The following is a 230,686-nucleotide window of genomic DNA, read 5'->3' on the forward strand; positions in this document are numbered from 1 at the left end:
TACGTAGGGAACCACCGCCAAGTTCATAGCCATTAAGAACTAGGTCATACGCTTGAGCTTTTACTTCTCCAGGCTGATCAGCTAATTTTTCCAAATCTTGTCTTTGTGGCATTGTAAAAGGATGATGTGCTGCATAATAGCGACCATCTTCTTCGTCATACTCAAGTAGCGGCCAATCCGTTACCCATAAGAAGTTAAATTTGCTTTCATCAATTAATTCTAATTGCTTACCTAATTTTAGACGAAGCGCACCTAATGCATCAGCAACTACTGATTTTTTATCCGCAACGAATAGTAATAGGTCGCCAGCTTCTACACCAAGTGCTGACTGAATCGCTGCTTGTTCTTCTTCAGATACAAATTTAGCAATTGGGCCTTTTAAACCTTCTTCTTCTGCTTTTAACCAAGCAAGTCCTTTAGCCCCGTATACCGAAACAAATTCCGTCAAGGCATCAATATCTTTGCGGGAATAGGTGGAAGCAGCGCCTTTGACGTTGATTGCTTTCACTTGTCCACCTGATGATACAGCACCAGCAAATACTTTAAAGCTCGAATCCTTTACGATATCAGATAAATCCGTTAGCTCCATTTCAAAACGTGTATCTGGCTTATCGGAACCGTATCTTGACATAGCTTCATGATAGGTTAAACGAGGGAATGGGATATGAACTTCTTGTCCTTTTACATCCTTCATGATTTTAGCCATCATACTTTCCATCAACTCAATAATATCTTCTTGGCTCATAAAGCTCATTTCAATATCAATTTGCGTAAACTCCGGTTGACGGTCTGCGCGTAAATCTTCATCTCGGAAGCAACGAGCAATTTGATAATAACGGTCTACTCCACTGACCATTAATAATTGTTTAAATATTTGTGGCGATTGTGGCAGCGCGTAAAACTCTCCTGGATGCACACGACTTGGCACTAAATAATCGCGCGCTCCTTCTGGTGTACTCTTCGTTAAGATTGGTGTCTCTACATCGATAAAATCAGCATCATCAAGGAATCCTCTAATAGCTTTTGTTACTTGATGGCGTAGCTTTAATGTATTGGCCATTACTGGTCTTCTTAAATCTAGATAACGATATTTTAAGCGAACATCCTCAGATACTTCAGATTTTTCGTCAATTGTAAATGGAGGTGTTTTCGCCTCATTAAGAATCGTTACTTTTTCCACTACAATTTCAATTTTACCAGTTGTTAAGCTCTCATTAACCGTCCCTTGTTCCCTTTCAATAACGACGCCTTCAATATCTAACACATATTCGTTACGAATTTTTTCTGCTAATGCTAAAGCTTCTTGTGAAACTTCCGGATTAAAGACAACTTGGACTATGCCTGTTCTGTCACGTAGGTCAATAAAGATAAGACCTCCTAAATCACGACGTTTTTGCACCCAACCCTTTAATGTTACTTTCTCACCTATCGCTTTTTCGGTAATCTCTCCGCAGTAGTACGTTCTTCCAAACATCTATGATTCCTCCTAGTTTCTATATAGCGCAGTAAAGTCTTGGATAAATGAAGCAAGCTCCATTTCCTTTTGTTCCCCACTATCCATTATTTTTAAGTTAATCTTATTGTTTTTTAATTCATCTTCACCAATAACAGCTACATATTTTGCGTTCATTCGATCGGCTGCTTTGAATTGTGCCTTAATTTTACGATCAGAATAATCTCTTTCAGCAGAATATCCTGCATGGCGTAATTTGTGGAGCAAACCGACAGAATAATCTCTCGCCTCTTCACCTAATGCGACAATATAACAATCAATGGATTGATCAATTGGGAGTTCAACATTTTCGGCTTCTAAAGCAGCTAGAAATCTCTCAATACTTAGAGCAAAGCCAATGCCAGGTGCTTCCGGTCCACCGACTTCTTCTGTTAAACCGTTATACCTGCCTCCACCACAAAGAGTTGTTATTGCGCCAAACCCTTCCGCATCACTCATAATCTCAAAGGCAGTATGCGTATAATAGTCTAAACCACGGACTAGATTTGCATCGACTTCAAATTCAATTTCTAAGTCTGTTAAGTACTGTTGTACTTTTTTGAAGTATTGTTTGGATTCGTCATTTAAGTGATCAATAATTGATGGGGCAGTTTTCATCAATGGATGCTCACGATCTTTTTTACAATCGAGAATACGCATAGGGTTTTTCTCTAATCTGCTTTGACAATCTGAACAAAATTCATTAATACTCGGGCTGAAATGAGCAATGAGGGCCTCACGATGTTTTGCCCGGCTCTCCTTATCACCTAAACTGTTGATGACTAGTTTTAACTTTTTCAAACCCATTTCTTTATAAAGCGCCATGGCTAAAGCAATAACTTCTGCGTCAATGGCCGGATCATCGCTGCCTATCGCTTCTACACCAAATTGGACAAACTGGCGGAAACGACCAGCTTGTGGTCTTTCATAACGAAACATTGGTCCCATATAATATAATTTAACAGGCTGATTTGCTTGGCCAAACATTTTATGTTCAACAAATGAGCGTACTGTGGAAGCTGTTCCTTCTGGTCTCAATGTTAAGCTTCTTCCTCCACGATCATCAAATGTGTACATTTCCTTCTGGACGATATCAGTTGTATCTCCCACACTTCGTAAAAACAAATCTGTATGTTCAAATATCGGTGTGCGAATCTCCTGATATTGAAATTTATGACAAAGTTCTCTCGCTTTTTGTTCTATTAATTGCCATTTCTCTACTTGACCAGGAAGTATATCCTGGGTACCCCTTGGTAAACGGATTGACATATATACCAAATCCTCCTCTTTCCTAAAGCTTAAATAAAAAAACTCTCGTCCCTTGTATTTTTCAATACAAGGGACGAGAGTTGAATATCCCGTGGTGCCACCCTAGTTACAGCATAATAATTATACTGTCTCTTTATACAGATAACGCCTGCATACGTTCTTCCCCTAATAAATTTATATTTTTCAGGGAGAAACCTAAGAAGTGTTCTTTCATCAAATCATCATATAGAAATGCTTTCAGCCTATGGCATTTCCTCTCTTTTTATGTGGAGAATGATTACTCTTCTTCATCATTGGTTCAATTTATTTTATCATTTACTGTATTAAAATATCATTTTATCCTTCTTATCATAATAACCATTGTACAAGATGTCAAGTCTCCATATAGAATAGATGGCGATTTACGTTCTAGAAATTTTCTTTTTCAGTTTTCTCACATCTTGTAAGGAAATTCCGAATTCACTCGCAAGTTCAACCATCGTGGCATTCCCCTCAGCTTGAATAAAATCATGAAAGTCAACACCAAATAATTGGTTCTCGCCACTTTGCACATTCATCCCTTTTTCACCATATCTCACAGACAATCATCCTTTTACCATATAGTCTTTTACTCATGTTAGTATGGGCAAATCGAATGATATTTATAAAAATAATAAAGAAATAGACAAAAACCATGCAATTCTCCCGAATGGTTTGAAGTGGTAATTACGTTACAACTTGTTTACAAAACAGGTTGATAAACCGATATTAGAAGGGAAACGGCCACATAAAAAAGAAAGTATATATAACCTCATTTATCTTGACGAGAGAGGAAATATTTGCTTATCTTGATAAATGGCAAACAGGAAGGAGGAACGTGGTTGCAAGGCAAAAAACATCTTTGGATAACCATTTGTATGATTCTAGTGATAGCTCTTCTAATACCCATAAAAGAGGCAGAAGCTGAATCAGCAGGACAAAAGCTTCGAATTGCAACAGATAGTCTTAATGTTCGCACAGGTCCAGGATTAAGTTATGCAAGTCTAGGAATGGCGGCAAGAGACGAGACTTACACAATCCTTGATCAAGAAGGTGATTGGTATCAGATTGATTTTGAATCCGGCCAAAAAGGGTGGGTCGCCAATTGGCTTGTTGTAATGGAAACAGAAAATAAGCAAGAAAAAGAAAAACAAGTAAATAGCGGTAGTGAAAAAACCGTTACCATCAATGCTGATGGTTTAAGAGTTAGAGGTGGTCCTTCAACTGATTATCGCGTTGTTGGCGTTGTCTCAAAAGGAAAAGAATACAAAATCGTCTCCACCGACCAAGATTGGTTCAATATTACGACTGAGTACGGAAATGTATGGGTACACAAAGACTTTGTTCAAGTGAATGGCCAAACCCAAGAAGCAAGCTCTTCATCTAATGAAGAAAAGAAAACGGTGATTAAACAAGGGGTCATTACTGGTAATTCCCTCAACGTTCGTACTAGTCCAGATACAAACAGTAAAGTAATTGGTAAGTTAAATTCAGGTACGTCCGTAGATATTTTATCACAAGAAAATGATTGGACTGAAATCTCATTTCAAGGGACAAATGCATGGATAAGTAGTCAATATATCCAAGCAGGCAAAAACCAAGAAAAAAAGAAAGAAACTAATAATAATGGCACCATCACCGCTAGTTCTTTAAATGTAAGGGAAAAACCATCATTAAACGGGAACATTATCGGTTCAGTTGCTCAAGGTGACAATTTTCGTATTTTAAAGGAAGAAAATAACTGGACAAATATTGAGCTTCCAAATGGGACAAACGGATGGGTTGCTAGCTGGTATGTGAACAAAGATCAAAGTTCCTCAACGGAATCAAAATCGTCTTCATCTGTCAAAAATGTAACGATTCTGCACAATGGCTCCAATATTCGTCAAAGCGCAACGACTAATGCCACCATTGTAGCAAGAGCCAATCAAGGAGATACATTTGAAGTTGTGGGGACAGAAAAAGATTGGTATGAAATTAAATTAGGTGATGGACAAACAGGTTTTATTGCTGGCTGGATTGTTTCTAATGGCAAACAATCTCAACCAACCGACCAATCTTCTTCTACTCCAGGATTAAAAAACAAAGTGATTGTCTTAGATCCTGGCCATGGAGGAAGAGATAATGGTACAACTGGCGCATCCGGTACACTTGAAAAAACAGTAACGATTCGCACTGCTGAAAAATTGGCTGCAAAATTAAAAGCAGCAGGAGCTACTGTAATATTCACAAGACAACAAGATACATATGTTCCTCTCCAATCACGGGTAGGTATGTCTCATATGAATAAAGCTGATGCATTCATCAGTATTCATTATGATAGCATAAACGATCGAAGTGTAAGAGGCATGACTACTTATTACTATCACGATTATCAACAGCAATTTGCTGCTGATGTCCATCAAGGGATTATGTCGAAGATCGACTTAAATGATAGAGGTTATAGACATGGTGATTATTATGTTATACGTGAAAATAACAGCAAAGCAATATTACTTGAACTAGGTTATTTAAGTAACGCAACAGAGGAAATAAAAGTAACATCTGAACAATACCAAGAAGCTGTTTCGACAGGTATCTTCCAAGGATTACGTACACATTTTCAATAAGAATCTCACACCTGCCTTTTTGCTTTTAGGCAGGTGTTTTTTTATATTTATTGAACTAGCATAAATTAAGAGTTCCTTAGCCCAATAACAAAAAGAGAGTGTGTAATGTAGTTTTGCTCGTCTATGTTTGATGTTGTCACTCTAGATACACGAGCTCATTCACTTTCCTACGCTATCTTTAACGATTCCACTCTATTTGTACGATTAATCCTCTTCCTACGCTATCTTTGGCGAAATGTACGAGCAAACACATTCAACTCTCATAAACAACGCCCAATTATTAGAACAAAAAAACAACCTGATCAAATCCCCTTCAATCAAGATTTGTTCAGGTTGGGTCTTATTTTTTATTTACTTTCTAAAATGAGTGTAACGGGACCATCATTGGTGAGAGATACATCCATCATCGCACCAAATTCACCTTTTTCTACGTGGACACCTTTTCCCTCAAGCATTTCATTAAAGCGAAGATAGATGTCTAACGCTTTCTCAGGGCGTGCAGCATTCATGAAGTTAGGGCGTCTCCCTTTACGGCAGTCCCCATACAGGGTGAATTGAGATACAGAAAGAATTTCACCTTGTATATCAAGTAATGACCTATTCATTTTACCTTCTTCATCATCGAACACACGAAGATGAACGATTTTATCAGCTAAATAAGCAGCATCTTCAAACGTATCCTCATGGGTAATCCCAACAAGCAAAACAAAGCCATGCGTAATGCTACCAGTTATTTTTTCACCAACAGTCACTTTGGCTGCTTTACTTCTCTGAACAACAATTTTCAAAACTCTAGCCACTCCTTTTAGTTCATAATTCGACGAACCGCATATACATCGGGTATCTGCTTAATACGCTCTACCACTTTATGCAGATGGTTTACATTATGAATAGAGATCGACATATTGATTGAAGCGGCTTTATTCTTGTCCGAACGACCTGTTACTGCAGATATATTTGTTTTCGCTTCATTTACTGCCTGAAGCACTTCATTCAATAATCCACGTCGATCATAGCCAGTAATTTCTATTTCTACATTATACTCTTTCTGATCATTTAAAGCGGTCTCCCACTCAACAGGTATAAGTCTTGCTTTCGCATCATCTGTATTAATATTCGTACAGTCCGCACGATGGACAGAGACACCTCTACCCTTCGTAATAAATCCGACAATTTCATCACCTGGTACCGGATTACAACAACGCGATAAACGAATAAGCAAGTTATCAATTCCTGATACGCGTACACCTGATTCACGTTTTTTCGCTTGAGGAAGCTGTTTCAATTCGCTTACAGCATTGGATATATCTTTTTTACCTTCAAGGTCTCTTTGCTTTCTTAACTTTTCAGTTAGGCGATTGGCTACCTGTAATGCCGTAATGCCATTGTATCCAACTGAAGCATACAAATCTTCTTCAGATGGGAAATTATATTTTTCCGATACACGATTTAGATTTTCTGCGGTCATAATCTCTTTTACTTCAAAATCCATATTACGAATCTCTTTTTCGATTAATTCGCGCCCTTTTTCAACATTTTCTTCTTTTCTTTGCTTTTTGAAGAATTGTCTAATCTTATTTTTTGCTTGTGAAGATTGAGCTAATTTAAGCCAGTCTTGACTTGGCCCATAAGAATGCTTAGAAGTTAATATTTCAACAATATCCCCTGTTTGCAACTTATAATCAAGTGTTACCATTTTACCGTTTACTTTCGCACCAATCGTTTTATTACCTATTTCTGAATGAATTCTATAGGCAAAATCTATTGGTACTGAGCCTGATGGTAGTTCAATGACATCTCCTTTAGGCGTAAAAACATAGACCATATCAGAAAACAGGTCCATCTTAAGCGATTCCATAAACTCCTCGGCACCAACCGAATCATCTTGGAAATCCAATATCTCTCTAAACCATTTTAATTTATCTTCAAATGAAGAATTTTCATCGACCTTTGTTCCTTCTTTATAAGCCCAATGAGCAGCGATACCAAATTCAGCTATTCTATGCATATCAAAGGTACGTATTTGCACCTCTAATGGATCTCCTTTAGGACCAATAACTGTTGTATGCAATGATTGATACATATTTTGCTTAGGCATCGCAATATAATCTTTAAACCTGCCTGGCATTGGTTTCCAATGCGTGTGGATAATACCGAGAACAGCATAACAATCCTTTATGCTATTTACCACAATCCTTACGGCTAGTAGATCATAAATTTCATTGAATTGTTTGTTTTGTAGAGCCATTTTTCGATAGATGCTATAAATATGTTTAGCTCTACCAGAAATCTCAGGTTCAATGGTTACGTCGTCCAGACGATCTCTCATCATCGCAATAACATCTACTAAATATTGTTCCCTCTCTGCTCTCTTCTTCTTCATCAAGTTAACAATTCGATAATATTGCTGCGGATTCAAGTATCTTAAAGCTGTATCTTCTAATTCCCACTTAATTTTAGAAATTCCTAGTCTATGAGCAAGCGGAGCAAAAATCTCTAAAGTTTCGTTCGAGATTCTTCTTTGCTTCTCAGCAGGTAAGTGTTTTAACGTCCGCATATTATGAAGTCTATCTGCAAGTTTTATTAAAATCACTCTAATATCTTGTGCCATGGCAACAAACATTTTACGATGATTTTCTGCTTGCTGTTCTTCTTTTGATTTATATTTAATCTTCCCCAGCTTTGTTACACCATCTACAAGCATAGCAACTTCTTCACTAAAATGTTCTGCGATATCCTCTAAAGTGGATTCAGTATCCTCAACAACATCATGAAGAAAGCCAGCTGCTACTGTAGCTGGGTCCATTTCCAGGTCCGCTAATATTCCCGCTACTTGAATAGGGTGAATAATGTACGGTTCACCTGATTTACGGTATTGTTCACTATGAGCAGACTTAGCGAATTCGTAAGCTCTTTTGACGAACTGGGCATGCTCTTCATTCAAATATTCTCTTGTCCTATCGATGACTTGTTCGGCGGTCAACACCTGATCGTTCGCCATGGAATCACCTTTATCCCAAATTATTTTTAATAACCATAACCATGTGTAATATCTTCTTTTCCTTATACAAAATAAATATATATCATTAAGAAAAAAGAAACGATTGTTACTATTATCGAAAAAAATAACATAGATGTAAAGAGCTAGCGTTTTATTTTTACAAAAAAACGTAGAATTTGTCGAAATTACTAATAATTAATTCCAATTTCTCCTTAATTATCCTAAAAATAACTATTAATAAAAAAAGAGAACACATATAGTGCTCTCTAGAATCTATTAATAAGTCATTAAAGTTAAAACATCATAATCCTTTAATTTCTCTTTACCATCTAAATAGCTTAACTCGATTAAGAAGGCAATACCTGCAACAACTCCACCTAGTTCTTCTACTAATTTTATTGTTGCCTCAATGGTTCCACCTGTAGCTAGAAGATCGTCCGTGATTAATACGCGTTGACCAGGCTTAATCGCATCTTTATGGATAGTTAAGACATCTTTACCATATTCCAGACCATAATCTACTTTTACCGTTTCTCTAGGTAGTTTACCTTCTTTACGAACAGGTGCAAATCCTACTCCTAAAGAATAAGCTACTGGACATCCAATTATAAATCCACGCGCTTCTGGCCCGACAACAAGGTCAATCTGTTTTTCTTTCGCATAAGTAACAATTTGGTCTGTTGCATATCTATAAGCATCACCATTATCCATTAATGTAGTAATATCTTTAAATGTGATACCTGGTTTTGGCCAATCCTCTACTATAGTAATATATTGTTTTAAATCCATCTTCTTTCCTTTGCCTCCTCAATTCACATAGGCATTCTGAAGCAGCCCATCAAACCAATCTTTTAATTGACCTGCTTTTGAATAAAGCAATTCATTTTCTAACTTCACTTGTTGTTGCTTTATGCAAAAAGCCTGTGATTCCGATAAATCTCTCTTTTGTTTTGCATCACTAAGAGAAATCATCCCATTATCTATTTTAACAAATTCTAGTTCAAAAAACACTTCAGTCATAAAATCAATATAAGAAACTTGCCAGCCTTTAAATTTAGCTACCTCTGCTTTTCTTTCTTCAAGGTTAAAAGGCCCTCTCTTAGCAATGAGCGCATAGTACCATTTAAAATGGTCACGGTTTGGAGTCGCCATAGAGAATATATCATTTGTTTGATAGAAATGACAATAAATTCTTTCTGGACTTTTCCCACGCAAAATAGCCTCTAGTCTTTCCTTTTGTGGTGGTAAATCACAAAAAACCACATGCTTACCATCTAATATAATATTTTCTGCCTCTTCGTCAGACAGAACCAACGATACATTGGGATTATAAGGTAAAAATTTATCATGATTTTCCTTATTAAATACGATCCATTCAGAGGTTTCATGATGGACATGTGTGACAATTGTGTCTAAACGTTTAGCGCCTCTAATATCAAATAATTGCCATTCTTGTATACGTATATCTTGGATAAAGACTTGTGGCTTCTTTATATTATTCCATTCGTTAATAGAAAGTTCCCCTACAATAGCAAGACTAGCATCCATAGAAATTTGTTCTGCGTATTCTCCAAATCCAAATCCAATTCCATCCAATGTCACATCATTATCTTCTAATGTAATCTTCAGATGTGTTTTATTGGTCCCAATTCTCTTTAACAGACTGACATTCGCCTCTTTTAACATTACTTTCGGCTTAGGATTATCAATACCAAACGGTGCCAATTGTTGTATTTCAGCGATCATTTCTAAATTAACATCAGCTACCCTTAATTCAGCATCTAGATTAGTAATCGGTATAAAGTCATCTTCGTTTAACTGTTCCTTCGCAAGCTGGATAAGCCTTTGACGAAGTATGTCAACATCATCAAGTTTCAAGGTCATTCCTGCAGCCATTGGGTGACCACCAAAATGAGGAAGGATATCTCGAGATTGCGACAGATTATGAAACAGATCAAAGCCAGTTATACTCCTCGCAGATCCTTTAGCTATTCCTTGTTGTGAATCGAAACTTAGACATATAACAGGACGATAATATTTCTCTACTAGCCTTGAAGCCACAATTCCAACAACCCCAGGGTTCCAACCTTCTTTACCTACTACAATGACCGGATTTTCCTCAATTGGATATTCCGCCTCAACTTGTTGAATCGCTTCTTCAGCCATGGTATGAACAATTGATTGTCGCTCTTTATTCATTTGGTCGATTTCTTCAGCTAACGCTTCAGCCTCAAGCGCATCTTCAGTTAATAACAATTCCACTGCAGGGTCCGCAGAATCTAATCTACCTACAGCATTTAATCTTGGTGCAATCGTAAAGCCGATTGTCTCTTCTGTCATCTCTGCTAATTTGACATTAGCTAACGATATTAATGATCTGATACCAAGATTCTGTGTTGATTGCAGCTTTTTAAGACCTTTCTTCACAATTAACCGATTTTCATCCGTCAATGAAACAAGGTCTGCAACTGTACCAATTGCAACAAACTCTAATAAATCATTTGGCACATTACCTAATAGAGCATGAGCAAGCTTAAATGCTACACCAACTCCAGCAAGTTCTTTGAAAGGATAACGACTGTCAGGAAGTTTCGGATGAATGATTGCCAGACACTCTGGCAAGACAGGGCCTGGTTCATGATGATCCGTAATAATTAAATCGATTCCCATTTCTTTAGCCGCTTGCGCAGGTTCGATAGCAGCAATTCCTGTATCAACAGTAATAATTAACGAAACACCGATATCACTAGCATATTGAAATGCCGGAACATTTGGCCCATAACCTTCCGTAAACCGGTTAGGTATGTAAAATTGCACATCTGCTCCTAGTGATGTTAATGTTCTCATCATGACAGTAGTACTCGTAACACCATCGGCATCATAGTCTCCAAAAATCATAATCGATTCGTTATTTTTAATCGCTCGTTGTATACGCGAAACAGCCAAATCCATATCATTTAATAAGAAAGGATCGTGAAATTCTTTTTTTTCATCAAATAAAAAATACCGTGCTGATTCGACGGTATTAAAGCCGCGATTAACAAGTAATGTAGCCAACGCAGATGAAATATTTAATCCGTTTATGAGTTCCTCTACAGAGGCTTCATCTGATTGACGAACATTCCAACGCGTTTTAGAATGTAACATACGTTCACCCCTCAACTTTTACATTATACTAGAGCGTCGCATTCGTTTCAATTATTCTTTGTTGTTGCTTACCTTTAATTGTTTAACATCATGAAATTCACTTTTCACTTGATGAGTTTTATCTGCTTCTTTTTGTCCCTCATTTCCTTTAAGCGCTACTAACTGTTTTTTCAACGATTTGACTTCTCTTTGTAAATTAAAAATTTTTATTAAACCGACTGAACTAACAATGAGACCTCCCATTAATACAGAACTTAAAATAACGAGAATCAGCGGCCAACTACTTTCGCCGAATAGATAATTAACCGTAACAGGATCGACGTTAATAACAGCAAAAATAGCGACAATTAATGTAAAAACAATACTGAGTAATATAATCCATTGATTTTTCATTTATTCCCCTCCTATGTATGATCATATGGAATCATTTGAATAAAAACGTTTTGCACTTGATGAAAAGCCATTAGTTTTTCTTTTGCATTTTTTACAATGAGATGACCGTCTTCAACAGTGAGAGATGGGTCTACGGCTATCTTTAAATCAATAATTAAGTAATGCCCATGCTCTCTTGCATGCAGCTCTTCTATTCGTTTAATTCCTTCTACTTTATCGACAGCAGAAAATAGATAACTTGATGCCTCAGGGCTTAACACATGATCCATTGTATTATGAATGGCTTCCTTCCCTAGTTGAAAAGCCATATGGAGAATCATAAAAGCTACTACTAAACCAATGACAGGGTCCGCATATTCTAGCCAATTGAGCCCTAATTTTCCTCCTATAATCGCACTACCTATACCAATTAATGCAGCTAATGAGGAATAGACATCTGAGCGGTGTTCATAGGCATTTACAATAAGTGCATCACTATTTAACTCTTTTCCCAGTTTAAACTTATATCTAAACATTCCCTCTTTTACTATAATGGAAACAATCACAGCAATAATCGCGTATACCTTCGGAGCTTCAACAGGTTGAAATAATGATTGAAATGATGATATGAAAATCTCAATACCAACAAAGAATAGAAATACAGCAACAATAATTGCAGCAATTAATTCAGCTTTACCGTGTCCATATGGATGGTCCTCATCTGGAGGCCTTTTAGCTGCAATTAAGCCAATATAAACAGCGAGTGAACCTGCTACATCAGATGCTGAATGGATCGCATCCGCTATTAAAGCTTTACTACCAGAGTGAACTCCAATTACCCATTTGAAAATAGCTAGGGCAATATTTGCCCCCATTCCTAAAATTGCTGCATTCTCGGCCCGTTTAAACCTCACTTCTTTCTCAACAAGCATTTAAAAATCCCCCTCTTGATCATTCATCTACCTATTATTTCCATAACAACTAAAATCATAACCATAACTAGAGCGTGCCTCCTACTTTAACTAATTACTGACTCTAAATGGAGGGGATAAAAAACGAGAGCAAACAATAAAGACCTAGCAATACCACCTATATACCTTACTAAACCCATACTTGCGATTTAGCAATGAATATAGTGACATCTATGTTATGAAAGCGATAAAAAAAGCATCTGCCATTTTATGCAGATGCTTGATATCTTCTTTTAAACTTGTGGTTCGTCCGTTTTCTGTTTCTTTTCTTTATAAGTAATTAATACGCCATGCTTTTTCAGTTGCATACCTTTCCATGATAGCCACATTTGTGTCGCAAGGAAGATAGATGAATAAGTACCGGCAATTAACCCTATCAATAAAGCAATATTAAAGTTACGTATCGCTTCACTACCAAATATCAACAGTCCGAGTACAGCTAGTACGACTGTAATAATGGTATTAATTGATCGACCCAGCGTTTGCCGCAAACTTTGATTAGCTATTTGCGCAAGCTCCTCAAAGGTTTTAATTTTCTTCTTCCTAACCATATTCTCACGTATGCGGTCAAATGTAACGATTGTATCATTGATTGAATAACCAACAATGGTTAAGACAGCAGCTATAAATGTAAGATCCGCTTCTAGCCTTGTCACACTAAATATAACAACAATAAAGAAGGCGTCATGCAATAAAGCTAGTACTGCGGCTAAAGCCATCCTCCATTCGAAACGGATGGTGACATACAGAATAATTCCTATGGCCGCTATGGCTAATGCTTTTATTGCATTCATCGCTATTTCTTTACCTACTGTTGGGGTAACAGTACTAATGTTAGGAATACTTCCATATTCATCTTCTAGTTGTGATTGATACTCAGCAATTTGTTCTTTATTGAATACCTCGTCTTTTATACGGGCGACACCAATTTCATTATTATTACCGGAAATAACGATATCGTCCGTTTCTATACCTATTTCTGCTAAAGATGCTTGATAACCGTCTTCCGTTAACGGCTCATTAGACATTTGCTCAATTCTTGTTCCTTGTGAAAAGTCAATGCTCAAGTTTAAGCCGAATATAAAGAGCATAATAATTCCTAGGACGATCATCAAGCCAGAAAAACTATAGTATTTTTTCCGATGTTTAACGAAGTCAAAGCGGTCAAATTTAGTTGTTAAGTCTACTGTATCTAGGTTTTCATTTAATTGGTGTATATCTTTCTTATGAACACCGAACATGCCTGGCATGTTTTTAAACAGGTTACTATTTACACATAACCAGAGTAGTAATCTAGCTCCGTATACAGCCGTAATGAAACTCATCAAAATACTTAAAATTAAAGTCGTAGCAAACCCTTTTACAGAACTTGTCCCATAAATAAACAATACGCCAGCTGCTAACAATGTCGTTAAATTGGCATCAAAAATAGTTGATAAAGAGTTTTTACTACCTGCTTTAAATGCAGCTTTAATCGAACGGCCCACTCTTATTTCATCTTTTATTCTTTCATAAGTAATAATATTTGCATCTACTGCCATACCCACTCCAAGAATTAATGCCGCCACACCAGGTAATGTGAGTACCGCATTCATCAGATTAAATACGACTAATGTCAAATATAAGTAAACAGATAAAGTGATGACTGCAATGACTCCAGGAAGTCGGTAATAAGCAATCATAAAGATGAAAATCGCAGCAATACCTATTATTCCGCCAATAATGGTTTTATCTAATGCTGACTCACCAAATTGTGCACCAACAGAAGTCGAATAGACTTCATCTAACTTAACTGGTAATGAGCCTGCCGATAATAAATCAGATAAAGTTTTTGCTTCTTCTAAAGTAAAGTTACCTACAATTGAAACCGAATCTTGATTAAATACTTGACTCACTTGTGGGGCTGATAAGTATTTAGGATCTTCTTTTGTCGCTTCTTCGGCGAATGAATCTCCTTCTTCAAAATCTAACCAAATGACCAGTAGATTCTCCCCTGCTGGTTTGTTTACAATTTCTTGAGTAACTTCTCTAAACTTATCCGCACTCTTTAACTTAATAGAGACGCTCGGACGACCATTTTCATCGAATGTTTGTGATGCTCCCCCTTCAACAAGGTCACTCCCATCCATCAACACATTATCATCCACGTCTCTAAACGTTAGATTGGCCTCAGTTGAAAGCATTTCCCTAGCTTGCTCTTGATCTGTTACTCCAGCCAGTTGCACCCTAATGCGGTTGTCCCCTTCAATTTGAATATTGGGTTCACTTACACCAAGGACATTAATTCGGCGATCTAGGGATTGTGCTGTTGCTGACATTGCAGCTTGGTCAATTTCTTGGCCTTCTTTTGCAGGCGACACCTCATAAAGCACTTCAAACCCACCTTGCAAATCAAGACCAAGCTTTACATCTCCTAAAATATCTTTCGAAGTGAATCCCATCAAACTTGCAAATAAAATAATGATTAGAAAAAATGATAGAATTCTGCTACGCTTTACCATTATGTATATTTCCTCCTCACTTTCCAAACAAGCCCAAATATTGAGCTTTTTACCGTGACTTTTCTAACAGGATAAACGAAGTAAATATGATTATAACCGTTTAATGAAAACCTTTCTCAAGCGCAATATTATTATTATGAAACAAGAGGAAGGGACTGTCAATTTTATCAACATAGTTGTTGAGATAAACGTTTATGACTAGAGTACTAAGTGATGGATAACTAACTCGTTCTATTTTAGTAATTCCTTCATTTCCTCAGCATTTTCCAGAGAAAATTCTGTGTCCATATAAGCTTCAACAGTTGTATAGTTAATAAATTCTCCAACTTTTATCCCTAAAACATCTTCCACAATTTCAAATAATCGTATCGTTGATTTAGGTGTTTTCCACTTTTTCTTCTTTAAGTATTCCCATAATTGCGCTCTTGTCACATGTTCATATCCAAGAAAGCGAAACTCATCGATTTTTACATCAATTGCAGGTTCTACCTCTTCGAAAAAAATATCATAGGCATGCATTTTCAAATTCAACTCTCCTTTTTTTAAATATAACTCACTTTAATTACGAAAGCTTGTCATGCTTTGTCCATCTTCTTGCATATAGATTAATTGTATATGAATACCTTTCATTTGAGAAGGCAGGGTGTACAATGTCGAAATTTATTCAAGGAACGATTATTCTCTTATTTGCTGGACTTGTAACTAGAGTACTCGGGTTTATTAATCGGATTGTCATCGCAAGGTTCATTGGAGCTGAAGGTGTCGGTCTTTATATGATGGCTTTTCCTACATTTATTCTAGTCGTAACAATTACACAGCTTGGTTTACCCGTAGCAATTTCAAAAAATGTGGCGGAAGCGGAAGCAAGAGGAGATACGGAAAAAACAAAAAAAATCCTCATTGTTTCATTAGCTAGTACATTATCATTATCGATCTTATTTACACCAGCTTTAATTTTATTAACTCCCTATCTTTCAGAGCATTTATTAACAGATAACAGGACGCTATATCCATTATTAGCTATCGCACCTGTTGTGCCGATTATTGCCGTCTCTTCTGTCATACGCGGATATTTCCAAGGTAAGCAAAATATGAAGCCGGCCGCTTATTCACAACTTATTGAACAAGTTGTAAGAATCACATTAATTGCTGCACTAACTAAAGCATTTTTGCCATACGGGATTGAATATGCTGCAGCGGGAGCTATGCTTGCATCCGTAATTGGCGAATTAGCGTCACTCATTTATTTACTAGCATCATTTAAATTAAAAAAGAAGTTTAAGGTACGAAGACAATTTTTCCAACATATCCGTAAGGGCAAGGATACGTTTAAACAACTTATGGAAGTGGCATTACCTACGACTGGAAGTAGAATGATCGGTTCTGTCGCTTGGTTTTTAGAGCCAATTGTTGTAACTTATAGTCTTGCTATAGCTGGTGTTTCTACTATTGCTGCTACAGAAGGATATGGTGCCTTAACCGGATTTGCTCTTCCTTTGTTAATGCTACCATCATTCATTAATATGGCGCTCTCCACCTCACTCGTACCTGCCATTAGCGAAGCGAAAGCAGTAAATAACTTTCATTTAATTGAATATCGTCTGCAGCAAGCATTAAGGATTTCTTTAACCACAGGTGGTCTTTCAGTTGTAGTTATTTATATTCTGGCTGAACCATTAATGACTGTCATGTATGGTTCGACAACAGGTACCGACTTCCTAAAATTAATGGCGCCTCTTTTCCTATTCTACTATTTCCAACAGCCACTGCAGTCTGCGCTACAAGCCCTAGATTTAGCACGTGCTGCCATGATCAATAGCCTGATTGGTGCGGTTGCTAAAATTGCGGTTATCTTTATTCTTGGAAGCCAGCCTGCCTTTGGTATTACAGGAGTAGCGCTCGGGTTAATTGTCGGCTTTGTATTAGTTACTCTACTGCATTTCGCCACTTTGTTAAAAGCCATTTCTTATACCATTCATATGCGTGAATACTTAATCACATCGGGCGCTATGCTCCTAACCGGTTATATCGGATATATTACAATTAAGTACCTAAATTTCACCATCGTACCTACTATCCTATGTGGGGCAATGATTATGAGTTTACTCTATCTAATCATCATGATTTTCACAAAGCTCATTAGAAAAGGTGATGTACAAGGACTTCCGGGAGTCGGTCAGTTTTTAGCGAAATTTATGTTTAGATAGCCTTCATATAAAAAACTGAGTGACTAGATTTACACACTCAGTTTTTTCTACCCATGAACATCTTTTCTATTTCTCATCAATTAAATCAATATAAAATGTATTATTTTCAAAACTACATAAGGACACCCTTGAAATATCATGAACCCCTTTTTCCTTTAATTCTTTCTTCAACCATTCTTCATCCTTATTGATTAATGCTAAGTTTTCACTATTTATTCTCCCGTCCATGACAAGAGGAAGGGTAAATGTTGGGGTAAGGTCCGCTTGTGATGACTGATTGCTCTTTTCAATCACAGACAAGCTCCCGGATACCTCTAGTATTGCATATTCGACATCAGATATAAGTGAAATATCTTTTTCACGTAGTTGCATAAGGAGATCATCTAAATTGTAGCGCAGTTTTTTCATCGCTTTCTCATCAATCTTCCCTTTATTAATTAAAATGACTGGTTTTCCATCAACAAGATCCCTCATTTTCTTACTTTTTAAGGACCAATAGGCGGAAATAATCTGTACAACCATCAGAATAAGCATAGGAAGAATATTCCTAAATAATTTCTCGTCACTCTTCTCAATCGCAACAACTGCCAACTCAGCAATCATTATCGAAATGACTAAATCAAGTATACTAAGCTCACCAATTTCCCTTTTCCCCATGATACGATAGATGATAGTCATTAAAATATATAGTAAAATCGTTCGAAATATAACAATAAAATATTCTTCCAACATAGCCACCTCTTTATAAGATTAGCTTGTACAGGACTTCTCAATTTAATCAAATAGAGTAAGAAATATTTTATGATTTTGCTTCTATTTTGCCATCCGCAGAATATGCTTGTACAAAGGAATTTTATCAAAAGAGAAAGGGGAGGTTTCCAATCGAAGAATCGAAGGCATTAGGGACTTCCGTTTTACATGGCCTTATAGCCATTTTCACATTGGCAATTGTTAGTAGTTTTATTTTCGCTCTTATATTGAGGTTTACTTCCTTACAAGAGTCTTCTGTTCAATATGTAATGACAGCCATTTCTTTTATTGCCCTCTTTACTGGAGGTTTCATTTCAGGTGGGAAAGGAAAACAAAGGGGATGGATGCTCGGCGGGATAACTGGTGCGATTTATACAATCATTATTTTTTTATTCCAATATCTCGGTTTTGATAAACTATTTAATCCTCAACAAATCGTATACTTTATTTGCTATATTCTCATTGCAATGATGGGTGGTATTTTAGGTGTAAACATGAGTTCAAAATCAAAATAGGAGTTAAGTGAAAATGAAAAAAGCTGTTTGAAGTAGGGAAACTACTTCAAACAGCTTTTTCATTCTTAAACGGTACCGGGAGCTGATTCAGTTACTTCACGAATCGCTTGACGGTCGTATGTAAGACGGCTTCCATCGCCACACTTGATAACGACTTTGTCCTCATCGATTGCATCTACAAAACCATGTAAACCACCGATTGTAACTACTTTATCGCCTTTTTTCAGACTATTCTGCATTTGATTAACCGCTTTTTGACGTTTTTGTTGTGGTCTGATTAAAAGGAAATAAAACAGCACAAACATAATGACTAACGGCCCAATAGTAGCTAAAATATCCATATTCTCTTTTCCCCTCCTTTCAAGTATTAGAAGTTTTTCGCGTTCGGCTTATTAAAACCATATTTCTCGAAAAATTCTTCTCTAAAGTCACCTAGACGATCCTCTCTGATTGCCTCTCTGACCTTTTCCATTAATTTTAACAGAAAATAAAGGTTATGATAAGTTGTAAGCCTTATTCCGAAAGTTTCGTCACATTTTATTAAGTGTCTTATATAGGCACGACTATAATTTCGACAAGTATAGCAATCGCAATTCTCATCTAGTGGACCAAAGTCACGTGCATACTTCGCATTTTTAACAACTAATCTTCCTTCGCTCGTCATTAACGTGCCATTTCTTGCAATCCTTGTTGGTAATACACAATCAAACATATCTACCCCACGAATCGCACCATCAATTAAGGAATCCGGTGAACCGACACCCATTAAATAACGAGGCTTATGATTGGGCAGAAGTGGTGTTGTTTCTTCCAACACTCTATTCATTATATCCTTTGGTTCCCCAACTGATAACCCCCCTATTGCATAGCCAGGAAAATCAAGTGAAACAAGGTCTTTCGCACTTTGAGCACGTAAATCATTATATTCGCCACCTTGAACAATACCAAATAAACCTTGGTCGTTTGGTCGTTCATGTGCTTCTAAACATCTCTCGGCCCACCTAGATGTTCGCTCAACAGATTTTTTCATATATTCATGTGTTGCTGGGAAAGGTGGACATTCATCAAATGCCATCATAATATCTGAGCCCAGTGCGTTTTGTATTTGCATGGCCTTTTCAGGTGAAAGAAATAGTTTATCTCCATTCAAATGATTACGGAAATGGACACCCTCTTCTTCAATCTTTCTAAAATCACTGAGACTAAATACTTGGAATCCACCGGAATCAGTTAAAATAGCACGATCCCAATTCATGAATTCATGTAAGCCTCCCGCTTCCTTTATCAACTCATGTCCAGGTCGTAACCATAGATGATACGTATTACTTAAAATTATTCCTGCCCCCATGTTCACTAGGTCTTCCGGTGACATTGTTTTCACCGTCGCTAGCGTACCTACTGGCATGAAAACAGGTGTTTCAAATGAGCCGTGAGGTGTGTGAACACGCCCAAGTCTCGCACCTGTTTGTTTACATGTTTTTATCAATTCATAACGTATAGCTGTCATGACGTAACTCCTTTTCCATATGAAACTCTTTTATTTAATAAACATTGCATCTCCAAAACTAAAGAAACGATACCTTTCTTCTACTGCTTGCTTATATGCTTCAAGCACATGCTCACGACCAGCCAATGCACTAATAAGCATAATCAACGTTGATTTTGGTAAGTGAAAATTCGTGATCATGCCATCAATCGCCTTAAATTCATACCCAGGGAAGATAAAGATATCAGTCCAACCACTTGACTCTTCAAAACGTCCGTTAAAAGCAGTAGCAATTGTTTCAAGTGTTCTTGTTGAAGTTGTACCAACACTGATGATTTTATGACCACTTTCCCGAATTCGGTTCAACGTTTGAGCTGTTTCTTTTGTCATTTGATAGAACTCGGCGTGCATTTCATGATGATCAATGTCATCTACATTTACTGGTCTGAACGTACCTAAACCCACATGAAGGGTAATGAAAAGAATCTCAATTCCACGCGCTTTTATTTCTTCTAATAGTTCTTCAGTAAAATGTAAACCAGCTGTAGGTGCTGCAGCAGAGCCATTCTCCTTTGCATAAACCGTTTGATAACGATCTCGATCCTCTAGTTGTTCTTTAATATAGGGTGGCAATGGCATTTCACCTAATTGCTCTAATACCTCGTAAAAAATCCCTTCATATTTGAACTTGAGAACACGTCCACCATGGTCACTCTCTTCAAGGCATACCGCTTTCAGCTGACCATCGCCAAAGATAATTTCTGTCCCTACTTTCACCCGTTTCGCTGGCTTTACAAGTGTTTCCCATTGATCATTTTCAAGCTGTTTCAACAGTAACACTTCTAATTTTGCTCCCGTTTCTTCTTTCATTCCAAAAAGTCGTGCTGGCAATACTCTTGTATCATTCAATACTAGTGCATCACCTGGCTGTAAATATTCTACAATATGTTTAAACACGTCATGACGGACCGCTCCCGTCTCCTTATCTAATACCATTAATCGGCTACTTGTTCTGTCTTTAAGCGGTGTTTGCGCAATTAACTCTTCTGGTAAATTAAAATCAAATAAATCTACTTTCATTTTGTCTCGTCTCCAACTTTTGAATAATTTAACGTGACTTCCCAATAAAATAGACAATTAAGGAAAGTATCACACTAATAATAATTGACGTTACAATTGGGAAATAAACAGTTGTATTCCCTTTTCTAAATACAATATCTCCAGGGAGCTTTCCTAAATTGAAAAAATGCATAAGAAAACCAATAACAAATAGAAGACCACCAATAATCATGAACCATTTTGGCAATTGGATGGCACCTCCATTTGAAAATGTTGATAAACAAGCTGTGTCGCAATTCTGCCCCTTGGTGTCCTTTGTAAGAAACCAATTTGTAATAAATAGGGTTCGTACACATCTTCTATCGTATGTGCTTCTTCTCCAATGGTTGCAGCAATCGTCTCTAATCCTACTGGACCACCGCGAAAGCGCTCAATCATGCCCCTAAGTAACTTATGATCAATATGATCTAAGCCTAATCTATCGACCTGTAACATCTCTAATGCCTCGTTTGCAAACTGTTGGTTTACTGCACCATCCCCTCGCACTTGAGCATAATCCCTAACTCTACGAAGCAATCGGTTTGCAATACGAGGGGTTCCTCTTGAGCGTCGAGCAATCTCATCTGCCGCTTCTTCGTCTATTTCTGTATCGAGAATCGCCGCTGTTCTTACAACGATTTCCTTTAGTTGTCCCTCATTATAATATTCCAGTCTACTCATAACCCCGAACCTATCCCTTAAAGGTGCAGATAAAGAGCCTGCTCTCGTTGTAGCACCAACTAAAGTAAAAGGGGGAAGATCCAGTCTGACAGAACGAGCACTTGGGCCTTTTCCAATCACGATATCAAGACAAAAATCCTCCATTGCCGGGTATAATACTTCTTCTATTGCCCTTGGCAAACGATGAATCTCATCTATAAATAATACATCACCAGGCTCAAGTGAAGTCAAGACAGCCGCTAAATCACCAGGCCGTTCAATGGCTGGCCCTGCTGTTGTCCGAATATTAACGCCCATCTCATTACTAATAATCGTTGCTAAAGTAGTTTTTCCTAGGCCTGGTGGTCCGTAAAGAAGAACATGATCCAAGGTTTCATTACGCATTTTCGCTGCTTCTATGAAGATGCGCAAATTCTCCTTTACCTGATCTTGGCCGATATACTGTGCTAAGGTTTGTGGACGTAAGCTATATTCAAATGAGGTATCCTGATGATCCGCTTCTCCTGATATAATACGCTCATCCATTTGTTAACCATCCTTCCATGCCTTGCCTTCTTTCTTACTTAAGCAGCTTTTGCAAAGCCAATTTAATATACTGATCGGTAGTTAATGTTTCAGCACTTAAATCTTTCGTTATTTTCTTTAATTCTTTATCAGAATAGCCTAGTGCTTTTAACGCCAAAAGAGCTTCATCTAATTCATGGTTTCGATTACTTTTTATTTGTTTCTCTTCTGTAAATAAGTTCGGTAACAAGTCTGGTACAATATCAACTAGTTTCCCTTTTAAATCAAGAATCATCTGCCTAGCCGTTTTTTTACCTACACCTGGGAACTTCACAAGAAATGCCTCATCTTCATGCTCAATTGCATGAACAACCGCTTCTGGCTGACCTGTAGCAAGAACTGCCAGTGCTCCTTTTGGACCAATACCAGTTACATTGAGCAATTTCATGAATAAAGCTTTTTCCTGTCGTGATGTAAAACCATATAGTGATTCAATATCTTCTCTGACATGATGATATGTATAAATTTTCACTTCTTGATCGGTCGTATATCTAAATGGGTTTGGTGTAATTACTTGGTACCCAATCCCATTATTCTCAACTACAATGTATTCTGGCCCGATGAAGTCAACACGACCAATAATATATTCAAACAAAATTTATTCTCTCCCTCTTTTGCATACCTCCCACCATTATACTACAAAATCGTCTTGAAGAAAAAAGGATATCTATTTACGCTACGACTATCATTCCTTTCACCTGCAGACCACTGAGAATAGTGGACTAACCATTGCAAATTAATTGCACACGTTTGCAAGATTATCGCCGCTTAGGGAATAAAAGAAAAAACCAGCCATTAAGACTGGTCTCCTTCCCGATCTTTCCCTACCAATACTTTCTTTAACTCATCTTGAACAGTGACATCAGCCATTGGAACTTTTGAGCGATAAGCGGAGCGTGAGATGAGATGCGCTGATACAGGTGCAGTTAAAAAAACAAAGAAAATGACTAATATTAATCGAATACTAAAGACACCTTCATGAACAAGAAAAAAGATTAAAGTACCTACAAGCGTAAATAACACACCAATCGTCGAACTCTTTGAAGCTGCATGAGACCTTGTATATACATCTGGTAAACGCAAAATACCGATTGCACTAAGAAAACTAAACAATGTCCCTATAATAATGAGAATCCCTGCTCCTAACTCACTTGTTACGGTCAGATTCAATGACTTTCCCCCTCTCTAGGAAACGCGCAAAGGCTATCGTACCAATAAACGATAAAATCCCCAGTAATAACATGACTGAAAAGAACGCACTCGTCCGCATGAATATAGAAATAATCGCTATCGCCGCAATAATATTTACTCCTATATTATCAAGTGCCTGCACGCGATCCGGAATAGACGGACCCTTAATAAGCCGATATACTGCTGCTAAAATAGATAGGACAAGAAAACATAATGCAACTACTAATAAACTCTCAATCATCTTCCTGTCACCCTCTTAATAGACTTTTCGAATCGAACCTTGGACTTTAATAGCGATTCACTCGAAGTTGGGATATCAAGTCCATGAACATAAAACGTTTTGTTATCATTTCCTACCTCAACCACTACCGAACCTGGTGTTAAACAAAGGAGAAAAGAAAGCAATGCTAATTCGATATCACCTTCTAATTCTGTCTCCAATGTAAAAATGCCTGGCCTAATATCTAGTTTTGGTTTAATTACTTGTTTCACAACTTCCATACTAGATGTAAATAGCTCATGAATAAACACTAACAAAAGACTAAGGATGTTCATAAAAGTAACGATATAAAAATTATCATCAAAAAATCTTCTTATTAAAAATAAAATAAATATCCCTACAATATAACCACTAAAAAAAGATAAAAAACTCCATTCATCCTGCAAAAACATCCATAACGCAGCAATGAATAAATTGACTAGTACTTGCATAGCCATGCTCGCTCACCGCCCTTTCTATTAGAATGATATTAATCGCTATACCCTAGTAAAACGGCTTCAATATAAGAAGAAGGATTCATTAAAGATTCAACAGCTATATTCACGTAATCATATAATCCCTCTGCGCCTAATCCAAGTCCAACTGTTAACAAAACGAGTGTTACTATTGGAAACATGACACCTTTCGTGCTGCTCTTTTCCATATCTTCTGATAGAATCGTTTCTCCCCAAAAGCTGTTCATAAATATCTTCATGACAGAAAAGAGCACCATTAAACTCGTTATTAACCCAATTGCCCCTAGCCAGTAATAGCCAACCGCAAAGGTTCCTTCTGTTATATATACTTTGCCGATAAAACCGCTTAATGGAGGAATACCCGCTATTGAAAGAGCAACAATAAAGAACATCCATCCTAGGTAAGGGTGTGTCTTAATTAGACCACTAATATCATTCAGTTTGCTTGTACCTACAAGAGCAATAATCACACCGCCGATAAGGAAAATAACTGCTTTAATCACCATATCGTGTATTAAATAATAGATTGAACCAGTTAATCCTTCATGTGTATACGTAGCTAAGCCTGCTAATATAAATCCAACACCAACTATGACATTATATGTTAAAATCTTTTTAATATCATTAAAGGCAATGGCACCAATTGCACCGAGCAGCATAGTAATAGCAGCCATAATACCAATAATTAAATGTGTAACCTCAGGTTGATGATAAAAAATCAAAGTAAAGAATCTAAAGATCGCGTATATTCCTACTTTCGTAAGTAGCGCTGCAAAGATTGCCGCTACAGCTGTTGGAGGTGCACTATAAGAACCCGGTAACCAAAAGAATAAGAATAAACCCGCCTTTAAACTAAAGACAAATAAAAACATCATTGCCACTGCAGTAATAATCCCACTCTGCCCTACTTCTCCTACACGTTCTGCTAAATGTGCCATATTAATCGTCCCTGTTACTGAATATAAATACGCAACAGCTGCTAAAAATAGGAAAGATGCTAGTAGGTTGATTAACACATATTTGATTGACTCTCTTAATTGCTTCTTCTCTCCACCTAACGTGATTAATGCATAGGAGGAGATTAACATTACTTCAAAACACACGAATAAGTTAAAAACATCACCTGTGAGAAAAGAACCATTTACTCCTGTAATTAAGAATAGGAACAGGGGATAAAAGTAATGCCTTTCTCGATCCTCACCAATGGAACCAAAAGCAAAGATAAGACAAAGTAGACCAACAATACTTGTTGTCAATAAAAGTAGTCCCGAAAACATATCCGCTACCATACTGACACCAAAAGGCGCTTCCCAACCACCTAATTGTAATGTTTGAATACCATTATATTTCACCTGGTAAATCAAAAATCCTGAAATAACTCCCGTAGCTATTAGCGTAAACACACTTAAAATCTTATGGAAAAGTATTTTCTGTCTAAATATGACCATCACTAAACCAATAATAAGAGGTACAATGATCGGCATAATGACTAAGTTATTCATTCTCGTCACCTCTCATTTCTGCAGTGTTATCCGTCCCCAGCTCTTGATAGGCTCGGTAACTTAACACGAGAAACAAGGCTGTCGTTGCGAAATTGATAACTATAGCAGTTAAAATAAGAGCTTGAGGAAGCGCATCCGTAAAGGTTGTTGTATCTATCCCCAATAAAGGCGGACCTCCACTTTTTAAGCCCCCCATCGTAAGAATAAGCAAATGAACACCATGACTAATAATTGAAGTTCCTAAAATAATTCTTATCAAGCTCTTCGTTAATATTAAATACGTACCGATTGTAAATAAAACACCAATTAAGATCGACATTAAAGTTTCCATATTATCGATCCTCACTAATTGTCATAATAATAACCATTGCTGTTCCAATAACAGCTAAAGCTACACCTACATCAAAGAGCACAGCAGTCGCTAATTCGGTTTTCCCGAATATTGGTAAGTCGAAATAATCAAAAGCTTGGAATAGGAACGGCTGATCAAATAAGATTCCTCCCACTCCAGTAAATACCGCTATAAGCACACCAACAGCTGTTAAAACTTTAAAGTCAAACGGAAAGTTAACTCTAATTGAATCAATATCATATGTTAAAAACAAGAGCGTGAGAGCTGCTGCGAAAGCTAGCCCTCCAATAAATCCGCCTCCTGGATTGTGATGTCCAGCAAAAAACAAGTAAACAGCAAAGGTAAGAATAATGACTACTGCTACATTCGTTACAGCCCTTAAAATAATATCATTAGGCTTTTTCATTATTTCTCCCTCCTTGAAAATCGTAATTTAATCAGTGTATATACACTTAATGCTGTAATACATAGCACAAAGATTTCTAACATCGTATCAATACCCCTGAAATCAACTAATATCGCATTTACGATATTCTTCGCTCCTGCTAATTCATATGAATCCTCATAATAACTTGCTATCGGTTCAAATATTTGTGTACCATTTGCCGAAAACGCGAACACTGTTACCACTGCACCAACCGCAATCGATATAATTAAATTCAATGGCTTAAATGGAACACCTTTTTTATGCTTTTGCGTTTGCTCTTTGAATTTTGGTAAATGAAAAAAGCAAAGCAAGAATAAGGCTGTAGTGACCGTTTCTACTACTAGTTGAGTTAAAGCTAAATCTGGTGCTCTAAAAATGACGAAGAACAAGGATACTAAATAACCTAAAACACCTAGTGAGATAATAGCAGTCAACCTTGATTTCGCTAATAGTATTGTAAATGCAGCTACTAGCATGGAGAACATAATGGCTAACTCAAAAATGTTCACAGGGGCATCATTGGTCAAATCAATCGTAATAGAATTAGTAATGATTAATGTACCACCAATTAATAACACGAAGAATGTAAATATATAAGCAAGATAATCACGCGTGTACCCCGTCATATATTTATTTGTCACACTTGCTGCTATTCTTTGCGATGTTTCCAAACTATTATTGTATAGTGCATTAATGGTTAAATTTTGTGGATATAGACGATAAACTTTGGTCCACTTTTTCAACATTAGATACATGATTGTTCCTACAACAACGACGCCAATTGTCATATATAATTCGGCTGAAAATCCATGCCAAGCTGAAATATGGATATTCAGTACACCTTCTTCTATTAAAGAAGGAAGAATCGCTGATACGGCAGGAACTAATAATAAATCAGCAATCACATTAGGAAAGAAGAAAATAACAATAACCAATGACGCAAGGATAATAGGTGAAATAAGCATGCCTATTGGTGCTTCATGCGCCTTCTTCTCTAATCGATCTGGTTTATATTTCCCTCTAAATGTCTTAAAGACAAGAATCATACTGTATATAAAGGTAAAAACACTCGCAACCCAAGCGATAATTGGAAACAGTATACCTAATGTTTCCATATTAAATACATCCATTTCCGTTACTTTAACAACAGATGCAAAAAACATTTCCTTACTTAAAAACCCATTAAATGGTGGTAGACCTGCCATTGCAAATGAACCAATTAAGGCAACTGTAAATGTGATAGGCATAACAGTCATTAAACCACCTAGACGTCTAATATCACGCGTACCAGTTTCATGGTCAACGATGCCCACTACCATAAATAAGGCACCTTTAAATGTAGAGTGATTAATCAAATGAAAAATAGCTGCTGTAATCGCCGCTGCATACACAGCAGCTTCATTTCCGTAACCGAAATAAAGGGCAGCTGATCCAATTCCAAGCAAGCTCATAATCATTCCCAATTGACTGATGGTGGAATATGCCAGTAATCCTTTTAAATCAATTTGTTTCACAGCGTTGAATGAACCATACAATAGCGTAATTAATCCAACAATTGATATAATCCAAAACCATTCTGCTGTACCACCAAATATGGGGGTTAATCTTGCAACTAAATAAATTCCTGCTTTAACCATTGTTGCTGAATGCAAATAAGCACTAATTGGTGTAGGCGCCTCCATTGCATCAGGTAACCAAATACTAAAAGGAAACTGTGCTGATTTTGTAAAAGCACCTAGTAAAATTAATATCATTGCTGGTAAGAATAAATCATGAGCAATGATTGTCTCACTCATAGCAAACATTTCTCTAATGCTATACGTGTCCGTTATCATCGATAGCATAATAAAACCAGACAACATCGCTAAGCCGCCAAAAATCGTAATTAACATTGATTTTTGCGCACCATATCTGGATTTTTCTCTCTCATACCAATAGGCAATTAATAAAAAGGATGAGATACTCGTTAATTCCCAGAAAACATATAGAACAAGTATATTATCTGAGAATACAAGTCCTAGCATCGCTCCCATAAAAAGAAGGAGATACACATAAAAATTGTGAAGTGCTTCCTTTTCTTTTGATAAATAATAAATCGAATATAAAATAACGAGTGCACCAATACCCGTGATCAGTAATCCAAAGATCAAACTTAATCCATCTACATACATATCTAAATTAATACCAAACGAGGGGATCCATGGTATCGTTTCGTATATTGTTGCTCCTGAGGATATTTTAGGAATTAATTGAAGCAAATAAACGAATATAATAATAGGAATTAGAATAACAAACCAACCTGTATGCAATCTTTTATTGAAGTATTTATATAACAGCGGGACAAAAATCGCAAAAACAAATGGAATTAAAATCATGATGTGCAATATCGTCAACCGTAGTCCCTCCTCCTGAAATGACTGTGAATAGGTGAATATTAATAAAAAAAGCTTTTTAAAAATGGGGTGACATACTTATTCTGTCTTATGTTAATTTATCCATTACATTAATGTTTTAATTAGGGGAAAATAATGTTTCTAACTATCTTGCCACATTTCAAAAATGGCAGAATTCATTAAATTTCATTTTTTAATTGACTGTTTCATTCGCATAGGATATAGTCATACATAGTTTATTGATATTAAATGTAAATTTTTATGAATTTCACATCTATTTCGAGGTGACAAAACATGAAAAAAATTAAAGGACGTATGGACGAAAGCATTTTAGTATGCGTCTATTATGGACCAAATGGTGAAAGACTTATTCAGCGTGGATGCAAGATTGCAAACATGATGGATTGCCCTCTATATATTTTAACGATTGACCCTAAGCCTTTTGATGATATGGATGCAGAGAAGTCTCATTATATTACGAAATGGCAGCAATTAGCTGAAATGCACAGTGCTGATGCTTTCATTTTAAAAGATAATGAAAGAAGACCTGTTTCTAAAGTTATTGCTGATGTCGCTCGCGAAAAAAATATAACACAAATCATTCTTGGGCAAACGGCTCAAAGCCGCTGGGAGCAAATTGCAAAAGGGTCTATTATTAACTCTCTATTAAGAGAAGTACCTTTTGTCGACCTGCATATTATCTCAGTATCACGATCATTAAAAGATGAAGAAGGTCATTTTGAAAAAGGTGTTCGCGCTTATCTAATTAAGGACGGGGACCATTATCGACTCACTTTCAAATATTCTAATGATGTAGAATATGAAGGTATATTCTTCAAAGATCTCGGTACCGATTTTAATAATGGTGTGTTTAAGTTCATGAAAGATAAAAAAACACTGCAGGTTGAATGTACAGATGATGTCATAAAAGATTTCAAAAACGTTGATATGGCTCCTGAATTTGACGAGGAAGATGAAAAATAATACTTTCTTTCCTCTTAACGCCTCCAATTATATGGAGGTGTTTTTTTTATAAATTGACATCTACTTTTATTAGCTTTTTATCGAATTTATCAATCCCAATATACCTTAACGTTTCAGCTGGCGTATTGTGATTGTATATGTTCATTAGAATGGAAATGGCAATTCCTTTTCGATAGGCATGGTAACCAAAAGTTTTTCTTAATGTATGCGTACCAATTTTCCCTTGTACACCAACCTTTTTTGCCGCTTGGTTAATGATACGGTAAGCTTGTTGCCTTGTAATAGGTTGTTTGTTCTTTTTAGATTTAAATAAATAATCGTTGTCATTTAATTTAAATAACTTCATATAAGAAGCTAGTTCTTTCAAAATGCTGTTATTTAAATAAAATGCACGAGAATCACCATTCTTTTCATCCTTAATATATAAAAATTCTTTTAAGCCCTCTTCCTCCCATAAATCTTTAACCTTTAAAAATAATAAATCACTCACTCTTATCCCTGTATTAATCCCTAAGACAAACAGGAGTACATCCCTTTGTGAATGCAATCTTAATTCTGATTTAATTTTGTTAATGTCTTCTATATCCTTAATCGGATCCACAAACTCCACAGGATTTCCTCCTAGAAATTTTAATGTAACTTAATTGTATGTTATCAAAAATTAAGTTACATTACAACTTGTAAGTATACGGTTTAGCCCATTTATTTATATTTTTAAAATTGCTACCATTCTTGATTTTCCTCACTCCAAGACAAAATAAACTTTTACTCATTTAAAATAGCGACCTTTAAAAGGTCGCTACAGTTCATTTATAAAGAATAGCCGCTAAAAGATTTTAAAACTTCCATGTAATCATTCTTTGACTTAATTGGAATCCCTTGTTTCAACTGCTCGCATTTTTTACTTTCAAGCTTTCCTAAATCAATAGAAAAGAATGATTGAATAATTTGTGCCTTTCTAGGTTCTCCATTAAAAATGGTGAGTACACCATCTTCAGTAATGCCAAAATAACCATTTGCCTTTAATAATGGCGAAATATCATTTACTTGTTGACGAAAAACCATTTCTCCTTTTTTCATATCCATTAATTGCCACTCATCGTATTTTGCCCATAAATCTTCAAATGACCATATCGTTTCGCGCACTCGTTCCTGACTAATTTCCCCATCAATATATTCTCTTTCTAAAATAATATCTATTTGTTCTGGTTTAATTTCTTTTATTGTTTGGTTTTCATTCCCACGACTTACAGCTTGGACGCTATTATGAATACTAAAGGGAAAAGTGATGAGTAAGATAATTAAGGTTATCGCACTTAATTTCTTCATTATTGCCCCTCCTTCACCAAGTATATCCACCTCTTAATACTATATATTTTCTCCACTTTTTTTTTCCTTATACGCATACTCCCGATTGAGCCTATTCATAGGACTAAAATCAAATAACAAACATTAGGTAAATCATCTAACTCCAAAAAAATGCACGAACAAATTTAATTTCCAAACTTGTTCGTGCTTCATTTATATTGATTACTTTGAATAAAAGATTTCATCAATATTCTCATTTATTTTTTCCATTGGGAGACCTGCTTTTACATCATTATCAATTGTATTTAGGCGAAAGAATTGACTTTCGTTCGTAACAATTCTCACTTTTCTCTCTCCAACAAAGGATTTTACCTTTGAAAAAACCTCTTGTTCAACTTGCTTTTCATCCGCATCTTTATTTAGTCTTAAAGCAATTACTATCTTCCCGTCATGCTCAGCCGCTCTCGCTTCTTTTACTTGCTCTACTTCTTCTGCATCATGGATAACTTTTTCAATTAATTCTCCTTCATAAGATTGATAATAGTTAGACCGCGGTACATGATTATACTCAATATGGCCATTATAATTGACATCTGTTTTGCTGAATTTCCCATCTCTTGTTGTATCCGTTTCATCTCCTAGAGAATGATCCATCCACTCTGTTACTGCACCATCATCATCATTTAATAGCTTAAATTTCGATTTTTGATTATGCTGTTCATTCGTATAATAACCCATAGGTACCGTCCGATTCCGGTTCTCGTCTGTCGTCTCACTCGCATCGTTATTCGTACCACAGGCAGCTAAACTCATCGACATCACAACAGCAAAAGTGACAAATAGAATCTTCTTTTGCATTTAACATACCCCCACTGGTAATATTGGAGATTTTTCATCTCTTTACTATTTTGCAAAAAACAAGGGGCAGTCATACAAATTAGATTTATCCATCTATTCTTTTTTTCAGCTCTTCCACAAATAATTTCCTTTTCTGAAATTGATCAATGGTTAAGGATAATAATGGTCGCATTTTCTTTGGATAAATATAGGTTCGTTCTCGAATACACCTGTTCCACTCCCGAAAGACATCAGTTGGATAAGAGAGAGCGTACAAAGATTGGTTACTAGTAGTGAGTTCCTTTAATTGAGGGAACTTCTCCATTTCATTTAACTCCCAATCAAGCGTTGGCAAAATTCTGTTTGCGTACTGTAAATAATCATATTCCTTTTGGCCAATGGATATTAAGTCAAAATCAATTAAAAATAATTGGTTACTATCATCGCGAATAAAATTATGATGAGCCACATCACCGTGAAGTATCACTTCATTCGCTTCAATTGTCTGTTCTTTTCCCCCCATACCAGATAAAGACCAATCTGCCCATGCTAAATATTCAGCCATTATCTCTTTTGGTATAAAATACTTTAAAATACTTTCATTTTTTTTGAATTGCACAGTCCGAATTCTCCATTTATCTCGCTGGTGGTGGGGGGACAATAATGTAACATAACGATCCTTTAATTTTTTTGAGACATGATGAAATTTGTCAATGAGATCTAACCCTTCTTTACGGTTGGTTTCGTTTTGGTAAGTAAAAGGCTGTTCAGAAGGGAGGATATAAAATAAGCATCCAAAATAAATTCCATCGAAAAATAACGGTGGATCCTTTGCTAAAGGAAGAAAGGAATAAGTATGAACAAACCCCTCCTTTATTAATGAAGAGGTAAATGTTTCTTGAAGTTTAAACTTATGATAAGAACGAAACCCTTTTAATATAAATGGTGTGTGATTTGTTTCTACTTTAAAAACATTTTGCCTGATTTGATTAATTTCTAATATGGTCCATGGTATTTGCTTTTGTAAATAGGAGAGGAGACGATTATGATGATCGTCTCCTTTAACATTATCCTTCGAAGTCACTGCTTTCATCATAGCCTCTTGGCATTCCAAACGGTTGTGCGCCACCCATTGGTGCATAGCCATATGGGGAACCATGGTGCGGCATCGGACTATAAGGATAGCCAAAACCCTGATTCATCGGTGCTTGATATTGAGGGCCACCACACCCACAATCTTGTGTTCCTGCTACAGTTGGAGGCATTGGCATTTGACTGTGGCTAGGACTTAACGGCATCTGGCTTTGACTTGGACTTAACGGTAATTGTTCTCCTGACTCACTCACACCTTGCACCTGTGGATAGAACGGCATTACACCATGATGATGCATCATATGATGTGGCGGGCATGGCGGTGGACATGGTGGCGGGCATGGATAGCAAGGCTGCTGCATCGCCGGCATCATATAAGTCGGTTGTAGCGGTAATTGCTGATCAAACGCTCCTCCTACTTGTGGTGGAAGCTGTGCTTGTTGATCATAGGCACCACTCACTTGCGGCGGGAGCTGTGCTTGTTGATCATAAGCACCGCCCACTTGTGGAGGGAGCTGCGCTTGTTGATCGTACATACCTCCTACTTGCGGCGGGAGCTGTGCTTGCTGATCATACATACCTCCTACTTGTGGCGGGAGCTGTGCTTGCTGATCGTACATACCTCCTACTTGCGGCGGGAGTTGCGCTTGCTGATCGTACATACCTCCTACTTGTGGCGGAAGTTGTGCTTGCTGGTCGTACATACCTCCTACTTGTGGCGACAGTTGTGCCTGTTGTTGATTTTGATATGGTGACATATATGAAGAACTTTCTTCATGATAATTCGGACTCTCTACACCCGCTACCATACCTTGTTGCTGATAGGGGTTGTAAGCACCTTGATTTTGAGGATAGTAAGGCTGTTGCATGCCAGGTTGGAACATATTAGGGTTATAAGGATACATAAGTTGATCATAACCTCCTTGGATTTGCTCCTTCCCTTTAATAGAAGGAGATTGTGATGACTCAGTCGACTTAGGTAAGATATTGGTTGGTTTTGGTGGTAATTGCGGCATAGGTTTTAATGGCTTTTGTTCTTGAACAGGTTTTAATGGCTTTTGCTCTTGAACAGGCTTTAACGGCTTTTGCTCTTGAACAGGTTTTAACGGCTTTTGCTCTTGAACAGGCTTTAACGGCTTTTGTTCTTGAACAGGTTTTAAAGGTTTTTGCTCTTGAACAGGTTTTAACGGCTTTTGTTCTTGAACAGGCTTTAACGGCTTTTGTTCTTGAACAGGTTTTAAAGGTTTTTGCTCTTGAACAGGTTTTAACGGCTTTTGTGTTTCGAAATTCATCATATAGTAGTTGTTTATATCGATATCCGGCAGGATTTGTTTAGGCATTTTAGGTTTATACGGTTTTTTCACTTCTTTTTTTACTGCTTCTTTCTTTACTTCTTCCTTCTTTACCTGTTCTTTCGGCATCTCTTTTGGCATTTCTTTTTTAGAGCCTACGTTAATCTTTGTTCCTGATAGGGGTGCTTCCTTCTTAATCATCCCACCTGCTCCTGGTACTTTAATTTTCATACCCGGCATAATCATATCAGGATTACTTAACTGAGTATTCATCTTTTTAAGCTCTTCGAAATTCACGCCGTACTTCTTCGCAATCTTCCATAGGGTATCACCCTTTTGAACGATATGGATTTTCACGCTGGTTCCCTCCTATACAAAACAAACTTTCATTGATGAGAGCTTTATACCATCAATGATTATAACGAATCGGGATAAAAAGTAGCTGCCTAACACCTATAAATACGTGCGGGCTCATACCTACTTCTCGACGAGTCCATATATTCTATGAAGGAATGGGCAAATTGCTAATAATCTTCAAAAAAACTTATGCAGAAATCATGAAAATTATGATAAACATTAAAGGAAAGCACAAAAAAAGGATTTTTTTAATGAAAATTCTGAACAGACTTATGAAAATGATTTTTTGTCCACAGCAACATTTTTTGATTTACCCATAAAAAAACTACCTAATGAAAGGTAGCCTTATTTCAATTTATTTTATTACCAACATGCGTGCTAATGCTTGTTTTGCTCCTGCAGCGATTTGATCATCAACCTTGATTTGATTTATGGGCTCACCTTTCTCCAACATTTCTAAATTCCATGCAAAATGCATTAAATCAATGCGATTCATTGTCATACATGGACACATATGTGGATTTAATGAAACAATCTGTTTATCTGGATGTGATTGAATGAGACGATTTACTAAGTTCATTTCAGTGCCAATTGCCCACTGAGAACCTGGCTTACTCTTTTCGATTGCCTGAATAATATCATTCGTAGAACCATCCATATCAGACCGCTCAACAACTTCTCTTCTACACTCAGGATGAACAATGATTTTCATTTCTGGTCTGTTTTTTCGTATATCTTCGATGTTCCTCACTGTAAAATTCTCATGCACTGAGCAATGACCTTTCCATAAAATCACTTTGATCTGCTCATTTCCTCCATCAAATTCTAATCTATGTTGAATCGGATCCCAGACTGCCATTTCATCTAAAGCAATACCTAACTTATAGGCTGTATTTCTGCCAAGATGCTGATCCGGCAAGAACAAAATCCTTTCCTTTTGTTGGAGCGCCCATTTTACCACTTCTTCTGCATTGGAAGAAGTAACGGTCGCTCCACCATGTTCACCCACAAATGATTTAATGGCAGCTGTTGAATTTACATAAGTAAGCGGTAAAATGGTCTCCCCAAATCGCTCGGTTAATAGCCCCCATCCTCTTTCTGTTTGATGGATATTAGCCATATCAGCCATTGAACAGCCCGCTCTCATATCTGGTAAATAGACTTTTTGATTTTTAGTTGTTAAGATATCGGCTGTTTCTGCCATAAAATGTACACCGCAAAACACGATAAACTCAGCTCGGGTATTCTGCGCACAAAATTGTGCTAATTTTAATGAATCACCTGTACTATCAGCAAATTGTATCACTTCATCTTTTTGATAATGGTGGCCTGGAATATACAACTTGTCTCCAAAGGTACCCTTCACGCGACGCACAATATTTTCTAACTGCCCATTAGATAAAGAACGATATTTTTCTGGTAGTATCGTTTGTTTTTCAATCGTGTCAAATAGATTCATTTCGCTTCTCCTTCTCTATCATAGACATTCTCACACTAATATCAAGTGCGGAAACTGAATGTGTTAAAGCACCAATCGAAATATAGTCAACACCTGTTTGTCCATACTTATGAAGTTCCTCTAAACGGATACCTCCTGATGCCTCGGTTATAACACCTTTCGGCACATAAGTTAACCAATCTTTTATTTCATTAGGTGTACGATTATCAAACATAATGACATCTGCGCCAGCAGTAATCGCTTCATTCAATTGCGCTATACTCTCAATTTCGACCTCTATCTTAACCATATGTCCAATCTTTGACTTCACACTTTCTACTGCTTTACTTATCGAGCCTGCAAAGCTTATATGATTATCTTTAATCATGACCGCATCATATAATCCGTAGCGGTGATTATAACCACCACCTGTTCGAACTGCATATTTCTCAAGCATTCTTAATCCAGGTGTTGTTTTTCTTGTATCGACAATACGTGTATGTGTGCTATTTAATAAAGCAACCGCTTTCTTTGTTTTCGTTGCGATTGCACACATTCGTTGCACTAAATTCAAAATTACACGCTCTCCTTTTAAAAGTGCTGAGATTGGCCCATATACTTTAAGTAAGACTTCCCCTTGATTAAACCACTCACCTTCCTGTTTGAAGAATTCAAAATGGCATTCATTAGATAACAAAGGAAAGCCTGTCGTTATGATCTCTCTACCGCAAAACACACCTGTATCCTTCGCTAGAAAAGTAATTGCACCTCTTTCGTGTTCTCCAAAGATCAATTCTGTCGTTACATCTCTTTCACCAATATCTTCAATGAAGTAATGCTCTAATTGTTTGCGAAGTTTCAATGTATTCATCATGATCACCTTTCTTTTCATGCTTAATTTCTTTTTTCATCCATTCTTCCATTTCAATTGGAAAGTCCTCACGAAAATGTCCCCCTCTACTTTCATTCCGTTTAAGGGCTGATTTCGTAATGCATTTTGATATTTCCATCATAAAAACGATTTCAATTTCCTCTTGTGATAGATAATCTAATGATTGTGGGAGATGAAAATGATTGAGATAACGTAACTGATCTTGTAAGTTGGCCTTATTCCTTACTATGCCAACATATTCCATCATTCGGTTTTGAATATCTTCTTTTGCAGGTAATCTTCCTTGGATATTCTCTTTCTTAATTTCAAAACGATAATCGCTTCTTTTACCTACGTCATGATCCTTACTCTTATTTATTTGCTGAGCTACTTTTTTACCAAAATACAAACCTTCTAAAAGAGAGTTACTAGCTAAACGATTTGCTCCATGCACGCCCGTCCTTGCCACTTCCCCCATTGCATAAAGATGAGCAATACTTGTTTCGCCACTATCATTCGTCTTGACCCCACCCATAAGAAAGTGGGCACCAGGCGAAACTGGTATTAATTGATCTTCAAGATTAACACCATTAGCTTCACATAATTTACTAATAGTCGGAAATCGAGTAGTGAATCGTGCCACCTGCTGGATATTTAAATAAACTTTTCTACCTTGCTTCATAGTTTGATAAATTTCTTGAGCGACAATATGCCTCGGAGCCAAATCCTCAAGTGGGTGAACTCCCTTCATTATCGAAATTCCTTGTTCATCAACTAAAACGCCACCTTCCCCACGAACAGCTTCAGAAATAAGACCTTTCGTTTCACCACCCACGTATAATAAAGTCGGATGGAATTGAATAAATTCAAGATCCGTTAATATAGCCCCTGCCCGATGTGCAAGAGCTAAACCATCACCGGTAACAACAGGGCTATTAGATGTATATTGAAACAACTGACCACACCCACCAGTTGCTAAAACCACATGTTTGGCGAAAATGATATGGGTTTCGTCTTTTTTTTTCACTTTTACGCCATAGCAAATTTTCCGTTTAACGAGAAGCTCATAAACAAATGCATTTGTTATTACTTCAATATGTTTAGGTAATTGACTGATCATAAAATCAACAAGATGCTTCCCCGTCGCATCGCCGCCACTATGCACAATTCTTTTTTTACAATGCGCTCCTTCTAACCCAAGTGATAATTCCCCGTTTGTATTCTCATCAAATGGAAAGCCTAGTGCACTTAACTCATGAATTAAATCAGGTGCCTCCTTTGTTAAAGCTTCCACAACCCGTTCCTCATTGTGATAGCGTCCAGCATTCAAAGTATCTTGTAAATGGAGGGCCCAATCATCCTCTTTACTGAGCGAAGCAGCAACCCCTCCTTGTGCTAAATAAGAATTACTACTTCTCATATCTGACTTTGTGATAATTATCACATGCAAATCATTACGAATTTTTTGTGCTAATTGAAGAGCAGCTACACCACTCCCAATAATAACCACATCTAAACTTTTCATTGTGATCCTCCTGACAGTAAACTATACAGGTAAAATTAACATATGTCTTGACACTTATATTTACACAGATTTAAACTGATGACAAGAGTTTTTAACAATATTTATTTCCCTACTTGTAATAATTAGGTTAAAGCCTAGAAATGAATACAGATGATGATGGATAAGACCTTCATACATCCCCTTCTATTCAAAAACAAAGGAATGAAGCCATTTATGATTTACTTAGACTATGCCGCCACTTGCCCCTTATCAAAAGAAGCGGCTGATGCATATGTAAGAACTGCTACTGAATTTTATGGAAACACAGAAAGCTTTCATGATATAGGCAGTCGGGCACATGATTTACTGGAACAATGCCGTTTGACGCTAGCTTCTTTTCTACATGTACCGAGTAGTGGAATTTATTTTACGAGTGGAGGGACGGAAAGTAACCTTATTTGTATCCGATCTCTTTTAACCTTAACGAATACAAAAGGACATATTATTACCACATTAGCTGAGCATTCTTCTATTTCTAACTTTTTATCTATACTTGAAGATAATGGTTATGAGGTGACTTATCTACCATTTGATCATAATGGTCAAATTGATTCTAAACAATTCGCGGCCGCTATTAGGCCAGATACCATTCTTGCTATTATTCAACATGCCAATAGTGAACTTGGTTCAATCCAACCAATCGAGGAAATAAGCGCATTATGTAAAATGCATCAAATCTACCTTCATTGTGACTGTGTCCATTCCTTTACGAAAGTAGATATCACTCCTGTGAGCCAAGTCGTTGATAGTCTTGCAATATCTGCCCATAAATTTTACGGACCAAAAGGAGCCGGTTTAGCCTATATACATCCTGCACATCCCATTCGTGGCTTACTACCAAATACTTCACATGAAAAGGGATTGAGGCCAGGTACAGTCAATCTACCAGCTATAGTCGCTATGACAATAGCTGCAGATGAAAGTATGAGAACATGGAAACAAACAAGAACGCACGCACAAATCCTTCGCCAAGCTTTCATCACTCATTGTGTCCATTTTGACTCTATTATTTATGAGGCACCAAAAGAAAGACAAATCCCATCTACTATAGGGATGCGAATACCTGGAATTGAGGGACAGTATGTGATGTTAGAAGCGAACCGAAAAGGCTTTTGCATTGCTACTGGTAGTGCTTGTGCGACCAATGCGCAATTGCCATCCTCAGCTATGTCTGCCATCGGTGTTAATGGAAAAGCGGCGAAAGAATTTTTCAGAATATCTACTGGAACAGAAACCTCGAAAGAACAATTAATCGCACTTGCCGAATTGCTAGCAACAATAAAGGAAAGCATGGGATAACTTTATTTATACTGGTTTCCTATGGTAAAATTATTGATTATGGTTATAGTAGAGGGGATTAAGAATGAGCGAACAAAAAAAGGTGCTTGGAGAAGACAGACGGATGAAACTACTACAATTATTGAAGGAAAGTGAAGAGCCTATTACAGGTAGTGAACTAGCAGCAAAGTACCATGTAAGCAGACAAGTAATCGTTGGTGATATTACACTGTTAAAAGCAAGAAGCGAACCAATTATTGCCACAAGTCAAGGATACTTAAGGTTAAATCATACTTCACCACATCCGGTAGCTACAAGAACAATAGCTAGTAACCATTCACCTGAACAAACTGAAGAAGAGTTAAACTTACTTGTTGATCATGGGGTCACCGTAAAAGATGTCACAATCGAGCATCCAGTATATGGTGATTTGACAGCATCTATTATGGTTTCTGACCGCAAAGAAGTAAAACAGTTTATGAAGAAAATTCATTCTACTCAATCTAGTTATTTATCAGAATTAACAGGTGGGATTCATTTACACACGATTACGAGCAGCAGTGAAGCAAAGCTTGACGAAGCAGAAGAGGCATTGAAAAAATCAGGATTTCTTATCGAAATAGATACATAATACTTGCTAGGAAATGGTACTTTATAAAAAGAAAGTAGAGCATGTACTCTACTTTCTTTTTTGTTATTTATGAGTCAATTCTTCTATTTTCCCGAGTTGATATGAAGGATAACTACCTAAAATTTGCACTTTGCAACCTAATGCCTCTAATTCCGCCTTTACGCCTGGAATAAGGACATCATCTATTTTCTGGTCGATATCAATAATAAAGAAATAATTCCCTAATCCTGTTTTCATTGGTCTTGACTCGATTTTTGATAAATTTAAATTTCTCCATGAAAAGGCGGATAGCACTTGGTGAAGCGCTCCAGCACGATCATCAGGTAACGAGACCATAACAGTTGTCTTATATCCTTTTGACTTCTGCGCTGTCTTGAGGTGACAATCTTGCTTTGCCACTACAATAAACCGTGTATGATTATGTGAATAATCATGAATATCTTGGTGAGCAATGGTTAATTGATATTCTTCTGCTGCTAAAGCATTTGCTATTGCAGCAACCTTTTCGTCAGGATGGTCACTTACATATTTTGCAGCTGCAGCCGTTGATGTCATATTAACAAGTTCAACAGCTTTTAAAGTCGAATGTAGGAAGCGATGGCATTGAGCAATTGCATGAGAATGGCTATATACCGTTTGAATATCTTCTAGTTTTTGGCTAGGATGAATAAGTAAATGTTGTCTAATAGGGATGGTCATTTCACCCACAATTGGGTAAAGTGCCTCATGAACTAAATAATCTAAAGTAATATTAACTGATCCTTCTAATGCATTTTCAATTGGTACAACAGCTAAATCAATTTCATCATTTGCTAAAGAATCTAAACAAGCAGGAATGGTTGCTTGTGGAATTGCTCTATCTTCTGGAAATAAGCCGCGAACGGCTATATCTGTAAAAGTAGCAACTGGTCCTAAGAAGCCTATTTTTTTCATTGTGAACACCTTTCATCAGTAGCTTCATTCTATGTAGCCACAACAAATTTGAATTATGAAAAAACTCATTATACTATACTTTAACACTTTAGTTTATGGATGTAAAAGAGGTTTTTATCTTTTTTTATAAGATATCTTTCTTATTAAAATCGAGATAATTTATATGAGGTGTCGATGAGTAAACAAATACGGTTTGACTTGTCTATTATTTCATTGCCTCTGACTCGTTTCTACATGTATGTTTGAAACTTCACCATTTTATTTTACTAAGCTGTTTGAGTGATTCATTTTAGGTATAATAACCCTCTTTTTTAAAATGAATAAGACGCAAGAGTTTTAACTCATGCGCCTGAACTTAATACTTCTACTTTATCTACAAATTCTAGTTTCCTTAAATCGGATAATAAATGATCGATTCCTACCGCCATATCAGCAACATTTAGTGACAAGGTGACATTGGCACGACCTAAAATCGGAATGGTTTGATGGATGGTTAATACGTTACAACCTGATCCAGCCACAATACTTAATAATTGTGACAATGTGCCCGAACGATCCTCCAAATGAAAAAACAATGTAATAATTCTTTCCTTCACGATTGTATGAAAAGGAAAAACAGTATCGCGATATTTATAAAATGCGCTGCGACTCAAATCTACTTTATGGACAGCGTCCCAGACAGATTCTGCTTTTCCCCTTTCAATCATTTCTTTTGCATCCAAAGTCTTTTTCATAGCCTCAGGCAATACATCTTCTCGGACAAGGAAGAATTTTTTATCTAATTTATCCTGTTTCATCTTTCACCTCATTGATATTTTAAGGTTAGTCAATAAATTCAAATTCATAATCTAATAACTTGACGATATCCCCGTCTTTTGCACCTTTTTCGCGTAATGCTTCATCTACACCCATCCCTCTTAATTGACGGGCGAAACGTCTAACCGATTCATCTCTGCTAAAATCAGTCATCTTAAATAATTTCTCAACTGCATCACCAGACACAATAAAGTCACCAGCTGAATCTCTTGTAATCGTAAATTCTACTTGATCTGCTTCATGTTTATAAAGTACACGGTGAACTCCTGTATCCTCTTCTTCATGTTCAAGTGGGAATTCTGGTGTTTCTTCTACCTTATCTGCAATCGCAAATAGTAGCTCACGTAATCCAGACCTTGTAACTGCAGAGATCGGGAAAATTGGATACTCTTCTTCAAGCTGCTCCTTAAATGCCGCTAAGTGTTCTTCTGCATCAGGCATGTCCATCTTGTTAGCTACAATAATTTGTGGACGTTCTGTTAAACGTAAATTATATTCCTGTAATTCATTATTGATCGTCACATAATCTTCGTAAGGATCTCTGCCTTCCATTCCTGACATATCAATCACATGAACAATTACTCGTGTACGTTCAATATGTCTTAAAAATTGATGTCCCAGGCCCACTCCAGAATGAGCACCTTCAATTAACCCAGGTAAATCAGCCATGACAAAACTACGATTATCTTCTGTTTCTACCATACCCAAATTAGGAACGATTGTCGTAAAATGATACGCGCCAATTTTCGGCCTAGCAGCAGAAACGACAGAAAGTAAAGTCGACTTACCAACACTTGGGAATCCAACTAGCCCTACATCTGCAAGCAATTTCAACTCAAGCATAACTTCTCTCTCTTGACCTGGCTCTCCATGTTCTGATAATTCCGGTGCAGGATTGGCAGGTGTAGCGAACCGTGAATTTCCACGACCTCCACGGCCACCTTTTGCTATAATTGCCTGTTGGTCATGCTCAGTTAAATCCGCAATTACTTCACCAGTCTCAGCATCTGTAACCACAGTTCCCGGCGGTACTTTTATAATCATGTCCTTCGAGTTTCTGCCATGCTGATTTTTAGACATTCCGTGCTCACCACGTTCCGCTTTGAAATGTCGTTTATATCTAAAATCCATTAACGTTCTTAAACCTTCTTCAACAATAAAGACAACATTCGCGCCCTTACCACCGTCCCCACCAGCTGGACCGCCTTTAGGAACATATTTTTCACGACGAAAGGCTACCATTCCGTTCCCACCGTCGCCACCTTTTACATACACCTTGACCTGATCGACAAACATAAGATCTACTTCCTCCTATTCAAAAGATGCACATGAATATGAACACCCTTGACTCTCGCTGTTTATAATATCTTTTACTGACTAGCTTTTTACTATTAAATAAATCCATTTTACTTCTCTTCAAAAAGAACAAAGAAATCAAATGATATTTCATCTTCTGTTAAGCGTCTCACTGTAAGCCCCATACTTGTTGATTGCTCTAGTAAAAATAAGCGAATCTGCTGCATATAAGTAATTGTTCCACTAAAATCAAAAAAGAAACGGACACCCTGCTTTTCTGGATTAATTGATATAGATAAATGATTATCAGCAAATGGCTGTACAGCATCATTTAAGCAAGAGAAAAAAGAACTTGTCCAATCAGTTAAACTTTTATCATCCAGTTGATCACATTTGAATACTTCATAAACATCATACTCTAATTGAAATTTTGGATTTCGCCAATTGTACGTAAATAAAAGTGAAGCAAATTGAGGCATTTGTAGGTTTGATAACTTTGCCTCTTGTTGCGCCTCCACAACAATTTCATCAATAATTTCTTTTGCCCGTTCCACCTTATTTAAGCTTAAATTGCCTTTAATTAGTTGTATTTTATTTAACCAATCATGCCTTGCATGACGTAGCACTTCAACAATATCCCAATCTTTTTCCATAATTGACTCCTACATCTTCTTTTATGGTCCTCAGCCATTACATTGATATGGTGTTAGTATAACAAAAAAAAACCATAGCCGTATGTATCTTAGCAAAAAGAAAGGTAAGAATTTTTAAATCTGCCCCTATATTTAAGGTTCCATCAATAGAAATGCATAAAAAGTAGCGGACTTTTATCAAAAGAGGACAGTTTGAGGAGATATATGTGGGATGAATGACATGAAGAGAACTCTAACCATTAATGGTTAGAGTTCTCCACTCAATCTTATGCTTCTTGAGCTGCAGGGTATACGCTAACTTGCTTACGGTCACGTCCAAGACGCTCAAATTTTACAACTCCGTCCACTTTCGCGAAAAGAGTATCGTCTCCACCTTTACCCACGTTTACACCTGGGTAAATTTTCGTACCGCGTTGACGGTAAAGAATAGAACCACCAGTAACGAATTGACCATCTGCACGCTTAGCGCCTAAGCGTTTAGAGATTGAGTCACGTCCGTTCTTTGTAGAACCTACTCCTTTTTTAGATGCGAATAACTGAAGATCTAATTTTAATAGCATGAAATCCACCTCCTACTGTTTGAAGGTTATTTTTATATTTTCCGGATAGTTCTCAACGATCGTTTGCAATGAGACAACCATACCCTCAAGCAATAATTGGACTTTTTCTTCTATATCTTGAGCAAGATTGCTCGGAAGAATACAGGATAATAGTCCAGATTCCATTTGAATATGCGGAGTAACTCCCGCTAACTGATGGATGCTATTAACGCACCCAACTGAAACAGCTGATGCACCTGCACAGACAATGTCCTCACCATTATTAGCAAACAGGGCATGACCACTTATTTCAAATGATTGTATGAGTCCAGAACGATTACGATGAATGCTTACATCAATCATCAATCATCAACCTTATGCGTTGATTTTATCAATCACGACTTTAGTGTACGGTTGACGGTGACCTTGTTTCTTATGATAGTTTTTCTTTGCTTTGTATTTGAATACAGTGATTTTCTTCGCACGACCTTGTTTTTCAACTTTAGCCGTAACTGAAGCACCATCAACAACTGGGCTTCCAACTTTCACACTGTCTCCACCTACGAAAAGAACCTTTTCAAAAGTAACTGTTTCGCCTGCTTCTGCGTTAAGCTTTTCGATGTAGATTGTTTGACCTTCTTCTACACGGATTTGCTTACCACCAGTTTCAATAATTGCGTACATAACTGCACCTCCTCTTAAGACTAAGACTCGCCATCCCAGGTGTTCTGCCAAAGCAGAAGCTTAATGACCTTTTCTGCGCGGTTGTAGCATGGGCGCTACAAACATAACATCAAAATGTTATCATACACATACTGTACTGTCAATACGATTACACTTGCATTTCTTTCAATGGACCAAATCTTTTTATTTGATAGCTTGGTTTTGGGCGATCGATGAAATCGAAAACAAGGTGTTTCGCACAGCTCTCTTCTAATTGCTGTAACTCCTCTTTAGTGTATACAGCAACGACATCCCTTGTCACTTCTATAAGAACCGCTTCCTCATCACGGGTGCGATACGACCACAATTCTCTCTCTAAGCGAAAGGCAACCGTTTCTGCGCGCAATACCTTACCCGTCCCATGACAAACTGTACAATTCTCCTGTAAAGCTTCAGAAAGAGACACCTTCGTTTTCTTTCTCGTCAATTGTAAAATACCAAGAGGTGTAAATCCAATTACTTTTATTTGTCTTTCATCGGTAGCTAGCGCCTCTTTTATCACAGATAAAATATGTATTCTATCCTGCTCTTTTTCCATACTAATAAAATCAATTAGTATCATTCCTGCTAGGTCCCTGATACGTATTTGTCTCGCTACCTCCCTTGCCGCTAATTCATTTGTTTTTAAGACCGTATCTTGCAATTGGTGTTTTCCAGAAAATTTACCTGTGTTCACATCAATAATAGCTAACGCTTCTGTTTCATCAAAAATCAGATAAGAACCATTATCTAACCATACAATTCTTTTTAATGCTTTTTCAATTTCACGTTCAAGACCATAGGAAGTAAAGATAGCTTCTTGATCCGTATGAAGGTGAAATGTGACATTGTCTTTAGGCTGTAACTGCTTTTTGACAGTAGTATCATCCACAATTACTTCCCCACTCTTCATTTTTTGTATGACTTGACGTACTTTATGTAAAAATTGATCTTCCGTTTGAATAACACCGGGTCTTTTTATTAAGAGAGAGGCGGCATAGAGTTGCTGATATTTTACACGCAATTGCGTTAATTCTTTTTTAAGTACAGCCATATCAACATCTTTCGCAGCAGTCCTAATTACTAGCCCTTCCTTGGCTTCGAGCAACCTCGCACAGTTTTGCTTTAACTGTTCTCTGACACTCTGATTAGTAATTTTCTTCGATACAGCAAGATAGTTCCCATACGGCAAATAGACCATATAATTGCCTTGCAATTCTACGATCCCCGTTAACCTTGGTCCTTTCGTTCCCGTTTGATCCTTTTCTACTTGTACAAGTAACCTTTCCCCTTGATGGACAAAAGAAGAAAGGTTACGTTTTTCCTTCTTATCATCATCTTCAAGTGCATAACTTTGCAATTTATCCTTATGCAAAAAGCCACTCTTTTCTTCACCAATATTGACAAAGAGTGCATTTAACCCTGGCATAACCTTTTCAACTATGCCTAGATAGATATTCCCTACTTTTGTTTCGAGTTGTAATGGTTCAATATACAATTCTTCAACTTCATTTTGATCGAGCAAGGCATACCTTTTTTCTCTATTTATTGTATTGATCACTAATCTTTTCAATTCTACTTTCCTCGCTTCTAATAAACATACACTAAGTCACTTATTTGAGCTGACACATTCTTTTCCGCAAAGTACGCATGTAATAACTCATTTTCATCTAGCACACTCTTTTCTTTATTCCCCGTCTCAACAATAATCGAGTGTTTACAACCTCGTTGAAATTTCTCGAGCACTTTCATGATTGGTTCAGATTCTTGAACGACTAACGGTTTTAATTTACGTAGTTCACTATGCTTTCCATAGTATCGTTCCAATAAGAACCGCATAAATATATATCTGCGCTGTTTCCATTCATAGTATAAGGAAAAAAGTAAGAATGCAAGGATGATGCAAATATTAATATTAAAAGGGAGAATCCAAAGAGAAGCAATTAAAAACAATATGAGCATAAAAATAGACAGCTGCAACGCCTTCCTATGTGCATCACCAAATGCATAAAAATAAGACAGATACAAAAAGACTAATTTCCCACCATCCAATGGCCAAATCGGAAGCAAATTAAAAAGTAATATCATCAAGTTATACTGGACAAACAAAGAAAAGTACTCAGGTGTGATTAGCTGCCATTCAAAACATAGGAAGGCAGCAGCAATCATCCAAACATGCTGTATAGGTCCTGCTAAAATTACCATTAACTCTTCTTTTAATGGGCGATTACCATGTTCGTCCATCTCTGCCACACCGCCAAATGGCAGTAACACAATGCTTTTTATTCTCCAAGAAAAAAACTGTGCGGCCACAGCATGTCCTATTTCATGAACAAAAATAATCAATAGTAAAAGAAAAAGCTCGTTGAAATGAGAAGTGATAACAGCTAATCCGACTACCAACCAGAGTAAAGGATGGATACGTATCTGCTTAAAAAGTAATATCCATTTATTCAAAAGGAATCACCTGTGAAGGATCAACAAAGTCATCCCCTTTTTTAATGGCAAAATAAAACAAGCCTTTCCCATCCTCTTTAGTAGCCGCTTCTCCTACTTCTGCACTTTTTTCAACATAGTCATATGCCTTTACATCAATTTCAGCTAAATTGCCATACCAAGATTGACTTTGATCGGCATGCTGAATGATAACGGTTTGTCCAAACCCAGGTTTTTCGCCAATAAATTCAACGACTCCTCCATTTGCAGCCTCTACTTTTTCACCCATGTTTGTTTCAATCGAAATTTTTTGTCCATCTTGCTCAAACGCTTGTAATACCTTGCCTGTTGCTGGTAAGCTTGGTTGCGCTTCCTCAACAGATTCTTCTGTCTGTTTCTGCTTTGGCAAAAGGGCAAAGGTTTGTCCGAATTGCTCTTCATACCAATTAATAACAGTAGCAAACTGAAAATTCTTATCCATCGCCTCTACAACAAAGGCTTTCGGCTTTTCAAAAATTGCTCCATCATTTTTAAACATAATGGCTACTATGAGGAATAAGCAGGCTGATACGAGCACTTTAAATAGAAAAACCTCCTTTTTAAATAAAGGGTGATTCGTATTTGAATCTTTAGGAGGTGGACTATCATATGAGGGAAGTTGGTCAAATCCATGCCTCTCCTCATCTTGCAACCAATTCATTTTTTTCGATTTTTTTTGAACAGGCTTATTCTTCTCCATCTCTTTTTTTCTTTTAGCCATCCGTTTTCTTATATCATCAGCTCTTGAGCTCATCATAACTTCCCACCTATTCATCAGCATTTGTACAAGTCTATGATGTGAGGTTTTTAAGTATGACAGATAGATAAGGGAGAAGTATTTTTTATGTTGTCAAACACCTAGATGCAGTTGGAAAGCTACCTACTTATAAATGATCATTATATCTGTGTTTACTCTTAGACTATTGATAGTGAATCCTTTTATTATGAATGATCGTGCTCTTAGAGTGCTTTCTATAGAAGAAGATAGGGGTACTAACAGGGGTAATTGACTATACGTCGCTTTTTGATGAAAAGCTTACATTTCTGCAATTGAATGGCTTATTCATGGATGGTGCATTTGGACCGTTTGCTGTACTACTTATTACTATCAGCAGAATATTCCATAGTCCTATTTCTTTTCCCATGTCAAATATTAAGAAATCCTTAGTGACAACAGTTCACTAAGGATTTCTTTTGTTATTTTACTTTGAAGAAGTTCTTTATCTTTGTAAAAACACCGGTATTCTCTTCTTGAAGTTGTTGAAGTGGTACAGACTCGCCAAGAATTCTGCGGGCAATATTTCGATAAGCAATAGAGGCGATATTATTTGGATCCATTGCGATGGGTTCTCCTTGATTTGTCGCCCGAATCACTTGATCATCATCCGCTACAATGCCTAATAATTCTAAATCGAGGTGTCTCGTAATATCATCAATATCCATCGTATCACGGTTTTTCATAAGTTGTGGTCGGATACGATTAATAACTAACCTTGGACGTTCGATATGATCTTCTTGCTCTAACAACCCGATAATGCGATCGGCATCGCGTACCGCTGTTGCCTCTGGTGTAGTTACAACAATCGCTTTTGTTGCTCCTGAAACGGCATTACGATAGCCTTGTTCAATCCCCGCAGGACAATCAATAATAATATAATCAAAATCCTGCTTTAAATCGTCTATTAATATTTTCATTTCGTCCGGGTCAACCGCATTCTTATCACTTGTTTGTGCCGCAGGCAGGAGATAAAGAAGATCATCAAAGCGTTTATCCTTCACAAGGGCTTGCTGCATCTTACAACGCCCCTTAACTACATCCACTAAATCATAAATAATACGGTTTTCAAGGCCCATAACAACATCAAGATTTCTTAGTCCAATATCTGTATCCACAAGGCACACTCTTTTTCCTTGCAGGGCTAATGCTGTACCAATATTTGCAGATGTTGTTGTTTTACCAACGCCGCCTTTTCCGGATGTAATGACTATCGCTTCTCCCACTCTAGAATCCCCCTTGCAAATTCGATATATTTGGTCTTACATGTACCAATACTTGTAGTCTGTCGATAATGATTTGCTGCTCTTCATTCATATAAGCACATTCCATTTCGCGACTGTTTTCATCTTGTTTTTCATCAGGCGCACGAGTGATACTATCACAAATTCGAAGCTGTGTCGGTTTCATAATAGAAGCTGATATCACAGCCTCCTGGTTACCATAGTAACCCGCATGTGCAATTCCTTTTAGCTCGCCCATAATAAAAATATTGCCACCAGCTCTTACTGTTCCTCCAGGGTTTACATCTCCAATGAGCAATAAATCCCCCGGGACTTCAATCACTTGACCTGACCGAACAATTTTTGTTATAGAGACGATTTCATTTGCTTGCTTTTGCTTTTCAGCCTCATCCTTTGTCAGTACATTAGAAAGCACAGACTCCACAACAAGATTTTTCTTTTGCCTGATTAACTCTTTTATCTCTTCCTCTTGAGAGGAGGTTAAATAGCGATTACCTGTATGTACAAGGACAGATATCAATTTATCTTCTTGACTTTTACTACTCTCTATTAATTTATGATTTAATTCTTTTTTAAGTTCCTCATAAGAACAGGCATCATCAAGATGGAGTGTAATCCCATCCTTTGTGCCCTTCATCGTTACATTTTGTCTTTTATTCATTTCAAGATGTTCACCTCAAGAAAGACAAGAACAGATCCATTCTGTTATCTCGCCTCATTCTGATTCTCAATACATATTGTAGGAATAAATTCGACATCAGTTTGCAAAATCCTTTTTTCTTGCAAACTCAATCTTCACTCTGGTTGAAAAGAATAATTATATGGCAAAAGAAACCGGATAACCGGTTTCTAAAGTTGCCTGCAAACAGTCATTCAACTTTATTTCTTCGTTTTCCTTCATTATTGACTAGAACAGACTTAACATTATAACGATAGTCGTTCAACATATCTTTCAAAATATTTCTTCAATGGAAAAATGACTATGACGATAAAAATGAGGTTCAATATAAGTGTTGGAATGAATCTCATAAAGATAAAATCCGAGAATCCCATTGTTGTAATACTAATAATATAGTTGACCCCGAAAGATCCTAGCTCCATTAATGCTACACCAAAAAGTGTAATGATTGTCGTCACAATAAGATTATTCTGTAAGATCTTCATTAGTTGATACACAATATAAGTGACAACTGGAAATAAAAATAGGTTAATACCGATAATTTCAGTATAAACAATGTCAAACAGCAAGCCAAAAATAAAAGCGTAAAGTAAACCTAGCTTCCTCGAGCCAAAAATAACTAAAAGCATAATCGCTCCAAGTAAAAAATGAGGGATAAGCCATCTCTCATTTGCAAACATCTCTGTTGGAGCGACCATAAGGGCAAATGTACTTTCAATGACGAATAAGAAAATAAATAAGAGAGGGAGAAGATATTTTCTCAACTTTCTTCCTCCTCATTTAATTCTTCAAGCTCTTCTTGAATCTCTGGATTAATGCTGTTAAGTTTCGTTACCATTACATGTTGAATGTCATATAGGTCCGCATTCGGCTCAATATATGCAGTTTGTGTAAGGCCATATTCCGCAGGTGTAACCTCAACAACTTTTCCAATTGGCAAGCCTTTAGGGAATACTCCACCATAACCAGATGTCACTACCATTTGCCCTTTTTCTACTTTTGCATCATAAGGTATCTTCGTCATAAGCAAACGTTTTGTTTTTTCATCGTAGCCTTCAATTAAACCAAAAGTTTCTTCTTTTTTCTCACCATTTTGAACAACAGCTGAAATACGGTTCGTTGGATCTTTAGAACTCACCAGCTGAATCGTGGACGTGAAGGTTTGTGCACTTTTCACCTTACCAATGAGTCCATTGGCTGTAATAACCGCCATATTTGCCTCGATACCGTCTCTGGTTCCTTTATTTATGGTAAGCTTTTCTTCCCACCGTAAAGGATTTCTACCGATTACTGTAGCCTGTATAGGTTCATAGTTGGTTAGACTATCTTCTTTTTCTAGTATTTCACGAAGCTCAGCATTATCCTTTTCTAACAATTGTACCTCTGCCTCTAAAAATGCTAGTTTATCTAATCTAGATTTCAGTTCTTTATTTTCTTCATATGTATTTTGCAAGTCTTGAACATTTTCAAAGAAACCAGCAATGTACTGTGTTGGACCGGCAACAATGTTCTGCACCCATCCCGTCATATCTTTTAAAAACTGTTCTGGCCATGTAACACTATCTCTCTCTCTTAAAGAAAAGCCTATCAACGATACGAGAATAATGATACTTACAAGCAAAATAATCAGGCGTTTATTCAGAAAGAACTGTGGCATGCTAAACACCTCGATTGTTATATTTTATGCAATAAAAAAACTTGAAAAACAGGGCATTAATGACGGCCACTAATGCCTAATTTTTCTGTAGGTCACTATTCTTAGCGAGAGTCTTTAGATTTATTTTTAAACAAATGAATATGATCTAATGCTTTACCGGTACCAATCGCCACACAATCCAGTGGGTTTTCTGCAATAAGAACAGGCATTTTTGTTTCTTCACTAATCACTTTGTCCAAATTGCGTAACAACGCTCCTCCACCTGTTAAAACAATGCCACGATCCATAATATCAGCTGCTAACTCCGGCGGTGTTTTTTCTAATGTTACTTTTACAGCATCAACAATAGAGTATACCGTATCTTTTAATGCTTTTGAAATTTCATCACCTGTAATCTCAATTGTTTTTGGTAATCCAGTTAAAAGATCACGCCCACGGATTTCAAGGTTTTCTACACCTTCCGCTTCACTAGCAGAACCAATTTCTAATTTAATCATTTCAGCAGTTCGGTCACCAATCATTAAATTATAAGTTTTACGGATATAATTAATGACTGCATCATCCATTTCATCCCCAGCAATGCGGATTGATTGGCTTGTAACTATTCCCCCTAAAGAAATAATAGCCACTTCAGTTGTACCACCACCAATATCCACAACCATACTTCCTGTCGGCTCCCATACAGGTAAATTCGCACCAATTGCTGCTGCAAATGGTTCTTCAATGGTAAATGCATCCTTTGCACCAGCTTGTCTAGTTGCATCTACTACAGCTCTTTCTTCTACTGCAGTAATGCCAGATGGTACACAGACCATAACATTCGGTTTACCTGAAAAAATGCCCTTATTTTTATTCGCTTGTTTCATATAATATTTCATCATTGTTGCTGTCGTATCATAATCAGCAATTACGCCATCTTTCATTGGTCTTAATGCCACGATATTTCCCGGTGTACGACCAATCATATTTTTAGCGTCATTCCCAACGGCAACAATATGTTTCGTATCAGTTTGAAGTGCCACGACCGATGGCTCTCTAACAACGATTCCTTTACCTTTTACATACACAAGTGTATTTGCTGTTCCTAAATCTATCCCAAGGTCTTTTGTACCAAATCCAAACATTCCTGTATCTCCCTTTCTGATACTATACGATTTTTAAAATAAGGTTTATTTAATAGGGCATCTGACAGTCCCTCATTCTTAAAAAAATGATAGGTAAAATACTATACTTCCCCTAAAAAATCATAAACAATATTATATCGTATCGTCAAATAAAAACATAGTGCTAGATATAACCTTTTTCCTTTAAACTGACAAATTTCTTTTCACCAATGATAATATGATCGAGAATATCTATCCCAATTATTTTACCACATTCAGTTAGCCTTTTCGTCACATCAATATCTTCTCTACTTGGAGTCGGATCGCCAGAGGGGTGATTATGCAGACAAATAATCGAGGCGGCAGACTGTCTGAAAGCTTCTTTATACACTTCTCGTGGGTGAACAATAGAGGCATTTAAGCTACCAATAAAAATGGTTTGCTTGCTTAAAACTTGGTTCTTAGTGTTTAAATAAAGACAAACAAAATGTTCCTGAGATAGAAAACGCATTTCGTTCATCACATAATTAGCGGCATCTTCTGGTGAACGAATGCTGTATCTTTCATCGAAGGTTAAATTAGCCATTCTTCTGCCGATTTCTACAGCTGCCATGATTTGAATGGCTTTTGCCTGGCCAATACCTTTCACTTCGGTAATTTCGCTAAGGGAAGCATCCTTTAATAAACGCAATCCATCAAACTTTGTTAGCAAGCGATTGGACAGCTGCAAAACAGATTCATTTTTTGTCCCTGTCCGCAATAAAATAGCTATTAGTTCATGATTGGATAAGCTCTCTGGTCCACTCTGCATTAACCTTTCCCTCGGCTTTTCATCTTGAGGGAAGTCTTTAATCATTAAGCTTTCCGTATGCATCCCTTTCCTCCTTTTTCATTATCCAAACAAATGGTGAGGAAGTGAATAGCCCATTTTGCGCAACTCTCTAATCGTTTGTGAAATAGGCAATCCCATCACAGCAAAATAGTCTCCGTGTATTTGTTTAACAAGTGTTGCACCAATTCCTTGGATCCCATAGCCCCCCGCTTTGTCAAAAGGCTCACCCGTTTGGATATAGGCATAGATTTCTTCTTCTGAAAGCGGCCAAAATTCAACTTTTGTAACAACAGAAAAACGAGTTATTTTATTAGCTGTTAGTATCGCTACACCTGTGTACACTTCATGTGTACCGTTCGATAGGTTCTTAAGCATAAGATACGCTTCATCTTCATCAATCGGTTTGCCTAAAACCTCGCCTTTTTGGACAACAACCGTATCTGAGCCAATAACAAAAGTATCACTTTCGTTATTGTAGACTGCTCTCGCTTTTCGTTCCGCCAATTCTTGCACAATTTCATCCGGCTTTAAATTGGCTTCAAACTGCTCATCAACATGACTGCCTTTTACTTTGAAAGATAAATTTATTTGTTCAAGTAGCTGTTTTCTACGAGGAGAAGTGGAAGCGAGTATGAGGGTTTGTGTTTGCATGTGGTTCACCTTACTTTCATCGTATTTCAAATTGGGAGATACTTCTCTATCGTATCAAACAATCCACCTATTAACAATTTTAAATCATCTAATAATATGAATTTCCCACAAAAAATAGCCCGAAGAAAATCGAGCTAAAGAGAGGTAATCTGCTAAAAATAAATATAGACAGTGAAATCAGTGTTTCATAGATTCAATTAGAAATAAAATTAAATTATTCCCCAGAAAATAATATACTAAGAAACTTTTAAGTTTGAACGATGACCGTATATGATTGTAGGAAATTTAAGGCTGCCTGTTGAGCGTCCTTTCCGTTATTAGCTTTTAGAGCAGTAAGCATTTTATCCTTTAATGCTATTAGGTCTTCATGGTTCAGTCCTTGATTAATCTCATTTAACGTACTTGAATATGCATTAATTTGTTCAGGGGACGCTTCACCTGTCAATAATTGATACACTTGGGGTGAGAGCTCTAAGATTTTCTTTTCTTCTGCAGTTAAACCTTCTACCTTAGCACCATCAATCGTATACTCTTTAGCAAACACTTCTGCACCTTGACCTTCTAATTGGGTACTCATAGTCTTAGCCGCTTCACTTGTAGCTGCTACTCCGATGATAAGTGTATATTGTTCTTGATTCTGGTGGATAAATGTAGGAATGCCTTTTTCCTTATACGAAGCAGCGATACCCTCTGCACTATCCTTGGTAGTAAAAACACCTCCTTGGACGATAAACGTATCTAAAGCAGGTAATTCTGCCGTCTCACTACCCGCAGTTACTGCTCCTGATGCACCTACTTGGGAACTTGCTGCGCCTCCTTCTGCCGTTTCCCCTTTATCGAGAACATTTAACATTACCAACCCAAATCCCGTTCCGATAACAACAGCAAACAGAATGGTAAAAAACATCGACGGGTTTAATTGATATTTCATTTGTTTAAAACTACTTTTCTTAGCTGTGCTTTTACTGTATTTGTTTTTCTTTTTCGTCACTTTTTCTCTATCTGCAAGTTCTTTCTCCCAATCTACTTCTTCTTCTCCACTTGGTAAAATCCAATCAAATTGATCCTCCGCTTCATTTTCCTTTGTGGCCGCTTGCTCCTTTACACCTTCTTCTTTATGCTTCGGTTGCCCGTCCTGATTTAATTTTATTGTGATTGTTCTCGCCTTTCCATTATGCTTGTCCATCTTTGTCCACTTCCCTCCCTCTTACCTTTTACTATTATTTTCATCACTTTATCATAGGAGAAAAAAAAAATAACAAGACTTTTGTCGTCTTGTTACAGAATGATTTCGTCAAATTCCATCATGGATAAAAACTTTGTCAAAGAAAGGCATCAGTCTCTATCTTCAAAAGGATAGGACTTGCCAGCAGCTTGATCATTGACGATTTTAGGATCATTTTCTTTTAAATCAATAGCGGTAGGAAAATGATAAACTGATACAACCATAGTGTAATCTCTTATACCATCTTTCACCTGGGTGATTTCGATTGATTCAATGGTTGTATACCGCTCTAGATGCTGTAATTCCTCTGTGAATGAAAGCCAATCCTCATAGCTTTGAGATTGCAAGTGCATGCTAATGACGGTCTTTTCTAATCCATTGGGCAACTTTACTTCAACAATACCTTCTTCTGATGTTGTCGAAATATCATTGATTGTTTCACTATTTGCCGTCTCATCCGAATGAACTCTTTCAACATTAATGGCCATTTGTGTAAGCTGAATCTTATTGACCGTTGCCGCTTCATCTAATAATAATAAAAACTGTTCTTCTAATGGCTCGATAGGTAGATGTAGTTGAGCATCTTCCCATTGTTCTGTCTGTGATACCGTTGCGGAAGAGCCTTGTTCCTTTAAGCTATTTAACCGTGCTTCTTCTGTAATGACCCTTTTTTTTATGGCCGATTCCTCTAACTTGAGTGGGTATAAGTAAAGAACGTAGGTTAATACAACTGTTATAAGCATGGATAAAACAATTACCAACAACCAATATTTACTTCCTTTGAACACAGTCAACGTTTTTCCTCCTCTACAATTGAGAAATAAGAGGGATCAAACGTGAAGGAGTAACTTGCTTCAAAACGAGACCGTTCCATTTCAGCTGCCTGTTGTTCATTAATCGTTGCTAAAGACGCATCTATAGACCAATCAGCTTGTTTAATACTGTGCAATAAATAAGCTGCTTCTCTTTGTGTATCAAATTGAACAAGCATCTCAACCTCATTTTTGTTCGATAGCTGCAGCGAAAGAATATAGCCTCTTGTTGGCAAAAGAGCTGTTAATTCAGATAAAAACCCGGTGATATTCACGCGTTCTTGTTCTAGCCAAGTTGTTGCATTCATTAACTCTTCTAGCGATTGTGATTGCTCTCTCTCATTCGACATTTCTGTTTGCTCTATTATTTCAACTTGTATATACGCTAATTCTTCCTCACTTGATTGGATACTTCTTTTTATTTTGTAGGCTCCTACGAAAATCGAAGCTAAGAGTAGCAGCAGGATGACCAACAAGATAACTATAAAAGTTGGGTTAACTAAAGGCTTTTGCTTTTGCAACAAATTTATATTGACCGTCATTTAAAGCACATCCTTTAACGCTAACCCCAGCGCCTTATTCATCGAAGGTACAATCGTTTCATCATCCATTATTTTCCTAGCGTCAACAATAGCTATACGGCTTGTCATTCTACTACTTAAAAACAACTGAAAACTATGTATAATATTTTCACCACTTAATAAAACACTTGTAGTTGCATGATTGGTTTGTTGAAGGGTGAAAAAATGAAAATCTTGTAATCGATCCACTTCACGATACACTTCGGTAAATAAATAATCATCATTGGTTAATTCTATATTGTCATCATAGGGTAAATAATGAACAAGCATAGGAATGCCATGATGAATGATAGAGATATGAACACCTTGTTTTTCAAAATGAATGATAACAACACTCTCATTATCCTCTGCTAATCCTAAATAGGCGCTCAACCTCCATAAAGATAATGCTGTGATCTCTGCTTCTTCTGGGTAAACATTAGCTTGAGCGATTACTTGTTCAAACTGATGAACGAGCGTCTCCTCCGCAGCAACTAACAACACACGTTTCTCTTCATTCACCTCTTTATTAGGCATGAGGTGATAATCAAATACTGGTTGTTGAAATGGTAAATGAATGCTAGCCCCTATTTCCATATCCAAATATCCATGAATATGCTTTGCAGGCACTTCATCAGGAATAACTACTGACCTTACAACACTTTGTCCATCCGGAACTATAAATCTAACTTTTTTCCGATGAAGCTGCCAGTCTTCCACACAGCTTTGGAGGATTAAGGATAACCCCGTTTCATCTATTATTTTTCCTTCTTCAATGATTCCTTTTGCAATAGGTTTCACTGCTAGCTTTGTACCATAGGGAAACTGCCGCTTGTTCACTTGGCAATAGCGAATGCAATCATCCTCTATGACTATATTACAAAAGCCTTTTCTTAAGAAAGATAAAGCCATCATTTAAACTCCTTTGTCTAAACTAGAAGATTTGTAAATAATACAGCCATATTTCTTTGCCGAAAAAGTAAGCAGAAAGCGCTCCAGCTGCAATAAAGGGGCCAAAGGGGATGGGGTTGCCTCGTTTAACTTTGCCTACTAGCATAGCTAGTAAACCGAATACAGCGCCGTAAATCGTCGCAAGGAAAAAGGTTAACAAGACAAGCTTTGCACCAAGAGCAAACCCTAATAACGCAAACAGTTTAATATCACCACCGCCCATCCCACCATTACTCACAACTGCAATGGCAAGAAGCAAAAAGAAGCCAATAGCGCAACCTACTAAACTATCCCACCAAGGTGAAAGTGGCCAAATCAATCGTTCTATTATAAAAATGACTGCAAAACTTAGCAAAATACGATCCGGTATTAACATATATTGAATATCCGAAACGAAAATAATCATAAATAAAGATATCAACGTTAGAGCAAACAAAAGCTCTGGCGTCCAACCTAACGTGACAAGCGCAAGCACGAATAACAGCCCTGTTAACAGTTCAACAATAGGATATAAGGGCGAGATCCTCACACCACAGTGACGACATTTCCCGCGCTGAAATAAATAAGATAACACTGGCACCAATTCATACGCTTGTAAGTTATGGCCACAGTCAGTACAAGCTGACCGCGGTTTTACAATCGATTTTTTCACAGGTACCCTCAAACCGACAACATTGTAAAAGGAGCCGAGGATGAGGCCTATGATAAATAAGTAGATTAGTAGTATGTGATTGACCTCCTAACTTTATTCCTTAACACTTTCTCTAGATAAGTCAGATTCTAGAACGGCTTCATTATTTCCATCAGAAACTGATCTTTCTCCGTTTGTTAAGAAAACTTTGTATGTGATATTGCTTTTATCTTTTTCAACTTCAACATAGGAACCATTTTTATTTTTATTTCTTTTATATCCATTTTTAACTTTATCTGGATCATCCATCTTTTCCAAATAACCAGATTCCTCTATATCAGCTAAGTATATTATTTTATTTCCATTGTTCTCTTGAATAACATCCTCTGAAGCTACCATTAATTTAGCTGAACTAATCATCTGCCTTGCATTGGCGACGTGAGCATCCTTTTTACTATTATCAATCAATCCTCCGATACTAGGCACAGCAATGGCAGCTAGTATACCAAGGATGACAACAACTGCTAATAATTCAACAAGCGTTAGCCCTCGCTCATTTTTACACTGTTTTTTCCATTTTTTCAACATGTTCATCTACCTTTCTATCTTTTTATTTAAAATAGGTATAATTACCTAAGTATATTATACTATTTTTCTGAGAAATAAATAGATATTTTTTCCTCTAAATGGTAGATATTATTCAACATGATTAAAAATATCAAACATAGGCACAACGATACTGATAACGATTGTACCGACGATAAGTGCTAAGATGATAATCATAAGCGGTTCAAGCAGCGCTTTCATCCGTTCGGTTGTCTGATCGATTTCACTATCATATAAATCAGCTACTTTTTCAAGCATCTCATCTAAGGAACCACTTCTTTCACCAACGGCAATCATATGTGAAAGCAATGGAGGTAGCAGACGATTCTTCATCGGCTTCGCTAATGATCTTCCTGTCTCAATACTGAGACTTGCATCTTGTAGAATAGTTTTTATTACCGTTAAGGAAGCCATTCTTTCCACTATTTTAAGTGCTTCTACAATCGATACAGAACTGATTAACAAGCTTGATAATGTTCTCGTAAATAAAGCGACCTCTTTAATAATAAGCATTCTTCCGATAAATGGGGTACGTAACAATAACCAGTCTCTACAACCTCTAAGGAGTTTATGATCACGAAATAGTAAAATCGTGAGTACAAGCACGAATAAGAAAAAGAGAATCATATACCAGTTCATCGTAAGGTAGTCACTAATACGAAGGACAAATATCGTAATGGCTGGAAGTTCTGCATTGAAGCCTGCGAACATTTGAACGAATGTCGGCACCACTTGTAGCATTAAAAATAGAACAACAAAAATAGCAATGATGCTGACAACAATAGGATAGGCTAGGGCAGATAAAACCTTGTTTTTTAGCTGATTTTGTTTTTCGTAATAATCGGCCAGACGGCGTACGACATCATCTAGCATCCCCCCGGCTTCTCCAGCATGTATCATATGAATCATATAAGGCTGAAACAAATCAGGGTGTTCTTTTACTGCTTCCGATAGAGGCTTTCCTTCATCCAAAGTGTCTCTCATACTTAATAATGCTTGCTTTAAACGTTTATTTTCCGTCTGCTCTGCTAACATATCTGTTGCCTCAATTACTGTAATTCCAGCTTGTAAAAGGGCAGCGAATTGCCTCAAATACACTACAAGCACACTTGTCTTTAATCCCTTTTTTAAGGCAATATCTTTTGTCCAGAATGTTTCTCTCACTTCATTTAATTCGATAACCCGAAATCCTTTTTGCTCTAATTTAGTGACCGCCTCTTTTTTTGTCCAGCCATGAATGATTCCTGTCCGCTTTCCTTTTAAGCTTTTAGCGACATAGGAGAATCTAGCCATGACGTCTCCTTTCTTTTATAAAGGGAGAAGCCACCTCCGGAGAGATGAGCTGTTTTTGTAATAATTTCGTTACGCTTGTCTCTAGTGTATGCATGCCAATCTCTCTTGATGTTTGCATCACATTGATGAGCTGATGGATTTTCTCGTTACGAATAAGGTTAGCTACTGCTGCTGTATTCACTAATAATTCAGTAGCTACCGTTCGACCGGTACCCGTTTTTAAAGGCAAGAGTCGCTGTGAAAAAACCCCTACTAAGACGGATGAAAGTTGAAAGCGAATTTGCGTTTGTTGGTCAGCCGGAAAAACATCAATCATACGATTAATTGTTGAAGGAGCACTAGATGTATGCAATGTGCCTAGAACGAGATGACCCGTTTCAGCAGCTGTAATCGCTGTTTGAATCGTTTCAAGGTCACGCATTTCACCCACCAATATGACGTCAGGGTCTTGTCTTAATGCAGCCCGCAACCCGTTGGCAAAGTTTTGTGTATCAAAACCGACTTCTCTCTGATTAATAATTGACCGATGATGTTTATGTAAATACTCAATCGGATCTTCTAAAGTGATAATATGCTTAGAAAAAGTTTCATTCATTTGTTGAATAATAGCTGCTAATGTTGTTGATTTGCCGCTACCTGTTGGTCCCGTCACTAAGAAAAGCCCTTGTGGTTGCTCAACTAATTTAGCTAACACCGGCGGTAAAGAAAGCTGATTCAATGTTGGAATGCTGACTGGAACAACACGAATTGCGAGGCTTATACATGACCTTTGATGATAAGCATTGACTCTAAAACGGGATAAACCAGGAATGCCATATGAGAAATCTAATTCCCCTTTTTCTTTAAACTTTTGCCAAAGGTGAATAGGAATGATCTCTTTAGCCATCTCCTCTGTCGCCTGTGGTGTTAATATTTCCTCTGTGATTCTTTCTAGCACACCATTGATACGAATAATCGGTTGAGTCCCTACACTAATATGTAAGTCAGATGCCTGTTTGTTATACGCGCTCGTTAACAAATCTATCATTTTCATTTCCCAAACTCCCCCCTTCCTCTAACATCGTTACTTTTAACACTTCCTCTAAAGTCGTCAGTCCTTGAGAGATTTTATGCAATCCGTCTTCTAATAAGCTTCTCATCCCAGCTTTCTTGGCTGCGATTTTTAATGTAGTAGTATCATGATCAGTAGTAATAATTTTTCGCAAAACGTCGTTTAATGTAAAAACTTCATGTAAAGCGATTCTCCCTTTATACCCTGTCATCTGGCAATGACTGCACCCTCTCCCTCTTTGTAAGTTTTCAGGTTCAATTCCTTTGCTAGCAAATACCGTTTGCTCATACGAAGTAGGTGTAACGGTTTCCCTACATTCAAGGCAGACTTTGCGTACCAATCTTTGAGCAACCACACCATTTAATGCTGAGCTCACTAGGAAAGGTTCAATTCCCATATCGATTAACCTCATCACCGTTGACACACTATCATTTGTATGGAGAGTACTTAAAACGAGATGCCCTGTTAAAGCTGCCCTTATAGCGACTTGAGCTGTTTCTTGATCTCTTATTTCACCGATCATGATGATATTTGGGTCTTGCCTTAATATAGATCTCAATCCACTAGCAAAGGTCATCCCCACTTGCTTATGAACTTGTAGCTGATTGATTCCTTTTAGAATTTGTTCAACAGGGTCTTCAATCGTAATAATATTGACTTCTTCTTTATTCATTTCATGCAAGGCGGCATATAAGGTAGATGTTTTTCCGGCACCAGTTGGTCCTGTAATTAGTACAATACCTGCCGGTTGCTGAATCATCTGCCTTATTTGCATTAAATATTCTTTTTGAAAGCCAAGATGTTCAAACTTCATAAGCCGCTCTTGCCGATCTAATATTCTTAATACCGCTTTTTCCCCATGAACCGTCGGAATAATAGACACCCTTATATCGACCGTGCGATAATCAATTGGTATTTTGATACGTCCGTCTTGTGCTATTCTTTGCTCGGTTGTATCCATCTCTGCCATGATTTTAATTCTTGAAAATAGTTCATTTTGGATTGATTTCGCTAATTCCCTCTCTCGACGTAATAACCCATCAACGCGAAAGCGAATAACAACACTGCTTTCTTGTGCATCTATATGAATATCACTAGCCTTCATGGCAATGGCACTACTTAATAATTGATCTATTAACTGGATAATCGGTGCATTCCTTCTACTTCTTTGCTTTCCTTGCCTTTCATTCCCAGCTGCCACTTCTTCTTTAGGTTCATCTCGATAATAGCGATGGATCGTACGAACAATATCATCTTTAGCAGCAATGGCTGGATGAATTTTATACCCTGTTGTTAATCGAAGATCATCAATTGTATAGTAATCTAGTGGGTCCGCCATCGCCACGAGGAGATGGTCACCCTCAAGCTTTAAAGGAATGACAAGATTTCTCTTCGCCACTTCCATTGAGATAAATTGCAAAATTGAGGGATTGATTGGATAAGCCGTTAAGTCCACATGAGGAATGCCCAATTGCCATTCGAGCGCTTGAATGAGTTGTTTCTCCGTTATTAATTCGCTTTGTAGTAAGGCATCCCCGAGCTTTTGACTCTTGTTCTTTTCCCGTAATACCTTCTCTAATGCTTCATGGGTGATAACACCGGCATCTATTAATAATTCACCTAATTTTTTGCGCAAGAGATTTCCTCCTTTATTTCTCCATTTTTTCGCCCTCTATCCCCCATAAATCATCACGCGGTTCACTTTCTTCATTAGAATCCTTTGTTACTTTTTTGTTCTCTTCATCTTCCCTACCGTCACCTCTCCATTCAATTGTAGATATGGGGGGATAATAATCTTTCAATCTAGCAAATGTCTCTATAAACATACCTTTTCGCTTCTGGCGCTCAATGACAACCCGTATACCTACGGCACCCTCTTCAATCATTTTCACACCGTCTTCTAACCCTTCTTGGTTATATACCTTTGTCAGTGGCTCAATTTGCTCCGTCTCTTTTATTACGGCTTCATAATCATAAATAAATGGTGGCCCCATTAAAGTAAAATACATCCTCCCCCTGTTCTCTTCTATTTTGATTGTATAATTGACAGTATTAGGGTTGTAGAATTTGAAATCATGTTGTCTTTTTTTGTCCACGTAAGCTTCATATCCTGCCTCAGTAAAGCTTGGCTGCTTATTTTGAATGTATCTTTCTTCAATGGAAAAATTCGTATGTAAGGTAAGTTGATAAATGCCTGTTGCTATTATATGTAGATCATTTTCCTCACCGAATTGATCTAACACAGAGAAAAGGGAACGATTATCGATAGCAATGGATTGGGTATAGCCACTCCAATCAGCATCTACTTGTAGTACAACTTGAGCGAGTGGTTCTTGTACAAGTGTTACAGGTAAGTATTCCTCTATTTGCACATTATAGGATGTTTCTAATCTACTAACTTTATCTACAATGTCCTCATAGATTTTATTCATTTCTTCTTCATTCAACGTCAATTGTGAAAATAATTCTTCTACACGCTCATAAAATAATTGCTTATCATATTCAACAAAAAGTGGATTATTTGTTCCTTCTGTTAGTTCTTCAACAGTATTCTCCACGTTAAAGCGAAATAATTGCGGGTCAAGTATCCATTCTTCATCAAGGTAGGCAACCTTTATTTGTGCTTTATTTCGCCATTGTTCTATTTTTTGCAGTAACTTACTTTTTATTTCTCCTTCACTTAAACCTTTAATGACCACATCTGCCACTTTCGTTTTGCTTGAATGAATAGAAGGAGGAGTGGCATGAGCAACATACTGCCAAACGATGATGAGCAGAAGAATTAGTACAATACTTGTTAGAATTATTCTTGCTTTCATTTTTCTTCACCTTCATGTACGAATGCCATTGCAGATCCGCACTTATTTTTATAAATAGGGATTATACCTAACCCTTCTATATCCAATGCATTGTCACATTTACAAGCACTCGTCTCATCCTCTATCTCAACCCAAGATGTATCTGTAGCGAAAACCACACAGTGATGGTCAGATAGCGCGATCGCCTTGTTCCCTTCTTGGGTAGCAAATAGGGTTACTCCTACTTCAATCAAACGACGATGTTGGATATCAAATTGACTTTGTGTGATTTGTTTGGTTGATTGAAGGACACCTAACAAAAGCGGTGGGATGATAATAAATAGCAACAATATAAGCAAGAGAACAGTAACAAGTGCATACCCCTTTTCGCCATTTTCCTTTACTCGCACCTTGAACCCTCACCTTCAAGTTGTGATATACCATAGAGTTCCTCTAAAGGCTCATCTCCTTCCTTTCCAGTAGAGACAGTAACCTTCAGTATTGCTTTTTCTTCTACCATCTTCTGAATCACCTTAATAACATATTCTTGGTCGTTTATATCAACAGTTTCTTGACCGCACTTTCCCTCTATTAATGCTTTCTCTGCTAGTTGTAATGCAGTAAAATCATTCTCCGCTCTTGTTATTTGTCCGTTTGCATTGATAAAGACAGAAATAAACGCAGTAAGTACAATCGTGATTAACAAAAGAGAAACAATGACTTCAATGAGTGTTAACCCCTTTTGTTTTTTTAATAGTTTAAAAATTCCTCATTCACCTCCAGGTAATTATTATGTAAAATAAAGGTATGAAGGGGGTATAAAGAAATGGGTCAATATAACTATAAAAATAACATAGGTATGACATTAATTGAAGTACTAGCGACCATTGCTATCCTTTCAATTATTAGTTCTGTCATTTATGGTACTTTTATTTCAATAGAGAAAACAAAAAGTAAGACTTTTACTTCTGTCAATTTAAGGCAAGAATCTAACCTCATTATGGCTTATTTAAGAGACTTACATCAAGTAAAATATGCAACAACGCCACAATATTCTTTATCGCTACCTTCTTTACTATTAAGAAATGATATTCACTTCAAAGACATCTCGATTAAACCTGCTAATCAAAGCACAGCAGATCCTTATTGTAGTTATCATGAAGATGATGTGAAACCTCTTGAGGATTGCCTCATTTCTAGTGATGTTATTGATGTTCAATTCACTCTTGCAGGCGGAGAAGATACTTTCGGTGTTCATACAAAAATAAACAAACTGCTGATAGGAGATAAAGAGGACGATTCCGGAAACGTGGAGAATCCCGGCGACGGAGAAGATAATGGCGAGGACCCTGATGAAGGAGAGAATTCTACTTGCTCTGACAGCTTTTATCAATGCATGATAGAAAGTCAACTATTTCTCCATGGTTCCTCATTTGCCTTTCATGGTAACCGAATCAATGGTAGCGATGCCACCATATATATTGGAGATTCATTAAAAACTGCCCAGATCAATGGCGGCGCCTTAAGTAGTGTTTCTAATCTATTTATAGATGGAGATGTAAATTTACAAGGAGGTAGTGCAGGGTTAGGATCAGCTTCTAAGCCAGGGCAAGTTTGTATTAACGGCGACTTTTCAGCCTCAGGTGGACGTTCTATTTATGGTCATACCGTTGTGAATGGAAGGGCCAATATTAAGGATACGACTTTTTATCAACCTTTAACAATAATGAAGGATGCAGTGTTACCTGGAGGAACATATAAAGATAACGTACATATTGGTGGTGACACATACATCAAAGATGCTTACTTTGAGAAGGCGCTTTTTTCTCATCAAGACTTGACGGTTGATTGGACTCCATCCTTTTCTCCTTCCGCTTTAGCAACATATGTTGGAGAATTGTATCATCCGAATAATATAGATTTATCCGCTTATCAAAAAGGATCATCTTTAGAAAAGTTAACGAGTTGTAGCATCCCTTCTTACCCTCTTCTTAAAACCAAACCAGCAGGATGGTATGAAGCAAATGGCTATGGTTCCTCAGTAAAAAGTGAAAATATGAAATTATTTGGCGAAGATATTACCATTTCTCCATATCTTGACGAAAAATACCGTTATATAAACTCCTTTTCAAAAGCAGTAATTATTGCTACCGGTGATGTATATATCGGTTCACAAAGTCAATGGATTGAACGATTTAGCGGAGTTGTATTTGCTCCATATGGAAGTGTAACCTTTTATGGAGGAGAATTTAATGGCAGTATCATTGCTAAAAATGGCGTTTACCTTATGAGTGGGGGAACAACAGTGAACTACATCCCGATTAGTGATTTTTTTGCTCAAGAAAAGGATTTCCCTCTTGAATAAGACACATAATGAGAAAACGCCAATTGCTCTATTCATGTTGGTCAACTAAAAAGTAAAGGGCGATTCTAAAAGTATTTGACGCCCTTTACTTATACGGCTACAAGCAATATCCATCGTAACCAATCATTATTGATGAGCAAAAAAACGCTTTACTTCAGAAATAAAGTATAGGGAACCTGTAATCACTAAAACATCATTTTCACGCATCATTTCCTTCGTTTCTTTTATTGCTTCTTGCCAATCAGCTGTAACTAAATGATGATTCTTTTGACTGATTGCAGACAGTTCCTCAGCTGTTGCCGCACGAGGGAAATCAAACCCTACAAAAGTAATCGCTTTCGCACAATCCTCCATTCTTTGAATCATGCCTTGCAGTGGTTTGTCCTTTAATGCTGCAAAAATAAAATAAATATCACGATCTTGATAGCGCTTTTCTAATTCGTCACAAACAGCAGCCATTCCTTCTTCATTATGTGCTCCGTCTAAAATCGTTAGTGGTGCTGTTGCCACGCGCTCAAAACGACCAGGCCAATACATTTTTTTCAAGCCTCTCTCTATGCTTTCTTCTGAAATCACAAAGGAAAAATATTGATTCAGAAAATCAACCGCCATCAACGCCAAGCTAGCATTTTCTACTTGATGAACACCTGGCATCGATATTTCTAAATAGTCTCTTTGCCTAAATGTATTCTGAAAAGAAAAGGCCTCACCTACTTCTGTCGATACGATATGCTCCGCTTGGAATTGCTTATTTGCTTGATAAACTTTTGCATGTTTTTCTTTTGCTGTCTTTTCGATAACAGCCACTGCCTCATCTTGCTTAACACCAGTAATAGTTGGGGTTCCAGGCTTTATAATCCCAGCTTTTTCAGAGGCAATCTTCTCAATCGTATCACCTAATATCGCAGTGTGATCAAGACCGATATTTGTAATGATAGATAATAGGGGATGAAGGACATTTGTTGAATCTAGTCTGCCACCTAATCCTACTTCAAACAAAGCAATATCAACCGGTTCAATATGGGCAAAATAATGAATCGCCATTGTTGTTATAATTTCAAATTCAGATGGCTCTCCTAGTTCTGATCCTTCGAGCTCTACTGCAAGCGGATAAATATCATTTACTAGCTGGACAATATCTTTATCAGAAATCGGCTTGCCGCCTAATGTAATCCGTTCATTGAATTGCTCTATATATGGAGAAGTAAATGTACCTACCATAATCCCCTCTGCTTCAAGGATCGAGTGGATATAAGCAAGTGTCGAACCTTTACCGTTCGTTCCCCCTATATGTATAACCTTCAGTCTTCTTTCTGGATGATTCAACTTTTCCATCATCCATTCCATCCTTTGTAATCCTGGTTTGATCCCAAGACGAAGACGAGAATGAATCCAACCAATTGCTTCTTCATATGTTGTAAACATTTCTATCTGCCACCTTTATTAATATAACCATTATAAGAGGAGACGATATTTCGCCTCCTCTCCTATTATACCTTATTCACCTTTTAATTCGTTCATTCTTGCTTCAACTGCTGAACGTTTTTCGCTATAATCTTGTTCTTTCGCTTTTTCTTCAGAGATTACTTTTTCAGGTGCTTTCTTAATAAAACCTTCATTGCTTAATTTTTTCTGAACACGTTCCACTTCTTTATTTAACTTATCCCATTCTTTTTGTAGACGAGCAATTTCTTCATCAATATTAATTAAACCTGCTAATGGCAGAATAATTTCTGCTCCAGTAACAATTGCTGTCATCGCTTTATCAGGTGCTTTTGCATCAATCGCAATGGTTAATTGCTCAGGGTTACAGAAGCGTTCAATATAACCAACATTTTTACTTAAAACCTTCTGTACATTTTCATCTTTTGTTTTGATGAGCATATCAATCTTCTTACTCAATGGTGTGTTTACCTCTGCACGAATATTACGTACAGAACGAATAATTTCCACAAGCAGTTTCATTTCTTCTGCTGCTGCTTTATCGGAAAGCTCTTCATTCACAGTCGGCCAAGAGGCAACTGTAATCGATTCTCCTTTATGAGGGAGGTTTTGCCAGATTTCCTCTGTAATAAACGGCATGAATGGATGCAATAATCTCATTGTTTGGTCTAATACATAAGCGAGAACAGATCTTGTTGTCTGTTTAGCCGCTTCATCTTCACCGTATAATGGCAGTTTTGCCATTTCAATATACCAGTCACAGAAATCATCCCAAATGAAGTTATAGAGGATTCTGCCCACTTCACCAAACTCATAACGATCGGACAACCTTGTTACCGTTTCAATTGTTTCATTTAAGCGCGTTAAAATCCATTTATCTGCAACCGATTTTTCACCGGTTAAATCAATTTCATCATAAGTTAATCCATTCATGTTCATTAAGGCAAATCGAGAAGCGTTCCATATTTTATTAGCAAAATTCCACGTAGATTCTACTTTTTCAAAGCTGAAACGCAAATCCTGACCTGGTGAGCTTCCTGTTGATAAGAAATAGCGCAAAGAGTCTGCACCATATTTCTCAATAACATCCATTGGATCAACACCATTACCTAGTGATTTACTCATCTTACGACCTTCCGCATCACGAACCAATCCGTGAATAAGTACATCTTTAAATGGACGGCCACCAGTAAATTCAATACCTTGGAAAATCATTCTAGATACCCAGAAGAAAATGATATCATAGCCGGTTACTAACGCATCAGTCGGATAATAGCGTTTAAAATCAGCACTTTCTTCATTCGGCCAACCTAATGTAGAGAATGGCCATAACGCTGATGAAAACCATGTATCAAGCACATCTTCATCTTGTTTCCAGTTCTCACTATCACTCGGTGCTTCTGTTCCTACATATACTTCACCTGTTTCCTTATGATACCAAGCTGGGATGCGATGGCCCCACCAAAGTTGACGAGAAATACACCAGTCACGAATATTTTCCATCCAGCGTAAATACGTATTTTCAAAACGATCTGGAACGAAGTTGACTTTATCTTCACCCTTTTGTAACTCAACAGACGCATCCGCAAGTGGTTGCATTTTTACAAACCATTGGGTAGACAAATAAGGTTCTACAACTGCTCCACTACGTTCTGAATGACCAACAGAATGAAGATGCTCTTCGATTTCAAAAAGAATACCTTCTTCTTGCAAATCTTTAACGATTTGTTTACGACATTCGAAACGATCTAGCCCTTGATATTTGCCAGCATTCTCATTCATTGACCCGTCTTCATTCATTACTAGAATTCTTGTTAGGTTATGACGATTACCAATTTCAAAGTCATTTGGGTCATGAGCTGGTGTAATTTTTACTGCTCCTGAACCAAATTCCATGTCAACATAATCATCTGCAACAATCGGAATTTCTCTGCCAGTAATAGGTAGTTTCACCGTTTTACCAATCAAGTGTTGATAACGCTCATCTTTAGGGTGAACGGCAACCGCTGTATCACCTAGCATCGTTTCAGGTCTTGTTGTCGCAATTTCAATATGACCACTACCATCTGTTAATGGATAGCGCATATGATAGAACGCCCCTTGAACATCTTTATGGATCACTTCTATATCTGATAAAGCTGTTTGAGTAGAAGGGTCCCAGTTAATAATATACTCGCCTCTATAAATCAAACCTTTATTGTATAAAGCAACGAAAACTTCTTGTACAGCATCTGATAACCCTTCGTCTAGTGTAAAGCGTTCACGGTTATAATCTAGACCGAGACCAAGCTTAGACCATTGTTGTCTAATATGTCCTTTATATTCATTCGTCCATTTCCACGTTTCCTCTACAAACGCTTCACGACCAAGATCATAACGACTTTTTCCTTCTTCGCGCAGTTTTTGTTCAACTTTTGCTTGAGTAGCAATACCTGCATGGTCCATACCAGGTAACCACAAAACATCATACCCTTGCATGCGCTTCATTCTCGTCAAAATATCTTGAAGCGTTGTATCCCATGCATGACCAAGATGCAACCTTCCCGTTACATTTGGTGGCGGTATCACAATTGTATAAGGTTTTTTCTCCGGATCATCTTTTGCCTCAAAATATTTTCCTTTTAACCACCAATCATAACGACCTTGTTCAATAGACTGAGGGTCATATTTTGTTGGCATCGTGATATTATTCTCTTCCATCGCCTATTCATCCTTTCTCACATTCGCTTATCGTTAACAATCAAACAAAAGCAAAATAAAAAACTCCACTCGTCACAAAAAGGACGAATGGAGTTGCTTCCGCGGTACCACCTTTTTTTCAATTACCATAAACTTTAGTAATTGACTCTCGAATGGATAACGGCGTTCCCGTCTTTCGCTAATAATAGAACTACGTTCACGAAAGAAGCTCCAGGGCGACCTTCCAATGGGTTCGCTTAGAAAATCTCACAGCAATTGATTTTCCTCTCTTAAAGCAAAGCGCCAATGTACTCTTCCCTATCAAAGCTTTTCATTTGTTTGAATATAAAGTAATACTACCTAAAAATAGTCACTATAGTCAATAAGGATGACCAATTTTTTTTATTATATACATGATAATAAAAAAAGGGAACAAACCTGTAAAAAAAATTGCTCATATTTTGAGCCTGCCTATGTATGAGGGAATATGCGCGGGATGAGGATGCAAAAGAGAAATCCACTACCTAAATGTAAACTTTCGAGGAGGGGTAGAAAGGTATACCCTAAGATATAAAACTTGCTTTTACTGAGTGAGTTTGTTTACCATTTGGATTCTCTTAAAATGAATATAGGAGCCCAGGTTTTATCCATTTTGGGCTCCTTCTTGTTCTGCATTCGCCTTCTCAGCTGCTTCTTGTGCTTGTTTTTTCTGACGCTCAATTTCATCAATCCTCATAGCCACATATTCCGTATTTTTTAATAACCAAAATTGCCTTTGTATATGCTCTACATGCTTTCTTTCATTCTTTTTCGACTTACCATTATGATATTTTTCTGCTGCGCGAATGACAGGCCCTGGATGAGCAAAATAACTTTGAAATAACAGCATTTCATCTTCTCTAAACGGATAATGCTTAAAATAAGTGTAAATCCAATCGACAGCATCGTCCGCACGCTTCGGAAAGGTTTTTAATGACCTTGATAAGAACGGAAGAAGATCATGCATAGGTGAACTTCTCTTCGCTTCTTCAAAATTCAAAAAATAGCCATATCCGCGCTCATCATACAAGAAATGTTCGGTAGAAATTTTTCCATGTATAACAGCTGTACGAACTTTTTCCTCTTCCTTCGTTTTTTCGTACCAATCCTTTAATTTCTTCGTTGAGAAAGTTAAAGCTTGAGCGATATCATTATAATATTGTGTAAACATCAATTCATAAGGAGATAAATATTCCCTAGATTCACATGTTTCAATAAAACCATCCAAAAATTCACTCTGCTTTTCCCATTCTAGTAACGTATTTTCATAATGCTCTTCACGTTCTTCTTTGGAGACTTCCACTTCTTTCGTACTTAAGACATGCAAGCGAGCAAGTTCTCTAAACATTTGTTGATGCCGTTCAAATTGATCTTCTTTAATCTCATTAGCTAGCCAAGGCATTAAATAATACAGCTTTTGGTTGTGTAAAACGGCATACCTACCATCAACCGTCGGATAAATCGGGACGATCCGGTTATAACCCATTTGGTATAATTGCTGAATATAACGAATGAAGTCCGCACCATGATTTGCTTTTATTTTTTTTAAAGAAAAAACACCTTTGCTAGAGTAAACCTTTTGAACGCTACCAAAACTTTCGATGAAATTTGGCTCAAGTGCGTAGTGTTTTAAGATCGGACCATATTTTTTTAATCTATTTTCCTTTGCCACTTAGACCACTCACTTTCCTCGCTTACCTAAACTGTGTAAGTAAACAAGTGACACTGATAAAAATGCGAGCAGACCGATGAGATCTGCTCTTAATGTACTCCCCTTATCCGCTAGTTCGTAACAGCTACAGGGATATATAAAACTTGGCCTTCATGCACTTCTTGATTCAATTCTAGTTGATTGGCTCTCATTAATGTTTGTGGTGTCACATCATATCTTTCTGAAATAAGATCAATGGTATCATTAGGCTGGACAATACATACCTTAACCTTCGTCAATTGTTCTTCATCTTCTTTACGAGCAAAAAATTCCGTCAAACTCATGCTTTTCTTGCCCTTTACTTTTTTCTTTTGTGGTTTCACTTCTTCTGAAGAGGATTCAAGCTCATCTTTCAATTCTTCAAGCTCTTGAACTGGTTTTGTTTCTTCTACTTGCTTAACCTCAAAAATCTCTTCTGCTTCCTGCTTTTTCTCTTCATATCGATTAGCTATAAAAGAAACCTCTGGCATATCAATGGGTTCTTCTTCTTGGGGCTCAAGAATAGGTAAGGAGCGATTTAATACCGGTTCTTCTTCAACCACTTCTGGCTCCTGCTTCGCTTCAGCAACAAACACATCTTCATCTTTTTCATTCTCCTCTGGTAGGGAGAAGTTAATTTCTGTTGTTTGTTCTTCTTCACGACTGGTGTCTGTGTCTTCTTCTTCTTGATCCTGAACCGTTGAACGTTCTACCGTATCAAGTTCAAGCACATTATTCTCATCTTCAGTATATGCCACATGCTGTTGGTCACCATACAAACCAGATATCGTCAAATTAGCATGGAGTTTCATGCAACTTCTTTCAGGAAACATATAATCAAATGACTCTACTTGGACATCAATATCATCCAATCTCTCAATACGGTTATTCGGGATCGTAATATCTACAGGAAAGTAGTGTGTAAACTCACATACCCCCTCTTCCCTCTCTTCCACAGATTGGATAAACCTTAATGTAGATGGCGGTTCATTCATACTGTCCTCGGTTGATTCATCACGATGATATTCGCCTGTTAGTTCTAGTGCACCTTGAATCGTTACATACTGCTCACTATCCTGAATCGTTATATTCGGATCAAGTGAAATCGAAAGTAATTGTGATACTTCCTGTCCTTTTTGAAACCAAACGGATTCCTCTAATGAAAACCGCAAGTTCGACGGATTTCCTTGAGACATATTCGACTCCTCCTCCCATATCATCAAAAACAATAACATCTTTTCTCTTACACTTTATGAGGAGGAAAAGTGAATTATGATTACTTTACTTAGAAAGGAGCACGTCTTCGATAGAATAACTATATTGTTAAAGAGGAATAGATTAATTTAGGGGTTGCGAATTTAAAATCTCACATCTTTTCCAACAGAGAATTATTTTCTACATAAGTGACTATATCCACTTTGACTATTTTTCGATGTGAGCCTTTTTCTTTTTCATTCTGGCTACCGTTGTTCTTCTCTTTGCCCCTCTCTCAAAAAGATTGGCATCTTTCGATCGAGAATAAAAAAGCGAACAAATTCCGGAATGGAATTGTTCGCTAAAAACTTATTTCAATTTCGCAAAAGCCTTTTCTGCTGCGGCAATTGTTTGATCAATATCTTTATCCGTTAATGCTGTAGACAGGAATAAACCTTCAAATTGTGATGGTGGAAGGAATACGCCTTGAAGCGCCATTTCACGATAATAAGAGGCAAAGAAGTCAAGATTAGACGTTCTCGCTTGATCATAATTAATGACATCTTCATTTGTAAAAAATAGTCCAATCATCGATCCTGCCCGGTTAATTGTATGTGGAATCTCATATTTTTCTGCTGCTGTTCTCAAGCCTAATTCGAGTTTATCAGCTTTCTTAATAAAGTTAGCATACGTATCCGGTGTTAATTGACTTAATGTTGCATAACCGGCAGCCATCGCAAGCGGGTTCCCTGATAATGTACCTGCCTGATAAATGGGGCCACTTGGTGCAACCTGCTCCATAATTTCTCGTTTACCACCGTAAGCACCAACAGGCAGTCCACCACCTATTACTTTTCCTAAGCAAGTTAAATCAGGTGTAACGCCGAAGAAACCTTGGGCACAGTTATAATCAACACGGAAACCTGTCATTACCTCATCAAAAATAAGAAGGGCACCGTATTCAGTTGTCACATCACGTAACCCTTGTAAAAATCCTTCTACTGGTGGGACAACTCCCATATTACCAGCAACAGGTTCAACAATGATGGCAGCGATATCTTCACCAAATTGTTCAAAAGCGTATTTAACACCTTCAAGATCATTGTATGGAACTGTAATCGTATTCTTTGCAATACCTTCAGGCACACCAGGACTATCAGGCAATCCAAGTGTAGCTACACCAGAACCGGCTTTAATTAAGAGAGAATCTCCATGACCGTGATAACAGCCTTCAAATTTAACTATTTTATTGCGTCCTGTGAAACCTCTAGCTAATCTTAATGCACTCATCGTTGCTTCTGTACCTGATGAAACCATACGAATCACATCAATTGAAGGAACACGATCGATGACGAGCTGTGCTAATTCATTTTCAATCAACGTTGGCGCCCCGAAGCTTGTGCCATTTTCGGCAACTTCCTTCACCGCAGAAACAACTTTTTCATTAGCATGTCCTAAAATCAGTGGTCCCCATGAAAGGACATAATCAATATATTCATTACCATCAATATCATAGATTTTTGATCCTTGGCCCTTCTCCATAAAAATCGGATCCATATCAACCGATTTAAAAGCACGCACTGGGGAGTTTACTCCACCAGGCATCAATTTAACTGCTTCTTTAAATGCGGCTTGTGACTTTTCATATGAACGCATAAACATCCCTCTTTTCTTATTTGTGTGAGTTCATCCATTTGGCAGCATCTTTTGCATGATAAGTAATAATTAAATCACTACCAGCTCTTTTCATCCCTGTTAACATCTCAAGCACGATTCTTTCTTCGTCAATCCAGCCATTTTGTGCAGCGGCCTTTACCATCGAGTATTCGCCACTTACATTATAAGTAACAAGTGGTAAATTAATATTGTTTTTCACATCGCGAACAATATCAAGATAAGGCATCCCAGGCTTTACAATGAGGAAGTCTGCACCTTCCATTAAATCTGATTCTGCCTCTCTCATTGCTTCTAAGCGGTTTGCAGGGTCCATTTGGTATGATTTCCGATCACCAAATTGTGGTGTACTGCCAGCAGCATCCCTAAATGGTCCGTAAAAAGCAGACGCATATTTAACTGCATAAGACATAACAGGTATATGTTCAAAGCCTGCCTCATCAAGGCCCTCACGAATAGCGATTGTAAATCCATCCATCATATTAGAAGGAGCAATAATATCTGCGCCTGCTTTTGCTTGACTAATTGCTGTTTGCACAAGTAATTCTAATGAAGCGTCATTTAATATTTCGCCATTTTCAATCAAACCACAATGACCATGGTCAGTATACTCACAAAGACAAGTATCTGCAACGACCAAAATTTCTGGATACTTTTCCTTGATTAATCTTGTTGCTTCTTGGACAATTCCATGTTCATGATACGCCTGCGTACCACAAGCATCCTTTTCAAGAGGAACACCAAATAATAAAACAGATTGGATACCTAGAGATACAACCTCATCCATCTCTTCAGTTAAATGGTCTAATGATAAATTATAAATGCCTGGCATAGAAGGAATTTCTTTTTTTATGTCTTGTCCTTCTGCAACAAAAATTGGATAAATAAAATCCTCCACATGTAGATGTGTTTCTCTTACCAAATTGCGCATATTAGCTGTCCGACGTAAACGGCGATGACGATTAAATTGACTATCCATTGTACTACCTCCAACTTGATTAAGAAATGACTTTTACTACTTCCTTAATTAAATGTTTAAATGTATATATAGTTGGTACAGCATGTACCTTCAAACCGTAAAATTCTGCTCTTTTTGCAGCTATTGGTCCTATACAACCGATGATACTCTTCCTTATTTGATTCTTCAAATCATGACCCTCTACGATTTCCATAAAGTGATCAATCGTTGATGGGCTGGTAAATAATAGTATATCAATGCCATCATTCAATAAGCGACCCGTTAATAATTGTTTACTCTCATCAGGAAAAAAATTTTCATAAACGATTCGTTCAGTCACTCTATGCTTTGCTTCCATAAGCTTTTGCTTAATATAATCTCGGGCCAAGTTGCCCTTAGGCAAGAATATATTTTGTTCATCCCCTAAAATTGCTAAAAATTCAAGGGTAAAAGTTTCAGCCACAAATTCCGTTGGTATGAAATCAGCTTTCAAGTCATATTGTGATAACTTTTCAGCTGTTTTCTTTCCTATAACGGCCAACTTCGGTAAGTTTGTCTTCTGTGACACATATGTAAAAAACACCTCAACTGACACACTGCTTGTGAAAATAATCCATTGGTATTGTGTGAAATCATGGGTTTTTAAAGAATGGGCTTCTGTTGTTTCTCTAAACGAAATTAATGGGATAATTACTGGATGTCCACCAAGGGATCTGACCAAATCACCACTAGCCTCCGATTGATCTTTACTTCGGGGAATAAGGACAGACATTCCATGTAAGGCACTGTCCTCATGAATCATCCTTCGTCTAACTCCTCTTTGACAGCATCAATTAATGCTTTTGCACCTAATTCCGATAAGTTTTCTGCTACTTGATACCCTATTGTCTCAGGATCATCACCAACAACCATATCTTTATAAATCGTACGACCATCTGGAGAACCAACTAAACCAGTCAAACTTACTTCACCATTCTCAGTTAAACGTGCAAAGCCTGCAATCGGCACTTGGCAACCGCCCTCCATTTTATGAAGAAATGCACGCTCGGCAAGCACTGTTCTTTTCGTTTCCTCACAAGTGAATGCATCTAAAAGCCTTCTTAGTTCATGATCATCTTCTCTACATTCAATAGAGAGTGCACCTTGACCAACAGCTGGTAAACAAATATCTGGATCAATAAATTCTGTAACGATCTCCTTCGTCCATCCCATTCTTGATAGGCCGGCAGCAGCAAGAATAATGGCATCATATTCTTCTGTTTCTAGTTTAGCAAGACGTGTATCAATATTCCCTCGAATCCATTTAATTTCCAAATCTGGTCTTTTAGCCAAAATTTGTGAACCTCTTCTTAAACTACTTGTCCCGACAATTGCACCTGGTTTTAAGTCAGCTAATTTCACATGGCCTTTGGAAATAAGTGCATCTCGGTAGTCTTCTCTTTCCGGAATACAACCAATGGTCAATCCTTCAGGTAAGACAGCTGGCATGTCCTTCATACTATGTACAGCCATGTCAATTTCCTTATCTAACATCGCTTGTTCTATTTCTTTAACGAATAGGCCTTTTCCTCCTACCTTTGAAAGGGTAACATCCAGGATTTTATCTCCTTTTGTTACAATTTCTTTTACTTCAAAATCAACTGCAGGATTCAAACGGCGTAACTGATCAATCACCCAATTCGTTTGTGTTAACGCAAGCTTACTTCTTCTTGAACCGACAATTATTTTTCTCATGACAGCCTCCCTATTCTTTAAAAACATATTCCTTTTCTTATTCATACCAGAAATGGAAAGACGATAACCTTCCAAATAAGAAAAAATTAATTAATACAACAAGGAAAGCAGCCACATTCCAAGTAGCAAGTGATTTACCACTCATTCCTCTGCCAACCTTTAAATATAAGTAAATACTATACAAAATGAGTACCAATAAGGAACCAAGCACTTTTGAATCCAACCATACCATATTTGGTAATTTCATATAAGCCCATTGTATCCCTAATATTAAACTAATCACTAACATAGGCACCCCTATACTAGCAAATAGATAAGACATTTTTTCTAGTTGTGATAAATTCGCAATTCGAATAAGCCTTGAACCCCACTTTTTCCTCTTCAACAAATCATATTGAATCAAATATAAAAGAGCAAATACAAATGACAATGAAAAAGCACCATATGAGAGAATCGCACCAATAATATGAAAAAAGAGGAGCTCAGACATCAATTGATTCGCCAGCACATCTGATTCAATCTCAATAGGAGCAAATGTATGTAAAGCCATAATAAAAAAACCAAGTACATTTGTGAAGAAAACGATAAAATCGACTTTCATAATGCGATTAATAATTAAAGAAAATGTAATAAGTACCCATGCGTAGAAGTATAAACCTTCAAATATCGTTAATACAGGGAATCTACCCGTATTCCACATATAGAGTAATAAGAATACCGTCTGTAATCCCCATACAAATGCAAGTAACCAGAAGGCGACACGATTGGCCTTCCGGTTACTTGCTAAAAAGTCAATAAAGTAGAGAAGTACACTCGCTGCATAAAGAACGACAGTAAATTCATGCAGGCGTGCCATATAGATATCAAACATGGACAGTACCCCTTTTTATGATTGAAAGGATGTCTGTTGCACCTTTACACGATCTGATTTTGGTTGTTCTTGTTTTTCGATTTGCTGGACAACAAGATCTTCTATATTAAATATTTTCACGAACAATTCTAATGCTTTATCAGCATTTTTATGTCCTGCCAATTCTTTTGCTTGTAATACAGGGTCTTTCAACATTTGGTTCACAATACTCTTCGTGTGCTTGCTAACCACTTTTCTTTCACGTTCTGTTAGGTTAGGAAGCTTTCTTTCCAAACTTTTCATTGTGTCAGCCTGAATAGCAAGAGCTTTCTCTCTTAAAGCAGAGATGACAGGTACAACACCTAGAAGTTTAAGCCATTGTTTAAATTCAACGATTTCTCCTTCGATTAATAATTGAATTTTCGCCGCTGCTTTTTTACGTTCTTGCAAATTCGCTTCAACAATACCTTCTAGATCATCAATATCATATAAGAAAACGCTATCTAAATCAGCGAGTGCTGGATCTAAATCACGTGGAACAGCAATATCGACCATAAATAATGGCTTACCTTTCCGCAATCTTTCTACATCTGCCATCATCTCTTTTGTAATCATATAACTGTTTGCACCTGTAGAAGAAATCACGATATCGGCTTCCACTAATGCACATTGTAATTCTTGCATTAATTTCGCTTGCCCTTCATAGCGGTGTGCTAAATTTTTCGCTTTCTCAAAAGTACGATTAATAACCGTAACATTCGCACCATTTGCATGAAGATGTTGTATCGCTAATTCGCCCATTTTACCTGCTCCAAGAATAAGTACTTGCTTATTCGTAATTAGACCGAATATTTTCTTAGCAAGCTCAACTGCAGCATAACTGACAGATACAGCATTTGCACCAATATCTGTTTCGGAATGTGCTTTTTTAGCAAATGTAATGGACTGCTTAAATAATTGATTGAAAATTGTTCCAGTTGTATGTTCAACTTGCGCTTGCAAAAAGCTAGAGCGAACTTGGCCTAAAATTTGAGTTTCTCCTAGAACCATTGAGTTTAATCCACTACCGACTTTAAATAAATGCTCTATCGCACCATCATGTTCATAAATAAAAAGAAAGGGCGAAAATTCATTTTGATCTATTTGAAACCAATCGGCTAAAAATTCTTTAATATAATATCTTCCTGTATGCAGTTGATCAACAACCGCATAAATTTCGGTCCGATTACATGTGGATAGAATTACATTTTCCAAGATGCTTTTCTTTTGTTGCAATGCTTGCATTGCCTCACCCAATTGAGAAGGATCGAATGTTAATCTCTCTCTAATTTCCACAGGGGCTGTTTTATAATTTAGACCAACGACCACGATATGCATTTTTAGTAGACCCCCCAAAAAAATTGCATAATTACATACATATATTATAACATTATCTTTACAAGCTTTTTCGAAAAAATGTGAACAGAGTATGAACACATATGATATGATATTTGAGTAGTATATGATTACTTTAGAACTATTATAATTTGATATTTATTATCATAAACACTCCACTATGTACAATACCAAAAATCTGCCTAATATTCAAGTGTACCTAACTGAAAGTGGTGAATAAATGAAAAGTCAACGACTATTTGCCGGTATTATCTTAGTAGGCTACGGCTGTTTCTTTCTCATCCAGCAATTACAGGTTGAGAGTTTACAATCGTTATTGACCTGGCCAGTATTACTAGCTATTACAGGTTTGGCCTTTTTAATCCAAGCATATAGCGGTAAAGAATATAATGCTATATTTCCCGGTGTGATTCTCTTTGGGTTTGGTTTACATTTCATCATTGTTGATCGTTTAAGCATATGGCCTAATCATATTGGTGCCTTTGTCCTTATTATTGCCCTTGCCTTTTTATTATATTACTTAAAAACAGGCAACGGCCTCTTGCAAGGGTTTCTTATGTTAGTATTAGCCATTACTTTATTATTTTATGAAAAAATTTCGCAATATGCAGGTAGCTACGGTGAGATCATTTCATACATAACGAAATTCTGGCCTGCTATTTTTATTATCATTGGCCTCTTTTTCCTCATTAAAAGAAAATAATCTATTAGAAACTTCCATTGAAAAAACGAACATATCTGCAAAGAAAATGTTCGTTTTTTCGTTTTAATTATTAACTCTTTTTAAAGAACAGAATCTAGGAAGCTTTTCGTTCTTTCTTCCTTTGGATGATTAAATAACTCTTCAGGATGACCGACTTCAACGATTTTACCATCATGCATATACACTGCCCAATCTGCTACTTCCCGCGCAAATCCCATTTCATGCGTGACGACAATCATCGTCATTCCTTCTTCAGCAAGTTCTTTCATTGTTGCTAACACTTCACCAACTAATTCTGGGTCTAGTGCAGAAGTTGGTTCATCAAACAGCATTACATCCGGCTTCATCGCTAATGCCCTCGCAATGGCAACACGCTGCTTTTGACCACCCGATAGTTTAGATGGATAAACATCTTTCTTATCCGATAAGCCAACTTTATCTAAGAGTACTAGCGCTTGTTCCTCTGCTTCCTTTTTCGATAATTTTTTCACTTGCATCGGTGCTTCCATTATATTTTGTATGACTGTTTTATGAGGGAAAAGATGAAAGTGCTGAAACACCATTCCAACTCTCTGTCTAATTTCATTTAAGTCATGAGAGTCCTTTTCTATTACTTCACCCTCTAATGTAATTGTTCCACTATCTTTTAATTCTAGAAAGTTAAGACATCTTAGTAATGTGCTTTTACCAGAACCACTGGCACCTATTAGACAAACAACATCGCTTTCTTTTACTGTAAAATCAATATCTTTTAATACATGAAGATCACCAAAAGACTTATTTAATTTCTCTATACTAATCATAACTGATTCACTCATCTACATTCATCCCTTTCTATCGCTCACTATTAGACATTTTCTTCTCAACAAGGTTCACAATAACTGTAAATAGAAGAACAAGCACTAAATAATAGACGGCAACAATCAATAAGTAAGTCATATAATCATAATTGATTGATCCTTGTGTTGTGGCAATATTAAAGAGCTCATAGACACCTACAAACGAAGCTAGTGAAGAATCCTTTAACGCGATAATAAATTGGTTCCCGAGTGGTGGCAAAGCACGTCTGCTTGCTTGTGGTAAAATAATTCTTCGCATTGTTAAGCCTGCACTCATCCCTAGGGATCGACCTGCCTCCATTTGACCACTTTCAATAGATTGAATGGCTCCTCTAAAAATCTCTGCAATATAGGCACCATTATGGAAGGCTAAACCTAAAACAACGGACCAAAAACCGGAAATATTTAATGAAGTTAAACCGAAATAAAAGATAAAAATTTGCACAACGAGAGGTGTTCCTCTGACTAAGAAGATATAGAGGTCCGCAACCCACTCTAATACTTTCACTTTAGATATCTTTAACATTGCAAAAAAGAGACCGATAAAAATAGCAATAAAAATTGAGACTATTGTTAATTGAAAAGTTAGGAGCATTCCCTCAAAAAACATTGGGAAGGTGTCAACAAACGTTGTTAGTATGTCCATATTTCCTCCTTAAGGTAAAATGTATTTTCTCTTTAGATAGAAGAGGCGAATGCACACGCAATAAACGGAGATGCATTCGCCAACAGAAAATTATTCTTCTGATTCTACAGTAATATCTTCGCCGATATATTCCTTGCTAATTTCAGTCAAGGTTCCATCTTCATGAAGCTTCTCTAATGCATCGTTAATTTTTTCAAGTAGCTCGTCATTGTCGTTGGCTACAGCAATCGCTTGCTCACTTTTTTCTAAAAGCTGTTTTCCCTCAATATTCATACCCGCACCGATCGCTTCTTTACCTGTAACAAAATCGGTAATTACAGCATCATGCTTTCCACTAGATAAAGCCTCGAGTGCTACGACATCGCTATCATAAAACTTAATATTATCTGTAACTTCTGATACTGTTTTTTGATACGTTGTTCCTTTAGCTACAGCTACTTCAAGACCCTCTAAATCTTCTAATGTTTCTACATCACTATCCGGTCTCACATAAATTTGTGGGCCTGAATAGTAGTAAGGAATCGAGAAATCAACAGCTTGTAATCTTTCCTCTGTTATTGTATGACTAGCAACAGCGGCATCAAAACGTCCTGATTTTACACCTTCAACAATTCCACCGAATTTAAATTTTTGCTGCACTGGTTCTAGTCCTAGCTCTTTTGCAACTGCTTCTGCTACTTCAATGTCGAAACCTGTCATTGAACCATCATCTTGCGTTACACTAAATGGATTAAATTCTCCCGATGAAGCATAAGTGAATTTCCCTTCCTCTGCTAAATCCATTCCTCCACTACTCGCTTCTTCATTTGAGCCACATGCAGCTAATACAGCTACAGATGCAGCAACAATCATTCCTTTAAGTATCTTTTTCACTAGTAAAATATCCCCCTTGTATGTTCTTTTTTCATATACGCTATCAACCTTACCACTCTTACAAATTATTCTCAAAATTCATATTTTATGATATTTTGAGATATAAAACTGTAAGAAAGTCTCACACATCCCTCTTATACTCTATCCTCCTTATTAAACATGTATCCTCCTATATCATCTCTATTACTAAGTATAGCGGGAAAAGGGCTCACTTGATTCACAAGTGAAATTATGTAAACCGAAATTCACGTACATAGTCTAATTTCCCTAAATTCAGAAAAATAAACGTAAACTTCTCAAAAAATGATTAACTTTTAACTTATTTTGATAACCATTAATACTACCAAGATGAAAGATATAGCGAATTAAATCTTTAACAAAAAAAAGCGAACAAATCCGGCTTTGTCCGGTTTGTTCGCCTTTTTAAATGTTTGTTTGATTTTAACCTTGAACCCGATTACATCAATCCTTTAATAACAGCCCATGCTTCCTCTTTCCCTTTTCCTGTTTCTGAAGAGAATAAGATAAGGGAGTCACTAGGGTCAACATCAAGGGTTTCTCTCGTCACTTTAATATGTTTCTGCCATTTTGATTTTGGCACTTTATCGGCTTTTGTGGCAATAATGATACAAGGAATCTCATAATGTTTAAGGAATTCATACATCATAACATCATCTTTAGTAGGCTGATGTCTTAAATCCACAATCAGAACAACCGCTCGTAATTGATCTCGAGAAGTGAGGTATGTCTCAATCATTTTCCCCCATGCTTCCCTTTCTTTTTTTGACACTTTTGCATAGCCATATCCTGGTACATCAACAAAATGTAAGATTTCATTAATAAGATAAAAGTTTAATGTTTGCGTTTTACCAGGCTTAGAAGATATTCTTGCTAATCCTTTACGATTCAACATTTTATTAATAAAAGAAGATTTCCCTACATTCGATCGACCTGCTAATGCGAATTCTGGTAATTCTACATCTGGATATTGCTCAGGCTTTACGGCACTGATGACAATATCTGAACTTACAACCTTCATTGTTCCACCCCGTCTACTAACGCTGCTTTAAGCACTTCATCTACATGGGATACAAGCACAAATGAAAGTTCCTCACGAATCGATTCTGGAATATCATCTATATCCTTTTCATTATCTTTCGGTAAGATAATTTTCGTTAATCCCGCTCGATGAGCACTTAGTGATTTCTCCTTTAATCCCCCGATAGGTAAGACACGACCACGCAACGTTACTTCACCTGTCATTCCTACTTCTCTTCTAATTGGTACACCGGTTAATGCTGAAACAAGTGCAGTAGTCATTGTGATTCCTGCAGATGGACCATCTTTAGGGACAGCCCCTTCTGGAACATGAATATGAATATCGAATTTCTCATGAAAATTCTCATCAATCCCTAATTCCTTCGCATTTGAACGCACATAACTAAAAGCTGCTTGAGCGGATTCTTTCATCACATCACCAAGTTTACCAGTTAAGACTAACTTGCCTTTACCTTTTGATAAAGAGACTTCGATTTGAAGTGTATCTCCGCCTACAGTTGTATAAGCAAGTCCTGTAGCGATACCGACTTGATCCTCTAATTCCGCTTGGCCGTATCTAAAACGTTTCTTACCTAAGAAATCTTCAAGGGATTTCGCCGTAACTACAACTCTTTTTTTCGTCTCTGATACAATAATTTTTGCCGTTTTTCTACAAATACTAGCCAGTTGACGTTCTAAACTCCTAACACCAGCTTCTCTTGTATAATAACGGACAACACCTTGAACAGCATCATCTCTCACTTGCAATTGAGATTTCGAAAGACCATGCTCTTTAATTTGTTTTGGCAGAAGATGGTCCTTGGCAATATGAAGCTTCTCATGTTCTGTATAACCAGCAATTGAAATAACTTCCATGCGATCTAATAATGGTCCTGGAATTGTACTTAAATTGTTAGCCGTAGCAATGAACATAACCTTCGATAAATCATACGTCTCTTCAATATAGTGATCACTGAAGTTATGATTTTGTTCAGGATCTAATACTTCAAGCATTGCTGATGAAGGGTCTCCACGAAAATCATTAGACATTTTATCAATCTCATCTAATAAAAATACTGGATTGACTGTTCCTGCTTTTTTCATTCCCTGGATCACTCTACCAGGCATTGCACCAACATATGTTCTTCGATGGCCGCGAATTTCTGATTCATCACGGACACCGCCTAAAGATACCCGGACAAAATTACGGTTGAGTGAGGAGGCGATTGATTTCGCGAGACTTGTTTTCCCTACACCCGGAGGTCCAACGAGACAGAGGATAGGGCCTTTTAAAGAGTTCGTTAACTGTTGAACCGCCAAATACTCAAGCACTCTCTCTTTTACTTTCTCTAAACCATAATGATCTCGATCAAGGATTTTCTCTGCTTTGTTGATGTTTAAATCATCGACCGTTTCTTTAGACCAAGGTATAGCTAATAACCAATCGATATAATTACGAATAACAGAGCTCTCTGCCGAACTAGAAGGAACCTTTTCGTAACGATTTAACTCTTTTAATGCAGTATTTTCTACATTACTAGGCATATTTGCTTCTGTGATTTTCGCTTTTAAATCTGCAATTTCTCCTGTTTTACCTTCTTTATCGCCTAATTCGGTTTGAATGGCTTTCATCTGTTCACGCAAATAATATTCTTTCTGCGTTCTTTCCATCGATTTCTTTACCCGATTACCGATTTTCTTTTCTAAATTAAGCACTTCTTTTTCGTTATGAATAATGCTGATCACACGATTCAAACGATCTTTTATATTAATCGTCTCCAAGATTCCCTGTTTCTCTTTAAGTTTTAAAGGAAGATGAGAAGCAATAATATCAGCTAAACGACCGGGTTCTTCAATATCTGTAACAGATGTAAATGTTTCTGTTGATATTTTTTTAGATACTTTTATGTATTGTTCAAAATGACTTAAAAGAGTACGCATTAATGCTTGGTCTTCTACATCGCGAGATTCAGGCTCTTCGAATGCTTCCACTTTTACTGAAAAATAGTCTTCATCATCTAAAACCTCTGCTATTTTTGCACGTTTAAGTCCTTCTACTAGTACACGAATCGTACCATTTGGCAATTTGAGCATTTGTTTTACCCGAGTAAGAGTACCTAAATGATATAATTCATTGCTGTCAGGCTCATCTATAGAAATGTCCTTTTGTGTTGTTAAAAAGATTAAATGGTCATCTACCATTGCTTTTTCAAGTGCTTGTACTGATTTATCACGACCTACATCTAAGTGCAGGACCATTGTAGGATAAACGAGCAAACCTCGAAGCGGCAGGAGGGGGACGATGATCTCTTTCTTATTCGTCATATACTTGCACCTCCAAAATGCATATGTATCAAGATTTCAATTCATTTTCTTTGTACAATTTTATCTTATTTACTTCACAGTGTCGACTTTTTTAATCTAGTTCCTTTGCTAAAAGAGTTAAAAAGTACAACCGTTTTGTTTGTTTTCTTCATTTCTCGCTTGACAATTACTTATTTCATTCCCTATTTATAGGACTTTAAAACGAAAGGAATAAAAACTCCGGCAGCTGTTGCCGAAGTTATTACCTTACATACTTTCCTTTTTAGCAAGATCAATCGTTGACGCATCTAGTGGTGAAATTAACGGCTTTTCATGTTGATATTCTTTGTGGAGGGCGCACTCGAACACCTCATTCAACGTTTTAACGGTAACAATATGAATTCCTTCCACTTCATTTAATATCGATTGCATATTCTCTTCAGGGATAATAACGGTTTTTGCTCCAGCTTTTTTAGCAGCTTTTACTTTTGGATATACGCCGCCAATAGGCTTAACGGCACCATGAATACTAATTTCTCCTGTCATTGCCACTGTATTGTCTATCGGATGTTTATAAATAGCTGAATATATACCTGTAGCCATTGCAATCCCAGCAGATGGGCCATCAATCGGTACACCACCAGGGAAGTTCACATGAATATCATAATCATCTGCAGGTACGCCCATTGAGCGAAGAACTGTAATCACATTCTCAATTGAGCCACGTGCCATACTCTTTCTTCGAATCGATTTTCCTTGTCCGCCAATACTTTCTTCTTCTACAATTCCTGTAATATTAATTGATCCTTTTTCTTTAGCAGGAATCACAGTAACTTCAATCTCTAATAAAGCACCAGAATTAGGTCCATGAACAGCCAAGCCATTAACTAAACCAACCTTTGCTGTTTCTCCGATTTTTCTTTCCATTCTCGGCACTAACTGACTTGATTGAATCACCCACTCGACATCTTCGTCCTTAATATAATCGCGCTCTTCTTGTATTGCTAGACTCGCTGTCGTTTGTACTAAGTTGACTGATTCACGACCGTTTCTTGCATAAGATGCTAATGTTTGTAAAGCTTGTTCACTTATTTTTAAGTTCACTTTATCGGCTGCTTTTTTAGCAACTTCTGCGATTTCTTCTTCTGTTAATTCCCGGAAAAACACTTCCATACAACGTGAACGAATAGCTGGAGGCAATTCGTTAGGTGTTCTTGTAGTGGCACCCACTAACCGAAAATCTGCCGGTAAACCATTTTTAAAGATATCATGTATATGAGAAGGAATTTGCATATTTTCCTCATTATAATAAGCGCTTTCGAGGTATACTTTGCGATCTTCCAACACTTTTAACAACTTATTCATCTGAATAGAATGTAACTCTCCAATTTCATCTATAAACAAGACCCCACCATGGGCATTTGTGACTGCTCCTTGTTTTGGTTGTGGGATTCCTGCCTGCCCCATCGCTCCTGCCCCTTGATAAATGGGATCATGTACAGATCCAATAAGTGGATCTGCAATTCCTCTCTCATCAAAACGAGCGGTTGTCGCATCTAGTTCAATAAAGACGGAGGATGGTTTAAATGGTGATTTTTGATTTTTCTTTGCTTCTTCTAAAACTAATCTGGCTGCAGCTGTTTTACCTACTCCAGGAGGCCCATAAATGATGACATGCTGGGGATTTGGTCCACAAAGTGCCGCTTTAAGTGATTTTATGCCATCTTCTTGACCTACAATATCATCAAAGGTCGCTGGCCTAACTTTCTCTGACAGAGGTTCTGACAGTTTAATTGACCTCATCTTCTTTAATTGATCCATTTCTTTACGAGACTCTCTATCAATAGAGACTTTTTGAGTACGTTGGTTTTTAAGTAAGTTCCAAAAATAAAGCCCAATAACAATCCCAAAAAATAGCTGTACAAACAATGCAATTCCCGTCCAACTCATCCTATTCCCTCCTGAACATTTTCTTGCTGTTAATGGATAGTATCTCCTGCGCAAAGTTGGAATAAACAAGAATTTTAAATTCAATAAGAGGAAGCTTATGGTTGTTTTAGCATTTATTATAGACGAATTATTTAGTAAAAAAGGAAATCAATGAAAATAATTTTACTTTTTGTTAAGCTGTGATTGAGCTACACAAAAAAGTGGTTGTTTTCATCTTCTACTTTACCTAGAGTAATAAACCTCAATCGTACGATAATTAACAAGTTTTACCATTTTTTATGAATTCCTATTTTACGTTAAAAGAACACACAGCTTATCTTGACTGAAAGGTATTTTTGGGGTCCTCTTTTTCGAGTGAGTTGTTTTTGCTCTGCTAGCTTTGTGGTTTTCACGTTGGATGTACGAGGAAATCGGCTTTGTTCTGCTATCTTTGGTATTTTCTTTTTGGATGTACGAGCTAATTGACTTTGTTTTGCTATCTTTGAACATTTCTACACGAGCTAATCGACTTACCCCTGCTATCTTTGCGATTTCCACTCTACAACTACGAGCAACTACCGTTTACTCCATAATGGGGCGAAATCACTTATCTTTTTTCTCTATCCCTTCAACCTTTTTGCTGGAGGTAATAGAAAAGGAACTAAACCGTAGTTTAGTTCCTTTCAAACTTATGCAGACGTTTTTCTTTCTTCTTTCACAATTGTACCGTCTTCAAGTAATAACTTTGGTGAACCATTCTCAAGGACTGTATCTTTTGTAATGATACATTTTTTAATGTCTTCACGAGAAGGTAAATCAAACATGACATCAAGCATAATTCCTTCAATAATTGAACGTAATCCACGGGCACCTGTTTTTCTTTCAATTGCTTTCTTAGCAATTTCAATTAGTGCTTCATCCTCGAATTCTAACTCAACATCATCTAATTCAAGCATTTTTTGGAATTGTTTTACTAAAGCATTTTTCGGCTTTGTTAAAATTTCAATTAATGCTTCTTCATCTAATGGTGTTAAGCTTGCAATAACCGGTAGACGACCAATAAATTCAGGAATTAAACCGAAACGCAATAAGTCCTCTGGTAAAACCTTAGATAGTAACTCATGTTGTTCAAGTTCTTTCTGCTTATTATCCGAACCGAAACCGATCACTTTTTGACCTAAACGGCGTTTAATGATTTGTTCGATACCGTCGAAGGCACCACCACAAATAAATAAAATGTTCGTCGTATCAATTTGAATAAATTCTTGATGCGGATGTTTTCTTCCACCTTGTGGAGGTACGCTGGCAACAGTGCCTTCAAGAATTTTCAATAATGCTTGTTGCACACCTTCACCAGATACATCTCTTGTAATCGACGGATTTTCTGACTTACGGGCCACTTTATCAATCTCATCGATATAAATAATTCCTTTTTCAGCTTTTTCCACGTCATAGTCAGCAGATTGGATAAGCTTTAGGAGAATGTTCTCAACATCTTCACCAACATAACCTGCTTCTGTTAACGAAGTCGCATCTGCAATTGCGAATGGTACATTTAGAATTCTTGCTAATGTTTGGGCTAGTAATGTTTTACCACTTCCTGTTGGCCCAATCATTGCAATATTACTTTTTGCCAGTTCTACATCATCTACTTTACTGTTCGAATTGATTCGTTTGTAATGATTGTAAACTGCCACAGCTAGGTTTTTCTTTGCTTGGTCTTGACCAATTACATATTCATCGAGAATGTCGCGAATCTCGGACGGCTTTGGCACATCCTTAAATTCAACTTCTTCCTCTGTTCCAAGTTCTTCTTCCACAATCTCGGTGCATAATTCAATACATTCGTCACAAATGTAAACACCAGGACCAGCTACTAGCTTACGAACTTGATCTTGTGTTTTCCCACAGAAGGAACACTTTAATTGACCTTTTTCATCATTAAATTTAAACAAATCCTTCACCCCTTGATCAAACTTCTAAGCGATATATCTTCTGCGAACTTTTGTTTATCATTAGCTAAATATTTGAGCCAATTCACTCGCCAGTTCTTATTAAAAACGCTTGATAAAAACTAACCTTTAAGTTATGTATTGCATTGTAACACACTTCAGCAAAAGACAGGAAATAATAACACTTACCTCTAAGTTATGTACGTAATACGTTATTCATGATTCGCAGAAGGAAATCACTCAATAAAACTTGTACTTCCATAAGCATGTCCATTTTTATGCCCATCCATAAGTGGAATTTTTTTCAGGCAGTTATGTATGTGATAAGGTATCCTGCTTTTGCCGTACTGCAATTATGTAATATCTTAAATTGTAGAAAACAAGGCACGATGTGATCGCGCCTTGTTATGTGTAAGTTCCGGGTTGCTACCGTTACTTTGTTATATTCATTTTAAACAGTTTTACTATTTTCTACAAGTAAATCGATTGCTTTTTTCGCTTTAATATCAGATTGTAAACCATCAAGGCTACCACCCAGCGCCATTTGAATATTTTCAGCTGTCATATTATACATTTCAGCCATTTTATTTACTTCTTCGTTTATTTCATCTTCAGAAACTTCGATGTTTTCTGCAACAGCAATTGCTTCAAGAGTTAAGTTAATGCGCACGCGCTTCTCTGCGTCAACTTTCATTTGCTCACGTAATGCAGACTCATCTTGTCCAGAGAATTGATAATAAAGCTCAAGGTTCATACCTTGCATTTGTAAACGTTGTTCGAATTCTTGCATCATGCGATCTAATTCAGTATCAACCATTGCAGCTGGAATATCAATTGTTGTGTTTTCTGCTGCTTTTTCTACTACAGAATCACGCACATGGTGCTCTGCTTCATGGTTTTTACTATCAACTAGTTGTTTCTTCGTTTTTTCTTTTAGTGCATCTAATGTTTCAACTTCTTCATCTACATCTTTAGCGAATTCATCATCTAATGCAGGAAGTTCTTTTGTTTTGATTTCATGTACAGTCGTTTTGAATACTGCTTTTTTACCCGCAAGCTCAGCAGCATGGTATTCCTCTGGGAACGTAACATTTACTTCTTTAGATTCACCAGCAGAAACACCAATTAATTCTTCTTCAAAACCTGGAATGAATTGTCCAGAACCAAGTTCTAATGAGAAGTTGTCACCTTTTCCACCTTCGAATGCTTCTCCATCAACGAAACCTTCAAAGTCGATAACAACTGTATCACCTTGTTCTGCTGTACCTTCTTCTTTAACAACAAGCTCAGCTTGTTTTTCTTGTAGACCTTTTAATTCGTTTTCTACATCTTCATCCGTTACTTCTGTATCGAATTTTTCTACTTCAAGGCCTTTATATTCGCCAAGTTCTACTTCAGGTTTTACAGTTACTTTCGCAGTGAAAATAAGCGCTTTACCTTTTTCGATTTGTTCTACATCGATTTCAGGACGATCAACTGGCTCAATGCCTGTTTCATCAATTGCATTTGCATACGCTTCTGGTAAAAGAAAATCTACTGCATCTTGGTATAAAGACTCAACACCAAAGCGTTTTTCAAATAGGCTACGAGGCATTTTACCTTTTCTGAAGCCAGGAACATTTACTTGTTTAACTACTTTTTTAAATGCAGCGTCTAAACCTTCGTTTAACTTCTCTGCATCTACTTCAATTGTAAGAACCCCTTGGTTCCCTTCTAACTTTTCAAATTTAGCAGACATACTATTATTTCCCTCCAAAATCTATGATCATTTCATTCACAGCAAATAGAATGAATATGTCTAATCGATTATTCATTTATATAAGGTGAATCAGCTTTCTATCCACATAATACAACCATTATATTATAACATAACGTCTCTAGCTTTCAACAATGAGACTATATTTTAGGATAAGAAAATTCTTCTATTGCTTCAATATAAGTAATAGCTGCATGATAATCCTCTTCTTCGACACAATATTTCTCAAGCATCTCATCCACAGCAAGGTCCATCCCTAGGTAATCAATCGCAAGAGTATGATAAGCTGCAGACCATGTTTCAATAGAAAAAGGTTCTAATTCTATCGGATACATGAGAAATAAATGACGGTTCACAAGAGATGCAGCATGTTCAAGTAAAATGGGGTCATCTTGCTCCATTTTCTCTTCTAACACTTTGAGCATTTCAATCCTTTGTTGGAAATGCTCAAAGTCAGGCAAGTGTGCAGGAACAAAACTTTTTATATTACCCATTTTTTCAACAATAACTTCCTTATTATATAGATGCTGTTTTAACACATCGAGAAGTAATGTCTTAAAAAAGGGATGTCCCTCCTCAGATCGTAAATAGGAAAGGATTTCTTTTACATTGTGCACAATATTCTTTTCTGCCAATTCTTTAGCGAGCATCATCTGCTCTTGTTGATCTTTTATTTCAAAAAGCTGTAGGTGATTTTCCGAGCCGTCCTCTACCTCACTGGATTTTATGTCTGCTTCAGCCATTCTACGGCTGAATTCTAATAACCGACTAAAATGTTCAAATTTTTCATGAGGTACTTTGTTCTCTTCAAATAAGTATTCAATAGTGGTCACAATTTCATCGTAGCGATGTAATTGTACTAAAATCATCAAATACATATCTACCACTTGAAGGTAGTCACCTATCCCATTATGGAGCATGTATTCCGCTTGTTTTTGCGCATGTTGTAATTGACCTGATTCAAAAAAGGCAAGCACAAGACCCGTTTGAATATCTTCATCCTTATCATTTAGCTCTGAAGCTTCTGTTAAGAAATCTACTGCCTCTTGAAACTCCCTACGGTGTAAAGCCTCTAACCCTTTCTCTAATAAACGTCTATCTAAAAAGGGAAAGGGAATCACTTTATTTTTTTTGTCATCACGATTATGTTTTGTCATTTTGCCTACGTCCCTTTAATTCCTTATTTAGAGGTAAGTGTAGCATGAAAAGAGAAAAATGCAAAAGGATTGTGCGATTGAGAGGTTCAGCGGAAAAACTTCATAAAAAATGAGCCCTATATACAATGCATACGGGCTCACAAGTAATGATTTATTTACTATCTTAATGCTTGTTCATATGCAGTGATGTGATCATCTAATTGCAAGGTAATTTCAATTTCATCCCACCCATTCATTAGCATCGTTTTCCAATAAGCATCAATTTCAAATGATACTTGGAACCCTGCTTCATCACCAATCGTTTGCTTCTCTAGATTCACTTCTAATTGATAAGGCTGTTGTTTGCCTTTTTCAAGTAATTGCACAATTTGCTCCTTTGGTAACGCAATCGGTAACACACCATTTTTCAGGCAATTTTGATGAAAAATATCTGCGAAGGATGGTGCTAATATCACTTTGAACCCATAATCTAGGAGGGCCCATGGTGCATGCTCCCTAGATGACCCACAACCAAAATTCTCATTTGCAATTAAAATCGATGCATTTTGATTTTCATCTTGATTCAATTCAAATGTTGGGTTTAAACTACCATCTGCCATATAACGCCAGTCATAGAACAAAAATTGACCAAAGCCCGTTTTTTCAATTCGTTTTAGAAATTGCTTAGGAATAATCTGATCTGTATCTACATTGGCACGGTCAAAAGCAATCGCTTTATCCTTTAAAGTTTTAAATCCAGTCATCTACTCCGCTCCCTATCTTACTGGTTGTCTTTCAACCATTTTTCTAACATCGACAAAATGACCATGAATAGCTGCTGCTGCAGCCATAATTGGACTGACTAAATGAGTTCTCGCTCCAGATCCTTGCCGACCCTCAAAATTCCGATTAGATGTGGAAGCACAATGTTCACCGCTAGGGACAATATCATTATTCATACTCAAACACATACTGCAACCCGAATCTCTCCATTCAAACCCAGCTTCTCTAAAAATTTCATCCAGACCTTCTTCTTCTGCAAGCGACTTGACCGTTTGTGAACCTGGCACAACTAGTGCACGCACATCAGGATGAACTTTATTGCCTTTGATTACAGAAGCAGCCTCACGTAGATCTTCTAGTCGTGAATTGGTACAAGAACCGATAAATACATGTTGAATCTGAATATCTTCTATTTTCTGTCCTTCCTTTAGTCCCATGTATTTAAGCGCACTCTCAAGTGATTTCTTTTCCACGGCTGTTTCATAATCACTTGATGTAGGAATTGAATCAGTAACTTTAGATGTCATCGCTGGGTTTGTCCCCCAGCTAACCATTGGGGCAATATTAGCTGCATCAATAGTAATCACACGATCATAAGTTGCATCTTCATCCGACACTAATGATCTCCATTTTGTCACTAGCTCTTCAAAGGCATCCCCTGTTGGGACATACTTACGTCCTCTTAAGTAAGAAAATGTTGTTTCATCAGGGTTCACTAATCCCGCCCTCGCGCCACCTTCTATCGACATATTACAAATCGTCATCCGCTCTTCCATTGACATATGAGCAATAACTTCTCCCGTATATTCAATGACATGTCCTGTTCCAAAATCAAACCCATACTGAGAAAGGACATAAAGGATAACATCTTTTGCTGATACACCTTGTTGCCTTTTTCCATTGATTTCGATTTTTAACGTTTTCGGTTTTTGGCGCCAGATGGTTTGTGTGGCTAACACATGCTCCACCTCACTTGTACCGATACCGAATGCAATCGAGCCGAATGCACCGTGTGTGGATGTATGACTATCGCCACATACAATTGTCATCCCTGGTTGCGTTAGGCCTAATTCCGGACCAATGACATGAACAATTCCTTGGTCTGGATGATCAATTCCTGCTAGTGGTACTTGGAACTCTTCACAGTTTTTTTCTAGTGTTGTCATCTGGTTTAATGCAATCTTATCATTGATGACTTTACGATTATCTGTTGGGATATTATGATCCATCGTAGCGAAGGTTTTATCTGGTCTTCTAACCGTTCTTCCTTTCATTCTTAGGCCAGAAAACGCTTGAGGCGATGTCACTTCATGCACTAAATGCAGATCTATATACAATAAGTCCGGTTTTCCCTCTTCTTGATGAACAATATGTTGTTTCCATATTTTCTCTATAATTGATTGCCCCATTAATATTCACACCTTTCTAAAAGAAACACGGACCCACAATAGGGCCGTGTCCCTTCTTCATTATTTAAGCGTACGCACCCATAATATGCATAATGGCTTCATTATCAAGTAGCATCGCTTTTACTTCCGCAATCATTTCTGTTGTCGATGTCACTTGTTGGCCGAACTCCGCAATATCACTCGTTCTAAAGCCTGCATCTAACACTTGCTTTACAGCACGTTCTACTTCATTCGCTTCTGTTTCTAACCCGAACGATTCACGAAGCATCATTGCAGCAGATAAAATCATTGCTAACGGATTGGCCACGTTTTTCCCAGCGATATCAGGTGCCGAACCATGAATCGGTTCAAATAAATATGGACCATTTTCAGATAAACTAGCAGATGGTAGCATACCTAATGAACCGGTTAAAACGGAAGCCTCATCACTTAAAATATCACCAAACATATTCTCGGTTACGACAACATCAAACTGTTTAGGATTTGTCACCATCTGCATCGCCGCATTGTCAACTAACATATGCTCAAGATACACATGGGGATAATCTTTAGCCACTTCCTCTGCTGTTTCCCTCCACATCCTACTTGATTCAAGCACGTTTGCTTTATCAATAGATGTGACTTTTTTTCTTCTCTTATCTGCTAAAATAAACGCTTTTTCGATTACTCGCTTCATTTCTGCTTTTTTATAAAATAATGTATCGACTACCGCAGACTCCCCGTTAGCATCCATGCGTTCACTCGGTTGACCAAAATATAATCCGCCAGTTAATTCGCGTACCATCAATAAGTCTACACCTTGGATCACTTCATCTTTTAGAGGAGAAGATTTCGCCAAACTTTCAAAATAAGTTGTTGGACGAAGATTGGCATATAGATTAAGCTCTTTACGGATTTGTAATAACCCTCTCTCCGGACGGATATCAGGATTTACTTGATCCCATTTAGGACCACCCACTGCTCCTAAAAGAATCGCATCGCTTTCTTTGCAAAGTTGAATGGTTTCTTCCGGAAGTGGTTTGCCTTTTTCATCAATCGCATGGCCGCCAATCATACCATAAGCAAATTCAAATTGGTGATTATAGCGCTCTCCGACTGCTTGGAGAATTTCAACTGCTCCCTTTGCAACTTCTTTCCCGATCCCGTCTCCTGGTAGTACAGCGATACGTTTTTTCATCTTTTATCCCTCCGATTAAAGTGTAAGTTAACTATTCTGCATAGCTGGTTCCGTTTTTTCCTTCATATATATGACTCGGTTAACTGCATTTAAATAGGCTTTTGCTGATGCTTCTAGCACATCTTGAGCGAGCCCTCTACCACTCGTTTCTACCCCTTGGTAAGCTAACTTAACGAACACTTGCGCAAGTGCATCTCTACCGGCACCAACTGATTGAATGCGATAATCGAGTAAACTAATCTCACCATTCACACTTGCTTCTAATGTGTTATATAGTGCCTCAATACTACCTGCACCCGTACCTGCTTCTTGTATCACTTGATTATCGCTACCGGATAATGTAACCGTTGCTGTCGGCACTTGATTCGTACCGTACTGAATTTGGATTTGAATTAATTCATAGAATCGTTGTTCCTTCGACAATTTTTCTTCTAGCACAAGGGCGACTAAGTCTTCATCTGTCATCTCTTTTTTGCGATCGGCTAAATCTTTGAATACGGTAAATAGTGGTTTGATATCTTCATCTGCCACATCTAAACCTAATTCGTCTAAACGATTTTTAAATGCATGTCGTCCTGAATGTTTACCAAGAACAAGAGAGTTAGATTGCACACCGACTAATTGCGGTGAAATAATTTCATAAGTGGTTACTTCTTTTAATACGCCATCTTGATGTATACCAGATTCATGAGCATAAGCGTTTGCTCCAATAACGGCTTTATTTGCTGGGACCGGCATTCCGGAAAGTTTGCTTACAAGGCTACTTGTTCGGCTAATCTCCCCTAGGTTTAACGTTGTTTGGGCATTATAGAAATCTTTTCTGATGTGAAGGGCGACAGCTATTTCCTCAAGCGCTGCATTGCCCGCTCGCTCACCAATTCCGTTAATCGTTCCCTCTATTTGTGTCGCACCATTTTCGATCGCAGCTAAAGAATTCGCTGTCGCCATCCCTAGATCATCATGGCAATGAGCAGATAATGCTACTTTATCGATAGATGGGACATTATTTTTTAAATATTTAAAAATCTCTCCGTATTCCTTCGGTGTTGCATATCCGACTGTGTCCGGGATGTTGATCACCCTCGCTCCTGCTTGGATGACTTTCTCCACGATTTCTGCCAAGAAGGGCAATTCCGTCCTTGAAGCATCCTCTGCTGACCATTGCACAATGGAGAAGCGTTCCGCCGCATACTTAACGGTGTTAACTGCCGTTTCCACTACTTGCTCTTTTGTCATTTTAAGTTTGTAATCACGATGGATAGGGCTAGTTGCTAAGAAGGTATGGAGCCTTGGTTCGGCTCCTCCCTTCAATGAGTCCCATGCTGCATCTATATCCGATAAAACCGCTCTCGCTAAACCTGTTACAGAAGCGTTCTTTACTGTTTCTGCAATAGATTTTACCGATCCAAAGTCTCCTTTAGACGCGGCTGGAAAACCTGCTTCGATGATGTTTACATTCAGTCTTTCTAGCTGTCTAGCAATCTCTAATTTCTCAGAGAAGTTCAAGTTGACTCCTGCTGATTGTTCTCCATCTCTAAGCGTTGTATCGAATATATTAATTTGTTGCACTGCTCACCACTTCTTTCTTTTTATTGTTTTGGACGAATGGCATCATTTTGCGAAGCTCTCTACCAACTCTTTCAATTTCATGTTCACTTTCTTTTGCATTAATAGCTGTAAACACCGGACGATTCACCTGGTTTTCCATAATCCAGCCTTTAGCAAATTTGCCTTCTTGAATATCTTTTAATACTTCTTTCATTTCTGCTTTTACCCGTTCATCTACAACCCGTGGGCCACTGACGAAATCTCCCCATTGTGCTGTATCAGAAATAGAATATCTCATTCCTTCTAATCCACCTTCATACATAAGGTCAACAATTAATTTGAGTTCATGGAGACATTCAAAGTAAGCGAGTTCCGGCTGATAACCTGCTTCCGTTAACGTTTCAAATCCTGCTTTAACAAGAGAAGTCAGTCCGCCACATAATACTGCCTGTTCTCCAAATAAATCTGTTTCTGTCTCTTCTTTAAATGTCGTTTCTAAGCCCCCGGCTCTTAGTGCCCCAATTGCTCTTGCATAAGCTAGTGCTAATTCTCTTGCTTCACCTGATACATCTTGGTGAACGGCGAATAACGCTGGTACACCTGCTCCCTCTTCATATGTTCTTCTTACTAAATGACCTGGTCCTTTTGGTGCGACTAATAAAACATCACTTTCTTTCGGTGGAACGATTTGATTAAAATGGATATTAAATCCGTGAGCAAACATTAATGCTTGATTGGTTAAATTTGGTTCGATTTCTTCTTTATATACTTTCGTTTGCAATTCATCTGGTAATAAAATCATTACGATATCTGCTTTAGCAGTCGCTTCTCCTACTGAGTAAACTTGAAAGCCATCTTCAACTGCTGTCTGCCATGATTTTCCCTGCCTTAAGCCGATTACTACCTCTACACCGCTATCTCTCATATTTTGCGCATGCGCATGACCTTGTGATCCGTATCCAATTACTGCTACTGTTTTCCCGTTTAAGTAGTTCTCATTTGCATCTCCGTTATAGTACATTTTAGCCATTATTCATTCTCCTCTATTCATCATTTATTTTTTTATACAATTGAAAAATTATGTTTTTGTTGCGACTGTCTTTGTGTCCCTCTTGGGAAAGCTGTTGTACCCGTTCTAGCAATCTCTTTAATACCGTAAGGCTTAATTAACTCTAGGAAAGCTTCGATTTTTTCAGATTCTCCTGTAATTTGGATGACTAGACTATCTTTGCTAACGTCAATGACAGAAGCTCTGAAAGGTTCAATTAAGGAATAAATCTCATTTCTTGAGTGCGGATTAGACTGTACCTTTATCAAAGCTAGTTCTCTAGCAACAACTGCTTGATTTGTAATATCCGTCACTTTCAGTATGTCGATCTGTTTATTGAGCTGTTTCGTAATTTGCTCACTTTGTTGGTCAGACTCAACATAAATTACACATGTGATTCTTGACATCCCCTCCTGTTCAGATAAACCCACTGAAATACTTTCGATATTATAATTTCGTTTAGAAAATAAATTAGTAATTCGATTAAGTACACCAGGTTTATTTAAAACAAGCAGCGATATGATTCTCTTCATTCTTTCACACCTACCATCTCATGAATCCCTTTACCCGGAGCGATCATTGGAAAGACATTTTCGTCAGCATCGACACGGAAATCTAGCAATACAGGCTCTCTTGTGTGTAATACTTCAGCTAACACTCTCTCCGCTTCTTCTTCTGTTGTTATGGTATAGCCTTTAATATCGTAAGCTTCAGCTAGCTTCACAAAATCAGGTTGAACTGGAATCTTGCTATGAGAAAAACGTGATTCATAGAAAAACTCCTGCCATTGTCTAACCATCCCTAATGATTGATTATTGAATATTGCGATTTTTATCGGTAAGTTCATTTCTTGTATAACTGCTAATTCCTGTGTTGACATTTGAAAGCCTGCATCACCGACAATGGCAAGCACACAACTATCTGGATCAGCAATTTGAGCGCCAATACTAGAAGGTAAACCAAATCCCATCGTTCCAAGCCCACCAGATGTAACCCACCTATCAGCATGTTTAAAGCGATAGTATTGCGCAGCCCACATTTGGTGTTGACCGACATCTGTCGTTACAATCGCTTCGCCCTTCGTGTTCTCATACAAGAGCTCCATTACTCTTTGCGGCTTTAACTTTGGTGAAGCTTTATCATAATGGAAAGGATGTGCAACACTCCACTGTTTTAATGTCTCCATCCATTCGCTATGAGCTGGTTCATTACATTCTTCTTGAAGAAGTGCGAGAAGCGCAGCCTTTGCGTCTGCTACAACAGGAATAACTGTCGGTACATTCTTACCAATTTCCGCTGGGTCAATATCGATATGAGCAACCTTAGCATTCGGAGCAAAGTGTTCCAAATTACCTGTTAAGCGGTCATCGAACCTTGCACCGATATTAATCAATAAGTCACATTGTGAGAGTGCCATATTTGCTGTATAACAGCCGTGCATGCCAGCCATGCCAATGAATAATGGATGATCACTTGGAAAACCACCAAGACCAAGTAATGTATGGACAACTGGTATTTTTGTTTTTTCTACATACTGTAAGAGTTCGTTTGCCCCCTTCGAATGAAGAATGCCTGCACCCGCTAAAATGACTGGTTTCTGTGCTGCTCCTATCGCATCTGATAGCTTACGAATCTGAAGGCGATTAGGCTTTAGTGTCGGTTGATAACCCGGTAACTCCATTTCTGCTTCTTCGGGCCTTTCGGTAATCGTCGAAGCTATATCTTTAGGAATATCAATGAGCACTGGACCGGGTCTGCCTGTCTTTGCAATATAGAACGCTTCTTTAATGACTCTTGGAATATCCTCCAATTGGCGAATTTGAAAATTATATTTTGTAATCGGTGTTGTAATTCCTAATATATCTGCTTCTTGGAAAGCATCTGAACCAATCACACTTGTTGCTACTTGGCCTGTGAAAGCTACAATTGGTAATGAGTCCATCATGGCATCAGCCAAACCTGTTACGATATTCGTTGCTCCAGGCCCGGATGTTGCAATGACGACACCAGGCTTACCTGAAATTCTTGCGTAACCTTCTGCAGCATGTATGCCGCCTTGTTCATGTCTAGGTAAAACATGAAGGAATTTCGCATCATAAATCTTATCGTAAATCGGCAAAACCGCTCCGCCAGGGTAGCCAAAGACGACTTCTACATTTTCCCTTTCTAACGCATCCATTAATAAGTCTGCGCCTGTAATCGTCTCAAGCTTTGTTTTCACTTCTTCTGTTAAGGCAGCTTCCCGCACCATCGCTCTTTAACCTCCTTAATAAAATAAAATTAAATATAAAAAAGCCTCTCCATCCCTCATTGACCAATCATTGGTCAAGGGATGAAAAGGCTTTGATCACCATTCCACGGTACCACCCTTGTTCGCGTTTTAAATCTCCACGCGCACTCAGTAACAGCATAATAACTGCTAAGCTTAGATAACGGGTTCCTTCGACCCGGAAGACTCTACTTATCATTGTTCAAGTCTTCACTCCGAGGTGAGTTCATTTTAAGACTGGTTTACCGGTTTCCAGCTTGCCCGGCTCTCTGCAAAACCTACATCAAAAAACTACTTATCCTCATCAACGCTTTTAGTTTCTCACTTTAAACCACTAAAATTTCGTTTGTAAAAATAAAAGGAAAATAACGCTGCTTCCAATTTCATTTTCGATTTATTTTATTGTGCTTTGCTTTGTTGAGGACTATCTTACGCCCATTTTCAAAAGTCGTCAACACCTTTTTGGAAAATTATTTGATAATTTAGATTAGTCTGTTTTCATGTATCCGCTTACATCATTGATCTATTAACCTTTTAATTGGACAAAATTTTTTATTGATTTATTCATTCTGTGGCATGCGAGAATAGCAAGTGAAGTACTTTTAGGATGGGGGTATTTGAACAGCTCATGAGCAAAAGAACGCGACTAATTGAAGGCTATTACAAGATAAATCATGTGCGTTCATTTACGATAAATACTATACAAAGAAACTACAACCTTCAGAGACCATTTCATGTTAATCCATTTTTTTAATATTTAATCACATACAAACGTGATAACTTCTACCATATGCTGACTCATCGTTACATCATTCGATAAAAATCACCAGTATTTGAGGATGTTTTTATTCAGTGCATCTTATCACTATTATTTCAATATAGTATTTTTATAGTTGTTTCTTTGGGTTTTTAATTGAGGATGAAAAACAACAAAGGAAGATTACTTATGGAGAAGTCTAATATGAAATCGATCTCTAGCTGAAATAAAAAAAGCGCTAATCCAAGTTTTCACAGGAATCAACGCTAGTGTTGGTAGATAAATATGTAGCTAATGGCGTCCCAGGAGAGATTCGAACTCCCGTTCCGTCATAGTCACGTCATTTCACTCGTTATATAGAACGATTGTTGACACGGACATTGAACGTTCAACTGACCGATTGACTAAATATTAGCATTTTCTTCTATTATATACAAGCATTAGACGGATAATTATGCGCAAAATTAAAAATAATTTCGTCACAGACGCAATCTCAAGCATATGTATCGACCGCCCGAAGGCAGCCTTTGTTAATTAAGCATCTTATCTAAGTTCGCAAGGTCTTTGCTGATATCTTCGCGCGTCACACGGACTCTCGATGTATGCTCTTCGGACTTTACGATTTCCTTCTTATCAACTAGGCGCCCAGTCAGCTTCAGATAGAGTTCTAAAGCCTTCATGCTAGGAATACCGTTACTTGACCGCCCTTCTATGGATTCTTTTAGTTTTGCGACGGCCGTCGGCATAAAGTTATCGAGTTCGTGATCCGCTAAATACGATTGGTATAGCGTAAAGTACCTATCTCGGCGCCAATTATACAAGGTTCGCGTTGAGATTCCGAGCGATTCAGCTAAATCCTCGTAGCTCAGCTTCTTTTTCCCTAAAAACTCGTTCTCAACTATACCTTGCGCCACCTTCATCTGTTCCGGCGTTAAATGTGCCTTAATTTCGTTCAGTGTAATCATTTATTCATCCTCCTTAATTTTCGCATAATGTTCGCGCCACTTGGCTACTTCCGCTAAATACAGCGCTTCATCATCGCGATACCTCTGACATTCCTTTTCGATTGTTGCGTCGCTAGTAGGCGGTTTTCCTATCCTCGCTAGTCGGATGCACTTATAAAGCGATTGTAGCGCCAGATCTGGCGATAACTCTTCCTGTCCCTCGTTAAACTTCGCGATTTCCCTTAAGGCGCCGTATATACTCCTCGCCCATATAGACGTTTTGCTTGAATCAGCGCAATCCGTGTAGGCTAACAGGTCAAAGTCGCCATAATGCCTCTCAAACTTCGCACAATCGATTCCCGTCGGTATTACGTTAGTCTCGTCGATGATTTGCGCATATTTCACTATAAAAGCAAAGTAGTCCGGCATTCTTTCGGCTGTCACAATCGCTAACGGAAGTGGAAAGAACGGCTTTGGCGGATCGGCTGGCTTGCCTGCAGCTACGCGGTCACGACGCATCTGCTCGATTCTTGCTTTCAGTTCTGCGATTGTTGCTTGATGATTGCTCATGTTATTCCTCCTTAATAATTCCAACAATTGATGCGTTTTTACTTACGCGTATATCATCTTCCGATACTTTCGCGACAATTCTCTTTAGCATTTCCGCCACCTCTTGCGGATTGCATTCTGATAACTTCGCAAACTCTTCCTCGATCATATCGTTAGGACTCACGTAGGCGTAGCTTGATAGCCAACGCACTTCTCCCTCGGGAATGTCCGTTATATGCTGCGCGAAATTATCTCTATGCCCCATTTCTACGATCCGTATATTTCCGTTCTTATCTACGCCGCTCAATATTATCGTCAGATAAGCATCACTTGGCGTTAGTCCTTTTAACTTCTCGGCAACTTGCTCGATAGTAGCGTCTTGCTCGAAGTCGGCAAAACTTTTAACCAATTCCTCCGTTACACTCAAATCGCCGGTAAATCCCGCAACTACCTGATTATTTACGTTAAACACTTTAATTACTGCATCGTGGTAAATAGCATCGTCGCTAATATGTGTGCATCGATGGTCACCGGCGATAATTGCGAAATCCTGTGTCGCGATAGCTATAACAAGGCTCATTAAAAGCTTCCTCCTCCGCGTGATTGCATAAAGAACTTTAGTTGTTACTTGCGCGTTAATATATGCGAGATCGTTCGGCTCGATATCTATCGTATGCCAGCCTCTCGTTACTTTTCCGCTATCGTCCTTTTTCAAGTAATCTATTAAATCGATGTTAGTTCCGCTTATAGCAGTATGAGGCACCGTGTTACCATCAACTACAATTTTGCAAGCAGTTGGTAGTCGGTCCAGCGTGTATATGGCGTGCTCAATCTCGTGTGTATGATCGGGTAGTTCAATTTCGTGAGAATGATTTGGGATAGTTACGTCATGATGGTGGTTAGGTACATCGAAATTGTGCGTATGTGACGGAATCGTAACGCTGTGCGTATGGCTCCCTATCGTAATATCATGCGAATGATTAAACCTGTCCCCCGGTATTTGTACCTCATGCACGTGATAACTGCCGCTAACTGTCTCAGGTCCTAGCGTCATCAAGTTTAGCTGAGCGAAGCTTCGTGTGCTTGTTGTCGACTTCGTGCCTCCGCCAGCACTAGACGTTTGAGAACTACCGCCCCCACTTGCGGTTGATGTGCTTACGCCACCGCCTGCTGAACTTGTTGCCGTTGTTCCTCCCCCACTTTTAGTTGTTTTCACGAGTGCGCCTCCGCCTTTTGTTGCGCGACTATACATAAAATAAATCATTCGTTCCCTCCTAAAATTAAAAGAAGCGCCCAAAGGACGCCTCTATAAACCTTGTATTCTTCCCGCTTGCTTTAATCGCTGATATAAGCTCCGACCAGCCTCTTGACCGTCTGTCTGACGCGGCCTCCGTTTAGCTCCATTCATTGAAGAAGCTGGATCGACGCCTTTTACTTCCTTTTTTCGTTCTAGGCGTTCTGACACTTTTCGTTCGAAGTCGCTCATTTTACTGCCTCCCTCGCTTTTTCAACCGCAAGCATATTTGTGTATGCTGTTGCCGGATTCTGACTATCTTTTATTGCGCCAAGAATCTTAAATTGTAGTGCGGCAGCCTCTAGCCCAGTAGATTTTTTCAAGTCAGCTTCGATATCTTGGACAGCCCAGCGATTAACTCCGTTTTCTTCGAGCTTCTGCGATAACTTCGACCATTGCGTCAACAAGCCAACCTTTTCAGCATCAGAAGCGCTTGCGATAGCCACTTTCAACATATCCGCGACGTCCTGGCCGATGCCGAGGTCGAGCTGCAACGATACTGCGTCGGCAAACTTCACGCCCTCTTCATCCGGTCTAAACTGGAACGCTTTCGCTGCTGCCTCGCGATAGGTTGCTTCTAATTCGACCGCATAGTCATCGCGCTGTGTTGCTACGTCCTCGTCTAGCTTGCGTCGTAACTCTTGTAATTGATATTGGCGCTCAGCATCATTGTCAGCGTAGCGCGGGTTTTCCTTCAATGCGTCGCGTTGCTCTTTATAGCGCTTCATTAGACTATTTATTTCCGTTTCATAGGACTTCAACTTCGGATAGTCTACTTTAACGGCTTTACCTTTTTCGAGTAAAATCTTCGCATCTTGATCGCTATATTCGTATATATTACCGGCTGCGTTACCACCATCTGCGCTGAGTAAATAGAGTTGTTGTTTCTCCATTAAGCATCCTCTCCTTTGTGTAAGTGTGGTTGATTAGCATAGTCGGCAACTTCATGACCGAACGTATCGTGCAAAGTATCCATTACCAGTCCTCGCGTAAATAGGTCGCGACTATACTCGTTGTCAATCGTCTGCAATACTTGCTCTGCATGCTTTTGCTCATCCGTTTTTGCTTTGTCTCGTAGCGATTCCAAAAGTAGGCTTAATTCCGGTTTTATGTCCGCTAAGCCGTCGAACAAGCCGATAATATCGCTATAGTCATCGACTATCCTTTGCGCAAAGTAAGGTTGGTCGATTGTACCGACAAAAGATTTAAGCCTACCTAACGAAATCGAATCCGATCGACCCAGCTTCAAATCAAGCTTTAAACTAGCGAGATTTCGCTCGAATGTTTTAACCGAAGAATCTGACGGCGCATTCGGGACTTGATTAAGAATGTCTTCGGCGGCAACCTTAGCGGAGATTGATTCCTTTTGATACTCGTCTTTTAACTTCTTAGCAAGTTCCAAAAAGCCAGCGCCCATTGCCATTTTGGCTTCTTTTACTTTTTTAAGTTTTCCAGTAGGACTTAAATCGATATCGTCCTCAATAGGTTTTGTTTGATCTTCGACTAGCTTGCTGTAATCTAATACATTTTGAGTGACTCCGCCTCTAATTTCCTGCATTCTTTTCAATGAATTAACCATTTTTTCATATCTACTCATATTAATTGTCCCCCTTTAATTGTTTTACAACTGCGGCAATCGCTTCTTCATCATTTTTAGCGATATTACAGAACAAATCTGCGATATCTTTTTCAATTCCTGCGTTTGTTAGCTCGTTGAATAGTCGCGCGGAGTACGCCGATTTCTTTGCACTCTCGACCGCCTCGATCGTCTCTTTAAACTCGCTTGCTTTAATCATTTTCGGACAGCTCCTTTTATTTTTTGAATAATCTCCTGCGATAATAATTCCGATAAACTAAATCCCCTTTTTAATTCATTTCAATTCCTCCGTTATAGTTGATTTTCGTTGCAATGCATCTTTCGCCAAACACTTCGATTCGTGCAACCGTCCCTTATCGCGAATAACTATCGACTTATGATTAGGCCATTTGAATCGGCGATCAGATTTTGCGCTGATATCATTCGTAAAAATCATTGCTTTGTCGCCCGGCTCTAGTCGGTTGTTTATATGCTGATTCCAGGCGTTAAACGTTGCCGTTCGCGATAGTTTCCCATCGAAATATAGGCTCGCGATATAAACTGTTTCATCGTCAGGATGCTCGGCGATTCCTATTCCGGTTGCTACGTCCGTTTTGATTGCCGTTACGTAAAATACTCTTTCTATAGTTAACCACTCCTTTAGGCCTCCGCCATCGTTTGCGCGGTCTGATCAAGTGCTCGAAGCCTTCCGTATTGTTGACGAAATATTGCACAAAAGGCGTATACCAATCGTCGTAATAGGTTGGTAGCTTACTTTCTCTCTGGTCGCTGTTCATTTGGATTCCCTCTCTTTTTCTGAAATCATCTTTAAAACTACTTCTTCTAGTTCATTCACCAGCGATTCATCGCCACTAACAAACTTAATGTACCTATGGATTTCGTCGTGCTTTTCTTTAGCAAATCGAGCGCGTATCTCCCTATCGTGCTTCCGTTTATTGCAGCTCTGACATGCAACAACGATGTTCGACTGCGTATTCGCACCGCCTTTACTTAATGGAATGATGTGGTCCATGGATAGCTGTGATTGTTCGAACTTACCCTCGCAATATGCACACACGCCGTCAAAAAACTCAAATACTTCAATAATCTGCTCGACGGTTAGGTCGTCTAAAACTTCATAGCCTTGCTTTTTAATAGTTTTATGACTTGATTGAAGCGCCTGGCTAGCCTTTCCTCTAAGGGTACCGTTGTATTCTCGCATCCTTTTTGCAGCATCCGTACGCTCGCACTCTTTACAGTAAGGTCTCCCTTCTCTGTAAAATTCAGTATTTAGCTTCACTTGCTCACATTTAAAACACATTCTTTTCGGCTCATTATCAATTACAATCGTCATTAACGGTTCCCCCTATTGAATTAATTTGATGTTGTTTTTCGCCAACACATCGTCAAGCATATTTGCAAGTGTTGTATTTTTATTTTTCTCTTCGAAAAGCTCTCGGTTTAATTGGCGATGATTAGTTGTAAACTTAACTTCGCAATCTTCTACGTCATATAATGCGAATACTAACGACTTATAGGCAGCGTAAATCGAATTGCATCTTTCGTATGTTCGACTCCTTACAATCACATTTCCAGCCTTATCCGTGAATGTTGTCTCGGCTGTAAAAACCGCCGGATCAATTCGTTCAATTTTTTGTTTCAAATACATTGACAATCCCCCTTATAAAACTTATAATAATATTGACGATAAAATAAAATGGATATTATACGGAGTTTTTTGAGAATTGATTATAAAAATGATAAAACTCATCGGTAAATCCCATTTCAATTTTCGCAAGTTTGGCACGCATTAGGTCGGAAATACCACGTGTCCCTTTCTCGATAGCACAGACGGTCGATGTCGAGACTCCAAGTCTGCCCGCAAATTCTTCCTGCGATTCACCGAGATAATACCTAATTGATTTCGCTTTTCTAGCATCCACTATTAAAACCTCCTTTTTATTTACATTAGAACAAAAAATTAACGGGCTTCCTTGCCCATTCTTATATTTAACGGGGTTTCTTGGACGCTTTCACGACATATTCCTACTACTTTTTCATATAATTTAGCTTCTTTTTCTATCAAACTTGCACGATCTCTTCTCTCTACCGTTTCCCTATCGCGATATCCCTTATATGTCTCTGATTTAGCCCCTATTTCCAGTAATGTTTCAGGCTGAAATAAACGCTCATGCTTAAAATAGGCGTCGTCTTTTTCTGCTTGTCTAGCTTCGTTGTAAGCGCTAGGCGGCAAGTAAGTTCCCGTCTTATTAAAATTCGCTAACGATTCGTGCTCACGTTTTCTGCAATCATCCGAACAAAACTTCTGATCCTTACGACGCGGAATAAAGTAGTCAAGACAAAATCGATGGTCACACGGTTTGTACTTCGCTCTCTCGACTGAGTACTGTCCGCGAGTTAGCTTACCGCGTTCTAAACGAGTTAGTAGATAGTCGACCAAGTCCGGCAAGGTAAACGTTGATTTATGAACATACTGGCGTTCTAGCTCCGCCCATTCTGCGCGAGTCCTTCGTTTGATAACTTCCCGCTCAAGGTTCTCGCCCACCATGAAATAGATGCCGCCAAGTAGTGCAAGTTTTGTTTTCGATGGTTCCGGCTCCTTTTCTAGGTATCTACTAACATCGCGATTCAGTGCCTCTACGTCTGTTTGATTCGCTCTCTCATACTTCATTCTTAGGTCGTATAATGGTGAATTGGCTCTTTTCAATAACATCCTCTCCCTTGTTTTTAGATTTCGTATTTTGCCCAGGCTTCCAATAACTTTCTCATACGACTAGACGGAATATACGCTTGAATAGGCTCGCCATTTCTTATCCGTGAGCGCCATATCCATTGCAATAAATCCCCGACTGCGAGTAAATCCTCGTTAACAGTTACGTTATTATCCTGAAAGAACGCCTTTACGTGCGGATTTGGGTATCTGTTGAAAAGGTAAGCAATCGCTCTTGCTTCTGAGTAGTCATTAGTTGCTCTCGCGTTGATAGGTATTGCGCTACCTTTGTAACTTCTGGGCGCTAATGGAGTCTCTACCTCTTTTAACGTAGAATAGTAAGCCTCACTCTTCTTAACTTTCGCGATATTATAAAAGAAGTTATAAGTGTTGTTGCGTAATGGTTTAAGCATATCTACATCAGCATTCCTTAAATAAGACGCGCTCAACGCGTTTTTACGGTTGCCTACATCATTCAGCTTGCCATCATATAAATCTATGAGCGCAAATAACTCATCTCTTTTTTCTGCTTTTATGTCGTAATCGATTAATTCATACTTATCACCGTTTAATTTGACCGCGTGGTAATCGTACTCAAACTCAAACATATCGTAATAATTCCGCTGTAAACTTCCATCAAATAAATACGTCATAACATACACCGCACTTAGCGCCCTAAACACCGCAGGCGGAAACGCCCAAACTAGAAATTTGCCGCGGTAATAAAATAGATTGCCCGCCTGTGCTAGTAGCCGAATATCTGAGTAACGGCTGTCGTCGTTTGGATCACCCGTCCAAATAACTTTATTATTTTCTATCTTTATATCTCTGCTAGACTCAAGCTTCTTTATATCGCTTGCCTTGACGTTAACAGGTTCAATTACGTCCATTACCTCGTCCAAGATAAGCGTATAACCGGAGTCTGTCAGCAACTCGATTAGCTCATCGTCGGCAGCTTGGAAAAGTGAGTGAGTGGAAACAATATCGCGTCCTTGAACAATCAAATCTTTTAAACTTCTAAGTTTGCGTCCTTCATGGTTAGCGTTGTTAGGTTCGATGAAATCCCGCGCTACCACCCCTTCCTTTATCCGTTTCACTTCCGACAAAAACGGAGTTATATAGATAAATCGCTCTAATTTATCAGCTTCGTTCATATATTGAATTGCCCACGACGTCTTTCCACTACCCATCACACTATCTATCACGTTGATTTTTTCCACATTTACCCCTCCGATTTGTTTAAAGTTGACGCTACCCGACATCGTTTTTACGCTTTTAATTGCGTAAAATTTCGTAGAAACGTTGATATACCGCGGTTTGTAGCGCCTCTTCCTTAAAAGAAAAAGTACGTAGTTTTAAACCCTTGCGCCATTTATTCACTCTGTTCATAAATAACGCCAATATACTAATTAATAAACCTTTCGCGAAAGTATGAATATCTGCAGGAACGTTAGTGACTGCCAGGCTTCAGCCTGTTGCTTTTCCGTTTTTGATGTATAACCGTTTGAATAAATCGTAACCAACGTTATATCTTTGCGAAACCCACTCATTCCCCCCGCTGTCAGGATGCGCTTTCGCTCTAGCCTTTCTAAACGCTCGATCTATCTCACTTGTCGACGCAGTTTCATCTAGCCCTACCATCGAAGCAAAAATTTCCATACCGTTATCACCTCCTCTAAAGAACGCATTGGCTGCCTTCTCCGTATTTAATGCCCTGGTTAAGCGATTTATTTCGTCATCCTTTCGCTTATTATCAGCAGACGCTTCTTGTAGCTTACCTTTCAGCGTAGCAATTTCCGTCTCTAAGGCGGATACCTCTGTCCGCAGTTCTTTCTCAGAATCTATCGTGCTACTTTCCTTATGTCGCTTTGGTTTCTTAGCAGGGTACTCCTTGCCGTCCGAACCTTTCACGCGATTACCTGTCCCGCTTGGGACACCTTTTAACCAACGTTCAACAGTCGACTTGCTGACGCCTACCCATTCTGCAATCTGACGATAGGAGCGTTGTTCCGCTCGAAGCTCCCTGGCTCGTTTCTTTTTATCAGCCGTAGATATTGACCGAGCAGTTGCGTTAGATGTATGTGCCAGCTCAAGTTTTTCCTCTTCTGTCAAAGGCTGAGCAACATAACAATCAAGTTCAGTATAACCTAGTAATTTCGCTGCCTTTAATCGTTGATGCCCGTCCAAAACGGTGAAGTCCTCGTCAAGTAACAGTGGATAGATTACCATTTCTTTCGATTTAATATCTTCTACTAAACTTTTAAACGCCTCTTCATTCATGTCCGGCCACACTTGATAATGCTTAACTTTAATTTGATCAATTTTAATTTGCTGTGCCATTTGGGACACCTCCAAAAAGTTTGTTCATAAAATAGTACCCTGCTCATTTCCATTTCGCGCACCCTTCAATATATAATAAGCGCGACTTTCCCGTTTCGGACAATTTACCTTCATACCAAATGACGCATGTTCTTAAACTTTCGGACAATTTCCCTGTATAAGTAAAGATACATTTATAACACCTAATTTCGCGCAACAGTAATTAAAATAATCTCCTCCTTACTTATATAATGCAAAATTTAATTACCTCCGCGCACTTTTCCGCAAAATTTACGCCCTTAATTTATTTGACGCACCCGCTTATCTTACTGCGCATCCTTACTAATATATAAAACGGATGACATTCGCAAAGTGGATATTTTTTAAGCAAAAACATCAGGATATTCCGTCCTTACCTCCGGCTCTACATCCTCCCTAGATTCGAGCGTGTCGCGTAATATATCCGATTCCCTCAACGCCATATCCCGTTGTGCTTCGGCTTGTTTGCGGGCTTCATCCGCCTCTTTGAGCGCCTTCTTAACCTCGCGAAGCTCACGGACAGTCATTTCATCTACCGTTTTTGTTACGCCTGTTGACGGGATTGTGTGCGGTTGTTCAACGAAATCTAGTGGGTCAACGCCCGAAGGCAATGCTATTAATTCAAACAGTTTCCCTTTCCCTAATCGAGGCGACGTCGCCCCATTTCCGAATGTCTCGAATACCTTTATTATCTTATTGGCAGTGCTTCTATCCATCGAAAACTCTTCCGAGCACCACTTCCCCCAATTACCATATTTGTTATCTGCTAATTCTTCGTCTCTAACTTTTTTAAACCTCAGTCCAACAGCTACCGCGTCGTCCTCAATACGTTGAAGTAGTAGTTTAATTTCTGCTGTAAGTACGTTAATATCTCTGCTTAGTGCAGACGTAGCACCACCGCCTTTAATTTCGTTCTCTTCCATCGTTTATCGCCTCCATAAATTTGCGTAAGTTATATATCGCCTTGTGTAGATTTTGTCGTATGCGAAATTGCCTTCACATAATAATAAGCGCCAACTTTAAAAACCGCGCAGTCAATACGAAATTTTTTCGCTTTCATAAGATATGATGCAGTAGCGTTTAATTTCTGACATAAAATACGAAAACATTTTCGCGTCCTTACTTTAAATAACGATTCTAGCTCGAATTTCTGACAGGAAAAGCGCAAACTTTTTCGCATCTACTAGATATAATGCAATTCGCAATAGTTTCTGACATAAAATCCTAAACTTTTTTCGTCTTTCATAAGGAGATACATACGGAATATCATTTTCGAACAACCCTTACTTACTAATAGACCATTTTCGCTAATTTGTGGACCAACGACAAAAAGCCCGACTATAAAAGTCGAGCCACCTTTGACGAAGGAGAATCAGAACACAACGACGATATCTGCCACTATCACCGCTCCATTGCGAGCCTGCTCCGACTGCTCATGCGGCCTCCTAAACCGCACGAACGTTGTTTTATTTAAATTGCTGCCAGTAAATCGATAAGCACTTCTGGGTCATGACGCATATACTCTTCGCCGCCGTTATCCAGGTCAACCGTGACCACGCCTTGCTTGTCCGAAATTATTGCATTATAAAGTCCGATTTCGCTGTTGCCTGCCACGAATACTTTGCCGTTTGGGAATAGAATGCCGTTTTCGTTGTCCATTTTATCTATCTGCCCACCATAAACATATTGTACTATAACTTTTTCCACCGTAAATCCCCTCCGTCATTAATTATCAAATTAATCAGTAAATCGCGACTATAATCAACCGCTTTGCTTTCCTCAACAACCGCCAGACTGTCGACGTTTACTCCTTGCGCTATAGATTCCTTTGCCACTGTAAAGCTGACGGACCCAGCACCTTCATTCTCCGCCGTGATCCTTTCGCTAATGATGGCGACATTTTGAATTATTTCTTTATCCGTCGAATTAATGAACGTCACATCCTCACGCCTAATCATTGTCGCTCACCACCCATCCGATAAATGCTGCAGATACAATTCCAGCCCATGCAAACCAAACCGTTGCAAATAAAATTCCCATTTTGACGCCTCCTTATTTATATCTTAAACACATAATAACGTGTATGCGTAATTACGTCAATACATATTATGAAAATAATTCCGCTTTTTCGTAATTTCGTGTATAATACGTCTTAGAGGTGATAAGTTGATGAACATAGAAGATGAGCAATATGAAAGATTAGTCGTTGAGCTACGTTTAGATGTAGTGTTAAAGGAACGTGGAATGACTCAAAAAGAATTAGCAGAATTAACAGGAATAAGACCTGCGGCTATTTCACAGATAACTCGCGGATTTGTTGATCGCTTAAATCTCGATCATATAGGTAGGATAGCCACCGCATTGAAAATTGATGATATTAGAGAGTTAATGACGTTGCAGCTAGAGAGTGAAGTTTGGAATATGAGCACCGTTAAGGAACAAGGAGAGTATTTAAAAGAGAAGAATGAAAAAGAGCCTCCGAAATAAATCGGAAGCTTTTTTTAGTTGTCGCGCACCTTTTGTATATAATACAGTTCCGCCTAAACGGAAGAGTCGGCGCCTTGTTTGCGCCTTGCTGCGTCGACATTTCGCCTATTCTTTTCGTAATTCTGTATGGGAATTTTAATTGGTATAGTAAAAGGTATGGCGAACGGAAGCGCGATAGTAAGTGATAAAACCTTGCATCCTTTCAGTCTGCCGAGATTACTAGTGCATATTATTTTCGCGAAAGGTAATAATTAGAAAGAATATTGGCGCCGAGTGAGGGGTGTCTTTTACCCGAATGAAGGCGCAGGGGTTAAAAACTCCCTTATTTTCTTTTAAGGAATAAACGCTGAAACCCTTGGGAGAGTAAGTCTCGTTAAAAATTTTACGCAATTAAAAGCGTAAAAGCGATGTCGGGTAGCAGGAAGCGCCATTACAAATTAATCGACTCGAACACACCATTAACTTGCTCCTGCGTAATCCCTATATAACGCAACGTCTCGCGCTGGCTGCTATGATTCAGCACGTTCATCAACAACGCAATATCTACGCCTGATTTATAAGCGTGATACGCCATTGTTTTGCGTAGCGTATGTGTACCTATTTCAATATCTAGACCTACTCGTTTGGCCGCGTCATTAAGAATCCGCCAAGCCTGAACGCGACTAATTGCGTTGTTGCCACGTCGCGAAGGAAACAACGGTGCATCGTCCGGGGCATCATCCGGCACTAGTTCACGAACGGCCTTCTTAATAGCTGGATTCAATTTAAATCGCTTAGACTTGCGCGTCTTGGTCTCCTTGATTGCAAGCGTATCCATGCCGCGCACGTCGCCGACCTTTAGCTGCAATATATCCGATATACGTAGTGCTGAATTAATGCCGAAGATAAAAAGCAGCTTGTCGCGTGGATTGCCTAGCGCCTTCTTCATGCGTGCGATGTCCGCCTTGCTGCGGATTGGTTCAACCGTGTTCATACGTAACATACCTCCGATTATTCTCGTTTTGTTACGTAAATTATATAACGGAAGTATGCATAAATCAACCCCCGAAATTCAAAAATTTTCTAGCGCATTTTTTACCCCCCGAGTTAAAAGTTGATTCGCATAAGGTTAATATGCCAGGTGAGAGCGCTCAGCGACGGAGTACCCCCGCCCATCAAACGCGTTGCATACCACATTCAACAAAGCGCATATATTATGTAACACAAACGCATTTTGTTACGTTTATTCATTCGAACAAATCGCTTTATATCAACGCTTCTGCATATATTTTCTACGATTAATCTACGCGTTCGTTTATGCAGGCTTATAAACCGCGTTATAATAGCGTTTGTAAATTATATCCATCGCTATCACCTTGCATAGAAAGCTGCATAAACGATCAGCCTTGCGCAGCTCAACCATGATGATTTCGGACCCCCTCGTGCGCCAGCGCCTTTCGCCTGATAAATAGCGCTATGCCCTACAGATATTCTTATTCTTCGGCAATGCTCGGCAAAACTGCGTACATCAGACCGTCTAGAACGCGATCAAGCACACCATGATAATAACCGGTAATATTACGTATAGCCTTGCGTTTAGTCGCCTTAAAGGTAGTCATGACGGCTTCAATTCCGCAGTTTAATAGATCGATAGATTCGTGGCAATTCCGGAGGAATGAAGTATGTGCGAGATATATGCCGTATAGTTTATTTGTCAGCTTAGCGTCTTTAACATAGTATGCAACGGATTGCTTAAATCGAACGTAGGGCGTCGTAGGCGCGCAATACGTATTATTTATAATATTATTTTGATTAATAAAGTTAAAAGGTTTATTCTCGCTAATTGGCGTCTTATCGCTTGCTACGACTGGCTTAACGGCTTCTTCACGGTTGGACGATTCCGGTTGGTCATTGCGGGCATCAAACGGCAGTATCTGTATAATATTCGCACCATTACCTCCGGACACTGGGCGCATCATAACTACCTTGCGAATGATTCGTAGCTCGCATAGGCGGTTAATTGATCGACGGACAGTCTTATCGCTTTTACCAACGAGCTTCGCCAATGTAGCCGCCTTCAAATGTGAGGCTCCGGCATATTTGACTGAATAGCAGGCGATGGTATTAAGAACGGTGCGATCAGTTTCGGACAAATCGTAACGGTGCTCTGAAAGGTGCTCGGCTACGGCTTCATTCATTTCGTGCTTTGATTGGAACGTTTTATATTCGATTAAATAGTGCATCGTGTTTTCCTTCCGCGCGAGCCACACCGTACATATGTTCGATTCCAAAGACATAGTTAACCAACCTTGACTAACTACGTTTTTTTCGATAATATGTAATTAACTGTTTATGTGTGGGCGTTCGACTATTTGGCGTAGTCGGCGCTATTTTTTTTTGTCTATAAAAACTTTCGTAAACTCTCGGCTACTTCGTCTTTGTCTAAATGAAGGTAACGAGTTGTAATCGATAAATCGCTATGACCTAACGCCTTTGAAATCAAAGCCACGTTAGCCCCTTTTTTCAGCAAATTCTTCGCAAAACCCCGGCGGAGCGCGTGCGGATTAATGTTTTTCAGTCCGTACTCTTTTGCGTAAGTAGACAACCTTTTCGTTATATTGTTATTACTCGGACTCGTCTGGATGGCACCGCCGTTCTTCGATAAAAACAAGTAGTCATTATTTGTACGTTGGGCTTCTCTAACAAGCGCATTCTGCTCGATCAATGCGGACAATAGACGGGCCAGCGTATCGTCAATTGGCAAATAAATAGACTCGTGGTTTTTAACGATGCCACCGTCCACCATGAGCAGACGACTAGCGACTTTTACGTGGTCTTCTCGTAGTTGTGCAAGTGTACCAACACGGATGCCCGTTTGATACATAAGTAAAATCGCAGCTGCATCTCGAAGCTCGACGAATTTTGTTAGGTCTAACATCGCAAGCAGTATCTTAACTTCTCGGTCGGTTGCGCCCTCTTTAACTGGCGTGTCCACACGAATTTTAATGTTGTGCCAAAAATTATGCGTAAGCCACCCGTTAATGAAGCACTTAGACAAAAACGCCTTTAGACACTTTAGACGCGTGAGTTTCGTTTGGTTACTGACTTTCATAGACGATAACCAAGCGTAAATTTTCTCGGCGTTTAATTCTTCCATAACGCTAACGCCGGTAATTTGTATAAAATGATTAACGTGAAGTTCATAGTCACTGATTGTTCGTTCACGAAGGCCAGACGCCTCCATTTGGCGAATAACTACGGCTAATGCGTTTTGAATCGGAAAGCCTTCCGGTCGTTGAGGTGTTGTAATTTGAGGCGGCGCGTCAAAAATATCAGATAAATCCTGACGAACCGTTAGCGATGGTTTTCGTTTTGTCATAAAAAATAAGCCTCCTAGTGCGTCCGTTGATCGAATCATTGACCGTATCAACTGACGCCCTAGAAGGCTTATATAACGGGGCTTGCGCCCATTTAGTGGTAGATAAATATGTAGCTAATGGCGTCCCAGGAGAGATTCGAACTCCCGACCGACAGCTTAGAAGGCTGTTGCTCTATCCTGCTGAGCTACTGGGACTTAATATCAAGACAATATTTATTATACGCAGGATAAACTGAAGTGTCAATTAATTTTTAAATAAATTTATAATTGGCAGAGAACTGCTGTAATAATAGCAGTTCTCTGGCTACGCAAACGAAAAGGATTGCTGCCATTCCTCGAGCTCGACACCGTCTCTTGTCCAAATGGAAACGACCACTTTTTCCACTGTCCAATTTACCATCATATATGTTTTTTCTTTCGGCTGCCTTGGAAGCGAGATACTATTTGGATTAAGATAAAGGATTTGATCTACCATTTCAGCCCCCAGTTGATGCGAATGACCAAAGCACACAATACGTGCAGCTACTTCTTTTGCTCTTAAGCTTAAACCTAATAAAGACGATTTTACGCCATATAGATGACCATGTGTAATCCATACTTTGCCGTTATCCGTATCTATTAGTTCTTCGTTTTTAAAGCGAGCATCGGCATCGCAATTCCCTCTCACAGCGACATATCCAGTGATTTCAGCTTGGTCACTACTTAATTCAGAGTCCCCACAATGAATCATATAGTCGACATTTTGACTGTGACGTACTTTTAGTTCTTGCAGGATGTCACCATCACCGTGGCTGTCACTAACGATGAGTAACTTCATGTTATCCTCCTCCTTAAAGAATAGTTGGAAGATCTTTTTCTAATTGCTTTAATGCTTGTCCTCTATGGCTAATGGCTGCTTTTTCTTCTGATGTTAACTCTGCCATCGCCTTATTCTTTGCATTCGCCCAAAAGATGGGATCATAACCAAAGCCATTTGTTCCTTTTCGTGCATAAAGAATTTTACCTTCACATGTCCCCGAAACGGTGTATGTTTTCTTTCCAGGGATAGCTACCGCAAGTGCACAATAAAACCGAGCATCCCGCTTCTCTTCCGGTACATGTTTCATTTCTTCAAGTACTTTATCTATATTCGCTTCATCATTTTTATCTTCCCCTGCATAACGAGCGGAAAATATTCCTGGGCGTCCTTCAAGTGCATCAATTGATAATCCGGAATCATCAGCAATCACCGGTCGATTCATTAAGCGCGAAATCTCTTCTGCTTTTAAAACGGCATTTGCTTCAAAAGTCGTACCCGTTTCTTCCACATCTGGCATATCAGGATAATCATGTAATGTTTTCACTTCATAACCGAGTGATGCAAACATTTTTTTAAATTCTTCTGCTTTGCCTTTATTCTTTGTCGCAATAATAATCTCAGACATATAGCGTTTCCTTCCTTTTATGTTCGTCATAAAAAATAAAGAGAAGAGGAGGCCCCTTTCCTCACTCTTCTCATTTTACTATAAAAGGATGGTGATACCAATTAATAGCTACCTGTATTCACACTTTCAGGTCTTGAAACAGGCTCTAGCTTTTCGCCATCTTCATCAAGTAAATCAGCCTCGCCATTCACTGTAACAGCAACAGATTCCACTTCTGCTTGTTCTGTAAGTGATAACGCTAAAACTTTTAATACATTCTCGTTAATGACATTTTCTTCCCCACTAGAGAAAATCGATTCATCGAAATCGAGCGTAATCGTTCCATCTTCTACTTTAGGTTCACCTAATAAAGCAACTTCACTTGGTAAGACGGCAGAAAGTTTAGATCCTAAAGAAGGATTCCCTAACTCATCAATGATTGCCGTCACGTTATTGTCGACATTATTAGACACTCTTTTTGTTACTGGAACAAAGTATTTAGCATCTTCTTCGCCACCCATGTAATAAACGGTAACTGGTTTTGTATTTGTAATATCTGTGACAACAGAGTTATCATAATTGATACCGATAGAACGACTTACTTCTTCGCCAATCGGTGTACCATTGACTGGCATTTCTTTAATCGCATTCCCATTTATACTCAATTTCACTTGTTCTATTTCATCGAATTGGGTCAATGTCCATGTGACTGATTGCAGGATTCTTGCTTCATCTTCTGGATTATACTCAGCAAATTCCTTAGAAAAATCAACATGAGCCACTTTATCTTTCACATCAACCGTCATTTTTGTATCTGCTGGTAAGACTGCACGGAAATTATTTGGTAAGAGTTCAGTTACTTTTCCATCTACCACTAAATATTCTAACGCTTGTTTAGCAACAGAATTCGTACTTGGTAAATCTAATGTTTGTGATACAACATAACCATTATTGTCAATTAAGTATAATTCTGTTGGAATCGTTGTTGTTTCTGCCGCTTCATCAGCAGCTCCACTTTCCTCACCAGTCGTCTCTTCTGTCTCTACATTGGCATCTTCGTTATTAATGGACATTTCACTCGGTGGGTCAATTTTCTCTTTCTCCTCTCCACCAAATAATCCACAACCTGATAACAAAGCAGATGAAACTAATACAGCGGACACTGCGATGGTCGCTTTTTTATTTAAAGACATAACCTTTCCCTCCTAAGACAGTTTGTACTACATGTATACGAGCCTATTTACAAAATAGACCGCCTTTAGGAAAGAAAGTCTTCTATTCTTTTAGACAAATTTGGACAAAGCGTATTCAAACAAAACGATGTTTCGTTAGAACAGCCTTAATTTGAAAGTAATCAATTGTATCATCATTGATTTCATCTTTAATCGGTCTTAACTTTTCTACACCGACTTTATCTGCAGCTACAAGTACTTCCTCTTCTACCTGCTCATTGAAAACTTGATCCCAGTCAATCGGATGGCCCTCTGCTACCGCTCTAAAAATATGATTTTGAATCGTTATCGGTGAAAAAGAACGCTCTCTAGCAATCTCCGAAATCGTTTTACCTAATAGAAAGGCTTCATATGAATGGATATGACTTCCTGTCCCTTCAGCCGCTTTTTTATTTACTGGTGGTGTCTTCACATAGTGTTGCTCTTTGACCTCGATGTTATTTTTTTCAGTAAAAACTTTTATCTCTTCTAGAAATGCTTCCCCATATTTACTATACTTCATTTCACCAACACCTTTAATCGATAACATCGCTTCTTTAGTAGTAGGGAAATAAGTGCACATTTCTTTTAACGCTGTATCAGCAAAAACGACATAGGGCGGTACACCTTGTTCTTGCGCTAAGTTTTTTCTTAACTCTCTTAAGATAGCAAATAACTCGCTATTTTCTTCACCAGCTGGACGTTCTTCTAGCTCTTTATCTTCAGAGATTTTCATAGATACTTGGGCTTCTCTTTTTAAAACCGGGATAGCTTCATCAGCTAAAGTAACGGTCGGATATTGTCCATCTGTCATAGAAAGATAGCCTTCAGCAAGTAAATAATTAATCATATCAACAATTTGCTTTTCCGTTTTTTCTTTCATAAGCCCATATGTCGTAAGTGTATGAAAAGACAATTGCTTAATCCGCTTATTCGCGGACCCTTTTAACACTTGAGCTGTTAGCTTAACGCCAAAACGCTCTCCCATTCGTTTAATACACGAGAAAATCATCATCGCTTCATTCGTAATGTCAACAGATTGTCTTTCATCTAAACAGTTCGAACATTTATTACATGACGATACATCTTGATTGGCAAAATAAGCGACAATATAGGATTGCAAGCAACTTTCCGTATGACAATAATTCGTCATCTGCCTTAGTTTTTCATATTCTTGCTCGCGAAGGCTTGTTGACAGCTCGCTCTTTTCTATTAAAAATTTTTGTAGGAGAATATCTTGAGGTGAGTAAAGTAAAATACATTCACTTTCTTCCCCATCTCGCCCTGCTCTTCCGGCTTCTTGATAATAAGCTTCGATGTTTCGTGGCATATTATAGTGCACCACATAACGCACATCCGGTTTATCTATCCCCATCCCAAACGCATTGGTAGCAATCATCAACGTCACTTGATCATGGACAAATTTTTCTTGAGAGTGTTTACGATTATCCTCAGAAAGACCAGCATGGTATCTTTCAACTTTATAACCTTTCTTTAGAAAATGTTCATATAATTGATCGGTTTGTTTTCTGCTAGAAGTATAGATAATACCTGATTCTTCTTTTCTACTGGAAACATAGGCTTCTAAATACTTGCGCTTATCTCTTCCTTTTAACACTTGAAAAGAAAGGTTCGTTCGGGCAAAGCCTGTAACAAAAATATGTTCTTTTTCTATATGCAATAAGCGACTTATATCTTCTTCTACATTTTTCGTCGCTGTCGCTGTTAATGCAGCAATTACAGGCGTTTCAGTAAGAGAGAAAATCCTGTCCACTACCGATCGATAACTCGGTCTAAAATCATGCCCCCATTGAGAAATACAATGCGCCTCATCAAAGACAATCATTGATAAATGAATCTTCTCCATAATCGTTAGAAACTCCATTGACTCCAGACGTTCCGGAGCTATGTAGACAAGCTTATATTCCCCTGCCAACAGTCGCTCTTCTGTTTCCGAATATTCCTTGTAAGAAAGACTACTATTCATATAGGCTGCAGGAATTCCTGCTTCAAGAAGGGCATCTACTTGGTCTTTCATTAGTGAAATTAAAGGGGAGATAACGATCGTCACACCGTCATTCATAAGTGCGGGAATTTGGAAGGAGAGTGATTTACCACCGCCAGTTGGTAGAATGCCAAGTACGTTGTGGCCATGATTTAAATTGTAAATAATATCTTTTTGACCTGGTCGAAAACTTGTATAACCGAAATACTTCTGCAAATGCTCCTCTGCTGTTTGCATATCCATCCTCACCTCATTCTTATTGATATATATTTAAAAGCATAACGCATATCGTTTCTTTCTCGCAATCTATTCATTTAAAAAACACCAAATACAACCAATGATTGTTCATTGATTATATTTGGTGCCTCCATATTATCCGAGTTGTATGCGCTCCACATCGTTTATCTCTCTATGCAACCATTTTGTTGCAATGTCTTTGAACATCGCTTCAGAACCTGTTGTGAAAAAACGGTGCTGAGGATCTTCTTCACTCGTGTTTAAAAAGCCGCGATCATAAAGAATCGTGCTTGCTTCTCGAGCGGTTTCATCTCCGGAACTAATCACGTTAACACCTTCACCCATCACTTGCTTAACAAGATTCTCCAACAGCGGATAATGTGTACAGCCTAATATCAATGTGTCTAAACCTTTATTTGTTAATGGCCCTAACGTTTCTAGAACGATTTTTTTCGCAAATACACTCTCGTACTCCCCACTTTCTACTAGTGGGACAAATTTAGGACAAGCTAGGCTATGAACTACCGTACGATTATTGATCCCTTTTAATGCGAGTTCATAAGCACGACTCTTCACCGTTCCCGCTGTACCAATGATGCCAATGATATGATTTTCTGTTACTTTTAGCGCCGTTCTTGCTCCAGGAAAAATAACGCCAATGACCGGAATTGGTAACTCATTCTTAATATCATCTAATGCAACAGCAGTCGCAGTATTACAGGCAATAATGAGCATCTTCACTTCTTTTTCTAATAAAAACTTCGTCATTTGCCATGTGAATTCTTTTACTTCTTCTCCAGACCTCGGACCATATGGACATCGAGCTGTATCTCCTAAGTAAATAATATTTTCATTAGGTAACTGACGCATCACTTCCTTTGCAACAGTTAACCCGCCAACCCCTGAATCAATAATACCTATCGGTTGTTTCACTTTCTTCTCGCCTCAATCTCTTTTCATATCTTGATGCAATTTTCTTAGATTCTCCCTTAAATGAACGACCTCTTCACCGGAAAAATCCTTTAATACTTCTTGCAAATAATCTTGCCTTTTGTCGATCACTTCTTCTATAATTCTTTCGCCTTCCTCCAATAAGTGGATTCTTACAACGCGACGATCATTAGGATCTTTCACTCTTTTTACCAATTCACTCTTTTCCATACGATCGACTAAATCTGTCGTTGTACTAAAGGCTAAGTACATTTTATTCGATAATTCTCCAATTGTCATGTCCCCGTCCTCTAATAACCACTGTAAGGCAATAAATTGCGGGGGAGTAATGGTATAATTGCTTAAAATTTCACGGCCATGTTGCTTAATAATTCCAGAAATATATCGTAAATCCTTTTCTATATCTGCTACAACTTCATTAACATGTTCATTTCTATGTTCTCTTACGTTCATTCACTACACTCCTATATATATCATCGAAATATTCGGTTATTCCGTTACTTTTAATCCTAATTTTATTGTCACCTTTTTCGAAGGAAAATTCAAGCGAGAACTGTAAGCAAACTAAAAAAATATGTCAAGAAAAGAAAAACGAGCATTGCGCCCGCCTAAAATAATAAAATTCTATTACATTGATAACCGGCAATCCAGACGGACTGCCGGTCTAAAATTATAACTCTAGCTCTCCCATACGAAGGAGCTCTACAACAGCTTGTGAACGCCCCTTTACACCAAGCTTTTGCATGGCATTAGATATGTGGTTCCGAACTGTCTTTTCGCTTATAAATAATTCACCAGCGATTTCCCTAGTTGTTTTATCTTGTACTAGCAGCTCGAATACTTCCCTTTCTCGTTTTGTGAGTAACGGCTTGTGAGTATAATCATTCTCCTTCAAGTATTGTAACCCTCCTTGCCTTTCGCCAGCCATGAATCGCGGGGTGGGTGTGTATTAGTCATCATATCATATGTATGTTAAACAATGAGAGTGACTGAAATTCTTGAAGTAGAGAATGTTTATTTTCTAAATGTACGCCTGTCCCTATCTAAGATTGAGGTACATTTATTTTCTCATGAAAAGCAAGCTTCATATCATCAGTCCACTGCGCACCTTTACCAGTTAATTTAGATACCTGAACAATCGTTCCTCTTCCTGTAAAGCAAATGTCACCATTCTCTCTTTTACCCATGTAATGAATATCTACCGATGATTGTCCGATTCTGCCTGCTTTTACATAAATTAAGAGGTTCTCATCGAAGTAAACTTGCTTCATATAGTCACATTGAAGATCTGCAACGACAATAAATGTTTCGTTTTCTTCCTTCACCCAATCGTCCATAAGATTTAAACTTTTAAAATACTCAATGCGAGCCTCTTCAAAGTAAACAAATGGAACCGTATTATTTAAATGACCAAACATATCTGTTTCAGAAAAACGCACCTTAACAGGGTGAGCAAATATAAATTCTTCTTCCCATGTCACAAAATTTTCTATATAATCAGTTTTTTTCACTTTTAGATCCTCCTCGAAAATGAATGAGCATTCAGTCGTTCTTTTTCTTATTATAGCTTTTTTCACACAAATACTAAAGGAGAAATTCATACATAATCTTATGTTACTTTTTCTGATTTTGTAACTATAATTGCTTAATTGAGTCATTCATGTGAAAAAATGTTTAAGGCAGACCGTGTAAAACGTTTTTTTGGGTCATTTGAAAGGATTTCCTTTTCAAATGTAAAAAGCAGATAAAATGACTCAACAAATAATTTACCAACACTTTCTTATAAAAAACGAGAAATCTCAAAGATATGGAGTTAACACTACAATAAAAACCCCAGCACAAACTTTTTTACGAAGTGTGTGCTAGGGCTTACTTTAAATAGGTTTTATCCTAAAATCCAAACCATTTTTTAATCATTTCCCAAATCCATCTTGTGAATTCTCTTACCTTATCCTTCAAGTGATCAATGATTTCTTGTTTACACTCAGACCAGCTAGTATCAGGGCCAGGAATACAAGCGCTCGGCTCTTCAGGGTTTTCAGGTTCACCTGGCTCTTCCGGATCTGTTGATTTCACTTCTGCAATAATTCTTCCTTCAACTTCCGGAGCTACCGGATTATTGTTTTCCAAATAGGTGGAAAACACATCATAATCCACTTCAAATAGTTCAGTAATTCTGCCCTCATCCTTGGCTTTTTTGAACATATCATATCCATCTCCACCATCGGCCGTGAAAGCGTTGGTCGCAACCGTATAGGTTTCGTCTTCATTGATTGCTATATATTCACCGTCTACTTTCACGTCAACGCCATGGACACGTTCACCCACTGGCTGTGCTTGGTCAAATTTAAAGCGAAGACCTGCCACTTGCATAAACTGGCCAGCACCTTCTTCAATATTTGCTACACTATGTTCTAAAGCTTGTTTTATTTCTTCTCCTGTTAAATCAAGGGTGACTAACATATTACCGAAAGGCAACACAGTAAGAACATCGCCAAGCGTAATTTCACCTTGAGCAATGGATGCACGAATACCGCCACCATTCTGCATCGCAATTTGTGTTGGCACAGATTCATTAGCTTTAGAAAGCATACCATCTGCAATCAAGTTTCCTAAATTGGTCTCTTTCGTACGAACATCAGTACGTTCACCATTCAAGGCAACTTCACTGTACCCTACTACTTCTTGTTTTAATTCCTCCAGCGGTTCACTTAACTCATCAAGTTTATTACGCGCCCATTCATCTTCTTCATAAACATATTCACCGTTCTCATCTTGACTAACGAGATCAAGTAATTCACCATTCCACTCTGACAGTACGCCTTCATCATCGAAAACAATGTCTAAAGAGCCTAAATATTTATGATATTCATTGGCTTGAACGATTAAAGTTGGTTCTCCATCTTCATTTTTTACAACTGGCTCTTCTAATGTCGTATGAGAATGTCCTCCAACAATCACATCGATACCTTGAACAGCTTCAGCTAATTCCTGATCTGGCGTATAACCTAAATGTGAAAGTGCAATAATTTTATTAATTCCTTCTTCTTCAAGCGCTGCTACTGTATTGCTAGCCATTTCAACTGCATCTTCAAAAACAATGGCTTCATCTGGGTTCGCCAAAAATGAAGTGTCCTCTGTTGTTAAGCCAAATAATGCTACTTTTTCGCCATCTACTTCTTTAATAATGGCAGGATAGATCTTACCGTTTTCTCCAGGATATCCAAACTCATTTACTTTTAATTGGCTTAAAATCTCATCATTCTCAACATTCACATTTGCACTAACAAATGGAAAATCCGCATTGGATACAAAGTCAGCCAACACTTGCGAATCTTTGTCAAACTCATGATTTCCAAATGTCATAGCATCATAACCTAAACGATTCATAAATTGTAAGTCCGCTTGTCCTAGGTACATATTGAAAAATAATGTACCTGAGAATACATCCCCAGCATCAACTAATAGTGTATTTTCTTTTTCATCTCTTAGTTGATTCACTGCAGTAAACAATCTTGGAACATTTTCTAAATGAGCATGGGTATCATTTGTATGAAGGATACTCATTGAGAATGGCCCCTCATTTTCCTCTTCTACCGCGATGTCTAACTCAACTAATAACGGATCATGATCACTAGCTCTACCATGCTCCTCCATGTATAGAGAATTGATATTTAAAATATCTACTTTGGCAGCTTCTGCTAAATGATTCGATACTAAAATATGATCAAGTACTTGCATATTTCCTTGGTAATTATACGTATACTGTTCGTTTTCCGGTAAAGTATCAACCATATTCGTTAACTCTTCACCTTTTAATGTTTCTAATGTGGGAGTGAATTGAAAATCATTCATATCCCCTAATACAACAACATTCGCATCTGGGTTTTTAGACTCTATATCTTTCACAAACCCATTTACAGCTTCTGCTAACTGTATTCTTTGTGCTTCACTCACTAATTCCGGAGGTTGATTCTTCCCAAATAGTGGTTCATCACCTGACTTAGAATTAAAGTGATTAGCAACGACAATCACATCTTCTCCATTAAATTCAAACTGTGCTGCTAGCGATTTTCTTGTATCTTGGAAAATTTCATTCGTCGGATCGATGCGACCTGGGTTCAATGTTAATTGACCGTCTTCATACGTAACTGCGTCGTTAGCCCCGCCTTTGGGTGCCTCTTTTAAAGTAACTCTTTCTGGATTATAGAGATATCCTACTCGGATATTCCCACCCGGCTGACCACCATCTTGCTTGTCTTCTGGTGCAATATCTGCCCAGTCATACGTCGGACCACCATTTGCGGCAATGGCTGCAATTAATTTCTCATAACTAGCTTTTGCCGTTGTTATACCATCATCAGTCGGGCCATTATCATCTTGTACCTCTACAAGACCAATAATATCCGGTGAATTTAACTCATTAACCATTGACTGCGCTATTCTATTTGTCTTTTCTTGGCTTGTACCTTCATAATAATTTTCAATATTATAAGAGGCAACTGTTAATTTTCCTTCATCCTTGCCAAGTTCTGTCGTTACTTCTTCTTTTTCCGATTCAATAAAATCTGGTAAAGAATCCATATCCACTAACACTTTAAAGTTGCTATAACCATAACTAATTACACCGGTGACTGTACCATCAAAACGATCACCCGTTTTAGCTACATAATTATCCTCTTCTAATAAAAGATGCAGTCTTTCTGGATTTGCATTATCTTCCGTTAATAAAACCCCACCTTGATCCGTATAGAGTTTATCCTCTTCTTGATTCGCAATGACAGGTATTTCACCATATTTTTGAGGTGCAACAACTTGAGGATTCTCCACTGCGACGCGCATACCCTCTAGACTCTCATAAAAATCGATACCATCTTCCTCAGGGTCAAAAGATTGCATTTCATCATTATCAATAATATCATGAGGTAAAGGAAGATCTTTGCCTAAAACAATTGCTTCTGGCAGGTCATTTCCTGATGATTCAATGCTTACCCTCCCATTTTGGGCATTGATTTCAGTCATGGCTAAATCTGTTTCTAACTTTTCACTATATCCGTCAAGAACCCATTCTTTCACAAGCCCATCCACTGTAACCTTATCTCCAACTTTTACTTGATGCGTAGGCTTGTAGACGAGAATCCCTTCTGATGTATGGGGATTATCATCGGGTGTATCATCTTGCATATAAAAATTACTGTTATCTACTACTTTTGTTACAATACCTTGTACAGCTGTTACGTTCTGATTTACATAAGGAGACTCATGCCCCGCTCCTTGTATATCACCAATGCGCAGACCTTCAACACCATCAGATGGCTCTTCCTCTTCCCCATCATCAGGGTTTCCATCAGCAAATGTAAATGCAGTTGGATTTTTCAAGCCAGGTACGGTAAAATATGCTTCAAGATTGCCTGTTATTTGTACTTTTTCACCTATAATATCAGGGTTAGTCTGTAAGCCAAATGTCGCACGAAAGCTGCTAGACACTTGCACAGGTAAAATTTTTGACGAATCTTGTTCATTCGCATCATCAGCTATCGCAATATTATAGTCATTACTAAAAGGTGGATTAAAATTGTAATTATTCGTCGAAACTGTATGACCTACTATGTAACCTTCTACTGTTGCATTTCCTTCGTTATTTTCAATCGCTTCATTCACCGTCAATACATCTTCTTGTGCTGCTTGTCCCGCTAGAGGGCTGAAGCTAGAAAATATTAACATAAAAATCATCAATAAGGCCAACCATCGATTACTAGCTAATTTCATTCTGTTCCTCCTTCAAATTATTATTAATCTTTCAACAACTGAAATATACCAGTTTTTCTATGATTCGTGTTTATTTATAACAAAAATTCTACATTTTTTGCCAAAAATAAGCTGAAAGTACTTTCTTCATTCATCAATTAATAGGTATTTTGTTTTATTATTATGAATTTTCAGTACGAATTGCTTAATAACTATTAAAATATTGCTCCTTCAAACGAAGATCACACTCTTACCCTTTTACTGGATAAAAAAAACACTGAGGCTATAAGCCTCAGTGTTCTATAAAATCTATTACACACGGTCACTTCCAAAGAAGTTTTTGAAAGATTGTAATGTTGTATCACGGTTAAGCGCGGCAATTGATGTTGTTAAAGGAATACCTTTAGGGCAAGATTGCACACAGTTTTGTGAGTTACCACAGTTAGCAAGACCACCGTCACCCATAATTTCCTCTAAACGATCTGCCTTATTCATTTCACCCGTTGGATGAGAGTTGAATAAACGCACTTGAGAAAGTGGTGCCGGTCCGATAAAATCAGATTTGCTGTTTACATTTGGACACGCTTCTAAACATACACCACAAGTCATACATTTTGATAATTCATAAGCCCATTGGCGTTTTTTCTCTGGCATACGAGGCCCTGGACCTAAATCATATGTTCCATCAATCGGAATCCATGCTTTTACTTTTTTCAATGAATCAAACATGCGACTACGATCAACTTGTAAATCACGTACTACCGGGAATGTTTTCATTGGTGCTAAACGAATTGGTTGTTCTAATTGGTCGATCAGAGCTGTACAAGATTGACGCGGTTTGCCATTAATGACCATAGAACAAGCTCCACAAACTTCTTCCAAACAGTTCATGTCCCAAGTAATTGGTGTTGTATGCTCCCCTTTTGTATTTACCGGGTTTCTTCGAATTTCCATTAGAGCAGAGATCACATTCATATTTGGACGATAATCAAGTTCAAATTCTTCTACATAAGAATCTGAATCAGGACCATCTTGTCTTGTAATTTGAAATAATACGGTTTTAGACTTTACTGCTGCTTCTGACACGATTAATTACTCCCCTTTCATCGAGTTTTCTCTTAATGTTTCGTTGTATAGTCACGTTTACGTGGCTTAATCAAGCTGATATCCACTTCATCGTAATGGAATTGTGGCGCTGATTTGCCATCAACGAATTTAGCCATAGTTGTTTTTAAGAATTCATCATCATTTCGATCAGGGAATTCTGGTTTATAATGGGCACCGCGGCTTTCGTTACGGTTATATGCACCAATTGTAATAACACGAGCTAATTGAAGCATATTTTGTAATTGACGAGTAAACGCCGCCCCTTGGTTACTCCATTTTGCTGTATCGTTAATGTTGATATTTTCATATCTCTCTAACAATTCAACAATTTTAGCATCTGTTTTTAATAAACGATCGTTATGACGAACAACTGTTACATTATCAGTCATCCATTCACCAAGTTCTTTGTGAAGGATATATGCATTTTCTGTTCCATCAAGAGACATGATTTTATTCCATTTCTCTTGTTCTTGTTGAACTGCACCTTCGAATAATGAAGAAGATAAATCTTCACTTGATTTCTCTAATCCTTCAATATATTCAAGCGCTTTTGGTCCAGCAACCATACCACCATAAATGGCAGAAAGCAATGAGTTAGCTCCAAGACGGTTACCACCATGTTGTGAATAATCACACTCACCTGCAGCAAACAATCCAGGGATATTTGTCATTTGATCATAATCTACCCATAAACCACCCATTGAATAGTGAACAGCTGGGAAGATTTTCATTGGTACTTTACGAGGGTCATCACCTTGGAATTTCTCGTAAATTTCAATAATACCACCCAATTTAATATCTAATTCTTTCGGGTCTTTATGTGAAAGATCAAGGTAAACCATGTTTTCACCATTGATACCTAGTTTTTGGTTTACACAAACATCAAAGATTTCTCGTGTAGCAATATCACGAGGAACTAAGTTACCGTATGCCGGATATTTTTCCTCTAAGAAATACCAAGGTTTCCCGTCTTTATATGTCCAAACACGACCACCTTCACCACGTGCAGATTCACTCATTAGACGTAGTTTGTCATCTCCTGGTATAGCAGTTGGATGGATTTGAATGAACTCACCATTTGCATAATACGCGCCTTGTTGATAAACGATTGATGCAGCAGAGCCTGTATTAATAATAGAGTTAGTTGATTTACCAAAAATAATTCCCGGTCCACCAGAAGCCATAATGACAGCATCTGCTGCGAATGATTGGATTTCCATTGTTTGTAGGTTTTGCGCTACTACCCCGCGACAAACTCCGTCATCATCAATGACAGTTCCCAAGAACTCCCAACCCTCATATTTTGTTACTAACCCTGCTACTTCGTGACGACGCACTTGCTCATCCAATGCATAAAGCAATTGTTGACCTGTTGTCGCACCAGCAAAAGCAGTACGGTGATGCTGTGTTCCGCCAAAGCGTCTAAAATCTAATAACCCTTCAGGTGTACGGTTGAACATAACACCCATACGGTCGAATAAGTGAATAATTCCAGGTGCTGCTTCTGCCATTGCCTTAACTGGAGGTTGGTTAGCTAAGAAGTCACCACCATAAATTGTATCATCAAAGTGAATCCAAGGAGAATCCCCTTCACCTTTTGTATTTACTGCTCCGTTAATACCACCTTGGGCACAAACAGAGTGAGAACGTTTAACCGGCACTAAAGAAAATAATTCTACTTGTCCGCCAGCTTCAGCAATTTTAACAGTTGCCATCAATCCGGCTAATCCGCCACCGACAACAATAACCTTTCCTTTACCCATATCTGACTCACTCCCTTAATACTAATACCTCTAAAAAAAACCGAACAAATTATAGAAAAATGTATGTATTCATTACACGAAAGCAAAAATAGCACGAATACCTACAATTGATAATGCGATAAAAATGACTAAAGTTACATAAGTTGAAATCAATTGTGATCTAGGAGATACTGTAATTCCCCAGCTTACCATGAAGGACCATAAACCATTTGCAAAGTGGAAAATTGCAGATAATACACCAACGATGTAAAATGCTAACATGAATGGGCTAGACAAAATATCAGCCATCATATCATAATTTACTTCGGCACCGAACATTGCTGCAATACGAGTCTCCCAAACATGCCAAACGATGAAAATCAATGTAATTACACCGGTTACACGTTGAACTAAGAACATCCAGTTTCGGAAAAATCCGAATCTTGAAGTGTTATTTTTTGCTGTAAACGCAATGTAAAGACCGTAAATTGCATGATATAACAAAGGTAAGAAAATAATAAATATTTCTAGGAAATATCTAAAAGGAAGACTTTCCATGAAATGTGATGCGCTATTAAATGCCTCTTCTCCCCTAGTTGCAAAATGGTTCACTACTAAGTGTTGGATCAGAAAGACCCCAACAGGTATAACTCCAAGTAATGAATGCAATCTGCGATTTAAAAACTCTCGATTACCCGCCATAAGTTTACCCCCTTGAATTTGTAGCATGACACGCTGAATATGTACATAACAAATCCTTCGCATCACTAAGAAAATGCAAATCATTTTCAAAACATTTATATGACATGTCCATTTTACTCCCATCGCCCATTAGCGTCAAGAAAACGGATACAGATTTTGTCGATATTACGAAAATTTTTTCTATTCTAGTTTCACTCAAAAAACCAATGATATAGTTTTTTCAACCCTATTTGGCGGTATATTAAAATAGCTTAAATCACGCAATAATATTCATATTTTACGCATAAAAATGCATTTACATTAGATTATTATTAGTGTTAAGATTATTCCCATAATTTACACCAGTTTTACAAACTAAAAATTTTTCCCTTTTCACTGTACGTATTCGTTTTTTCCAAGTAAATTGTATATATTAGACTTTATGAAAGAGGGGAGATTTAGCATAATATGCCATCTCAAGAAGCCCAAATAGAACAAACCGAAAACATGGCAGAATCAATTGAACCAAACAAAGAAATGATTTCATCCTTTGGCTATGAATTAATTAGAGAAGAACTTTTACATGATTTACTAGGTAAAGACGCACCAGATATCTTATACTGGGCAGGCAAGAGACTAGCACGTAAATATCCTCTTCAAACAGAAGAAGACTTATTCAGCTTCTTTGTCGAGGCTGGTTGGGGAAAATTAACGAAAAACCTCGAAAACAAAAAAGAAATCGAATACGAGTTGACAAGCGAAGTCATTCAAAAGCGCTGTAAAGAAAATACTCACGCAACATTCCAATTAGAAGCTGGTTTTATTGCTCAACAAATCGAACAGAAAAAAGAAGTGATTTGCGAAACATTCGAGCACCCACGTAAAAAGGGTGGAAAGGTCCTCTTCACAGTCAAATGGGATAAAAAGGACAATATCCACACTTAATAAAATATACTCAACAGTAAAAAAGGATCCAAACATCATTCTATTAAGGCGTCGAATGATGTTTGGATTTTCCTGTCTTATACTACTGTAGTTCATTTAATTTTTTATTAAATCCCCAGCTAAATTAAACGTTTGGTGTAAAGCTTGAGCGGCATTTAACATATGCGCTTGGTCGATTACAGCCGAGACTTTTATTTCAGATGTACTGACCATTTTTACAACGATGTTATTAGCAGCTAATACATTAAACATCTCAGCTGCTACTCCAGGATTTGAAATCATTCCTGAACCGACAATCGAGATTTTCGCCAATTGTGATTCCCATTCAATCTGATCATAACTTAATGCTTCTCGATTTTTTTCTAGTATTTTTACAGTCTCTGTAAGATCTTGGTTTTTAATTGAAAAAGATAAGCCTGATGATTTATCATCTGTAATACTTTGTATAATAATATCAACATTTATATGTTCTTTCGCCAAGATTGAAAAGATGGATGAAAGGCTTATTAAAGGGTCTTTAATCCCTAGTACAGATACCCTTGTAATATCATCTTCAAAAGCAACCCCTCTAACAACTAAGTTCTCTTCCATTTCCGCAACCTCCTCTATAATTGTACCTTCTTCTCGTTCCATACTAGAACGTACTTCAAGCTTTACATTGTAATTTTTTGCAAACTCAACTGCTCTTGGATGTAGAACGCCTGCACCAAGATTAGCTAATTCAAGCATTTCATCGTATGAGATAGATGGAAGCTTTCTTGCATTTTTTATATAGCGTGGATCAGTTGTGAATACACCTGTTACATCGGTGTATATATCACATTTGTCCGCTTTTAATACTGCTGCAAGAGCTACGGCTGTTGTATCAGAGCCACCCCGACCTAATGTCGTTATTTGGCCAGTCTCACTTAAACCTTGAAAACCCGCTACGATAACAATTCTCCCTTTCTTTAACTCTTGTGAAACAGGTTTTGTGTCAATATCAGTGATTCTTGCGTCACCATGTACTGATTCCGTTTTAATCCCTGCTTGCCAGCCCGTATAGGAAGTTGCCTCATAACCTTTTGAATTTAGTGCAATTGTTAATAAAGAGATCGTAACTTGCTCACCTGTAGATAACAACATATCCATTTCTCTCTTACTCGGAGCGGGTGATAATTCTTTTGCCATACCAACTAATTGATCAGTCGTTTTGCCCATAGCCGACACAACAACAACGATATCATTACCATTATTTTTTTCTTCAATGACACGGTTGGCTACATTTTGAATATGATCAACCGAGCCTACGGAGGTTCCACCAAATTTTTGTACAATTAAGCCCACTTTTCTCCCCTACTTTCAAGTCATTCGTTTTTATTCCCTGCCGCCTGTATGTACAACCAACACATTTCTACCCATATTCGGCATAAAAAAAAGCAATGAGATGAAACCCATCCCATTGCTGTGTAGTCAAACGTATGAACAATCTACGTACACACAGTGAGATAGCCCTCCAAGACAGATAGTCTTGACAATCCTGCATTTATTCAATGCAGAACCAGCGAAGAAAATATTGAGTCTTTCTTCACTTCGGCGAATATTCCCTTTCAAAGTCCTTCAAACGAAGCTCAATCTTCTAAGGAACTTTTACTAATGAAACTCGCACCTCTACCTTCACTTTCAAGTTAAAAAGTGATTTGATATAAAGTTAAAAACACTATACCATATTTGTTTTTTTCAGACAATGTCTATTCATGTAACTTTTCATAAAGTTCTTGTGCAACTTTTAATGGTAAGCCAGATTCCCTAAGGTCTTCTACACTAGCTGATTTCATTTTTTTTACAGAACCAAAATCTTTTAATAACTGCTTTTTTCTTTTTTCCCCAATACCATCAATTTCATCAAGAAGTGACTGAAATGCACTCTTTCCACGAACTTGTCTATGAAATGTAATCGCAAATCGATGCACTTCATCTTGAATACGTTGTAATAAATAAAATTCCTGGCTATTTCGAGCGAGGGGAATGATCATTAATGGATTTCCATAAAGAAGTTGAGATGTTTTATGCTTATCATCTTTGACTAATCCTGCTAGTGGAATATCTAAACCGAGTTCATTCTCAAGCACATCTCGAACGACTTCAACATGTCCTTTTCCACCATCAATGATAATTAAATCAGGTAGGGGTAGCCCTTCTTTTAAAACCCGGCTATATCTCCGTCTCGTCACTTCCCTCATAGATTCATAATCATCTGGTCCTTTAACTGACTTAATCTTATATTTCCGATACTCCCTTTTTGCAGGCTTACCATCGATAAAGACAATCATTGCTGAGACAGCATCGGTACCCTGGATATTGGAGTTATCAAAAGCTTCAATGCGATAGGGTGTGTAAATTCCTAGCTCCTCACCTAAGCTTTCTATTGCATTCACCGTTCTTTTCTCATCACGTTCAATAAGCGAGAATTTTTCTTTTAAAGCAATCTTTGCATTTTTATAGGCAAGTTTCACTAGTTCTTTTTTTCTCCCTCTTTGAGGAATAAATATTTTTACATCCAAAAGCTGCTCAGCCATCGTCACATCAACAGAGTCTGGCAAGTAAATTTCCTTTGGTTTAAAATGATTAGCTTGTTCATAAAAACGGCCGAGATAGGTGAGCATCTCTTCTTCAGGCTCATTATAGATTGGAAACATAGATACATCTCTTTCAATAAGTTTCCCTTGCCTAATAAAAAATACTTGTACACACATCCAACCCTTATCAACCGCATAAGCAAACACATCTCGGTCAGTAAAATCCGTCATTGTAATCTTTTGTTTTTCCATCGTCGTTTCTATATGGATAATTTTATCTCTGAAATCCTTTGCTTTCTCAAACTCTAGCGCTGCGGACGCTTCTTCCATTTTCGTTGAAAGTTCTTTTTTGATTTCTTTATAACCACCATTTAAGAAACGAGTAATCTCATCTGTCATTTGTTTGTATGTGTCAGATTTTACTTCATTTACACAAGGAGCTAGACATTGTCCGATATGGTAGTATAGACAAACTCTATCTGGTAAGGTGTTACATTTTCTTAAAGGATAAAGGCGATCTAATAATCTCTTTGTTTCATTGGCCGCCTGCACATTTGGATATGGACCAAAATATTTCCCTTTGTCTTTTTTTACTTTTCTCGTGGTAATTAATCTCGGATGTCTTTCATTTGTTAATTTAATAAAAGGATAACTCTTATCATCCTTTAACATGACATTATATTTGGGGTCATGCTTTTTAATTAAATTTAACTCTAATAATAATGCTTCCATATCGGAAGAGGTCACGATGTATTCAAAATCTTCAATTTCATTTACCAGCCTTAATGTCTTTCCATCATGCGAACCGGTAAAATAGGACTTAACCCGATTACGAAGCACTTTCGCCTTACCGACATAAATAATTGTCCCTTGGCGATCTTTCATTAAATAACAACCAGGTTGAGCAGGTAATAAAGGTAATTTATTTTTTATATTATCATTCATAATTAGCTGTCACATCCATACCTAAAAAGAATATCATTGCAGGAGGAAACCATACCCTTCTTACTGATTTTGCCATACTTGTACTGTAAAAAAACCCCGATCTTCTAAAAGTAGAAGCCGGGGTTTGTTTTTATGGTACTTCTTATGCACCATGTTTTTGAAGCAATTCAACTAATGCTTCTTTCGGTTGGAAACCAACCACTTTATCTACTTCTGCACCATCTTTAAATACGATGAGAGTCGGGATGCTCATAACACCAAATTTACCAGCAGTTTCTTGGTTATCGTCAACATCAAGTTTAACGATTTTTACTTTATCTCCCATTTCTCCATCAATTTCCTCAAGAACTGGTCCAATCATTTTACAAGGTCCGCACCATGGTGCCCAGAAGTCTGCAAGTACAAGACCTGAACCAGTTTCAGCAGTAAAGTTTTGATCTGTTGCATGTGTGATAGCCATAATATTTATATCCTCCTAATAAATAACTAAAAAATCTTATCGAAAGTATATCATCGATTAATAATGGATGCTATTATTTTGCTCGTATAGATTACCCATTTTTTTATTGTATCATACTGAACCTTTAAAAAGGATTCAATGTCTATTTTATTCAACATTAATCTTTTTGCCAACATAGTAAAGAAGCGGATAGTATAAGTCTACCCGCTCATATCAGATGTAAACGAAAATTATGCATTTACAAGTAATTCTTTAAACTCTTTCGTTAGTAATGGAAGGACTTCGAATAAGTCGCCCACAATACCATAATCCGCTACTTTAAAGATATTCGCTTCAGGATCTTTGTTGATGGCAACAATAATCTTTGAATTGGACATCCCAGCTAAATGTTGAATCGCACCAGATATACCACAAGCGATATAAAGGTCCGGTGTAACTACTTTACCTGTTTGACCAATTTGAAGTGAGTAATCACAGTAGTCTGCATCGCATGCGCCACGTGAAGCTCCAACAGCACCACCAAGGACATCTGCCAATTCTTTTAACGGCTCAAAACCTTCTTCACTTTTCACACCGCGTCCACCAGCAACAATAACTTTTGCTTCAGAAAGGTCTACACCTTCTGTTGCTTTTCGTACAACTTCCTTGATGACTTGACGCAAGTTTTTAATTTCTACAGATAAAGATGAAACATCTCCATTTCTACTTTCATCTTTTTCAAGTGGTGCAATGTTATTAGGACGAATAGTAGCGAAAAGAAGTCCATCTGTTACAATCTTCTTTTCAAATGCTTTTCCTGAGTAAATCGGACGAGTAAAGACTATGTTACCACCCTCAACTTCTAGATCTGTTACATCAGAGATAAGACCGGATTCTAACTTTGCCGCAATCTTCGGTGCAAGATCTTTACCTTGGGCAGTATGTCCGAAAATAATTCCTTCAGGATCTTCTTGATCAATAACGGCAAGTAAGGCTTGGGAATAACCGTCAGATGTATATTGTTTTAACAGTTCATCCTCAACTGTTACCACTCGGTCAGCTCCATACTGAATGAATTCAGCTCCTAAAGCGCTTACAGAATCACCAAACAAAACACCTACAACTTCTCCACCTTCAGCAGATGTTTTTGCTGCAGCAACTGCTTCAAAAGAAACATTTCGCAATGAACCTTCTCTTACTTCACCTAATACTAAAACTTTTCTAGCCATTATTATACCCCCAACGTTTTTATTCTTTTATGCTCACTATTAGACAACTTTTGCTTCGTTATGAAGTAGACTGACTAATTCTTTTACTTGACCCTCTAATTCACCTTCAAGCACTTTTCCAGCTTCTTTTTTCGGTGGTAGGGAGATTTCGATTGTCTTTGTTTTCGCTTCTACATCATCTTCGTCTAAATCAAGATCGTCTAATTCAATTTCGTCTAAAGGTTTTTTCTTTGCTTTCATAATCCCTGGTAAAGAAGGGTAGCGCGGTTCATTTAAACCTTGTTGTGCAGTGACAAGTAATGGTAGAGAAGTCTCGATTACTTCAGAATCACCTTCTACATCACGAACAACTGTAGCTGTTGTACCTTCAATATCTAACTTAGTGATGGTTGTGATATAAGGAATAGCTAATAGCTCCGCTACGCGTGGGCCAACTTGACCTGATCCACCATCGATCGCTACATTCCCACCAATAATCAAATCAACCTCTTTATCTTTAAGGAATTCAGCTAAAATTTTAGAAGTCGTAAACTGATCTCCTTCTTCAACGTCATCTTCTGTATTAATCAGTACTGCTTTATCAGCACCCATCGCTAATGCTGTACGAAGTTGCTTCTCAGCTTCTTCTGTCCCTACAGAAACAACCGTTACTTCACCACCATGTTCATCACGAACTTGGATTGCTTCCTCGATTGCATATTCATCGTAAGGGTTGATGATGAATTCTGCTCCATCTTCATTAATTTTACCGCCTGAAATCGTGATCTTTTCTTCTGTATCAAATGTTCTTTTCATTAGTACATAGATGTTCATGGTTTCGCCTCCTAATTTTACAAACATTCCATTGCTTCATAAGATTTTGACAAATAAAACTAAATTGTTGACTGAGCGTATGCTCAGTCTTACAATAACCTATTCCTAGAAATGCTTTTCAAATCGATTATTATTTAACAATTTAAATTATTAAATCTATTATAATAGATTATAAACAAAATTGGTAATGAAAACGTTTATATTTAAAAAATTATTTTCCTGAGAAAACTGGATTTCGCTTTTCAACAAAAGCAGAAATACCTTCCTTTGCATCCTCACTTACGAAAACTTGACCAAAAAGTTCTGCTTCCTTTTTCACCCCATCATAATAACGGTTGGATTTACTATAATTCAGTAATTCTAATGTTGCACCGACAGATACTGGGCTCTTTTTGGCGATTTTTTGTGCCATTGAATAGGCATTTTCTAACAGCTTTTCTTCAGGGTAAGCATGATTGGCTAAACCGAGTTGTACAGCTTCTAACCCCGTAATTGGATCACTCGTTAAAATCATTTCAGCTGCTTTTGCCGTTCCAACAAAACGAGGTAATCGTTGTGTACCAGCAAACCCAGGAATTAATCCAAGCTGCAATTCTGGTAGTCCCATTTTTGTATTCTCAGCAACTAAGCGAATATGACAACTCATTGCAAGTTCCAAACCTCCACCTAAAGCTGCACCATGAATGGCTGCAATAATAGGTTTCTTGAAGGTTTCTATTCTCTCAAAGAGCCCTTGTCCATTTTCTGCTAGATGTGAGAAACCTTCACCACTTTCGATAGAAGTAAATTCCTTAATATCTGCTCCAGCAGAGAAGAAGCGGCCTTCTCCATGAATGAGGATCACCCTAATATCTTGGTTTGGCTCAATCTGATCCAGTACTTCACCTAACTCCTCAATCAACCCAGATGATAGTGCATTGGCAGGAGGGCGATTAATGGTAATTGTTGCAACTTCATTATCAATCTTCCAATTTAAGTATTCCACTTTTTCTTACCTCCATTATTATTTTTAATTATTGGCTTTTGCACCCACTGATTAAAAGACGATGAACTTCGGGCGCTAACGCAGTTAAATCGTATTTTTGATCATTCATCACCCATGTTGTTGCAGTTTCATCCATTGTCCCAAAGATCATCTGTCTAGCTAATCGGACATCGAGATTACTAGCAAACTCACCCATTTTTTTTCCTTCGAGTAAGATTGAATCGATTAAGCCTAAATAACCTTTTAAGATTGCATTAATTTTTTGCCGTAAATCGATATTCGATTGCCTTAGTTCTAATTGTGTCACGATAGCTAAATGTTTGTCTTGAGATAAAATATGAAAGTGGGTTTCGACCATCATTAATAACTTCTCTGCTGCTCTTACTTTTCCTGCTATTTTCTCCTCAATCATTTCAACAAAGTGACCCATTTTGTTTTCAAAGAGGGAAATTAAGATATCTTCTTTGTTCTTAAAATATAAATAAATCGTCCCATCAGCCACGCCTGCCTGTTTGGCAATCTTTGAAACTTGTGATTGATGGTAGCCATTCTCAGCAATGACTATCACTGCCGCATCAATAATCTGTCTGTATTTTGGTTTGTTCTTCTTCAAAATCATTCTCCCCCTATATTACTCTTGCTCCTATCAAAGAGTATACCGGAATGGAGATACTCGTTTCCACCTAATCAACAGAACAACCATTCCGAATGATAAAAATGAATGAATAGTCATTCATAAAATTATATTATTATCTAATGATTGTTCTGTCAAGAAACTTTGCATAATTATTATGTTTTTAAGGTGGACAAGCTCTAGGTTTCAAAAAGAATGAGCCACTTGGCCCGATTATTTGATCGCCTCATTTTGCTCTTCAGCAAATTTCTTTTTATCTTCCTCAATTAAAGCTCTTCTCAGTATTTTTCCTACTGCTGTTTTAGGTAGTTCCTCACGAAATTCATAAATTCTCGGTACCTTATAAGCAGCTAAGTGTTTTCTAGCAAACTCATTTAATTCATCTTCTGTAATATGGACACCCTCTTTTTTAACAATATAAGCTTTAACTGTTTCTCCTCGGTAAGGGTGGGGCACGCCAGCTGCTACTACTTCCTGGACTGCTTCATGCTCATATAACACTTCTTCTATCTCTCTTGGATAAATATTAAATCCACCGGCGATAATCATATCTTTCTTGCGGTCAACCACATAAAAATAGCCATTTTCATCCATATACCCTAAATCCCCTGTTAATAACCAGCCGTCTTTTAATGTTTGTTCCGTATCATCTGGACGGTTCCAATAGCCTTTCATGACTTGTGGACCTTTTACACAAATCTCTCCAATTTCACCAACAGGTAAAAATTCGCCATTTTCAGTAGACATAATTTTTGCATCAGTGTCTGGCCAAGGAATCCCAATACTTCCCTTTACTCTCGGTTCATCCCAAAGGAAATTAGCATGTGTCACAGGTGAAGACTCTGTTAGCCCATATCCTTCTACTAATTTACCGCCAGTGATTTCTTCAAATTTTTGTTGGACCTCAACAGGTAGTGCCGCTGATCCACTGATACAGGAATCGATGGAAGAAAGGTCAAATTCTTTAATTTTAGGATGATTCAATAATCCAATATAAATGGTCGGAGCACCTGGGAAAAGTGTTGGCTTTTGCTTCTGAATGGTCTTCAAGGTTGTTTCAACATCAAACTTTGGTAGTAAAACCATTTTGTTAGCTTCCATAATTGTTAAGATCATAACAGTTGTCATACCATATACATGGAAAAATGGCAATATCCCTAGAATAACCTCTTCGCCCTTTTTCGTTTGATATAACCATGCTTTACACATTGCAGCATTGGATACTAAATTTTTGTGGGTAAGCATAACTCCTTTCGGAAATCCAGTCGTCCCACCTGTATATTGTAATAGTGCTAAATCTTCATTGAATTCTATATCATATGTTTGAACTGGTCTTGCTTCACCTTTTAATATTTCTGTTAATAAGTGATAATTGCCTTCATGTCTGACATTGACTGATAAGCCATATTGCTTTTTCTGAATAAATGGATACACAATATTTTTTGGAAATGGTAAAAAGTCCTTGATAGCGGTTACAATTACATGTTTCAATTCTGTTTGAGGTAGTATTTTAGTCACTCTTGGAAAAAGTATATCCATTGTGATAATCGCAATCGCTCCTGAATCCTTCATTTGGAATTCAAGTTCTCTTTCCATATAAAGTGGATTTGTTTGGACCACCACTCCTCCTGCGAATAGAACACCATAATAACTTATGACTGACTGCGGGGTATTAGGTAACATGATAGCGACTCGATCGCCTTTCGTTATTCCGATACTTTGCAGGTAGCCTGCAACTTTTAGAGCGGATTCATAGACATAACGATACGTAAATTCTTTCCCCATAAAGTGAATGGCTTTTTTTTCAGGGAACTCATTTGCGGCAGCAACTAAAAACTCCTGAACAGGCTGTTCTGGATAGGCAAGTGTTGATGGGATTTCATTAGGGTACAGCTTCAGCCACGGTTTTTCTTCAGACATTTACGACCCTCCCCAAATATTATATTTTTAGAACATTTAAAATTGTTCACTTTTTATTATAATATACACTTGTAAGCAAGACAAATGAAATTATATAAATCTGTGCCTTATTTCCTAAAGATGCCTCTTTATCTTATGCTAAATAGCACAAACCATAGCCACCATGAGGGAAGGAGAAAAGTTGTATGAGTAAATAAAGTATGGCGCTCTTTGACTTAAAAAAAACTAGACAACCATTCGTTGTATTCCACATACGAATAATTGTCTAAATCTAATTAATGAATCAATTCCTTTATATCATAAAGATGACGCCCGCTAAGATAAATAATACGCATAATACAAGTAATATTTTTGCTAATCTCTCCATTCAATTACGCTCCCTAAGATATGCTCGCACCAATAATATAAGAAATTCCGATAGATAATATCATAGATATCAGTCCAACAGCAATATTATTATTTTGTATTTCATCATCTACTTTTATTTTCGGACTCATGAATTCAAAAACAAAATAAGCGACTAACAATAAAATAAAACCGAACACACCCCAACCAATCATGACAAGTAAATGATCATTATGCATAATCGAATGACGAAACACATTTGCTATCCCAAAAATCTTACCACCTGTAGCCATTGCCACAGCAACATTTCCTTTTTTAATCTCTTCCCAATTCTTATATTTCGTTACAAGCTCAAATACTGCTAAAAAGACAATCATACATAGAATAACCACACTAAAGTAGGCAGCGGTATGAACAAATTCATTTTCCCAAAACTGATTCATTTTATGTTCTCCCCAAAAATTTTTAATGAATTCTTTTTGTGCTTACATGTTTTTTCATCCATGTGTAAGATAATCGCTATTTAAATTCTACCACAGTCACACCAGTTCCACCTTCACCAGCTTCCCCAAAACGAATAGATTTGACCGAACGGTGATTTCGTAAATACTCTTGCACACCTTGCCTTAGAGCACCCGTGCCTTTTCCGTGAATGATAGACACGCGCGGATAACCTGCTAGAAGAGCATCATCAATATATTTCTCGACTCTCAAAAGAGCGTTTTCATATCTTTCGCCTCTGAGGTCAAGCTCCAAACTAACATGATAATCTTTTCCTTTTACAGTTGCCATTGGTTTTGTTTCCACCGGCTTAGTTGTTTTAATAAACTCTAAATCTTTTTCTTCCACCTTCATTTTTAAAATGCCGATTTGGACACTCCATTCCTTTTCAGCTAGTTTTTCTAATAGCTGGCCTTTTTGACCGAAACTTAATACCTTTACTTCATCTCCAGGCTGGAATTGATGAGTTTGATTTGCACTTTTTTTCTTTTGCTTCTTCACTATTTCAGGTGCGGCGTCAGATAGACGTTTTCTTGCTTCAATCAGTTCATGCTCTTTAACTTCTGCATGCTTTTCTATGCGCATTTGTCTAAGTTCGCTAATAATGCTTTCTGCTTCTTCTTTCGCTTTCTCTACAATAGATGCGGCTTCTTCCTTTGCTTTTTGTTCTAGCCCATCTTTTTCTTCATAGTAGGAAACCATTTGTTTTTGCAAATCTTTATGAAGCTTCTCAGCGTTTTTTAATAATGCATATGCTTCTTCACGCTCTGCCTCCGCTTGCTTTTTACTACTTTCCAATGAGGCAATCATATTTTCTACTTTGTTACTATCAGCACTTATATATTCCTTGGCATTGGTAATTACACTTTCATTTAAACCAAGTCGTCCTGAAATTTCAAAAGCATTACTGCGACCAGGAACGCCAATCAATAATTTATAAGTAGGACTCAACGTTTCTACATTAAATTCAACACTGGCATTTACAACCCCCTCACGATTGTAACCATAGGCTTTTAACTCGGGATAATGGGTTGTTGCAATGACTTTAGCTCCTCTGTTATACACTTCATCTAAAATAGAAATGGCTAAAGCTGCCCCTTCTTGCGGGTCTGTTCCTGCACCTAATTCATCAAAAAGGACTAAACTATTACCGTCCACTTTTTCTAAAATATCAACTATATTGACCATATGTGACGAGAAAGTACTTAAACTCTGTTCAATTGACTGTTCATCACCGATATCAGCATAAACAGCGCCAAATACCGCTACTTCTGACCCGTCTAAAGCAGGAATTTGTAGTCCTGCCTGTGCCATCAATGTAGAAAGACCAACTGTTTTTAATGTGACTGTCTTACCACCTGTATTCGGTCCCGTAATAACGATGGAAGAATAGGCTTCTCCCATCGTTATATCGTTCGCTACGACTTCATTGGCTGGAATCAATGGATGACGAGCTTTGAAAAGCCTAATATGACCTTTGTCGTTTACAGATGGTTTACTTGCCTTTATGCTCTTTCCATATCTTGCTTTTGTGAACATAAAATCCATTTCACCTAAAACATAAACAATAGTTTGTAGTTCATTATTATACTCATTCGTTAATAATGATAGCTGAATCAGGATCTTCTCAATTTCTTGCTGCTCTTTTACCCTGATATTTTGTAATTCATTATTTAGTTGGACAATAGACTGTGGTTCTATAAATAATGTCTGCCCAGAAGAACTTTGATCATGAATAATACCACCATAATGACCACGATATTCTTGTTTAACAGGAATAACGAAACGATCATTACGAATAGTAATAATCGCATCAGAAAGCATTTTCTGTGCGCTGGACGAACGAATCATTGATTCTAATTTATCTCGTACCCGACTCTCTCTCGTTCTTAATTGTGTCCTTAATTGGCGTAAGTTTTCACTCGCACTATCAAGTACATCTCCATTTTCGTCAATGCTATTTCTAATCGCCGTTTCTAGCTCAGCTAGAACAATGATTTTTTCGCTATAGCTGAACAAGATTGGTATTTCATTTTCTTCTTCATCAGCAAAATCTTCAATGAAACGCTTCATTTGTCGACTTACATGAATCGTACTGGCTATTTGCATCAGTTCATGGGGACTCAACATTGCACCAATCTTTGTTCGTTTTAAGTGAGGAGTAATGTCAAAAATCCCCCCTAAAGGTACACTACCTCTCATACGTAACACTTGAGCTGCTTCATCCGTTTCGTTTTGCAACTTAATCACTTCGGAAAAATCTGTTGACGGTACTAAATCTTCCGCTTTTTTCTTCCCAAGGCTTGAGGACACATAGGTTAAAAGCTGTTCTTTCACTTTATGAAATTCGAGCATTTTCAAAATTCTATCTTGCATGAAGTAATCCCCCTTCATTTTCCGTATCTATCCGCTCTCTTTACTTACGATTCTTTAAAAACTGTAATAAATCATCGGCTTCAAATGTATTAAGCACCGTATCTTTTAATAACCATGCTTTTTTTGCTGCTGATACACCCACTTCCATATGATCGAGTGTTTCTGTTTTATGAGCATCCGTATTAATGACAATCTTCACATTAGATTCTTGTGCTAATTTTAATGCTTCTGTTGCAAGGTCTAACCGATTCGGGTTAGCATTTAATTCAAGTACCGTATTGGTTTCTTTTGCTAATGCAATTAATTTCTCAATGTTGACTGCATAACCATCCCGTCTCCCAATCAACCGCCCTGTCGGATGAGCAATAATATCAACATGTGGGTTTCTCATCGCATTTTCTAATCGGTGCATGATTTGCTCTTCTGATTGTGAAAAAGCTGAATGAATAGAAGCAATAACAATATCCATCTCTTTCAACACATCATCTTCATAATCTAGGGAACCATCCGGTAAAATATCCATTTCTATCCCCGACAAAACTTGAAAATCATCATATTTTTCATTGATTTCGTGAATGATTTCTTTTTGTTTTAATAACCGTTCTTTTGTTAATCCATTCGCTACTTTTAAATATTGCGAATGATCCGTAATAGCCATATAACGATAACCCTTTGTGCGACAGGCAGCAATCATCTCTTCAATGGAATTAGCACCATCACTCCATGTTGTATGCATATGAAGATCGCCCTTGATATCTTCGTTTTCTATAAGTGGCGTGTTTGCAGTATATGTCTCAACTTCCTTACCATCTTCACGAATTTCAGGAGGAAACAAAGGTAATTTAAAATGAGCATAAAAATCTTCTTCTGTTTGGAACGTTTTAATCGTTCCTTTTTCTATATCTTCTACACCATACTCACTGATTTTTTCTCCCCGTTCCTTCGCCAATTGACGCATGCGAACATTATGGTCTTTAGAACCGGTAAAATGGTGAAGTGTAGAAGCAAACTCTTCAGGAGTTACAATTCTAAAATCAACAGAGACATCATATTTTTCTGCAAGCACTACAGAAACTTTTGTTTCTCCTGCCGCAATCACTTCTTTAATCTCACCTATTTGTAAAAGCTGTTCTTTCACTGAAGCAGGAACCGTTGTTGAAATAATAAAGTCCAAATCTTTAATCGTTTCTCTCATTCTTCTAATACTACCTGCTCGAGAAAAACGGTCGATATCTATAAATGAAGATAGAAATCCTTCAATTTTCTCAGCAATCGGTAGCATAAAAGCAAGAGGCAAGCGTTCCGGTCTAGTACCCACATTAGCTAATGCTTCGAGAATTTTTTCTTCTGTTTTCTTTCCAAATCCGGCTAAAGCTTGTACTTGATGATCATTACAAGCTGTCCTTAAATCTTCAGCATTCTTAACCCCAAGCTCTTTATACAATTTAGCAATTTTTTTACCACCTAAACCCGGCAATTGCAAAAGTGGAATCAAACCTGCTGGTACTTCCTTCTTTAATTCATCAAGTGCACTAGTTGTGCCTTCTTCTACAAACTCTGTGATAACTGCAGAAGTACCCTTACCAATACCAGGTAACTTCGTATAATCCTCTATTTCATCCAACGTTAAATCACTTGTCTCTAACGCCGTTGCTGCTTTACGAAAGGCAGCCGTTTTAAAAGGGTTCTCGCCCTTTAACTCCATATAAATAGCAATCGTTTCTAATAAATGAACAACATCCTTTTTATTAATTGTCATAAGTGTATCGCCTCATTTACATTCATATTTTCTTAGTCTTTCCCGTTTTCTTACTACCTATAAAATCATACAATATTTCCACCGTTCCAGACAGTCCGCCTCTTATTGGTGACCTATCAAAAAAAAAGATTGGCTTTAAATAAAGAAAACTTCTCTTCCTAAGGTAGAGAAGTTAAGAAGCTACATAATCAATCCATAACTCTTTTATCTGCTGGGATAACACTGGTGTGTGCTCAATAATAAAGTTTGCCATAAACGAGCCGTCTAGAGTTGACTGCACACTATCTATTGGTAATAATGCTGCTATGTATAATAAGATAAACATGATAAGATAAACTTCTATAAATCCTAAAATACTTCCAGCCCAACTGTTTAATTGTTTTAATATCGGAAAACTTGCGAGAAAATCTAGCATACTGCCGATAATTTGTAATACAATCTTAACTGCAAAGAAAATGATTGCAAATGCAATTGCGCGATAATAAGCTGTCTCTAAGTCTGTGTTACCTAAAATCGTTTCAAGCTGTGAATTCCCGAAGTTCGGATATGGAATCCATAAGGTTAATTTAGGAGCTAAAGGCTCATAGTATAGTCTTGCCACAACGAAGGCGACAATAAAGCCTAATAGATGGATAGCTTGAAGAATTAATCCTCTTCGTAGACCTATGAAAAACCCGAAGATTAACATGATAATAATGGCAAGATCAAGCATAATTCGTGTCAGTCCTTTACTCTATTTAATTCTTCTTTAAGACGTTCTACTTCGTCTTTAAGTTTCAAATAATCGTTCATTGTGTTCACAGCTGTTAAAACAGCAAGTTTACTAATATCGAGCGAAGGATTCTTTGCACTAATATCTCTCATTGTTTCATCCACCATGGATGCAACTAAACGGATGTGGCTGGAGCTCTCCGTGCCGACAATTGTATACGGGATACCATATATATCAACCCTTGTCCGGTTTTTATCAGTATTTGACAACATACAAGCCCCCATTCTGAAGAATCCTAAACATTATCATAACACGAACCATTTTTTGAGGGAAGTCAAAGCTTGTCAAAAAGACAGAGGAATTGTCAAAATAGGAGGAATCAATTATGAGTCAAATAGTATTAAAAAAATCTACAGCAGAACTTCAACTAATGAAAACACATTACCAAGCTCTACTATCACCGAAACAGCCTCCCGGTAGTATTTTCACTGCCAAAACAAACAATTGTACAATTACTGCCTACAAATCAGGTAAAGTATTATTTCAAGGAGCAGGCTGTCAATCAGAAGCTGATAAATGGGGGGGCTCTAATAGCGAAGTCGCACCGAAAAAGAAAGCCAGCTCGCCAAAAGGATCCAAATTACCGGATCATTTTGCATCCCTATCAGTTGTGGGCTCAGATGAAGTTGGGACAGGAGATTACTTTGGACCAATGACTGTAGTAGCAGCTTATGTAAGTGCAAAAAACATCCCACTATTAAAAGAGCTTGGCGTGCAAGACTCTAAGAATTTAAATGATCAGAGAATTATCCAAATCGCTAAACAAATTAAAGATGTCATTCCCTTTAGTTTACTTACACTACATAATGAAAAATATAACAACATGCAACAAAAAGGAATGTCTCAAGGAAAACTAAAAGCTCTCCTTCATAACCAAGCTATTAATAGTGTGCTTGAAAAAATGTCTCCAGAGAAGCCAGACGCCGTCTTAATCGATCAATTTGCTCAAGAAGGAGTATATTATAATTATTTAAAATCTCAAGCCAATATACAAAGAGAAAATGTATATTTCAGTACGAAAGGTGAATCTGTACATATCGCTGTCGCAGCTGCATCAATCCTTGCACGCTATGCGTTTCTCCTTCGTTTCGAGGAATTAAGTAAAAAGGCTGGCTTTCCACTAACAAAAGGTGCCGGCCCTAAGGTTGACGAATGCGGTGCGAAATTAATACATATCCATGGTGAAGATTCTCTAACGCGCTTTGTGAAACTGCATTTTGCTAACACCGATAAAGCAAAAGCTCTTTATAGAAAGAAGTATAAAGCATAAAGCAATAGGGCTCCGCTCTTTTATGAAGAGCGGATTTCTACTTTTACTAGCGCCTCTCAAGCTCTCAGCTTGTGTTCTACTTCTAATACAGGGCGCTTCTTCTGGGACCAGTGATTCCTCATCTTACCACTATCTTACTCTTATTTCTTCCTATATTTATAGTCTCTTAAATAGTAATTTTTCTTTTCAACTACACTGTACAAAAAAAGTGATACTACCGAAAAATAACAGTAAGTATCACTTTGATGATTATTTATCCACGAAGGACAGCACCAGTTTTTTCTTCTAATGCTTTTAACACTTTGTCATGGGCTTTTACAACATCTTCATCTGTAAGAGTCCGTTCTGGATCAAAATATTTCAGTGAATAGGCAATTGATTTTTTACCTTCTTCCATTCGATCTCCTTCATATAAATCAAATACATGAACGTCTTTTAGTAATTTGCCGCCTGCTTCACGAATGACAGTACTTAATGCTTGAGCTGTCGTTGTTTGATCGACCACTAAAGCAATATCTCTCGTAATAGATGGGTAACGAGGAATAGCTTCATAGCGTAAAGGTTTAATTTCAGCATGTAATAATTTCTCTAATGATAATTCAAAAACATACGTTTCTTTTAAGTCTAATTCTTTTTCAACATTCGGATGAACTTGACCAATAAACCCTATACTCGTTTCATTTAGAAATACTTCTGCTGAGCGACCGGGATGTAGTCCGTCTTTCTCAAATTTGGCAAACGTGATTTGTTCTAACAAACCAAGTTTACTAAATAATCCTTCTAGAATTCCTTTCAGAACAAAGAAATCAACTGGCTTTTTCTCCCCTTGCCATTGATGTAACTCCCATAAACCTGTAATGGCCGCAGCTAAATGTTCTTTTTCCTCAGGCAACTCATTCTCAGCTGTACGTAAGAAAACAGAGCCTGTTTCGTAAATAGCAGTAGCGTCAATTTGTCTCGCACTATTATATTTAAGGACTTCTAGTAAATGCGGAGTTAAGCTAAGCCGTAACACACTACGCTCTTCACTCATCGGCATCGCAAGCTTAATTGGGTCTCTAGCTTCTAAGGAGTAGTTTTGCGCTTTATCTTCACTCGTTAATGAGTAAGTGATGGCTTGATATAATCCCGCCCCTTCCAAGTATTGACGAACGATACGTCGTTTCTTTTGATAAGGCGTTAAACTACCTGCTGAAGCCGTCCCACCGGGCAATGTTGAAGCAAGATTATCGTATCCGTATAGGCGACCCACTTCTTCTACAAGATCCTCTTCTATTGTAATATCACCACGTCTTGTTGGCACTGTTACTGTAATTTCATTCTCTTCAACCACTGTCGTGAATTGCAATCTTTCTAAAATATCTTTTGCTTCACTCACTAGTAACGATGTTCCAAGGACACGATTGATTTTATCAATGGTAATGGTGATAACAGCAGGTTCTACTTTTAACGTGTCAACCTCTACTGATCCCTCTAATACTTCTCCGCCTGCGTATTGCGTGAGTAATTGCGCTGCTCTTTCTGCTGCTGGACGAACACGCTGTGGATCAACACCTTTTTCATAACGCGCACTCGCTTCACTCCTTAATCCGTGATCTTTCGAGGACTTTCTAATCGCACCTCCAGTGAAATAAGCTGATTCAAGTAGTACGGTCGTTGTTTCATTACCAACTTCTGAATTCGCTCCACCCATTACACCAGCTAAAGCAACTGGTACTTCCCCATTTGTGATAACTAGGTGATCTGTTGTTAATTCTCTCTCAGCATCATCAAGCGTAGTGATTTTTTCACCTTGGTTGGCACGGCGAACAAGAATCTCTTTCGAACCTAGGCGATCATAATCAAACGCGTGTAAAGGCTGACCGTATTCAAGCAAAATATAGTTCGTAATATCAACAACATTATTATGTGGACGAATACCAGCTGCTGTTAAACGAGCTTGTAACCATAGTGGTGACGGAGCGATTTTTACATTTTTAATTACTTTAGCGACATATAATGGGTTATCATCTGCTGCTTCTACATTTACAGTGATGTAATCAGCGGCCCTCTCAGAAACAGTCTCTACCTTTGTCTGCGGTAACTTCACATCTTTTTCTAAAATAGCAGCGACTTCATAGGCAACACCAAGCATACTTTGGCAATCTGCACGGTTCGGTGTTAACCCTAGTTCTAATACTTGATCATCTCTGTGCAATTGCTCTAATGCATTGGTTCCAAGCTCTGTATATGCTGGAAACACATAGATACCTTCACTATAATCTTTAGCGACTAGCTTACTTTCAAAGCCTAGTTCTTGAAGAGAACAAATCATACCATTCGAAGCTTCACCACGTAATTTTGCTTTTTTAATTTTAAAATTCCCCGGTAATACTGCACCTACAGTTGCAACTGCTACCTTTTGTCCTTTATCAACATTAGGAGCCCCACAAATGATTTGCACAAGTTCGCCATCGCCAAGGTCTACTTGACAAATATTTAATTTATCAGCACTTGGATGTTTCTGTTTTTCAGATACATAGCCGACGACGACACCCTTAATTCCTTCATCAAGTGTCTCTACACCTTCAACTTCGATTCCGCTCTTTGTGATCTTCTCTGCTAATTCTTCTGGTGTAATCCCAGATAAGTCAACATATTCTTGTAACCATTTATATGAAACGTACATATCGTTGTCCTCCCCCTTTATTCATGAATTGAGAATTGCTTTAAGAATCTACTATCATTTGTATAGAAATGACGAATATCATCGACACCGTATTTTAACATGGCAATACGCTCAGCTCCCATGCCAAAGGCAAAACCTGTATATTTTTTAGAATCAAATCCTGCCATTTCAAGGACATTTGGGTGTACCATTCCTGCACCTAAGATCTCAATCCAACCGGTTTTTTTACATACATTACAGCCTTTTCCAGAACAAATCATACAAGAAATATCCATTTCTACAGATGGCTCAGTAAATGGGAAGAAACTTGGACGAAGGCGAATTTCTCTCTCTTCACCAAACATTTTTTTCGCAAATACTTCTAGCGTACCCTTTAAGTCTGTCATACGAATATTTTCATCTATCACAAGTCCTTCAATTTGCATAAATTGATGAGAGTGAGTCGCATCATCATTATCACGACGGAATACTTTTCCTGGACAAATGATTTTCACTGGACCTTTCCCCTCATGCTTTTCCATCGTTCTAGCTTGCACAGGCGAAGTATGTGTGCGTAATAAAATATCCTCTGTAATATAGAATGAATCTTGCATATCACGTGCAGGGTGACCTTTTGGTAAGTTCAATGCTTCAAAATTATAATAATCCTTCTCCACTTCTGGTCCTTCCGCTACGGTATAGCCCATTCCAATGAATAAGTCCTCAATTTCTTCAACAACCCTTGTTAATGAATGATGATTACCGGTATGTACAGGACGACCTGGTAATGTCACATCAATCGTTTCTGCAGCAAGCTTAGCTTGAATTTGCGCTTCTTCTAACTGCACTTGTTTTGCCGTTATTCCTTGCGTAATTTGATCACGCACTTCATTTGCTAATGCACCCATTTTCGGACGTTCTTCTGCAGAAAGTTTCCCCATTCCTTTTAGTACTTCTGTGATCGGGCCTTTCTTACCTAAATAAGCAACGCGGATATCATTTAATTCTTTTAAATCCATTGCCGCAGAAACCTTCTCTAACGCTTCTGCTTGCAATTCTTTTAAACGCTCTTGCATCTTGAAACTCCTCCTTTTAATACTTTTTTGACAAAATAAAAAACCTTATCCCATGAAAGGGACGAGGTTTGGAATCGCGGTACCACCCTTTTTAATACAACAATAAAAAACATGCTATATTCGCTTCATTTCGATAACGGCAAAAAGCCGGTGCATCTTTACATCGAAAATATTCGATGGTCCCGATGTCTGCTCAAGAGCTGAAATTTCGAGTAAGTCGCTCATAAAAATGCTTTCAGTCTCAGGCATTTTCTCCCTATTATGAACAAAACATACTTTACTTTGTCTCTATCATAGCTTTTAATTATTTCATTTTGCTATTTATTATATTACATTATGAGTCGACATTCAAATTGTTCTCACGATTTTTTTACTCATTATTCGTTTCTCAAATAATATAGCAATATACCTGCTGCTACAGCTACATTTAAGGACTCACTCTTACCGTATAAAGGAATATACAGATTGGCTGTAGTTTGTGTAAGTAACTCTTTATTTACACCGTTCCCTTCATTACCAACGAGCAATGCAAATTCATCCAGTGGAGCAAAGCTTTGATATTCTTTGCCTCCTTCTAATGCTGTACCGTATACAGGAATATTATTTTCCTTTAACTCCTTCATCCATACATCCAACTTGCCATGGATAATTGGTAGATGGAAGTGACTACCTTGAGCAGAACGTAAAACCTTTGGATTATAAGGGTCCACTGTGCCGTGACCGATGATAACCGCATCCATGCCAGCCGCATCAGCTGTACGAATCATTGTTCCTAAGTTTCCGGGATCTTGCACTTCATCTAATAGTAATAATTTCTTCAAACCAAGCGAATCGAAAGACCTCTCTTCTTCTTGATAACATACGGCCACAATTCCTTGCGGTGTTTGTGTATCAGTTAAGTCTCCAATCACATGTGGCGGTAGGATATAAACGGAACAGTTTCCTACATTCCAGCTTTTTGGTATATCCTTTTCCTCACTAATCATTAACTCTTTTACACGATTTTCTTTTAATGCTTCTTCAACAAGATGAAATCCTTCAACAAGAAAAGTACCTGTTATATCTCTTTCTTTCCTTTTGAGAAGCTTTTTCCACTGCTTCACCTGTGGATTTTTTGCTGATTGTAAGTACTTCATTTTTTCGCTCCTTCAATAAAACACGTGCCATTAATATTTCATTATACCGAAAAACACATACATAATAAATCTTAAATGAGAAACCCTATAATCGTAACGAATTCTAACGAAGGATGTGTTTACTTTTATGAACTTAAATTTACGTAATGCCATCTTACACAATGTTTCAGGTAATTCACAAGATGAATTAAAAGATACTATTGTTGATGCTATACAAACAGGCGAAGAGAAAATGCTCCCTGGCCTTGGCGTATTATTTGAAGTCATTTGGCAAAATTCATCTGAAACTGAAAAGAAAGAAATGCTAGAGACGTTAGAAAACGGCTTACAATAAGAAAAAAAACAGCCTTTCATCAGGCTGTTTTTTTCTATTCAAAAGTTATTTTTGCAACTGTATCGTTATCTAGTCTTTTAATAACAGCTGTAATCAGTTTTACTGCGTTTTCAAAATCATCACGATGAAGAATACCCGCATGTGAATGAATATATCTTGTTGCAATTGTAATTGAAAGCGCTGGCACACCTTTATATGTTAAATGTATGGAACCTGCATCCGTTCCACCACCTGGTACAGAATCAAACTGATATGGAATATTGAGCTCATCTGCTGTATTTGTTACAAAATCTCTTAAACCTTTATGTGACACCATAGAAGCGTCATAGAGAATAATTTGAGGACCATCACCTAATTTACTTAACGCATCCTTTTCTGTTACACCTGGTGTATCTCCTGGTATCCCAACATCAACAGCGATACCGATATCAGGCTTAATCATTTGTGCAGCTGTTTTTGCCCCACGCAAGCCAACTTCTTCTTGTACCGTTCCAACCGCATATACTGTATTTGGATGGTTCTCATTTTTCAAACCTTCTAGCACTTTAATTGCAATCGCCAAACCGATTCTGTTGTCCCAAGCTTTCGCAAGTAACATTTTCTCATTGTTCATCACAGTGAATTCAAAATATGGAACAACCATATCCCCTGGTTTTACGCCCCAACCTAATGCCTCTTCACGGCTAGAAGCACCGATATCAATGAACATATCCTTGATTTCAATTGTTTTCTTACGCGCTTCTGCTGGCAAAATATGTGGTGGCTTCGAACCAATTACCCCAGTCACATCTCCTTTAGATGTTACAATCGTCACACGTTGGGCTAACATCACTTGAGACCACCAGCCTCCAACTGTTTGAAACCGCAAAAACCCTTTATTATCAATACTTGTCACCATAAAACCTACTTCATCTAAATGACCAGCAACCATAATCTTTGGCCCATCTGCTTGACCAATTTTTTTAGCGATTAAACTACCAAGTCCGTCAGTTGATAATTCATCAGCTAAGGGTTCTATGTATTTTTTCATCACTTCACGCACTTCTCGTTCGTTACCTGGAACCCCTCTTGCATCAGTTAGTTCTTTTAGCATCGTTAATGTTTCATCAAGCTTAGACATATTTCGACTCCCTTAATATTATTTAAGCCCATTATACATGGTTAGTCCTTCTTTTGTAAAAACTTAAACTACTTCTTACTGTACTTCATTTCTATAGAACTTATACATATGTGTTAACAAGCGGGAAGACTTAAAGGTACTTTGAGGTTTAGACGCTCACTTATTTTCCGGATGAACCAAACCCTCCACTGTTTCTTTCTGATTGTGTTAAATCACTTACTTGGGCAAGCTCAACTTGAAAAACTGGTGCGATTACCATTTGGGCAATTCTCATATGTTTTTCTACACGGAATTCTTCTTTTCCATGATTAATCAAGATGACCTTCACTTCGCCTCTATAGCCCTCATCAATCGTCCCTGGACTATTTAAAACCGTTACACTATGTTTAAGAGCTAAACCACTTCTTGGCCTTACTTGTGCTTCCGTTCCTTTTGGTAACTCCATCTGAATACCTGTGCTAATTAAAGCTGACTGTCCTGATGGTATGATTACATCTTCAACTGAAAATAAATCTAGCCCAGCGTCCCCCTCATTTGCACGGTAAGGCATTTTAGCATCATTGCGAATCAATTTAATGTTTAATATATTCGTCATTGTTTATCCCTCATCTTATTATAGAATGATGTTATTATCATGTTGCATAAAATTACTTACTAATGGGTATATAAACCGTAAATGTCCCTCAGTTTTTTCGATTAAAGAGCCAATTATTTTTTACATAACAAAAAAATTATAACAAATTTAAACAAAGTTGAAACCTTTTTCGTTTTTATTCGTAAACACTTAAAAAATGTACAAAGGGGTATTCTTAATGTTATTGATCATTCGCCTATTACTAATCATTTTGATTATTTTGCTCATATATAGTGCTGTTAAGTATGTTACAAATCCGATGCGTAAATTAGAAAAAGCTCATAAACAAAAAAAATATTTTTTTTATGACGACGCAAATAACGCTCAGAAAAATTTCTTCATTACTTATAAAGGGGTTATGTTTGAAGGTGAAAAATATCTAGGTACAACAGATAACTCCTTTGATGTGGTTTCAATTTTCATTTGGCCTCATCAGCCATCAGAGTTACAAGGACTTGTTGGCGAGGACTTTATGTTTATCGAAAGCAAATTAAAAAACCATTATATGAATGCAAAAATCGACTGGAAGAGCCCTGTGAAAGAGCTAATGGATAAAAAGCGTAACCAGTGAAAGATGAGCCCAAACTTTAAGCCCTAACAAACCTTTACAAAGTTTGTTAGGGCTATATTTATATCTCTAAGTAGCATTTGCTAGATTTTTATTACATCAGTATTTTCCTCTTTTTCTGCAATCAAATAATTCCCCTCTCAAAGTCAATAAACAAAAAAAGCCAGGATACACGACCCTAACCTTTCATTTATGAAACTTTTTTCACCTTTGTTGTTTTAAAAAATTCTTGCCATTTTATCACAGTCACTTTCTCTCTAATGAGATAGAGAAGAATGGACAAAGACAGTAGAATCATAACAATCATTGTTGGTGTAAATCTACTGATAAATTCACCAAAAACAGTATAAAAGATTGCTAATGGTATATTTGTTAACAAAGCACCTTTGCAGAAATCACGAAATTTCGGGTTTTTTTCTAGCAAGCAAAAGTTAAGTAAATGAAAATGAATAAATGGAATCAAACGAAGAATGGAAATTTGACCAATGGTTAAATTACGATATTCTCCAAACCATTTCTTTTTTTAAATGAGACAGTTTTTCATGAAAGGTAGGAAGTTGATAAATTAATACATAAAAAAATAAACAAGATAACATTAACCCTACTAGAGATAAAATACTACCAAATAAACTGCCAAACAATACACCACCAGCAATACAAACAAGTGGCACAGGGATAAAAAGGAACTGCCGCAAAATATGAAATAAAATAAATGCGAATGGAGCGAGAATACCTGCTGTCTCAATAATCCCCTTTGCAAGAGCAAGATGTTCATTCACCTGATAAACGCCCACCTTCCATGAACTATAAGATTCTTGGATGTTAGTACATCATATGGCAAGGGCACTAAAATTATGCCCACTCCATGATGAGGTAAACGAGGAATATCAACTGTAACACAGATAAGATAGGAAGACCAAATTTAAAAGAAAAATGCTTTGTCTTATGTCTATAACGCCTCATTCCCCAAGTCATTCCTATAGCTCCAAACAAAAGAGCAACCAGCCACAGATTTTGCTCACTAATGCGGTATTCTCCCTTTTGCGCTTTTCTTTTATCTATTTTCATCATAATTGCTGCAATGCCATTCATTATAAAAAAGACGATTATGATAGCAAAAATCATTCATTACACCCCTATTCTCATTTCGTTATCGAAATTATAGCTGATAAAGTAAATTAATCGTATTTATAAGTTCGTACTCGTGCCAAAGGTCATTAGTTTAATACGCTTGAGATGCTCACTAACATATACTTGAACTTTGCAGGAGTATATTTCGTTTTCTTCCACTTCAATAGACTAAAATCATAACAAAAAAAGCCACCCCCGAAAGAGCGACTCTTAAACTTTCTTATTTAGAAAGGTTTTGTTTTGCAACATTTGCTAATTCTGCGAATGCATTTGCATCAGAAACAGCTAATTCTGCAAGCATTTTGCGGTTTACTTCGATACCAGCTAGTTTTAATCCGTGCATTAAACGGCTATAAGAAAGACCGTTCATACGAGCAGCTGCGTTAATACGAGTAACCCATAACTTACGGAAGTCGCGTTTTTTCTGACGACGATCACGATAAGCATAGTTGTAAGATTTCATTACTTGTTGGTTAGCAACTTTATATAATGTATGTTTAGAACCGTAATAACCTTTAGCTAATTTTAATACCTTTTTACGACGTTTGCGAGTAACTGTACCGCCTTTTACACGTGGCATAATATTTCCCTCCTATTTTGCGAGTTTACTTAAGACCTACTAACATATTGCGGATACGCTTGAAATCACCAGTAGATACAAGAGTACCTTTACGAAGCTTACGTTTTTGTTTTTGAGATTTATTCGCGAACATATGGCTTCTGTAAGCGTGAGAACGTTTTAATTTTCCAGATCCTGTTCTTTTAAAACGCTTAGCAGAACCACGGTGTGTTTTCATTTTTGGCATGTGGAATTCCTCCTCTTACTTTTCGTTTTTAGGTGCAAGTATCATAAACATGCTTCGGCCATCCATTTTCGGATGAGATTCAACTGTTGCGACTTCAGAGCAAGCCTCTGCAAATCGAACAAGAACACGCTGTCCAATTTCCTTATGCGTAATCGCACGACCTTTAAAACGAATGGAAGCTTTTACTTTATCGCCTTTTTCAAGGAATTTGATTGCGTTACGAAGCTTTGTATTAAAGTCATGTTCCTCTATCGTTGGACTAAGGCGAACTTCTTTAACACTGATAATTTTTTGATTTTTACGTGCTTCTTTGTCTTTCTTCTGTTGCTCGAACTTAAACTTACCGTAGTCCATGATACGGCCTACAGGAGGCTTTGCATTCGGTGCTACAAGAACAAGATCAAGATTTACACGTGCGGCTATTTCTAGCGCTTCATTTTTAGATTTGATTCCTAGTTGCTCGCCATTCTGGTCAATAAGACGAACTTCACGGGCACGGATACCCTCGTTTAACAACATATCTTTGCTAATAGTTAGACACCTCCATGGTTTTATATGAACACAATGTTTGGGTCACTTTTCTAAAAGAAGCTTCCAGCTGCACCGAGTGATACAATTGAGGCAAATAAAAAAGTGCGGGTGAAGACACCCACACATTACGTACAATGTTAAAATTCACGTAAACCTGCTAACTGCCTAAAAGCGTCAATCAGGTGAGAAGCGGGCGCTTCTTCTTTACTCAAACTGTATTCAAATTACCTTAGAAAATATATCACAAAGCATAATATTTGTCAAATGGTATTGTTTTTTCACAACATAGAAAATGATATCAAAAGTTGCGGTGTTTGGCAACAACTTTTGAAATTTTTTTGTACCCACCTTTATCCAGCTTAACAACATGCATAAAGTGACGTTTTGAGTTAAGCATGGATAAAGACTCTGGGATACGATCATACACGTTGTTTGTAATATTTTTATCCTCTTTGAACTTCCTTCTCAATCAATTGTTTAAATTCATTAAAGGAGATGGTTTCTGATTTTTGTTCCCCATATTTACGTACATTAACCGCCTGTTCACTTACTTCATTATCGCCGACAACGAGCATATATGGGATTTTCTGCATTTGTGCTTCACGAATTTTATAACCCATTTTTTCATTACGATCATCGATTTCAACGCGAATTCCTGCAAGCTGTAAATCTTCTTTTACTTTTTTCGCATAATCAAAATGGATATCATTTGAAACTGGAATAACTTGGACTTGAACAGGAGCTAGCCATGTTGGGAATGCACCTTTGTATTCTTCGATAAGGAAAGCAACAAAACGTTCCATCGTTGAAACAACACCACGGTGAATAACAACAGGGCGATGCGGCTTGCCATCTTCCCCAACATAAGATAAGTCAAAACGTTCAGGAAGCAAGAAGTCTAACTGAACAGTTGATAACGTTTCTTCTTTACCTAGAGCTGTTTTTACTTGTACATCAAGCTTAGGACCGTAGAATGCGGCCTCCCCTTCGGCTTCATAGTATGGCAAGCCAATCTCATCCATTGCTTCTTTTAACATCGATTGTGCCTTTTCCCACATTTGATTATCATCAAAATACTTTTCAGTATCCTCAGGATCGCGATAAGATAGGCGGAACGAATAATCATTAATGTCAAAGTCTTTGTATACTTCGAGAATTAAATTAACAACGCGTATAAATTCTTCTTTAATTTGGTCTGGACGAACGAATAGATGAGCATCATTTAATGTCATACCACGTACACGTTGCAATCCTGATAATGCTCCAGACATCTCATAGCGATGCATTGTACCTAATTCAGCGATACGGATTGGTAATTCTCTATAGCTATGGATTCCTTGTTTATAAATCATCATATGATGAGGACAGTTCATTGGACGAAGAACAAGCTCCTCATTATCCATTTTCATTACAGGGAACATATCTTCTTGATAGTGATCCCAGTGTCCTGAAGTTTTGTAAAGTTCCACATTTGCCATAATTGGTGTATATACATGGTCATAGCCTAAACGCACTTCTTTATCCACGATATAACGTTCAATATTACGGCGAATTGTTGCGCCTTTTGGTAACCATAGCGGTAACCCTTGTCCAACCTTTTGGGAGTTCGTAAAGAGGCTTAATTCCTTACCAATTTTACGGTGATCACGCTCTTTTGCTTCTTCAAGCAAACGCAAGTGTTCGTTTAAGTCATCTTTTGTAAAGAATGCAGTACCATATATACGTTGTAGCATCTTATTGTCGCTATCTCCACGCCAATATGCGCCAGCAATACTTAAAAGCTTAAATTCTTTAATTTTCCCTGTAGAAGGAACATGAACCCCTCGACAAAGATCAAAGAATTCGCCTTGTTCATAAAGGGTAACTGTTTCACCTTCTGGAATGGCGCCAATCAGTTCAACCTTATATTCGTCGCCAATCTCCTCATAGATTTTTAAAGCTTCGTCTCTACTCACTTCTTTACGAACAATCTCAATATTTTCATTGATGATTTTCTTCATTTCTTTCTCGATTTTCGGTAGATCTTCAGGTGTTAATGACTCCTCCATATCGATATCGTAGTAGAAGCCACTCTCAATAACAGGACCTACACCTAATTTAACGTTTTTATATAAACGTTTAATCGCTTGCGCCATTAAATGAGCGGAACTGTGACGCATAATTTCAAGCGCCTCATCACTGCCTTGGGTAATGATCTCCACAGCCGCATCCTCTTCAATTGGACGACGAAGGTCGAATAATTCATTATTCACTTTACCTGCTATGGCTTTCTTTTTTAAGCCAGGGCTGATTGATGATGCGATTTCTTCCGTTGTTGTTCCTTTGGAGAACTCCTTTACTGCTCCATCTGGAAACGAAACTTTAATCATTTCTGACATCATAACTTCCTCCTTGTTTTTGAAAAATAAAAAACTCGCCCCTAATAAAAGGGACGAGTATCATATACACGTGGTTCCACCCTACTTCTCACTTTAAAAAAGTGACTCGTAGCAAGTTAACGGTCTTGTTGCCGCCAATACTTAATCGACGCCTTAGACATCTTTATGTATTGGAGTTCAAAGGTGGTAAGCATTCCATTCGTGTTAGGAAGATTGCAGCCTTGTCTTCCCTCTCTATAAACCGTAAAAGAATACCCATATCCTTATCATTACTGTTCATTGATAATTTCAATATGTAAGTATTATAGTTTTTAATTTACGGAAAATCAAGAGGGTTCACTTATATTTTTACATGCATGCTGTTTACGCATATTAAATTCACTTATATGAAGGATTTCCAATCTCTCTTCAAAAATATTTTTAATTGTACGAACTAAAGGTTGTTCCTCACTTTCACTATATAAACATATTTCCTGAGGAGCGATTGAGAGTAATGGTGCGATTGTAACTGAATCTACATAGACAGGGTGATTAATTAATAATCTTCTATCTATCATCGCCGTTAGGTCCATTCGAGAAAGCTCTTCGAAATGCTGATTAAAAAAGCGAACTTCTTCACCTAAATATAAATGAATCGTGGGTAACTTACTTTCTCTATCCTTAATAAAGTCTCTTAAGGTTTGAATAAACATTTGATATTCCTGTTCCATTTTATATTCATCAATAGACAACTCAACATACTTTGTCATATCGTCTAAAAGCGGTTTAAGACGAAACTTTATAAAAGCATCATAGGAAAAAGAGATATCATCATGCACTAGGCGATCTATAGCCGATCGTAATTGCTCGTGTATATCCACTCTATGTAAAAAAGTAGATAAATCTTCTCTTTGCCCTTCCAATATGGAATGAATGATTTCAAGAATTTGTTGTTGTTCTTCTGAATCTTGATAATAAAACTTTTCGGCCATTATCTTTCTAAACCAACTATCGCATTTACTCTCCATTAAAAAAGCAGAAAATGTTCGTTTTACTTCTTCAATAGATCGTCCACTGCATTGTTCAGGATACATTCTTACTATATATTGACCTTCATTATGAAGAATTGTCGTTTCGCCTTCCGTATAGTTCTGAATCCGGATTGCGTGCTGAAACAGCTCCTCGGCTTCATGCTTATTCCGGAAAATGATCTCTATCAACCAAATCCCCCCTTAACATCTATCTGATTCATATATATGGGAGACTTGGCCAAAATAGAAGTCATGAAGAAAAACTATTGAAAATTATCTTGCCTAAACCCTTCGATTCGGTCCTTCGACAAGCACAGGATCGGTTAAATACTTAATTCTCTCCATTACTCTTCTTGCCTTCATCCGCTCCTCTTCCCCTCGTTGACTATAGGTAAGATGATGTTCAAGTCCTTTATAATCAAAGTTTGAGGTAAAAAAGGTCGGTAACTTTTCAAGCATACGATATTGTAGAATCGGCGACAAAATTTCATCTCTTGTCCAACTAGACATCGTTTCTGCACCCATATCATCAAACATAAGTACAGAAGCTGATCGAATAGCTTCAAGTTTATCATTTAAAGTCGAATCACTAATTGAGCTTTTCAATTCCCTAAATAATTCAGGCACATAGACAATCATTGATGAAACTTGCTTCAGTGCAAGTTCATTGGCAATCGCACCTAATAAATATGATTTACCGACACCAAATTGGCCGTATAAATATAACGCCTTCTGACCATCACCCTTTTTAAAATTCATACAATAGCTAAGAGCTTTATTGACTGCTTCCATTCTTTTTCCATCATCGTTGTACACCGTATCAAAGGTTGCATTTAGTATGTCTTTAGGGACATATAAACTTTGAATCAACTTCTCATTTTTTCTTTTTTCATCATGGATTTGCTTTCGTGGGCATTTATCATATTTAATATCAATCAGTCCACGTTCAATGACGAGCTCTGGGTGGTAGCCTTGCATAAAATTGATACAACTATCTAGGCTCGGACAGCGATTACATTCCTTACTTAGCTTGCTATATTCATACAATTTAATTAAGCTTCTTTCAACCATATCTGCTGACAGTTCATCCTTATGTGCCGTCAAAAAGGCACGGACATCTGGATCATTTAAAGTCTCTGCTCGTTGCTTTTCATATCTCGTTTTAAAATCTTGATTTCCAGCAAGTTTTTTAAGCGTATCATTGATTCTTTCCATCTATTGTCCACCCCCGTTTCTTCTCTTCATTAGTTCTTGAAATTCTTTCATATTAAGATCTACATTATCATCTTTCTTATCCTGCTTCTGTTGGACGACAGTCTCATTTTTACTTGTTTCCTCGTCAAACCAATCAGGTAAAAGCTCTGTCCTCGTGACAGCTTTTTTCGTATTAGATTTGGATGAACGTTTCCCTACTTTTTTATTCTCTGCCCATTTCAAATATTGTTGGTGTTCTTTCTTCGCCAAAGCCATGGCATTAGCCGTAGTTTGAACGCTCTTTCTCGCCCAATGACTTGCGATTGTTTCCACATATGCCTTTGTCAGCTTTTTATCTGTTTTACGCATCACATAATCAATCAAAACATTCATCACACCGGGAGGCAACTTTTGGTGAAACATCACATCTTCAAGTATTTTCAATTCCGCTTTTGAAGGTTCCGCCCCCCCAGATAAATCTTTCAAAAATTGAATAGGCGAAGTTGTATCAAAGTATTGAATAAGCTCTTCTTCTTTACTTTTTGGCTTTTCAGTTATTGAGAGACTATGAACAGGCTGAGTTTGCGTAATTAATGATGGCAATTCGTCACGATGATTCATTTGATACCAATCCCTTGCCGATTTCCGCAATTCATCCATCTCAACTTCATCATCTTCGTTCATCGCGCTTATAAGAATATTCTTCATTTCCATAACATCAATATCATATAAAAACGCCAAATTACTAATGGCATCCTTTACTGTTTGCGTAAGTGCTTTTCGGGGAACAAGTGATTCACTAAGGCCCGCTTCCAATAACGAGAAATTAAATGTTTGCCATGGAATTTGAATTTTACCCGCTTCCATTCTATCTACCCATTCACCTTTAGGAGAAACAGATAAGTCATCATTATACTCTTTAGCAAGCTGGTGTCCAGATGTATAAACCTCATGAAAGGCTGTTGTTACATCCTTATAATCAAGATGGAGGTTTGAATACTCCTCATCACTAAAAAAACGCTTTAGTCTCGTATATTGAGTTTTACCGATTTTTTTATAAAGAAAGATATTGAGCATACCATCTAAGAAAAATGTACTTGGAGAAAGGGGTGGCTGTAATTGATAAATAAATTCACGATTTTCCCCTTCTTTCACATAAACTTTTAGCAAGCCAATTCCTTCAAGTTTTTTTCTTGCTTCATAAATTTCTTTTAAACTTAAGTCCATCATACTCATCAGACCATGATGGTTACGCGAAGATGAAGACCAAATACGGTTTTCCTCCACTTCCATCCATAAGGTCATATATAAACTGTACGCAATGGTCCCAATAAGTGGCTGATAAAGAAATACTAAGATTTTTCGATCATAGTCATGTAACAGCCCATTTAAAGCCACTGTATAATGATCACTAGGGATGACTTCAGTCCAATGCTGGGCCATGAAAAATACCTTCTTTCTTTCATATCTTGAAAAAAATGAGCAAAGAAGCTAAATTCACTTTAGCCTATTTGCTCACCTTTACGCTTGTTCCTTCTTCATTAACTCTTTTAGCTCTTCTATAAATACATTAATATCTTTGAATTGACGATAAACAGAAGCAAAGCGAACATAGGCGACATCGTCAACTTTCACTAGCCTGTCCATAACCATTTCGCCAACATCATCACTCTTCACTTCTGATACTCCGTTGCTTCTTAATTCCTTTTCAACTTGAAAAGTGATATCCTCTAGTTCTTTTAATGCAACCGGTCGTTTTTCACAAGCTTTTATTAGTCCACGCAATATTTTCTCTCTGCTAAACTCTTCTCTTGTTCCTTCTTTTTTCACAACAATCAAAGGAATTTCCTCTACCTTTTCAAAAGTTGTAAACCGATAACCACATTTTTCACACTCTCTTCGTCTTCGTATCGATTTACCTTCATCAACAGGACGAGAGTCTAGCACACGAGTATTATTATGTTGGCATGAAGGGCATTTCATACAATCAACTCCGTCTCATCTTTACGTTCCTAAAATGTATCTTTACTTACTATCATATAAAAAAGGAGTTGTTAGTACAAGTAGATATGTTTTTTTCATAATAAAAAGAGTGCAATTATTCGCTTGCACTCTTGAAGACTTCTTCTTTATTATAACACATTGGCTTTTGTTGCGTTCTTAACTTGAACAGGACCCATTCCACGAGGAATTTCTATATTCTCACGTGTATCAGCACCTAAAGCTTCTGCAATATAGTCAGCCGCGATATGAGGATTAAGATCACCGCAAGTATAAACATCGATGCTTGCATAGCCATGCTCCGGAAAACTGTGTATAGTTAAATGCGACTCTGAAATAATGACAACCCCACTTACACCTTGTGGTGCAAATTTATGGAATGCCACCTCTCGCACTTCTGCCCCTGATTTTAGTGCAGCTGCTACAAATGTTTGCTCAATAAATGACATATCATTCAATTTTTCAAAATCGCATCCCCAAAGCTCTGAGATGACGTGACGACCCATTGTTTCCATATTCAAATTTCCCCCTTTACTAATTGACATGAATTTCTACTGGGCAAAGCATATAACTACCACGGGGGAAAGTTAGTCCAAAGAGGTCCTAACCCTTTAAGTAGCCATTTAGCGCCTTACTCGTTGAGAAGTTCACGATTTTTAGTATACTTTGTTTAATGTTCTTTTGCAATAAATCCTAGAAAATTTATTTAAGTGAATTTCAATAATAATTACATTTTCACATAAAGAAAGGGGACTAAACATTGTTATCATCAGTGTTTATCCCCTCCATTAACCAAGGGAAATGTCACAATTTATTCAAATTTTCCAGAGACATCATTCAGAAATACGCAACGAAAAGACAAACAAAAAGCTTTTTTTATTTAAAAGATTGCCCCAACCTGTGATCATCTATGTAGTAATCAGTTTAACATTTCATTTTACCTACATAGTAAAAATGCAAAAAAGGCAATCCCATTAAAGGATTGCCTACATAAAATTATGCGTTCACTGCAGATTTATTTAGTTCTTCAGCTACATATTTCACCAAGTCAACTACACGACAAGAATAACCCCACTCGTTATCATACCAAGCTAAAACTTTTACTTTATTCTCACCAATCATCATTGTGGAAAGCCCATCAATAATAGCAGAGTGTGGATTTGTTGTGAAATCGATTGAAACAAGTGGTTCTTCTGTTATATCTAATATACCTTTTAATTCATTTTGTGCCGCATCTTCAAACGCAGCATTTACCTCATCAATTGTTACATCCCTCTTTAAATCAACAACTAAATCAACAAGTGATACATCTGGCGTCGGCACACGAAGAGCCATCCCATGTAACTTGCCTTTTAATTGTGGTAACACAAGAGACAATGCTTTCGCTGCTCCTGTTGAAGTAGGAATAATTGACTGCGCGCAAGCTCTAGCACGGCGAAGATCCTTATGTGGATTATCAAGGTTCTTTTGGTCATTTGTATACGCATGTACAGTCGTCATTAAACCGTTTTCAATGCCGAACTTATCTTCTAATACTTTTGCAACTGGCGCTAAGCAGTTTGTTGTACAAGAAGCATTAGAAATCACATCATGTTCAGCAATGTTAAGCGCTTCATCATTCACACCCATCACAATGGTTACATCTTCATTTTTCCCTGGAGCCGTTAAAACAACTTTCTTGGCACCTGCATTTAAATGAAGCATCGCTTTATCTTTTGAGTTGAACTTACCTGTAGCTTCAACAACGATATCAATCTCCATTTGTTTCCAAGGAAGTTCCTCAGGGTTACGATTGCTTAGTAATTGAACTCTTTTTCCGTTCACTACAAGCGCATCATCTTCGGGAATCACTTCACCTTGGAATGCACCATGAGTAGAATCATATTTAATTAAATGTGCTAACGTTTCTGGTGGATAACTAGCATTTATTGCTACTACTTCCAATGTATCATCAAGAATGGCCTTTCTAAACACCATTCGTCCTATTCTCCCAAACCCATTAATCGCTATTTTCGCCTTCATCTTACGGCCCCTTCCGTATAAATGTTATACTTTTTTAACCATTTTCATGCTAATAGTATAACATATTAACCACAAAATGTGATGAGCAAATTGCGGATATTTTAAAGTTCCACTATTCAGAAATATTGTGGATGTAAAGAGAGCATAAAACGCGTGACATTACGTGAAAAATGCATCTTTACGCCCTATTTCTTAAGTGAAAAAAAATAATCCACTTATTATTGTGGACGAAAAGGGTTGAAATATTACTAATGAAACGTAGAAGTCTAAGTAGTAATTGTGTTTTACTGTTTATCTTTTAATTGTAACAGTAAATCATCTAGTTGCTTCTCTGTACTAGCGAGATCGCCATTATTATCAATTAAAAAATCCGCTAGCTGTACTTTTTCTTCCAATAGCATTTGTGATCGAATACGCGCATTCGCTTCTTCTGCATCAAAACCATTTCTCTCCATCAACCGCTGAAGCTGATTTTCTTTATTAACATACACTAAAACGGTGTAATCCACCATATATGTGAGTTTACTTTCAAATAAGAGCGGGATATCTAGAACGACCATTTTTTCACCATTAGCAACTGCCTCGTCCTTTTGCTCGTTCATTCTCTTCCTAACAGCCGGGTGGACAATACTGTTGAGCTTCATTCTTTCTTCTTCACTATAAAAAACAATGGAACCCAATCTTTGACGGTTAATCTCCCCATTTTCTAGAAGAATCTCTTGGCCAAAATGAGAGACAATTTCATCATAAGCAGCCGCACCTTTTTCAACTGCTCGTTTCGCTTCAACATCTGCATCTATTACTGTAATTGCTCTTTCTTTAAACATGGTGGAAACTGTGCTTTTACCGCTTGCAATTCCACCAGTGAGTCCGATAATAACTGTCATTCTTACTCTCACACCTTTTTATCAAATTAAATTTTCCAGATTCCAAGTATAATTAAAATTAATCCTGGTATAAACGAACATCGTTGCATCCATTGAGATTTAGAAAATATCGAGCCAATACTCATCCCACCAAAAACAAATAATGAACTCATAACCGCAACACATATAGCTAAATAATATGGTGAAAACCCAAGCATAGCCGCTCCAATACCTGCACCAAACGCATCCAGTGACAAAGCAAACCCTAATAAAAAGGCTTCAATACCAGTAATTGTACCTGACTTATCAATATCGGCTACCATCGGTTTTCTTAAAATGTTAATAACTACACCCAAAGACTTGATTTCAAAATTCAAAAGAATTTTCTCATGTGGAAGAGCATCTTTATCCTTTTCCTTTTCAGGGCGGAAAAACTGATACAGTACCCAAGCACCTAATACAATAAGGATAATACCCCCAATACTGTTTGCAAAAGCAGGTGAAATAAACTTTGCTATTGTATGACCAATCCCCATTGAAATGAGAAGAGTAAAAGCTGAACAACAAGCAATAATTAAAATCGATTTAATTGGAATCTTCATTTTTCTTAATCCATACGTTAAACCTACACTAAAACTATCTAAGCTAACAGCTATAGCTAGTATTATAAGTGTCATCATCTGCGTCATTTAAAAGAGCTCCTTCCATGAAATGGCTAACATATTATATGGAAGAAGCCCATCCAATGTTATCTATAATCTAGGTTAAGATGACAAAAGAAAAATGTGGTTATTTTATTTCGGCTGACATTGTGGACAATAAACAGTCCCACGTCCTCCAGCAATGATTCTCTCAAGCGGTGTAGCACAAACTTTACATTCCTCTCCACGCCGCCCATACACAAATAGCTCTAACTGAAATAATCCTATTTGGCCTTGGGAGTTCACATAAGAACGTATCGTACTGCCTCCTCGTTCCACAGCTTCGGACAATGTTGCTTTAATTTCCGAATAAAGCTTTTCTACTTCCTCTTTTGTTAATGTTTTAGCAGAGCGCTCTGGGTGAATACCTGCTTTAAACAAAGATTCATCGACATATATATTGCCTAAGCCTACAATTAGTTTTTGATCCAAGAGAGCCGCCTTAATGGGCCGTGCTGTCTTATTCAATAAATTTTGTAATATCTTTGGCGAAAAGGCATCTGATAAAGGTTCTACACCTAATTGTGAAAGTGGTAGTTGACCAAGCTCATCTCCACGCTTAAATAAATGCATGGTGCCAAATTTGCGCACATCTTTATACCTTAACTCTGTTCCATCCGTAAAGGAGAAAATCACATGTGTATGTTTATCAATCGTTTCTGATTTCGGATAAACCCCGTATCTCCCTTCCATTCGTAAATGAGAAACAAGGGCAAGATCATCCGTATAAAGAATCAAAAATTTTCCGCGACGGGCAACCGCTTTAAATGTTTCCCCTTCTAGCGCCTTTGTAAATCGAACGACATCGTCCGGTTCTTTCACCATTTTCGGCCAGTGTACCAACACTTGGTCAATCGTCTTTCCGATAATCAACTCTTCTAAAGTTCTTCTTACTGTTTCTACCTCAGGTAATTCAGGCATCCATAATGACTCCTTTTTTCAATCCGATTGTGAACTCACTTACTTCGCATCAAACCATGTTGGGCCGTATGAATAATCTACTTTTAACGGTACTTTTAACTCTACGGCATGCTCCATTACATCTGGAACAATTTCTTTCAGTTTTTCTATTTCTTCTACCGGTGCTTCAAATATCAGTTCATCATGCACTTGTAATAAAAGCTTGGATTGTAATTGTTCATTCTCTAAGCGATCAGCCATGTCTATCATCGCTTTTTTAATAATATCTGCGGCACTTCCTTGAATGGGTGTATTCATAGCCGTTCTTTCCGCAAAGCTGCGAAGATTAAAATTCCGACTTGTGATTTCCGGTAAATATCTACGACGGTGAAGTAAAGTTTCTACGAACCCTTTTTGTTTTGCTTCTTGCACAATATCTTCCATATATTGTTTAACTGCAGGGTAGCTTGTTAAATAGCGATCAATAAATTCTCCAGCTTCTTTTCTTGTGATAGATAGACTTTGTGAAAGGCCGTAATCACTTATCCCGTAAACAATCCCAAAGTTAACTGCCTTTGCATGACGCCGCATATTTGCCGTCACTTCTTCTTTTGAAACATGAAAAACTTCCATAGCTGTCTTCGTATGGATATCTAAATCTTCCTTGAATGCGGAGATTAGCTTTTCGTCACCTGCAATATGAGCGAGAACCCTTAATTCAATCTGTGAATAATCTGCTGCAAAAATAACCCAATCTTTCTTTGAAGGAATAAATGCTTGTCTAATCTTTCTACCTTCTTCTAAGCGAATCGGGATATTTTGTAAGTTAGGGTCTGTAGAACTTAATCTCCCCGTTTGCGTTAACGCTTGATTAAAACGGGTATGCACTTTATCCGTTTCTTTATTGACCACCTTTAGTAAACCTTCAATATAGGTGGATTGTAGTTTCGCTAATTGACGATATTCAAGGATTTCTTTGATAATCTCATGTTTGGATTCTAATTTTTCTAATACATCTGCTGAAGTAGAATAGCCCGTTTTTGTTTTCTTCATAACTGGTAAACGCAGCTTATCAAATAAGATTACCCCTAATTGTTTCGGAGAATTAATATTAAATGCTTCTCCAGCATACGCGTGAATTCGATTCTCAATGGCCGCAAGCTTCTCTAATAGCTCTGTTCCCATTGAACGCAGGCGTTTCAAATCCACTTTAATACCTGCCGATTCCATATCAGCAAGAATCAATGATAAGGGTAATTCTAATTCGTAAAAAAGAGCAGACTGCTGGTTCGTTTGTAGCGACGTATCCAATTTTTCATAAAGCGAATCCATTGCCACTGCTTTCCTTACAATATGAGGAGCAAGCTCTTCTTCCTTTGGAATACTCCTTTTTGCTCCTTTCCCATAAAAAGCTTGATCGGATTGAACTGCAGAGTATCCGTGATTACGCGCAATAGAAGCTAAATCTTCAATTGTTTCAGAAGGGTTGATAATATAAGCTGCTAAAAGGATATCAAAGTGGATACCTTTTAAATGAATACCATGATGTCTTAGTGAGACTTCAGACCTTTTCGCATCATATACGACCTTTGGAGAGGCATCATCTTCTGCCCATTTTTTAAACACATTCGATTGACAAGCGTTTTTTGTTGAAATAAAGAAGTTTCCATTTTTGTTTGTGACTGCAATTCCAAGAATATCTGCGTAATGATAATTATCCTCTAACACCTCGATATATAATGCACTATCTCCATCCAATTGTTCCTCGGTAAAATCAGTAACAATCTCAAAATTAATTTCTTCAAGCTCGGCTGTTCCGTCTTCTGCTAAATCAAAGCTTATCTTTTCTAATAAAGAATTAAAACCGAGGTCTTTAAATAAATGATATAGTTTATCTTCATTCCATCCTTCATAAGCTATTTTATCTAGCTCTACTTCAATCGGCGCTTCTCTTAAAATTGTTGCTAATTCTTTACTCATTAAAGCTTGGTCTTGAAATTCCTCTAACTTCTCTTTTAATTTGTTACCACTCACTTGATCTATCGATTGAACTAATTGTTCTAATGTCCCAAACTCCTTTAATAATTTTAGTGCAGTTTTCTCCCCGACACCTGGCACACCCGGGATATTATCGGAGCTATCTCCCATTAGCCCTTTCATATCAATGATACGTTCAGGTGAGATACCATACTTTTCCTCGATATGCTGAGGGGTGTACTCTTCTATATCAGTAATCCCCTTTTTCGTAATTCCTACTGTTGTCTTTTCCGAACTTAGCTGTGTTAAGTCTTTGTCCCCTGAAATGACCTTTACTTCAAAATCATCTTGTTCAGCTATTAAAGATAACGTGCCAATAATATCATCTGCTTCATAATTCTCTAGCTCATACCGAGCAATTTGATAAGCATCTAGTAACTCTCTAATCACCGGGAACTGTTCTGAAAGTTCTGGCGGCGTTTTTTGCCTTCCACCTTTATATTCAGTAAACGTTTTATGTCTAAACGTAGTTTTACCGGCATCAAATGCAACAAGAATATGAGTAGGTTTTTCATCTTCCAAAATGCGCATAAGCATCATCGTAAATCCATAGACTGCATTCGTATGTATGCCTTTATCGTTATTTAATAATGGAAGAGCAAAAAAAGCTCGATAAGCAATACTATTTCCATCTATTAATACGAGTTTTTTCTTTGTCATCTCGCCACCAACCTCCTTCGCTTCTTACAAAGTCATTTCATTGAATACACTTCGAAAAAGCCATTATCTATTCTATATTTTATCATGTCTAAAAGAATAAAGAAAAATTAGGAATAGAAATTCATAGGGCTATCGTTCTTTAACGAAGAGATTTACAAAATTTGATGAAGTATATGGTATTTGTGGAGGTGGGAACTGTAGAAATTTTTAGGTGATGGCCACTTCTTTAGCGCATAGCAGCACCACTTACAATATTATAAATTGGAGTTGTTTAATATCATTCATTTGATTATTGTTTATCACAGACTAGAACTTCTTTCTAAAAAAAGAGAGAGCGGGGTAGCTCTCTCTTCTTCACATCATGTGATGAAGGGGTTTTACAATACTAATTGTAACCCCCTATTGTTAATGGCATAAAAAAACAATGTAAACTTTTTGTAAAACTCTTTATTCGCTATCAGGTAACTTCTTATAAAACGTAAGTAAAAAGGCCGTGCCCTTTCCACTCTTGCTTTCAACAGAAATCAATCCTTTATGTGCTTCTAGTAAATGCTTCACAATTGCCAGACCAAGACCTGTACCACCTGAATTTCTACTCCTTGCTTTATCTACTCGATAAAACCTTTCAAAAATTCGCGGAATCTCACTTTCTTTAATGCCTATCCCCGTATCAATTATTTTTATATACACTTTTTGTTGATCTTCTGTTACACGAATAGACACTTTACCTTCATTTGGTGTGTAAGAAATAGCATTGGAAACAATATTAAGGAATATTTGCTTGATTCTGTTAACATCAGCTTCCATTTCGATTATTTCATCTTCACATTTATAATCTATGGTAATTTCTTTTTCCTCCGCACGTCTTTTAACCATCATTACTACTTCATTTAAGACACCAATAATATTCACCTCTTGTATAGAAAGGTGAAATCCTTGTTGCTCAATTTTTGATAAATCAAGCAAATCTTGAATGAGTGTTTGCAATCGTTCACTTTCTTGGAGGATAATCGTTAAAAATTGTTTAAGGGCATCTTGATCATCCATTGCCCCGTCTAAAAGCGTTTCTGAGAACCCTTTTATAGAAGTTATAGGTGTTTTTAATTCATGTGAAACATTCGCAACGAAATCTCTCCGCACCTGCTCCAATTTCTTTATCTCAGTAATATCATGGAAAACCAAAAGTACACCTTTCCATACATCATTCGTGCCGATAATCGGAACACCGTAGACTTCGAAATGTTTTCGATGAATACCAATAAGGATTTGTATTTGCTTTCTTACCTTTTGTTCTGTCATAAATAATTCTTCAATAAGCTCAGTGATTTCTTTATATTCAATGACATTATAATACAGCTCGTCCATGTATTCTGTCACATCAGCATGAAAAACTTCTCTATATGTACGATTCACAAGGTTAATATAACCCTTACTATCTATTAAAATTAATCCACTACCCATGTTTTCAATGAGTGTACTGAGTCTATCTTGATGCATCTCTCTCGATTTCTCCATATCTTGCAAATTACGTGCAAGAATATTAATTGAGCTATTTAACTTACCTGCTTCACCGACATCATTATCATACGTTCTTGCCCGATAATTCCCTTTCGCTAACTCAATAGCGACTCTCGTTGCAGAATCAATCGGTCTTGTATATCTATTCGTAATAGCGGCCCCTAAGAATATAATCAAAATTAATGCTAGGCTAAGACAGATAATTAGGATCCACCAGATTTGCGAGTAACCACTTTTTACTTCATCTATTTCGGCACTTAAAAATAAATAATACGAATTCGTACCTTCATTTAATTCCTTCCAAAAGTAATGATAATCGTCGCCTACGACTTTACCAGCCTGCCCATCAGAGTCAGGTGCACCTAATATTTCACTTATTGTCTTACGGTTTTTCAATTGAATATCTTTATTCACGCTATCAAATATCACTTGATCATTTGCATCGGCAATAGTAACATTAACACCTAACCAGCTAGCAAACTGGTCGACCTTCTCTTGAGTAAGTTGTTCAATTCCACCTATTTCCTCAATCTGGCCTGCTACTAACTGAATCTCTTTAGATAAGCGTTCATCTATAACATTTATATAATAGGATTTAAATAGCTGACCTAATAACAAGCCTAAACAAAGTAAAACAGCGATAATCAACGTAATGATAGCAAAAAATAGTTTTGAACGAAAAGTTTTCATTCAGGCTTAGGCTCCTCTAGCTTATAACCAAGCCCACGAATCGTTTTAATATATGTTGGTTTTTTTGAATTTTGCTCAATTTTATCTCTTAAGTGACTAATATGAACATCTACAATCCTTGTATCACCCGCAAAATCATAATTCCAAACAGCACTCAGCAATTGATCGCGTGTTAATACTCTACCTTTATTTTTAGCAAGATATAATAGTAGTTCAAACTCTTTTGGTGTCAGCTCAAGTAATTCGTCTAGATAATAGACCTCATATCTATCTGGATAGATTTTCACTCCAGCTATACGTATACTATCATCCTCATCTTCTGAAACAGGTTCGTCAAATTGGGCTTGTGACCTTCTTAAAATGGCCTTTACCCGCGCAACGACTTCTCTCGGACTAAATGGCTTTGTCATATAATCATCTGCACCTAACTCTAGGCCAAGAACTTTATCGAACTCATCGTCTTTTGCAGTTAACATGAGTATTGGTGTATTCACTTTCTTTTGTCTAATTTGTTTACACACTTCAATTCCATCCAGCTTAGGTAACATCAGATCTAACACAATCAAATCTAGCTGTTCACTTAAAGCAAGATTTTTGCCTTCTTCTCCATCAGATGCTGTTAGTACTTCATAACCTGCTTGTTGCAAATTATATTGTAGTAACGTTACAATTGACTGCTCATCATCAACCACTAGAACTTTTTTATCCATAAAAGCCTCCGATAAATAGATTCCCCATTAGTATAAACCAATTACTTTAGTAAAACCCCTTATATAAATGTATTATAATATAAAAAAGAAAAAAAAGCGTGCCCACGACAAAAAACTAAGCAGTATAAATTACTTTTGCTTAGTTTTTTGGTCAACTATCCTTACAATTCATGATTAGAAGTTTTCTAGCACTTTACTGTTGAGACTCTCAAGTGGATAGGGTGGACATACTTTCATTCGGCCATATAATACTGTTTCATTTTCTTCATTCGTTGCTTGTACCTTCATTTCAATATTATGCTTCTCTTCATCCACATGAATTACTTCCATCAAGAATTCAATTGTAGAATAGTGATAAACAGGTTTAACATATTCTAACTCTTGCTTAAGTATGTGGCTACCCGGTCCAGGGAGATATTTTGAAACACTAGATGAGACCATACCATTCAGCATAATATTGGGTACAATTGGTTTTTTATAAGGCGTTTGTGAAGCATAGTCATGCTGTAAGTATATGGGATTGGCATCATCTGTTAACCCTAGATATAATAATAAATCCCTATCTTCTATTTTTTCCGTAAAGGTCAGCTTCTCTCCAACCGAAATTTCCTCAAGTCTTCTACCTATTTTTCTCTTCTTCCCTAACATGGATGCACCTCCGATTTTTGTAACCGCTTGCAAAAGATGAAAATATAAACTAATTTTTCTGTTTATTTATAATTATATTAACATTTTATTTTAATAAGTAAAAGAAAAATAGTAATAATAATTTTCTTTCTATTGTAAAGTTAACAAAAAATAAGCGAAGCTCAGGTAAAAGACGGAACTTCGCCAACAAGTACTTTCTTTATAGATTAGTTTTGTGACAATATCGATATCACCTGACGCACCGACTCAGCTGACTGATCTAATGCAACCTTTTCTTCTTTTGTTAAATCTAATTCGATGACTTTTTCGATCCCATTTGCACCAAGGATTGTTGGCACACCTAAATAAATGCCCTGATAACCAAACTCTCCTTCTAAATAAGCGATTGCAGGAAGTATTCTTTTTTGGTCCTTGATCATAGCCTCTACCATTTCTACTAAGGCTGCTGCAGGTGCATAGTATGCACTACCATTCCCTAATAAACTAACAATTTCTCCTCCACCCTTTCGCGTTCGATCGACAATTTGTTCTAAACGATCTTTGGAGATTAATTTTTCTAAAGGGACACCGCCTGCATATGAATACCTAACAAGTGGAACCATATCATCACCATGACCTCCGAGCACAAACCCTGTTATATCTTTTATGGAGATCTGTAACTCTTGAGCTACAAACGTACGGAACCTGGCACTATCGAGCACACCCGACTGGCCAATAACTCGGTTTTTAGGAAAGCCTGTTTCTTTAAATATTGTATAAGTCATCGCATCCACAGGATTTGATAACACAATAATAAGCGAATCGGGAGAATACTGTGCAATTTCCTTCGCTACATTCTTCATAATCGTTTCATTTGTTTGAACTAGATCTTCCCGGCTCATCCCTGGCTTTCGTGCAATTCCAGCAGTAACCACGACGATATCTGAATCTTTCGTATCTTCATAGTTTGCTGTACCTAAGATATTTGCATCAAATCCTTGAACTGGACTTGCTTCTAACATGTCTAAAGCTTTTCCCTTTGTCGGATTTTCCATTTGGGGAATATCAACTAATACAACATCTGCTAATTCCTTTTGTGCCAATAAAAATGCAGTCGTCGCTCCAGTAAAACCGGCTCCGATAACAGAAACTTTCTTACGCTTGAGTGTAGACACTTGCAACATCTCCTTATGTATTCATTTACAACTATTCAATTTATAACCGCTTCTTGTGAGATTAAAACATGAGGAAACAACTTAATTTCATATATGATGGAATTTATCTTCCACTGAATTTTACATCACAATCAATAAGGATGAGGTTTTTAAATAAAAAGAAAGCAGGCTCAATTTTTAAATTGAACCTGCTAGATCAAGTTAATTAGTCCATGTTTTTGATTAGGACGTCACCGAATTCAGAACATTTCACTTCAGTAGCTCCGTCCATTAGACGAGCAAAGTCATAAGTTACAACTTTAGAAGCAATAGATTTTTCCATAGATTTTTCAATTAAATCAGCCGCTTCATTCCAGCCTAAATGTTTAAGTAAAAGCACACCTGAAAGAATAACAGATGAAGGGTTTACTTTGTCTAAACCTGCATATTTAGGAGCTGTTCCGTGTGTAGCTTCGAAAATCGCATGTCCAGTTTCGTAGTTGATGTTTGCTCCTGGAGCAATACCGATTCCACCAACTTGTGCTGCTAACGCATCAGAAATGTAGTCACCGTTAAGGTTCATTGTTGCTACTACATCAAATTCCGCTGGACGAGTTAAGATTTGTTGTAAGAAGATATCAGCAATTGCATCTTTAACGATGATTTTACCAGCAGCTTCAGCATCAGCTTGCGCTTTGTTTGCTGCATCTACGCCACTTTCATCTTTAATGCGGTCATATTCAGCCCATGTGAATACTTTATCGCCGTATTCTTTTTCAGCTAGTTCGTAACCCCAATTTTTAAATGCACCTTCAGTAAATTTCATGATATTACCTTTGTGTACAAGTGTTACTGATTTACGACCTTCGTTGATTGCATAGTCAATTGCAGAGCGAACTAGACGAGTTGTTCCCTCTTGAGAAACAGGTTTAATACCGATTCCAGATGTTTCTGGGAAACGAATTTTATTGACACCCATTTCATCTTTTAAGAAAGAGATTAATTTGTTTACTTCATCTGTACCTTTAGCATATTCAATACCTGCATAGATATCTTCAGTATTTTCACGGAAAATGACCATGTCAGTATCTTGTGGGCGCTTAACTGGTGAAGGAACACCTTCAAACCAGCGTACTGGACGCAAGCATACGAAAAGATCTAATTCTTGACGCAATGCAACATTTAAAGAACGAATTCCTCCACCAATTGGTGTTGTAAGTGGTCCTTTAATGGCGATTAAGTATTCATTAATTACATCTAAAGTTTCTTTTGGTAACCATTCGCCTGTTTGGTTAAATGCTTTTTCACCAGCTAAAACTTCTTTCCAAGCAATTTTACGCTCACCTTTATATGCTTTTTCAACCGCTGCATCTAAAACACGAGAAGCAGATGCCCAAATATCCGGCCCAGTTCCGTCACCTTCGATAAAAGGAACGATTGGTTCATTTGGTACATTTAAAACACCATTATTTACTGTAATTTTTTCTGCTGCCATAATAATTTCTCCCTCCAATTTCCTTGTGTTAAAAGTAACACATCACAAACTTACCAGAATCAAAGGCTAGAAGGCAAACCCACTAACCTTTCAGTAGCTTGCTTATCTTTATTTATTATTATCATCTGTTTTGAAAAAACTCAATAAAAAGTTTACCCTCTTTGTTCAACAGGAACGTAAGCTTGCATTCCTGGACCTGTATAATCAGCACGTGGACGGATTAAACGATTATTAGAGTATTGTTCTAAAATATGAGCTAACCAACCAGAAACACGGCTAACTGCAAAGATTGGTGTAAAGAGATCGTGATCGATACCTAAGCTGTGGTATACAGATGCCGAATAAAAATCAACATTAGGAGGAAGATCTTTTTCTCCAGTCACAATTCCTTCAATTTTTGTAGACATTTCATACCAATGTGGTTCGCCTGTCAATTCTGTTAATCTCTTAGACATTTCTCTTAAATGTTTCGCTCTTGGGTCGCCTTTTCTATATACACGATGACCGAAGCCCATTATTTTATCTTTATTCGCTAATTTTTCACGAATAGCAGGTTCAACATTATCTAATGTACCGATTTCTTTAAGCATTTTCATTACAGCTTCGTTAGCACCACCGTGTAGAGGTCCTTTTAATGCACCAATAGCTGCTGTAATACCTGAGTACATATCAGATAATGTCGCAACACAAACGCGAGCTGTAAAAGTAGACGCATTTAATTCATGATCAGCATGTAGGACAAGTGCTTTATTCATTGCTTCAACTGCTACATCTTCTGGTTCTTCCCCATTTAACATAAACAAGAAGTTAGCAGCAAAACTTAATTCCTTTTTAGGAGCAATTGGCTCTAAGCCTTTTCTCACACGCGCAAACGCAGCAACAATAGCTGGCACTTTTGCTTGTAAACGGATGGCTTTTCTATAGTTCGCATCCTCTTCCATTACATCTGCTTCTTCATCATAGAGACCAAGAAGAGATACAGCGGAGCGAAGAGCTGCCATCGGATGAACTTGATCAATTGGATAAGTCTTAAAATGAGCAAGAACCTCTTGTGGCAAATTCATATTTTCTGCCAATTGTGCTTTTAATTCATCTAGTTGTGATTGTGTAGGTAATTTACCATGCCATAATAAATAGATGACTTCCTCAAAACTAGCATTTTCTGCCAAATCATCAATGTTATAGCCTACATATGTTAAAGTATCATCAATGATTGAACTGATAGCAGATGTAGTAGCCACTACACCCTCTAGACCGCGTGTCGCTGTCATAACAAACCATCTCCTTCTTTGAAATATTTTCCCCAAACCCTCTGTCTGCATGAATCTTATTCATTAAGTTGTTATCAGATAAACCTGATAGCTCTATTGGCTATTGTAGCCGATTTAATCCAGCTAATATGTATTAAGCTGGGAGACAGACTAAATGACATTCTTAGTCAGATTTCCATCTGACTGAACAATCTCTGAACGTATGCTCAGTACAAACATGTACAAACATTAATGAAAGAAAATGCTTACATTTTCTTTTTGGTATAAAGTATCTACTATTTTCATAGACTCAACTATCAAACCTATTTGTACATGTATATTATAAACAATTATCTGACTTTTGTGAAACGAAAAATTCATAAAAATACAAGTGATTGATAGCTTTCTACCAATTATTGAATATACTCAAATATCTTCATGAATAAATAGGCGATACCCGCTCCGATTAGCGGACCGACTGCTACTCCTTTAAATAATGTAATAGCTAGAATTGTTCCTAGAACAAGAGCAGTCGTAATATGTGGATCTTCTGATAGGAGGGTAAGCCCACCCTTTGCTAATAATGCAACGATAATGCCTGATATACAAGCAACCCAAGCATAAGGTGATTTAAATGCATCTGCTAGATCTTTGAACCCGATTGCTCCACTTGCAATAGGGGCTAAGACAGCAATCGTAATAATCGTTACACCCCAATTAATACCCTTACTTTGGATAAATGAAAACACTTTTAACTCTGTTCCGACTAATTTTAACAATAGGAGGACAGCAATCGCAAATATAAGAGATTGATTTTTAGCCACAATACTGATAGCTAAAAGCAGTAGTAAAAACAGGAATGACTCCATATTCTATCTCACCTTCCTGTTAATGATGTTATTTTAACATAATTTCGAAAAAAGATAAAATTAATTTCTAATTCGCTCATTTCGCCAGTAAAGATAATGAGGACAAAAGAGCATATTTTAGGTTAAAAGATTAAAATTAGCGTCTAGAAAACAATGTCAGATTATTCAACCTTTTTCACTTAAAATACATTAAGGAGGAGCGCCAAACAATGACAAGTGCCCTACATTACCAAATCATGAGATTCTTTTTTGTCTTAGTCATCATATTTACTTTATTATTTGCTAGTTTTTACTTGTCATCCATTGCTTATCCTTTTCTAATTGGGTTAGGTATTGCATACATCATTAATAGGACAGTCAATTTTTTTCAATATACATGTAAAATACCACGATCTTTTTCTGTTTTCATTTCTTTAACATTACTAATAGGCGTCATTCTGGGCGGCGCAGTTATTTTAATCACTGAATTGGTCTCTGGGGCAGCTCACCTATCAAAAGTTGTGCCAGCACATGTACAAGTGTTTATTACACATATAGAACACTGGATCGCCAATCAATTTATGCCTGTGTTAAATAAACTAACCAGTTTATTTAACCATCTAGGAACAGAACAACAAGCAAGCGTTATGACCAATATAGAAGAAATAGGTAAGAATATAGGACAATCATTAGGACTTTTTCTACAATCTTTTTTTGAAAAGCTGCCTGCGTTATTCTCATGGATACCTAATGCAGCAACTGTCATTATTTTTTCTCTTTTGGCTTCATTCTTCATTAGTAAAGATTGGGAAAGAATAAAACTATTTTTTCTTAATCTGGCACCTGAATATGTAAGACGCAGTAGCATTACCGTCTTCACTGACCTGAAATCTGCCCTTTTTGGCTTTATAAAGGCACAAGCAACTTTAATTTCAATAACTACTCTTATCATCTTGTTGGGCTTATTAATATTAAACATAGATTATGCGATGACAATCGCCATTATCGCCGGTATGGTTGATATTCTTCCTTATTTAGGAACAGGTATCATCTTTATTCCATGGATTATTTATTCCTTTTTTATTGGTGAAACGACCATTGCAGTTGGACTTTCTATCCTGTACGTGATTATTATCGTTCAAAGACAAGTGATGGAACCAAAGATTTTATCTTCCAATATTGGTTTAGATCCATTGGCGACTTTAATCGCTTTATTTATTGGCTTTAAACTATTTGGATTCCTCGGGCTGATTATTGGTCCAATTATTCTTGTCATCCTTTCTACTTTGTACAGAGCAAAAGTATTCACAGATATTTGGTTTTATATAAAAAATGGAAGAGAGGAGAAATAGAAGTCAGCCATTATAATAGATGCTAAATTTGAGGTACTCCTTTTTGAATCTCGACTACAAACCTACTTCTCGCCAATGTAAAAATCCGAACATAAACGAATTGGAATATGTTCGGATCTCTTTTTGTCTATTCTTTTTTTAATATATGGGATCACCTTTGTCTAAATGCTCACCATTTTATCACTTTGATGTTACCATGGTTAATACGTCTTCTAAGGAAGTGATACAAAATAATTTTTAATTTATTTCTTATAAAAGGAATTAATAAAAGAACACCTATGAAATCTGAAATAAATCCTGGTAACACAAGGAAAATACCTGCTATGAATATACAAAGACCGTCTAGCATGGAATCACCCGGCATTTCCCCACGGCGCGTTTCCATCTGTACCTTTTTCATTACTTCCATCCCTTGCCTTTTTGCTATATAAACGCCAAAAACGCCAGTCAATATAATTAGAAGAAATGTCACGGCCACACCTAAAGCCTTACCGGCAAGAAGCAGTACAACAATTTCAATCGCCGGGATTAAAATTAGCGGTAATAATATATAGCGCATTTAGCCACCTCATTATATTTTATATATATAATGATATCAAAATTATGGGCTCGCGAGAAACATAACACATTTCCATCATTGGAAATTCCCACTTTATAAATTTAAGAACAAATGCTACTTAAACGAATTCGGGAAAGTACCTATATCGATACCCCATGCAATTGGCATATAGAAATAAATCATTACACCAACAAAGATAATTGTAAAAATACTTAACCAAAAACCGGATTTAGCCATATCACCTATCTTTAAATAGCCAGATCCAAAGACAATTGCATTAGGCGGTGTGGCAACAGGGAGCATAAACGCACATGAAGCAGCAATTGCAGCAGCTACCATAAGCGCATACGGATGAAGGTCTAACGCTAATGCTAAAGATGCCATGATAGGGAACATCATTGTAGCTGTTGCCGTATTTGATGTAATCTCAGTTAAGAATGTCACAAGTGCTGTTACGCATAGAATGACAATAACAAGATGCACACCCTCAAGAACGGTTAATTGCTCTCCAATCCATGTGGCTAAACCTGAATCCTTAAAGCCTTTGGCGATTGCTAATCCCCCACCAAATAGTAATAATATCCCCCAAGGAATATTCAATGCATCTTTCCAATTTAAGAGCTGAGCATCCTTACTACTTTTCGATGGTAAAAGAAATAGAATAATCGCTGCAGCAATCGCTATAATCGTGTCGTCGATTCGGCTCATAAAATCAAAAGGAATGAACGATCTTGTAATCCACGCAACCGCAGTAGCAAGAAACACTACTAATACTAATTTTTCCTCAAAAGATATATTTCCTAATCGTTTTCTTTCAGAAGAAATGATTTCTTTACCGCCTGGAAGCTCCTTGATTCTCATAGGAAAAGCCATTTTAACTAAGTAAAACCAGGCTACAAGTAATAAAATAGCCGCAAAAGGAACCCCAAATAGCATCCATGTAGCAAAAGAAATATCAATCCCATAAATTTCTTTTACAACACCTGCAAAAATCATATTTGGAGGTGTCCCAATTAAAGTACCTAAACCACCAATTGAAGCTGCATAGGCAATCCCTAGCATTAGTGACTTACCAAACCGGTTAGCAGATTCTCTTTCCGACTTCATGGAATCGTTTACATGCGTAATAACAGCAATGGCAATCGGCATCATCATCATGGCAGTTGCAGTATTCGATATCCACATTGAAAGGAAACCTGTAGCCACCATAAACCCAAGAACAAGCCTAGATGTACTAGTACCAACCACAGTAATGATACCAAGTGCAATTCTTAAATGGAGATTCCACTTTTCCATCGCAATGGCGATAATAAAGCCACCTAAAAATAAGAAAATGGTATTATCCGCATATGAACTCGTAATTCCTTCTGTCACTGCACCAGTAACGGGAAAGAGAATGATTGGCAATAGTGAAGTTACTGGTATAGGTATGGCCTCTGTAATCCACCAGACAGCAACCCATAGAGTACTTGCTAGCACAGCTTGGGCTTCTCTTGACATTCCTTCAGGTGAAACAAATAGGAGCGTTAAAGCAAAAAGAATGGGCCCTAATAATAATCCTATATTCTGTTTATTCGTTCTTTTTCTCTGTTTCGGATTCTCTCCATTATTTTCACCTGATTGCTTCAATTCATTTGAATGGTTCTTATCAGACTGGTTCTTCACTGAGAATAACCGTAATAAGTCCTTTATTTGATCATGCAACCTCCACATTTCCATCCAAAACCCTTGCATATAATTCAGCATATCCTCACCACTCCCTTTAATTATGTATTTATTTTTTTTTTCAATATTTCTATTCAAAATAATTTAAGAGATATGTTATCATTATAAATGTGATACATTATATTTAATATTATGTTATACTAATATAACGATATTGGCAACAATTATATTCTATTTTGAGTTAAAAAATTAATTAGGTTATCTAAATATCTTTTCAACCTTATTTTTCAATCTTATATAAAAAAAAGAACTGCCGATTAATAGTATCCGACAGTTCTTCTATGTTTATAAGACACTCGCATGGCCGTTATAAATGACACCTCTTTGTGAGTCTACTGTAATGTCTTGACCGTCCTTAATTAATTTTGTAGCCATATCTAAACCGACAATAACCGGAATACCAAGGTTTAAACCAATTACAGCACCATGGCTCGTTAGACCACCTTCTTCAGTAATTAGAGCACTACATTTTTCAATAGCTGGGACCATTTCACGATCAGACCCAATTGTTACGAGTATTGAGCCTTCTGTAACCTTTTCCATTGCTTCTTTCGCATTGCGGGCAATAACTGCTTTACCAAATGCTGACTTTCTGCCAATACCTTGAGCTTTTGCAATGATATCGCCAACTACATGAATTTTCATTAAGTTTGTTGTTCCTGCTTCTCCAACAGGAACTCCAGCTGTTATAACAACAAGATCCCCCGAATGAACGATTCCTGTTTGTAGACTTTCTTCTACAGCTATATCTAGCATATCATCGGTTGTCTTAGCTTTTTGGCCAACTTGCGAATATACTCCCCATACAAGTGATAAGCGACGAGAAACGTATTCATGTGAAGTGACAGCTACGATTGGATTCACCGGTCTGAACTTAGCAATCATTCTAGCTGTATGTCCACTCTCTGTAGGTGTGATAATGGCGCTGACTCCCAAGTTTAGTGCTGTATGTGCAACAGATTGGCCAATGGCATCGGTCACATTATGTTTATTATTTTTACTTCTTTGAGATAAAATTTCTCTATGATTTAAGGCTGTTTCTGCACGAGAAGCGATATTATGCATCGTTTTAACTGCTTCTACTGGGTAAGAACCCGCTGCTGTTTCCCCTGATAACATGATTGCATCCGTGCCATCAAAAATGGCATTAGCAACATCACTTGCTTCCGCACGAGTTGGGCGAGGGTTTCTTTGCATGGAATCTAACATTTGTGTTGCTGTAATAACCGGCTTTCCAAGCTCGTTGCATTTTTTAATTAATTGCTTTTGTACAAGCGGTACTTCCTCCGCTGGAATTTCAACACCTAAATCTCCACGCGCTACCATTAAACCATCTGACACTTCTAGAATACCTTCAATATTATCAACGCCTTCTTGGTTTTCAATTTTGGGGATAATATGAATATATTCTGCATTATTTTCTTCAAGTAATTGACGAATTTCTAAAACGTCTGATGGTCGTCTAACAAAGGAAGCGGCAATAAAGTCAACTTCTTGCTCAATTCCAAAAAGAATATCCTTGGCATCCTTTTCTGTGATGCCAGGGAGGTTAACTGAAACACCTGGTACATTCACACCTTTTTTATTCTTTAACGTACCGCTATTTAAGATTTTCGCATGAATTTCTTTTTTCTCTTTATTGATAGCATTGACTTCCAAAGCAATCAAGCCATCATCTAAAAGAATACTAGAGCCGATGTGGACATCATCAATGAGGCCACTATATGTAACAGAGAATATGTCTGTTGTCCCTTCCACTTCATTCATACTCACAATGATATTGTTACCCGCTTCTAATTCAATCGCACCGTCTTTCATATCATTCGTACGTATTTCTGGACCTTTTGTATCTAATAGGATTGCAACTGTCTTTCCAGTTTGCTTAGATGCTTCACGGATATTAGCAATTCGCTCACCATGTTCTGCAAAATTTCCGTGTGAAAAATTTAATCTTGCTACATTCATGCCAGCATTTATTAATTCAATAATTTTTTCAATACTTTCACTAGCTGGTCCAATTGTACAAACAATTTTCGTTTTACGCATATTAATATATACCTCCTAATTATGTACGCTTAAATTGAAAGCTCTCTTGATAACTCGTATAGGTCTAAATCTAACCTATTATGTTGACTTAAAACATCACGCAAGCTATTAGCTACGACTTGGTTATTATTCAAACCAACTGCTTGTCCACCTTTTTCTTTGGCAAGTAATTCCACTGCATGAGCACCTAAACGACTAGCTAAAACACGATCAAATGCCGTTGGAGATCCGCCTCGTTGGATATGACCAAGAACAGACACTCTCGTTTCAAGTGAGGTTGCACTCTCAACTTGTTTTGCGAATTCTATACCACTACAAACACCTTCAGCCACAATGATAATACTATGCCTTTTTCCTCTATCAAGTCCACTTTTGAGTTTTGTTGCAATTTCATCTATATCGTAATTTACTTCAGGAATAAGGATTGTTTCTGCTCCACCAGCTAAGCCTGCCCATAAGGCAATATCGCCTGCATCTCTACCCATTACTTCTATAATAAAGGTCCTTTCGTGTGAACTCGCTGTATCCCTGATTTTATCTATGGCATCAATGACTGTATTTAATGCTGTATCAAATCCAATAGTATATTGTGTACCTGCAATGTCATTATCAATCGTTCCTGGTACACCTACACATGGAAAACCTGCTTCAGTGAGGGCAAGCGCTCCTCGATAAGATCCGTCTCCACCAATCACAACTAGACCTTCTATTTGATGTGCCTTTAAGTTCTCTATTCCCTTTTGTCTTCCTTCTTCTGTTTTAAACTCTTCACATCTTGCAGAATAAAGAATCGTACCGCCACGATGAATAATATCACCAACAGATCCTAATTCTAGCTTTTCTATATTACCATGAATTAGACCAGTATAACCGCCATAAATACCATATACCTCGATACCATCATGAATGGCTTTTCTAACAACTGCGCGAACGGCCGCATTCATTCCAGGTGAATCTCCTCCACTTGTTAATACACCAATTCTTTTCATTTTCTCTATCACCTCTATTATGGGAAAACAATTTGTATTCTATTAATATGAACGAACCTAGGGGAAAGGAAAAAAGAGGACCTACAAAAGGTTAATAAGCTTCTTCTACTGTTAAAATAGCACGAAAAAATAAACATCACAATTATAATTTATTAAGTTTCGTTAAAGAATTATTACTAAAAGCACATTCAAGCCAAATATGAACAAAGGTATACATTGTATTTTGAAGCATATCAGAGTTTATATAAATTACTTTATAGCTGCTCTCGTTTGGTACGGATTATTATAATCTTTTTTAAAATAACGTGGATAATAGGAAAAACGTGCAATTCGCACGTTTTTATTTTACCCCAATATAATCTCTTAAAAACGAATATTTCCCAATTGATTTATATTTCTCATAACGATGGTCTACTAATTGTTTTTCATCTAGTTGAGATAAATCCTTTAATGACTGATAAAGAATATCTTCAATTGCTAGTGCTTGCTGCTCAACATCCTTATGAGCTCCACCTTTTACTTCAGGTATGATTTCATCGATAACTCCAAGCTCCTTTAAATCTGGAGCAGTAATGCGCATCGACTCAGCTGCTGTTTGAGCTTTCGCCGCATCTTTCCAAAGGATAGAGGCAGCTCCCTCTGGTGAAATAACAGAGTAAGTAGCATTTTCTAGCATATGAATATAGTTACCAATGCCCAACGCCAAAGCGCCGCCACTTCCGCCTTCTCCAATTACTATGCATACAACCGGTACTTTCAAACTAGCCATTTCAAAAAGGTTTTTAGCTATCGCTTCACTTTGACCTCTTTCTTCAGCTGCCTTGCCTGGATAAGCACCTTTCGTATCTATAAAACAAACAATTGGACGGCGAAACTTCTCCGCTTGCTTCATTAAACGCAACGCTTTTCGATAACCTTCTGGATGTGGCATACCGAAGTTTCTACGGATATTTTCTTTTGTATCTTTTCCACGTTGATGACCGATCACTGTAACAGGATGTCCTCTAAACTTAGCTATCCCACTAACAATCGCTTCATCATCTCCGAATACACGATCGCCATGACATTCAAAAAAGTCATCAAACAAATACTCTATATAATCTAATGTAGTAGGACGATTAGGATGACGAGCAATTTGCACTCGATCCCATGGTCCTAGATTTTCATATATATCTTTTTCTAACTTGGCTAATCTTGTCTCGAGCTTATTAATTTCAGCTCCTAAATCAACATCTGCTGTCTTCGTAAATTCTTTTAACTCAGCTATTCTTTTTCTTAGTTCAATAATCGGTCTTTCAAACGTTAATTCAGTTACCATTTAAGCTCACCTCCTGGCTGATGAATAGAAAGAATGTTAGCAATCTCCTCTCGCAGCTTAGAACGATGAATAACGGCATCAAGCTGCCCATGTTTCAATAAGAATTCTGCTGTTTGGAAGTCCTCTGGCAACTCTTCACGAATTGTCTGTTCAATAATACGACGACCCGCAAAACCAATTAACGCTTTAGGCTCAGCAAAATTAAAATCTCCTAATGAAGCGAAACTAGCAGAAACACCACCAGTAGTAGGGTGTGTCATTATCGAGATAATTAAGCCACCATTATCACTGAATCGCTTCAGCGCCACACTCGTCTTCGCCATTTGCATCAAACTCAATACACCTTCTTGCATTCTTGCACCACCAGAAGCAGTAAAGATAATGAATGGCACTTTCAATTCATCCGCCTTTTCAATTGCCCTTGTGATTTTCTCTCCGACCACAGAGCCCATGCTTCCCATTCTAAAAGTCGAATCCATTACGGCCAGAACAATTTGAAAACCATCCAATTCTCCAATTCCTGTCATTACCGCTTCATTCATGCCTGTTTTCTTACGGTCTTTTTCAACTTTTTCAAGGTAATCTGGAAAAGCAAGCGGGTTTTCTGATATCATTTCACGATCTAGCTCTTGAAATGTTCCCTTATCTAGAAAGCTCTCAAAACGTTCTGCTGCATTCATTGGGTGATGATGACCACAATTAATACATACCTTCATGTTTTTCATTAGTTCTTTCGTATACATTATCTTCTTACATTCAGGGCATTTAGTCATGATTCCTTCTGGGACATCTTGCTTCGCTGCCTCAGAAGGAATAGTTGCATATTTTTTCTTCTTTGATTTTGTAAAGATGTCTTTTAGCAAGGTGAAACCTCCTTGTAATTACAAAGTAAATAACAAAAGTGAAATTTACCTTTCCTACTTTAGTAATCATTACCATTTCCCTAGGTGGCCAGACCACTGAGAAAAAAACAATTGCCTATCGACGCAAGTGCGAGAATACAGCTTGTCTCATCACTATACAATAATAGGCTTAAAAAAGATGGAAAACATTGTCGTTAAATGCTCGACAAATTTCTTATTAAACAATATTGAATTTTTGCTGCTTGTTCATCTTTCTCTATCATCGCATCTATTAATGACAGATAGGTTTTTTGATCAACAATAGCTGAACCAAAGTCTAACGAATTATAATAATCGGTTAAAATCGTCCATAGACGCTTAAATAAATGGTTATCTGCTATGAGAACGATGCGATAAAAATATTCATTCTCTTGAAACACCTCAGAAGTGACCCAATTTCTAAAAGCTTCAAGTTCTTTTGGAGTTGCTTTTCTCATCGCTAACCATATACAATCCCATTCTACCAAATATTTCGTTTCTTTAATATCAGTTTTTGCTTGTTTGTCTTGCAGAATAAATGTACTCAGTAATTGTACCAGATTATGACCACGAAAATCTTTAATAAAGGTTCCTTCGCCTCTTCTCGTCTCTATTAAACCTAGTAGCTCTAACGCACGAAAAGCTTCACGAACGGAAGAACGCCCAACATTTAGGCGTTCTGACATTTCACGTTCTGAAGGTAGTTTGTCACCTGTTTGATAACCTTCTTCTTGAATAATATTTCGCAGCTGTTTCACGATTTCTATATATAATTTCGTTGAATTGTCCAGCGAACTCACCGCCTATCGTTATTTATCTTTTCCGATAGCTGCAAGTTGTGCTGTTCTTTGCTTCACTTCTTCTGGGTCAACTTTAATTCTAGCTACGCCAGTTTCCATAGCTGATTTAGCTACTGCAGATGCTACTGCTGGTGCCACTCGTGGATCAAATGGAGCTGGAATGACATAATCAGAATGTAAGTCGTCTTCAGCAATCAATTCAGCAATTGCTTCAACCGCAGCAATTTTCATATGCTCATTAATATGAGTTGCACGAACATCTAAAGCACCCCTAAAGATTCCTGGGAATGCAAGAACATTATTTACTTGGTTAGGGAAATCTGAACGACCTGTACCAACAACAAGCGCTCCAGCAGCTTTTGCCTCTTCTGGCATGATTTCTGGTGTTGGATTAGCCATAGCAAAAATGATTGCCTTGTCGTTCATTGATTGTACCATATCAGCTGTCAAAGCACCCGCCACTGATACACCAATAAATACATCTGCATCTTTAATTGCATCTGTTAAACTACCTTTAACTTGGTTACGGTTTGTGAATCGGGCAACTTCACTCTTAATATCATTCATCCCGTTTGGACGCCCTTCATAGATAGCACCCTTTGTATCACACATAATAATATCTCTTACACCATAACGGTATAGTAATTTAATAATAGCAATACCTGCTGCACCAGCACCGTTTGCAACCACCTTTATTTCGCTCATCTTTTTACCAGCAAGTTTAAGGGCATTGACAAGTCCAGCAACAGTTACAATGGCTGTCCCGTGTTGATCATCATGGAACACTGGAATATTTGTCTCTTTTTTCAAACGTTCTTCAATATAGAAGCAATTCGGTGCTGCAATATCCTCTAAGTTCACACCGCCAAAAGTCGGCTCCATTAACTTCACCGTATCAACGATTTTATCAATATCATTGGTATTCAAGCAAATTGGAAAAGCATCAACACCTGCAAAGCTTTTAAATAACACAGCTTTCCCTTCCATTACTGGTAAGGCTGCTTCTGGTCCGATATTACCAAGTCCAAGAACAGCCGTTCCATCAGAAACAACCGCTACCATATTGCCTTTCATTGTATAATCATAAACCGTTTCTGGTTTATCATAAATTTCTTTACATGGCTCTGCAACGCCGGGAGAATAAGCTAAGCTTAACTCTTTCGCATTTGTAACAGCTACTTTTGATTTAGATTCTAATTTACCTTTATGAACCTTATGCATATTTAATGCTTCATCTCTTAATGACATGACCTACACCCCTTAGTGCTTTTCTTATAATTCTTCACAAACCCAACATACTAGCTGTCTCTTCTTTCTTAATATGTAAATTTTCTCTCTCTTATTCTTCAATACATATATCAAGAATGTGGCAAAAACAACCAAATACCTAGGACGTTACAAAATAGCAGTCGACCTCACAATAAACATATACTAGAAAAATGATTCAGTATTCATTAATAAGAATTGCTTCAGTACTAGAGAACAATTTACCTATAAATAAGGAAATGAAAGCAGCACTTAATGCAAATTCTTTAAAAATCAACTTCATGGTGGTCTGACCAGTTTATGATAACAATATAACATATCTGAAAAACTTGTAAAGGCTAACGCTTAAAAACAATATTCTCTCCTCCAAATAATTCTTTTAAGCGTTCAGTCAATTTTTCGCTGTATGATACATATTCATCTTGACTAAGTTTGATGGATCTACGATCATTTTCATAGAATAAAACGACAGGTGATTGCCCTACTTCATATTGTAAAATTTCTTTTAACAATGTTAATTTCTCATCTGATTCATTCTCTTTCGTAATCTTAATGTAAAGGGTAGGTGGCTTAGATTCCTCCTTTTCAATCACTTCTTCTACTTTTTCAACACTTCTAATAATCCATTGTTTCTTTCCATTCCTTACCTCTACTTCACCTTTCATAAAGACAATATCGCCAGCTTGCATGATAGAAGAATACTTATTATAGATTTTCGGAAAAGCGACTGCTTCCATATCTCCAGTTTGATCACTAAGAAGTAAAAATGCCATCGCTTCTCCTTTTTTGGTCCTAATCTTCTTCATTTCTGAGATATACACGACTGATTGAACAATTACTTTTCTCTCTTGACTCTCAATGTATTGTAGCGTTTGAGATTTTAACAGTGAAAAAAATGATTCATAGGTTGTTACCGGATGCGCAGAAAGATATAACCCCAAAGCCGCCTTTTCGTTAGCAAGTTTATCTAACAAGGGAATCTCTTCAACAGTTGCGTATTTTGGTTTAGGGAAAAATTCCTCTTCACTAAACATATCAAATTGATCATCATCTGGCTGAACTAACTCGGCATGCTCTAAGGCAATATCTAAGCTAGCAAGTAGTGTCGCTCGGTCCTCACCAAACTCATCAAAACTCCCGGAATGAACAAGCATTTCAAGCATTCGCCTATTGAATACTTTCCCTGACATACGGATACAAAAATCAAATAAATCTTGGAATGATCTACCTGCTCTCACTCGAACAATTTCCTTCCAAGCATTTACCCCGATCGTCTTCACTGCTGCTAAACTATAGCGGATTCCTTGATTTTCCACCTGAAAAGAAAAGATACTTTTATTAATGGAAGGAGGTAAGATCTCAATCCCCAATTGCTTCGCCTCATTTACATATTGGGCTACTTTCGCATCATTACCAATAGCTGAAGTTAACAATGCCGCCATGAAATGTAGCGGATAATGGGATTTTAAATAGGCAAGTTGATAAGAAATCATACTATACGCTACTGCATGACTTCTATTAAATCCGTAATTAGCAAACTTAACGATGTAATTATATATTTGATTGGCAGTTTCTTCTGTATATCCTTGGTTAATCGCACCATGCACAAAATGTGCTCTTTCTTTATTCAGAACTTCTTCTTGCTTTTTACTTACAGCCCTTCTTAATAAGTCAGCTTCCCCTAGTGAAAATCCTGCCATCTTTGCTGCAATCTGCATAATTTGTTCTTGGTAAACAATGACACCATAAGTCGGCTTCAATATATCTTCTAAATCTTGATGAGGATAGGTAATTTCCTCCTCACCATGCTTTCTCGCAATAAATAACGGAATATTTTCCATCGGGCCTGGGCGATATAATGCATTGACTGCAACAATATCCTCAAATGTAGTCGGTTGCAGTTTCTTTAATACATTTCTCATCCCACTTGATTCTAACTGAAAAATTCCTGTTGTTTCTCCCCTAGATAGTAATTCATAAGCTTTTTGGTCTTGAAGTGGCACTTCTTTTATTGGAATAAGTTTTCCTGTTTTCTTTTTAATAGACTGTAAAATATTTTCAATAAGTGACAAATTACGTAAGCCAAGAAAATCCATTTTTAATAGGCCACGATCTTCCAAGTGCTCCATTGAAAATTGTGTTAGAAAAACATCTCCATGTCCCCCGGTAATTGGTACCACTTGAACAAGTGGGCGCTCACTTATGATAACGCCAGCAGCATGTGTAGAAGTATGTCTTGGCAATCCTTCTAACTTTAGTGCTGTATTAAATAATCTTTTATATAACGATGATTGATTAATCAATGTTTGCAAAGAATGTGACTCTTGCCAAGCTGATTTTAAGGTAATACCTAGTCGACTAGGTACCGCACGAGATAGCTGATCTAGTTCCTTTGAGTTTAAGCCAAAGGCCCTACCAACATCTCTAAGTGCCGCCTTAGCTGCTAATGTTCCAAACGTAATAATTTGCGCGACATGTTGCTGACCATACTTGCTTGCCACATATTGGATTACCTCATCTCTGCGATGGTCAGGAAAATCAATATCAATATCAGGCATAGAAATCCGCTCAGGGTTTAAAAACCGTTCAAAAAGCAAATTGTAACGAATCGGATCAACATCTGTTATATAAAGCACATATGCTACAATTGAGCCGGCTGCCGAACCACGTCCAGGTCCAGTGAAAATTTTTTCCCTTCTACAAAACTGCATAAAATCCGCAACAATTAAAAAATAATCACTAAAATTCATTTTCTTCAAAATAGAAAGCTCATACATAAGGCGATTCCTAGCTTTCTCATTTCCATCAGGATATCTCTCACCCCACCCTTTCATACAGAGCTGCTCTAATTGCTGATCGGCTGTCAGATGGCCATCAGTGGGGAATTTCGGCAAGCTTTTTATTCCAAGGTCCATCTCCACATCACATTCACTGGCAATCATATTCGTCTTTATAATCGCCTCTTCCTCTTCTACAAAAAGGTCAACCATTTCTTTCACACGTTTTAAAGAATATTGATCAGATTGTAATCTTTCCCAACTCTCGTCTTCTAATTTTTCTCCATTGCGTATAGCAAGTGCACATTGTTGAGCAAAGGCATCTTCTTTATTTAAATAATGAACAGCATTTGTCACAACTAGTGATATATCACTTTGCTCTGATAAATCCTTAAGCAACGGCAATACTTTCTCTTCCTCTGTTAGCCCATGTCTTTGCATAGAAAGATAAAAATCACCAGAAAAAATCTCTTTATACATACGAGCATATTTTTCAGCATCCATAAACCGGTCTTCTAGCAAGTAATTCTCAATTACGCCTTCTAAACCAGGTGTTAAAGCAATTAATCCATTTGAGTAAGCCCTCAACCACTTGAGCGGGAGTCCGCCTTCTGCTGCCGTTTGCAGGCTACTCGTTATTTTGAGTAAGTTTTGATAACCTTGGTTATTTTTCGCTAGTAATACTATTGGGTTCGTCCCTTCTTCTTGTTCCTTTTCAATATCGACAGTCAACCCAATAATAGGTTTAATATTATTTTTTTTACATTCATTATAAAACTGTGCTGTCCCGTACATTACATTTCTATCTGTAAGGGCAATTGCTGGATACCCTTTTACTTTGGCATCTGCTACGAGTTGTTCAACACTAGCTGTGCTCATTAATAAACTATAGGCACTATATACTTGCAAGTGAATAAAAGACAACTTTCTCACACCCTCATTTTTCTTCTTCTTTTATTATAGAACGTTTGTTTCTTAATGAAAACTCTCATTGTACAATCCCATATGAATTCATTGAAGAATAAACATAATTTATGATGTTCGTCCATATGATGGAATAGAGAGAATTCATCACTAAAAGGCGGTTATGTAAATGAATGAGCAACCCTTCTTTTCTTCTCTTTTAGAAAGTTACTTTATTGCTCTTGGTGTTTTGATTGGCGGTTCAATCATCGGTGGCATTGCCGCGTTTTTCACAGGAAAACCTCCCTTAACAGAAATTTTCAATCTATCGAATTCTATTAGAATTTGGGCAATTATCGCTGCTATTGGAGGTACTTTTGATACGGTTTATAGTTTTGAGCGTGGAGTCCTTGATGGGCAAACGAAAGATATTATCAAACAATGTCTCTTAATTCTCTCAGCTTTTGGTGGGGCTCAAACAGGCGCTCAAATCATCATCTGGCTAACTCAGGAGCATTTACCTAAATGAGAATCCCCCCTTATTATCGCAGACCTTCTTGGCAGCGTTTTTTTGCTGGAATGGCTATCGGAGGCGTATTAAGTTGGTGTGTTTTCGTTTACATTTTTGGTGAATGGCAAGAGCGTTATAGTTTAGAAATCCACACACAGGAAGCTGAAATTAAGGAATTAGAAAATGAAAAGGAGATATGGCAGAAGGAATTTAAAAAATTGAATAAAGAAAACGAAGAATTATTAACTGTCCAAGAGATCGTTGTTAAAATCGACCAATCTGCACTCAAGAAATATAATTTAGACGAATACAGCCTCTATCAAACGGAGGATGCGATCAAAGAAGATATCAGTATTTTAATGGCGCGAGATATAAAAAGCGTCGGACAAAGTATCGAACTCGTAAAACGCATAATTGTGAATAAAACCCACCCCATTAATGGGAAGCGCTACCGAGCTGATATTCAATCCATTATTATAGATACAACACTTGTATTAGAGGTTGAGCTGTTATTAAATTAATTGCTCAACCTCTATTAATTATTAAATGGTCCACGATTCACATAAATCATTTAAGTCGGAAATCACTTTTTCAGCTTCATCCCAGCTATATATAGATGCACCTGCTGCAAATGGATGTCCCCCACCTTTATAGCACCGAGCTAGTTGATTAATGATCGGACCTTTCGACCTGAAGCGCACTCTTATTTGATCTTCTTCTTCTATAAAAAACACCCATGCCTTCAATTCTTTAACATGGCCGAGCTCTCCGACTAAAACCGACGCCTCAGCAGGTGTAGCCTCGTATTTTTGCAATAAACTACTGTCCATTTTCACCACTGCCGCTCCGCTATCAAGCATATGAAAATGTTGTAAAATATATCCCTGGAGCTTAATTAGATTGGGTGCTAATTCATACATTCTATCGAAAAGCTCTGTCCTTGAGAACTGATATTTAATTAGTTCTCCTGCATAAGCAAAGGTTTTATTCGTTGTACTTGGATAGATAAACCGCCCTGTATCACCGACAATGCCAGCGAAAATCAGCCTTGCTGCCTCATCTGTCATTATTAAACCATCATTTTGACCACTTAGAAAAAACTCATAAATCATTTCACTTACAGAGCTCGCCTCAGTATCTACCCAAAGCAAATCTCCATACGGATCCATATTAGGATGGTGGTCAATCTTTATTAATAGATCACCCTTTGTGTACCGTTGATCACTAATGCGCTCCGTATTGGCAGTATCACAAACAATCACTAAAGCTCCTTCGTAGACTTCATTACTTATCTTGTCCATTTTACGCAAATAGAGCAGGGTTTCGTCCTCTTGCCCCACTGTATATACTTGTTTCTGCGGAAAAGAAGCTTTTATTATTTCTGCCAACCCTCCTTGCGACCCGTAGGCATCTGGATCTGGACGAATATGACGATGGATAATGATTTTGTCATACTTTTTGATCGCGGACAGAATTTTACTCTTCATTGTATACTCCTCTCAAATAACACACAAGAAAGAAAAGCATCTTGCAATTATAATAATTATTCTCTCTCTTCTAGCAATTTCCTCTTATAGAAGTTAAAATAAAGACATATGTTCATTTATGGAGGTTTGTACATGCTTGTACTTGCAGTTTTTATTGCACTATCTTTTGCTTTGTACGTATTCTATAAAGTGAAATACGTACGTTCTAGACGTCCTGCAGAAAAAGAATGGATTTCAGCTAAATCACGTATGGCGCTAGGTGCCTTTATATTCTTTTTCGGTGTCAACCAACTATTTCTTTATAGCGGTACGATTACGTATGTTATCTCTGCTCTTTTTATCATTATTGGCGGAATCAGTATTTGGGCTGGTATGAAAGCCTATAAATATTTTCTCCCTCGTGCGATTGAAGAATCCGAATGGATTAAATCGAACCAAAACTAAAACCTTACAATTTCACCTGTGGTGGCTCCAATTGTAAGGTAGTAAGTAAATTCGGTCTAGTTGATGTTTTACTAGCTATTAGAAGATGTATCCATCAACTAGCCGATTTATGCTTATCTTTCTGTTAATTGACACATCATCATCGCTTTTCCAACCAATACCCCGCCATTGAAGACTTCTACATCTACTTTCCCAAACTTTCTTCCAACATCAAGCACTCTTGGAAAAATATCAAGCATACTCTCAATTTGAACTGGTTTTAAAAAGTATATGGTCATATTTTCAACTACAAGGTCACCTTTTTTGTACATTCGTAAAACGCGATTAGCAGCTTCTGTCACTATCGTCGTGAAAACACCGTACGAGATGGAACCAATATGGTTCGTCATTTGCGGTGTAACTTCACAGCGATACATCGCTTCATTCTTCGTTTTTCCATTCGCTAATACCAACTGATTTGTCACCGTATCATCAATTGTTTCACCAACTTGTGGTTGCCGCTGAATGACTTGAAGCGCTTTTAACACATCCTGTCGACTAATGATTCCCTCTAACTTATGCGATTGATCAACAACTGGGAGGAGTTCAATCCCTTCCCAAACCATCATATGTGAAGAAGAAGCCACACTTGTTTTACCACCAACTGTCATCGGGTTTTTCGTCATGACCTTTTCAATAGGTGTATCTGTTTTATGGCCCATAATATCTTTGGAAGTAACCATCCCTTGAACCTTCATATGTTGATCAACAACCGGGAAGCGACTATGACTCGTCTCTCGATTATGTTTTAAATATTCCTCAATCGTATCTGTTGTTTGCAAGCTAATCGTTTGAGTAACAGGTGTAAGTACGTCTTCTACTAAAACAATTTCTTTCTTAATTAACTGATCATATATTGCTCGGTTAATCATCGTTGCTACTGTAAAAGTATCGTAGCTTGTTGAAATCACCGGTAACTCTAATTCGTCAGCAATCCGCTTCACATCTTCTTCCGTATCAAAACCACCCGTAATAAGAACGGCTGCTCCAGCTTTTAACGCTAGTTCATGGGCATTCGTACGGTTTCCGACGATTAATAAGTTTCCAGCCCCAGTATATCTCATCATTGCTTCTAACTTCATCGCACCGATCACAAACTTATTCAATGTTTTATGGAGTCCTGCTCGTCCTCCTAGCACTTGTCCATCAACAATATTGACAACTTCTGCGTAAGTAAGCTTTTCAAAGTTTTCTTTCTTCTTTCTTTCTATTCTAATTGTACCGACTCTTTCAATCGTACTCACATACCCTTTATTTTCAGCATCTTTAATGGCACGGTAAGCTGTTCCTTCACTCACCGATAGTGCCTTTGCAATTTGTCTAACGGAAATTTTTTCTCCGACTGGTAACTCATCAATATAATGTAAAATCTGCTCATGCTTTGTAGCCAAGACATCACCCTCTATTTTCATCCTTCATAGCCTTATTATAGAATGAAAAGTTGTGATGTTCAACGAACGAGCAATATTATTAATGAGACCTCATTCGTTTGCGGTTAGATGTAACCACTTTTCGCCTTGTCCTTACATTTACCTTTGATTTCGGCTCATATAATAAGGCTGTCAAATTTCCGGCAATAACAATCAATGCAAATGCTAACCAAGTAATGGTAAAAACACCCTCAAGACCACTGCTATAAACATCTAATCGAGGGACTGCGTAAAAGAGCATAGCACCTGCAAGCAATAAACAAATAATATAACGATATCTCCTCATCTCATCCTCTCCTCTCATAATCTATATTTATGCAGAGAAGAAAGCGGACATGACCAGAATCGTCTTCAATACTAGTGTATTTATTATGTGAAAAAGTATTGATATGTACCCAGTTGCCTTTTCAATTCTAATCCCACTATATTAGAGGTTTAATCAATTGTATTAGCTTACGCACTTTTCCATGAAAAAGTGTAACTAGTTGGTTCACAAATTGAAATCAAAAATGCCACAGACAGTCATCTGTGGCATTATTTCAGTTTCTCTCAACAATATTTATTATAATTCAACAACTTCTCCAGCTTCCATTACTTTTACATCAGATCCTTTTACTAATTTAGCGAAAGCGTGTGGATCTTGTTTAATTGGTGGAAATGTATTGTAATGAACGGGAACGACTTGTTTCGGTTGCAGCAACTCTACAGCATAAGCAGCGTCCTCTGGTCCCATTGTAAAGTTATCACCAATCGGGATAAATGCTAAATCAATCGGATGTCTCTCTCCAATTAATTTCATATCCGAAAACAAACCTGTGTCTCCTGCATGATAGATTGTCTTACCATCAATTGTTAGTAAGACACCAGCCGGCATACCTAAATAAACAATTTGGTTATCCTCAGTTACGAGCCCTGTTCCGTGTAAAGCTGGAGTTAATTTCACTTTCCCAAAATCAAAATCATACGCACCACCAATACTCATGCCGTGTGCTTCAATACCATGGAAACCTAGATAATATGAAAGTTCTGCATTACATATCACTAGAGATTGATTCTTCTTAGCCAGTTCAATTGTGTCTCCTAAATGATCACCATGTCCGTGCGTCACGATAATAACATCCGGTTTTTCTTCTTCAACCTTAAGGTCTGTTAATTCATTCCCAGTAATAAATGGATCAAATAAAATTGTTTTATCCTCTGTTTTTACTTTTACGATAGAATGGCCATGAAATGATACTTTCACAAATGATTCTCCTTTCTGTTTTTCCTATGTAATTTTTTCAACATAAATATGAAGTTATCCTGTCTCTTCCCTTATTTCTTTCAATTTAAACAGTTCAAAAAGTTTACTTTTTCATATATAGTTGATACGCTTGCTTATAGCTTACTACATAAAGACCAGGAGGGACTACCATGAAGCAAAGAATGGATATTTTATCATCATGGATGAAAGAAAACAAAATTGATGTATCTTTTATTACATCAACAGAAAATGTATTTTACTTGAGCTCTTTTCATAGTGATCCTAATGAGCGTTTACTAGGATTAGCCGTTTTCCAAGATGCTGACCCTTTCCTTGTCTGTCCAAAAATGGAAATAGAGGATGCCAAAAACGCTGGTTGGAATGGTGATATTATTGGATATACAGATATAGAAAATCCATGGACAATGATTAATGATGCCATTGTTACACGTCTTTCAACAGTTAATAAAATAGCCATCGAAAAAGAACATATGAATGTTGAACGTTATGAAGCGGTGAAAGAACTTTACCCTCATGCAAGTATGGTATCTGCTGAAGAAAAGCTTCGTACATTACGAATGGTAAAAAGTGAAGAAGAGCTTGCGATTATTAAAGAAGCTACTGCTCTTGCAGATTTCGCTATTGAAACAGGCTGTGCTGCCATAGCAGAAGGAAAGACAGAACTGGAAGTTTTAGCTACAATCGAATATGAATTAAAGAAAAAAGGCGTTAATGAAATGTCCTTTTCAACAATGGTTCTAACTGGTAAAAACGGAGCATCTCCGCATGGTACACCAGGTATGACAAAAATTCAAAAAGGCGACCTTGTTCTATTTGACCTTGGCGTTGTTTGGAAAGGCTATTGTTCAGACATTACGAGAACGGTTGCTTATGGTGAAATAAATGAGAAACAAAAAGAAATTTATGACACCGTGCTCAAAGCGCAATTAGCAGCAATAGCAGCATGTAAACCTGGTGCAAAAGCATCAGAAGTTGACTTAGCAGCAAGAAAAATTATTGCAGATGCCGGATATGGAGATTACTTCCCACATCGCCTCGGTCACGGACTTGGTATTTCCGTCCATGAATATCCTTCATTAACAGAAACAAATGATTTGCTTCTACAAGAAGGCATGGTGTACACAATTGAACCAGGTATTTACGTACCAGGAGTAGCCGGTGTTCGTATCGAAGATGATCTTGTTCTAACAAAAGACGGTGCTATACCATTAACACAATTCCCAAAAGAGTTACAAACCATTAAATAACATAGAGAAGACCCCGTCATTATACTCGGGGTCTTCTTTTTATATCGTAATACCAAAGACGATTGGCATCCAGTAATAAACCGCTAATGTAATCACGATTACACTAACTGCGTTTAGCCAAACACCCGCTTTAGCCATATCGGCTACTTCCAGTTCACCCGCACTAAAAACAGCGGTATTCGGTGGAGTTGCAACAGGAAGCATATAACATGATCCCGCTGCTAAGGCAACAGCTGCCATCATAATTAAAGGATCGATCCCAATAGCAACACCTAAACCTGCTGAAATTGGTAAGACGAGGTTGGCAACAGCAGTATTTGACAGTATTTCTGTCATACCTAATACAATGACAACAAGTAGAAGAATAATGATAAACGGTGTATATGCTTCTAATCCTTGTAATGCTACGGCAATAAAGTCATTCACACCCGAATGCTCAAGACTTGACGCTAACGCTAAGCCACCACCGAACAAAATTAATACACCCCATGGTAGTTTCGCTAAATCTCCCCACTCTAAAATTCTCTCACCTTTTGTACTTGGTAAGAAGAATAAGAGGATAGCACCCATCATAGAAATGCTTGCGTCAGGCAATGAACCCAACCTTTCTAAGAATGATAGAAAACTTACTTGATCTGCAATCCAAGAAATAGCCGGCTTGCCGACCCATAAAGAAACCGTTAATAAGAAGACAGCAATAACAACCCACTCTTCGGTTTTTATCTTCCCAAGATTTCTTTTCTCTTCCTTAATAAAAGACACTTCTGTTTGGTTCTCAGCATTTACCTTAAATTTCATTTTTGTTAAATAGAAATATAAGAAAACAAACATGATAATCGCAACCGGACCTGCAAAGATTAACCATTGCAAAAAGGTGACCTCTACATCAAATTGAATCTTAGCAATACCTGCGAGTGCAGCATTTGGAACAGCCGCAACAAGCGTAGCTAAACCGCCAATTGTTGCTGTATAGGCAACAGCAAGTAAGATAGACTTAGCAAAAAAGTCAATATTTTGACCTTCTAAAATTTTCTTATCTCGCATTTCTGAAATTAAAGCTAATGCAACTGGTAACATCATTAATGCCGTCGCAGCATTCGAAATAAACATTGTTAACAATCCTGTGGCAAGCATAATACCGAGAATAATTTTATGGCTTGACGTTCCAATCATGTCAATAATATTGAGTGCAATCCTTCTGTGTAAATTCCATTTTTCAATGGCAATTGCCAAAATAAATCCACCCATATACATAAAAATAACGGATTCTCCGTAAGATCTTGAAACCACATCAATCGGGGCACCGCCAAATAACGGAATAAGAACCAACGGTAATAACGATGCAACCGCCATCGGTACCGCCTCTGTCACCCAATACGTACCAATCATCATAATACTAGCAATAACTACCCTTCCTTCATAACCAATCATATCACTTGGTAATAAAAAGAATACAATTAATGCAAGTATTGGACCGAGAAATAACCCAATCAATTTTCCTTTTGTATACCCTTGTTTTTTCACCTCATTCGCCAACTCATCTCACCTTCATTCCCAAAAAATAAATATTTTAAAATACTTTAACATATATATATTTAGAAAATATAGATATGTAAACGCATTCATATAAATACTATCACACTTTATTGCACCAACGTAATAATAAGATAATTCTAATAATAATTATTTTAGAAAACATTTTTCCTCTTGTGTTTTCATTTAGAATAAAAACACCGCAATGTATACCTTCACTTTTTTATTAAACTTGCTAAGAAAGAAAAAACCTGAACATACACAATTGGTTGTGTTTGTTCAGGTTTTATTTTACTTTGTTTCATTTAGAAAATAACTACTTTGAAACATACCAAAATTTATCGATAATCTCCTGTTGTTGAGTTGGTTTTTTATATTGTGTGAACAAACTAACAAGGACATAAAGTATAAAAGATAAAAACACTGGGACAACGACCGGGTGCACGCCTAATAAGTCCGGAAATAAACGGTCAATAATAATATAACTACTTACCCCTGTAATCATAGAAGCAAGAGCCCCATAGGCATTTCCTTTTTTCCAATAAAGCCCCATAATAATTGGCCAGATAAACGCTGCTTCTAATCCACCAAAAGCAAATAAATTAAGCCAGATAAGAAGATCAGGTGGCTCTATACTTACAATATACACTAGAATACCAATGATTGCTGTTACAGATAACGTCAACTTTTTAATAAACTGATCTGTTGCTTTACTGTTAATATAATTTATGTAAATATCTTTCACCAACGATGAACTGACAAGAAGTAACAATGCATTGACTGTTGAGATGACCGCTGCAATCGGAGCTGCCAACACAATCCCTGCTAACCATGAAGGTAAAATGGTTAGTGTCAATTGCGGCATCACCGTATCCCCGACTTCAATTCCAGGAATCACCACTCGTGCAAATACACCTGTAAGATGCATACCTAGCATAATAGCGCCTGTAACAAGTGTACCGATAATCATCGCCGTATGCATTGCCTTTGCGTTTTTGTAAGACATTGCTCTGACAGCAATTTGGGGCAAACCAACCACACCAACACCAACCAGAAGCCAAAAACTGGATACGTATAAAGGCGTTAATGAACCGTCCGCACCGAAGGGTGTAATCAAGTTAGGATTTTCTGCTGTTAATTTCTCGATAATATTCGGTACCCCACCACCAGCAATGATTGTTCCTACTAAAATAATAATTGTACCAATTAACATGATCATACCGAGAACTGTATCAGTGATGGCAACTGCACGAAAACCACCAATCACAACAAAAATAAGAACAGATAATGTAAAAATTAAAAGTGCTGATTGATACGACAATCCCATAAACGATTCTAATAATCGGCCACCACCAATCCACTGCGCAGACATAGAAGCGAATAAGAAAACAACTATACAAATTGACGATAAGATGACTACCCATTTACTTTGATAGCGTTCTCTTAAGAAATCATTTAAAGTAACCGCTTTTGTCTTCCTAGAGATAATGGCAAACTTTTTACCTAAGATAGCGAGTGTAAAGTAGCCTGTTACCACTTGTGACATCGACAATAACACCCAGCCAAGACCCATATTATAAGCAATTCCAGGTCCACCGATGAAGCTTGACGCACTCCCATATGTAGCCACCATCGTCATCGCCAATAATAAGCCACCAAGATTTCTTCCACCTAGAAAATATTCTTGTAAAAAATCAGGTCCATGCTTTAAATATTTTGTTGCATAAATCCCAAAAAAGAATAGTGAACATAAAAAAATAATTAATGGTATAGCTACTCCCCAATTCATTGTTCTTCCTCCTCAAAAGGTACATCAGAGAACAAGAACTTAACAACCAACCAAACGATGACTGTAATAATTAGAAACCCTAACACACAGCTATAGAAAAACCACGAAGGTAATCCAAAGATATATTGATACTCTTCAACAGGCTTACTACCTAAGCCGTAGGCAAAAGAATACCATATGAAAAAGTTGATCATCGCAATACCGACACCGATAAGCGCTTCTCGATTAGCAACTTTATATCTTGGATCAAGCTTTTTTTGCTCCATCTTCTTCTCCCCCTTAATAAACCTTTCCCCTATCGTTCTATTCTAATATAAATGGCTATCAATGGACATGACCTAAATTGCTTCCTGTAATCAACCGTTTTTTTACATCTTTTAACATAGTGGGGTAACTACAATATATCCATCACAAAATTATTTTAACAGTAAAGGTGTTTTTGTCTACTCTTATGAAGTTTTTTGAATACAAGCTCAAAAGGCGTTTTGTCATATGACAAAACGCCTTTTATATTACTTTAGCTTAATTCATCTTCATTGGTTTCGTTCGTCAATTGTTGGCGACTGACTGCACCACCGTTATATGCTTCCATTATTGAATCGCTAATAGATTGTTCTGCTTCATTTTCATCATACAATTGATTCCATTCATTTCTTTCTTCTTTTTTCAAGATTGTTCACTCCTTTGTCATTATTTTTTCCTCATTATTGTTTGAAAAATGGCTACATTTATTCATAAAAAGGGTATGTATAATAATAGGTAAAGGAGGAGATTTAAATGAGTAAACATTATGAAAACATTTTAGTCGCAGTAGATGGTTCAGTAGAAGCAGATGAGGCATTTAATCAAGCAATTGAAATGGTGAAGGATAGTGGTGCCAATCTCATTTTAGCTCATGTTGTCGATACTCGTACCAATGCTATTGAAGCTTATGATCACTCTACTTCTGTTAGAGCTACAGAATTTGCTGAAAACTTAATGGCACGTTATAAGGAAGTTTGTACTCAAGCAAACGTTACTAAAGTAGAGTATATAATCGAATATGGATCTCCCAAAATAATCATAACCAAAGATATCGCGAAAACAAAGCCAATCGACCTTATTATATGTGGAGCAACGGGGCTGAATGCTGTCGAACGCTTCTTAATTGGTAGTGTATCAGAATATATTACACGCCACGCACCTTGTGATGTACTTGTGGTCAGACCGAATAAATCCGCAAAGCAAAAAAGTGGGGAGGCAAACGTGGCAGAGAAGCACTCCTAAAAAAAAGCGAAGAAGAGCATGCGCATCTAGGCATGCTCTTCTTTATTTAACTTAGCTTTCGCTTTATCTATAGCGATTCTCACCTGGTCGAAGCCTGTTCCACCCGCGCTATTTCTTCTTTCAACAGCGGTATATGGATCAAGCACCTTATAAATATCGGCTTCAAATAAATCATTAACAGCTCTGTATTCCTCAAGTGTTAAATCCATTAAGAAACAACCTTTTTGTACGCAAGTAAGCACGAGCTTACCAACGATTTCATGCGCTTCACGGAATGGTACACCTTTACTTGAAAGATAATCAGCTAGTTCAGTCGCATTAGAGAAATCATTCTTTGTCGCCTTCTCCATTTGTGTTGTCTTCACCTTCATTGTTTCAATCATTCCAACAAAGATTTTTAGAGAACCAACGACCGTTTTGACAGTATCAAACATGCCTTCCTTATCTTCTTGCATATCTTTGTTATAAGCAAGTGGTAAGCCTTTTAAAACAGTCAACATCCCCATAAGATTTCCGTATACTCGTCCCGTTTTACCGCGTATTAACTCAGCCATATCCGGGTTCTTCTTTTGCGGCATAATACTGCTTCCTGTTGCGAAACTATCATCTAATTCAATGAATTGAAATTCTTGACTTGACCAGAGAATCAATTCTTCACTTAATCGAGATAGATGCATCATCAGTGTTGAACTTGAAGATAAGAATTCCAAAATAAAATCGCGATCACTCACAGCATCTAAGCTGTTTTCATAAATCCCTTCAAAACCAAGCAATTCGGCTGTTTGATAGCGATCAATCGGAAAAGTTGTTCCAGCCAATGCACCAGCTCCAAGTGGAGAAATGTTAATGCGTTTGAGGCTTTCTTGATAACGTTGTTTATCACGATCAAGCATCCAGAAGTATGCCATTAGGTGATGCGCAAATGAAATCGGTTGTGCTCTCTGTAAATGGGTATATCCTGGCATCACCGTTTCAACGTTCGCTTCCGCTTGTGTAAGTAATGCATTTTGCAGTTCTTCAACAAGCATAATAATGGTTTGAACCTGCTTCTTTAAATATAAATGCATATCAGTAGCAACTTGATCATTTCGGCTACGAGCTGTATGTAGCTTTCCGCCTACAGGACCGACAAGTTCAGTTAATGCACTTTCTAAGTTAAGGTGAATATCTTCAAGTTTAACTGAATACTCAATTTCTTCATTAGCAGCTTTTTCTTGTAATGTTTGCAAGCCAGATTTAATTTTTTCAGCATCCTCTTCGCTAATAATACCATTTGCAGAAAGCATTGTTACATGAGCAATGCTTCCTTGCAAATCTTCTTGTACTAGCTCCTGATCAAAGGAGATGGATGCGCCAAATTCATCGACCCATTCTTCAGCAGATTTGGTGAATCTGCCTCCCCAAAGCTTTTTCACACTGTCACCTTCTTGTTACCTTGCACCGCACTTTGTACTTTTGTTGGTAGACCCCATAATTTAATGAAACCGATCGCTGCGTTATGATCAAATTCATCATCAGAAGTGTATGTGGCAAGTTTTTCATCATATAAAGTATAAGGAGACTTTCTTCCTTCAACAATCGCATGGCCTTTAAATAATTTCACTCTTACTGTCCCAGTTACGTATTTTTGCGACTCTTTTAAGAATGCTTGGAGTGCTGTTCTTAATTGAGAGAACCACAGTCCGTTATAGATTAATTCAGCAACCTGCTTCTCAATAATTGGTTTAAAATGCGCTAATTCTTTCACAAGTGTTAAATCTTCCAGCTCTTTATGTGCTTTCATTAAAGTAGTAGCACCTGGCACTTCATAAATTTCACGAGATTTAATCCCTACTAAACGGTTCTCAACGTGGTCAATACGTCCCACACCATGTTTTCCAGCAATGTAATTTAACTCTGTAATTAGCTGAGAAAGCATATATGATTTCCCATTTAATGTCACAGGTACGCCTTCCTCAAAACCGATTTCAATGATTTCTGGGGTATCTGGCGTATTTTCGAGACTATTTGTTAAATCATATGCATCTTCTGGTGGTGCAGCCCAAGGATCTTCTAGAATTCCGCACTCATTACTTCTTCCCCATAAGTTCTGGTCAATAGAGTATGGAGAATCTAATTGAATCGGTACAGGAATACCATTTTCTTTTGCATAAGCAATTTCTTCTTCACGAGACCATTTCCAATCACGCACTGGTGCTAATACTTCTAAGTCAGGATTTAATCCCGCAATAGCCACTTCAAAACGGACCTGATCATTCCCTTTACCCGTACATCCGTGTGCAACTGCAACCGCACCTTCTTTTTCAGCTACTTCCACTAATTTTTTTGCAATCAACGGACGAGAAAGCGCTGATACTAATGGATATTTATTTTCATATAATGCATGTGCTTGTAAGGCTACAAGAGCAAATTCTTGCGCGAATTCCTCTCTTGCATCAATCACGTAAGAAGCAACCGCACCAACCTGAAGTGCTTTTTCTTTTACGAAATCAAGGTCTTTTCCTTCACCAACATCTAAACAACAAGCAACAACAGCGTAACCTTGATCTCCTAACCATTTAATTGCAACTGAAGTATCTAAACCGCCTGAATAGGCAAGAACAACTTTTGGATTTGACATTTTTATTTCCTCCTTGAAGTGGATACGTATAAATATTCAATAACTTATATTTTTATTCAACTGATTATGTTAATACTTTAACAACCTTTCCCTAAAATTGCAATAGGTTATCTACAATTTCTATAAAATATCCACAAATGCATAAATCCACATAAATATCCGTCCAACCGAAACAAGTGAAAGTGTAGAAAAGAGCAAAATTTCCAGCATATATTGCAAACCATTATAAAAAAAGATAAAAGCCTTATTGGCTTTTATCTTAGTTTCCTTACTCTTGTTTTTATTTATTTATAGCAATGATTGCTAAGAGATTATCGCCTTATAAATAAGGTCTATCACTTTCCCATAATTACTAATAACTGACTGATCGCCGGCAAAAACATTTGGATTCTTATAAGGATCGATTACATGTGAGTGTCTTTTATTTGTTAGTAAACATATGCCAAGTTGATTTTCCTTATCAATAACAGTCATCGTTCCTGTCCAGCCTGTATGACCAAGGACAGTGCTCGGTGCACTTTCACTAAAAAATTGATGCATATGATCGTCACTATTTATCCTCCAACCTAATGCAAAAGAAGAGTCAGGCGACGAAGGGGTTGTAAACTGATTGATGGTTGACTGATTAAAAAGTTCAAGATTCCCGTAGCCACCTCCATTTAACATCACTTGTAATAATACAGCCATTTCCCTCCCAGTAGAAAATAGGCCCGCGTGTCCTGATACACCTGCCATGCTATAAAACGCCTTTTCATCATGGACTTCTCCTTGTAATGTATGCTTCCTTATATGGGGAAAGGAAATAGCACCATCTCTTGTATTACCAAATAACTCAGTTGCGGCAAATTCATTTTGGCTTTCTCCTTTTTGTAGAGGGTTATACTTAGTATGAATAAGGCCAAGGGGTTTATATATTTCCTTTTCAACATAATCGTCTAATGATACACCTGTCACTTCTTCAATAATTATCCCTAATAACATATAATCAATATCACTATATATTTGTGCTGTATGGGGCGGATGCTTCAGTGGTGTAGCTATGACCATCTTTTTAGTTAACTCTCTATCTTGAGAATATAACACGCCCGCTTTTTTTGGATCGTGATAGTGAATACTGCTCGGTAGTCCAGCAGTATGCTGCAACAGATCGGTTACTGTTATCTTTGCTTTTCCTTTTATCTCGTCGTTATCACGATCTTTAAATGCTGGTAAATAATATTGGACAGATTGCTTCAAGTCAACCTTCCCTTGGGAAACTAACTGTTGCATAGCAAAATTTGTACTGAACATTTTTGTATTTGATGCGAGGTCAAAAATCGTTGTTGTTTTCATTTTTATTGGTTGCGACAATACGGAATGCCCATCATATCGTTTGGCGAATCCATACGCTGAATCCTTAATGATTTTTCCATCCTTAATGATTACTAATACAGCACCAGGAAAACCACGGGATATTTCCGTTGTTATACATTCATCAACGACTTTTAAACGCTCACTACTGATACCCACATCTTCTGGCAGCCCAATTTGTAATTTTGTATAATAGTTTTTTTTTGCTTGCATGGTGTTTGTATTCGATTTAGCATTAGAGGGGGATGGAGAAAGGCAAAGCAGAATAAATAGAAGAATCCAAACGATATTTTTCAACACTTGCCATTCCTTTCTCATTATAATTACTTTACTATATTCACTTGGCCAAGCAAACGGAAGGGTATATAGCTATGATTTGAAAAAGAAGATACACTTATAAATAATATAAATATTAGCAGAGGGGGCAAACAATGCATCAGCATTTTACGTTTAACCAAAGATTATCTATCGATTTACCGACTATAAAAAAGGATTGGGAGGCATTTTCATCTATTGAGCAACAACAAATTTTAGTTCATTGGGAAACCATTCGAGGGAAAATTCCAGACCGTATAAAAAGTATAGAAGTCTTGATTAATAGCAAACAAGAAGAGCTCTCTAATGAAGGCGACTTTGAAACTTCTTGTAAACTCAATCACGAAATCGCCGAATTAGCCTCACAAATTAATGAATTATGGCTTTGGTTCCGAACAGGTCAAGATGTAACACTTAAAGGTCACTATTAATGAATAGGCCCGAACGTAAATGGTTCGGACTCATTCTCATTAAAATAAATCTTTACGCAATTCTTTCACGACATGACTGATCTCAGGTAATATCAATTTATTCATCGCTAATTTGACAGCACCAGAGGATCCAGGTGTACAAAACACCGCTTTATGCTTAATCACACCTGCTATTGCTCTGGACATAATGGCACTAGAACCGATATCCTCTGTATAACTCAGCATACGAAATAACTCACCGAAGCCGTCAATCTCTTTATCAAACAAACGTTGCAACGTTTCAATGGTGACATCACGTAGAGCAATGCCAGTACCACCATTCGTTAATATAATATCAACATCCTCTTGGTTATATCCAGCTCGTACACTTTGTTCAATTGCGACACTTTCGTCTTTGACAATTTCATAGGCATTGACTTTATGACCCGCTCGTTCAAGTAATGCGATCATTAATTGCCCACTTTTATCTGTTTCCTCATCTCTTGTATCACTTACTGTGATAACTTTACAGCCAACAGTTAACGAATCTTTCTTATGTTCCGTTACGCTCATCGTTTACAATCACCCTGACTTATTTAATAGATAGCGATACTGATAATACTTATGAGCAAAGTCCGTTACATTTCTCGTTAATTGGTAATTAGTACCCGCTCCTATTGCCATACTAATGACTGGTATTCCTTGTAACGTTTTTTTTCTAAGTAAAACAATCGCTACTGCTTTAAACATTTGTTTCATCGGTTGTTCTAACCATGTAATATCTGTTAATTCTTCTTTTCCCTCATAAAAATATAAATCGTCATGCTGCTCTAGGTCATTCATTAAGTCCTCCCAAGCTTCTCCTTGGATTCTCCTTGGTAAGGTAGCTGCATGAAAGACTTTTAATGAACTCATCATTTCAAATGGTGTATTGACTTCGACACCATAAGTCATGGCAATTAACTGCACGACTCTTAAATTAATGACAGCCATTGCCGGAATATCACTCCCTAGCATCATAAGCCCGCCAGTTCCTGTTGCACCACCTTGTGCTAAAGAATACATTCGATGCCTAGCAATTTGCTGTTTAGCTATGTATGATAATTGATCAATCGTCAAAGCATTCATATCATGTAATGTATCAATATCTTTTTGAAAAATCCTCCCTGAAGACAGAATTCTTTCTTTTGCATCAAGCTGTAATTGTGATCCTTGAATGAGTGCATGTAAATGAAACATCCAACTATCCATCATAGAAAACACTTGCTTTTGAACATTCTCTGGTAATAATGCAAAAGAGTATTCTAAATAATGTTCATATGAACGCTCGATATCATTCGCTTCGTAGCTATATAATTGATTTTCCCATTCACGGATTTCGTTAAGTACCATTTGTTCACGTGCAGATAATGGCATCTCCTTATCCTCCATTCGCTACTATATTTTGTTAATAGTATAGCAAATTAACTGATAATAAGCACGTTGCTCTTATGATCAAAACTTACTATTCTTTTTACTAATACCATTATTTGTTTATGACTATAAGATTCTTTAGTGAATGATCGCTGTTAGTCAGACGAATAAGATTTTCTAGGCTAACAAGGCGATTTTCTAATGATAAATAGAGAATCATCCTGTGCAATCTTTCATTGTTTACTCTCTGTTTATATAAAATGATATTTCCTTACCCATTTGCTTATAAAAAAATAAAAACCGACTCCACCAAAAAGGCGAGTCGGAGCAAATGTTAATTCCATTATGATATTAATTCAATCGTATCTCTTGCAATCATTACTTCTTCGTTTGTAGGAATGATGATGACTTTTACCGGACTATGCGGATAATTTATAAACGCCTCACGACCCCGGACTTTATTAAGAGCAGGGTCCCAATAAACACCCATAAACTCTAGTCCCCTTAATACTCTTTCTCTTACAACGTCACTGTTTTCACCGATACCTGCAGTAAAGATTATAGCATCGACACCATACATTTTCGCTGCATATGAACCGATATATTTGTGAATATGGTTTGCGAATATTTCTAATGCTAATTCAGCTCGATCATTGCCCTCTTCCGCTGCCATCTCAATATCTCTTAAATCACTTGAAAAACCAGTAACACCAAGCATGCCACTTTGTTTATTTAATACATCTAACACTTCATCTGCTGACTTTTCGGTTTTTTGCATGATAAAGGGAATGAGGGCAGGGTCAATATCTCCTGATCTTGTTCCCATAGTTACGCCAGCTAATGGCGTAAAGCCCATGGATGTATCGATAGATTTTCCACCTTCAATCGCTGCAATACTCGCACCATTACCTAAGTGGCAAGAAATTAATCGTAATTGCTCAAGTGGTCTCCCTAACAATTCAGCTGCCCGTTCCGATACATATTTATGTGACGTTCCGTGGAATCCATACTTTCTTATACCATACTCAGTATAATAACTATACGGCAGACTGTATAAATAAGAGCTTTCCGGCATTGATTGATGGAAGGCTGTATCAAAAACCGCTACTGCTGGAACATCTGGTAAGACACGTTTGAATGCTAAAATCCCCGTTAAATTTGCAGGATTATGTAGCGGAGCTAAATCCGATAGTTTACTGATTTTATCCATCACTTCATCTGTAATCAACACAGATTGCGAAAAATCTTCTCCACCGTGGACCACACGATGACCTACACCAACGATTTCATCAAGTTCAGCAATAATTTCATGTGCTGTTAACTCATTTAAAAGCAATTGCACAGCTACTTCATGATTGGGAATCTCTAGTTCTTTTGTTCTTTTTTCACCTTTCACTACTATTGTAAAAACCGCATGTGCTAATCCAATTCTTTCTACTATTCCTTTTGTAATTACTTTTTCTTCTGGCATATCGAATAATTGAAATTTCAAAGAAGAACTACCTGCATTAATGGCAATAATTTTTGTCAAATGATTCACTTCCTTATATCTAATATCTCCTACCCTATTTATAAAATCATCGTTTATTGATTGAATTATATCTCATCAAAAATTCATTTAAACATGAGATTCATCATATTTCAAGAAATAATAACAGGAAATAGAAAATAGTTAAATTCTGAAATATTGTATTACATAAAATAAGACTTCCTTTTTACATGTCTGAATAATTATAATCGTATACTAATGAAGTTTATAATCTGCAAAAATGAAAAAGGACCTCGGTATTTTTTACCGAAATCCTTTCATCATCATTAGGAACCTTTGTTTTCTCTAATCCAATTACTCACTTTTGTTAAGACACGATCAACGTCATCTGCTTTTGACAAGGATGGCAAATTAACAAGTAATGATTCTTTTGGAGGTTTGACAGCTTCACCTTTTTTCTGAAGGATAAATATACTTTTAGCTGCTTGTTCATTTTTGAATAAATTCAATGGTAAATGTAATAAACCTTGAATAATTGCGTACTTCTTCAAAAAGTCATGTAACTTTGGTGCTTGTGGACTTTCAAACAGACCGTTAGGAATTAATAAGAACAGAAATCCGCCCTCTTTTACATGTTTAAAGCTTTGTTCTATAAATAAGTGATGGGCATAAGCATGACCTTCATCAGCTTTAAGCTCATAATCTTGCGCGCGTAAATCGTTTGGATAATAGCCAACTGGTAAATCACTTACAACCACATCTACTTCATTAATGAATAATGGCTCTAAGCTATCTTGATTGTAGAAGCGGATAGGATGCTCCTGCCAGTTCGCATTCACATAAGCAAGTTTAATTAAGAGATCATCAATTTCCACACCTGTTGCTTCTACCATTTTACCAGATTGTGCATTCATCACTGTTGTGATGAGGTTACCGGTTCCAACCGCTGGATCTAATAAGGAGAAAGAAGATTGATCAATAAACTTATTAACTAAATAACCCATTAACAATCCAATAGAATCTGGTGTCATTTGATGGTTAGGTTGAACATTTTCTTTCATGCCTTTAAGAATAGCCAGTTGAAATCCCTTTCTTAAATCTTCTTTTTCAAATTTACTTATATGAAAGGATTCATAACTTTTCTCAAGACGCTTAGTTGTCAGTTCGCTTAGTTCCTCTTGAAGTATTGCTCCTTGAAATACATTTTCTCCCGTTTCTGCTAATGCCTCAAGATATGTAACATTTAATTCTTCCTTCAATAACTCAGCCGTTTCATTTAATAATGTAAACACTTCTTCCACCGGCAAAACTTTCATTGTTCATCATCGCTCCCGTTCCTATACTCTATCTCCTTATTGTACCTAGCTTTATAACCATTCACAAGTAATGAAGTTTATTTCATATTTTCTAACAAATTGATTTCAATAAAAAACGAAGTAAAACATATCATGTATAGCTTTTTACTGGGGGAGAGGTGCAAAGAGACAACTGATAGGACAACGAATTGGTGAGAGAAGGATTGTACTAAAAAGCACAAGCAACTTCTGAAAATGATTCAGAAACTGCTCGTGCTTATTATTTATCCTACTTACTTTGCTGATTTTGCTGCTTCAATTGCCGCTTCATAGTTTGGATGATCTGTTCCTTCTCCAACATATTCTACATAAACCACTTGGTCATTAGAATCTACAACAAATACCGAACGAGCTAACAAACGAAGCTCTTGCATTACAACACCATACGCTTCACCAAAAGATAAATCTCTATGATCTGAAAGAGTTTGCACATTTTCTAATCCGGAAGCAGCACACCAGCGTTTTTGAGCAAATGGAAGGTCCACACTAACGGTTAATACCTCTACATTATCTAGTCCAGATGCTTCTTCATTAAACTTTCTTGTTTGTGCATCACAAACGCCTGTATCAACTGAAGGAACCACACTAATTAAACGGATCTTCCCTTTTGTATTAGCTAGAGTAACTTCAGATAAATCATTGGCTAAGACAGAGAACTGAGGCGCCTGATCCCCAACTTTCACTTCACTTCCTAGCAGTGTAACAGGATTCCCTTTAAATGTAACTGATGCCATCATTACTTCCTCCTTTATTTATAAGTATGTACGTTTAAATGATAGCTTTTCAGAATCTTTTTTGCAATTGAAATGAATCCAATGAAAAAAAGACAGGCACAAAGAAAAATCCGAACGATTCAAACCTCCTACAGTCGAATTTGAATATTGTTCAGATTTTTAATTGAGAAACATATTTGTTTAAAAGTCTAGATTATTTTTCTCATGATGCTCTTTCTCATTAGATGATTCTTCTTTATGGTCCTTTTTATTAAATAAATGTTGGATTTTATCTACTGCTTGAGGTGCTAAATCTAAGATCTTTTCATATAGATGAGTGCTCTCATCTAAGTGAACCATTTTTACTTCATGAGAGTTAACGATAAGAAATGCGATTGGTGTGATAGAAACACCTCCACCGCTACCTCCACCAAAAGGATGACCCTTGGATTCACCATTATTGCTATCTTTTTTGCTTGCATCCATCATAAACTCCGAGCCTCCAGCAGCAAAACCAAAGCCCACTTTTGAAACTGTAATAATCACACTGCCATCGGGTGTTTCTACTGGGTCACCAATTATCGTATTTACATCTACCATTTCTTTCAGGTTTTCCATTGCAGTTGTCATCAAGCCTTGTATTGGATGATCAGACATTCTCAATCGCCCCTTCTCATCTAGTATGTTTTAGGTTTATCACCTGATAAAACAGAAAGCTGACTCGTCTTAAAATGAGCTTTGCCACCTTTCCAAAATTTAATCAGTTTAAATCCTGCAAGCATAGCATGCCCGATACGAAATTGAATCATACATATAAAAGAGGTTTGGGCAACCGCAAATTGAAACTGTGGAGAAATAGCAATATCCGGTCTTGTCTTTAATTTCATATAATGGCTTAACACACCAATTATACTTCCTTTCACAGACCAAAACCCACCAGTTAAGACACCCGTTACCGCTGCATTACCTACACCAATAACTGTATGCCAACGCAGCTGACGAACAATGACCTTACTCATGAAATGACGAATAATATGATACAGAGAAACAACATGCTTTAAGAGCTCATCCATATCCTTAAAACTATTTAACAAATCTTCTGCAGTTATATTCTTCGAGTCCTCTTTCGTCTCTCCTCCTGATGCTGTTTTTTCTTCCTTTATTTTAATTTCAGCATTTTGCGGGTCAACTTCCATCAAAGGTATATCAATTGTATACTTAAGCCATTTCCAAAATTTTAACTTTATACTGAGGTGACTTTGTTTATCATAATGATAAAAGTGAACAGTAATGGAGAGTTTTGAAAATAATATAACTAAAATAAGAAGTAAAAATAAAAGAATAAGACCAGCAATTATGATGAACCAAACCATATAAGCACCCCTGCCTTTCAAGCAATTAGTATGGTCATTTTTACCTTTTGTTAAACTTTAAAACCAATTAATATGGGGTATCATATAAAATTTTTCAAAATAGCATTCCTTAACTTTTAAGCTTGGATAAGAAAATATGATTCTGCATCAATCTCATACACTGATTATTTCACATAACAAAAAAGCCATCCCTTAAAGGAATGACTTTTATATGCCTAGCTATTCAATTATCTCTCATGGACAACTGTTGTATCAGCAAACAGGTCATGTATGCCCTTCTTTTTTGGATGAAAGGCAACGACAAGGTAAGGAAGCATCATCACTGTACCTGAAATGAAGCGACCAATCCACTCTCTAAAAAGAATCGTTCCCCAGGAAAGCTTGCCTCCGTCTATTTGAATGACTCTTAAACCGAATACCATTTTTCCTAAAGTTTGCCCGAGGTATTTCGTCATAAGAACAAAATACAAATAGAAGGTCAACGCGGTTGCAATGGCGACAGCAGAAAAGTAAGATGAGTTATTTAAAGAAACATCTAACGCTCTAAAAACAGGGTAAATAAGGATACCATTAATGCTACCAATAATGATCCAATCTAATAAATACGCCCAAAACCTCATCCAAAACCCCGCTAACCGATATTCTTCAGTCATTGTTATCAATTGCCCAGGTTGTTCGGAAAGCACCGCTTCTTCAGAACCTTCTTGTTGGAACAATTCCTTATTTTTTGGTTCGTCTTGATTATGCATCCTAAAGCGCCTCCTTTCTATTCAGCATATAAATACATTAGGCGTGGGGAATTCGGCTGTGTAAGAAGCTTCATTACACCTTCCATTTGCAGATCATTCCCAGCAACTTTATTTGCTGCTACACTAAGAAATGAGCCAAAACCAACATTATCGCTATATTGAATAACAGCAGCGTCTTCTAAGCCCACATCGTTTTTCATCTCATTAATAACATCTTCTGCATAGCCTAACCCGTCAATCAATTGATTATCTAATGCTTGGCGACCATCATAGATACGACCATCTGCTAGTTCACGGACTTGATTTTCTGACATCTCTCGCCCAGAAGCAATCACTTCTACGAATCCTTGATAAGCATTATCTATCATATCTTGTAAAATATTTTGTTCTTCTTTAGTCATTTCTCTCGTTTGACTCATAATATCTTTAAATTCGCCACTTTTAATTGTATTAAATTCAATGCCTATCTTATCTGCAAGCTCAGTAATATTCACCCCTTGCATGATGACACCTAATGATCCTGTCATTGTATCTGCACTAGCGAAGATTTTTTCCGCCGGAGCTGAAATATAATACCCACCAGACGCAGCCATAGAACCCATAGAAATATACACAGGTTTATTCGCCTCTTCTTGAATTTCAACAATTTTATCGTGAATTTGCGCACTCTCAACAACGCCCCCACCTGGTGTATTCACTTTTATTACAACACCTTTAACAGTGGAATCATCTTTCACATGGTTTAATAATTTCATAAAACGATTGTGGTTATATGTAGAAGTTGCTAATAATGAGCCACTCTCACCCGTATCCTGAATCGTCCCATTTAAATTTAATACAGCAATTTTATTTAAAGAGTCTCCTGTTTCGATCATTTCTTCAGTAAAAGAATCTTCGCCTGTGGCCATCAAGTTTGAAAAGGTATCTTCAAAATTCGTTGACGCCAAGTTAGACATGAAATTAATTCCTACCGAAAAAACAAATAAAACAGCAGCAATTCCCAAAGCAGCCCATCTCTTTGCTGTCATTCCATCATTCCTCCTTTGAATTATACATCATCTTCCCATAGAATAAGAATGGAGAAGAGTAGGTTATCTCTTCTTATGATAGCAAAAAATGTCACTTCTTCAAATCATAAGCACCTTTATTCATTCTATCTTTCCAACACATTTTTTATGAAACATTAAAGGAGGTTTTTTCATGCATCAACGACTTTTATATTTCTACCATAAACAAGACGCCGAAACACTTGTAATTGTTGAAAATTTAAAACAACAAGCAACCCATCATGGATTCACTATAGTAACAGATCCGAGAGAAGCGACCATTATTGTTAGTATTGGAGAAGATGGGGCTTTCTTACAAGCAGTAAGAAAAACGGGATTCCGTGATGATTGTCTATACGCTGGAATTTCGACACATGGGCCATTAGGTATTTACTGTGACTTCCAATTAAATGAGCCTTCGAAAATGCTAGAAGCAGCACAAAACGAAAATATAGAAGTCCGTAAATATCCCACAATCCAAGTTACAGTTGATGGTGAAACCTCATTTCAGTGTTTAAATGAATTCTCCATCCGTTCTAGTATTATCAAAACATTAGTGATGGAAATCTATATTGATGGTCAATTATTTGAAACATTCCGTGGAGATGGAATGATTGTTTCCACTCCTACTGGTAGTACCGCTTATAATAAATCTGTCAACGGTGCAATTGTAGACCCCATGCTACCTTGTCTACAAGTAAGCGAGCTTGCCTCTTTAAATAATAATAAATATCGCACACTAGGTTCTTCATTTATTTTAGGAGAGCAAAGAACCTTAACATTAAAGATTACACACGAGGGAAATGATCACCCTATCATGGGGATGGATAATGAAGCGTTAAGTATCCAGCATGTAGATGAAATAAAAATCACCTTAAGTCCACACAGTATAAAAACCGTTAAGCTAAAAAACAACTCCTTTTGGGAAAAAGTGAAGAGAACCTTTTTATAAGAATTGTCAGGACAACAAATAAACGCTATGTAATAAGTGTTTGAATCGAATGGTAATATCGAAATGAAAAGCCGTTGAAATTTTATAATCTTAAAATTTCAACGGCTTTATTCAAAATGGTATACACAATAGTTAAGTTTGCATCCACCAACTTAAGTGACCTTTATTTAAGAAAATTGCCGATATCTAAGGAAAAGATATTAGACAAAGGTGATATCAGCCGAATCTTCACATTCCTATTTGTTTTCCTCTGGCTATTTTACTTTCCCATAATAAAACCCACTTTGTACGGGATAAAGAATAGATAGTCAGCGAAATCCATATAAACAAAAAGGATAAGAAATGTGCTTTGGAGAAATATTCACCATATACAAACACACCTAAAATAAGCATGATTGTTGGCGCAATGTATTGTAAAAACCCTACCATTGAAAGGGGTATTCTTTGGACCCCGTTAGCAAAAAGGAGTAATGGTACGGCTGTTGCTACTCCAGCACCTATTAACAATAAATCTAAACCTACATTTTCATTAAACAGCATCTGTCGTTGCTGCACAAACAAACTACCCATATATAGTAAAGCAATGGGTGTAATGACCATCGTTTCAAGTGTAAGACCAATGGCTGCATCTACTTTTACCATTTTTTTCGCTAACCCATACATTGCGAAGGTTAAAGCAAGTAAAAAGGAAATCCAAGGAAATGAACCATACGAAACTGTTAAGATAATCACACCAATGGCTGCTAGGGCAAAAGAAACATATTGAGAAACAGATAACCGCTCTTTGAATACGACCATCCCTAGTAGTACACTAATCAACGGATTAATATAGTATCCCATACTTGTTTCAATAATTTGTCCATTATTTACAGCCCATATAAAGATAAACCAATTCGCACTTACTAATAGAGAAGCTATAATTAATCCGTACAACTGCTTCTTTGTTTGCCATAGTCCTTTTACAACAATCATAAAAGCACGCAACTTACCTAATAATAGCAATAGAATCAGCATGAAAACAAAGCTCCAAATGACCCGGTTAGCAAGTGTTTCTAAAGCACTAACCCCACTTATCAACTTCCAATAAATCGGCAGTATTCCCCATAACACATACGACAAACCTGCATAAATTACACCTTGCTTAACATCTTGCGCCATTTCCCATCCTCAATTCTTTCTATTATCGAAATAAAATGTATTATACGCCTAAAAGAATGGAATAGACAATAGTTTTTCAACTTTTTGTATAAACAATTTCCTCTGCCACCACAGTCATTTCTATAGAGATGTTGGGAATTTCTTGCACAGGAATGTTAAAGATATCTTCTTTTAAAATCGTAAAATCCGCTACAAACCCCTCTACAATCATCCCACGTTCATGCTCATGACTACATGCATAAGCACTTCCTCTCGTGTATAACCATACCGCCTCATAAGATGAAAGTGTTTGGTTGATATCATAAACGGTTTCATTCGGATCATTCACATTTGTTCTGGTAACTGCTGCATGTATACCTAGCAAAGGGCTTAGTGGTTCAATAGGTGCATCCGATCCACCTGCACATATTACACCCTCTTGCATAAGAGTACGCCAAGCATAGCACCATTTCATATACTCTTCTCCTATTCGATCAATTACCCAAGGAAAGTCAGATGAAACAAAACTCGGTTGAATATCAAGAACTAATGGTTGTTTTTTCGCTCGCTCAATCAGCTCTTCCGTTAATATTTGCGCATGGATGATTCGATCTCTATCTTTAGTATGTTGTGGATGTGCCTCTATTGCAGTTAAGGCCATTTCGAATGCTTGATCGCCAATCGCATGTATGGCAACAGGCATAGAATACGAACGAGCTTTCTCTACTAAGTTATTTAACTCCTCTTGTGTAAATATTGCTACTCCACTTGTTTCCTTATCATCTGCATATGGGTGACTTAATAAAGCAGTTCTTCCGCCAAGTGCTCCATCTGCAAATATTTTCATCGCACCAAATTCAATAAATGGATGTGGAGAAACCGCCTTCGCTTGCTGTTCATCGACCACCTCGTGATGAACGAGTAAGTGCGCTCTAAACGGAAGATTGCCCTCTTTTATCACCTTATTAAAAGTTTGATAGGTCTGTTCAAATCCACCGTAATAATTCAGGTCTTCTGTATGTCCCCCTGTAAGACCTAATCGGTGTGCATCACGAATAGCGGCTTTCATAGCCTTCAGCATATAAGCATCAGTTACTGACGGTATGACAGTTGTAATCAGCTCTTGTGCTTGATCCTTTAATAACCCATTCGGTTGTCCACCCTCATCTTTTTCAATTACACCACCTGAGGGACAGACTGTCGTTTTTGAAATGCCTGCAAGCGCCATTGCCATTGTGTTCACACTAATTGCATGCCTACATACTCGTTTAAGCATAACAGGGTGATCATTTACCCATTTGTCTATATCACTAGCAACGATAGGTTCTGCTTCATCCCAGAGATTCTCATTCCAACCCTCTCCAATAATCCACTCCCCAGGGTTGGCATCTTTACTATATTCTTTTAGAGCTTGTAAGCTCGCTTCTTTTGACGTGAATTGCGATAAATCAAGGCGAATAAGTTTTTCCCCATGACCAATTAAGTGCATATGACTATCAACAAAGCCTGGGAGCATTACACTACCTTTTAAATCCACTAATTTTGTCAACTCATGCTGATAGAGATGTCTCAACTCAGCTTCATTCCCTGTTGCAATAATTCGCCCTTCTCTTGTAAAAACAGCTTCAACATAATCATTTACTGCTTGCATTGTATACACTTTTCCGCCAAACCAAAGTGTTCCCATTCCATTTGACTCCTTTTATTATTTTTCTTCAGTATAACAAAAAAAGCACATTCTTCTATATCACTCAATATAAAAAAGACAGAAGATTTTTATTTTCTTCTGTCTCTTTATATTTAGTTTGCGGTCGTTTTTGAAGCCTCTTGTTTTCGTAACTCTCTTCTCATAATTTTTCCTGAAGTTGTTTTTGGTAAATCGCTGACAAATTCAATTTTTCGTGGATATTTATAAGGAGCCGTGAGCTCTTTTACATGATGTTGTAAACTTGGAATTAGATTAGCATCATTTTCATCGACGTCGTCTTTTAAAACGATAAAGGCTTTAACTATCAAACCTCTTACTTCATCTGGACTACCTACAACTGCACACTCTTTGACGGATGGATGCTTCACGAGGGCATCTTCAACTTCAAATGGTCCAATAGTATAACCAGAGCTAATGATAATATCATCACCTCGTCCTTCAAACCAGAAATACCCATCTTTATCCATTTTAGCTTTATCCCCTGTAATATAGTAATCCCCACGGAATTGCATGGAAGTTCTTTCTGGATCTTTATAATAATTCTTAAATAATGCTGGCGTATCAACATGAACAGCAATATCCCCTACTTCACCCACTGAACATGGCCTGCCGTCTTCATTAATAATCTCTACTCTGTTCCCTGGTGTTGGTTTACCCATTGAACCTGGTCTTAACCCCATACCTTTCGTGACACCTACAAGCAATGTATTTTCCGTCTGTCCATATCCGTCTCTTACTTCAAGCCCGAAATGTTTTTCAAAAATATCAATGACTTCTCGGTTCAAAGGTTCTCCTGCTGAAACAGCACTATGAAGCTTTGATAAATTATATTGACCAATACGATCTACTTTTGCCATTAAACGATATTCTGTCGGTGTACAGCAAAGCACATTCACTTCATAATCCTGCAAGAGCTGTAAATATTTTTCCGGTTCAAATTTTCCGTTATAAACAAAGCCTGTTGCGCCTGATCCTAATACGGAAAGAAATGGGCTCCATATCCATTTTTGCCAACCTGGACCTGCAGTTGCCCATACAGTATCCCCTTCCTCAATACCAAGCCAATGTGTAGCTGCAGTTCTTAAATGAGCAAATGCCCACCCATGGGTATGAACGACACCCTTTGGGTTGCCAGTTGTTCCCGAAGTATAGGAAAGAAAAGCCATATCGTCTTTCTTCGTTTCTACTATTTTAAACGACTCATTCGCTCTTTCCATTTCTTCATCTAAAGAAATCCACCCTTGCGCATTTCCTCCAATAATGAATTTTGGCAGATTTTCCGCTTCTTTTATCTCGTTGAATTCAGATACATAAGGTGCATAACTAATAATTGCTTTGACATCACCATGGTTAATACGATATTTTAAGTCTTTAGTTTTTAACATTTCTGAGCTAGGGATGACAACCATTCCTGCTTTAAGCGCAGCTAAGTATGTTTGGTAAGCTTCTACAAGACGAGGAATGATTACTAGAACAACATCGCCTTTTTCTAAGCCTTTATCCACGAAAACGTTTCCAATTCTGTTCGCTTTGTTCATTAATTGCTTATATGTAATTTCCTTTTTCTCACCCTGCTCATCTTCCCATTGAATCGCCAGTTTATCACTATTTTGCGCATAGTGCTCAACCTCTGAGACTAAGTTATAAACCTCGGGTGCTAATAAATCCTCTCGTTTCATCCAAAAATCTCTCCTTTTTCTCAAGATCTATGCGGAATTCAAGATGTCACTAATAATTATACTAAATTATTTAAATAATTAAAATAATTTATCTTTCTCTATCTCAATAGTTAGTTGATAAACACCAACTTCCCCTCTCTGAAATATGGGTAAATATCCCCCTTAACACTATCTTTTCTTTTTCACTTTAAATTCTCTTAATTACCAATATCTGAGTCCAAATTAAATTTATCAAAAAAAACCGAGCTATATTCTCATCCCCTGAATGGAATAATTGCTCGGATTCTTCGTACAGTATGTTTGTTTAAGATAATAAATTGATGCTCGTAATGATAATCGGCATAGCAAAGACATCTATGAGAAAAGCCCCTACAATTGGTACAATTAAAAACGCTTTTGGGGATGGTCCATATTTCTCAGTAATGGCAGACATATTCGCCATCGCGTTGGGTGTTGCCCCAAGACCGTGACCCGTAAAACCACCGACCATTACAGCAGCATCGTAATCTTTTCCAAATAGCTTAAATAGAACAAAGATAGAGAACAATACGATAAAGACCACTTGAATAAATACAATGAATAGCATCGGAAGAGCAAGATCAGCAATTTCCCATAGTTTAATGCTCATCAGCGCCATTGAGAGGAATATACCTAATGTAATATCACCAATGAAATTGATTGATTTCATATCAATGATGCGTCCATTTACTTTATCGACAATATTTCTTACGATTACAGCAACAAACATTGCTCCAACATAGCTTGGTAATACAAAACCTGTTGCATTGGAGAATAACTCTCCTAATAATGATCCAACCGTCATACAAAAAGTAATAATGAGAACTTGTACCATAAAATGATTAGTAGAAGTTGGTGAATGATCTTTTTCCTCTTCTAATGTTGGAGCAATTTCACTGGCTGAATCACTTGATTGTTTAGGTGTTAATTTGTATTTATTGATTAAATACTTAACTGTCGGCCCCCCAACTAAACCACCAGCTATTAAACCAAACGTAGCAGCAGCTAATCCAGTGGATAGTGCAGACTCTATTCCTAATTCCTCAATGGTTCCGCCAAATGCCGTTGCAGCACCATGTCCACCTTCCATAGAAACAGCCCCCATCATGACACCTAGTAACGGTTCCAGACCAAGAGCGGTTGCTAGAGAAATACCAATTGCACTCTGACACAAGGCAAGTACGCCACAGGCAATCCAGTAGAAGATAAGTAGCTTGCCACCTAGCTTCACTAATTTAAAACTAGCCCCTAAACCAACCGTCGTAAAAAAGGTAAGCATAAAAATGCTTTGTAGTGATGTATCTAATTCAATGTTCATTAGCCCTGTTTGTTTTAAAATTAAAATAAGTAGAGCAAATAATAATCCGCCCACTACTGGTGCAGGTATACAATAACGATTTAACCATGTCACCTTTTTTATTAATACGCTACCGATTAACAAAAGGGCGACAGCAAGAAACAATGTTGAAATTGAATCTAAAGTGATGTTCATCTCTTTGTCCTCCTGTGAAATGCGCTGATTGCTTCACTCACCAATTGAGCTGCAACTGCTGCTGTTTGTCCATCTCTGTCTAATGAAGGATTAACTTCGGATATATCAAACGAAACCGTCTTATCATTATTTGTAACCAATCGAACAATTTCCCTTACCTCAAATGGAGTTAAGCCAAATGGAGATGGTGCACTTACACCTGGTGCGTAGGCAGAATTAACTGCATCCATGCACAGAGTTAACAGGCACACATCACATTCTTTAATAAAATTATTTATTACTTGTTTTGTTTCTTTTAAACCTTCCGCATGAATGGTTTCTTCTAGAATATAGGTTACACCTAGTTTGGAGGCAGTCTCGAAAAGAGAAGCAGTATTTCCTTGTTTTTGTATACCAAGGCATAAATAATTTGCATTTTCGTCTTGATCTAATATTTGTTTAAACATCGTACCCGATGACGGCGCTTCATCATATGATCGTAAATCAAAATGTGCGTCAATATTAATGATACCTAATTTCTTTTGTTTACCTATCGACTTCCTAACACCTAAATAATGACCGTAAAGTGTCTCATGACCACCACCTAATATGATAGGTGTAGATTTTTTATCGAGAATTAAGCTAACAAAATCCCCTAATTCTACTTGTGCTTCTTCCAACTGCTGACTATCACAAACCACATTACCAAAATCATAAATATTGGTATCAACATCATATGGAAAAGGTAATTTAGCAACTGCTTGTTTTATAGCATTTGGTCCCTCTTTCGCTCCTAGTCTACCGTTGTTTCTTCTTACTCCTTCTTCACATTCGAATCCGATAAGTCCATAGCTAGATATTTGCGTTTTATCACTCGGTGTGAGAAGATTTTCCGTTTTAATAACCTGATGGTATCTAAAACTCTTTCGATCTTCTAAAGAGTCAATTCTGCCTATCCATTGATCTTTCCTTCCTTGACTGTACATTGCGAACTCCCTCATTTTTATTAAATTTCTGAACTTTCTGTGTAGATACATTTAGAAACGTTTCGTATAAAAAAAGTATATAAAGAGTTATGCTATAATGACCAATACCAAATATATATATATCTATAGCTTTTAACTATAAGCAGGTGAAAAAATGGAAATAAGGAAATTAAAGTATTTTATTACAGTAGCTGATGAGCAGAGTTTTTCTAAGGCAGCACAAATTTTACATATATCACAGCCATCATTAAGTAATGCCATTATAAAATTGGAAAATGATTTAAAGATGGCGCTATTTAAACGAGATACAAGAAGCATTTATTTGACAGATATCGGAAAGGTTTTTTATCAAAGAGCTCTACATATAGTAAGACAATTCGAACATTTTCAACTAGAAGTTGCAGAAATGGCCGAAACAGGTGACGGTCATATTAATATTGGCATTATTGAATCTGCCAAGTTTTGGCTATTCAAAGTCATAAAGGAATTTAAAAATACCTATCCTGATATACACTTTCAATTTAATGAAGTACTTGGCCAAAAAGAAGTTATTTCTTGCATATTAGAAGGGGATGTTCATTTTACGATTACCAATCAGCCTATGCATAATCAATTAATAACTTCACACCCGCTTTATCATGAGCCTTTTATGTTAGCAGTTTACGAAACACACCCACTTGCTCGTAAAAATTCTGTAGAGCTCACCGATATTGCTAATCAGGCATTTATTATTAGTCGTGAGGGTTTCCAAACGAGAGGAGATGTGCTGCAAGCTTTTATGAAGGAACAGCTTTATCCAAAAATTGAATATGAAATCGAGCGCTTAGAAACTGCTTGTAAAATGGTTGAAGAAGGTTTAGGGGTGACTATTTTGCCTAAAAGCTATTTAGATTATAATCCTACACCTCATATTATTGGCTTGCCAATCACTTCTATTTTTCTTAATAGAACTGTTT

At 37.4% G+C, this 230,686-nt stretch carries 216 protein-coding genes, 1 tRNA gene, 1 riboswitch and 7 other annotated features (2 of these 225 cut by a window edge); of the genes, 22 read left to right on the plus strand and 195 right to left on the minus strand.

What is annotated here, in order from left to right; all coding sequences use genetic code 11:
* From aspS to MKY26_RS10660, 3 genes are all read right to left on the minus strand, one after another.
* On the minus strand, positions 1–1,474 hold the 5' portion of the coding sequence (aspS, locus tag MKY26_RS10650; RefSeq protein ID WP_341096902.1) for an aspartate--tRNA ligase. Its footprint begins 302 nt before the window's first position; 1,474 of the gene's 1,776 nt are visible here — the first part of the coding sequence; the start codon lies at positions 1,472–1,474; its stop codon lies off the left edge, out of view.
* Positions 1,475–1,486: 12 nt separating this feature from the next.
* Complete coding sequence (hisS, locus tag MKY26_RS10655; RefSeq protein WP_095372447.1) at positions 1,487–2,761, minus strand: histidine--tRNA ligase; 1,275 nt, start codon at positions 2,759–2,761, stop codon at positions 1,487–1,489.
* Between the two features lie 66 nt (positions 2,762–2,827).
* Positions 2,828–3,064 (minus strand) — a binding site (T-box leader).
* Positions 3,065–3,162: 98 nt separating this feature from the next.
* Positions 3,163–3,339, minus strand: coding sequence for a hypothetical protein (locus MKY26_RS10660; protein ID WP_180316944.1), 177 nt, complete (start codon positions 3,337–3,339; stop codon positions 3,163–3,165).
* A gap of 282 nt (positions 3,340–3,621) precedes the next feature.
* Here MKY26_RS10660 and MKY26_RS10665 point away from each other — a divergent pair, with 282 nt between their 5' ends.
* Positions 3,622–5,388 carry an SH3 domain-containing protein gene (locus MKY26_RS10665; RefSeq protein WP_341096907.1) on the plus strand — a complete coding sequence of 589 codons (1,767 nt, stop codon included), beginning with the start codon at positions 3,622–3,624 and terminating at the stop codon, positions 5,386–5,388.
* 347 nt (positions 5,389–5,735) lie between these two features.
* Here MKY26_RS10665 and dtd read toward each other — a convergent pair whose 3' ends face one another.
* From dtd to MKY26_RS10705, 8 genes are all read right to left on the minus strand, one after another.
* Complete coding sequence (gene dtd / locus MKY26_RS10670; RefSeq protein WP_341096915.1) at positions 5,736–6,176, minus strand: D-aminoacyl-tRNA deacylase; 441 nt, start codon at positions 6,174–6,176, stop codon at positions 5,736–5,738.
* Positions 6,177–6,193: 17 nt separating this feature from the next.
* On the minus strand, positions 6,194–8,389 hold the full coding sequence (locus tag MKY26_RS10675; RefSeq protein ID WP_095372444.1) for a RelA/SpoT family protein: 2,196 nt from the start codon (positions 8,387–8,389) through the stop codon (positions 6,194–6,196).
* 276 nt (positions 8,390–8,665) lie between these two features.
* Positions 8,666–9,178, minus strand: coding sequence for an adenine phosphoribosyltransferase (locus MKY26_RS10680; protein ID WP_095372443.1), 513 nt, complete (start codon positions 9,176–9,178; stop codon positions 8,666–8,668).
* 18 nt (positions 9,179–9,196) lie between these two features.
* Positions 9,197–11,536 (minus strand): single-stranded-DNA-specific exonuclease RecJ, encoded by a 2,340-nt coding sequence (recJ, locus tag MKY26_RS10685; protein WP_322909625.1) that lies wholly within the window; start codon positions 11,534–11,536, stop codon positions 9,197–9,199.
* Between the two features lie 51 nt (positions 11,537–11,587).
* Entirely contained in the window at positions 11,588–11,929 is a 342-nt protein-coding gene (locus MKY26_RS10690; RefSeq protein WP_341096930.1) for a LapA family protein, read from the minus strand.
* A gap of 11 nt (positions 11,930–11,940) precedes the next feature.
* On the minus strand, positions 11,941–12,840 hold the full coding sequence (locus tag MKY26_RS10695; RefSeq protein ID WP_341096938.1) for a cation diffusion facilitator family transporter: 900 nt from the start codon (positions 12,838–12,840) through the stop codon (positions 11,941–11,943).
* A gap of 272 nt (positions 12,841–13,112) precedes the next feature.
* Entirely contained in the window at positions 13,113–15,380 is a 2,268-nt protein-coding gene (gene secDF, locus MKY26_RS10700; protein WP_095372439.1) for a protein translocase subunit SecDF, read from the minus strand.
* Between the two features lie 231 nt (positions 15,381–15,611).
* On the minus strand, positions 15,612–15,899 hold the full coding sequence (locus MKY26_RS10705; RefSeq protein ID WP_233435379.1) for a post-transcriptional regulator: 288 nt from the start codon (positions 15,897–15,899) through the stop codon (positions 15,612–15,614).
* 131 nt (positions 15,900–16,030) lie between these two features.
* Between MKY26_RS10705 and spoVB the strand changes: the two genes are divergently transcribed.
* Positions 16,031–17,587, plus strand: a complete 1,557-nt coding sequence (gene spoVB, locus MKY26_RS10710; RefSeq protein ID WP_095372437.1) for a stage V sporulation protein B — start codon at positions 16,031–16,033, stop codon at positions 17,585–17,587.
* 66 nt (positions 17,588–17,653) lie between these two features.
* Here the strand turns inward: spoVB and MKY26_RS10715 are convergent, their stop codons facing one another.
* Complete coding sequence (locus tag MKY26_RS10715; RefSeq protein WP_445293140.1) at positions 17,654–18,316, minus strand: DUF421 domain-containing protein; 663 nt, start codon at positions 18,314–18,316, stop codon at positions 17,654–17,656.
* Between the two features lie 89 nt (positions 18,317–18,405).
* Between MKY26_RS10715 and MKY26_RS10720 the strand changes: the two genes are divergently transcribed.
* Positions 18,406–18,852 (plus strand): TIGR04086 family membrane protein, encoded by a 447-nt coding sequence (locus MKY26_RS10720; RefSeq protein WP_324837515.1) that lies wholly within the window; start codon positions 18,406–18,408, stop codon positions 18,850–18,852.
* Between the two features lie 65 nt (positions 18,853–18,917).
* On the opposite strand, the gene yajC is transcribed toward MKY26_RS10720, so the two are convergent.
* From yajC to MKY26_RS10785, 13 genes are all read right to left on the minus strand, one after another.
* Positions 18,918–19,193 (minus strand): preprotein translocase subunit YajC, encoded by a 276-nt coding sequence (gene yajC, locus MKY26_RS10725; protein WP_095372435.1) that lies wholly within the window; start codon positions 19,191–19,193, stop codon positions 18,918–18,920.
* A gap of 26 nt (positions 19,194–19,219) precedes the next feature.
* Positions 19,220–20,359 (minus strand): tRNA guanosine(34) transglycosylase Tgt, encoded by a 1,140-nt coding sequence (gene tgt / locus MKY26_RS10730; RefSeq protein WP_095372434.1) that lies wholly within the window; start codon positions 20,357–20,359, stop codon positions 19,220–19,222.
* A gap of 30 nt (positions 20,360–20,389) precedes the next feature.
* Entirely contained in the window at positions 20,390–21,418 is a 1,029-nt protein-coding gene (gene queA / locus MKY26_RS10735) for a tRNA preQ1(34) S-adenosylmethionine ribosyltransferase-isomerase QueA (protein WP_341096962.1), read from the minus strand.
* Positions 21,419–21,446: 28 nt separating this feature from the next.
* A complete protein-coding gene (locus MKY26_RS10740; RefSeq protein ID WP_095373638.1) occupies positions 21,447–21,629 on the minus strand; it encodes a DUF2905 domain-containing protein in 183 nt (60 codons plus the stop codon).
* Positions 21,626–22,642, minus strand: a complete 1,017-nt coding sequence (gene ruvB / locus MKY26_RS10745) for a Holliday junction branch migration DNA helicase RuvB (RefSeq protein ID WP_341051667.1) — start codon at positions 22,640–22,642, stop codon at positions 21,626–21,628. Before ruvB ends, MKY26_RS10740 begins: the two co-directional genes overlap by 4 nt.
* A 34-nt stretch (positions 22,643–22,676) precedes the next feature.
* Entirely contained in the window at positions 22,677–23,276 is a 600-nt protein-coding gene (gene ruvA / locus MKY26_RS10750) for a Holliday junction branch migration protein RuvA (RefSeq protein ID WP_095372432.1), read from the minus strand.
* A 200-nt stretch (positions 23,277–23,476) separates the two neighbouring features.
* Complete coding sequence (mnhG, locus tag MKY26_RS10755) at positions 23,477–23,851, minus strand: monovalent cation/H(+) antiporter subunit G (protein WP_095372431.1); 375 nt, start codon at positions 23,849–23,851, stop codon at positions 23,477–23,479.
* Positions 23,829–24,113, minus strand: a complete 285-nt coding sequence (locus MKY26_RS10760; protein ID WP_095372430.1) for a Na(+)/H(+) antiporter subunit F1 — start codon at positions 24,111–24,113, stop codon at positions 23,829–23,831. The genes mnhG and MKY26_RS10760 overlap by 23 nt, the downstream gene beginning before the upstream one ends.
* On the minus strand, positions 24,110–24,589 hold the full coding sequence (locus MKY26_RS10765; RefSeq protein WP_095372429.1) for a Na+/H+ antiporter subunit E: 480 nt from the start codon (positions 24,587–24,589) through the stop codon (positions 24,110–24,112). Before MKY26_RS10765 ends, MKY26_RS10760 begins: the two co-directional genes overlap by 4 nt.
* A gap of 32 nt (positions 24,590–24,621) precedes the next feature.
* Positions 24,622–26,109 carry a Na+/H+ antiporter subunit D gene (locus MKY26_RS10770; RefSeq protein ID WP_095372428.1) on the minus strand — a complete coding sequence of 496 codons (1,488 nt, stop codon included), beginning with the start codon at positions 26,107–26,109 and terminating at the stop codon, positions 24,622–24,624.
* Entirely contained in the window at positions 26,102–26,440 is a 339-nt protein-coding gene (locus tag MKY26_RS10775) for a Na(+)/H(+) antiporter subunit C (protein ID WP_095372427.1), read from the minus strand. Before MKY26_RS10775 ends, MKY26_RS10770 begins: the two co-directional genes overlap by 8 nt.
* A 1-nt stretch (position 26,441) precedes the next feature.
* Positions 26,442–26,867, minus strand: a complete 426-nt coding sequence (locus tag MKY26_RS10780; RefSeq protein ID WP_095372426.1) for a Na(+)/H(+) antiporter subunit B — start codon at positions 26,865–26,867, stop codon at positions 26,442–26,444.
* On the minus strand, positions 26,867–29,281 hold the full coding sequence (locus tag MKY26_RS10785) for a Na+/H+ antiporter subunit A (RefSeq protein ID WP_341096979.1): 2,415 nt from the start codon (positions 29,279–29,281) through the stop codon (positions 26,867–26,869). Before MKY26_RS10785 ends, MKY26_RS10780 begins: the two co-directional genes overlap by 1 nt.
* Before the next feature lie 294 nt (positions 29,282–29,575).
* On the opposite strand from MKY26_RS10785, the gene MKY26_RS10790 reads away from it, so the two are divergent.
* On the plus strand, positions 29,576–30,265 hold the full coding sequence (locus tag MKY26_RS10790; protein WP_095372425.1) for a universal stress protein: 690 nt from the start codon (positions 29,576–29,578) through the stop codon (positions 30,263–30,265).
* A 46-nt stretch (positions 30,266–30,311) separates the two neighbouring features.
* Here the strand turns inward: MKY26_RS10790 and MKY26_RS10795 are convergent, their stop codons facing one another.
* The 8 genes from MKY26_RS10795 to nadB all read right to left on the minus strand — a co-directional run bounded on the left by MKY26_RS10795 (position 30,312) and on the right by nadB (position 38,985).
* Complete coding sequence (locus tag MKY26_RS10795; RefSeq protein ID WP_095372424.1) at positions 30,312–30,875, minus strand: tyrosine-type recombinase/integrase; 564 nt, start codon at positions 30,873–30,875, stop codon at positions 30,312–30,314.
* Between the two features lie 200 nt (positions 30,876–31,075).
* Positions 31,076–31,594, minus strand: coding sequence for an intercompartmental signaling factor BofC (locus MKY26_RS10800; protein ID WP_095372423.1), 519 nt, complete (start codon positions 31,592–31,594; stop codon positions 31,076–31,078).
* Positions 31,595–31,795: 201 nt separating this feature from the next.
* Positions 31,796–32,431, minus strand: coding sequence for a YhcN/YlaJ family sporulation lipoprotein (locus MKY26_RS10805; RefSeq protein ID WP_341096993.1), 636 nt, complete (start codon positions 32,429–32,431; stop codon positions 31,796–31,798).
* Positions 32,432–32,516: 85 nt separating this feature from the next.
* A complete protein-coding gene (locus tag MKY26_RS10810) occupies positions 32,517–33,506 on the minus strand; it encodes a phosphotransferase (RefSeq protein ID WP_341097000.1) in 990 nt (329 codons plus the stop codon).
* Positions 33,478–35,151, minus strand: coding sequence for a SafA/ExsA family spore coat assembly protein (gene safA / locus MKY26_RS10815; protein WP_095372420.1), 1,674 nt, complete (start codon positions 35,149–35,151; stop codon positions 33,478–33,480). Before safA ends, MKY26_RS10810 begins: the two co-directional genes overlap by 29 nt.
* Before the next feature lie 355 nt (positions 35,152–35,506).
* A complete protein-coding gene (gene nadA / locus MKY26_RS10820; RefSeq protein WP_341097014.1) occupies positions 35,507–36,610 on the minus strand; it encodes a quinolinate synthase NadA in 1,104 nt (367 codons plus the stop codon).
* Entirely contained in the window at positions 36,597–37,460 is an 864-nt protein-coding gene (gene nadC / locus MKY26_RS10825; protein ID WP_095372418.1) for a carboxylating nicotinate-nucleotide diphosphorylase, read from the minus strand. The genes nadA and nadC overlap by 14 nt, the downstream gene beginning before the upstream one ends.
* Complete coding sequence (gene nadB / locus MKY26_RS10830) at positions 37,414–38,985, minus strand: L-aspartate oxidase (protein ID WP_095372417.1); 1,572 nt, start codon at positions 38,983–38,985, stop codon at positions 37,414–37,416. Before nadB ends, nadC begins: the two co-directional genes overlap by 47 nt.
* Positions 38,986–39,198: 213 nt before the next feature.
* On the opposite strand from nadB, the gene MKY26_RS10835 reads away from it, so the two are divergent.
* Together MKY26_RS10835 and MKY26_RS10840 are read left to right on the plus strand one after the other, a co-directional pair.
* A complete protein-coding gene (locus MKY26_RS10835) occupies positions 39,199–40,323 on the plus strand; it encodes an IscS subfamily cysteine desulfurase (RefSeq protein ID WP_341097023.1) in 1,125 nt (374 codons plus the stop codon).
* A 64-nt stretch (positions 40,324–40,387) separates the two neighbouring features.
* Positions 40,388–40,933, plus strand: coding sequence for a transcription repressor NadR (locus MKY26_RS10840; protein WP_095372415.1), 546 nt, complete (start codon positions 40,388–40,390; stop codon positions 40,931–40,933).
* Between the two features lie 63 nt (positions 40,934–40,996).
* On the opposite strand, the gene pheA is transcribed toward MKY26_RS10840, so the two are convergent.
* The 29 genes from pheA to MKY26_RS10985 form a co-directional block, all read right to left on the minus strand.
* Entirely contained in the window at positions 40,997–41,866 is an 870-nt protein-coding gene (pheA, locus tag MKY26_RS10845; RefSeq protein ID WP_307312752.1) for a prephenate dehydratase, read from the minus strand.
* Positions 41,867–42,207: 341 nt separating this feature from the next.
* Positions 42,208–42,663, minus strand: a complete 456-nt coding sequence (locus tag MKY26_RS10850; RefSeq protein WP_095372413.1) for an ACT domain-containing protein — start codon at positions 42,661–42,663, stop codon at positions 42,208–42,210.
* 25 nt (positions 42,664–42,688) lie between these two features.
* On the minus strand, positions 42,689–43,978 hold the full coding sequence (obgE, locus tag MKY26_RS10855; RefSeq protein WP_341097034.1) for a GTPase ObgE: 1,290 nt from the start codon (positions 43,976–43,978) through the stop codon (positions 42,689–42,691).
* Between the two features lie 110 nt (positions 43,979–44,088).
* Positions 44,089–44,631 (minus strand): sporulation initiation phosphotransferase B, encoded by a 543-nt coding sequence (locus tag MKY26_RS10860; protein WP_341097037.1) that lies wholly within the window; start codon positions 44,629–44,631, stop codon positions 44,089–44,091.
* 266 nt (positions 44,632–44,897) lie between these two features.
* A complete protein-coding gene (gene rpmA, locus MKY26_RS10865; protein WP_009333115.1) occupies positions 44,898–45,191 on the minus strand; it encodes a 50S ribosomal protein L27 in 294 nt (97 codons plus the stop codon).
* A gap of 12 nt (positions 45,192–45,203) precedes the next feature.
* On the minus strand, positions 45,204–45,533 hold the full coding sequence (locus MKY26_RS10870; RefSeq protein WP_095372410.1) for a ribosomal-processing cysteine protease Prp: 330 nt from the start codon (positions 45,531–45,533) through the stop codon (positions 45,204–45,206).
* A 12-nt stretch (positions 45,534–45,545) separates the two neighbouring features.
* A complete protein-coding gene (gene rplU / locus MKY26_RS10875) occupies positions 45,546–45,854 on the minus strand; it encodes a 50S ribosomal protein L21 (RefSeq protein WP_095372409.1) in 309 nt (102 codons plus the stop codon).
* A gap of 13 nt (positions 45,855–45,867) precedes the next feature.
* Positions 45,868–45,947 (minus strand) — a sequence feature (ribosomal protein L21 leader region).
* Positions 45,948–46,002: 55 nt separating this feature from the next.
* Positions 46,003–47,445 carry an Rne/Rng family ribonuclease gene (locus MKY26_RS10880; RefSeq protein ID WP_095372408.1) on the minus strand — a complete coding sequence of 481 codons (1,443 nt, stop codon included), beginning with the start codon at positions 47,443–47,445 and terminating at the stop codon, positions 46,003–46,005.
* A gap of 17 nt (positions 47,446–47,462) precedes the next feature.
* A complete protein-coding gene (locus MKY26_RS10885; RefSeq protein ID WP_095372407.1) occupies positions 47,463–48,329 on the minus strand; it encodes a M50 family metallopeptidase in 867 nt (288 codons plus the stop codon).
* Positions 48,322–49,104 carry a M23 family metallopeptidase gene (locus tag MKY26_RS10890; protein ID WP_307312739.1) on the minus strand — a complete coding sequence of 261 codons (783 nt, stop codon included), beginning with the start codon at positions 49,102–49,104 and terminating at the stop codon, positions 48,322–48,324. Before MKY26_RS10890 ends, MKY26_RS10885 begins: the two co-directional genes overlap by 8 nt.
* 440 nt (positions 49,105–49,544) lie before the next feature.
* Positions 49,545–50,348, minus strand: a complete 804-nt coding sequence (gene minD, locus MKY26_RS10895) for a septum site-determining protein MinD (RefSeq protein ID WP_095372405.1) — start codon at positions 50,346–50,348, stop codon at positions 49,545–49,547.
* 1 nt (position 50,349) lies between these two features.
* The gene (gene minC / locus MKY26_RS10900) at positions 50,350–51,027 is read right to left on the minus strand and encodes a septum site-determining protein MinC (RefSeq protein ID WP_224935852.1); all 678 of its coding nucleotides are present in this window, start codon (positions 51,025–51,027) and stop codon (positions 50,350–50,352) included.
* 263 nt (positions 51,028–51,290) lie between these two features.
* Positions 51,291–51,809: a rod shape-determining protein MreD gene (mreD, locus tag MKY26_RS10905; RefSeq protein WP_095372403.1), complete on the minus strand. Its 519-nt coding sequence runs from the start codon at positions 51,807–51,809 to the stop codon at positions 51,291–51,293.
* Complete coding sequence (gene mreC / locus MKY26_RS10910; protein ID WP_340975764.1) at positions 51,806–52,702, minus strand: rod shape-determining protein MreC; 897 nt, start codon at positions 52,700–52,702, stop codon at positions 51,806–51,808. Before mreC ends, mreD begins: the two co-directional genes overlap by 4 nt.
* Positions 52,703–52,803: 101 nt before the next feature.
* Positions 52,804–53,826 (minus strand): rod shape-determining protein, encoded by a 1,023-nt coding sequence (locus tag MKY26_RS10915; RefSeq protein ID WP_095372401.1) that lies wholly within the window; start codon positions 53,824–53,826, stop codon positions 52,804–52,806.
* A gap of 163 nt (positions 53,827–53,989) precedes the next feature.
* Positions 53,990–54,679, minus strand: coding sequence for a RadC family protein (gene radC / locus MKY26_RS10920; protein WP_095372400.1), 690 nt, complete (start codon positions 54,677–54,679; stop codon positions 53,990–53,992).
* Positions 54,680–54,697: 18 nt separating this feature from the next.
* Positions 54,698–55,288 carry a Maf family protein gene (locus tag MKY26_RS10925; RefSeq protein ID WP_095372399.1) on the minus strand — a complete coding sequence of 197 codons (591 nt, stop codon included), beginning with the start codon at positions 55,286–55,288 and terminating at the stop codon, positions 54,698–54,700.
* Between the two features lie 247 nt (positions 55,289–55,535).
* Positions 55,536–56,474, minus strand: a complete 939-nt coding sequence (locus tag MKY26_RS10930) for an SPOR domain-containing protein (RefSeq protein ID WP_095372398.1) — start codon at positions 56,472–56,474, stop codon at positions 55,536–55,538.
* Positions 56,475–56,623: 149 nt separating this feature from the next.
* Positions 56,624–57,307, minus strand: coding sequence for a hypothetical protein (locus MKY26_RS10935; protein WP_095372397.1), 684 nt, complete (start codon positions 57,305–57,307; stop codon positions 56,624–56,626).
* Entirely contained in the window at positions 57,304–57,867 is a 564-nt protein-coding gene (locus tag MKY26_RS10940; protein WP_095372396.1) for a hypothetical protein, read from the minus strand. The genes MKY26_RS10935 and MKY26_RS10940 overlap by 4 nt, the downstream gene beginning before the upstream one ends.
* Complete coding sequence (pilM, locus tag MKY26_RS10945; RefSeq protein ID WP_341097086.1) at positions 57,868–58,800, minus strand: type IV pilus biogenesis protein PilM; 933 nt, start codon at positions 58,798–58,800, stop codon at positions 57,868–57,870.
* A 19-nt stretch (positions 58,801–58,819) separates the two neighbouring features.
* Complete coding sequence (locus tag MKY26_RS10950; RefSeq protein ID WP_095372394.1) at positions 58,820–59,563, minus strand: prepilin peptidase; 744 nt, start codon at positions 59,561–59,563, stop codon at positions 58,820–58,822.
* Between the two features lie 18 nt (positions 59,564–59,581).
* Complete coding sequence (locus MKY26_RS10955) at positions 59,582–60,055, minus strand: prepilin-type N-terminal cleavage/methylation domain-containing protein (RefSeq protein WP_095372393.1); 474 nt, start codon at positions 60,053–60,055, stop codon at positions 59,582–59,584.
* 108 nt (positions 60,056–60,163) lie between these two features.
* Positions 60,164–61,366 carry a type II secretion system F family protein gene (locus MKY26_RS10960; protein ID WP_095372392.1) on the minus strand — a complete coding sequence of 401 codons (1,203 nt, stop codon included), beginning with the start codon at positions 61,364–61,366 and terminating at the stop codon, positions 60,164–60,166.
* Positions 61,359–62,399 carry a type IV pilus twitching motility protein PilT gene (locus MKY26_RS10965; RefSeq protein ID WP_095372391.1) on the minus strand — a complete coding sequence of 347 codons (1,041 nt, stop codon included), beginning with the start codon at positions 62,397–62,399 and terminating at the stop codon, positions 61,359–61,361. Before MKY26_RS10965 ends, MKY26_RS10960 begins: the two co-directional genes overlap by 8 nt.
* A complete protein-coding gene (locus MKY26_RS10970; RefSeq protein ID WP_322909637.1) occupies positions 62,365–64,053 on the minus strand; it encodes a GspE/PulE family protein in 1,689 nt (562 codons plus the stop codon). Before MKY26_RS10970 ends, MKY26_RS10965 begins: the two co-directional genes overlap by 35 nt.
* A gap of 13 nt (positions 64,054–64,066) precedes the next feature.
* Positions 64,067–65,236, minus strand: a complete 1,170-nt coding sequence (locus tag MKY26_RS10975) for a VanW family protein (RefSeq protein WP_095372389.1) — start codon at positions 65,234–65,236, stop codon at positions 64,067–64,069.
* The gene (locus MKY26_RS10980) at positions 65,233–65,625 is read right to left on the minus strand and encodes a hypothetical protein (RefSeq protein ID WP_307312718.1); all 393 of its coding nucleotides are present in this window, start codon (positions 65,623–65,625) and stop codon (positions 65,233–65,235) included. The genes MKY26_RS10975 and MKY26_RS10980 overlap by 4 nt, the downstream gene beginning before the upstream one ends.
* A complete protein-coding gene (locus MKY26_RS10985; protein ID WP_307313720.1) occupies positions 65,616–65,981 on the minus strand; it encodes a type IV pilus modification PilV family protein in 366 nt (121 codons plus the stop codon). The genes MKY26_RS10980 and MKY26_RS10985 overlap by 10 nt, the downstream gene beginning before the upstream one ends.
* Positions 65,982–66,041: 60 nt before the next feature.
* On the opposite strand from MKY26_RS10985, the gene MKY26_RS10990 reads away from it, so the two are divergent.
* The gene (locus MKY26_RS10990) at positions 66,042–67,580 is read left to right on the plus strand and encodes a PilW family protein (protein WP_307312717.1); all 1,539 of its coding nucleotides are present in this window, start codon (positions 66,042–66,044) and stop codon (positions 67,578–67,580) included.
* A 126-nt stretch (positions 67,581–67,706) separates the two neighbouring features.
* On the opposite strand, the gene MKY26_RS10995 is transcribed toward MKY26_RS10990, so the two are convergent.
* The 10 genes from MKY26_RS10995 to hemA all read right to left on the minus strand — a co-directional run bounded on the left by MKY26_RS10995 (position 67,707) and on the right by hemA (position 81,218).
* Complete coding sequence (locus MKY26_RS10995; RefSeq protein ID WP_341097113.1) at positions 67,707–69,005, minus strand: bifunctional folylpolyglutamate synthase/dihydrofolate synthase; 1,299 nt, start codon at positions 69,003–69,005, stop codon at positions 67,707–67,709.
* 72 nt (positions 69,006–69,077) lie between these two features.
* Positions 69,078–71,723, minus strand: a complete 2,646-nt coding sequence (locus MKY26_RS11000; RefSeq protein WP_095372384.1) for a valine--tRNA ligase — start codon at positions 71,721–71,723, stop codon at positions 69,078–69,080.
* 76 nt (positions 71,724–71,799) lie between these two features.
* Positions 71,800–72,036: a binding site (T-box leader), on the minus strand.
* Positions 72,037–72,345: 309 nt separating this feature from the next.
* Positions 72,346–73,413 carry a spore coat protein YsxE gene (gene ysxE, locus MKY26_RS11005; RefSeq protein WP_095372383.1) on the minus strand — a complete coding sequence of 356 codons (1,068 nt, stop codon included), beginning with the start codon at positions 73,411–73,413 and terminating at the stop codon, positions 72,346–72,348.
* 110 nt (positions 73,414–73,523) lie between these two features.
* A complete protein-coding gene (gene spoVID / locus MKY26_RS11010; RefSeq protein WP_095372382.1) occupies positions 73,524–74,627 on the minus strand; it encodes a stage VI sporulation protein D in 1,104 nt (367 codons plus the stop codon).
* 367 nt (positions 74,628–74,994) lie between these two features.
* On the minus strand, positions 74,995–76,281 hold the full coding sequence (hemL, locus tag MKY26_RS11015; RefSeq protein WP_095372381.1) for a glutamate-1-semialdehyde 2,1-aminomutase: 1,287 nt from the start codon (positions 76,279–76,281) through the stop codon (positions 74,995–74,997).
* Between the two features lie 16 nt (positions 76,282–76,297).
* Positions 76,298–77,278 carry a porphobilinogen synthase gene (gene hemB / locus MKY26_RS11020; RefSeq protein ID WP_095372380.1) on the minus strand — a complete coding sequence of 327 codons (981 nt, stop codon included), beginning with the start codon at positions 77,276–77,278 and terminating at the stop codon, positions 76,298–76,300.
* Between the two features lie 19 nt (positions 77,279–77,297).
* Complete coding sequence (locus MKY26_RS11025) at positions 77,298–78,059, minus strand: uroporphyrinogen-III synthase (protein ID WP_322909643.1); 762 nt, start codon at positions 78,057–78,059, stop codon at positions 77,298–77,300.
* Entirely contained in the window at positions 78,056–78,991 is a 936-nt protein-coding gene (gene hemC / locus MKY26_RS11030; protein ID WP_095372378.1) for a hydroxymethylbilane synthase, read from the minus strand. Before hemC ends, MKY26_RS11025 begins: the two co-directional genes overlap by 4 nt.
* Positions 78,992–79,028: 37 nt before the next feature.
* A complete protein-coding gene (locus tag MKY26_RS11035) occupies positions 79,029–79,862 on the minus strand; it encodes a cytochrome C assembly family protein (protein ID WP_095372377.1) in 834 nt (277 codons plus the stop codon).
* Positions 79,863–79,877: 15 nt separating this feature from the next.
* Positions 79,878–81,218, minus strand: coding sequence for a glutamyl-tRNA reductase (hemA, locus tag MKY26_RS11040; RefSeq protein ID WP_322909645.1), 1,341 nt, complete (start codon positions 81,216–81,218; stop codon positions 79,878–79,880).
* A gap of 238 nt (positions 81,219–81,456) precedes the next feature.
* Here hemA and MKY26_RS11045 point away from each other — a divergent pair, with 238 nt between their 5' ends.
* Positions 81,457–81,939: a LiaI-LiaF-like domain-containing protein gene (locus MKY26_RS11045; RefSeq protein WP_095372375.1), complete on the plus strand. Its 483-nt coding sequence runs from the start codon at positions 81,457–81,459 to the stop codon at positions 81,937–81,939.
* An 80-nt stretch (positions 81,940–82,019) separates the two neighbouring features.
* Here MKY26_RS11045 and MKY26_RS11050 read toward each other — a convergent pair whose 3' ends face one another.
* The 32 genes from MKY26_RS11050 to MKY26_RS11205 all read right to left on the minus strand — a co-directional run bounded on the left by MKY26_RS11050 (position 82,020) and on the right by MKY26_RS11205 (position 114,813).
* Positions 82,020–82,757 carry an amino acid ABC transporter ATP-binding protein gene (locus tag MKY26_RS11050; protein ID WP_307312704.1) on the minus strand — a complete coding sequence of 246 codons (738 nt, stop codon included), beginning with the start codon at positions 82,755–82,757 and terminating at the stop codon, positions 82,020–82,022.
* Positions 82,758–82,773: 16 nt separating this feature from the next.
* Positions 82,774–83,424 carry an amino acid ABC transporter permease gene (locus MKY26_RS11055; RefSeq protein ID WP_095372373.1) on the minus strand — a complete coding sequence of 217 codons (651 nt, stop codon included), beginning with the start codon at positions 83,422–83,424 and terminating at the stop codon, positions 82,774–82,776.
* Between the two features lie 90 nt (positions 83,425–83,514).
* Positions 83,515–84,297: a transporter substrate-binding domain-containing protein gene (locus tag MKY26_RS11060; protein WP_341097159.1), complete on the minus strand. Its 783-nt coding sequence runs from the start codon at positions 84,295–84,297 to the stop codon at positions 83,515–83,517.
* 457 nt (positions 84,298–84,754) lie between these two features.
* The gene (gene yihA, locus MKY26_RS11065; protein WP_322909646.1) at positions 84,755–85,336 is read right to left on the minus strand and encodes a ribosome biogenesis GTP-binding protein YihA/YsxC; all 582 of its coding nucleotides are present in this window, start codon (positions 85,334–85,336) and stop codon (positions 84,755–84,757) included.
* On the minus strand, positions 85,333–87,660 hold the full coding sequence (gene lon, locus MKY26_RS11070) for an endopeptidase La (RefSeq protein ID WP_341097174.1): 2,328 nt from the start codon (positions 87,658–87,660) through the stop codon (positions 85,333–85,335). The genes yihA and lon overlap by 4 nt, the downstream gene beginning before the upstream one ends.
* 246 nt (positions 87,661–87,906) lie before the next feature.
* Positions 87,907–89,589, minus strand: coding sequence for an ATP-dependent protease LonB (gene lonB / locus MKY26_RS11075; RefSeq protein WP_095372369.1), 1,683 nt, complete (start codon positions 89,587–89,589; stop codon positions 87,907–87,909).
* 668 nt (positions 89,590–90,257) lie between these two features.
* Positions 90,258–91,523, minus strand: coding sequence for an ATP-dependent protease ATP-binding subunit ClpX (gene clpX, locus MKY26_RS11080; RefSeq protein WP_095372368.1), 1,266 nt, complete (start codon positions 91,521–91,523; stop codon positions 90,258–90,260).
* A 448-nt stretch (positions 91,524–91,971) separates the two neighbouring features.
* The gene (gene tig, locus MKY26_RS11085; RefSeq protein WP_341097191.1) at positions 91,972–93,258 is read right to left on the minus strand and encodes a trigger factor; all 1,287 of its coding nucleotides are present in this window, start codon (positions 93,256–93,258) and stop codon (positions 91,972–91,974) included.
* 158 nt (positions 93,259–93,416) lie between these two features.
* Entirely contained in the window at positions 93,417–94,433 is a 1,017-nt protein-coding gene (locus MKY26_RS11090) for a tetratricopeptide repeat protein (RefSeq protein ID WP_307312702.1), read from the minus strand.
* A 158-nt stretch (positions 94,434–94,591) separates the two neighbouring features.
* On the minus strand, positions 94,592–95,176 hold the full coding sequence (leuD, locus tag MKY26_RS11095) for a 3-isopropylmalate dehydratase small subunit (protein ID WP_095372365.1): 585 nt from the start codon (positions 95,174–95,176) through the stop codon (positions 94,592–94,594).
* 12 nt (positions 95,177–95,188) lie between these two features.
* Positions 95,189–96,604, minus strand: coding sequence for a 3-isopropylmalate dehydratase large subunit (gene leuC / locus MKY26_RS11100; RefSeq protein ID WP_095372364.1), 1,416 nt, complete (start codon positions 96,602–96,604; stop codon positions 95,189–95,191).
* A 64-nt stretch (positions 96,605–96,668) separates the two neighbouring features.
* Positions 96,669–97,781 (minus strand): 3-isopropylmalate dehydrogenase, encoded by a 1,113-nt coding sequence (gene leuB / locus MKY26_RS11105; RefSeq protein ID WP_307312699.1) that lies wholly within the window; start codon positions 97,779–97,781, stop codon positions 96,669–96,671.
* Between the two features lie 27 nt (positions 97,782–97,808).
* Positions 97,809–99,350: a 2-isopropylmalate synthase gene (locus MKY26_RS11110; protein WP_095372362.1), complete on the minus strand. Its 1,542-nt coding sequence runs from the start codon at positions 99,348–99,350 to the stop codon at positions 97,809–97,811.
* Complete coding sequence (gene ilvC / locus MKY26_RS11115; protein ID WP_095372361.1) at positions 99,337–100,359, minus strand: ketol-acid reductoisomerase; 1,023 nt, start codon at positions 100,357–100,359, stop codon at positions 99,337–99,339. The genes MKY26_RS11110 and ilvC overlap by 14 nt, the downstream gene beginning before the upstream one ends.
* A 32-nt stretch (positions 100,360–100,391) precedes the next feature.
* Positions 100,392–100,910 (minus strand): acetolactate synthase small subunit, encoded by a 519-nt coding sequence (ilvN, locus tag MKY26_RS11120; RefSeq protein ID WP_095372360.1) that lies wholly within the window; start codon positions 100,908–100,910, stop codon positions 100,392–100,394.
* Complete coding sequence (gene ilvB / locus MKY26_RS11125; protein ID WP_307312698.1) at positions 100,907–102,628, minus strand: acetolactate synthase large subunit; 1,722 nt, start codon at positions 102,626–102,628, stop codon at positions 100,907–100,909. Before ilvB ends, ilvN begins: the two co-directional genes overlap by 4 nt.
* A 74-nt stretch (positions 102,629–102,702) precedes the next feature.
* Positions 102,703–102,963 (minus strand) — a binding site (T-box leader).
* A gap of 970 nt (positions 102,964–103,933) precedes the next feature.
* On the minus strand, positions 103,934–104,368 hold the full coding sequence (locus MKY26_RS11130; RefSeq protein ID WP_341097214.1) for a phBC6A51 family helix-turn-helix protein: 435 nt from the start codon (positions 104,366–104,368) through the stop codon (positions 103,934–103,936).
* The gene (locus tag MKY26_RS11135) at positions 104,369–104,917 is read right to left on the minus strand and encodes a hypothetical protein (protein ID WP_341097218.1); all 549 of its coding nucleotides are present in this window, start codon (positions 104,915–104,917) and stop codon (positions 104,369–104,371) included.
* A 1-nt stretch (position 104,918) separates the two neighbouring features.
* The gene (locus MKY26_RS11140) at positions 104,919–106,160 is read right to left on the minus strand and encodes a hypothetical protein (RefSeq protein WP_341097223.1); all 1,242 of its coding nucleotides are present in this window, start codon (positions 106,158–106,160) and stop codon (positions 104,919–104,921) included.
* Positions 106,161–106,202: 42 nt separating this feature from the next.
* Entirely contained in the window at positions 106,203–106,382 is a 180-nt protein-coding gene (locus MKY26_RS11145; protein WP_341097226.1) for a hypothetical protein, read from the minus strand.
* A complete protein-coding gene (locus MKY26_RS11150) occupies positions 106,379–107,083 on the minus strand; it encodes a hypothetical protein (protein WP_341097230.1) in 705 nt (234 codons plus the stop codon). Before MKY26_RS11150 ends, MKY26_RS11145 begins: the two co-directional genes overlap by 4 nt.
* On the minus strand, positions 107,083–107,787 hold the full coding sequence (locus tag MKY26_RS11155) for a hypothetical protein (RefSeq protein ID WP_341097234.1): 705 nt from the start codon (positions 107,785–107,787) through the stop codon (positions 107,083–107,085). Before MKY26_RS11155 ends, MKY26_RS11150 begins: the two co-directional genes overlap by 1 nt.
* Position 107,788: 1 nt before the next feature.
* Positions 107,789–107,986 (minus strand): hypothetical protein, encoded by a 198-nt coding sequence (locus tag MKY26_RS11160; RefSeq protein ID WP_341097237.1) that lies wholly within the window; start codon positions 107,984–107,986, stop codon positions 107,789–107,791.
* Positions 107,987–108,559: 573 nt separating this feature from the next.
* Positions 108,560–109,120: an HNH endonuclease gene (locus MKY26_RS11165; RefSeq protein WP_341097242.1), complete on the minus strand. Its 561-nt coding sequence runs from the start codon at positions 109,118–109,120 to the stop codon at positions 108,560–108,562.
* Positions 109,121–109,132: 12 nt separating this feature from the next.
* Positions 109,133–109,435 carry a hypothetical protein gene (locus tag MKY26_RS11170; RefSeq protein WP_341097245.1) on the minus strand — a complete coding sequence of 101 codons (303 nt, stop codon included), beginning with the start codon at positions 109,433–109,435 and terminating at the stop codon, positions 109,133–109,135.
* Between the two features lie 55 nt (positions 109,436–109,490).
* Positions 109,491–109,709, minus strand: coding sequence for a helix-turn-helix transcriptional regulator (locus MKY26_RS11175; RefSeq protein WP_341097253.1), 219 nt, complete (start codon positions 109,707–109,709; stop codon positions 109,491–109,493).
* Positions 109,710–109,747: 38 nt separating this feature from the next.
* Positions 109,748–110,494, minus strand: coding sequence for a hypothetical protein (locus tag MKY26_RS11180; protein WP_341097256.1), 747 nt, complete (start codon positions 110,492–110,494; stop codon positions 109,748–109,750).
* A 20-nt stretch (positions 110,495–110,514) separates the two neighbouring features.
* Positions 110,515–111,717 (minus strand): hypothetical protein, encoded by a 1,203-nt coding sequence (locus tag MKY26_RS11185; RefSeq protein WP_341097260.1) that lies wholly within the window; start codon positions 111,715–111,717, stop codon positions 110,515–110,517.
* Positions 111,718–111,964: 247 nt separating this feature from the next.
* Entirely contained in the window at positions 111,965–112,837 is an 873-nt protein-coding gene (locus MKY26_RS11190; RefSeq protein WP_341097266.1) for a helix-turn-helix domain-containing protein, read from the minus strand.
* Positions 112,838–113,199: 362 nt separating this feature from the next.
* Positions 113,200–113,778, minus strand: coding sequence for a DUF3102 domain-containing protein (locus MKY26_RS11195; protein ID WP_341097269.1), 579 nt, complete (start codon positions 113,776–113,778; stop codon positions 113,200–113,202).
* A 547-nt stretch (positions 113,779–114,325) separates the two neighbouring features.
* Positions 114,326–114,562: a hypothetical protein gene (locus tag MKY26_RS11200; protein ID WP_341097273.1), complete on the minus strand. Its 237-nt coding sequence runs from the start codon at positions 114,560–114,562 to the stop codon at positions 114,326–114,328.
* Complete coding sequence (locus tag MKY26_RS11205) at positions 114,547–114,813, minus strand: hypothetical protein (protein WP_341097276.1); 267 nt, start codon at positions 114,811–114,813, stop codon at positions 114,547–114,549. The genes MKY26_RS11200 and MKY26_RS11205 overlap by 16 nt, the downstream gene beginning before the upstream one ends.
* A 211-nt stretch (positions 114,814–115,024) precedes the next feature.
* On the opposite strand from MKY26_RS11205, the gene MKY26_RS11210 reads away from it, so the two are divergent.
* Positions 115,025–115,342, plus strand: a complete 318-nt coding sequence (locus MKY26_RS11210; RefSeq protein WP_341097280.1) for a helix-turn-helix domain-containing protein — start codon at positions 115,025–115,027, stop codon at positions 115,340–115,342.
* A 430-nt stretch (positions 115,343–115,772) separates the two neighbouring features.
* On the opposite strand, the gene MKY26_RS11215 is transcribed toward MKY26_RS11210, so the two are convergent.
* The 16 genes from MKY26_RS11215 to MKY26_RS11290 form a co-directional block, all read right to left on the minus strand.
* The gene (locus tag MKY26_RS11215) at positions 115,773–116,315 is read right to left on the minus strand and encodes a site-specific integrase (protein ID WP_341097286.1); all 543 of its coding nucleotides are present in this window, start codon (positions 116,313–116,315) and stop codon (positions 115,773–115,775) included.
* A 499-nt stretch (positions 116,316–116,814) separates the two neighbouring features.
* Entirely contained in the window at positions 116,815–117,564 is a 750-nt protein-coding gene (locus MKY26_RS11220; RefSeq protein WP_341097288.1) for a helix-turn-helix domain-containing protein, read from the minus strand.
* Between the two features lie 158 nt (positions 117,565–117,722).
* A complete protein-coding gene (locus tag MKY26_RS11225) occupies positions 117,723–118,700 on the minus strand; it encodes a tyrosine-type recombinase/integrase (RefSeq protein ID WP_341056688.1) in 978 nt (325 codons plus the stop codon).
* A 118-nt stretch (positions 118,701–118,818) separates the two neighbouring features.
* Positions 118,819–118,895, minus strand: a tRNA-Arg gene (locus tag MKY26_RS11230).
* 109 nt (positions 118,896–119,004) lie between these two features.
* On the minus strand, positions 119,005–119,517 hold the full coding sequence (locus MKY26_RS11235) for a metallophosphoesterase (RefSeq protein ID WP_095372358.1): 513 nt from the start codon (positions 119,515–119,517) through the stop codon (positions 119,005–119,007).
* Positions 119,518–119,530: 13 nt separating this feature from the next.
* Entirely contained in the window at positions 119,531–120,124 is a 594-nt protein-coding gene (locus MKY26_RS11240; protein ID WP_095372357.1) for an XTP/dITP diphosphatase, read from the minus strand.
* A gap of 101 nt (positions 120,125–120,225) precedes the next feature.
* The gene (locus MKY26_RS11245) at positions 120,226–121,296 is read right to left on the minus strand and encodes a GerMN domain-containing protein (protein ID WP_095372356.1); all 1,071 of its coding nucleotides are present in this window, start codon (positions 121,294–121,296) and stop codon (positions 120,226–120,228) included.
* A gap of 115 nt (positions 121,297–121,411) precedes the next feature.
* A complete protein-coding gene (gene recQ / locus MKY26_RS11250) occupies positions 121,412–123,556 on the minus strand; it encodes a DNA helicase RecQ (protein ID WP_307312696.1) in 2,145 nt (714 codons plus the stop codon).
* A gap of 135 nt (positions 123,557–123,691) precedes the next feature.
* Positions 123,692–124,489, minus strand: a complete 798-nt coding sequence (gene racE / locus MKY26_RS11255) for a glutamate racemase (RefSeq protein WP_095372355.1) — start codon at positions 124,487–124,489, stop codon at positions 123,692–123,694.
* A gap of 12 nt (positions 124,490–124,501) precedes the next feature.
* Complete coding sequence (locus MKY26_RS11260; protein ID WP_095372354.1) at positions 124,502–124,960, minus strand: MarR family winged helix-turn-helix transcriptional regulator; 459 nt, start codon at positions 124,958–124,960, stop codon at positions 124,502–124,504.
* Between the two features lie 217 nt (positions 124,961–125,177).
* Positions 125,178–125,402, minus strand: coding sequence for a helix-turn-helix domain-containing protein (locus MKY26_RS11265; RefSeq protein ID WP_066191568.1), 225 nt, complete (start codon positions 125,400–125,402; stop codon positions 125,178–125,180).
* Between the two features lie 148 nt (positions 125,403–125,550).
* A complete protein-coding gene (locus MKY26_RS11270; RefSeq protein ID WP_095372353.1) occupies positions 125,551–126,018 on the minus strand; it encodes an acyl-CoA thioesterase in 468 nt (155 codons plus the stop codon).
* A gap of 379 nt (positions 126,019–126,397) precedes the next feature.
* Positions 126,398–130,276 carry a 5'-nucleotidase C-terminal domain-containing protein gene (locus tag MKY26_RS11275; RefSeq protein WP_341097312.1) on the minus strand — a complete coding sequence of 1,293 codons (3,879 nt, stop codon included), beginning with the start codon at positions 130,274–130,276 and terminating at the stop codon, positions 126,398–126,400.
* A gap of 291 nt (positions 130,277–130,567) precedes the next feature.
* Positions 130,568–131,341 carry a succinate dehydrogenase iron-sulfur subunit gene (sdhB, locus tag MKY26_RS11280; RefSeq protein ID WP_095372351.1) on the minus strand — a complete coding sequence of 258 codons (774 nt, stop codon included), beginning with the start codon at positions 131,339–131,341 and terminating at the stop codon, positions 130,568–130,570.
* A 32-nt stretch (positions 131,342–131,373) separates the two neighbouring features.
* The gene (sdhA, locus tag MKY26_RS11285) at positions 131,374–133,125 is read right to left on the minus strand and encodes a succinate dehydrogenase flavoprotein subunit (RefSeq protein ID WP_095372350.1); all 1,752 of its coding nucleotides are present in this window, start codon (positions 133,123–133,125) and stop codon (positions 131,374–131,376) included.
* A 72-nt stretch (positions 133,126–133,197) separates the two neighbouring features.
* Positions 133,198–133,806 (minus strand): succinate dehydrogenase cytochrome b558 subunit, encoded by a 609-nt coding sequence (locus MKY26_RS11290; protein ID WP_095372349.1) that lies wholly within the window; start codon positions 133,804–133,806, stop codon positions 133,198–133,200.
* Between the two features lie 447 nt (positions 133,807–134,253).
* On the opposite strand from MKY26_RS11290, the gene MKY26_RS11295 reads away from it, so the two are divergent.
* Entirely contained in the window at positions 134,254–134,730 is a 477-nt protein-coding gene (locus tag MKY26_RS11295; protein ID WP_233435215.1) for a YslB family protein, read from the plus strand.
* 96 nt (positions 134,731–134,826) lie between these two features.
* Here MKY26_RS11295 and MKY26_RS11300 read toward each other — a convergent pair whose 3' ends face one another.
* From MKY26_RS11300 to zapA, 13 genes are all read right to left on the minus strand, one after another.
* Positions 134,827–136,056: an aspartate kinase gene (locus MKY26_RS11300; RefSeq protein ID WP_307312694.1), complete on the minus strand. Its 1,230-nt coding sequence runs from the start codon at positions 136,054–136,056 to the stop codon at positions 134,827–134,829.
* Between the two features lie 154 nt (positions 136,057–136,210).
* Positions 136,211–136,391, minus strand: a riboswitch (Lysine riboswitch).
* Between the two features lie 69 nt (positions 136,392–136,460).
* On the minus strand, positions 136,461–138,233 hold the full coding sequence (uvrC, locus tag MKY26_RS11305; RefSeq protein ID WP_251162600.1) for an excinuclease ABC subunit UvrC: 1,773 nt from the start codon (positions 138,231–138,233) through the stop codon (positions 136,461–136,463).
* Between the two features lie 142 nt (positions 138,234–138,375).
* The gene (gene trxA / locus MKY26_RS11310) at positions 138,376–138,693 is read right to left on the minus strand and encodes a thioredoxin (RefSeq protein ID WP_095372346.1); all 318 of its coding nucleotides are present in this window, start codon (positions 138,691–138,693) and stop codon (positions 138,376–138,378) included.
* 230 nt (positions 138,694–138,923) lie between these two features.
* A complete protein-coding gene (locus MKY26_RS11315) occupies positions 138,924–139,901 on the minus strand; it encodes an electron transfer flavoprotein subunit alpha/FixB family protein (RefSeq protein WP_341097332.1) in 978 nt (325 codons plus the stop codon).
* Positions 139,902–139,940: 39 nt separating this feature from the next.
* Complete coding sequence (locus MKY26_RS11320; RefSeq protein ID WP_224935805.1) at positions 139,941–140,714, minus strand: electron transfer flavoprotein subunit beta/FixA family protein; 774 nt, start codon at positions 140,712–140,714, stop codon at positions 139,941–139,943.
* Between the two features lie 211 nt (positions 140,715–140,925).
* Positions 140,926–141,699, minus strand: a complete 774-nt coding sequence (locus MKY26_RS11325) for an enoyl-CoA hydratase (RefSeq protein ID WP_095372343.1) — start codon at positions 141,697–141,699, stop codon at positions 140,926–140,928.
* A 28-nt stretch (positions 141,700–141,727) separates the two neighbouring features.
* Positions 141,728–142,312 (minus strand): TetR/AcrR family transcriptional regulator, encoded by a 585-nt coding sequence (locus MKY26_RS11330; protein WP_340975840.1) that lies wholly within the window; start codon positions 142,310–142,312, stop codon positions 141,728–141,730.
* 234 nt (positions 142,313–142,546) lie between these two features.
* Positions 142,547–144,253, minus strand: a complete 1,707-nt coding sequence (locus MKY26_RS11335; RefSeq protein ID WP_322909656.1) for an AMP-binding protein — start codon at positions 144,251–144,253, stop codon at positions 142,547–142,549.
* A 380-nt stretch (positions 144,254–144,633) separates the two neighbouring features.
* Positions 144,634–145,041 carry a DUF350 domain-containing protein gene (locus MKY26_RS11340; RefSeq protein ID WP_095372340.1) on the minus strand — a complete coding sequence of 136 codons (408 nt, stop codon included), beginning with the start codon at positions 145,039–145,041 and terminating at the stop codon, positions 144,634–144,636.
* A 76-nt stretch (positions 145,042–145,117) separates the two neighbouring features.
* The gene (locus MKY26_RS11345; RefSeq protein ID WP_307312691.1) at positions 145,118–147,475 is read right to left on the minus strand and encodes an endonuclease MutS2; all 2,358 of its coding nucleotides are present in this window, start codon (positions 147,473–147,475) and stop codon (positions 145,118–145,120) included.
* Between the two features lie 40 nt (positions 147,476–147,515).
* Positions 147,516–149,234 (minus strand): DNA polymerase/3'-5' exonuclease PolX, encoded by a 1,719-nt coding sequence (polX, locus tag MKY26_RS11350; protein ID WP_322909657.1) that lies wholly within the window; start codon positions 149,232–149,234, stop codon positions 147,516–147,518.
* Between the two features lie 172 nt (positions 149,235–149,406).
* A complete protein-coding gene (locus tag MKY26_RS11355; RefSeq protein ID WP_322909658.1) occupies positions 149,407–149,946 on the minus strand; it encodes a CvpA family protein in 540 nt (179 codons plus the stop codon).
* A gap of 8 nt (positions 149,947–149,954) precedes the next feature.
* Entirely contained in the window at positions 149,955–150,215 is a 261-nt protein-coding gene (gene zapA, locus MKY26_RS11360; protein ID WP_095373635.1) for a cell division protein ZapA, read from the minus strand.
* A 113-nt stretch (positions 150,216–150,328) separates the two neighbouring features.
* Here zapA and rnhC point away from each other — a divergent pair, with 113 nt between their 5' ends.
* The gene (gene rnhC, locus MKY26_RS11365) at positions 150,329–151,276 is read left to right on the plus strand and encodes a ribonuclease HIII (protein WP_341098687.1); all 948 of its coding nucleotides are present in this window, start codon (positions 150,329–150,331) and stop codon (positions 151,274–151,276) included.
* Positions 151,277–151,529: 253 nt separating this feature from the next.
* Here the strand turns inward: rnhC and pheT are convergent, their stop codons facing one another.
* From pheT to MKY26_RS11380, 3 genes are all read right to left on the minus strand, one after another.
* The gene (gene pheT / locus MKY26_RS11370) at positions 151,530–153,944 is read right to left on the minus strand and encodes a phenylalanine--tRNA ligase subunit beta (protein ID WP_341097355.1); all 2,415 of its coding nucleotides are present in this window, start codon (positions 153,942–153,944) and stop codon (positions 151,530–151,532) included.
* A gap of 17 nt (positions 153,945–153,961) precedes the next feature.
* Positions 153,962–154,999 (minus strand): phenylalanine--tRNA ligase subunit alpha, encoded by a 1,038-nt coding sequence (gene pheS / locus MKY26_RS11375; protein ID WP_307312687.1) that lies wholly within the window; start codon positions 154,997–154,999, stop codon positions 153,962–153,964.
* 54 nt (positions 155,000–155,053) lie between these two features.
* Positions 155,054–155,303, minus strand: a binding site (T-box leader).
* A gap of 73 nt (positions 155,304–155,376) precedes the next feature.
* The gene (locus tag MKY26_RS11380) at positions 155,377–156,135 is read right to left on the minus strand and encodes a TrmH family RNA methyltransferase (RefSeq protein WP_322909661.1); all 759 of its coding nucleotides are present in this window, start codon (positions 156,133–156,135) and stop codon (positions 155,377–155,379) included.
* A 127-nt stretch (positions 156,136–156,262) separates the two neighbouring features.
* Between MKY26_RS11380 and sspI the strand changes: the two genes are divergently transcribed.
* On the plus strand, positions 156,263–156,469 hold the full coding sequence (gene sspI / locus MKY26_RS11385; RefSeq protein ID WP_095372333.1) for a small acid-soluble spore protein SspI: 207 nt from the start codon (positions 156,263–156,265) through the stop codon (positions 156,467–156,469).
* Positions 156,470–156,503: 34 nt separating this feature from the next.
* Here sspI and MKY26_RS11390 read toward each other — a convergent pair whose 3' ends face one another.
* Positions 156,504–157,589 carry a M42 family metallopeptidase gene (locus tag MKY26_RS11390; RefSeq protein ID WP_095372332.1) on the minus strand — a complete coding sequence of 362 codons (1,086 nt, stop codon included), beginning with the start codon at positions 157,587–157,589 and terminating at the stop codon, positions 156,504–156,506.
* A gap of 160 nt (positions 157,590–157,749) precedes the next feature.
* Complete coding sequence (dut, locus tag MKY26_RS11395) at positions 157,750–158,184, minus strand: dUTP diphosphatase (protein ID WP_095372331.1); 435 nt, start codon at positions 158,182–158,184, stop codon at positions 157,750–157,752.
* A 217-nt stretch (positions 158,185–158,401) separates the two neighbouring features.
* Between dut and MKY26_RS11400 the strand changes: the two genes are divergently transcribed.
* Entirely contained in the window at positions 158,402–158,794 is a 393-nt protein-coding gene (locus MKY26_RS11400) for a sigma-w pathway protein ysdB (RefSeq protein WP_095372330.1), read from the plus strand.
* Between the two features lie 491 nt (positions 158,795–159,285).
* Here the strand turns inward: MKY26_RS11400 and MKY26_RS11405 are convergent, their stop codons facing one another.
* The 23 genes from MKY26_RS11405 to MKY26_RS11515 all read right to left on the minus strand — a co-directional run bounded on the left by MKY26_RS11405 (position 159,286) and on the right by MKY26_RS11515 (position 183,341).
* Complete coding sequence (locus MKY26_RS11405; RefSeq protein WP_341097375.1) at positions 159,286–159,570, minus strand: hypothetical protein; 285 nt, start codon at positions 159,568–159,570, stop codon at positions 159,286–159,288.
* Positions 159,571–159,643: 73 nt separating this feature from the next.
* Entirely contained in the window at positions 159,644–159,916 is a 273-nt protein-coding gene (locus MKY26_RS11410; protein ID WP_307312684.1) for a DUF1294 domain-containing protein, read from the minus strand.
* Positions 159,917–160,142: 226 nt separating this feature from the next.
* Complete coding sequence (gene rplT / locus MKY26_RS11415; protein WP_095372327.1) at positions 160,143–160,502, minus strand: 50S ribosomal protein L20; 360 nt, start codon at positions 160,500–160,502, stop codon at positions 160,143–160,145.
* 25 nt (positions 160,503–160,527) lie between these two features.
* Complete coding sequence (gene rpmI, locus MKY26_RS11420; RefSeq protein ID WP_095372326.1) at positions 160,528–160,728, minus strand: 50S ribosomal protein L35; 201 nt, start codon at positions 160,726–160,728, stop codon at positions 160,528–160,530.
* Positions 160,729–160,743: 15 nt separating this feature from the next.
* Entirely contained in the window at positions 160,744–161,247 is a 504-nt protein-coding gene (gene infC, locus MKY26_RS11425) for a translation initiation factor IF-3 (protein WP_095372325.1), read from the minus strand.
* A gap of 102 nt (positions 161,248–161,349) precedes the next feature.
* Positions 161,350–161,470, minus strand: a sequence feature (ribosomal protein L20 leader region).
* 232 nt (positions 161,471–161,702) lie between these two features.
* A complete protein-coding gene (gene thrS, locus MKY26_RS11430) occupies positions 161,703–163,637 on the minus strand; it encodes a threonine--tRNA ligase (protein WP_095372324.1) in 1,935 nt (644 codons plus the stop codon).
* A 46-nt stretch (positions 163,638–163,683) separates the two neighbouring features.
* Positions 163,684–163,916 (minus strand) — a binding site (T-box leader).
* A gap of 47 nt (positions 163,917–163,963) precedes the next feature.
* Complete coding sequence (gene ytxC / locus MKY26_RS11435; protein ID WP_157733922.1) at positions 163,964–164,836, minus strand: putative sporulation protein YtxC; 873 nt, start codon at positions 164,834–164,836, stop codon at positions 163,964–163,966.
* Between the two features lie 93 nt (positions 164,837–164,929).
* On the minus strand, positions 164,930–165,862 hold the full coding sequence (gene dnaI, locus MKY26_RS11440) for a primosomal protein DnaI (protein ID WP_095372322.1): 933 nt from the start codon (positions 165,860–165,862) through the stop codon (positions 164,930–164,932).
* A complete protein-coding gene (locus MKY26_RS11445; protein ID WP_322909663.1) occupies positions 165,863–167,284 on the minus strand; it encodes a replication initiation and membrane attachment family protein in 1,422 nt (473 codons plus the stop codon).
* 78 nt (positions 167,285–167,362) lie between these two features.
* Positions 167,363–167,824, minus strand: coding sequence for a transcriptional regulator NrdR (gene nrdR / locus MKY26_RS11450; RefSeq protein WP_095372321.1), 462 nt, complete (start codon positions 167,822–167,824; stop codon positions 167,363–167,365).
* Between the two features lie 149 nt (positions 167,825–167,973).
* Entirely contained in the window at positions 167,974–168,357 is a 384-nt protein-coding gene (gene speD, locus MKY26_RS11455; RefSeq protein ID WP_095372320.1) for an adenosylmethionine decarboxylase, read from the minus strand.
* Positions 168,358–168,838: 481 nt separating this feature from the next.
* Positions 168,839–169,864 carry a glyceraldehyde-3-phosphate dehydrogenase gene (locus tag MKY26_RS11460; RefSeq protein WP_095372319.1) on the minus strand — a complete coding sequence of 342 codons (1,026 nt, stop codon included), beginning with the start codon at positions 169,862–169,864 and terminating at the stop codon, positions 168,839–168,841.
* 284 nt (positions 169,865–170,148) lie between these two features.
* A complete protein-coding gene (gene coaE / locus MKY26_RS11465; RefSeq protein ID WP_095372318.1) occupies positions 170,149–170,751 on the minus strand; it encodes a dephospho-CoA kinase in 603 nt (200 codons plus the stop codon).
* A 26-nt stretch (positions 170,752–170,777) separates the two neighbouring features.
* Positions 170,778–171,419 (minus strand): sporulation membrane protein YtaF, encoded by a 642-nt coding sequence (gene ytaF, locus MKY26_RS11470; protein WP_095372317.1) that lies wholly within the window; start codon positions 171,417–171,419, stop codon positions 170,778–170,780.
* A gap of 105 nt (positions 171,420–171,524) precedes the next feature.
* The gene (gene mutM / locus MKY26_RS11475; RefSeq protein WP_341056777.1) at positions 171,525–172,352 is read right to left on the minus strand and encodes a DNA-formamidopyrimidine glycosylase; all 828 of its coding nucleotides are present in this window, start codon (positions 172,350–172,352) and stop codon (positions 171,525–171,527) included.
* A 39-nt stretch (positions 172,353–172,391) separates the two neighbouring features.
* A complete protein-coding gene (gene polA / locus MKY26_RS11480) occupies positions 172,392–175,028 on the minus strand; it encodes a DNA polymerase I (protein WP_095372315.1) in 2,637 nt (878 codons plus the stop codon).
* Positions 175,029–175,475: 447 nt separating this feature from the next.
* Positions 175,476–177,236 carry a two-component system histidine kinase PnpS gene (gene pnpS / locus MKY26_RS11485; protein ID WP_095372314.1) on the minus strand — a complete coding sequence of 587 codons (1,761 nt, stop codon included), beginning with the start codon at positions 177,234–177,236 and terminating at the stop codon, positions 175,476–175,478.
* Positions 177,233–177,946: a response regulator transcription factor gene (locus MKY26_RS11490; protein WP_307312682.1), complete on the minus strand. Its 714-nt coding sequence runs from the start codon at positions 177,944–177,946 to the stop codon at positions 177,233–177,235. The genes pnpS and MKY26_RS11490 overlap by 4 nt, the downstream gene beginning before the upstream one ends.
* 174 nt (positions 177,947–178,120) lie before the next feature.
* Positions 178,121–178,594: a MaoC/PaaZ C-terminal domain-containing protein gene (locus tag MKY26_RS11495; RefSeq protein ID WP_322909664.1), complete on the minus strand. Its 474-nt coding sequence runs from the start codon at positions 178,592–178,594 to the stop codon at positions 178,121–178,123.
* Positions 178,595–178,800: 206 nt separating this feature from the next.
* Positions 178,801–179,748 (minus strand): malate dehydrogenase, encoded by a 948-nt coding sequence (gene mdh / locus MKY26_RS11500; protein WP_233435212.1) that lies wholly within the window; start codon positions 179,746–179,748, stop codon positions 178,801–178,803.
* Between the two features lie 205 nt (positions 179,749–179,953).
* Positions 179,954–181,225 (minus strand): NADP-dependent isocitrate dehydrogenase, encoded by a 1,272-nt coding sequence (gene icd, locus MKY26_RS11505; RefSeq protein ID WP_180317068.1) that lies wholly within the window; start codon positions 181,223–181,225, stop codon positions 179,954–179,956.
* A gap of 149 nt (positions 181,226–181,374) precedes the next feature.
* Entirely contained in the window at positions 181,375–182,493 is a 1,119-nt protein-coding gene (gene citZ / locus MKY26_RS11510; protein ID WP_307312681.1) for a citrate synthase, read from the minus strand.
* Between the two features lie 392 nt (positions 182,494–182,885).
* Positions 182,886–183,341 (minus strand): DUF441 domain-containing protein, encoded by a 456-nt coding sequence (locus MKY26_RS11515; protein WP_095372309.1) that lies wholly within the window; start codon positions 183,339–183,341, stop codon positions 182,886–182,888.
* A gap of 209 nt (positions 183,342–183,550) precedes the next feature.
* Between MKY26_RS11515 and ytvI the strand changes: the two genes are divergently transcribed.
* Positions 183,551–184,672, plus strand: coding sequence for a sporulation integral membrane protein YtvI (gene ytvI / locus MKY26_RS11520; protein WP_341097428.1), 1,122 nt, complete (start codon positions 183,551–183,553; stop codon positions 184,670–184,672).
* Positions 184,673–184,841: 169 nt separating this feature from the next.
* Here the strand turns inward: ytvI and MKY26_RS11525 are convergent, their stop codons facing one another.
* The 9 genes from MKY26_RS11525 to dnaE form a co-directional block, all read right to left on the minus strand.
* Positions 184,842–185,231, minus strand: a complete 390-nt coding sequence (locus tag MKY26_RS11525) for an FxsA family protein (RefSeq protein WP_095372307.1) — start codon at positions 185,229–185,231, stop codon at positions 184,842–184,844.
* A gap of 114 nt (positions 185,232–185,345) precedes the next feature.
* Positions 185,346–186,977 carry an SLC13 family permease gene (locus tag MKY26_RS11530; RefSeq protein ID WP_095372306.1) on the minus strand — a complete coding sequence of 544 codons (1,632 nt, stop codon included), beginning with the start codon at positions 186,975–186,977 and terminating at the stop codon, positions 185,346–185,348.
* 264 nt (positions 186,978–187,241) lie between these two features.
* Positions 187,242–189,002 carry a pyruvate kinase gene (gene pyk, locus MKY26_RS11535; RefSeq protein WP_095372305.1) on the minus strand — a complete coding sequence of 587 codons (1,761 nt, stop codon included), beginning with the start codon at positions 189,000–189,002 and terminating at the stop codon, positions 187,242–187,244.
* Between the two features lie 29 nt (positions 189,003–189,031).
* A complete protein-coding gene (gene pfkA, locus MKY26_RS11540; protein ID WP_095372304.1) occupies positions 189,032–189,991 on the minus strand; it encodes a 6-phosphofructokinase in 960 nt (319 codons plus the stop codon).
* Between the two features lie 340 nt (positions 189,992–190,331).
* Positions 190,332–191,309: an acetyl-CoA carboxylase carboxyl transferase subunit alpha gene (accA, locus tag MKY26_RS11545; protein ID WP_095372303.1), complete on the minus strand. Its 978-nt coding sequence runs from the start codon at positions 191,307–191,309 to the stop codon at positions 190,332–190,334.
* On the minus strand, positions 191,303–192,172 hold the full coding sequence (accD, locus tag MKY26_RS11550; RefSeq protein ID WP_095372302.1) for an acetyl-CoA carboxylase, carboxyltransferase subunit beta: 870 nt from the start codon (positions 192,170–192,172) through the stop codon (positions 191,303–191,305). Before accD ends, accA begins: the two co-directional genes overlap by 7 nt.
* A gap of 194 nt (positions 192,173–192,366) precedes the next feature.
* Positions 192,367–192,990, minus strand: coding sequence for a FadR/GntR family transcriptional regulator (locus MKY26_RS11555; protein WP_095372301.1), 624 nt, complete (start codon positions 192,988–192,990; stop codon positions 192,367–192,369).
* A 9-nt stretch (positions 192,991–192,999) separates the two neighbouring features.
* Positions 193,000–194,238, minus strand: coding sequence for an NAD(P)-dependent malic enzyme (locus MKY26_RS11560; protein ID WP_095372300.1), 1,239 nt, complete (start codon positions 194,236–194,238; stop codon positions 193,000–193,002).
* A 356-nt stretch (positions 194,239–194,594) separates the two neighbouring features.
* Positions 194,595–197,966 (minus strand): DNA polymerase III subunit alpha, encoded by a 3,372-nt coding sequence (gene dnaE, locus MKY26_RS11565; protein ID WP_322909666.1) that lies wholly within the window; start codon positions 197,964–197,966, stop codon positions 194,595–194,597.
* A gap of 160 nt (positions 197,967–198,126) precedes the next feature.
* Here dnaE and MKY26_RS11570 point away from each other — a divergent pair, with 160 nt between their 5' ends.
* Positions 198,127–198,465, plus strand: a complete 339-nt coding sequence (locus MKY26_RS11570; protein ID WP_095372298.1) for a YtrH family sporulation protein — start codon at positions 198,127–198,129, stop codon at positions 198,463–198,465.
* Complete coding sequence (gene ytrI / locus MKY26_RS11575) at positions 198,462–198,968, plus strand: sporulation membrane protein YtrI (protein WP_095372297.1); 507 nt, start codon at positions 198,462–198,464, stop codon at positions 198,966–198,968. The genes MKY26_RS11570 and ytrI overlap by 4 nt, the downstream gene beginning before the upstream one ends.
* A gap of 21 nt (positions 198,969–198,989) precedes the next feature.
* On the opposite strand, the gene MKY26_RS11580 is transcribed toward ytrI, so the two are convergent.
* Complete coding sequence (locus MKY26_RS11580) at positions 198,990–199,934, minus strand: DHH family phosphoesterase (RefSeq protein ID WP_322909667.1); 945 nt, start codon at positions 199,932–199,934, stop codon at positions 198,990–198,992.
* 132 nt (positions 199,935–200,066) lie between these two features.
* Between MKY26_RS11580 and MKY26_RS11585 the strand changes: the two genes are divergently transcribed.
* The gene (locus tag MKY26_RS11585) at positions 200,067–200,378 is read left to right on the plus strand and encodes a YtpI family protein (RefSeq protein WP_095372295.1); all 312 of its coding nucleotides are present in this window, start codon (positions 200,067–200,069) and stop codon (positions 200,376–200,378) included.
* 113 nt (positions 200,379–200,491) lie between these two features.
* On the opposite strand, the gene MKY26_RS11590 is transcribed toward MKY26_RS11585, so the two are convergent.
* From MKY26_RS11590 to MKY26_RS11600, 3 genes are all read right to left on the minus strand, one after another.
* Positions 200,492–201,808, minus strand: coding sequence for a CBS domain-containing protein (locus tag MKY26_RS11590; RefSeq protein WP_095373634.1), 1,317 nt, complete (start codon positions 201,806–201,808; stop codon positions 200,492–200,494).
* Between the two features lie 79 nt (positions 201,809–201,887).
* Positions 201,888–202,133, minus strand: a complete 246-nt coding sequence (locus tag MKY26_RS11595; protein ID WP_095372294.1) for a hypothetical protein — start codon at positions 202,131–202,133, stop codon at positions 201,888–201,890.
* 276 nt (positions 202,134–202,409) lie between these two features.
* On the minus strand, positions 202,410–203,090 hold the full coding sequence (locus MKY26_RS11600; RefSeq protein WP_224935770.1) for a metal-dependent hydrolase: 681 nt from the start codon (positions 203,088–203,090) through the stop codon (positions 202,410–202,412).
* A 170-nt stretch (positions 203,091–203,260) separates the two neighbouring features.
* Between MKY26_RS11600 and MKY26_RS11605 the strand changes: the two genes are divergently transcribed.
* Complete coding sequence (locus MKY26_RS11605; RefSeq protein WP_322909668.1) at positions 203,261–204,358, plus strand: Xaa-Pro peptidase family protein; 1,098 nt, start codon at positions 203,261–203,263, stop codon at positions 204,356–204,358.
* Positions 204,359–204,397: 39 nt separating this feature from the next.
* Here the strand turns inward: MKY26_RS11605 and MKY26_RS11610 are convergent, their stop codons facing one another.
* The 4 genes from MKY26_RS11610 to MKY26_RS11625 all read right to left on the minus strand — a co-directional run bounded on the left by MKY26_RS11610 (position 204,398) and on the right by MKY26_RS11625 (position 208,350).
* Positions 204,398–205,894 (minus strand): SLC13 family permease, encoded by a 1,497-nt coding sequence (locus tag MKY26_RS11610; protein ID WP_233435211.1) that lies wholly within the window; start codon positions 205,892–205,894, stop codon positions 204,398–204,400.
* Positions 205,895–206,207: 313 nt separating this feature from the next.
* Complete coding sequence (gene panF / locus MKY26_RS11615; protein ID WP_095372291.1) at positions 206,208–207,680, minus strand: sodium/pantothenate symporter; 1,473 nt, start codon at positions 207,678–207,680, stop codon at positions 206,208–206,210.
* A complete protein-coding gene (locus tag MKY26_RS11620; protein WP_095372290.1) occupies positions 207,677–207,946 on the minus strand; it encodes a YhdT family protein in 270 nt (89 codons plus the stop codon). Before MKY26_RS11620 ends, panF begins: the two co-directional genes overlap by 4 nt.
* A 251-nt stretch (positions 207,947–208,197) precedes the next feature.
* Positions 208,198–208,350: a hypothetical protein gene (locus MKY26_RS11625; protein ID WP_157733921.1), complete on the minus strand. Its 153-nt coding sequence runs from the start codon at positions 208,348–208,350 to the stop codon at positions 208,198–208,200.
* Between the two features lie 107 nt (positions 208,351–208,457).
* Here MKY26_RS11625 and MKY26_RS11630 point away from each other — a divergent pair, with 107 nt between their 5' ends.
* Positions 208,458–208,946, plus strand: a complete 489-nt coding sequence (locus MKY26_RS11630; protein WP_095372289.1) for a universal stress protein — start codon at positions 208,458–208,460, stop codon at positions 208,944–208,946.
* Positions 208,947–208,972: 26 nt separating this feature from the next.
* Here the strand turns inward: MKY26_RS11630 and argH are convergent, their stop codons facing one another.
* The 3 genes from argH to pbp4b all read right to left on the minus strand — a co-directional run bounded on the left by argH (position 208,973) and on the right by pbp4b (position 213,213).
* Positions 208,973–210,361 carry an argininosuccinate lyase gene (argH, locus tag MKY26_RS11635; protein WP_095372288.1) on the minus strand — a complete coding sequence of 463 codons (1,389 nt, stop codon included), beginning with the start codon at positions 210,359–210,361 and terminating at the stop codon, positions 208,973–208,975.
* Complete coding sequence (locus MKY26_RS11640) at positions 210,358–211,566, minus strand: argininosuccinate synthase (RefSeq protein WP_095372287.1); 1,209 nt, start codon at positions 211,564–211,566, stop codon at positions 210,358–210,360. Before MKY26_RS11640 ends, argH begins: the two co-directional genes overlap by 4 nt.
* A 303-nt stretch (positions 211,567–211,869) precedes the next feature.
* A complete protein-coding gene (pbp4b, locus tag MKY26_RS11645; RefSeq protein ID WP_370873434.1) occupies positions 211,870–213,213 on the minus strand; it encodes a penicillin binding protein PBP4B in 1,344 nt (447 codons plus the stop codon).
* Between the two features lie 134 nt (positions 213,214–213,347).
* Here pbp4b and MKY26_RS11650 point away from each other — a divergent pair, with 134 nt between their 5' ends.
* Complete coding sequence (locus tag MKY26_RS11650) at positions 213,348–213,662, plus strand: hypothetical protein (RefSeq protein ID WP_341097487.1); 315 nt, start codon at positions 213,348–213,350, stop codon at positions 213,660–213,662.
* A gap of 39 nt (positions 213,663–213,701) precedes the next feature.
* Here the strand turns inward: MKY26_RS11650 and MKY26_RS11655 are convergent, their stop codons facing one another.
* The 9 genes from MKY26_RS11655 to sppA form a co-directional block, all read right to left on the minus strand.
* On the minus strand, positions 213,702–214,214 hold the full coding sequence (locus tag MKY26_RS11655) for a MogA/MoaB family molybdenum cofactor biosynthesis protein (protein WP_341097495.1): 513 nt from the start codon (positions 214,212–214,214) through the stop codon (positions 213,702–213,704).
* Positions 214,215–214,223: 9 nt separating this feature from the next.
* Positions 214,224–215,057, minus strand: a complete 834-nt coding sequence (locus MKY26_RS11660) for an EcsC family protein (RefSeq protein WP_095372283.1) — start codon at positions 215,055–215,057, stop codon at positions 214,224–214,226.
* Positions 215,058–215,397: 340 nt separating this feature from the next.
* Entirely contained in the window at positions 215,398–216,585 is a 1,188-nt protein-coding gene (locus MKY26_RS11665; protein ID WP_095372282.1) for an acetate kinase, read from the minus strand.
* Positions 216,586–216,869: 284 nt separating this feature from the next.
* A complete protein-coding gene (locus tag MKY26_RS11670; protein ID WP_095372281.1) occupies positions 216,870–217,859 on the minus strand; it encodes a class I SAM-dependent methyltransferase in 990 nt (329 codons plus the stop codon).
* 272 nt (positions 217,860–218,131) lie between these two features.
* Entirely contained in the window at positions 218,132–218,632 is a 501-nt protein-coding gene (tpx, locus tag MKY26_RS11675; protein ID WP_095372280.1) for a thiol peroxidase, read from the minus strand.
* Between the two features lie 180 nt (positions 218,633–218,812).
* Positions 218,813–219,268: a GerW family sporulation protein gene (gene ytfJ, locus MKY26_RS11680; protein ID WP_095372279.1), complete on the minus strand. Its 456-nt coding sequence runs from the start codon at positions 219,266–219,268 to the stop codon at positions 218,813–218,815.
* Between the two features lie 20 nt (positions 219,269–219,288).
* Positions 219,289–219,984 carry a DUF2953 domain-containing protein gene (locus tag MKY26_RS11685; RefSeq protein WP_095372278.1) on the minus strand — a complete coding sequence of 232 codons (696 nt, stop codon included), beginning with the start codon at positions 219,982–219,984 and terminating at the stop codon, positions 219,289–219,291.
* Between the two features lie 227 nt (positions 219,985–220,211).
* A complete protein-coding gene (locus tag MKY26_RS11690) occupies positions 220,212–220,733 on the minus strand; it encodes an RDD family protein (RefSeq protein ID WP_095372277.1) in 522 nt (173 codons plus the stop codon).
* Positions 220,734–220,750: 17 nt separating this feature from the next.
* On the minus strand, positions 220,751–221,761 hold the full coding sequence (gene sppA, locus MKY26_RS11695; RefSeq protein ID WP_307316836.1) for a signal peptide peptidase SppA: 1,011 nt from the start codon (positions 221,759–221,761) through the stop codon (positions 220,751–220,753).
* Positions 221,762–221,933: 172 nt separating this feature from the next.
* Here sppA and MKY26_RS11700 point away from each other — a divergent pair, with 172 nt between their 5' ends.
* The gene (locus MKY26_RS11700) at positions 221,934–222,731 is read left to right on the plus strand and encodes an NAD kinase (RefSeq protein ID WP_095372276.1); all 798 of its coding nucleotides are present in this window, start codon (positions 221,934–221,936) and stop codon (positions 222,729–222,731) included.
* Between the two features lie 228 nt (positions 222,732–222,959).
* Here the strand turns inward: MKY26_RS11700 and rarD are convergent, their stop codons facing one another.
* The 5 genes from rarD to hutG all read right to left on the minus strand — a co-directional run bounded on the left by rarD (position 222,960) and on the right by hutG (position 229,730).
* On the minus strand, positions 222,960–223,889 hold the full coding sequence (gene rarD, locus MKY26_RS11705) for an EamA family transporter RarD (protein WP_341097515.1): 930 nt from the start codon (positions 223,887–223,889) through the stop codon (positions 222,960–222,962).
* A 76-nt stretch (positions 223,890–223,965) separates the two neighbouring features.
* Positions 223,966–225,555 (minus strand): amidohydrolase, encoded by a 1,590-nt coding sequence (locus tag MKY26_RS11710; protein ID WP_095372274.1) that lies wholly within the window; start codon positions 225,553–225,555, stop codon positions 223,966–223,968.
* Between the two features lie 113 nt (positions 225,556–225,668).
* Positions 225,669–227,255 carry an acyl-CoA synthetase MbcS gene (gene mbcS, locus MKY26_RS11715; RefSeq protein WP_095372273.1) on the minus strand — a complete coding sequence of 529 codons (1,587 nt, stop codon included), beginning with the start codon at positions 227,253–227,255 and terminating at the stop codon, positions 225,669–225,671.
* Between the two features lie 304 nt (positions 227,256–227,559).
* The gene (gltS, locus tag MKY26_RS11720; RefSeq protein ID WP_095372272.1) at positions 227,560–228,765 is read right to left on the minus strand and encodes a sodium/glutamate symporter; all 1,206 of its coding nucleotides are present in this window, start codon (positions 228,763–228,765) and stop codon (positions 227,560–227,562) included.
* A complete protein-coding gene (gene hutG / locus MKY26_RS11725) occupies positions 228,762–229,730 on the minus strand; it encodes a formimidoylglutamase (RefSeq protein WP_307316829.1) in 969 nt (322 codons plus the stop codon). Before hutG ends, gltS begins: the two co-directional genes overlap by 4 nt.
* Before the next feature lie 154 nt (positions 229,731–229,884).
* Between hutG and MKY26_RS11730 the strand changes: the two genes are divergently transcribed.
* Positions 229,885–230,686 carry the 5' portion of a LysR family transcriptional regulator gene (locus MKY26_RS11730; protein WP_341097532.1) on the plus strand. The gene runs 83 nt beyond the window's last position, so only the first 802 of its 885 coding nucleotides appear in the window; it begins with the start codon at positions 229,885–229,887; its stop codon lies off the right edge, out of view.

The organism is Cytobacillus sp. FSL R7-0680 (genome assembly GCF_038009245.1).
Lineage (GTDB): Bacteria > Bacillota > Bacilli > Bacillales > Cytobacillaceae > Cytobacillus > Cytobacillus kochii.

Coding starts and splice junctions, on each gene's coding strand:
- hisS (WP_095372447.1), bottom strand. CDS start 2,761: ATGTCAATCCGTTTACCAAGGGGTACCCAGGATATACTTCCTGGTCAA.
- MKY26_RS10675 (WP_095372444.1), bottom strand. CDS start 8,389: ATGGCGAACGATCAGGTGTTGACCGCCGAACAAGTCATCGATAGGACA.
- MKY26_RS10680 (WP_095372443.1), bottom strand. CDS start 9,178: ATGGATTTAAAACAATATATTACTATAGTAGAGGATTGGCCAAAACCA.
- recJ (WP_322909625.1), bottom strand. CDS start 11,536: ATGTTACATTCTAAAACGCGTTGGAATGTTCGTCAATCAGATGAAGCC.
- MKY26_RS10690 (WP_341096930.1), bottom strand. CDS start 11,929: ATGAAAAATCAATGGATTATATTACTCAGTATTGTTTTTACATTAATT.
- MKY26_RS10695 (WP_341096938.1), bottom strand. CDS start 12,840: ATGCTTGTTGAGAAAGAAGTGAGGTTTAAACGGGCCGAGAATGCAGCA.
- secDF (WP_095372439.1), bottom strand. CDS start 15,380: ATGGTAAAGCGTAGCAGAATTCTATCATTTTTTCTAATCATTATTTTA.
- MKY26_RS10705 (WP_233435379.1), bottom strand. CDS start 15,899: ATGCATGCCTATGATATTTTTTTCGAAGAGGTAGAACCTGCAATTGAT.
- spoVB (WP_095372437.1), top strand. CDS start 16,031: ATGTCGAAATTTATTCAAGGAACGATTATTCTCTTATTTGCTGGACTT.
- yajC (WP_095372435.1), bottom strand. CDS start 19,193: ATGGATATTTTAGCTACTATTGGGCCGTTAGTCATTATGTTTGTGCTG.
- tgt (WP_095372434.1), bottom strand. CDS start 20,359: ATGACAGCTATACGTTATGAATTGATAAAAACATGTAAACAAACAGGT.
- queA (WP_341096962.1), bottom strand. CDS start 21,418: ATGAAAGTAGATTTATTTGATTTTAATTTACCAGAAGAGTTAATTGCG.
- MKY26_RS10740 (WP_095373638.1), bottom strand. CDS start 21,629: ATGATTATTGGTGGTCTTCTATTTGTTATTGGTTTTCTTATGCATTTT.
- ruvB (WP_341051667.1), bottom strand. CDS start 22,642: ATGGATGAGCGTATTATATCAGGAGAAGCGGATCATCAGGATACCTCA.
- MKY26_RS10760 (WP_095372430.1), bottom strand. CDS start 24,113: ATGATTGAGAGTTTATTAGTAGTTGCATTATGTTTTCTTGTCCTATCT.
- MKY26_RS10765 (WP_095372429.1), bottom strand. CDS start 24,589: ATGGCTATGCAAGTACTAGTCAATTTATTCATTGCTGCGTTATGGATG.
- MKY26_RS10770 (WP_095372428.1), bottom strand. CDS start 26,109: ATGAATAACTTAGTCATTATGCCGATCATTGTACCTCTTATTATTGGT.
- MKY26_RS10775 (WP_095372427.1), bottom strand. CDS start 26,440: ATGGAAACTTTAATGTCGATCTTAATTGGTGTTTTATTTACAATCGGT.
- MKY26_RS10780 (WP_095372426.1), bottom strand. CDS start 26,867: ATGAAAAAGCCTAATGATATTATTTTAAGGGCTGTAACGAATGTAGCA.
- MKY26_RS10790 (WP_095372425.1), top strand. CDS start 29,576: ATGAAAAAAATTAAAGGACGTATGGACGAAAGCATTTTAGTATGCGTC.
- MKY26_RS10800 (WP_095372423.1), bottom strand. CDS start 31,594: ATGAAGAAATTAAGTGCGATAACCTTAATTATCTTACTCATCACTTTT.
- MKY26_RS10805 (WP_341096993.1), bottom strand. CDS start 32,431: ATGCAAAAGAAGATTCTATTTGTCACTTTTGCTGTTGTGATGTCGATG.
- MKY26_RS10810 (WP_341097000.1), bottom strand. CDS start 33,506: ATGATGAAAGCAGTGACTTCGAAGGATAATGTTAAAGGAGACGATCAT.
- nadA (WP_341097014.1), bottom strand. CDS start 36,610: ATGAATCTATTTGACACGATTGAAAAACAAACGATACTACCAGAAAAA.
- nadC (WP_095372418.1), bottom strand. CDS start 37,460: ATGAATACATTGAAACTTCGCAAACAATTAGAGCATTACTTCATTGAA.
- nadB (WP_095372417.1), bottom strand. CDS start 38,985: ATGAAAAGTTTAGATGTGGTTATTATTGGGAGTGGTGTAGCTGCTCTT.
- MKY26_RS10835 (WP_341097023.1), top strand. CDS start 39,199: ATGATTTACTTAGACTATGCCGCCACTTGCCCCTTATCAAAAGAAGCG.
- MKY26_RS10840 (WP_095372415.1), top strand. CDS start 40,388: ATGAGCGAACAAAAAAAGGTGCTTGGAGAAGACAGACGGATGAAACTA.
- pheA (WP_307312752.1), bottom strand. CDS start 41,866: ATGAAAAAAATAGGCTTCTTAGGACCAGTTGCTACTTTTACAGATATA.
- MKY26_RS10850 (WP_095372413.1), bottom strand. CDS start 42,663: ATGAAACAGGATAAATTAGATAAAAAATTCTTCCTTGTCCGAGAAGAT.
- obgE (WP_341097034.1), bottom strand. CDS start 43,978: ATGTTTGTCGATCAGGTCAAGGTGTATGTAAAAGGTGGCGACGGTGGG.
- MKY26_RS10860 (WP_341097037.1), bottom strand. CDS start 44,631: ATGGAAAAAGATTGGGATATTGTTGAAGTGCTACGTCATGCAAGGCAT.
- rpmA (WP_009333115.1), bottom strand. CDS start 45,191: ATGCTATTAAAATTAGATCTTCAGTTATTCGCATCTAAAAAAGGAGTA.
- MKY26_RS10870 (WP_095372410.1), bottom strand. CDS start 45,533: ATGATTGATGTAAGCATTCATCGTAATCGTTCTGGACTCATACAATCA.
- rplU (WP_095372409.1), bottom strand. CDS start 45,854: ATGTACGCAATTATTGAAACTGGTGGTAAGCAAATCCGTGTAGAAGAA.
- MKY26_RS10890 (WP_307312739.1), bottom strand. CDS start 49,104: ATGATGAGCTCAAGAGCTGATGATATAAGAAAACGGATGGCTAAAAGA.
- minC (WP_224935852.1), bottom strand. CDS start 51,027: ATGAATAAAAGACAAAATGTAACGATGAAGGGCACAAAGGATGGGATT.
- mreC (WP_340975764.1), bottom strand. CDS start 52,702: ATGCCACAGTTCTTTCTGAATAAACGCCTGATTATTTTGCTTGTAAGT.
- MKY26_RS10915 (WP_095372401.1), bottom strand. CDS start 53,826: ATGTTTGGATTTGGTACAAAAGACCTTGGGATAGATTTAGGAACAGCA.
- radC (WP_095372400.1), bottom strand. CDS start 54,679: ATGCATACGGAAAGCTTAATGATTAAAGACTTCCCTCAAGATGAAAAG.
- MKY26_RS10925 (WP_095372399.1), bottom strand. CDS start 55,288: ATGCAAACACAAACCCTCATACTCGCTTCCACTTCTCCTCGTAGAAAA.
- MKY26_RS10930 (WP_095372398.1), bottom strand. CDS start 56,474: ATGGACAAGCATAATGGAAAGGCGAGAACAATCACAATAAAATTAAAT.
- MKY26_RS10940 (WP_095372396.1), bottom strand. CDS start 57,867: ATGACGGTCAATATAAATTTGTTGCAAAAGCAAAAGCCTTTAGTTAAC.
- pilM (WP_341097086.1), bottom strand. CDS start 58,800: ATGATGGCTTTATCTTTCTTAAGAAAAGGCTTTTGTAATATAGTCATA.
- MKY26_RS10955 (WP_095372393.1), bottom strand. CDS start 60,055: ATGTTGAAAAAATGGAAAAAACAGTGTAAAAATGAGCGAGGGCTAACG.
- MKY26_RS10960 (WP_095372392.1), bottom strand. CDS start 61,366: ATGGCTAGATTCTCCTATGTCGCTAAAAGCTTAAAAGGAAAGCGGACA.
- MKY26_RS10965 (WP_095372391.1), bottom strand. CDS start 62,399: ATGAAAATGATAGATTTGTTAACGAGCGCGTATAACAAACAGGCATCT.
- MKY26_RS10975 (WP_095372389.1), bottom strand. CDS start 65,236: ATGAAAGCAAGAATAATTCTAACAAGTATTGTACTAATTCTTCTGCTC.
- MKY26_RS10990 (WP_307312717.1), top strand. CDS start 66,042: ATGGGTCAATATAACTATAAAAATAACATAGGTATGACATTAATTGAA.
- MKY26_RS10995 (WP_341097113.1), bottom strand. CDS start 69,005: ATGTTTACAACATATGAAGAAGCAATTGGTTGGATTCATTCTCGTCTT.
- MKY26_RS11000 (WP_095372384.1), bottom strand. CDS start 71,723: ATGGAAGAGAATAATATCACGATGCCAACAAAATATGACCCTCAGTCT.
- spoVID (WP_095372382.1), bottom strand. CDS start 74,627: ATGTCTCAAGGAAATCCGTCGAACTTGCGGTTTTCATTAGAGGAATCC.
- hemL (WP_095372381.1), bottom strand. CDS start 76,281: ATGCGTTCATATGAAAAGTCACAAGCCGCATTTAAAGAAGCAGTTAAA.
- hemB (WP_095372380.1), bottom strand. CDS start 77,278: ATGGATAGTCAATTTAATCGTCATCGCCGTTTACGTCGGACAGCTAAT.
- MKY26_RS11025 (WP_322909643.1), bottom strand. CDS start 78,059: ATGATTCATGAGGACAGTGCCTTACATGGAATGTCTGTCCTTATTCCC.
- hemC (WP_095372378.1), bottom strand. CDS start 78,991: ATGAGAAAAATAATTGTCGGTTCAAGAAGAAGTAAGCTTGCGTTAACA.
- MKY26_RS11035 (WP_095372377.1), bottom strand. CDS start 79,862: ATGTTTGATATCTATATGGCACGCCTGCATGAATTTACTGTCGTTCTT.
- hemA (WP_322909645.1), bottom strand. CDS start 81,218: ATGCATATCGTGGTCGTTGGTCTAAATTATAAAACAGCCCCTGTGGAA.
- MKY26_RS11045 (WP_095372375.1), top strand. CDS start 81,457: ATGAAAAGTCAACGACTATTTGCCGGTATTATCTTAGTAGGCTACGGC.
- MKY26_RS11050 (WP_307312704.1), bottom strand. CDS start 82,757: ATGAGTGAATCAGTTATGATTAGTATAGAGAAATTAAATAAGTCTTTT.
- MKY26_RS11055 (WP_095372373.1), bottom strand. CDS start 83,424: ATGGACATACTAACAACGTTTGTTGACACCTTCCCAATGTTTTTTGAG.
- yihA (WP_322909646.1), bottom strand. CDS start 85,336: ATGAAGGTTGTAAGTTCAGATATTGTCATCAGTGCCGTAAAGCCTGAG.
- lon (WP_341097174.1), bottom strand. CDS start 87,660: ATGACGAATAAGAAAGAGATCATCGTCCCCCTCCTGCCGCTTCGAGGT.
- lonB (WP_095372369.1), bottom strand. CDS start 89,589: ATGAGTTGGACGGGAATTGCATTGTTTGTACAGCTATTTTTTGGGATT.
- tig (WP_341097191.1), bottom strand. CDS start 93,258: ATGTCTGCTAAATTTGAAAAGTTAGAAGGGAACCAAGGGGTTCTTACA.
- MKY26_RS11090 (WP_307312702.1), bottom strand. CDS start 94,433: ATGACAAAACATAATCGTGATGACAAAAAAAATAAAGTGATTCCCTTT.
- leuD (WP_095372365.1), bottom strand. CDS start 95,176: ATGACTGGATTTAAAACTTTAAAGGATAAAGCGATTGCTTTTGACCGT.
- leuC (WP_095372364.1), bottom strand. CDS start 96,604: ATGGGGCAATCAATTATAGAGAAAATATGGAAACAACATATTGTTCAT.
- leuB (WP_307312699.1), bottom strand. CDS start 97,781: ATGAAAAAACGTATCGCTGTACTACCAGGAGACGGGATCGGGAAAGAA.
- ilvC (WP_095372361.1), bottom strand. CDS start 100,359: ATGGCTAAAATGTACTATAACGGAGATGCAAATGAGAACTACTTAAAC.
- ilvN (WP_095372360.1), bottom strand. CDS start 100,910: ATGAAGAGAATCATATCGCTGCTTGTTTTAAATAAACCTGGTGTACTT.
- ilvB (WP_307312698.1), bottom strand. CDS start 102,628: ATGGTGCGGGAAGCTGCCTTAACAGAAGAAGTGAAAACAAAGCTTGAG.
- MKY26_RS11130 (WP_341097214.1), bottom strand. CDS start 104,368: ATGATTACACTGAACGAAATTAAGGCACATTTAACGCCGGAACAGATG.
- MKY26_RS11135 (WP_341097218.1), bottom strand. CDS start 104,917: ATGAGCAATCATCAAGCAACAATCGCAGAACTGAAAGCAAGAATCGAG.
- MKY26_RS11140 (WP_341097223.1), bottom strand. CDS start 106,160: ATGATTTATTTTATGTATAGTCGCGCAACAAAAGGCGGAGGCGCACTC.
- MKY26_RS11145 (WP_341097226.1), bottom strand. CDS start 106,382: ATGAGCGACTTCGAACGAAAAGTGTCAGAACGCCTAGAACGAAAAAAG.
- MKY26_RS11150 (WP_341097230.1), bottom strand. CDS start 107,083: ATGGAGAAACAACAACTCTATTTACTCAGCGCAGATGGTGGTAACGCA.
- MKY26_RS11155 (WP_341097234.1), bottom strand. CDS start 107,787: ATGAGTAGATATGAAAAAATGGTTAATTCATTGAAAAGAATGCAGGAA.
- MKY26_RS11160 (WP_341097237.1), bottom strand. CDS start 107,986: ATGATTAAAGCAAGCGAGTTTAAAGAGACGATCGAGGCGGTCGAGAGT.
- MKY26_RS11165 (WP_341097242.1), bottom strand. CDS start 109,120: ATGACGATTGTAATTGATAATGAGCCGAAAAGAATGTGTTTTAAATGT.
- MKY26_RS11170 (WP_341097245.1), bottom strand. CDS start 109,435: ATGTATTTGAAACAAAAAATTGAACGAATTGATCCGGCGGTTTTTACA.
- MKY26_RS11190 (WP_341097266.1), bottom strand. CDS start 112,837: ATGGCACAGCAAATTAAAATTGATCAAATTAAAGTTAAGCATTATCAA.
- MKY26_RS11195 (WP_341097269.1), bottom strand. CDS start 113,778: ATGGAAGAGAACGAAATTAAAGGCGGTGGTGCTACGTCTGCACTAAGC.
- MKY26_RS11205 (WP_341097276.1), bottom strand. CDS start 114,813: ATGATTAGGCGTGAGGATGTGACGTTCATTAATTCGACGGATAAAGAA.
- MKY26_RS11210 (WP_341097280.1), top strand. CDS start 115,025: ATGAACATAGAAGATGAGCAATATGAAAGATTAGTCGTTGAGCTACGT.
- MKY26_RS11215 (WP_341097286.1), bottom strand. CDS start 116,315: ATGAACACGGTTGAACCAATCCGCAGCAAGGCGGACATCGCACGCATG.
- MKY26_RS11220 (WP_341097288.1), bottom strand. CDS start 117,564: ATGCACTATTTAATCGAATATAAAACGTTCCAATCAAAGCACGAAATG.
- MKY26_RS11225 (WP_341056688.1), bottom strand. CDS start 118,700: ATGACAAAACGAAAACCATCGCTAACGGTTCGTCAGGATTTATCTGAT.
- MKY26_RS11235 (WP_095372358.1), bottom strand. CDS start 119,517: ATGAAGTTACTCATCGTTAGTGACAGCCACGGTGATGGTGACATCCTG.
- MKY26_RS11240 (WP_095372357.1), bottom strand. CDS start 120,124: ATGTCTGAGATTATTATTGCGACAAAGAATAAAGGCAAAGCAGAAGAA.
- MKY26_RS11245 (WP_095372356.1), bottom strand. CDS start 121,296: ATGTCTTTAAATAAAAAAGCGACCATCGCAGTGTCCGCTGTATTAGTT.
- recQ (WP_307312696.1), bottom strand. CDS start 123,556: ATGCAAACAGCAGAGGAGCATTTGCAGAAGTATTTCGGTTATACAAGT.
- MKY26_RS11260 (WP_095372354.1), bottom strand. CDS start 124,960: ATGAACGTAAGAGAACATAGAAATGAACATGTTAATGAAGTTGTAGCA.
- MKY26_RS11275 (WP_341097312.1), bottom strand. CDS start 130,276: ATGAAATTAGCTAGTAATCGATGGTTGGCCTTATTGATGATTTTTATG.
- sdhA (WP_095372350.1), bottom strand. CDS start 133,125: ATGGGTAAAGGAAAGGTTATTGTTGTCGGTGGCGGATTAGCCGGATTG.
- MKY26_RS11290 (WP_095372349.1), bottom strand. CDS start 133,806: ATGGCGGGTAATCGAGAGTTTTTAAATCGCAGATTGCATTCATTACTT.
- MKY26_RS11295 (WP_233435215.1), top strand. CDS start 134,254: ATGCCATCTCAAGAAGCCCAAATAGAACAAACCGAAAACATGGCAGAA.
- uvrC (WP_251162600.1), bottom strand. CDS start 138,233: ATGAATGATAATATAAAAAATAAATTACCTTTATTACCTGCTCAACCT.
- trxA (WP_095372346.1), bottom strand. CDS start 138,693: ATGGCTATCACACATGCAACAGATCAAAACTTTACTGCTGAAACTGGT.
- MKY26_RS11315 (WP_341097332.1), bottom strand. CDS start 139,901: ATGGCTAGAAAAGTTTTAGTATTAGGTGAAGTAAGAGAAGGTTCATTG.
- MKY26_RS11320 (WP_224935805.1), bottom strand. CDS start 140,714: ATGAACATCTATGTACTAATGAAAAGAACATTTGATACAGAAGAAAAG.
- MKY26_RS11335 (WP_322909656.1), bottom strand. CDS start 144,253: ATGTCTGAAGAAAAACCGTGGCTGAAGCTGTACCCTAATGAAATCCCA.
- MKY26_RS11340 (WP_095372340.1), bottom strand. CDS start 145,041: ATGAATCAGTTTTGGGAAAATGAATTTGTTCATACCGCTGCCTACTTT.
- MKY26_RS11345 (WP_307312691.1), bottom strand. CDS start 147,475: ATGCAAGATAGAATTTTGAAAATGCTCGAATTTCATAAAGTGAAAGAA.
- polX (WP_322909657.1), bottom strand. CDS start 149,234: ATGACAATTAATAAAAAGGATGTTGTTCATTTATTAGAAACGATTGCT.
- MKY26_RS11355 (WP_322909658.1), bottom strand. CDS start 149,946: ATGCTTGATCTTGCCATTATTATCATGTTAATCTTCGGGTTTTTCATA.
- pheT (WP_341097355.1), bottom strand. CDS start 153,944: ATGTACGTTTCATATAAATGGTTACAAGAATATGTTGACTTATCTGGG.
- pheS (WP_307312687.1), bottom strand. CDS start 154,999: ATGCAAGAGCGTTTAAAAGAATTGCAAGCAGAAGCGTTAGAGAAGGTT.
- MKY26_RS11380 (WP_322909661.1), bottom strand. CDS start 156,135: ATGAAGTACTTACAATCAGCAAAAAATCCACAGGTGAAGCAGTGGAAA.
- sspI (WP_095372333.1), top strand. CDS start 156,263: ATGAACTTAAATTTACGTAATGCCATCTTACACAATGTTTCAGGTAAT.
- MKY26_RS11390 (WP_095372332.1), bottom strand. CDS start 157,589: ATGTCTAAGCTTGATGAAACATTAACGATGCTAAAAGAACTAACTGAT.
- dut (WP_095372331.1), bottom strand. CDS start 158,184: ATGACGAATATATTAAACATTAAATTGATTCGCAATGATGCTAAAATG.
- MKY26_RS11400 (WP_095372330.1), top strand. CDS start 158,402: ATGTTATTGATCATTCGCCTATTACTAATCATTTTGATTATTTTGCTC.
- MKY26_RS11410 (WP_307312684.1), bottom strand. CDS start 159,916: ATGATTTTTGCTATCATAATCGTCTTTTTTATAATGAATGGCATTGCA.
- rplT (WP_095372327.1), bottom strand. CDS start 160,502: ATGCCACGTGTAAAAGGCGGTACAGTTACTCGCAAACGTCGTAAAAAG.
- rpmI (WP_095372326.1), bottom strand. CDS start 160,728: ATGCCAAAAATGAAAACACACCGTGGTTCTGCTAAGCGTTTTAAAAGA.
- infC (WP_095372325.1), bottom strand. CDS start 161,247: ATGTTGTTAAACGAGGGTATCCGTGCCCGTGAAGTTCGTCTTATTGAC.
- thrS (WP_095372324.1), bottom strand. CDS start 163,637: ATGTCAGAAATGATTAAAGTTTCGTTTCCAGATGGAGCAGTAAAGGAG.
- dnaI (WP_095372322.1), bottom strand. CDS start 165,862: ATGGAAAGAATCAATGATACGCTTAAAAAACTTGCTGGAAATCAAGAT.
- MKY26_RS11445 (WP_322909663.1), bottom strand. CDS start 167,284: ATGGCCCAGCATTGGACTGAAGTCATCCCTAGTGATCATTATACAGTG.
- nrdR (WP_095372321.1), bottom strand. CDS start 167,824: ATGAAATGCCCTTCATGCCAACATAATAATACTCGTGTGCTAGACTCT.
- speD (WP_095372320.1), bottom strand. CDS start 168,357: ATGGAAACAATGGGTCGTCACGTCATCTCAGAGCTTTGGGGATGCGAT.
- MKY26_RS11460 (WP_095372319.1), bottom strand. CDS start 169,864: ATGAAGGCGAAAATAGCGATTAATGGGTTTGGGAGAATAGGACGAATG.
- coaE (WP_095372318.1), bottom strand. CDS start 170,751: ATGACAGTTATTATCGGACTCACTGGTGGAATTGCAAGCGGTAAAAGC.
- ytaF (WP_095372317.1), bottom strand. CDS start 171,419: ATGACGCAGATGATGACACTTATAATACTAGCTATAGCTGTTAGCTTA.
- mutM (WP_341056777.1), bottom strand. CDS start 172,352: ATGCCTGAATTACCTGAGGTAGAAACAGTAAGAAGAACTTTAGAAGAG.
- polA (WP_095372315.1), bottom strand. CDS start 175,028: ATGACAAAGAAAAAACTCGTATTAATAGATGGAAATAGTATTGCTTAT.
- pnpS (WP_095372314.1), bottom strand. CDS start 177,236: ATGAAAACTTTTCGTTCAAAACTATTTTTTGCTATCATTACGTTGATT.
- MKY26_RS11490 (WP_307312682.1), bottom strand. CDS start 177,946: ATGGATAAAAAAGTTCTAGTGGTTGATGATGAGCAGTCAATTGTAACG.
- MKY26_RS11495 (WP_322909664.1), bottom strand. CDS start 178,594: ATGTTAGGGAAGAAGAGAAAAATAGGTAGAAGACTTGAGGAAATTTCG.
- citZ (WP_307312681.1), bottom strand. CDS start 182,493: ATGACAGCGACACGCGGTCTAGAGGGTGTAGTGGCTACTACATCTGCT.
- MKY26_RS11515 (WP_095372309.1), bottom strand. CDS start 183,341: ATGGAGTCATTCCTGTTTTTACTACTGCTTTTAGCTATCAGTATTGTG.
- ytvI (WP_341097428.1), top strand. CDS start 183,551: ATGACAAGTGCCCTACATTACCAAATCATGAGATTCTTTTTTGTCTTA.
- MKY26_RS11525 (WP_095372307.1), bottom strand. CDS start 185,231: ATGCGCTATATATTATTACCGCTAATTTTAATCCCGGCGATTGAAATT.
- MKY26_RS11530 (WP_095372306.1), bottom strand. CDS start 186,977: ATGCTGAATTATATGCAAGGGTTTTGGATGGAAATGTGGAGGTTGCAT.
- pyk (WP_095372305.1), bottom strand. CDS start 189,002: ATGCGTAAAACGAAAATTGTTTGTACAATTGGACCAGCTAGTGAAAGT.
- pfkA (WP_095372304.1), bottom strand. CDS start 189,991: ATGAAAAGAATTGGTGTATTAACAAGTGGAGGAGATTCACCTGGAATG.
- accA (WP_095372303.1), bottom strand. CDS start 191,309: ATGGTAACTGAATTAACGTTTGAAAGACCGATTATTGAACTAAGAAAA.
- MKY26_RS11560 (WP_095372300.1), bottom strand. CDS start 194,238: ATGTCATTAAGAGATGAAGCATTAAATATGCATAAGGTTCATAAAGGT.
- MKY26_RS11570 (WP_095372298.1), top strand. CDS start 198,127: ATGAATGAGCAACCCTTCTTTTCTTCTCTTTTAGAAAGTTACTTTATT.
- ytrI (WP_095372297.1), top strand. CDS start 198,462: ATGAGAATCCCCCCTTATTATCGCAGACCTTCTTGGCAGCGTTTTTTT.
- MKY26_RS11580 (WP_322909667.1), bottom strand. CDS start 199,934: ATGAAGAGTAAAATTCTGTCCGCGATCAAAAAGTATGACAAAATCATT.
- MKY26_RS11585 (WP_095372295.1), top strand. CDS start 200,067: ATGCTTGTACTTGCAGTTTTTATTGCACTATCTTTTGCTTTGTACGTA.
- MKY26_RS11595 (WP_095372294.1), bottom strand. CDS start 202,133: ATGAGGAGATATCGTTATATTATTTGTTTATTGCTTGCAGGTGCTATG.
- MKY26_RS11605 (WP_322909668.1), top strand. CDS start 203,261: ATGAAGCAAAGAATGGATATTTTATCATCATGGATGAAAGAAAACAAA.
- panF (WP_095372291.1), bottom strand. CDS start 207,680: ATGAATTGGGGAGTAGCTATACCATTAATTATTTTTTTATGTTCACTA.
- MKY26_RS11620 (WP_095372290.1), bottom strand. CDS start 207,946: ATGGAGCAAAAAAAGCTTGATCCAAGATATAAAGTTGCTAATCGAGAA.
- MKY26_RS11630 (WP_095372289.1), top strand. CDS start 208,458: ATGAGTAAACATTATGAAAACATTTTAGTCGCAGTAGATGGTTCAGTA.
- MKY26_RS11640 (WP_095372287.1), bottom strand. CDS start 211,566: ATGTCAAATCCAAAAGTTGTTCTTGCCTATTCAGGCGGTTTAGATACT.
- MKY26_RS11650 (WP_341097487.1), top strand. CDS start 213,348: ATGCATCAGCATTTTACGTTTAACCAAAGATTATCTATCGATTTACCG.
- MKY26_RS11655 (WP_341097495.1), bottom strand. CDS start 214,214: ATGAGCGTAACGGAACATAAGAAAGATTCGTTAACTGTTGGCTGTAAA.
- MKY26_RS11660 (WP_095372283.1), bottom strand. CDS start 215,057: ATGCCATTATCTGCACGTGAACAAATGGTACTTAACGAAATCCGTGAA.
- MKY26_RS11670 (WP_095372281.1), bottom strand. CDS start 217,859: ATGAAAGTTTTGCCGGTGGAAGAAGTGTTTACATTATTAAATGAAACG.
- tpx (WP_095372280.1), bottom strand. CDS start 218,632: ATGGCATCAGTTACATTTAAAGGGAATCCTGTTACACTGCTAGGAAGT.
- ytfJ (WP_095372279.1), bottom strand. CDS start 219,268: ATGTCTGATCATCCAATACAAGGCTTGATGACAACTGCAATGGAAAAC.
- MKY26_RS11685 (WP_095372278.1), bottom strand. CDS start 219,984: ATGGTTTGGTTCATCATAATTGCTGGTCTTATTCTTTTATTTTTACTT.
- MKY26_RS11690 (WP_095372277.1), bottom strand. CDS start 220,733: ATGCATAATCAAGACGAACCAAAAAATAAGGAATTGTTCCAACAAGAA.
- sppA (WP_307316836.1), bottom strand. CDS start 221,761: ATGACAGCAAAGAGATGGGCTGCTTTGGGAATTGCTGCTGTTTTATTT.
- MKY26_RS11700 (WP_095372276.1), top strand. CDS start 221,934: ATGCATCAACGACTTTTATATTTCTACCATAAACAAGACGCCGAAACA.
- rarD (WP_341097515.1), bottom strand. CDS start 223,889: ATGGCGCAAGATGTTAAGCAAGGTGTAATTTATGCAGGTTTGTCGTAT.
- MKY26_RS11710 (WP_095372274.1), bottom strand. CDS start 225,555: ATGGGAACACTTTGGTTTGGCGGAAAAGTGTATACAATGCAAGCAGTA.
- mbcS (WP_095372273.1), bottom strand. CDS start 227,255: ATGAAACGAGAGGATTTATTAGCACCCGAGGTTTATAACTTAGTCTCA.
- gltS (WP_095372272.1), bottom strand. CDS start 228,765: ATGAACATCACTTTAGATTCAATTTCAACATTGTTTCTTGCTGTCGCC.
- hutG (WP_307316829.1), bottom strand. CDS start 229,730: ATGTACAGTCAAGGAAGGAAAGATCAATGGATAGGCAGAATTGACTCT.